At 63.8% G+C, this 222,991-nt stretch carries 213 protein-coding genes and 2 tRNA genes (1 of these 215 only partly in view); 113 read left to right on the top strand and 102 right to left on the bottom strand.

Going from position 1 to position 222,991, the window contains the following annotated elements; translation table 11 throughout:
• Positions 1-361: 361 nt before the first annotated feature.
• A complete protein-coding gene (gndA, locus tag ACZYTC_RS01615; RefSeq protein WP_434957816.1) occupies positions 362-1,786 on the bottom strand; it encodes an NADP-dependent phosphogluconate dehydrogenase in 1,425 nt (474 codons plus the stop codon).
• Between the two features lie 258 nt (positions 1,787-2,044).
• Here gndA and ACZYTC_RS01610 point away from each other — a divergent pair, with 258 nt between their 5' ends.
• Entirely contained in the window at positions 2,045-3,376 is a 1,332-nt protein-coding gene (locus tag ACZYTC_RS01610; RefSeq protein ID WP_488988756.1) for a hypothetical protein, read from the top strand.
• Here the strand turns inward: ACZYTC_RS01610 and ACZYTC_RS01605 are convergent.
• Positions 3,333-4,766 (bottom strand): C69 family dipeptidase, encoded by a 1,434-nt coding sequence (locus tag ACZYTC_RS01605; RefSeq protein WP_488988755.1) that lies wholly within the window; start codon positions 4,764-4,766, stop codon positions 3,333-3,335. The genes ACZYTC_RS01610 and ACZYTC_RS01605 overlap by 44 nt on opposite strands.
• A 216-nt stretch (positions 4,767-4,982) precedes the next feature.
• On the opposite strand from ACZYTC_RS01605, the gene ACZYTC_RS01600 reads away from it, so the two are divergent.
• Both ACZYTC_RS01600 and ACZYTC_RS01595 read left to right on the top strand, forming a co-directional pair.
• Complete coding sequence (locus ACZYTC_RS01600; RefSeq protein WP_488988754.1) at positions 4,983-5,231, top strand: hypothetical protein; 249 nt, start codon at positions 4,983-4,985, stop codon at positions 5,229-5,231.
• Between the two features lie 164 nt (positions 5,232-5,395).
• On the top strand, positions 5,396-5,674 hold the full coding sequence (locus tag ACZYTC_RS01595) for a hypothetical protein (protein WP_434957820.1): 279 nt from the start codon (positions 5,396-5,398) through the stop codon (positions 5,672-5,674).
• Between the two features lie 237 nt (positions 5,675-5,911).
• On the opposite strand, the gene ACZYTC_RS01590 is transcribed toward ACZYTC_RS01595, so the two are convergent.
• Positions 5,912-5,986: transfer RNA gene (locus ACZYTC_RS01590), tRNA-Thr, on the bottom strand.
• A gap of 100 nt (positions 5,987-6,086) precedes the next feature.
• On the opposite strand from ACZYTC_RS01590, the gene ACZYTC_RS01585 reads away from it, so the two are divergent.
• The 3 genes from ACZYTC_RS01585 (at position 6,087) to ACZYTC_RS01575 (ending at position 8,447) form a co-directional block, all read left to right on the top strand.
• On the top strand, positions 6,087-6,248 hold the full coding sequence (locus ACZYTC_RS01585; RefSeq protein ID WP_454815515.1) for a hypothetical protein: 162 nt from the start codon (positions 6,087-6,089) through the stop codon (positions 6,246-6,248).
• A 159-nt stretch (positions 6,249-6,407) separates the two neighbouring features.
• Complete coding sequence (murA, locus tag ACZYTC_RS01580) at positions 6,408-7,703, top strand: UDP-N-acetylglucosamine 1-carboxyvinyltransferase (RefSeq protein ID WP_434957822.1); 1,296 nt, start codon at positions 6,408-6,410, stop codon at positions 7,701-7,703.
• 96 nt (positions 7,704-7,799) lie between these two features.
• Complete coding sequence (locus tag ACZYTC_RS01575) at positions 7,800-8,447, top strand: glutathione S-transferase family protein (RefSeq protein ID WP_434957823.1); 648 nt, start codon at positions 7,800-7,802, stop codon at positions 8,445-8,447.
• Between the two features lie 22 nt (positions 8,448-8,469).
• On the opposite strand, the gene ACZYTC_RS01570 is transcribed toward ACZYTC_RS01575, so the two are convergent.
• Positions 8,470-9,372 (bottom strand): LysR substrate-binding domain-containing protein, encoded by a 903-nt coding sequence (locus ACZYTC_RS01570; protein WP_441770305.1) that lies wholly within the window; start codon positions 9,370-9,372, stop codon positions 8,470-8,472.
• Between the two features lie 92 nt (positions 9,373-9,464).
• On the opposite strand from ACZYTC_RS01570, the gene ACZYTC_RS01565 reads away from it, so the two are divergent.
• Both ACZYTC_RS01565 and ACZYTC_RS01560 read left to right on the top strand, forming a co-directional pair.
• The gene (locus tag ACZYTC_RS01565; protein ID WP_488988753.1) at positions 9,465-9,968 is read left to right on the top strand and encodes a DinB family protein; all 504 of its coding nucleotides are present in this window, start codon (positions 9,465-9,467) and stop codon (positions 9,966-9,968) included.
• A 199-nt stretch (positions 9,969-10,167) separates the two neighbouring features.
• Complete coding sequence (locus tag ACZYTC_RS01560; RefSeq protein WP_488988752.1) at positions 10,168-10,353, top strand: hypothetical protein; 186 nt, start codon at positions 10,168-10,170, stop codon at positions 10,351-10,353.
• Positions 10,354-10,436: 83 nt separating this feature from the next.
• Here ACZYTC_RS01560 and ACZYTC_RS01555 read toward each other — a convergent pair whose 3' ends face one another.
• From ACZYTC_RS01555 to hemA, 3 genes are all read right to left on the bottom strand, one after another.
• Positions 10,437-11,282, bottom strand: coding sequence for an alpha/beta fold hydrolase (locus tag ACZYTC_RS01555; protein ID WP_434957827.1), 846 nt, complete (start codon positions 11,280-11,282; stop codon positions 10,437-10,439).
• 83 nt (positions 11,283-11,365) lie between these two features.
• On the bottom strand, positions 11,366-12,403 hold the full coding sequence (locus ACZYTC_RS01550; RefSeq protein ID WP_434957828.1) for a glycoside hydrolase family 25 protein: 1,038 nt from the start codon (positions 12,401-12,403) through the stop codon (positions 11,366-11,368).
• A 312-nt stretch (positions 12,404-12,715) separates the two neighbouring features.
• Positions 12,716-13,942 (bottom strand): 5-aminolevulinate synthase, encoded by a 1,227-nt coding sequence (gene hemA / locus ACZYTC_RS01545; protein WP_434959691.1) that lies wholly within the window; start codon positions 13,940-13,942, stop codon positions 12,716-12,718.
• A gap of 637 nt (positions 13,943-14,579) precedes the next feature.
• Here hemA and ACZYTC_RS01540 point away from each other — a divergent pair.
• The 8 genes from ACZYTC_RS01540 to ACZYTC_RS01505 all read left to right on the top strand — a co-directional run bounded on the left by ACZYTC_RS01540 (position 14,580) and on the right by ACZYTC_RS01505 (position 26,153).
• Positions 14,580-15,458 (top strand): DMT family transporter, encoded by an 879-nt coding sequence (locus tag ACZYTC_RS01540; RefSeq protein ID WP_488988751.1) that lies wholly within the window; start codon positions 14,580-14,582, stop codon positions 15,456-15,458.
• Between the two features lie 289 nt (positions 15,459-15,747).
• Complete coding sequence (gene groES / locus ACZYTC_RS01535; protein WP_149253952.1) at positions 15,748-16,035, top strand: co-chaperone GroES; 288 nt, start codon at positions 15,748-15,750, stop codon at positions 16,033-16,035.
• A 41-nt stretch (positions 16,036-16,076) separates the two neighbouring features.
• Positions 16,077-17,717, top strand: coding sequence for a chaperonin GroEL (groL, locus tag ACZYTC_RS01530; protein WP_434957830.1), 1,641 nt, complete (start codon positions 16,077-16,079; stop codon positions 17,715-17,717).
• A gap of 304 nt (positions 17,718-18,021) precedes the next feature.
• Positions 18,022-19,866 carry a monovalent cation:proton antiporter-2 (CPA2) family protein gene (locus ACZYTC_RS01525; RefSeq protein ID WP_434957831.1) on the top strand — a complete coding sequence of 615 codons (1,845 nt, stop codon included), beginning with the start codon at positions 18,022-18,024 and terminating at the stop codon, positions 19,864-19,866.
• Between the two features lie 111 nt (positions 19,867-19,977).
• The gene (locus ACZYTC_RS01520; protein WP_434957832.1) at positions 19,978-21,177 is read left to right on the top strand and encodes an amidohydrolase family protein; all 1,200 of its coding nucleotides are present in this window, start codon (positions 19,978-19,980) and stop codon (positions 21,175-21,177) included.
• 315 nt (positions 21,178-21,492) lie between these two features.
• Complete coding sequence (locus ACZYTC_RS01515) at positions 21,493-22,440, top strand: choline ABC transporter substrate-binding protein (RefSeq protein WP_441770300.1); 948 nt, start codon at positions 21,493-21,495, stop codon at positions 22,438-22,440.
• A gap of 117 nt (positions 22,441-22,557) precedes the next feature.
• Entirely contained in the window at positions 22,558-23,388 is an 831-nt protein-coding gene (locus ACZYTC_RS01510) for an FAD binding domain-containing protein (RefSeq protein ID WP_481272824.1), read from the top strand.
• 11 nt (positions 23,389-23,399) lie between these two features.
• On the top strand, positions 23,400-26,153 hold the full coding sequence (locus tag ACZYTC_RS01505) for a molybdopterin-dependent oxidoreductase (RefSeq protein WP_488988750.1): 2,754 nt from the start codon (positions 23,400-23,402) through the stop codon (positions 26,151-26,153).
• An 89-nt stretch (positions 26,154-26,242) separates the two neighbouring features.
• Here the strand turns inward: ACZYTC_RS01505 and ACZYTC_RS01500 are convergent, their stop codons facing one another.
• Positions 26,243-27,445, bottom strand: a complete 1,203-nt coding sequence (locus tag ACZYTC_RS01500; RefSeq protein WP_488988749.1) for a D-alanine--D-alanine ligase — start codon at positions 27,443-27,445, stop codon at positions 26,243-26,245.
• A 394-nt stretch (positions 27,446-27,839) separates the two neighbouring features.
• On the opposite strand from ACZYTC_RS01500, the gene ACZYTC_RS01495 reads away from it, so the two are divergent.
• The gene (locus ACZYTC_RS01495; RefSeq protein WP_434957837.1) at positions 27,840-28,526 is read left to right on the top strand and encodes a Crp/Fnr family transcriptional regulator; all 687 of its coding nucleotides are present in this window, start codon (positions 27,840-27,842) and stop codon (positions 28,524-28,526) included.
• 23 nt (positions 28,527-28,549) lie between these two features.
• Here the strand turns inward: ACZYTC_RS01495 and ACZYTC_RS01490 are convergent, their stop codons facing one another.
• The 3 genes from ACZYTC_RS01490 to ACZYTC_RS01480 are packed head-to-tail and all read right to left on the bottom strand — an operon-like array spanning position 28,550 to position 31,274.
• The gene (locus tag ACZYTC_RS01490; RefSeq protein ID WP_488988748.1) at positions 28,550-29,182 is read right to left on the bottom strand and encodes a hypothetical protein; all 633 of its coding nucleotides are present in this window, start codon (positions 29,180-29,182) and stop codon (positions 28,550-28,552) included.
• On the bottom strand, positions 29,179-29,580 hold the full coding sequence (locus tag ACZYTC_RS01485; RefSeq protein WP_488988747.1) for a c-type cytochrome: 402 nt from the start codon (positions 29,578-29,580) through the stop codon (positions 29,179-29,181). Before ACZYTC_RS01485 ends, ACZYTC_RS01490 begins: the two co-directional genes overlap by 4 nt.
• Positions 29,577-31,274 carry a thiamine pyrophosphate-binding protein gene (locus tag ACZYTC_RS01480; protein ID WP_488988746.1) on the bottom strand — a complete coding sequence of 566 codons (1,698 nt, stop codon included), beginning with the start codon at positions 31,272-31,274 and terminating at the stop codon, positions 29,577-29,579. The genes ACZYTC_RS01485 and ACZYTC_RS01480 overlap by 4 nt, the downstream gene beginning before the upstream one ends.
• Positions 31,275-31,452: 178 nt before the next feature.
• On the opposite strand from ACZYTC_RS01480, the gene ACZYTC_RS01475 reads away from it, so the two are divergent.
• The 5 genes from ACZYTC_RS01475 (at position 31,453) to ACZYTC_RS01455 (ending at position 35,090) form a co-directional block, all read left to right on the top strand.
• Positions 31,453-31,893, top strand: coding sequence for a DUF2948 family protein (locus ACZYTC_RS01475; RefSeq protein WP_434957842.1), 441 nt, complete (start codon positions 31,453-31,455; stop codon positions 31,891-31,893).
• Positions 31,894-31,993: 100 nt separating this feature from the next.
• Entirely contained in the window at positions 31,994-33,289 is a 1,296-nt protein-coding gene (gene hisD, locus ACZYTC_RS01470; RefSeq protein ID WP_488988745.1) for a histidinol dehydrogenase, read from the top strand.
• 242 nt (positions 33,290-33,531) lie between these two features.
• Entirely contained in the window at positions 33,532-34,020 is a 489-nt protein-coding gene (locus tag ACZYTC_RS01465) for a UPF0262 family protein (protein ID WP_434957844.1), read from the top strand.
• Between the two features lie 3 nt (positions 34,021-34,023).
• Positions 34,024-34,461 (top strand): arsenate-mycothiol transferase ArsC, encoded by a 438-nt coding sequence (locus tag ACZYTC_RS01460; protein ID WP_434957845.1) that lies wholly within the window; start codon positions 34,024-34,026, stop codon positions 34,459-34,461.
• Positions 34,462-34,625: 164 nt separating this feature from the next.
• On the top strand, positions 34,626-35,090 hold the full coding sequence (locus tag ACZYTC_RS01455; protein ID WP_434957846.1) for an META domain-containing protein: 465 nt from the start codon (positions 34,626-34,628) through the stop codon (positions 35,088-35,090).
• Between the two features lie 78 nt (positions 35,091-35,168).
• Here the strand turns inward: ACZYTC_RS01455 and sbmA are convergent, their stop codons facing one another.
• From sbmA to ACZYTC_RS01440, 3 genes are all read right to left on the bottom strand, one after another.
• A complete protein-coding gene (gene sbmA, locus ACZYTC_RS01450; RefSeq protein ID WP_434957847.1) occupies positions 35,169-36,404 on the bottom strand; it encodes a peptide antibiotic transporter SbmA in 1,236 nt (411 codons plus the stop codon).
• A gap of 212 nt (positions 36,405-36,616) precedes the next feature.
• Entirely contained in the window at positions 36,617-38,545 is a 1,929-nt protein-coding gene (locus tag ACZYTC_RS01445) for an ABC transporter ATP-binding protein/permease (RefSeq protein ID WP_488988744.1), read from the bottom strand.
• A 530-nt stretch (positions 38,546-39,075) separates the two neighbouring features.
• Positions 39,076-39,285, bottom strand: a complete 210-nt coding sequence (locus ACZYTC_RS01440; protein WP_434957849.1) for a cold-shock protein — start codon at positions 39,283-39,285, stop codon at positions 39,076-39,078.
• A 436-nt stretch (positions 39,286-39,721) separates the two neighbouring features.
• Here ACZYTC_RS01440 and ACZYTC_RS01435 point away from each other — a divergent pair, with 436 nt between their 5' ends.
• On the top strand, positions 39,722-40,948 hold the full coding sequence (locus ACZYTC_RS01435; protein ID WP_434957850.1) for a tetratricopeptide repeat protein: 1,227 nt from the start codon (positions 39,722-39,724) through the stop codon (positions 40,946-40,948).
• Positions 40,949-41,050: 102 nt separating this feature from the next.
• On the opposite strand, the gene ACZYTC_RS01430 is transcribed toward ACZYTC_RS01435, so the two are convergent.
• The 11 genes from ACZYTC_RS01430 to apaG form a co-directional block, all read right to left on the bottom strand.
• Positions 41,051-42,250 carry a pyridoxal phosphate-dependent aminotransferase gene (locus tag ACZYTC_RS01430; RefSeq protein ID WP_434957851.1) on the bottom strand — a complete coding sequence of 400 codons (1,200 nt, stop codon included), beginning with the start codon at positions 42,248-42,250 and terminating at the stop codon, positions 41,051-41,053.
• A 149-nt stretch (positions 42,251-42,399) separates the two neighbouring features.
• The gene (gene mscL, locus ACZYTC_RS01425; RefSeq protein ID WP_488988743.1) at positions 42,400-42,828 is read right to left on the bottom strand and encodes a large conductance mechanosensitive channel protein MscL; all 429 of its coding nucleotides are present in this window, start codon (positions 42,826-42,828) and stop codon (positions 42,400-42,402) included.
• Positions 42,829-42,966: 138 nt separating this feature from the next.
• Entirely contained in the window at positions 42,967-43,572 is a 606-nt protein-coding gene (locus ACZYTC_RS01420; protein ID WP_488988742.1) for a flavin reductase family protein, read from the bottom strand.
• A gap of 4 nt (positions 43,573-43,576) precedes the next feature.
• On the bottom strand, positions 43,577-44,737 hold the full coding sequence (argE, locus tag ACZYTC_RS01415; protein ID WP_488988741.1) for an acetylornithine deacetylase: 1,161 nt from the start codon (positions 44,735-44,737) through the stop codon (positions 43,577-43,579).
• A 161-nt stretch (positions 44,738-44,898) separates the two neighbouring features.
• Positions 44,899-45,873, bottom strand: coding sequence for an Hsp33 family molecular chaperone (locus ACZYTC_RS01410; protein WP_488988740.1), 975 nt, complete (start codon positions 45,871-45,873; stop codon positions 44,899-44,901).
• Entirely contained in the window at positions 45,870-46,790 is a 921-nt protein-coding gene (gene argF / locus ACZYTC_RS01405; RefSeq protein WP_434957856.1) for an ornithine carbamoyltransferase, read from the bottom strand. The genes ACZYTC_RS01410 and argF overlap by 4 nt, the downstream gene beginning before the upstream one ends.
• A gap of 2 nt (positions 46,791-46,792) precedes the next feature.
• Entirely contained in the window at positions 46,793-48,040 is a 1,248-nt protein-coding gene (locus ACZYTC_RS01400; RefSeq protein WP_434957857.1) for an aspartate aminotransferase family protein, read from the bottom strand.
• Positions 48,041-48,366: 326 nt separating this feature from the next.
• On the bottom strand, positions 48,367-50,097 hold the full coding sequence (locus ACZYTC_RS01395) for a flotillin family protein (RefSeq protein ID WP_434957858.1): 1,731 nt from the start codon (positions 50,095-50,097) through the stop codon (positions 48,367-48,369).
• Between the two features lie 6 nt (positions 50,098-50,103).
• Positions 50,104-50,799 (bottom strand): OB-fold-containig protein, encoded by a 696-nt coding sequence (locus tag ACZYTC_RS01390; protein WP_488988739.1) that lies wholly within the window; start codon positions 50,797-50,799, stop codon positions 50,104-50,106.
• A 13-nt stretch (positions 50,800-50,812) separates the two neighbouring features.
• On the bottom strand, positions 50,813-51,919 hold the full coding sequence (locus ACZYTC_RS01385) for a PspA/IM30 family protein (protein WP_488988738.1): 1,107 nt from the start codon (positions 51,917-51,919) through the stop codon (positions 50,813-50,815).
• A 180-nt stretch (positions 51,920-52,099) separates the two neighbouring features.
• Positions 52,100-52,492 (bottom strand): Co2+/Mg2+ efflux protein ApaG, encoded by a 393-nt coding sequence (gene apaG / locus ACZYTC_RS01380; protein WP_149253924.1) that lies wholly within the window; start codon positions 52,490-52,492, stop codon positions 52,100-52,102.
• A 112-nt stretch (positions 52,493-52,604) separates the two neighbouring features.
• Between apaG and ACZYTC_RS01375 the strand changes: the two genes are divergently transcribed.
• The 4 genes from ACZYTC_RS01375 (at position 52,605) to ACZYTC_RS01360 (ending at position 55,189) form a co-directional block, all read left to right on the top strand.
• Positions 52,605-53,630 carry a hydroxyacid dehydrogenase gene (locus tag ACZYTC_RS01375; protein ID WP_488988737.1) on the top strand — a complete coding sequence of 342 codons (1,026 nt, stop codon included), beginning with the start codon at positions 52,605-52,607 and terminating at the stop codon, positions 53,628-53,630.
• Positions 53,631-53,700: 70 nt separating this feature from the next.
• Positions 53,701-54,192 (top strand): acyl-CoA thioesterase, encoded by a 492-nt coding sequence (locus ACZYTC_RS01370; RefSeq protein WP_434957862.1) that lies wholly within the window; start codon positions 53,701-53,703, stop codon positions 54,190-54,192.
• Between the two features lie 158 nt (positions 54,193-54,350).
• Entirely contained in the window at positions 54,351-54,950 is a 600-nt protein-coding gene (locus ACZYTC_RS01365) for a nitroreductase family protein (RefSeq protein ID WP_434957863.1), read from the top strand.
• Between the two features lie 164 nt (positions 54,951-55,114).
• Positions 55,115-55,189 (top strand) — tRNA-Gly (locus ACZYTC_RS01360).
• Positions 55,190-55,329: 140 nt separating this feature from the next.
• On the opposite strand, the gene ACZYTC_RS01355 is transcribed toward ACZYTC_RS01360, so the two are convergent.
• Positions 55,330-55,755, bottom strand: a complete 426-nt coding sequence (locus ACZYTC_RS01355) for a septal ring lytic transglycosylase RlpA family protein (protein ID WP_441770282.1) — start codon at positions 55,753-55,755, stop codon at positions 55,330-55,332.
• A gap of 210 nt (positions 55,756-55,965) precedes the next feature.
• Between ACZYTC_RS01355 and ACZYTC_RS01350 the strand changes: the two genes are divergently transcribed.
• From ACZYTC_RS01350 to ACZYTC_RS01340, 3 genes are all read left to right on the top strand, one after another.
• On the top strand, positions 55,966-56,157 hold the full coding sequence (locus ACZYTC_RS01350; RefSeq protein WP_434957865.1) for a CsbD family protein: 192 nt from the start codon (positions 55,966-55,968) through the stop codon (positions 56,155-56,157).
• Between the two features lie 35 nt (positions 56,158-56,192).
• On the top strand, positions 56,193-56,453 hold the full coding sequence (locus ACZYTC_RS01345; RefSeq protein ID WP_488988736.1) for a GlsB/YeaQ/YmgE family stress response membrane protein: 261 nt from the start codon (positions 56,193-56,195) through the stop codon (positions 56,451-56,453).
• Between the two features lie 427 nt (positions 56,454-56,880).
• Positions 56,881-57,033 (top strand): hypothetical protein, encoded by a 153-nt coding sequence (locus ACZYTC_RS01340; RefSeq protein WP_434957866.1) that lies wholly within the window; start codon positions 56,881-56,883, stop codon positions 57,031-57,033.
• A gap of 46 nt (positions 57,034-57,079) precedes the next feature.
• Here ACZYTC_RS01340 and ACZYTC_RS01335 read toward each other — a convergent pair whose 3' ends face one another.
• The 12 genes from ACZYTC_RS01335 to ACZYTC_RS01280 all read right to left on the bottom strand — a co-directional run bounded on the left by ACZYTC_RS01335 (position 57,080) and on the right by ACZYTC_RS01280 (position 68,599).
• Positions 57,080-58,042, bottom strand: coding sequence for a threonine ammonia-lyase (locus tag ACZYTC_RS01335; RefSeq protein ID WP_488988735.1), 963 nt, complete (start codon positions 58,040-58,042; stop codon positions 57,080-57,082).
• A gap of 36 nt (positions 58,043-58,078) precedes the next feature.
• Positions 58,079-58,807 (bottom strand): amino acid ABC transporter ATP-binding protein, encoded by a 729-nt coding sequence (locus tag ACZYTC_RS01330; protein WP_434957868.1) that lies wholly within the window; start codon positions 58,805-58,807, stop codon positions 58,079-58,081.
• Positions 58,804-59,538, bottom strand: a complete 735-nt coding sequence (locus tag ACZYTC_RS01325; protein ID WP_441770281.1) for an ABC transporter permease — start codon at positions 59,536-59,538, stop codon at positions 58,804-58,806. The genes ACZYTC_RS01330 and ACZYTC_RS01325 overlap by 4 nt, the downstream gene beginning before the upstream one ends.
• A gap of 104 nt (positions 59,539-59,642) precedes the next feature.
• Positions 59,643-60,308, bottom strand: coding sequence for an ABC transporter permease (locus ACZYTC_RS01320; protein WP_488988734.1), 666 nt, complete (start codon positions 60,306-60,308; stop codon positions 59,643-59,645).
• A gap of 114 nt (positions 60,309-60,422) precedes the next feature.
• Positions 60,423-61,211, bottom strand: a complete 789-nt coding sequence (locus ACZYTC_RS01315; RefSeq protein WP_434957871.1) for a transporter substrate-binding domain-containing protein — start codon at positions 61,209-61,211, stop codon at positions 60,423-60,425.
• A gap of 74 nt (positions 61,212-61,285) precedes the next feature.
• Positions 61,286-62,248 carry an ornithine cyclodeaminase family protein gene (locus tag ACZYTC_RS01310; RefSeq protein ID WP_434957872.1) on the bottom strand — a complete coding sequence of 321 codons (963 nt, stop codon included), beginning with the start codon at positions 62,246-62,248 and terminating at the stop codon, positions 61,286-61,288.
• Positions 62,245-62,847 (bottom strand): helix-turn-helix transcriptional regulator, encoded by a 603-nt coding sequence (locus ACZYTC_RS01305; RefSeq protein ID WP_441770278.1) that lies wholly within the window; start codon positions 62,845-62,847, stop codon positions 62,245-62,247. The genes ACZYTC_RS01310 and ACZYTC_RS01305 overlap by 4 nt, the downstream gene beginning before the upstream one ends.
• A 109-nt stretch (positions 62,848-62,956) precedes the next feature.
• Complete coding sequence (locus ACZYTC_RS01300) at positions 62,957-64,114, bottom strand: M20 metallopeptidase family protein (protein WP_454815593.1); 1,158 nt, start codon at positions 64,112-64,114, stop codon at positions 62,957-62,959.
• Between the two features lie 182 nt (positions 64,115-64,296).
• Positions 64,297-65,298 (bottom strand): ABC transporter ATP-binding protein, encoded by a 1,002-nt coding sequence (locus tag ACZYTC_RS01295; protein ID WP_488988733.1) that lies wholly within the window; start codon positions 65,296-65,298, stop codon positions 64,297-64,299.
• A gap of 169 nt (positions 65,299-65,467) precedes the next feature.
• Positions 65,468-66,307 carry a carbohydrate ABC transporter permease gene (locus ACZYTC_RS01290; RefSeq protein WP_488988732.1) on the bottom strand — a complete coding sequence of 280 codons (840 nt, stop codon included), beginning with the start codon at positions 66,305-66,307 and terminating at the stop codon, positions 65,468-65,470.
• Positions 66,308-66,317: 10 nt separating this feature from the next.
• Entirely contained in the window at positions 66,318-67,250 is a 933-nt protein-coding gene (locus ACZYTC_RS01285; RefSeq protein WP_434957877.1) for a carbohydrate ABC transporter permease, read from the bottom strand.
• 92 nt (positions 67,251-67,342) lie between these two features.
• The gene (locus ACZYTC_RS01280) at positions 67,343-68,599 is read right to left on the bottom strand and encodes an ABC transporter substrate-binding protein (RefSeq protein WP_434957878.1); all 1,257 of its coding nucleotides are present in this window, start codon (positions 68,597-68,599) and stop codon (positions 67,343-67,345) included.
• Positions 68,600-68,970: 371 nt separating this feature from the next.
• Here ACZYTC_RS01280 and ACZYTC_RS01275 point away from each other — a divergent pair, with 371 nt between their 5' ends.
• The 5 genes from ACZYTC_RS01275 (at position 68,971) to ACZYTC_RS01255 (ending at position 73,419) form a co-directional block, all read left to right on the top strand.
• Complete coding sequence (locus ACZYTC_RS01275; protein ID WP_488988731.1) at positions 68,971-69,873, top strand: glucosamine kinase nucleotide-binding domain-containing protein; 903 nt, start codon at positions 68,971-68,973, stop codon at positions 69,871-69,873.
• 80 nt (positions 69,874-69,953) lie between these two features.
• On the top strand, positions 69,954-70,736 hold the full coding sequence (locus ACZYTC_RS01270; protein ID WP_434957880.1) for a GntR family transcriptional regulator: 783 nt from the start codon (positions 69,954-69,956) through the stop codon (positions 70,734-70,736).
• On the top strand, positions 70,736-71,761 hold the full coding sequence (locus tag ACZYTC_RS01265; RefSeq protein ID WP_441770272.1) for an SIS domain-containing protein: 1,026 nt from the start codon (positions 70,736-70,738) through the stop codon (positions 71,759-71,761). The genes ACZYTC_RS01270 and ACZYTC_RS01265 overlap by 1 nt, the downstream gene beginning before the upstream one ends.
• Complete coding sequence (gene nagA, locus ACZYTC_RS01260; protein WP_488988730.1) at positions 71,758-72,930, top strand: N-acetylglucosamine-6-phosphate deacetylase; 1,173 nt, start codon at positions 71,758-71,760, stop codon at positions 72,928-72,930. The genes ACZYTC_RS01265 and nagA overlap by 4 nt, the downstream gene beginning before the upstream one ends.
• 252 nt (positions 72,931-73,182) lie before the next feature.
• Entirely contained in the window at positions 73,183-73,419 is a 237-nt protein-coding gene (locus ACZYTC_RS01255) for a hypothetical protein (RefSeq protein ID WP_434957883.1), read from the top strand.
• Between the two features lie 196 nt (positions 73,420-73,615).
• Here the strand turns inward: ACZYTC_RS01255 and ACZYTC_RS01250 are convergent, their stop codons facing one another.
• On the bottom strand, positions 73,616-73,807 hold the full coding sequence (locus tag ACZYTC_RS01250) for a hypothetical protein (protein WP_488988729.1): 192 nt from the start codon (positions 73,805-73,807) through the stop codon (positions 73,616-73,618).
• Between the two features lie 95 nt (positions 73,808-73,902).
• Positions 73,903-74,916 (bottom strand): histone deacetylase family protein, encoded by a 1,014-nt coding sequence (locus tag ACZYTC_RS01245; RefSeq protein WP_434957885.1) that lies wholly within the window; start codon positions 74,914-74,916, stop codon positions 73,903-73,905.
• Positions 74,917-75,044: 128 nt separating this feature from the next.
• Between ACZYTC_RS01245 and ACZYTC_RS01240 the strand changes: the two genes are divergently transcribed.
• Positions 75,045-75,290: a hypothetical protein gene (locus ACZYTC_RS01240; protein WP_488988728.1), complete on the top strand. Its 246-nt coding sequence runs from the start codon at positions 75,045-75,047 to the stop codon at positions 75,288-75,290.
• Between the two features lie 7 nt (positions 75,291-75,297).
• Here the strand turns inward: ACZYTC_RS01240 and ACZYTC_RS01235 are convergent, their stop codons facing one another.
• Complete coding sequence (locus ACZYTC_RS01235; protein ID WP_441770268.1) at positions 75,298-76,047, bottom strand: SDR family NAD(P)-dependent oxidoreductase; 750 nt, start codon at positions 76,045-76,047, stop codon at positions 75,298-75,300.
• A gap of 186 nt (positions 76,048-76,233) precedes the next feature.
• On the opposite strand from ACZYTC_RS01235, the gene rhmD reads away from it, so the two are divergent.
• On the top strand, positions 76,234-77,412 hold the full coding sequence (gene rhmD, locus ACZYTC_RS01230; RefSeq protein WP_488988727.1) for an L-rhamnonate dehydratase: 1,179 nt from the start codon (positions 76,234-76,236) through the stop codon (positions 77,410-77,412).
• Positions 77,413-77,475: 63 nt separating this feature from the next.
• Entirely contained in the window at positions 77,476-78,162 is a 687-nt protein-coding gene (locus tag ACZYTC_RS01225; protein ID WP_434957889.1) for a GntR family transcriptional regulator, read from the top strand.
• Position 78,163: 1 nt separating this feature from the next.
• On the opposite strand, the gene ACZYTC_RS01220 is transcribed toward ACZYTC_RS01225, so the two are convergent.
• The 18 genes from ACZYTC_RS01220 to ACZYTC_RS01135 all read right to left on the bottom strand — a co-directional run bounded on the left by ACZYTC_RS01220 (position 78,164) and on the right by ACZYTC_RS01135 (position 99,227).
• Positions 78,164-78,931 (bottom strand): SDR family NAD(P)-dependent oxidoreductase, encoded by a 768-nt coding sequence (locus tag ACZYTC_RS01220; protein WP_488988726.1) that lies wholly within the window; start codon positions 78,929-78,931, stop codon positions 78,164-78,166.
• A gap of 1 nt (position 78,932) precedes the next feature.
• The gene (locus tag ACZYTC_RS01215) at positions 78,933-79,973 is read right to left on the bottom strand and encodes a histone deacetylase family protein (protein WP_434957891.1); all 1,041 of its coding nucleotides are present in this window, start codon (positions 79,971-79,973) and stop codon (positions 78,933-78,935) included.
• A gap of 15 nt (positions 79,974-79,988) precedes the next feature.
• Entirely contained in the window at positions 79,989-80,756 is a 768-nt protein-coding gene (locus ACZYTC_RS01210) for an SDR family NAD(P)-dependent oxidoreductase (protein ID WP_488988725.1), read from the bottom strand.
• A 1-nt stretch (position 80,757) separates the two neighbouring features.
• On the bottom strand, positions 80,758-82,146 hold the full coding sequence (locus tag ACZYTC_RS01205) for a glutamine synthetase family protein (RefSeq protein ID WP_441770264.1): 1,389 nt from the start codon (positions 82,144-82,146) through the stop codon (positions 80,758-80,760).
• Complete coding sequence (locus ACZYTC_RS01200; protein WP_441770263.1) at positions 82,146-83,534, bottom strand: transaminase; 1,389 nt, start codon at positions 83,532-83,534, stop codon at positions 82,146-82,148. Before ACZYTC_RS01200 ends, ACZYTC_RS01205 begins: the two co-directional genes overlap by 1 nt.
• Positions 83,535-83,819: 285 nt before the next feature.
• A complete protein-coding gene (locus ACZYTC_RS01195; protein ID WP_441770262.1) occupies positions 83,820-85,142 on the bottom strand; it encodes an NAD(P)/FAD-dependent oxidoreductase in 1,323 nt (440 codons plus the stop codon).
• 9 nt (positions 85,143-85,151) lie between these two features.
• Positions 85,152-86,042, bottom strand: a complete 891-nt coding sequence (locus tag ACZYTC_RS01190; protein ID WP_488988724.1) for an ABC transporter permease — start codon at positions 86,040-86,042, stop codon at positions 85,152-85,154.
• An 11-nt stretch (positions 86,043-86,053) separates the two neighbouring features.
• On the bottom strand, positions 86,054-87,004 hold the full coding sequence (locus ACZYTC_RS01185) for an ABC transporter permease (protein ID WP_441770260.1): 951 nt from the start codon (positions 87,002-87,004) through the stop codon (positions 86,054-86,056).
• Between the two features lie 278 nt (positions 87,005-87,282).
• A complete protein-coding gene (locus ACZYTC_RS01180; RefSeq protein WP_488988723.1) occupies positions 87,283-88,956 on the bottom strand; it encodes a peptide ABC transporter substrate-binding protein in 1,674 nt (557 codons plus the stop codon).
• Positions 88,957-89,037: 81 nt separating this feature from the next.
• Positions 89,038-90,369: an NAD(P)/FAD-dependent oxidoreductase gene (locus tag ACZYTC_RS01175; protein WP_488988722.1), complete on the bottom strand. Its 1,332-nt coding sequence runs from the start codon at positions 90,367-90,369 to the stop codon at positions 89,038-89,040.
• Position 90,370: 1 nt separating this feature from the next.
• The gene (locus ACZYTC_RS01170) at positions 90,371-91,069 is read right to left on the bottom strand and encodes an SDR family NAD(P)-dependent oxidoreductase (RefSeq protein ID WP_434957900.1); all 699 of its coding nucleotides are present in this window, start codon (positions 91,067-91,069) and stop codon (positions 90,371-90,373) included.
• A complete protein-coding gene (locus tag ACZYTC_RS01165; RefSeq protein ID WP_454815638.1) occupies positions 91,066-91,587 on the bottom strand; it encodes a MarR family winged helix-turn-helix transcriptional regulator in 522 nt (173 codons plus the stop codon). The genes ACZYTC_RS01170 and ACZYTC_RS01165 overlap by 4 nt, the downstream gene beginning before the upstream one ends.
• Positions 91,584-93,227, bottom strand: a complete 1,644-nt coding sequence (locus tag ACZYTC_RS01160; RefSeq protein ID WP_488988721.1) for an ABC transporter ATP-binding protein — start codon at positions 93,225-93,227, stop codon at positions 91,584-91,586. Before ACZYTC_RS01160 ends, ACZYTC_RS01165 begins: the two co-directional genes overlap by 4 nt.
• 144 nt (positions 93,228-93,371) lie before the next feature.
• The gene (locus ACZYTC_RS01155) at positions 93,372-94,730 is read right to left on the bottom strand and encodes an MATE family efflux transporter (protein WP_441770255.1); all 1,359 of its coding nucleotides are present in this window, start codon (positions 94,728-94,730) and stop codon (positions 93,372-93,374) included.
• A gap of 82 nt (positions 94,731-94,812) precedes the next feature.
• Entirely contained in the window at positions 94,813-96,126 is a 1,314-nt protein-coding gene (locus tag ACZYTC_RS01150) for an MFS transporter (RefSeq protein WP_434957904.1), read from the bottom strand.
• 169 nt (positions 96,127-96,295) lie between these two features.
• Positions 96,296-97,243: a DUF6282 family protein gene (locus ACZYTC_RS01145; protein WP_488988720.1), complete on the bottom strand. Its 948-nt coding sequence runs from the start codon at positions 97,241-97,243 to the stop codon at positions 96,296-96,298.
• Between the two features lie 145 nt (positions 97,244-97,388).
• Complete coding sequence (locus tag ACZYTC_RS01140; RefSeq protein WP_488988719.1) at positions 97,389-98,309, bottom strand: cupin domain-containing protein; 921 nt, start codon at positions 98,307-98,309, stop codon at positions 97,389-97,391.
• A 135-nt stretch (positions 98,310-98,444) separates the two neighbouring features.
• Positions 98,445-99,227, bottom strand: a complete 783-nt coding sequence (locus tag ACZYTC_RS01135; protein ID WP_434957907.1) for an IclR family transcriptional regulator — start codon at positions 99,225-99,227, stop codon at positions 98,445-98,447.
• 113 nt (positions 99,228-99,340) lie between these two features.
• On the opposite strand from ACZYTC_RS01135, the gene ACZYTC_RS01130 reads away from it, so the two are divergent.
• Positions 99,341-100,126 carry an HpcH/HpaI aldolase family protein gene (locus ACZYTC_RS01130; RefSeq protein WP_441770251.1) on the top strand — a complete coding sequence of 262 codons (786 nt, stop codon included), beginning with the start codon at positions 99,341-99,343 and terminating at the stop codon, positions 100,124-100,126.
• 31 nt (positions 100,127-100,157) lie between these two features.
• Here the strand turns inward: ACZYTC_RS01130 and ACZYTC_RS01125 are convergent, their stop codons facing one another.
• The 4 genes from ACZYTC_RS01125 to ACZYTC_RS01110 form a co-directional block, all read right to left on the bottom strand.
• Positions 100,158-100,436, bottom strand: a complete 279-nt coding sequence (locus ACZYTC_RS01125; RefSeq protein ID WP_149253881.1) for a DUF6460 domain-containing protein — start codon at positions 100,434-100,436, stop codon at positions 100,158-100,160.
• A gap of 2 nt (positions 100,437-100,438) precedes the next feature.
• The gene (locus ACZYTC_RS01120; RefSeq protein ID WP_488988718.1) at positions 100,439-102,109 is read right to left on the bottom strand and encodes a cisplatin damage response ATP-dependent DNA ligase; all 1,671 of its coding nucleotides are present in this window, start codon (positions 102,107-102,109) and stop codon (positions 100,439-100,441) included.
• Complete coding sequence (locus tag ACZYTC_RS01115; RefSeq protein WP_488988717.1) at positions 102,106-103,119, bottom strand: ligase-associated DNA damage response exonuclease; 1,014 nt, start codon at positions 103,117-103,119, stop codon at positions 102,106-102,108. Before ACZYTC_RS01115 ends, ACZYTC_RS01120 begins: the two co-directional genes overlap by 4 nt.
• 270 nt (positions 103,120-103,389) lie before the next feature.
• The gene (locus ACZYTC_RS01110) at positions 103,390-103,689 is read right to left on the bottom strand and encodes a DUF982 domain-containing protein (protein ID WP_488988716.1); all 300 of its coding nucleotides are present in this window, start codon (positions 103,687-103,689) and stop codon (positions 103,390-103,392) included.
• A gap of 142 nt (positions 103,690-103,831) precedes the next feature.
• Here ACZYTC_RS01110 and ACZYTC_RS01105 point away from each other — a divergent pair, with 142 nt between their 5' ends.
• Positions 103,832-104,014, top strand: a complete 183-nt coding sequence (locus tag ACZYTC_RS01105) for a hypothetical protein (RefSeq protein WP_488988715.1) — start codon at positions 103,832-103,834, stop codon at positions 104,012-104,014.
• 94 nt (positions 104,015-104,108) lie between these two features.
• Here the strand turns inward: ACZYTC_RS01105 and ACZYTC_RS01100 are convergent, their stop codons facing one another.
• Entirely contained in the window at positions 104,109-104,474 is a 366-nt protein-coding gene (locus ACZYTC_RS01100) for a hypothetical protein (protein WP_488988714.1), read from the bottom strand.
• A gap of 99 nt (positions 104,475-104,573) precedes the next feature.
• Here ACZYTC_RS01100 and ACZYTC_RS01095 point away from each other — a divergent pair, with 99 nt between their 5' ends.
• From ACZYTC_RS01095 to pdeM, 6 genes are all read left to right on the top strand, one after another.
• A complete protein-coding gene (locus tag ACZYTC_RS01095) occupies positions 104,574-105,560 on the top strand; it encodes a purine-nucleoside phosphorylase (RefSeq protein ID WP_488989967.1) in 987 nt (328 codons plus the stop codon).
• Positions 105,561-105,684: 124 nt separating this feature from the next.
• Positions 105,685-106,596 carry a methyltransferase domain-containing protein gene (locus tag ACZYTC_RS01090; protein ID WP_434957914.1) on the top strand — a complete coding sequence of 304 codons (912 nt, stop codon included), beginning with the start codon at positions 105,685-105,687 and terminating at the stop codon, positions 106,594-106,596.
• A gap of 143 nt (positions 106,597-106,739) precedes the next feature.
• Positions 106,740-107,093: a hypothetical protein gene (locus tag ACZYTC_RS01085; protein WP_488988713.1), complete on the top strand. Its 354-nt coding sequence runs from the start codon at positions 106,740-106,742 to the stop codon at positions 107,091-107,093.
• Between the two features lie 72 nt (positions 107,094-107,165).
• Complete coding sequence (locus ACZYTC_RS01080; RefSeq protein WP_434957916.1) at positions 107,166-107,519, top strand: hypothetical protein; 354 nt, start codon at positions 107,166-107,168, stop codon at positions 107,517-107,519.
• A gap of 70 nt (positions 107,520-107,589) precedes the next feature.
• Complete coding sequence (locus ACZYTC_RS01075) at positions 107,590-110,259, top strand: ligase-associated DNA damage response DEXH box helicase (protein WP_488988712.1); 2,670 nt, start codon at positions 107,590-107,592, stop codon at positions 110,257-110,259.
• A gap of 1 nt (position 110,260) precedes the next feature.
• On the top strand, positions 110,261-110,950 hold the full coding sequence (gene pdeM / locus ACZYTC_RS01070) for a ligase-associated DNA damage response endonuclease PdeM (RefSeq protein ID WP_488988711.1): 690 nt from the start codon (positions 110,261-110,263) through the stop codon (positions 110,948-110,950).
• 70 nt (positions 110,951-111,020) lie between these two features.
• Here pdeM and ACZYTC_RS01065 read toward each other — a convergent pair whose 3' ends face one another.
• Positions 111,021-113,327 carry a tetratricopeptide repeat protein gene (locus ACZYTC_RS01065; RefSeq protein WP_488988710.1) on the bottom strand — a complete coding sequence of 769 codons (2,307 nt, stop codon included), beginning with the start codon at positions 113,325-113,327 and terminating at the stop codon, positions 111,021-111,023.
• A 521-nt stretch (positions 113,328-113,848) separates the two neighbouring features.
• On the opposite strand from ACZYTC_RS01065, the gene ACZYTC_RS01060 reads away from it, so the two are divergent.
• The 5 genes from ACZYTC_RS01060 (at position 113,849) to ACZYTC_RS01040 (ending at position 118,256) form a co-directional block, all read left to right on the top strand.
• Positions 113,849-114,301, top strand: a complete 453-nt coding sequence (locus ACZYTC_RS01060; protein ID WP_488988709.1) for a MerR family transcriptional regulator — start codon at positions 113,849-113,851, stop codon at positions 114,299-114,301.
• A complete protein-coding gene (locus ACZYTC_RS01055; RefSeq protein ID WP_488988708.1) occupies positions 114,302-114,892 on the top strand; it encodes an SCO family protein in 591 nt (196 codons plus the stop codon). It begins immediately after the preceding gene.
• Positions 114,893-114,994: 102 nt separating this feature from the next.
• Positions 114,995-115,855, top strand: coding sequence for a transporter substrate-binding domain-containing protein (locus tag ACZYTC_RS01050; protein ID WP_441770240.1), 861 nt, complete (start codon positions 114,995-114,997; stop codon positions 115,853-115,855).
• Between the two features lie 278 nt (positions 115,856-116,133).
• On the top strand, positions 116,134-116,676 hold the full coding sequence (locus tag ACZYTC_RS01045) for a GcrA family cell cycle regulator (protein WP_434957923.1): 543 nt from the start codon (positions 116,134-116,136) through the stop codon (positions 116,674-116,676).
• 179 nt (positions 116,677-116,855) lie between these two features.
• Positions 116,856-118,256: an RtcB family protein gene (locus tag ACZYTC_RS01040; protein WP_488988707.1), complete on the top strand. Its 1,401-nt coding sequence runs from the start codon at positions 116,856-116,858 to the stop codon at positions 118,254-118,256.
• 35 nt (positions 118,257-118,291) lie between these two features.
• Here ACZYTC_RS01040 and ACZYTC_RS01035 read toward each other — a convergent pair whose 3' ends face one another.
• The gene (locus ACZYTC_RS01035) at positions 118,292-119,239 is read right to left on the bottom strand and encodes an alpha/beta hydrolase (RefSeq protein WP_441770238.1); all 948 of its coding nucleotides are present in this window, start codon (positions 119,237-119,239) and stop codon (positions 118,292-118,294) included.
• A 191-nt stretch (positions 119,240-119,430) separates the two neighbouring features.
• Here ACZYTC_RS01035 and miaB point away from each other — a divergent pair, with 191 nt between their 5' ends.
• The 8 genes from miaB (at position 119,431) to trmB (ending at position 128,404) form a co-directional block, all read left to right on the top strand.
• Positions 119,431-120,918 (top strand): tRNA (N6-isopentenyl adenosine(37)-C2)-methylthiotransferase MiaB, encoded by a 1,488-nt coding sequence (miaB, locus tag ACZYTC_RS01030; protein WP_441770235.1) that lies wholly within the window; start codon positions 119,431-119,433, stop codon positions 120,916-120,918.
• Positions 120,919-120,944: 26 nt separating this feature from the next.
• Positions 120,945-121,997 carry a PhoH family protein gene (locus ACZYTC_RS01025; protein WP_441770234.1) on the top strand — a complete coding sequence of 351 codons (1,053 nt, stop codon included), beginning with the start codon at positions 120,945-120,947 and terminating at the stop codon, positions 121,995-121,997.
• The gene (gene ybeY, locus ACZYTC_RS01020; RefSeq protein ID WP_441770233.1) at positions 121,994-122,500 is read left to right on the top strand and encodes an rRNA maturation RNase YbeY; all 507 of its coding nucleotides are present in this window, start codon (positions 121,994-121,996) and stop codon (positions 122,498-122,500) included. The genes ACZYTC_RS01025 and ybeY overlap by 4 nt, the downstream gene beginning before the upstream one ends.
• A 301-nt stretch (positions 122,501-122,801) precedes the next feature.
• Positions 122,802-123,941, top strand: a complete 1,140-nt coding sequence (locus ACZYTC_RS01015) for a transporter associated domain-containing protein (RefSeq protein WP_454815687.1) — start codon at positions 122,802-122,804, stop codon at positions 123,939-123,941.
• Between the two features lie 47 nt (positions 123,942-123,988).
• Positions 123,989-125,545 (top strand): apolipoprotein N-acyltransferase, encoded by a 1,557-nt coding sequence (gene lnt / locus ACZYTC_RS01010; protein WP_488989966.1) that lies wholly within the window; start codon positions 123,989-123,991, stop codon positions 125,543-125,545.
• 230 nt (positions 125,546-125,775) lie between these two features.
• Complete coding sequence (locus tag ACZYTC_RS01005) at positions 125,776-126,189, top strand: helix-turn-helix domain-containing protein (RefSeq protein WP_434957930.1); 414 nt, start codon at positions 125,776-125,778, stop codon at positions 126,187-126,189.
• Positions 126,190-126,393: 204 nt separating this feature from the next.
• On the top strand, positions 126,394-127,590 hold the full coding sequence (metK, locus tag ACZYTC_RS01000) for a methionine adenosyltransferase (RefSeq protein ID WP_434957931.1): 1,197 nt from the start codon (positions 126,394-126,396) through the stop codon (positions 127,588-127,590).
• Between the two features lie 85 nt (positions 127,591-127,675).
• Positions 127,676-128,404 (top strand): tRNA (guanosine(46)-N7)-methyltransferase TrmB, encoded by a 729-nt coding sequence (gene trmB / locus ACZYTC_RS00995; protein WP_441770231.1) that lies wholly within the window; start codon positions 127,676-127,678, stop codon positions 128,402-128,404.
• Positions 128,405-128,437: 33 nt separating this feature from the next.
• Here trmB and ACZYTC_RS00990 read toward each other — a convergent pair whose 3' ends face one another.
• On the bottom strand, positions 128,438-129,112 hold the full coding sequence (locus ACZYTC_RS00990) for a TetR/AcrR family transcriptional regulator (RefSeq protein ID WP_441770230.1): 675 nt from the start codon (positions 129,110-129,112) through the stop codon (positions 128,438-128,440).
• Positions 129,113-129,189: 77 nt separating this feature from the next.
• On the opposite strand from ACZYTC_RS00990, the gene ACZYTC_RS00985 reads away from it, so the two are divergent.
• Both ACZYTC_RS00985 and ACZYTC_RS00980 read left to right on the top strand, forming a co-directional pair.
• Positions 129,190-129,651, top strand: coding sequence for an ABA4-like family protein (locus ACZYTC_RS00985; protein ID WP_441770229.1), 462 nt, complete (start codon positions 129,190-129,192; stop codon positions 129,649-129,651).
• Positions 129,648-130,502, top strand: a complete 855-nt coding sequence (locus tag ACZYTC_RS00980) for a hypothetical protein (protein ID WP_488988706.1) — start codon at positions 129,648-129,650, stop codon at positions 130,500-130,502. The genes ACZYTC_RS00985 and ACZYTC_RS00980 overlap by 4 nt, the downstream gene beginning before the upstream one ends.
• Positions 130,503-130,517: 15 nt before the next feature.
• Here ACZYTC_RS00980 and ACZYTC_RS00975 read toward each other — a convergent pair whose 3' ends face one another.
• Entirely contained in the window at positions 130,518-131,024 is a 507-nt protein-coding gene (locus ACZYTC_RS00975) for an SRPBCC family protein (RefSeq protein WP_434957935.1), read from the bottom strand.
• Positions 131,025-131,198: 174 nt separating this feature from the next.
• On the opposite strand from ACZYTC_RS00975, the gene ACZYTC_RS00970 reads away from it, so the two are divergent.
• Positions 131,199-131,942 carry an alpha/beta hydrolase gene (locus ACZYTC_RS00970; protein WP_454815698.1) on the top strand — a complete coding sequence of 248 codons (744 nt, stop codon included), beginning with the start codon at positions 131,199-131,201 and terminating at the stop codon, positions 131,940-131,942.
• Between the two features lie 14 nt (positions 131,943-131,956).
• Here the strand turns inward: ACZYTC_RS00970 and ACZYTC_RS00965 are convergent, their stop codons facing one another.
• Together ACZYTC_RS00965 and rpoN are read right to left on the bottom strand one after the other, a co-directional pair.
• Positions 131,957-132,436 (bottom strand): MmcB family DNA repair protein, encoded by a 480-nt coding sequence (locus tag ACZYTC_RS00965; RefSeq protein WP_488988705.1) that lies wholly within the window; start codon positions 132,434-132,436, stop codon positions 131,957-131,959.
• The gene (gene rpoN, locus ACZYTC_RS00960) at positions 132,433-133,962 is read right to left on the bottom strand and encodes an RNA polymerase factor sigma-54 (protein WP_441770225.1); all 1,530 of its coding nucleotides are present in this window, start codon (positions 133,960-133,962) and stop codon (positions 132,433-132,435) included. Before rpoN ends, ACZYTC_RS00965 begins: the two co-directional genes overlap by 4 nt.
• 232 nt (positions 133,963-134,194) lie before the next feature.
• On the opposite strand from rpoN, the gene upp reads away from it, so the two are divergent.
• From upp to ACZYTC_RS00930, 6 genes are all read left to right on the top strand, one after another.
• The gene (gene upp / locus ACZYTC_RS00955; protein WP_434957938.1) at positions 134,195-134,824 is read left to right on the top strand and encodes a uracil phosphoribosyltransferase; all 630 of its coding nucleotides are present in this window, start codon (positions 134,195-134,197) and stop codon (positions 134,822-134,824) included.
• Between the two features lie 106 nt (positions 134,825-134,930).
• Positions 134,931-135,599 carry a response regulator gene (locus tag ACZYTC_RS00950; protein WP_488988704.1) on the top strand — a complete coding sequence of 223 codons (669 nt, stop codon included), beginning with the start codon at positions 134,931-134,933 and terminating at the stop codon, positions 135,597-135,599.
• Positions 135,599-136,927, top strand: a complete 1,329-nt coding sequence (locus ACZYTC_RS00945; RefSeq protein WP_488988703.1) for an ATP-binding protein — start codon at positions 135,599-135,601, stop codon at positions 136,925-136,927. The genes ACZYTC_RS00950 and ACZYTC_RS00945 overlap by 1 nt, the downstream gene beginning before the upstream one ends.
• Positions 136,928-137,007: 80 nt before the next feature.
• Positions 137,008-137,835, top strand: a complete 828-nt coding sequence (locus tag ACZYTC_RS00940) for a helix-turn-helix transcriptional regulator (protein ID WP_488988702.1) — start codon at positions 137,008-137,010, stop codon at positions 137,833-137,835.
• A gap of 113 nt (positions 137,836-137,948) precedes the next feature.
• Positions 137,949-138,848, top strand: coding sequence for an NmrA family NAD(P)-binding protein (locus ACZYTC_RS00935; protein WP_488988701.1), 900 nt, complete (start codon positions 137,949-137,951; stop codon positions 138,846-138,848).
• Positions 138,849-138,926: 78 nt separating this feature from the next.
• Positions 138,927-139,505 carry a phosphatase domain-containing protein gene (locus ACZYTC_RS00930; protein WP_488988700.1) on the top strand — a complete coding sequence of 193 codons (579 nt, stop codon included), beginning with the start codon at positions 138,927-138,929 and terminating at the stop codon, positions 139,503-139,505.
• A 5-nt stretch (positions 139,506-139,510) separates the two neighbouring features.
• Here ACZYTC_RS00930 and ACZYTC_RS00925 read toward each other — a convergent pair whose 3' ends face one another.
• The gene (locus ACZYTC_RS00925) at positions 139,511-140,752 is read right to left on the bottom strand and encodes an aminopeptidase (protein ID WP_488988699.1); all 1,242 of its coding nucleotides are present in this window, start codon (positions 140,750-140,752) and stop codon (positions 139,511-139,513) included.
• Positions 140,753-140,930: 178 nt separating this feature from the next.
• Here ACZYTC_RS00925 and dapD point away from each other — a divergent pair, with 178 nt between their 5' ends.
• Together dapD and dapE are read left to right on the top strand one after the other, a co-directional pair.
• Positions 140,931-141,797, top strand: a complete 867-nt coding sequence (dapD, locus tag ACZYTC_RS00920; protein ID WP_434957945.1) for a 2,3,4,5-tetrahydropyridine-2,6-dicarboxylate N-succinyltransferase — start codon at positions 140,931-140,933, stop codon at positions 141,795-141,797.
• A gap of 182 nt (positions 141,798-141,979) precedes the next feature.
• Positions 141,980-143,149 (top strand): succinyl-diaminopimelate desuccinylase, encoded by a 1,170-nt coding sequence (gene dapE, locus ACZYTC_RS00915; RefSeq protein WP_434957946.1) that lies wholly within the window; start codon positions 141,980-141,982, stop codon positions 143,147-143,149.
• A gap of 139 nt (positions 143,150-143,288) precedes the next feature.
• Here the strand turns inward: dapE and araD1 are convergent, their stop codons facing one another.
• Positions 143,289-144,287, bottom strand: a complete 999-nt coding sequence (gene araD1 / locus ACZYTC_RS00910; RefSeq protein ID WP_488988698.1) for an AraD1 family protein — start codon at positions 144,285-144,287, stop codon at positions 143,289-143,291.
• A 334-nt stretch (positions 144,288-144,621) separates the two neighbouring features.
• Here araD1 and ACZYTC_RS00905 point away from each other — a divergent pair, with 334 nt between their 5' ends.
• The 5 genes from ACZYTC_RS00905 to ACZYTC_RS00885 all read left to right on the top strand — a co-directional run bounded on the left by ACZYTC_RS00905 (position 144,622) and on the right by ACZYTC_RS00885 (position 150,424).
• Positions 144,622-145,878 carry a cyclopropane fatty acid synthase gene (locus tag ACZYTC_RS00905; RefSeq protein WP_488988697.1) on the top strand — a complete coding sequence of 419 codons (1,257 nt, stop codon included), beginning with the start codon at positions 144,622-144,624 and terminating at the stop codon, positions 145,876-145,878.
• 335 nt (positions 145,879-146,213) lie between these two features.
• Positions 146,214-147,698: an MDR family MFS transporter gene (locus tag ACZYTC_RS00900; RefSeq protein WP_441770219.1), complete on the top strand. Its 1,485-nt coding sequence runs from the start codon at positions 146,214-146,216 to the stop codon at positions 147,696-147,698.
• 177 nt (positions 147,699-147,875) lie between these two features.
• Positions 147,876-148,766, top strand: a complete 891-nt coding sequence (gene argB, locus ACZYTC_RS00895; RefSeq protein ID WP_149253841.1) for an acetylglutamate kinase — start codon at positions 147,876-147,878, stop codon at positions 148,764-148,766.
• Positions 148,767-148,901: 135 nt separating this feature from the next.
• Positions 148,902-149,624 carry a pyrimidine 5'-nucleotidase gene (locus ACZYTC_RS00890; RefSeq protein WP_434957951.1) on the top strand — a complete coding sequence of 241 codons (723 nt, stop codon included), beginning with the start codon at positions 148,902-148,904 and terminating at the stop codon, positions 149,622-149,624.
• Positions 149,625-149,764: 140 nt separating this feature from the next.
• Positions 149,765-150,424, top strand: a complete 660-nt coding sequence (locus ACZYTC_RS00885) for an SH3 domain-containing protein (RefSeq protein ID WP_441770218.1) — start codon at positions 149,765-149,767, stop codon at positions 150,422-150,424.
• 193 nt (positions 150,425-150,617) lie between these two features.
• On the opposite strand, the gene ACZYTC_RS00880 is transcribed toward ACZYTC_RS00885, so the two are convergent.
• From ACZYTC_RS00880 to dnaK, 3 genes are all read right to left on the bottom strand, one after another.
• Positions 150,618-151,487, bottom strand: a complete 870-nt coding sequence (locus ACZYTC_RS00880; RefSeq protein WP_488988696.1) for an SDR family oxidoreductase — start codon at positions 151,485-151,487, stop codon at positions 150,618-150,620.
• A gap of 96 nt (positions 151,488-151,583) precedes the next feature.
• Positions 151,584-152,729 carry a molecular chaperone DnaJ gene (dnaJ, locus tag ACZYTC_RS00875; protein ID WP_441770217.1) on the bottom strand — a complete coding sequence of 382 codons (1,146 nt, stop codon included), beginning with the start codon at positions 152,727-152,729 and terminating at the stop codon, positions 151,584-151,586.
• A gap of 208 nt (positions 152,730-152,937) precedes the next feature.
• On the bottom strand, positions 152,938-154,836 hold the full coding sequence (gene dnaK, locus ACZYTC_RS00870) for a molecular chaperone DnaK (RefSeq protein ID WP_441770216.1): 1,899 nt from the start codon (positions 154,834-154,836) through the stop codon (positions 152,938-152,940).
• Positions 154,837-155,258: 422 nt separating this feature from the next.
• On the opposite strand from dnaK, the gene ACZYTC_RS00865 reads away from it, so the two are divergent.
• Positions 155,259-155,597, top strand: coding sequence for an ArsR/SmtB family transcription factor (locus ACZYTC_RS00865; RefSeq protein WP_488988695.1), 339 nt, complete (start codon positions 155,259-155,261; stop codon positions 155,595-155,597).
• A complete protein-coding gene (locus ACZYTC_RS00860) occupies positions 155,594-156,058 on the top strand; it encodes an SRPBCC domain-containing protein (protein WP_488988694.1) in 465 nt (154 codons plus the stop codon). Before ACZYTC_RS00865 ends, ACZYTC_RS00860 begins: the two co-directional genes overlap by 4 nt.
• Before the next feature lie 31 nt (positions 156,059-156,089).
• On the opposite strand, the gene ACZYTC_RS00855 is transcribed toward ACZYTC_RS00860, so the two are convergent.
• On the bottom strand, positions 156,090-156,476 hold the full coding sequence (locus ACZYTC_RS00855; RefSeq protein WP_488988693.1) for a methylglyoxal synthase: 387 nt from the start codon (positions 156,474-156,476) through the stop codon (positions 156,090-156,092).
• Positions 156,477-156,655: 179 nt separating this feature from the next.
• Between ACZYTC_RS00855 and ACZYTC_RS00850 the strand changes: the two genes are divergently transcribed.
• The 5 genes from ACZYTC_RS00850 (at position 156,656) to ACZYTC_RS00830 (ending at position 161,983) form a co-directional block, all read left to right on the top strand.
• A complete protein-coding gene (locus ACZYTC_RS00850) occupies positions 156,656-157,666 on the top strand; it encodes a BMP family lipoprotein (protein WP_434957959.1) in 1,011 nt (336 codons plus the stop codon).
• A gap of 238 nt (positions 157,667-157,904) precedes the next feature.
• Positions 157,905-159,422, top strand: a complete 1,518-nt coding sequence (locus ACZYTC_RS00845; protein ID WP_488988692.1) for an ABC transporter ATP-binding protein — start codon at positions 157,905-157,907, stop codon at positions 159,420-159,422.
• Positions 159,419-160,591 (top strand): ABC transporter permease, encoded by a 1,173-nt coding sequence (locus ACZYTC_RS00840; RefSeq protein WP_434957961.1) that lies wholly within the window; start codon positions 159,419-159,421, stop codon positions 160,589-160,591. Before ACZYTC_RS00845 ends, ACZYTC_RS00840 begins: the two co-directional genes overlap by 4 nt.
• Positions 160,592-160,595: 4 nt before the next feature.
• Positions 160,596-161,567, top strand: a complete 972-nt coding sequence (locus tag ACZYTC_RS00835; RefSeq protein WP_488988691.1) for an ABC transporter permease — start codon at positions 160,596-160,598, stop codon at positions 161,565-161,567.
• Positions 161,567-161,983, top strand: a complete 417-nt coding sequence (locus tag ACZYTC_RS00830; protein WP_434957963.1) for a cytidine deaminase — start codon at positions 161,567-161,569, stop codon at positions 161,981-161,983. The genes ACZYTC_RS00835 and ACZYTC_RS00830 overlap by 1 nt, the downstream gene beginning before the upstream one ends.
• A gap of 4 nt (positions 161,984-161,987) precedes the next feature.
• Here ACZYTC_RS00830 and ACZYTC_RS00825 read toward each other — a convergent pair whose 3' ends face one another.
• From ACZYTC_RS00825 to deoA, 3 genes are all read right to left on the bottom strand, one after another.
• Positions 161,988-162,125 (bottom strand): hypothetical protein, encoded by a 138-nt coding sequence (locus tag ACZYTC_RS00825; RefSeq protein WP_187829587.1) that lies wholly within the window; start codon positions 162,123-162,125, stop codon positions 161,988-161,990.
• A 403-nt stretch (positions 162,126-162,528) separates the two neighbouring features.
• The gene (locus ACZYTC_RS00820) at positions 162,529-163,743 is read right to left on the bottom strand and encodes a phosphopentomutase (protein WP_488988690.1); all 1,215 of its coding nucleotides are present in this window, start codon (positions 163,741-163,743) and stop codon (positions 162,529-162,531) included.
• 1 nt (position 163,744) lies between these two features.
• Positions 163,745-165,070 carry a thymidine phosphorylase gene (gene deoA, locus ACZYTC_RS00815; RefSeq protein ID WP_488988689.1) on the bottom strand — a complete coding sequence of 442 codons (1,326 nt, stop codon included), beginning with the start codon at positions 165,068-165,070 and terminating at the stop codon, positions 163,745-163,747.
• Between the two features lie 320 nt (positions 165,071-165,390).
• Here deoA and ACZYTC_RS00810 point away from each other — a divergent pair, with 320 nt between their 5' ends.
• From ACZYTC_RS00810 to fabI, 4 genes are all read left to right on the top strand, one after another.
• Positions 165,391-166,764 (top strand): caspase family protein, encoded by a 1,374-nt coding sequence (locus tag ACZYTC_RS00810; RefSeq protein ID WP_488988688.1) that lies wholly within the window; start codon positions 165,391-165,393, stop codon positions 166,762-166,764.
• A gap of 196 nt (positions 166,765-166,960) precedes the next feature.
• Positions 166,961-167,467, top strand: coding sequence for a 3-hydroxyacyl-[acyl-carrier-protein] dehydratase FabA (gene fabA / locus ACZYTC_RS00805; RefSeq protein WP_434957967.1), 507 nt, complete (start codon positions 166,961-166,963; stop codon positions 167,465-167,467).
• Between the two features lie 539 nt (positions 167,468-168,006).
• Entirely contained in the window at positions 168,007-169,233 is a 1,227-nt protein-coding gene (fabB, locus tag ACZYTC_RS00800) for a beta-ketoacyl-ACP synthase I (protein ID WP_488988687.1), read from the top strand.
• 334 nt (positions 169,234-169,567) lie between these two features.
• The gene (gene fabI, locus ACZYTC_RS00795) at positions 169,568-170,407 is read left to right on the top strand and encodes an enoyl-ACP reductase FabI (protein WP_434957969.1); all 840 of its coding nucleotides are present in this window, start codon (positions 169,568-169,570) and stop codon (positions 170,405-170,407) included.
• Positions 170,408-170,546: 139 nt separating this feature from the next.
• Here fabI and ACZYTC_RS00790 read toward each other — a convergent pair whose 3' ends face one another.
• The 3 genes from ACZYTC_RS00790 to ACZYTC_RS00780 all read right to left on the bottom strand — a co-directional run bounded on the left by ACZYTC_RS00790 (position 170,547) and on the right by ACZYTC_RS00780 (position 172,822).
• Positions 170,547-171,329, bottom strand: a complete 783-nt coding sequence (locus tag ACZYTC_RS00790) for a molybdopterin-dependent oxidoreductase (RefSeq protein WP_488988686.1) — start codon at positions 171,327-171,329, stop codon at positions 170,547-170,549.
• 15 nt (positions 171,330-171,344) lie between these two features.
• A complete protein-coding gene (locus ACZYTC_RS00785; RefSeq protein ID WP_488988685.1) occupies positions 171,345-171,962 on the bottom strand; it encodes a cytochrome b/b6 domain-containing protein in 618 nt (205 codons plus the stop codon).
• Between the two features lie 287 nt (positions 171,963-172,249).
• On the bottom strand, positions 172,250-172,822 hold the full coding sequence (locus ACZYTC_RS00780; RefSeq protein WP_434957972.1) for a fasciclin domain-containing protein: 573 nt from the start codon (positions 172,820-172,822) through the stop codon (positions 172,250-172,252).
• A 421-nt stretch (positions 172,823-173,243) separates the two neighbouring features.
• Here ACZYTC_RS00780 and ACZYTC_RS00775 point away from each other — a divergent pair, with 421 nt between their 5' ends.
• The 7 genes from ACZYTC_RS00775 to ACZYTC_RS00745 all read left to right on the top strand — a co-directional run bounded on the left by ACZYTC_RS00775 (position 173,244) and on the right by ACZYTC_RS00745 (position 180,368).
• On the top strand, positions 173,244-173,762 hold the full coding sequence (locus ACZYTC_RS00775; protein WP_441770525.1) for a sigma-70 family RNA polymerase sigma factor: 519 nt from the start codon (positions 173,244-173,246) through the stop codon (positions 173,760-173,762).
• Entirely contained in the window at positions 173,755-174,459 is a 705-nt protein-coding gene (locus ACZYTC_RS00770; RefSeq protein ID WP_434957974.1) for an anti-sigma factor, read from the top strand. The genes ACZYTC_RS00775 and ACZYTC_RS00770 overlap by 8 nt, the downstream gene beginning before the upstream one ends.
• Positions 174,460-174,579: 120 nt before the next feature.
• Positions 174,580-175,584 (top strand): LacI family DNA-binding transcriptional regulator, encoded by a 1,005-nt coding sequence (locus ACZYTC_RS00765; RefSeq protein ID WP_434957975.1) that lies wholly within the window; start codon positions 174,580-174,582, stop codon positions 175,582-175,584.
• Between the two features lie 75 nt (positions 175,585-175,659).
• Positions 175,660-177,021 carry an ABC transporter substrate-binding protein gene (locus ACZYTC_RS00760; RefSeq protein WP_488988684.1) on the top strand — a complete coding sequence of 454 codons (1,362 nt, stop codon included), beginning with the start codon at positions 175,660-175,662 and terminating at the stop codon, positions 177,019-177,021.
• 253 nt (positions 177,022-177,274) lie between these two features.
• Positions 177,275-178,171 carry a carbohydrate ABC transporter permease gene (locus ACZYTC_RS00755; RefSeq protein WP_434957977.1) on the top strand — a complete coding sequence of 299 codons (897 nt, stop codon included), beginning with the start codon at positions 177,275-177,277 and terminating at the stop codon, positions 178,169-178,171.
• A complete protein-coding gene (locus ACZYTC_RS00750) occupies positions 178,164-179,006 on the top strand; it encodes a carbohydrate ABC transporter permease (RefSeq protein ID WP_488988683.1) in 843 nt (280 codons plus the stop codon). Before ACZYTC_RS00755 ends, ACZYTC_RS00750 begins: the two co-directional genes overlap by 8 nt.
• A 168-nt stretch (positions 179,007-179,174) precedes the next feature.
• Positions 179,175-180,368, top strand: coding sequence for a glycoside hydrolase family 172 protein (locus tag ACZYTC_RS00745; RefSeq protein ID WP_488988682.1), 1,194 nt, complete (start codon positions 179,175-179,177; stop codon positions 180,366-180,368).
• A 134-nt stretch (positions 180,369-180,502) separates the two neighbouring features.
• On the opposite strand, the gene ACZYTC_RS00740 is transcribed toward ACZYTC_RS00745, so the two are convergent.
• A complete protein-coding gene (locus ACZYTC_RS00740; protein WP_488988681.1) occupies positions 180,503-182,674 on the bottom strand; it encodes an anthranilate synthase component I in 2,172 nt (723 codons plus the stop codon).
• A gap of 293 nt (positions 182,675-182,967) precedes the next feature.
• Here ACZYTC_RS00740 and ACZYTC_RS00735 point away from each other — a divergent pair, with 293 nt between their 5' ends.
• Genes ACZYTC_RS00735 through ACZYTC_RS00725 form a run of 3 tightly spaced genes read left to right on the top strand, consistent with a single transcriptional unit; the run spans position 182,968 to position 185,560 of the window.
• A complete protein-coding gene (locus ACZYTC_RS00735; protein WP_488988680.1) occupies positions 182,968-183,960 on the top strand; it encodes an aliphatic sulfonate ABC transporter substrate-binding protein in 993 nt (330 codons plus the stop codon).
• Between the two features lie 8 nt (positions 183,961-183,968).
• Positions 183,969-184,808 (top strand): ABC transporter permease, encoded by an 840-nt coding sequence (locus ACZYTC_RS00730; protein ID WP_488988679.1) that lies wholly within the window; start codon positions 183,969-183,971, stop codon positions 184,806-184,808.
• The gene (locus ACZYTC_RS00725; protein WP_488988678.1) at positions 184,808-185,560 is read left to right on the top strand and encodes an ABC transporter ATP-binding protein; all 753 of its coding nucleotides are present in this window, start codon (positions 184,808-184,810) and stop codon (positions 185,558-185,560) included. Before ACZYTC_RS00730 ends, ACZYTC_RS00725 begins: the two co-directional genes overlap by 1 nt.
• 115 nt (positions 185,561-185,675) lie before the next feature.
• On the opposite strand, the gene ACZYTC_RS00720 is transcribed toward ACZYTC_RS00725, so the two are convergent.
• Together ACZYTC_RS00720 and ACZYTC_RS00715 are read right to left on the bottom strand one after the other, a co-directional pair.
• On the bottom strand, positions 185,676-185,855 hold the full coding sequence (locus ACZYTC_RS00720) for a hypothetical protein (RefSeq protein ID WP_149253802.1): 180 nt from the start codon (positions 185,853-185,855) through the stop codon (positions 185,676-185,678).
• 244 nt (positions 185,856-186,099) lie between these two features.
• Complete coding sequence (locus tag ACZYTC_RS00715; RefSeq protein WP_434957984.1) at positions 186,100-186,297, bottom strand: hypothetical protein; 198 nt, start codon at positions 186,295-186,297, stop codon at positions 186,100-186,102.
• A gap of 307 nt (positions 186,298-186,604) precedes the next feature.
• Here ACZYTC_RS00715 and ACZYTC_RS00710 point away from each other — a divergent pair, with 307 nt between their 5' ends.
• On the top strand, positions 186,605-186,847 hold the full coding sequence (locus ACZYTC_RS00710; RefSeq protein ID WP_149253800.1) for a DUF3297 family protein: 243 nt from the start codon (positions 186,605-186,607) through the stop codon (positions 186,845-186,847).
• Entirely contained in the window at positions 186,844-188,277 is a 1,434-nt protein-coding gene (locus ACZYTC_RS00705; protein WP_441770200.1) for a DEAD/DEAH box helicase family protein, read from the top strand. Before ACZYTC_RS00710 ends, ACZYTC_RS00705 begins: the two co-directional genes overlap by 4 nt.
• Positions 188,278-188,287: 10 nt before the next feature.
• Here ACZYTC_RS00705 and ACZYTC_RS00700 read toward each other — a convergent pair whose 3' ends face one another.
• Positions 188,288-189,184, bottom strand: coding sequence for a LysR family transcriptional regulator (locus ACZYTC_RS00700; protein WP_488989965.1), 897 nt, complete (start codon positions 189,182-189,184; stop codon positions 188,288-188,290).
• Positions 189,185-189,298: 114 nt separating this feature from the next.
• Between ACZYTC_RS00700 and ACZYTC_RS00695 the strand changes: the two genes are divergently transcribed.
• Positions 189,299-190,282, top strand: a complete 984-nt coding sequence (locus tag ACZYTC_RS00695; protein WP_488988677.1) for an aldo/keto reductase — start codon at positions 189,299-189,301, stop codon at positions 190,280-190,282.
• A gap of 11 nt (positions 190,283-190,293) precedes the next feature.
• Here the strand turns inward: ACZYTC_RS00695 and ACZYTC_RS00690 are convergent, their stop codons facing one another.
• The gene (locus ACZYTC_RS00690; RefSeq protein WP_434957987.1) at positions 190,294-190,527 is read right to left on the bottom strand and encodes a tautomerase family protein; all 234 of its coding nucleotides are present in this window, start codon (positions 190,525-190,527) and stop codon (positions 190,294-190,296) included.
• Between the two features lie 138 nt (positions 190,528-190,665).
• On the bottom strand, positions 190,666-191,274 hold the full coding sequence (locus ACZYTC_RS00685; RefSeq protein ID WP_488988676.1) for a LysE family translocator: 609 nt from the start codon (positions 191,272-191,274) through the stop codon (positions 190,666-190,668).
• Between the two features lie 248 nt (positions 191,275-191,522).
• Here ACZYTC_RS00685 and gcvA point away from each other — a divergent pair, with 248 nt between their 5' ends.
• Positions 191,523-192,431, top strand: coding sequence for a transcriptional regulator GcvA (gcvA, locus tag ACZYTC_RS00680; RefSeq protein WP_488988675.1), 909 nt, complete (start codon positions 191,523-191,525; stop codon positions 192,429-192,431).
• Positions 192,432-192,465: 34 nt separating this feature from the next.
• Here gcvA and ACZYTC_RS00675 read toward each other — a convergent pair whose 3' ends face one another.
• Genes ACZYTC_RS00675 through ACZYTC_RS00665 form a run of 3 tightly spaced genes read right to left on the bottom strand, consistent with a single transcriptional unit; the run spans position 192,466 to position 195,866 of the window.
• Positions 192,466-193,755, bottom strand: a complete 1,290-nt coding sequence (locus ACZYTC_RS00675; protein WP_488988674.1) for a class I SAM-dependent methyltransferase — start codon at positions 193,753-193,755, stop codon at positions 192,466-192,468.
• A 59-nt stretch (positions 193,756-193,814) separates the two neighbouring features.
• Positions 193,815-194,144 carry a hypothetical protein gene (locus tag ACZYTC_RS00670; protein WP_488988673.1) on the bottom strand — a complete coding sequence of 110 codons (330 nt, stop codon included), beginning with the start codon at positions 194,142-194,144 and terminating at the stop codon, positions 193,815-193,817.
• Between the two features lie 9 nt (positions 194,145-194,153).
• On the bottom strand, positions 194,154-195,866 hold the full coding sequence (locus ACZYTC_RS00665) for a trimethylamine N-oxide permease (protein WP_488988672.1): 1,713 nt from the start codon (positions 195,864-195,866) through the stop codon (positions 194,154-194,156).
• 354 nt (positions 195,867-196,220) lie between these two features.
• On the opposite strand from ACZYTC_RS00665, the gene ACZYTC_RS00660 reads away from it, so the two are divergent.
• The 7 genes from ACZYTC_RS00660 (at position 196,221) to ACZYTC_RS00630 (ending at position 204,857) form a co-directional block, all read left to right on the top strand.
• Positions 196,221-197,633: an acyl-CoA dehydrogenase family protein gene (locus ACZYTC_RS00660; RefSeq protein ID WP_441770192.1), complete on the top strand. Its 1,413-nt coding sequence runs from the start codon at positions 196,221-196,223 to the stop codon at positions 197,631-197,633.
• A 164-nt stretch (positions 197,634-197,797) separates the two neighbouring features.
• Positions 197,798-198,334, top strand: a complete 537-nt coding sequence (locus ACZYTC_RS00655; protein ID WP_434957994.1) for a flavin reductase family protein — start codon at positions 197,798-197,800, stop codon at positions 198,332-198,334.
• Between the two features lie 65 nt (positions 198,335-198,399).
• Positions 198,400-200,673 carry a trimethylamine N-oxide demethylase gene (locus ACZYTC_RS00650; RefSeq protein ID WP_441770191.1) on the top strand — a complete coding sequence of 758 codons (2,274 nt, stop codon included), beginning with the start codon at positions 198,400-198,402 and terminating at the stop codon, positions 200,671-200,673.
• Positions 200,674-200,762: 89 nt separating this feature from the next.
• A complete protein-coding gene (locus tag ACZYTC_RS00645) occupies positions 200,763-201,890 on the top strand; it encodes an aminomethyl transferase family protein (protein WP_068288288.1) in 1,128 nt (375 codons plus the stop codon).
• Between the two features lie 210 nt (positions 201,891-202,100).
• Positions 202,101-202,727, top strand: coding sequence for a dimethylamine monooxygenase subunit DmmA family protein (locus ACZYTC_RS00640; RefSeq protein WP_441770190.1), 627 nt, complete (start codon positions 202,101-202,103; stop codon positions 202,725-202,727).
• The gene (locus ACZYTC_RS00635) at positions 202,724-203,689 is read left to right on the top strand and encodes a PDR/VanB family oxidoreductase (RefSeq protein WP_441770189.1); all 966 of its coding nucleotides are present in this window, start codon (positions 202,724-202,726) and stop codon (positions 203,687-203,689) included. The genes ACZYTC_RS00640 and ACZYTC_RS00635 overlap by 4 nt, the downstream gene beginning before the upstream one ends.
• 127 nt (positions 203,690-203,816) lie before the next feature.
• Entirely contained in the window at positions 203,817-204,857 is a 1,041-nt protein-coding gene (locus tag ACZYTC_RS00630; protein WP_441770188.1) for a heme-dependent oxidative N-demethylase family protein, read from the top strand.
• Positions 204,858-205,773: 916 nt separating this feature from the next.
• Here ACZYTC_RS00630 and ACZYTC_RS00625 read toward each other — a convergent pair.
• Both ACZYTC_RS00625 and ACZYTC_RS00620 read right to left on the bottom strand, forming a co-directional pair.
• Entirely contained in the window at positions 205,774-206,238 is a 465-nt protein-coding gene (locus ACZYTC_RS00625) for a thioesterase family protein (protein ID WP_434957999.1), read from the bottom strand.
• Between the two features lie 196 nt (positions 206,239-206,434).
• Positions 206,435-207,412, bottom strand: a complete 978-nt coding sequence (locus ACZYTC_RS00620) for an L-carnitine dehydrogenase (protein ID WP_441770187.1) — start codon at positions 207,410-207,412, stop codon at positions 206,435-206,437.
• 143 nt (positions 207,413-207,555) lie between these two features.
• Between ACZYTC_RS00620 and ACZYTC_RS00615 the strand changes: the two genes are divergently transcribed.
• The 3 genes from ACZYTC_RS00615 to ACZYTC_RS00605 all read left to right on the top strand — a co-directional run bounded on the left by ACZYTC_RS00615 (position 207,556) and on the right by ACZYTC_RS00605 (position 209,733).
• A complete protein-coding gene (locus ACZYTC_RS00615) occupies positions 207,556-207,903 on the top strand; it encodes an ArsR/SmtB family transcription factor (protein ID WP_434958001.1) in 348 nt (115 codons plus the stop codon).
• Positions 207,904-208,032: 129 nt separating this feature from the next.
• A complete protein-coding gene (locus ACZYTC_RS00610) occupies positions 208,033-208,560 on the top strand; it encodes an SRPBCC family protein (RefSeq protein ID WP_434958002.1) in 528 nt (175 codons plus the stop codon).
• 285 nt (positions 208,561-208,845) lie between these two features.
• Complete coding sequence (locus tag ACZYTC_RS00605; RefSeq protein ID WP_434958003.1) at positions 208,846-209,733, top strand: DMT family transporter; 888 nt, start codon at positions 208,846-208,848, stop codon at positions 209,731-209,733.
• Between the two features lie 19 nt (positions 209,734-209,752).
• Here the strand turns inward: ACZYTC_RS00605 and ACZYTC_RS00600 are convergent, their stop codons facing one another.
• Complete coding sequence (locus ACZYTC_RS00600; RefSeq protein ID WP_454815787.1) at positions 209,753-210,661, bottom strand: DMT family transporter; 909 nt, start codon at positions 210,659-210,661, stop codon at positions 209,753-209,755.
• Positions 210,662-210,893: 232 nt separating this feature from the next.
• On the opposite strand from ACZYTC_RS00600, the gene otnK reads away from it, so the two are divergent.
• Complete coding sequence (gene otnK / locus ACZYTC_RS00595; RefSeq protein WP_454815789.1) at positions 210,894-212,147, top strand: 3-oxo-tetronate kinase; 1,254 nt, start codon at positions 210,894-210,896, stop codon at positions 212,145-212,147.
• Between the two features lie 2 nt (positions 212,148-212,149).
• On the top strand, positions 212,150-212,791 hold the full coding sequence (gene otnC, locus ACZYTC_RS00590; RefSeq protein ID WP_441770184.1) for a 3-oxo-tetronate 4-phosphate decarboxylase: 642 nt from the start codon (positions 212,150-212,152) through the stop codon (positions 212,789-212,791).
• Positions 212,792-212,965: 174 nt separating this feature from the next.
• On the opposite strand, the gene cobM is transcribed toward otnC, so the two are convergent.
• From cobM to cbiE, 3 genes are read right to left on the bottom strand one after another with little or no spacing between them, the layout of a single operon-like run.
• Positions 212,966-213,727 carry a precorrin-4 C(11)-methyltransferase gene (cobM, locus tag ACZYTC_RS00585; protein ID WP_434958007.1) on the bottom strand — a complete coding sequence of 254 codons (762 nt, stop codon included), beginning with the start codon at positions 213,725-213,727 and terminating at the stop codon, positions 212,966-212,968.
• Between the two features lies 1 nt (position 213,728).
• Positions 213,729-214,136 (bottom strand): cobalamin biosynthesis protein, encoded by a 408-nt coding sequence (locus ACZYTC_RS00580; protein ID WP_488988671.1) that lies wholly within the window; start codon positions 214,134-214,136, stop codon positions 213,729-213,731.
• Positions 214,115-215,350, bottom strand: coding sequence for a precorrin-6y C5,15-methyltransferase (decarboxylating) subunit CbiE (cbiE, locus tag ACZYTC_RS00575; protein ID WP_454815793.1), 1,236 nt, complete (start codon positions 215,348-215,350; stop codon positions 214,115-214,117). The genes ACZYTC_RS00580 and cbiE overlap by 22 nt, the downstream gene beginning before the upstream one ends.
• 182 nt (positions 215,351-215,532) lie before the next feature.
• On the opposite strand from cbiE, the gene ACZYTC_RS00570 reads away from it, so the two are divergent.
• Positions 215,533-216,285 carry a cobalt-precorrin-6A reductase gene (locus ACZYTC_RS00570; RefSeq protein ID WP_488988670.1) on the top strand — a complete coding sequence of 251 codons (753 nt, stop codon included), beginning with the start codon at positions 215,533-215,535 and terminating at the stop codon, positions 216,283-216,285.
• 17 nt (positions 216,286-216,302) lie between these two features.
• Here ACZYTC_RS00570 and cobJ read toward each other — a convergent pair whose 3' ends face one another.
• The 5 genes from cobJ to cobN all read right to left on the bottom strand — a co-directional run.
• Positions 216,303-217,052 (bottom strand): precorrin-3B C(17)-methyltransferase, encoded by a 750-nt coding sequence (gene cobJ / locus ACZYTC_RS00565; RefSeq protein ID WP_488988669.1) that lies wholly within the window; start codon positions 217,050-217,052, stop codon positions 216,303-216,305.
• Positions 217,049-217,792 carry a precorrin-2 C(20)-methyltransferase gene (locus ACZYTC_RS00560; protein WP_488988668.1) on the bottom strand — a complete coding sequence of 248 codons (744 nt, stop codon included), beginning with the start codon at positions 217,790-217,792 and terminating at the stop codon, positions 217,049-217,051. Before ACZYTC_RS00560 ends, cobJ begins: the two co-directional genes overlap by 4 nt.
• A complete protein-coding gene (locus ACZYTC_RS00555) occupies positions 217,789-218,418 on the bottom strand; it encodes a precorrin-8X methylmutase (protein ID WP_441770177.1) in 630 nt (209 codons plus the stop codon). Before ACZYTC_RS00555 ends, ACZYTC_RS00560 begins: the two co-directional genes overlap by 4 nt.
• A 78-nt stretch (positions 218,419-218,496) precedes the next feature.
• Positions 218,497-219,882 (bottom strand): precorrin-3B synthase, encoded by a 1,386-nt coding sequence (cobG, locus tag ACZYTC_RS00550; protein WP_488988667.1) that lies wholly within the window; start codon positions 219,880-219,882, stop codon positions 218,497-218,499.
• Positions 219,879-222,991, bottom strand: partial view of a cobaltochelatase subunit CobN gene (gene cobN, locus ACZYTC_RS00545; protein ID WP_488988666.1) — the 3' portion only. The gene runs 316 nt beyond the window's last position; the window shows 3,113 of its 3,429 coding nt (coding positions 317-3,429); the start codon falls outside the window, past its right edge; its stop codon occupies positions 219,879-219,881. Before cobN ends, cobG begins: the two co-directional genes overlap by 4 nt.

The following is a 222,991-nucleotide window of genomic DNA, read 5'->3' as shown; positions in this document are numbered from 1 at the left end:
ATTGCTGCCGCTCTTGGATTCATCGCCGCGACGGCTGGGGCTGCGCAGGCCATGCCTGCCTCCACGCCGATGACGAAAGGCTCTCTGATCGTCAACGAAGTTGCTTTCCGCTGTGGCCCGGGCATGGAGCGTAATCGCTTCGGGCGCTGCGAATTCCGCCGCGCCGACCGCTTCGAGCGCCCTGCCCCGGCCTATCGTCGCCCAGCTTGCCCTCGCGGCATGCACCCGGCTCCGTCCGGCCGGCGCTGCGTTCCCAATCGCTTCTGATCGAAGGCACAGCTTTCCGATGCCGATATGAAAGGGCGGTGTGACCGGTTACGCCCGGGAGGCGTGGCCGGTCACGCCGCCCTTTCCTCAAGCGTTACTCGGCACCGGTGTGCCAGGGGCCATGATGGGCACCGGGCTGGTCGATGCGTTCGAAGCCATGGGCCCCGAAGATGTCGCGCTGGGCTTGCACCAGGTCCACTGTGGCTCTGCTGGCCCGCAGTTGCTGCAGATAGTTGAGGGCCGAGGTCAGGGCCGGCACCGGGTGGCCATTGGCGAGTGCAAGGCCGAGAATCTTGCGCGCGGCCGGCAGGCTCGCCTTGAGCTCGCCGGCAAAATCCGGATCGAGAATCAGCGATTCGGGCGCCGGCGTCGCCGAATAGGCGCGCGACATGCTGTCGAGCATACGCGAACGGATGATGCAGCCGGCGCGCCAGATCTTGGCGATCTCGGCAAGCGGCAGGTTCCAGCCGAACTGCTTGGAACCGGCGGCCAGGACGTCGAAGCCCTGGGCATAGGCCAGGATCTTGCCGGTCAGCAGAGTCTTCTCGATCTCGGCGATGATCTCGGGCGTCGCCGTGCCGATCGCGGCCCGCTCGGCATCGCCGAGGACACCGTTCACCGCCTGGCGCAGGCTGCGCATGCCGGAAAGGCCGCGCGCCTCGACGGCCGCGGCGATGGCGCTTGCCGGCACGCCGAGATCGAGCGCCTCGATGGCGGACCAGCGACCCGTGCCCTTTTGGCCGGCGCTGTCGAGAATGATGTCCACCAGCGGCTTGCCGGTGGCGGGATCGGTCGTGCGCAGGGCCTGCACGGTTATCTCGGTGAGATAGGAGGCGAGTGGGCCCTTGGTCCAGCCCTCGAACACGTCGGCGATGGCCGATGGCGTCATGCCCAAGCCGGCGCGCATCAGGCCATAGGCCTCGGCGATCATCTGCATGTCGGCATATTCGATGCCGTTATGCAGCGTCTTGACGAAATGGCCGGCACCGGCCGGGCCCATATAGGCGCAGCAGGATTCGCCCTGATAGCGGGCGGCGATCGCCGTCAACACCGGCTGGACCCGCTCCCAGGCCTTCTGGCTGCCGCCCACCATGATCGAAGGACCGTGGCGAGCGCCCTCCTCACCGCCGGAAACGCCGACGCCGAGGAATTCGAAACCCTCCGCCGAGAGGGCCTGGTCATGGGCGACGCTGTCGCGGTAATTGGCATTGCCGGCATCGATGATGATGTCGCCCTTGGCGAGATGTGGCTTGAGCTGGGCGATGGTCTCGTCGACGGCAGCACCCGCCTTCACCATCAGCAGCAACGCACGCGGCGGCTTGAGGGCGGCGACCAGTTCCTCGATCGAACGGCAGGCAATCATGTTGCCGGCGAGATCACCTGCCTCGACCAAGGCCTCATCGGTGCGGGCCGAGGAACGGTTGTAGACGGCAACCTTGAATCCCTTCTCGGCAATGTTCATGGCGAGGTTGCGACCCATGACCGCCATGCCGATGACTGCGATATCTGCCTGTGCCATTTTCGGCTTCTCCCTGTTTGCCCGGGGTGCCCCGAGCACATCGATCCTTTCCTTGCGCTATGCCGCCTTTGTCCCAGGATGTACAGGCCTCCCCACCCGCGGAAGCGCTGAATATTTGGGCAATCGCGCCATGAAGTCTTTCCAACAAACCGGTAAGCCGCCCGCTCGTTCAACGGCAGGCTGTCCCGACCGATTTGACAAAATACGGCATTTGCCGCCAGGTCCAGCGCCTTGCTACCAAAGCCCGGGGCTCTCTGCGTGGATTTGACCGCCATCGCCAAAACCGTCGCGCAGGCGCTCGCCGCTCTCGCCATCATCGTCGTGCTGGCCTGCCTCTCGCTGGGGCTGGCCGACGGCCTGCGCCGGCCCGAGGCCATCCAGGAAGCGGTCCGGGCGGCCATCGCCAGCCAGTCCTTCGGCGATCGGGAAGGTATCGAGCGCATCGGGCAGCACCGGCTCAGCCATTTCAGCGAATGCATCGGCCTCTCGACGGCGATCGCTCCAGCCGCGGGCAATCCCATCACCTTCACGCTGCAATCCCCGGCCCTGCTCTGGCAGCCGCCGAGATCGATCTGCGACAGCTTGCGAGAACAGCTTGCCGGCACGGAGCAGCCGCATTTCGCCTATTCGCGCTACTGGCACGGCTATCGCCTCGTCACCGAACCGTTCCTGTCGTTCTTCTCCTATCGCAGCCTGCAGCTTTGGGGCGGCGCCTTTCTCATGCTCTGCGCCTTTCTGGTGCTGGCTCCGTTCCTGCCTCCCGTCATCCGCGGCACGGCAAGCGCGGCACGGATCGCCACGCTGGTTGCCGTTACGGCCCTGGGCCTGGTGATGACGGACCTGCCGATATCAGGCCTCACCCCGACCCACATGGTCTCCCTCTCGGTCCTCCTGCTGTGCTGGGCGGTGGCCTTGCGCAAACAGGGCCCGATGGAACTGCTTCGCTTCGCACCCTGGGCCTTCGCCATGGGGGCGATCTACAATTTCTTCGACTTTCTCTACAATCCCGACCTTCTGGCCTACGTACTCGGCTGGACCTTTCTGCTGCGCGCCGTGCTGGCCGAGCAGCGCCCGCTCGGCGCCAGCCTGGTGCAGGCGATCCTTCTGCAGGGCGTTGTTATCGCCGGCTATATCGCCATGTGGGCAGCGAAATGGGTCCTGGTGGTGGTCGCCGGCAGGATCTTCGGCGAACAGACCTCAGTACCGAGCCAGGATTTCGCCCGCTGGTTCGGCGGCGGCGACGGTGTCTACCGGCCCCTGCAAAGCCTCTACGAACTGCTGCTCGAGAGCGCCACCATGCCTCTGGGCTGGTGGCCGATCGCAGCCTGCCTCCTGGCCGGGCTCGCGCTGTTCTCGGTAGCGCTGCGGCGCGGCCAGGCAGCGGCCATGCTCGGCGTTCTGGTGCTGACAGTCCTGCCGCTGCTGGTGCTGGAACTGAAGGCCAACCATAGCATCCAGCATGCGCCCTTCACCTTCCGCCTTATTCCCTTCGCCCTGGTGCTCAGCCTTGCAGGGGCGGCGGCGATGCTGGGCCGCTCGGCACGCATCACCACACTTGCGCCGGGGCACGCGGGACGGGTTCAGTCCTGAAGCCGAAGAGATAGCGTGTCCTGGTCTCCAGGGCCTGCGCCAACTGCTCCATGGTATCGAGGGCGCGCCGCAGTTCGGTGTTGGTGAAATAGGTGAGCAAATGCGCGGCGAGATTCGGCTCGCCGGCTTCGATCAGCACCGCGGCGCTGCGTGCGATTCTCGCCTGCTCCGCCGCCAGCACCGCCTCGATCGCCTGCCACAGCGTCAGGGCTTCGGGCAGGAAGGCTTCGTGGTGCTGGAAGAGCAGATTGAGCAGCCGCTTGCCGGCGAGGCTGGCCGAACGGGTCGATTCGATGCCCTGCGGCACCGCCGACAAGGTTTCGGGGCGCCCCTTCTCGGCATGGCGTGTGTCAAGGAAGCGCGAGGCCTCCCCGTCGCTGAGATAGCGGTGCTGACGATATTCCTCCGCTACGGTCTCGATGCCCAGGAACACCGGCACGAAAGGTGCCGCCACCGCGCCAACCTGGGTGTGCCAGATGAGGCGCAAGGCCTCGGGAATCACGCCCAGCAGCGGCACCACCTGGCCGTAGCCGGCAGTGTCGCCGGTCAGCCGCTCCGTGCGCACGGCCCAAAAGATGTCCGCCAGGCCGATCTTCTCCGGCCGGGCTGCCCGTGCCGTCATTTCCTCTTCGATCCATTGCACACCGGGCCAGCGCCCCTTGCCGTCGCCATAGACGGCATTGGCATCGAAAGGCGCACCGGGCCGGTGCCAGCCGTGCTCCTGCGCGAAGGAGACGAAATGCGGTGGATAGAGAAAATCCGTCTGCGCCGGGTCCTCGACCGGCACCTGCCCGACATAGCCGGGCCGGGAGGCGCGAATGGCATCCGGCCCGAGACGCTCCGCCACCCACAAGCCCTGGCCGCCCGAGAACTCGATCACCACCCAGGCCTCGTCAGCATCGGCGATCAGATGCGAATTGCCGCCATAATCGGCATAGCCATGGCGGGCGATCAGATCGGCGATGATCTCGACGCCCTCGCGGGCCGTGTGCGCCCGCTCCAGCACGAAGCGGGCGAGGTCACTGTAATTGGGGCCGGTCTGGTCCGATGGCGTCATCGCCACCAGTTCGGCGCGGGAGGATGACCAGATGTCGCGCACGGCGACGCCATGTTCGTTGAGGCCGCCATTGGTGAGCGGGGCCGGCACCCCCTTGTAGTAGCTGTAGCTGACGCGCAGATGCCGCGCCGTTTCGGGAACCTGCGGAACCTCGCTCATCTGTCCCGGCAGATCGGCCTGAGGCGTCACGCCGACCGCAATCCGCGCATCCGCCGCATGCCGGCATCGAGGCACGAGCTCGAGCCAATGGCTCGAGGGCTCGTCCCCATAGCCGGCGAGATAGGCGATCCCATCCGCCGTATGGTTCCTGCCGATATAAAGACCGTAGCTCACCACCGGCCTCCGCCTTGGAATTCAACAGCCCTGAGGGGCGCCGACAAGGTAGGCCGTCATTCCGCCAAAGGTCACGCGGCATCGTGCCGCGCGCCCTGTGCGCGCCGTCACGGTCGAATAACGAGACATGCGTTAACCTTTGTGCAACCTAATCATCCCTAGCGTAAGGCTACCGGGCGGCGGGGCGCTGCAGGTGAACTGGAGTTCAACCAGGGAATGACAGATATTTCGCAAAACGCTCAGATTTCCAGCGACTGGTTCAGTTATTTTTTTAATTCGACCATGCTCAGCATGATCGTCCTCGATCTTATTGTAGCTCTCGTAATTTTAATTGCTCATCGCTGGTTCGTCTTGAACGAGCGGAGGATTAACGCAACGTCAACCACATCAGCAACTTCAACGGCTTCAGAACAGATCGAAACGCGCCTCCCTGGCATCGCCATACGTCCAGTTGCGCTCGCCTGAGCAGGACGATCGGCTGCCCCCTCAGTCGGGGCCAGCCTTTCCACCTCGTTGCCTTTGCGCCTGGCATCACAGACTTTCCTTGATGCGGCCTCATCACGGCCCCGGGCGAAGCGTACTCCCTTCAGCCTAGTCCTTTCGGGGCAGGCCAACTCCTAATTGCTGACTTGGCCGCGCGACGCCTCGCTTTATCATGGCGATGTCCGTTTCTTTTCACCCAATCGATTGCAATGACCTCCGAACAAGCCAATCTTCTTCGCGCCTGCTATCTCTCCGGCCAGATGAGCGAGGCTCAGTGGCAGGAGCATCTCCGCAACGGCGATGTGACCGAGGAAGCTCCTTCTCTTGCGGCCGGCGCGAAGCCCTTGCCGGATATGCTCGCCGAGCTGGAAGCGACCTATGATCTGCGCCCACCAGCCAAGAAGCTGGCCCGCTCAGAAGTTTGAGGGGGATTGGCATTCGCCGAGCCACAGGACGATGCTTATGCGGGCCGGACATCCGGCCCGTTTCATTTTGCCCGCATCTCTTCCTCGGACGAGGGAGATTCCCGGCGAATCTGCTTTCGCCCGAACAGCCTCGACCTCCTCGTTTTCGGAGAGCCCGGCCGAGGGCGGACAGCTTGAATGGACGGCTCAACCAGCCGAAGCCACAGCATAAACAATCAATTGTTTCAAGGATTTAGATGGTGCTGCAAGAGAGGATTGAACTCTCGACCTCTCCCTTACCAAGGGAGTGCTCTACCACTGAGCTACTGCAGCTTCTGCCAAGGTACTTGCCCGGCGCGGCGCTCTAGTGCCACAAGGGAGGCTTCCGCGCAAGCCGGTTGCTGCATAAAGTCGTCATTTGATGAAAACACCCGTGAAAACCGAGGCCGAAAAGCGAGCCGAGCGCCTCGCCAAAGCCCTGCGCGCCAATCTCGGCCGGCGCAAGAGCCAGTCGCGCGGGCGTGACGCCGTGTCGAGTGAAAGCCGGGTAATCGCCGACGCCGATGCGAAAATGCCACAGGACGATGCCGAATAGGCCCTGCCGCGATTCCGCCCCGGCTTCGCCCTTGTCCGGCCTTTGCGCTTCGTTTACTCAAACCGGTTAACCTTATCTCTTACGTTGCTCGACTGCTTGCCTTCCGGCCGCCAATGCGCCGATCACGGGCGAGGCCGAGGCCATTCCGAAGGATCGAACATGGATCGAATCAAGATCACCGGCGGCGCGCCGCTTCACGGCGTCATTCCGATTTCCGGCGCCAAAAACGCTGCCCTGCCGCTGATGATCGCGAGTCTGCTCTCCGAGGACGTGCTCACCCTCACCAATGTGCCGCGCCTGGCCGACGTCGCCCTGCTTGCCCGCATCCTCGGCAATCACGGCCTCGACGTCACCATCGCCGGCAAGCGCCCGGGCGAGCTGGAACTGACCGGCCAGACGGTGCGCCTCGATGCCCGATCCATCGTCGACACCACAGCGCCCTACGAGCTGGTCTCGCGCATGCGCGCCAGCTTCTGGGTGCTCGGCCCGCTGCTCGCCCGCATGGGCCGTGCCCGCGTCTCGCTGCCAGGCGGCTGCGCCATCGGCACGCGCCCGGTCGACTTCCTGCTGATGGCGATGGAACGGCTCGGTGCCAAGATCGAGATCGAAAACGGCTATGCCGTCGCCGAGGCGAAGAACGGCCTGAGAGGCGCAGAGATCGATTTCCCGAAAGTCACGGTCGGCGGCACCCATGTCGCATTGATGGCCGCGACATTGGCCGAGGGCACCACCGTCATCCACAATGCGGCGCGTGAACCCGAGATCGTCGATGTCGCCGACTGCCTGATCAAGATGGGCGCCAAGATCAAGGGCGCCGGCACTGCCACCATGGAGATCACCGGTGTCTCGCGCCTGCAGGGTGCGCATCACCGCGTCATCTCCGATCGTATCGAGGCCGGCACCTACGCCATGTGCGTGGCGATGGCCGGCGGCGACGTCATGCTCGAAGGCGCCCAGCCCGAGCTGTTCGAGAATGCGCTCGACGTGCTGCGCGAGGCTGGAACCGAGATCGCCGCCACCAATGAGGGCATCCGCGTGCGCCGCAATGGTCACGGCATCGATCCGGTGGCCGTGACCACCGAACCCTTCCCGGGCTTCCCCACCGACCTGCAGGCCCAGCTGATGGGCCTGATGACCAAGGCCAAGGGCAAGTCGCGCATCACCGAGACGATCTTCGAGAACCGTTTCATGCATGTGCAGGAACTCGCTCGCCTCGGCGCCCATATCCATCTCGACGGCCAGACGGCGATCATCGAAGGCGTCAGCACCCTCAAGGGTGCCCCGGTGATGGCGACGGATCTGCGTGCCTCGGTGTCGCTGGTGATCGCCGGCCTGGCGGCCCAGGGCGATACCGTGGTCAACCGGGTCTATCACCTCGACCGCGGCTTCGAGAGCCTGGAGCGCAAGCTCGCCGCCTGCGGTGCCCAGATCGAGCGCATTTCCGGCGAAGGCTGAGATTTTCCACTTCGCCAGCGTATGCCGGCCTGGTTATCTTCTGAAGGGGCGCTGCCATGTCGGTTCGCGCCCCTTTTGCGTAACGGACCGTCGAGCATGCTGAGAATCTGGGGACGCCAAAATTCCTTCAACGTCCAGAAGGTAATGTGGCTGGTCGGCGAACTCGGAATCGCCCACGAACATATTCCGGCGGGCGGCGATTTCGGCGGCCTGGATACGTCTGAATTCCTGGCGCTGAACCCGCATGGCCGAGTGCCGCTTATCGAAGATGCGGGCACTATCGTGTGGGAATCACACACGATCCTGCGCTATCTCGCCGCTCGATTCGGAGCCGGACGTTTCTGGCCTGATGGCGCCGGCGACCGCTCACAATTCGAGCGCTGGATGGATTGGTCGCAGACTGCCCTGCAACCGGCCTTCCTGTCCGACGTGTTCTGGGGCTTTTACCGCACGCCGGAAGCACAGAGGGACTGGTCACGCATCCGCCGCGGCATCGAGCACTGCAGTGCTCATTTCCTGCTGCTCGATCGCTGGCTGAAAGGCAGGGACTATATGCTGGGCGATCATCTCAGCCTGGCTGATATCACCGTCGGCACCACACTCTATCGCTATTTCAATCTCGATATTCCGCGCCCTGAAATCCCGAATGTGCAGGCATGGTACGAGAACCTGGCGACACGTGCCCCCTATCGGGAGCATGTGATGATGCCATTCGACGATCTTCATGGCCGGCTCGCCTACTGAGAAACATTGATCCGCTCCCAAGCTAGAGCGTCTTGTCGAGGCGCTCCTTCAGATAGGCGCTGAACTCACTGGCGAAACGCTCCGCCACCTCGATACCGGTCTGGTTTGCCGAGCGAATCATCTGGAAGCCCGCATCGATGAAGATGCTGAAGGGGCGAAAGACGATGTCCCGGCTCGTGAACTCGCTTGCAGAAGCCGGATCGACCAGTGCGATGCCCGCGCCTTCGGCCACCAAGGTGAGGGCCGTATAGGAAAGCCCTGTTTCGAGCTTGGCCAGGCGTGGCACCCCGGCAAGCGCCAATTCCACCCGCATCGAAAACAGCGTGCCGGGATCCAGGTTGATGACGCGCTCGCCGGCAAGATCGCCTGGTTCGATGACCGGCCTGCCGACCAGACGATGGCCTGCCGGAAGCGCGGCAATGGCGGCAGCCGGATAAGGCTCGATGACAAAGCCGCGCCTGTCGAGCGGCTCATCCGCATAACCGATATCGGCCTGGCCTGACGCCACCGCCTCGATCACCATGGCGGAAGGAAGCGCATTCAAGGACACGTTCAGGCCCGGCTTGTCGCGCAGGAAGCGGGCCAGGAAGCGCGGCAGCAGGCTATTGCCCAAGGCCGGCATGGCTGCGATCCGCAGGGTACCGGCCGAATGCCGCCTGATCTCCTGGGCGAGGAAGGCAATCCTGTCCAGGCCGATAAAGGCCCGTTCCACTTCCTGTATCAAATCGATCGCAGCGCGGGTCGGCCTGATCTGATTGCTCTTGCGTTCGAACAGGATGAGGCCCGTGGCACGCTCCATATCGGCGATCAGGCGGCTGACAGCCGGCTGCGTCACCGACATCAGCTCCGCCGCCAAGGTCATCCGGCCGGTGCGCATGACGGCCCTGAAGGCCTCGATTTGTCTCAGATTGATCGGAGGTCCCATAACATCTGCTTATTCGTGAGCGTCAAATTCGAATTTGCGCGAATACGCTGCCGATGCAAGTCTGCTGCAGCCGAACAAGACGGAGAGACGGCATGGGCTCGCAGACCCTTCTGATGTCGCTATATCGCTACAAGGCCTGGGCCGACGATCTCATGCTGGACGCGATGATCGAGGTAGAGCGCGCTGGCCCGCTCCCTGGTTTCGGCGCGGCGCTGCGCATCCTCAATCATGCCCATATCGTCGATCGCATCTTCATGGCGCATCTAGAGGGGCGCAGCCATGGCTATGACGACAATGAACCGGACGACCTGCCGGCCTTGAAGGATCTTTCCGCTGATATTCGCCAGACGGACAGCGCCTATGTCGATTACATCGCCGGCCTGCCGGCTGAGGAATTACGGGAGACCGTTCGTTTCAGGTTCACGGATGGGCAGCCCGGACGCATGTCGCGCGAGGAAATGCTGGCCCATGTCGTCACACATGCCGGCTATCACCGCGGTGAGATCGGCCGGATTCTGCCGCAGATTGTCGAGGCTGCTTCCGTGGACGTTTTCGCGGGCTATCTGCACCGGTCCGATCCGGATCGCCGAATCTAGCGCAAAGTGCGATTTTTCTGAATTGCACCTTTTCTCTAACTCCTCGTTTTAGCGCGTTTTCTTAATCGAAAAGTCTATCAACTTTTCTGGAAAACGCTCTAGCGGCAAGATGGTGGTTGAAACCCTGCGACTGCTGACAGGCTGCGGTCAGCAGACAAATCCTATACTCTGTCTGACAACGGTTAGCGGAGTTCGACACATGTCCAGCACCGACTATCAGGACGATCCCTGGGGCCGCCATTGGTGCCATGCACCCCGGCATAATGGCTTCCTCCTCACTGGCGGGAAACCGAAGCCGGGCATCTTCCGCATGCTCCTGCAACGCCTCAAAGCGATGGCGAGCGGCAAGCCGGTGCCCTCCGATCACGAAGAGCGATCGGCATAGATTGCCGCTTCACGCTTTCTTGCGCGTTCTCGGAGCAGGCCGGGAAACATTTTAGGCATGAGCCGGACTTGGCAAGCCCGTGCTCATTTCCCGTCTAGGAACCCGATCAACGCCGCATTGAACAGGGCCGGATCCTGCAGGAAGGCGAAGTGACTGGCATTGGGCAGGATCAAAAGGCCGGCGCCGGGGATGGTGGCGGCGATGTATTCGGTATGCTCGCGCTTGATCGCCTCGTCACGATCGCCATCAACAACCAGCACCGGCGTCTTGATCGCCTTGAGCTGCACATCGGTCCAGCTCGGCTGTGTCGCCCACATCTGGCTGATCTGGCCGACGAAGGCCTCATACTCCTTCGGGGTCTGCGACAGCTTGGCATATTCCTTGCCGGCCCGTTCGATATAGGCGGCGAAGGTAGGATTCTTGTCGACCCCGTCCTTGACACCGGAGGTCACGGTGTTCGCCGCGAAGGCGAAGATCTTGCCGACGCGGTCGGGATGACGGATGGCGAGATCGATGCCGAGAATGGCGCCGTCGCTCCAGCCGACGACATCGGCCCGCTTGATCTTGAGCTTGTCGAGCAGGGCGACCACGTCATCGGCCATCAGGTCATAGCCATAGGGCTTGGTATCCCGGCTCGAGCGGCCATGGCCGCGGCTGTCGACAAGGATCACCTTGTGACGGCGCGCCAAGGCCTTGGCCTGCAGGCCCCAATAGTCCGAATTGCCGAGGCCGCCATGCAGCAGCACGACCGGCGCTCCCTTTCCCAGGGTGGCGTAATAGAGCTTGATGCCGTTGATATCGGCAAAGCTGCCCTTGGTGACGGGTGCCGGCGTCGGCGGCAGCGTCTCCCAGCGCTCGGCCGCCCGGACCGCACCGAAGGAGGCTAAAAGCAGGACGCAGGCGGAAAAGGCGGCAAGGATGATGCGCATTGGAAGGCCCCTCGACTCGAAATCCGATCGAGCCGACGATCCATCATTTACACACCAACGTCAAAGTCTATTAAAATAGTGATCTATTCTCGGGATGCATAACGGTCGGAGCCTGGGCTTCCTCCACCGGTATTCTGATCAACCCAGCGATACCACGCTTCGGCGCTGCCGTTGAAGACGTTGAGGTCGATCTTCTCGCTGACACCATGCGAGAGCCCCGATCCCGAATATTGCCAGAAGATCCATCTCCGGCCTTCGAACACCTTGGAAGGATGCTGGGCGACCGAGCGCAGCCAGAAGGGATAGTCCAGGAAGGCGCCTTCCAGATTGTCGTGATAGAAGCCCGGCGCCGTGTAGATGATGGGTCGCTGGCCGTAATGCTGTTCCACCATGGTGAGGAACACGCGCATCTTTTCAACGATTTCGGCGGGCGACGGCCGCCGCTTGCAGGCCGAGTCGGCATTCCATTCGACATCGAGCACTGGCGGCAGCGCCCCGTCGACACGCGGTACGTTGCGGATGAACCAGCGTGCCTGCTCGGCGCCGCTGCGGCACCAATAGAAGAAATGATAGGCGCCGCGCCTGAGCCCGGCCTCGTGCGAAGCCCGCCAATTGCGCCTGAAGAGGGGATCGAGATGGTCGCCGCCATCGGTCGCCTTGATGAAGGCGAAGTTGGCACCTTGCTGGCGCAGCGTCTGCCAGTCGATGTCGCCCTGCCAGCGCGAGACGTCGACACCGTGAACCGCGAAGGCGCGCGGCGAAGCCTTGCCGAAATTGATCGGCTTGGCATCCCGGAAGCGGCGGCCATAGATGCGCTCGCGCAGGCTCTGCTTGATCACCGGCGCGGCCATGGTCGCTGCCGCGGGCTCGACGGGGAGTGTCACGGGCCGCAGTGGCGGCCTGGAAATCGGTGGCGACGCCATGGCCACCGTGTCCGGCGGCACGCCCTCGGGGAGTGGCTGCTGGATCGGTTCCGGCTCCGGCGGCGCCGGAATGGAGGAAGCAACCGAGCCCGTGGTCTCCGGCGGCCGGATGGGCCGGTCAGGATCGCCGCTGATGGCACTGCAACTCGCCAGAGCGAGGCAGGCGACGAGAATGGCTGGCAGACCCAGTACGCGCATGGATACTCACGTCAACAAACGCCGGAACGATCGGCCCCAGTCCCCCCGGAAGCCGTAACGAAACGTTTGTGCGCAAATCGCCAACAAAGATTGAATCAGGGCGCCTCACCGTTGATTTCGCGCCACAAGGCGCGCCATTCCCGGAACATGGTAACTTTTCGGCTAGCAATCATGGTTACCGCCACGGCTTGTTTTCGGCCGGCTGCTCCGTCTCGGCCCATGCCGTCATCGCAAGCGCCGCCAGGCGCTCGCAACGCGCCGGAGTGCTTCACGCCGTTCGCAATAAGGAGAAGCCGAGTTTCAGAGGCGGGCTTATTCCGCCGCGGCACGCAGCCGGAAGGGCAGATCGAGCTTGTGCCACACCGCCACCAGTGCCTTCGTCAACTCGGCGATCAGTTCCTCGCCATGGAAGGGTGTCGGCGTGATGCGCAGGCGCTCGGTGCCGCGCGGCACGGTGGGATAGTTGATGGGCTGGATGTAAATGCCGTGTTCGGCGAGAAGCAGATCGCTGGCAGCCTTGCAGCGTTCGGCATCGCCCACGATCACCGGCACGATATGGGTTTCGGAAATCGTTACCGGCAGGCCGGCATTGGCCAGCGCCGCCTTGGTGCGGGCCGCATTGGCCTGCTGGGCCGCGCGCTCGCTCTGCGAGGCCTTGAGATGACGGACGGAGGCCTGAGCCGCCGCTGCCACGGCCGGCGGCAGCGCCGAGGTAAAGATAAAGCCCGGTGCATGTGAGCGCACGGCGTCAATGATGGGGGCATTCGCAGCGATATAGCCACCGAGCGTGCCGAACGCCTTGGCGAGCGTGCCCTCGATCACGTCGACGCGTCCCATCTGACCGTCACGCTCGGCGATACCGCCGCCGCGCGGGCCATACATGCCCACGGCATGAACCTCGTCCAGATAGGTCATGGCATTGTAGCGCGCGGCCAGATCGCAGATCCGTCCGATCGGCGCGACGTCTCCATCCATGGAATAGACGCTCTCGAAGACGATCAGCTTGGGACGCTCCTTGCCAGCCTTGCGCAGGAGGTCTTCGAGATGGTCGAGATCGTTGTGGCGGAAGATCACCTTCTCGCGGCCCGATTGCCGTACGCCCTCGATCATCGAATTGTGGTTGAGTTGGTCTGACAGGATCAGACCATCAGGCAGCAGCCTGCCGAGGGTGGAAATGCCGGTCTGGTTCGAAACATAGCCGGAGGTGAAGACCAATGCGGCTTGCTTGCCGTGGAGGTCGGCAAGCTCGCGCTCCAGCGTCACCACCTGGTGGCTGTTGCCCGAGATGTTGCGGGTACCGCCGGCGCCGACGCCCAGATGCTGCGCGGCCTCGACCATGGCGGCGATCGAGCCGGGGTGCTGCCCCATGCCGAGATAATCGTTGGAACACCACACCACGATTTCGCGCGAGCCTTCGGGCGCATGCCAGAGGGCGTGGGGAAAACGCCCGGCGATCCGTTCGATATCGGCGAAGACACGATAGCGCTTCTCACGCCGGAGAGCGTCGACAGCCGTTTCGAAAATCGCGGTGTAGTTCATCATCTCAACCCAAACTCGCCTTGAACCGGATTTACGGAGCCTGCCCCAAACCCGGCGACGCTGACCGAAGAAGCCAATGCTCGCTTCGAACTCTTCCAATCTAGCCCAGTCATAACCCGAATTTTGGGCCGATGCACCAGCATGGACAGTAAAGACGGCGATTGGTCGCGGGTCCTTGCGCTTTCGCACGCATCGCAATCTCACGCACCAAGCATAGGAGCAAGCCATCGGCCCGTCTTGCTTCGATTGCTGGAAAGTGCTTCCCGCCAAACGCGTGGGAAAGAATCCGGTCGCGGAAAAGAAGCGAAGCCAAGAAATATTTTCGCCACCCAATGGACGATTCACCCCCTTCCTCATTAATGAAAGGAAACAAGGTTTCCTGACACGCAGCGGTTGTTCCCGTGTTTTTGCCCGATATCGAGATCCGCGCAGCCCGTAACGGTGGCGGCACCGCTGTCGGGCCGCCGACAAGCCGCGCCTGCGCATATCATGGCCCAAGCAGATTCCTCCTGATCGGGCCACGGGTCCGATCAGGAGGAATCTGCAAGATATCAAACATTTGCAGAGTTTCCTGGCGAGACCCATCCGTGGGCCGCGCCAGGAAACTCTGCTTAGCCGTCGCCCCGAAGGTGCGGCCATGAGGAACGAGGCGTCGTTGCGCCCCATCCTGATGTCGGGGCTGGGCGTCACCTTCCTGGCCTTTCTCGACACCGGCATGAAGGTGATCTCGACCACCTACCCGCTGATGCAGGCAATCACCATGCGCTATGGCGCCGGGGCCGTGGTCGCATTGGTGATCTACCTGCTCTTCGCCAAGGGCCGGCCCACTCCCGCAGCGCTCAAGCGCAACGCCCTGCGCGCCGTGGTGGTCCTGGCGACGGCGGCCTGTTTCTTCACGGCGATTTCGCGGCTGCCGCTGGTCGAGGCAATCACGCTCACCTTCCTCGCCCCGCTGCTGATGGCCGTGCTGGGGCGCATCATCCTGAAGGAGGCGATCGCCGTGCGGGCGCTGGTGGCCATCCTCGTCGGCTTTGCCGGCGTGCTGGTGATTGCTCGCGGCCAGGAGGCCAGCCAGGCTCATGCCTTCGACGTGATCGGCCTCCTGGCGGCGCTCGGCTGCGCTTTCTTCTACGCTCTCTCCATGGTGCTGATGCGTCAGCAGTCGAGCCAGGATTCGACGCTGACCATCGTGATGCTCTCCAATTGCTTCGCCTTCCTGTTCGTGCTGCCGGCCGGCCTGTGGCAATGGCAGCCGGTCAAGCTGGAACATTGGCTGATTACCGCCACCGTCGGCCTGTTCGGCACATTCGGCCATCTCTGCCTGGCCTGGGCCTATGCGCGCGGCCATGCCGCACGGCTCGGCATCATGGAATATACCGCCTTCGTCTGGGCGATGATCTTTGGCTACTATATCTTCTCCGAAGTGCCGACGAACTGGACGCTCGCCGGCGCCACGCTGATCATGGCCGCCTGCCTGTTTGCAACTTTCAGCGTCCCACGGGCTCGCGCGGCATAGAGCAAAGCGCGTTCAGGCGAGAACGCTTGTTTTGCCCTAGTTTGCTGTTTCGATGGGTCTTTGCGAGGCGCGGCGTCCGCGTCCAATCGCAAAATGCTTCGGGCGCGCCATTCACCAAATTCGCTTTGGCTAAAATTGTTTACGGGCGCGCTCCTTGACAGTCCCGAGGGGGCTGACTAAATCCGGGTCAGTCGTTAGCACTCGCATTCAATGAGTGCTAACGATCTTTCATAAAATCCCTTCGATGTGGACCAAGGGGCCTAGCCCCTCGCACAAGAGGAAGACCAACATGAAGTTCCGTCCGCTCCACGACCGCGTGGTCGTACAGCGCGTCGATGCCGAGGAAAAGTCCAAGGGCGGCATCATCATTCCTGACACCGCCAAGGAAAAGCCCCAGGAGGGCAAGGTCATCGCCGTCGGCCCCGGTGGCCGCGATGATTCCGGCAAGCTCACTCCCCTCGATGTCAAGGCTGGTGATCGCGTGCTGTTCGGCAAGTGGTCGGGCACCGAGATCAAGCTCGATGGTGAGGATTACCTCATCATGAAGGAATCCGACATCATGGGTATCGTTGCCTAAACGGCAGCTACCATCTCCCCATTCATTCTGAGGACACCCAAATGGCTGCCAAGGAAGTTAAATTCTCCACGGAAGCGCGCGACAAGATGCTGCGCGGCGTGGACATTCTCGCCAATGCCGTCAAGGTCACGCTCGGCCCGAAGGGCCGTAACGTCGTGATCGAAAAGTCGTTCGGCGCACCCCGCATCACCAAGGACGGCGTCACCGTCGCCAAGGAGATCGAGCTCGCTGACAAGTTCGAGAACATGGGCGCCCAGATGGTGCGTGAGGTCGCCTCGAAGACCAACGACACCGCTGGCGACGGCACCACCACCGCTACCGTGCTGGCCCAGGCCATCGTCCGCGAAGGTGCCAAGGCCGTTGCCGCCGGCATGAACCCGATGGACCTCAAGCGCGGCATCGACCTCGCCGTCACCGCTGCCATCAAGGACATCGCTGACCGCTCCAAGAAGGTCGCGAACTCGGCTGAAATCGCCCAGGTCGGCACGATCTCGGCCAATGGCGACGCCTTCATCGGCGGCGAAATCGCCAAGGCCATGCAGAAGGTCGGCAATGAGGGCGTGATTACGGTCGAAGAGGCCAAGAGCCTCGACACCGAAGTCGACATCGTCGAAGGCATGCAGTTCGACCGCGGCTACCTGTCGCCGTACTTCATCACTAATGCCGAGAAGATGATCGCGGACCTCGAGGATCCCTATATCCTCATCCACGAGAAGAAGCTCTCGGGCCTCCAGGCCATGCTGCCGGTGCTCGAAGCCGTCGTGCAGACCGGCAAGCCCCTCCTCATCGTCGCTGAAGACGTCGAAGGCGAAGCTCTCGCCACCCTCGTCGTCAACAAGCTGCGTGGTGGCCTGAAGATCGCCGCCGTCAAGGCTCCGGGCTTCGGCGACCGCCGCAAGGCCATGCTGGAAGACATCGCCATCCTCACGGGCGGCCAGGTGATCTCCGACGACCTCGGCATCAAGCTCGAAACCGTCACGCTCCAGATGCTCGGCCGCGCCAAGAAGGTGACGATCGAGAAGGAAAAGACGACGGTTGTCGACGGCGCCGGCAAGAAGAAGGACATCGAAGGTCGCGTCGCTCAGATCAAGGCTCAGATCGAAGAGACCACCTCCGACTACGACCGCGAGAAGCTCCAGGAGCGCCTGGCCAAGCTCGCCGGCGGCGTTGCCGTCATCCGCGTCGGTGGTTCCACCGAAGTGGAAGTTAAGGAGAAGAAGGACCGCGTTGATGACGCTCTGAACGCCACCCGCGCGGCCGTTCAGGAAGGCATCGTTCCCGGCGGCGGCACGGCTCTGCTCCGCGCCAAGGCTGCGGTTTCGAAGCTGACCTCCGACAACTCCGACATCCGCGCCGGCATCAAGATCGTCGAGAAGGCTCTCGAAGCCCCGATCCGGCAGATCTGCGAGAACTCGGGCGTCGAAGGCTCGATCGTCGTCGGCAAGATCCTCGAGAACAAGTCGAAGACCTTCGGTTTCGACGCGCAGAACGAGGAATATGTTGACCTGCTCGAGAAGGGCATCGTCGATCCGGCCAAGGTCGTGCGCACCGCGCTGCAGGACGCCGCTTCGGTGGCTTCGCTCCTGATCACCACGGAAGCGATGATCGGCGAAGCGCCGAAGGACAAGGGCGCTGCTGCTCCGGCAATGCCGGGCGGTGGCATGGGCGGCATGGACTTCTAAGAAGTCCATTCGCCCAAAAGCGAAAGATCATCAAGTCCGGCAAGCCGGACTTGATTGGGCGGCATGGACTTCTAAGTCCGGCTTCCTCTCTGACTTGACGAAGGGCGGTGCCGCAAGGTACCGCCCTTTTTCTTTTCCGTGAGCAGACCGATCAACAGCTGCCCTTGAACCGGCATCCGAGGAGATTAAATCTGGGAGACCTCCTCTCTTTTTTCTACCATCCTCCAAGTACCTCCGATCCCTTTCCGGACACTGGTCGTCCCCAAGGAATTGACCTGACCGCTCTCCAATTGCATGAAGGCTCATGGAACATTCCAACGCCAGTTTTCTTCCCAGCCTTCTGCTCTTCCTCGGCGCCGCGGTCGTCGCGGTACCCATCTTCAAGCGCATCGGTTTCGGCGCCATTCTCGGCTATCTGATCGCCGGGCTCGCCATCGGCCCCTCCGGCTTCGCGCTGTTCACCGACACCGTCACCATTCAGCATATCGGCGAGATTGGCATCGTCCTGCTGCTTTTCGTCATCGGGCTCGAGTTGCAGCTCTCGCGCCTTCTGGCGATGCGCAAGGATATTTTCGGCCTCGGCGGCCTGCAGCTTCTGGTCTGCGCCCTCGTGATCGGCGGCATCGCCAACGCATTCGGTCTGTCGGTGATGGGAGCTGCGCTCACCGGCATTGCCTTGGCTCTCTCCGCTACGGCGATCGCCTTGCAGGTTCTGGGCGAACGCGGCGAATTGCAGGCACCCTATGGCCAGCGCAGCTTCGCCGTCCTGCTGTTCCAGGATATGTCGGTGGTGCCGATCCTGGCGCTCATCCCGCTTTTCGCCGTCGAGGCCAGCCACGTCGCCAGTGAAGGCGGCGGCTGGCTGCGCACCGGCATCATGGTCGGCTCGATTGCCGTGGTGGTGCTGGCGGGCCGCTATCTGCTCAATCCGCTGTTCCGCATCCTCGCCACCACCGATGCCCGCGAGGTGATGACGGCCGCGGCCCTGCTGCTGGTGCTCGGCACCGCCCTCCTGATGCAGTGGGCGGGCATGTCGATGGCGCTCGGCGCCTTTCTCGCCGGCGTGCTGCTGGCCGAATCGAATTTCCGCCACGAGCTCGAGGCCGACATCGAGCCCTTCCGCGGTCTCTTGCTCGGCCTGTTCTTCATGAGCGTGGGCATGGACATCAATGGCGCGCTGGTGCTGCAGCACTGGCTGGCTTTGGTGATCGCCGCCCTCGGCCTCATCCTGGTCAAATCGGTCTCGGTCGCCGCCGTCTTCCGCCTCACCGGCTCCACCAGGCTCGATGCCATCCGCTCCGGCATCCTGCTCTCGCCCGCCGGCGAATTCGCCTTCGTGCTGATCCCGCTCGGGCTCTCCTACGGCTTCCTCCAGGGCGAACAGGCCGGATTCGTCAAGGCATTGGCCGCATTCACCATGCTGTTCGGCCCCCTGATCGCAGCCGGATCCGAACGCCTGCTCACGCGTTTCGCCCCGGCTGAGCTGACCCGGGAGGAGGATTATTCCGACGCTCACGGCAAGGCCCTGGTCATCGGCTTCGGCCGCTTTGGCCAGGTCGTCTCCCAGGTCCTGCGCACCGCCGACATCGAGACGACCATCATCGACAAGGATGTCGAGATGATCGACGTCGCCGCCCGCTTCGGTGCCAAGGTCTATTTCGGCGATGGCGGCCGGCTGGACGTGCTGCGCGCGGCCGGGGCCGGCGAGGCCCGCGTGATCTGCGTGGCGATCGATGACCGCGCCACGGCGGTGAAGATCGTCGAAATGATCAAGGCCGAATTTCCGCTCACCGAAGTCTATTCCCGCGCCTATGATCGCCAGCACGTGCTGGCCCTGCTGAGCGCCGGCGTCGACTTCCACATGCGCGAGACCTATGAGAGCGCCCTCGCCTTCGGGCGATCAACCCTGGAAGCCCTCGGTATCGACAATATCGAGGCCGAGGAGATCATCGAGGACGTGCGTGACCGCGACGCAAGACGCATCGTGGCGCAGCAGCAAGGCGGCATCTATGCCGGCATGGACCTGGTCAATTCCAAGCGCCTGATGAAGCCCGAGCCGCTGGAACGCCCGGACACGGTTGGCGTCACCCTGAACAAGGAAGCCATCGACGCGGCAGAGGAAGCGAAGGAAGACGAAGAGACCGGCTGATACCCCTCGCAATCGCTGCTTCCCTTGCCAGCGATTGTGTGGGGCACAGGCTTGAGCTCTCCCAAATTGTTTGTAGACTAACGATCTTGAACAATTCGGGAGGAGCGCATCATGGCGCATGAGGAAGCCAAGGCCGGCGGTGCCAATGACAAGCTTGTCATCCGCAATATCGGCCTGCTCTTGAGCGGTGACATCGCCAATCCCATCCTCGATGCCGATACGATCGTGGCGGTCGGTGGCCGCATCGCCGCTATCGGCAAGGCGAGGGATCTCGACCTTTCCGGCGCCGCCAGCGTGATCGACGCCTCCGGCACCGCTGTTACACCCGGCCTGATCGACAGCCATGTCCATCCCGTCGCCGGGGATTGGACGCCGCGGCAGAACCAGCTCGGCTGGATCGAATCCAACCTCCATGGCGGCGTCACCACCATGATATCCGCCGGCGAGGTGCACACGCCCGGCCGCCCCAGGGATGTCATCGGCCTCAAGGCAATGGCTGTTTATGCCCAGCGCACCTTCTCGGCCTTCCGGCCCAGCGGCGTGAAGATCCATGCCGGTGCGCCGGTGATCGAGCCCGACATGGTCGAGGACGATTTCCGGGAACTCGCCGCCGCCGGCGTGAAACTGCTCGGCGAAGTCGGTCTCGGCGGCGTCAAGGACGGCCCGACCGCGCGCAGGATGGTGGGCTGGGCCCGCAAATACGGCATCCAGTCGACCATCCATACCGGTGGCCCCTCGATCCCCGGTTCGGGCCTGATCGACAAGGACGTCGTGCTGGAGGCCGACACCGATGTGATCGGCCACATCAATGGTGGGCATACCGCCCTGCCCCTCGACCAGATCCGCTGCATCTGCGAGGGCTGCGGCCGCGGCCTGGAACTGGTGCACAATGGCAATGAACGGGCCGCCCTCTACACGCTGCGCACCGCGCGCGAGATGAACCAGCTCGAACGCGTCATTCTCGGCACGGATGCGCCGGCCGGCTCGGGTGTGCAGCCGCTCGGCATCCTGCGCATGGTCTCGATGCTGTCCTCGCTCGGCGATGTGCCGGCAGAGATCGCCCTGTGCTTTGCCACCGGCAATACCGCGCGCATGCGCTCCCTCGATTGCGGTCTGATCGAAGTGGGCCGGGCTGCAGATTTCGTGCTGATGGACAAGGCCCAGCATTCGGCGGGCAAGAACCTGCTTGAAAGCATCGAGTTCGGCGACCTGCCCGGCATCGGCATGACCGTGATCGACGGCGTGGTGCGCACCCAGCGCAGCCGCAACACGCCGCCGGCGACGAAGGTGCCGGTGATCGAGGGGGCTTGACGGCCGGTCGCGGCTAAGCAGATTCCTCCTGATCGGGCCTCGCCAAGAAACTCTGCTTACGGGCGGACGAACGCCGCTCTCATCGAAACGACGGCGGAGCCACCAATACGGCCCGCTTCAGCGTAGCAGTGCCTTGTCCTGTGCCACAAGGGTGCCCCCGGTCACATAGTCGGTACGCGGGTACTGTGCTTGGCTGAAGGCCCGCGCCCCCGATGTCCTGTCTTCCCCCTGCATCCCTGTTCGGGGTCCCAGCGCGCCACGTAGGGCGGCGGGGCCAATGACGGATGAGGGCCTATTGGCCCCAGGAGGGGTGACATGAATTATCTTGGTAAAGCATTCGCCATTGCCGGCCTGCTGGTGGGCTTTTCCGCGCCTGCCTTTGCGGGCGAACCGGAAAGCTGCAAGGCGGTGCGGTTCTCGGATGTCGGCTGGACCGACATCACCTCGACCACCGCCATCGCCTCATCCATCCTCAAGGGGCTGGGCTATCAGCCGGAGACGACCGTACTCTCCATCCCGGTCACCTATGCCTCGATGAAGGCCAAGGATATCGACGTCTATCTCGGTGACTGGCAACCAAGCATGGAAAATGACCGCAAGCCCTATCTTGAGGACAAATCCATTACGGTCATCGGCGCCAATCTGCCGGTGGGCGCGAAATATACCCTTGCCGTGCCCGAGTACACCTATGACAAGGGCCTGCACGACTTTGCCGACATCGCCAGGTTTCGGGACAGCCTTCAAGGCAAGCTCTATGGCATCGAACCGGGCAATAATGGCAATCGCCTGGTGCAGGGCCTGATCGACGCCAACAAGAACGGCCTGAAAGGCTTCCAGGTGGTCGAATCCTCCGAGCAGGGCATGCTGGCCCAACTCCAGGGGGCCGTCGCGCGCCATGAGGACATGGTATTCCTGGCCTGGGCGCCGCATCCGATGAACGTCAACTTCAAGATCCGCTATCTTGCCGGCGGCGACGATACCTTCGGGCCTGATTACGGCAAAGCCGTCGTTTACACCAATGTGCGGGCTGGCTGGGCTGAACAGTGCCCGAATGCCGCCCGTTTCATCGCCAATCTGAAGTTCACGGTCGAACTCGAAAACCAGATGATGCAGATGATCACCGGCGATGGTCTGGACGGCCCGACGGCGGCGGAGAAATATCTCAAGGCTAATCCTGCTATGCTGGAAGCCTGGCTCGCCGGCGTCACCGCCTTTGGCGGGCAGTCCGGATTGCCAGCTGTGCGGAAAAGCCTCGGTTTGTAGGGTTGGGCGTTGACGGGCGGGTCCGCGGCTCCCATCCGTCAACCTTCACTTGACATGACCCCGGACCTCGATAATTTATTTGTACACTAACAATTTCTCACTGCGTCGCGAGGTGGGATGTATCTGCGCCCCAGAACGGTGAACGAAGCCTGCGCGGCCCTCGCGGCCGAGCCGATGCGTATTCTCGCCGGCGGCACCGACATCTTCCCCGCACTCGGCGACAGACCGCTCACTGGCCCCGTGCTCGATCTTTCCGCCGTCGAAGGCCTGTCGGGCATCGATCTTGGCGCCGATGTCATTCGCATCGGCGCGCGCACCAGTTGGTCCACCATCACCAGGGCAACGCTGCCGCCAGCCTTGCGCGCCCTGCAGCAAGCCGCCCGCGAAGTCGGCGCAATCCAAATCCAGAATGCAGGAACCATAGCCGGCAATCTATGCAACGCCTCCCCGGCCGCGGACGGCGTACCGCCTCTGCTCGCCCTCGATGCGCGCGTCGAACTGCGCTCGGCGGCGGGCAGACGCGAACTCCCTTTGGCCGATTTCATCACGGGCTATCGCAAGACGGCCCGACGGCCCGACGAATTGGTGAGCGCCATCCTGGTACCGCGCTGCATCGAGACGGCCCGCTCGGCCTTCCTGAAGCTCGGGGCCCGCAAATATCTGGTCATCTCCATTGCGATGGTTGCCGTCATCCTCGCTTGCGATAACAGGGGTATCATTCGCGATGCACGTATTGCCGTCGGCGCCTGTTCGGAAGTCGCCCGGCGCCTGAACGCCCTGGAGACTGCCCTGATCGGCACCAAGGCGGAGCCTGGCCTGGGTGCGGCGATCCGGCCGGAGCATCTCGCCGGCCTGGCACCGATCGACGACGTCAGAGCCAGCGCGGACTATCGGCGGGATGTGGTGAGAACCTTGATCGCCCGTACACTCGATGCGGCCCTACAATAAGGAGAGGCGGGATGGACCAGAAGCTGCCCGGCTTCACGCTCAACGGCGGGGCCGCCACCATCGCCGCGACGCCCGGCGCCCGCCTCAGTCAGGTCCTGCGCGAGACATTCGGGCTGACGGGCACCAAAGTCGGCTGCGACGCGGGTGACTGTGGGGCCTGCACGATCCTGCTCGACGGCGAGGCGACCTGTTCCTGCCTGGTTGCGGTTGCTCAGGCCGAGGGACGCCGGGTCGATACCATTGAAGGGCTGACCCGCAGCAACCCGCTCACTCGGGCCTTGCAGGCCTCTTTCCTGCGGCACGGCGCGGCCCAATGCGGCATCTGCACGCCCGCCATGCTCACGGCTGCAACGGCTTTGCTGCAGGATGGCAGCGCGTGCACCGAAAGCGCTGTCGCCGATGCGCTCGGCGGCGTCCTCTGCCGCTGCACCGGCTATCGCAAGATCATCGACGCAGTGCTCGAAGTGGCCTGTGGCTCTTCAACCGCCGCTTCTTCCAGCTCCGAGGGCCCTGTCGGCTCGCGCATCGATCGTCTCGACGGCCTTGCCAAGGTGGAAGGGCGTGACATTTTCGGAGCGGACGAGAAGCCCCGGGATGTCCTGGCGCTACGGGCCATACGCAGTCCTCACCATCGCGCTGCCTTCGAGATCGGTGACATCGACGCCTTCCTCGCCGCGCATCCCGGCCTCCTCAGGGTCTTCACGGCACGGGACGTCCCCGGCCGCAATTGCTACGGCGTCATCCCGGCCTTTGCGGATCAGCCTGTCTTCGCCAGCGGCGAAACCCGTTTTCGCGGCGAGGCCATCGCTGCCGTGGTGGGTGAGCCGGCCGCCGTCGAGGCGCTCGACCTCTCGGCCTTCCCGGTCAGCTGGACGCCGCTCGCCGCCCTCACGGCCATCGACGAGGCCCTCGCCTCGACCGAGCTCCTTCATCCAACCCGCCCCGGTAACATCCTCACCCGCGGCCGCGTCGTGCGCGGTGACGTCGAAGTCGCCCTTGCCGCGGCCGATGTCGTGGTGGAAGGTGAATTCGAGACCGGCTTCGTCGAACATGCCTATATCGAACCGGAAGCAGGCTTTGCCCGCCGCGTGGGGGACCGCATCGAGATCCAGGCCTGTACCCAGGCGCCTTATATGGATCGCGACGACGTCGCCGGCCTCCTCGGCATCCCGCCGGAGAATGTGCGCATCATCCCCACCGCCGTCGGCGGCGGCTTCGGCTCCAAGCTCGATCTGTCGATCCAGCCCTTCATCGCCGTCGCCGCCTGGCAGCTCGATCGTCCCGTCCGCATGGTCTATTCGCGCTCCGAATCGATCGCCACCACCACCAAGCGGCATCCGGCCCGGATGAAGCTGCGGATCGGCGCCTCGCGGGAGGGCAGGCTCACCGCGATGGACTTTTCCGGCGATTTCAACACCGGCGCCTATTCCTCCTGGGGCCCGACGGTGGCCAACCGCGTGCCGGTGCACGCCTCCGGTCCCTATTACATCCCGCATTATCGTGCGCTCGCCAGGGCCGTGCACACCCATCTGGTGCCGGCAGGCGCCTTTCGCGGCTTCGGCGTGCCGCAATCCTCGATCGCCCAGGAACAGCTTTATGACGAGCTTGCCGACAGGCTCGGTATCGACAAGCTGGAATTTCGCATCCTCAACGCCCTCACCAATGACCAGCCGACCGTGACGGGCCAAGTGCTTGGCAAGGGCGTCGGCATCAAGGCCTGCCTGGAGGCTTTACGCGCTCCCTGGCGGCGCGCCCGCGAGGAGGCCACCGCCTTCAATGGCGCGCAGGCGGGCCCGTTGCGGCGAGGCGTGGGCATCGCCGGCATGTGGTATGGCTGCGGCAACACCTCCCTGCCCAATCCCTCCACCATCCGGCTGGGCCTCAAACCTGATGGGCGATTGGCATTGCACCAGGGGGCCGTCGATATCGGCCAGGGATCCAACACGGTGATCCCCCAGATCTGCGCGCAGGCCCTTGGCGCGCCGGTGGAGGCCTTCGACCTCGTCTCCGCCGATACGGACCTCTCGCCCGATTGCGGCAAGACCTCGGCCTCTCGCCAGACCTTCGTCACCGGCAAGGCGGCGGAACTCGCGGGGCGGGACCTGCGCGCGCAGATCCTGCGCCAGACCAATGCCGGCGAGACTGCCACGATCCGCTTCGGGGATGCCGTGCTCACGGTGGAAGACGGCGAAAGGGTGCGCACGCTCGCTCTGGCGGACCTGCCGACCAACGAGCTCGGTTATGCCCTCTCCACCGAACAGACCTTCGATCCGCCCACCAGCCCCCTCGACGCGGATGGCCAGGGCGACCCCTATGCTCTCTACGGCTTCGGCGCCCATATGGCGGAGATCGAGGTCGATTGCGAGCTCGGCACGATCAAGGTCCTGAAGATCACCGCCAGCCATGATGTCGGCCGCGCCATCAATCCGACCCTGGTGGAGGGCCAGATCGAAGGCGGCGTCGCCCAGGGCCTCGGCCTGGCCCTGATGGAGGAGTTCCATCCCGGCCGTGGCGAGAACCTGCACGATTATCTCATCCCCACCATCGGCGACGTTCCCCCGGTGGAGACGATCCTGATCGAGGATGCCTCACCTGTCGGTCCGTTCGGTGCCAAGGGCGTCGGCGAGCAGGCTCTCATTCCCACCGCGCCAGCTATCCTCAACGCCCTGCACGATGCGGCAGGGATCAGGCTGCGCCGAGTTCCGGCGACACCGGACCGGGTACGGGCGGCGATCTTGGAGCGCGGACTTCCAGTCCCGAAATAGGATTTCCCGGGTGCGCGGGCATCTTGCCCGCTCTTGGAAACATCACGCGTGTGGAGAAAAAAGGGCGGACGGAACGTCCGCGCTCCAAATCACCGCTTGAACAGGCGCGCATCCGCCGGCGTAGGATCACCAGGCAGTTGGGCGGCGCGATGGCAGGCCTTGGCCTCCTCGATGAGCTGGTCGAGCAAAGCTGTGAACAGCACCGGCTTGGCCGCAGCCTCCCAGAGGAAATAGCCGAAGGAGCCCGGGCAGGGATTGACCTCGTTGAGCCAGACCTCGCCGGTCCGTTCATTGGACAGGAAGTCGATGCGCGGCGCGCCGGTGCCGTTCACGGCATCGAAGGCGTCCGTTGCCCATTGCCGGATATTGTTCTCCAGCGCCGCCGGCAGTTCGGGATTGATGTCGCGCGTCAGCGACAGCATGCCCTGGCTCGAAGCCCCCGGCTGCTTGCTGCCGCCGGTCTTCTTGGAGCCACCGGACATGTATTTGGTCTTGAAGTCGAGCAGGTCGCTCTGGCGCTTCGGCCGCTCGATGGCCGAGGTGACGATCTCGCCCTTCTCGCGGCGCACGGCGACATTGTATTCGACCAGATTCTCGACGAAAGGCTCGATGATCGCGTGGGTGTCGAACTTGAAGATGCCGGGCAGCACCTGGCGCACGGTGTCGACGTCCTCAGCCCTGGCGACGCCGATCGAGGAGCCCAGATGCGCCGGCTTGACGATCACCGGGAAGGCGATGTTCTTGAGCGCGGCTTCCAGGCCCGCCTTGTCAGGCACCAGGCCGGTCGCGGGACGCGAGACCACCACATCCGGGAGCATGACGATGCCGCGCCCGGCAAAGGCCCGCTTGGTAATGGCCTTGTCCATCAGGATGGCCGAAGCCATGGTGCGGGCGCCGGTATAGGGCACGTTCGCCGTCTCGAACACGCCCTGGATCTGGCCGTCCTCGCCGATATTGCCGTGGAAGGCGAGCAGGGCGACGTCGAACTCGATCGGCTCGGGCTTCTTGGCAAAAAGCCCCGTCTTGCCGCGCGGAACCAGAAGCCCCTTGCCAGCCGACAGGTCGAGATCGACCCGCGTCAGCGCGCGCCGTGCTTCCTCATCCGGGATGTAGTTCGCACGATTGCGCAGTGCATCGCCGGTGAACCAGGCACCGTCCCCCGCGATATACACGGGAAAACCCTCATATTTCGAGCTGTCGAGCGCGTTGAGCGCCTGCAGACCTGAAACGATGGAGACGTCATGCTCCGGCGAGCGCCCACCGAACAGTACCGCGACGCGCGTTTTCGACATCGTATTTCCTTATAGCGTTTTGCGATTTGGCGGAATCGCCAGGAATCGCAAAGACGCGTTCGAACAAAGAGGGAGAGCAAAAGTGCGCTTCCGCTTAAACGCACTTTGCTCCAGAGATTGAACCGAATCGTTGCCTCGAAAATAAGGTGCTGCAAGCGACGAGGCAAATCGCGATCCTGTTGCCGTTCCATGGAAATTCTGTGGCTGGTACACCGGTAGCGGCGATCTTGGGTGCCCGGGCTTGCCACGAGGCGCGCCATGAAGCACTTTGCGCGGCGATGGAGGCCCGCCACGATCGAATTCCGGTCGTGACATTCATGGAATGAACGCGCCTTTCCGATCCCGAAGCGCTTTGCGATTTGGCGGACTCGGCAGGCGCTTCAGCGGAGGAACGATGTCGAATACCCTGTCTCAGATTCCATTGTTCCAATCGTTGGACGAAGCCACGATCAAGGCCTTCGACGGCCGAGTACGCTGGGCCAAGTTCGAAGAGAACGAACTCGTCGTCGACTATGACGACAATTCCAACGACGTCTATTTCCTGCTCTCCGGCAAGGTGCGAGTGCTCTACCGCACCATCACCGGCAAGGAAGTGATTCTGGCCGAACTCGGCGGCGGGCAGTTCTTCGGGGAATTGTCGGCCATCGACGGTGTCGGGCGCTCGGCCAACGTCACCGCGCTCAACCGCTCGCAGATGTGTATCATCTCCGGACCGGTCTTCATGGAGATGCTCACGCAGAACGCCTCGGTGTGCAAGCAGATCCTGCTGCTGCTCGCCGGCCGCGTGCGAGCCCTCAACACCAAGCTCGCCGAACATTCCTTCCTGCAGACCAAGCACCGGCTCTATGCCGAACTCATCCGCCTCTCGCAGCCCCGCGCGAGTCATCCCGGACAGCGCGTGCTCTCACCGCCCCCCTTCCATCACGACCTCGCCGCCCGCATCGGCTGCCGCCGCGAAGCCGTTTCCCGCGAACTTTCGGCGCTGGAGAAGGAAGGCTTGGTCAGCAAGACCCGCGGAGCCCTCGCCTTGGTCAATCCGGAAGAACTGAACAAGCGGATTTCGGCAGCGCTGGCAGATTAAGGGGCGCGGGTCTTCAGGCCCGCCTAATCCTTACCAGCCGGCGCAACGACTCCTGTCGGGTCTGAAGACCCGCCCTCCGCATGATGCCATCTCGGCTTGAAGCCGTTGCGGAGCGCCGCGACGCTGGCCGGCGGGGTCAGCAGCCGAGCCGGTCGATCCTGCCATTGGACGGCGTGCCAGCCTTCGGGCGACCAGTGCAGCACTCTGCCCTCGCGCCGGGTGAAGGCATCCTTGCCATCGGCCCAGACGGCACCGTCGGGGAGGTCCCCGCTGTCTTCCAACCGATGTTCAGCGAGACGCTCGGCATGCAAGATCTCGTCCATGCGATCGGCACCCGCTCCCTGCTCGGGAAAGGCAGCCTGGTAGGCCAGCGCGTCAGGGCGGCGGCATTCGAAACAGGGGCGATGCCCGGCGGCCAATGCCGTAACCTCATCCAGGAAGAACAAATGCGTGTAGCCGGGGCCCATGACCTCCCGCCAGCGCCCCTTGAAAGAGAGCTCGCAGCAGATCCAGCGCTTGGAGGTCCAGCGCCGGCGCGTCAGGCGCTTGGTCTCGTCATGGATGCGGCCTCCGCGAATGCCCATCATCGTGCCACGTGCCGTCATGGCAACGATCTCACCGAATGGCGTGACGCGATTCTGGAGCGGACGGCTCATGGCTTGGCTTTTCCTTCCGCGTCGAAGGTCGCGAGATAGGCGATGACATCATCCACCGTCGCGTCATCGCGAATACCGGCAAAGGTCATCTTGGTACCGGGAACGACAGCCGAAGGGTGGGCAAGGAAGAGGCGCAAGGAGGCCTCGTCCCAAATCTTGCCCGACGTCTTCAGCGCTTGCGAATAGACATAATCCGGCGCGGAGGCGGCGGGGCGTCCGACAATGCCGTTGAGTTGGGGTCCGACCACGTTCTTGGCGCCCTCGCCGACCCGATGGCAGGCCGCGCAACGGGCAAAGCCAGCCTTGCCTTTCACGGCATCGCCGGCAAAGGCAGGCGATGACAGAAGAAGAAGGGCGATAAGCCCTGGAAGCCGACGGTCCCAGGAAGAACCTCTCATTTCGCCAGCGCCTGCTCGCGGATCCTTGCGATGGTAGTCATCGGCGTGATCGCCTCCGGATCCATGCGGCAATGCAGGATGGCGGGCTTGCCGGAGGCCGCCGCCCGCTCGAAGGCCGGACCGAATTCGGCCGCCGTCGTCACGGTCTCGCCATGGCCGCCAAAGGCGAGCGCATAGGCGGCAAAGTCCGGATTCCTGAGCTTCGTCGCCGAGACCCGCCCAGGGAATTCCCGTTCCTGATGCATGCGGATGGTGCCGTACATGCCGTTGTCGACGACGACCACGATGATCGGCAGGTCATACTGCACGGCGGTGGCGAATTCCTGGCCGTTCATCATAAAGCAGCCGTCGCCGGCGAAACAGACCACCGTTTTCGAACGGTCGAACGCCTTGGCCGCCACCGCAGCAGGCACGCCATAGCCCATCGAGCCCGATGTCGGCGCAAGCTGCGTGCCGAAGCGGCGGAAGCGCAGATAGCGTTGCACCCAGATGGCATAATTGCCGGCGCCGTTGCAGATTACCGTGTCCTCGGGCAGGCGGTCACGCAGCCAGAGCAGCGCCTCGCCATATTGGAACATGCCGGGAATGGGCTTGGGCTCGTCGGTCCAGTCGTGGAAGTCCCGGTTCGCCTGGCGCGTCTGTCCCGACCAGGACAGGCTGCCCGAGGGCTGAAGCCCGTCCAAGGCTGCGGCGAAGGCCTGGGCCGTCGCATGGATGGCGAGCGTGGGCTGGTAGACCCGTCCCAGTTCCTCGGCACCGGCATGGATATGCACCAGGCGCTGGCGCGGGGTAGGAATATCGACCAGCGAATAGGAAGAAGACGGCATTTCCGAAAGCCGTCCGCCGGCCAGGATCAGGAGGTCGGCCTCCTTGATACGCTGGGCGAGCTTTGGATTGGGGCCGATGCCGACATCGCCGGCATAATTGGGATGGTCGGCCGGAAACAGCATCTGGCGCCGGAAGGAGGTGCCGACAGGCAGGTCGAAGCGCTCGGCGAAGCGGGTGAGATCAACCACCGCCTCATCAGACCAGCCCGACCCGCCGACGATCAGGAAGGGATTTTTCGCCTCCCCGAGCAGGCCCTCGAGGCGCGCCATCTCGGCCTGGCCGGGATAGGTCTGAACCGGCTCGACGAAAGCGGCGTCGGCAACCGTGGCTGTTTCGACCAGCATGTCCTCCGGCAGGGCGATCACCACCGGGCCGGGGCGGCCTTGCATGGCGACGCGGAACGCGCGGGTCACCAGTTCGGGAATGCGCTCTGCCTTGTCGATCTCGACCACCCATTTGGCCATCGAGCCGAAGAAGGCCTTGTAGTCGACCTCCTGGAAGGCTTCACGCTCGCGCATGCCCGTCTCGATCTGGCCGATGAAGAGAATCATCGGCGTGGAATCCTGCATGGCGATATGCACGCCATGGGAGGCATTGGTGGCGCCGGGCCCGCGCGTCACCATGCAGATGCCGGGCCTGCCGGTGAGCTTGCCGACCGCTTCCGCCATCATCGCCGCGCCCCCCTCCTGGCGACAGACGGTGACGTCGATCGGGGCATCATGGAGGGCATCGAGCACGGCAAGATAGGATTCGCCCGGCACGCAGAAGACATGTTCGACACGCTGCGCGACCAGTGCATCGACGATCAGGCGGCCGCCATTGCGAGATTGAGACTCGGACCTGGGCTCTACTTTGGACACCGACATGGGCATTGGCACTCTTGGATGAACAGCCCGAGTCATACGCCGAGGATCAGCTTCGTGGAACCGCCATTCTTCCGGGCAGTCTCGGCATCTTGCCATCGGCGCCAGCGTTGTTGCGGAAGGCGTGTCTTGGAGCCCTCGATCGCCGCGACCTCTTGCCGCGAGGCCTGCGGAACATTACATGCAGCTCATGTTGTCGCCTGAACCCCTCAAGCTGCTTGCCTTCGATGGAGAGGACCTGGAGGTCATCTCCACCCATCTGCAGGAGGCGGCCGTCGTGCCGGCCGAAATCGCCTGGTTGCCGCGCGAGAAGCGCTTCGCCTTGGTGATGGACCGCTATGACTGGTGCCGTGCCCAGAGTGGTGAGCGCACGAGGCGGCGCTCCGGCCTGCATTTCGAGCGGGTTCTCGGGGTCAAGCGTTCGCATTTCGAGCAGAACGCCGGCCAGAAGGCAGTTCTGCTTTCGATCTCCTTCGAGGTCAGCGACGATCCAGCCGGGCTGGTGACCCTCTATTTCGAGGGCGGCGGCGCCATCCGCCTCGAAGTGGAATGTCTGGAAGCGGCGATGTCCGATCTCGGCCCGGCCTGGCCCTGTGGCTCCCCGCCACCGGAGCGGGTGTGAGGCAAAGTCCCTCGCCGACGTATTTTTCTTGAAGCGCCCCGGCATTTCTTGTCATTAGCGGCCCGCCCCTTTCGTTCTTCCCGCCGCACAAGGAAATGCCATGCCGGTTCGGCTCCACAGCGCCCAGGCCGATTTCGCCGACGCCTTCGCCACCCTTCTCGCCGCCAAGCGTGAGATCTCGGAGGATGTCGACGCCTCCGTCAAGGCCATCATCGAGGATGTGGTCGCGCGCGGCGACGCGGCGGTGATCGACTATACCGCCCGCTTCGATCGCCTGACGCTCAGCGCCGAGACCATGCGTGTCACGACGGCTGAGATCGAAGCGGCGCATGCCCAATGCGATGCCGGTGCGCTCGAAGCCCTGGCACTGGCCGCCAGCCGCATCCGCGCCTACCATGAGCGCCAGAAGCCTGTAGACACGCTGTTCAAGGATGCGCTCGGCGTGGAGCTCGGCTGGCGCTGGACGGCGATCGAGGCCGTCGGCCTCTACGTGCCGGGCGGCACGGCCGCCTACCCCTCCTCCGTCTTGATGAACGCCATTCCGGCCAAGGTCGCAGGTTGCCCCCGCCTGGTGATGGTGGTGCCGAGCCCCGGAGGCGTCCTTAACCCACTGGTGCTCGCAGCAGCGAAGCTCGCCGAGGTCGACGAAGTCTATCGCATCGGCGGCGCCCAGGCCGTCGCCGCGCTGGCCTATGGCACCCGGACCATCGCGCCGGTCGCCAAGATCACCGGGCCCGGCAATGCCTATGTCGCCGCCGCCAAGCGCCGTGTCTTCGGTCATGTCGGCATCGACATGATCGCTGGCCCCTCCGAGGTGCTGGTGATCGCAGACGACAGCGCCAATCCGGCCTGGATCGCCGCCGACCTGCTGGCCCAGGCCGAGCATGACAGCGCCTCCCAATCGATCCTGCTCACCGACAGCCCTGCGCTGGCGGAGGCGGTGGAGCGCGAGGTGGAAGCCCAGCTTGCCACGTTACCCCGCGCCGAGATCGCCGGGGCGAGTTGGCGCGACTACGGCGCCCTGATCACCCTCTCCTCGCTGGACGAGGCTCCGCCCTTGGCCGACCGTCTCGCCGCCGAGCATCTGGAGATCGTCACCCGCGATGCCGAGGTCCTCGCGGGCCGCATCCGCAATGCCGGCGCCATCTTCCTCGGTGGCCACACGCCCGAGGCGATCGGCGATTATGTCGGCGGCTCCAATCACGTGCTGCCCACGGCCCGCTCGGCCAAATTCTCCTCGGGCCTGGGCGTGCTCGACTTCATGAAGCGCACCTCCATCCTGAAATGCGGGCCCGAGCAGCTTGCGGCTCTCGGCCCGGCCGCGATCGCGCTCGGCGAGGCGGAAGGGCTTGCCGCCCATGCGCGTTCGGTCTCGATCCGCAGCAATCGCCTTTGAGATTCGTCGGGCAATAAACGGGCCGAATTGGCTCGACCTTTGTCATTGCCGGGCTTGACCCGGCAATCCAGCCCTCCTTCCGGGCATGGAAGACGGGGCCGCTCGATGCCCGGATCAAGCCCGGGCATGACAAAGCGGCGTTTCAGTTATTTCTGGACAACAACTCCAGGCTGACGCGAAGCCACGTTCCGTTTGACCGCGCTTTGCTCTATGAGAGCCCATGCACCGTGCTATGAGATGCCATGGACAATGAGGAATTCAGCCCCACCTGCCGGTTGATCGCCGTTCATCTCGATGAGCGCAGCATCGGGCGCGGCAATCAGGATCAAGAACATGAGCGGCGGGTCGCCGCCTATGACCTCATCGAGGAGAATGCGTTCTCGCCGGTCGGCTATGACGCAGGGCCCTACGGCCTGCATATCTCCTTGCAGGATGGCCGCCTCGTCCTCGATATCCGCAATGCCGACAGCCAGCCGGTTGTGGTGCATATCCTCTCGCTCACGCCGCTGCGGCGCGTAGTGCGCGACTATTTCACCATCTGCGACAGCTATTACGCCGCCATCCGCAGCGCCACGCCCTCCCAGATCGAAACGATCGACATGGCCCGGCGCGGCCTGCACAATGAAGGATCGGAGATCCTGCGCGAAAGGCTGGCCGGCAAGATCGCCCTCGATCTTTCCACCGCAAGGCGGCTGTTCACTCTTGTTTCCGCTCTCTACTGGAAAGGCTGAGGCGTGAAGGAGGGCCGCCGTCCACAGTCGGTCCTGTTCGCCTGCGCGCATAATGTCGTCCGCTCGCCCATGGCGGAGGCGATCGGGCGCTATTATTTCGGGCGCTCCATCTTCTTCGGCTCGGCGGGCGTGCGCCCGGGCGAGCCGGACCCTTTCGTCGCCGCCGCGCTGGACGAAATCGGCATCTCACTCGGCAAGCACCGCCCCCAGAGCTTCGAGGATCTGGAAGAACTGGAAGGACTGAACTTCGACCTGATCATCACCCTCGCCCCGCAGGCTCACCACAAGGCGCTCGACCTCACGCGCACTCTGGCCGCCGACGTCGAATATTGGCCGACCCCGGACCCCAGCCTCGCCAGCGGCAACCGCGAGCAGAAGCTCGATGCCTATCGCGCCCTGCGCGAAAGCCTGATCGACAAGATCACTCACAGACTAGGCTGACGCCGCCTCACTCCGCCACTGTTGCCCTGCCTCACGGCCTGTTCCACAAGATACAGTTTCGCGCCCGGGAACATCTTTCTCTCCAACGCGTGTATCATGTATAAGCCGCGTTGCGATTTTTCAGCTCCGCCTCTATCGTGCGCAGCAATGAACCGGAGGTTTTGATGCGCGTTCTGCGTTCCCTTGTCCTTGCCGCCCTGTCGGCCGTTACCCTGTCGAGTTGTTCGATGTTCGGTTCGGTGCCGCCGAACAATGTGCCGCCGACTTTGCCCAAGCCCATGGACAGCAAGGCCTCCCGTCCCTTCCCGATGAACCGGACCTTCGCGGCGATCTCCTACAAGGATCAGACCTTCAAGGACGACCGGCCGACCATCCTGGTCTCGGACAGCTATCGCGGCACCGGGTTTTCGGCGTGCAACAACTGGTCCGCCACCATCATTCCACGCGCCGACCAGCGCATGGCCATCGGCCCGGTGGCGATCAGCAAGCGCAAATGCGCCGATCGCCTGATGCACAACGAGCAGGTCTTCCTGTTCGTGATGCGCACCTCGACCGATTGGTCCTATGACGGCTACACGCTGATCCTGCGTGGCCCCTATGGCGAGATGAAGTTCCAGCCGGCGGCGTAAGCCCGGGCTTCGGAACGGAATTGAAAAGGCCGGTCGCGAGAGACCGGCCTTTTGTGCTTCAACGGACCGTGCGCCCGATCATGCCGCCGCAGTGGGCTCGGAATGAGTCATCCTGCCGCTGGTATCCAGCGACGCCTCGAACGCCCGCAGACGTTTGTGAATGGACAGCAATTCGACGATGGTCGTCCACGAATTCACCAGAAACTGGAAGGAATTGGCGACACTGTTGAAGGCACCGGCGATTTGCTGATACAGGCCGAGCGTAAGCGCCCCGGCGGCAAAGGACGGAATCATCAGGAAGACCCCGAAGACATTGTCGGCCTGCAGATAGAGCGACCTCGCCGTATTGAAATAGGTGTAGTGCAGATAGATCCTGAAGTAGTTCTTCCTTACATTGGCGAACAATTCCTGCACCGTAATGGGGCTGGCGCGGTCGGCATGATCCTCACCATAGACCAGTTCCTTGCGATAGGCCGCTTCCACCTTCTGATTGAGGAATTGCAGTCCCGGCAGCTTAATGCCGATCACGCTAAGCAGCACTGTTCCGAATACAGCCCATAGGATTGCTGCTACGACCAGGGGTTGCGGGATGACGCCGACCACCGGCAAGGCAACGATATGTCGTGACAGGGACGACAAAAGCGGCAGAAACGCCACCAGGGTCATGACGGAGCTCACCAGCGAAATGCCGAGCGATTCAACGATGGTGGAGAAGCGCATCGTATCCTCCTGGACACGCTGAGCAGCACCTTCGATGGAACGTAACCTGGCCCAATTGTCCATGTAGAAATCGTTCATCGCCGTGCGCCACCTGAAGACATAGTGGTTCGTCACGAACGAGGTCAGCACGAAGACGGCAACGGCGACCGATGCAATGACGAGAAATGGCAGCAATCCTAGATACAATTCGGAGGCAGACACGGCGTTCGGCGCAGACATCGCCTTCTGGATGAGATTGAAAAAGGGCCCCCTCCAATTGTTGATCACAACGCTGACCTGAACGCCGAAATAGGTCACGAAGATCAGAAAGCCGGATACGAGAATCGACCAGTTCTGCCAGCGATGCGGGCTAAAAACAGCCCAAAATCCGTAGAAAATGCCCAAGAACACGGCAAAGTAGACATAGAACCAAAGAAAGGAATTGGTCCAGAAGTACGATAGGTCGACCACGTCGCCATCGCCGTCGCTGGCGGGCAATCCGATATATTGGCCCCAGCCTCTCGCTCCTCCGTACCAAAGCAGGATTGCAACAAGCAGCCAGAGGCTGGCCGTCAAAAAGAAGACCTTTGGTTTTGGGAAGAAGGACGTGAACACCTAGAAAATTCCTTTGCGTGCGAGCGCAACAGCGCTCTTGTGGTTCTTGCACCCGCAGCCCGACCTATGGCGCTGCTCATCTGTCATGGAAATAACGGGCCGGAGACAACGGGTGGCTTGTATAAAACGGGCACGTTCTCCGGGCAGAGCCCCTTCTTTCTCGCGCGCGGGAAAGTAAGGGGCTCTGCCGCCTGGCATGAGGGGGTGTATCTTCATCGCGCACCGAATTCGGCCAGTGGGCGTTCCTCGATATGAGCCGCCGTCTCGTCCGGCACGACCGCAAGACGGCGGTCGTGCAATCCGGCAAGCGAGGAGCGGTGCCCGATCGAGACGATCGTGGTATCGGGCAAGGCTCGACGAAGCAGGCCGTAGAGATCGGCCTCGCTCGTTTCGTCAAGCGCAGAGGTCGCCTCGTCCAGCAGCAACCAGGCGGGCCGACGCAGGATGGCGCGCGCCAGAGCGATGCGCTGCTTCTCCCCGCCCGACAAGGTGTTGTCCCATTTGTCGTCGGCATCGAGGCGATCGGAAAGTTCACCAAGACCGACCTGCTCCAGTACGGCACGATAGTGCTGTTCTTCGAAGGCTTCGGCCCCGTGGGGATAGGCCAGAGCCGAGCGCAACGATCCCAGCGGGAAATAGGGCTGCTGCGGCAGCAGCATCACGTCTTCGGTCTCCGGCAGGGCAATGATGCCCTTGCCATAGGGCCAGATGCCCGCAATGGCACGGAACAGGGTGGTCTTGCCGGAGCCCGACGGCCCCGTCACCAAAGTTCGGACTCCCTTGGGGAGGCTGAAATCCGTCTTCTTGAGGAGATTGGCTCCATTGGGCAGCGCCACATCCACATCCTTGCCTTCGATGATCCCTTGCTGCGGAACGGGTATGGCGTGGACGCCCTCATCGCGCGCCGCGTTGGCCCTGACGATGGCCAAGTCGAAGCCGGTAAGACGGTCGATCGTGGCCTTGTAAGCCGCAAGGATGGCGTAGGACGTCACAAAAAAGGAAAGAGCGGGTATGATATTGCCGAATGCATCGGCAGTTTGCATGAGCGTTCCCGACTTCATGGCCTCATTGGCGAAATAAGCCGGGGCTAACAGGAAGAAGGGCAACACGAGATTGAACTGGCCGTAGGCGAAAGTGACCGAAACCAGCTTGAGCTGCCGCATCAGCAGATCGAAGCGTGTCTGATAGACGGACGCGAAACGTGCCAGCAGACCCCGCTTTTCTTCCTCCTCGCCGTGCAGGAGAGCAATCTGCTCGTCATTTTCGCGCACGCGCACCAGATTGTAGCGGAAATCGGCCTCGAGCCTCTGAACCTTGAAATTGAGCGGCACCAGCGGCCGGCCGATAAGATGTGAGAGATAGGTGAACAGGATGGCCCAGGCCAGGAGCATCCACACCAGGTAGCCGGGAATATTACTCAGATCATATCCAGCAATTTTGTAGGGAAATTCAGCCGATATGCCCCACAATATCGTGACGAAGGCGTAGATGTTGAGAAGTTGTGAGAATATGCCGGTATAATTGTCGTAGGAACCCTGGACGAAATCGCGAACATCCTCGGAGATACGCTGGTCCGGGTTGTCCGTCTTATTACCGGCAACCGACAAGCGATAATGGACCTTGTCGGAAAGCCAATCTTTGACATAACGGCCCGAAAGCCAATTGCGCCAACGCAGGGCGGCGTAGCTGCTGATATACAGATCGACCATGCCCCTCAGAACCCAGAAGAAGGCGAGCGCCCCATAAACGCCCATCTCCGTCCAAAAAGCGGCCGCGGCCTTGTCCTGGATGGCTGTATAAAAGCGGTTCTGCCAAAAATTGAAGAGAACGTTGAGATAGACGAACAACACGTTCGAAACGATGACGAGGCCGAGCAGGCCAAGAGCCACGTTCCTTTCCCGCATCGCCCATTTGCCGAAGAGGCCGAGGTTGAGTTCCGCCCGGTCTTCCGCCTCGAAATAGGGGTTTACCAAGTCGACGATCCGTCGAAGCACCGGCACGAAATAGATCAGGTAATGCAGCAGGGCGAGAATACTGGCGACGATGGCGGCGTTGGCAGGAGGCAGATAGGGCTGAACTGTCTCCGAAACTTTACCCGCCTCGTTCAGGGCAGTGACGCCACCGAGGATCAGAAATGACAAGGCAAATAAGCTCACCAGGAAGCGCAGGACTGTCGGAATGCGGGCGGACAGAAACAAGACAACCGTGAGCACGAGGGATGCCAGGGGCAGATACAGGGGCACCGGACCGATGATGGAACCTGCAGCAAAACCAATCGTGGAAACAGCACAAAGACCCGCGAGGAGCCGGATCATGAAGACGGCCTTTCAGAAGTACGCCATCGGTCAGGCGAGGAATCCATTGCCTTTGACCATGCGGAATTAAGGTTAATACAACCCTGTCGTCCGCCCCCAAGCGGAAGGATATTGAGCATCCTTTGCCGCCTGCCACAAATGATCAAATGGTAAGGTGGTTCAGCATTTCGTGAAGGCCATCCGCGGTTCACAACCGTTTCGGCCAATAAAAAAGACGCGCCGGGGCGCGCCTCTGAATGGGATTGGGTGAGAGACTGCCCGACCCTATGCGCCGGAGAGGCCCTCCATTCTTGTTATTCGTCGCTTGCCTTCACGCGAACCGGTGACCCTGCCGCTTGAAGATGCTTTGTCGGGGATCACACAGTCTTGAGGTTGCCGGCTGCCGCCTTGCCCGTCTTGCGATCGGTCAGGATCTCGTAACCGATCTTCTGGCCTTCACGCAGTTCGGGTAGACCGGCACGCTCGACGGCGGTGATATGCACGAATACGTCGTGACCACCGTCATCAGGCTGAATGAAGCCATAACCTTTCTGGGTGTTGAACCATTTTACGGTTCCCGTGCTCATAGATAGATAGTCCTTTACTTCGTTCCAAAGCATGGACGCCCCACGGAAATCCGTGCTTCGCCCGGTTTTGTGAAATTTGGGGAGGGTGTCCTGAACGTACGTCCCGCTAGAGCCGCCCGAAGGCAGCTCAAGTGCATGGATGTACCGGCCCAGTCGTCCGGCCAAATGACGTCAGATCGATAACACAGGTTTGTCGAAATTCACAAGTGCGTGGCCCAAGCAGGCTTAAGAGGCGGGAAAGATCACAGTTCTGCCATTCCCAGCTGCCACGGCTTGGTCTAGAGCAAAGCGCGTTTGGACAGAAACGCTTGTTTGCTCTAGCTCCCTGTTTTGACGCATCTTTGCGGTTCTTGCCGGTTCCGGAAAATCGCAAAACGCTATAGAGGCTGTGCCTGTCGCCTCCTTCTCTCGCCCCGTCAGTGGAACCGTGCCCGGTATGACCGCCCTTCTGCGCCCTGCTCTTATCCTGCTTGCTCTTTGCGCCAGCACGCCCGCTCTTGCCGACAGCGCCGACCGGGATTGCTCGAAAGGGGTGGCCGAGCAGCGCATTCCCGCCTGCACGCAATTGCTCGACCGGAAGCTGGCCAAAACGACGCGGGCGCTGGTGTATTTCCGGCGTGGACAGGCCTATGCGGAAAACAGCGACGACGCCAAGGCGGTGGCGGATTTCGGCGCGGCGCTCGAATTGCGGCCGCGCGACGCCGCCAGCCTGACCGCACGGGCCGATGCCCAGTCCCGCCTCGGCGAGATGGACGCGGCGCTGGCCGATTATGCCGCCGTGATCGCCGTCAATCGGCGTTCGGCCCTTCCGCTGGTCAATCGCGGCTTTGCGCTGCTCCAATTCGACCGCAACGAGGAGGCGATCAAGGATTTCGATGCTGCCATCGCCCTCAACGGGCGCGAGGAAGAGGCGTATAAGGGCCGTGGCGATGCCCATCGCGCCCTCGAGGAGCATATGGCCGCCATCGACGACTACACGCAGGCCATCCGCCTCGACAAGACCTACAAGAATGCCTTCTATGCCAGAGCCCGTTCCCTCATCGAGATGAAGGACTATACTCGCGCCCTGGAAGACCTGCAGAAGGCGCTCGACCTCGATAGCGATTTCGATTCCGCCTATTTCAGCCGCGCTTTCGTGCAGTGGCAGCTCGGCGACACCGAAGGCGCCATCGCCGACTATACCAAGGCGCTCGCGCTCGATACCAGTTTTCCGTCCGCGCGCCTGGAACGTGGACAGCTCTTTGCCGCCCTGCATCGCTATGACGAAGCGATGGCCGATTATGACGAGACTATCCGCGAGCAGCCGACCAGCGACCAGGCCTATGTCTCGCGCGGCATGGTCTGGCGCGAACTCGGGGACTACGACAATGCACTGGCCGATTTCGGCAAGGCGCTCGAACTCACCAAGGACAAGCCCGATACCCTCAATGAACGGGCCCTGACCTATCTCGCCGCCGATCGCTATGACGAGGCGCTGCGCGATGCCAATGCCGCCATCGCCGCCAATGCGCAAGTCACCGACTATTTCGTCACGCGCGCGCGCATCCATGAGAGCCGGGGCGAGCGCGACGACGCCATTGCCGATTTCAACAAGGCGCTGGAGCTCGACCCCGCCAACAAGCCGGCCAAGGGCGGCCTGTCTCGGCTCGGCGCCAAGCCGTAAGCTGCCCGGGACCGCCGGCTTCTCAGCGACATTGAGCTTGGCTCAATGTCGCGATATCCGCTCTTGAAAGCACCGTGCTTGCCCGAGAGAAAGAGGCGGACGTCAGATCTTGTCCAGCCAGTCGACCAGGCGCTGCGTGGCGGCCTGGAGCTGCTCGGGGCTGCGCAGATAGCACAGCCGCATGAAGCCCTCGCCACCAGCTCCGAAGGCCGTGCCGGGCGCGAGGCCGACATTGGCCTGATCGACGATCTCGAGGCCCAGGCGACGCACGTCCGGCTTCCCTTCCACGGAGAAGAACAGATAGAAGGCGCCGCTCGCCGGGGCGAAGCGCACCTTGCCGGTGGCGCTCAGGCCGTTGATGACGATATCACGGCCCTGACGGGCGCGGGCGATCTGATGCTCGACGAAGCTCTCGCCCCGCTCCAGGGCCGCGATGCCGGCGCGTTGCAGGAAGGTTGCTACACCCGAAGTGGAATATTGCAGCAGATTCTCGATGGTCTGCCCGAGTTCAGGCGGTGCCTCCATCCAGCCGATGCGCCAGCCGGTCATCGCCCAGTTCTTCGAAAAGGTATCGGTGAAGATGATGCGGTCTTCCGGCGTGCGGATGTCGCGGAAGGAGGGCGCGCGACCGCCGGCATAATGGAAGCGCGTATAGATCTCGTCGGCGAAGATCCACAGCCCATGCCGGCGGGCGAGATCGAGCACGAAGGCGATATCCTCCGCCGTGGCGACCCAGCCGGTGGGGTTGGACGGCGAATTGATGAAGATGCCGCGGGTGCGCGGCGTGATGGCGTCGGCGAGACGCTGGAAATCGAGCTTCCAGCCCTGTTCGGTGAAGATCTGGGGCACCATAACCGGCTTGGCACCGGCCACGCCGATGGCGGCCGCGAAATTCGGCCAGGCCGGCGTCGGCACGATCACCTCGTCGCCGGCACCGGCGATCAGGCGAACCGCGGTCTGGATCGCATGCATGCCGGACTGGGTAACGAAAAAGCGATCGGCGGAGAATGGTTTGCCGAAAAGGTTGGTGTGATAGCGCGCCAGGGCTTCGCGCAAATCAGGAATGCCACGCTGCCAGGTATAGAAGGTTTCGCCGGCGGCCAGCGACCGTGTCGCCGCTTCGGTGATGAAGGCCGGTGTGGGCACATCGCCCTCGCCGGCCCAGAGCGGGATCATGCCCTGGCGCGTGCGCCCATAATTCATCACCTCGACGATGCCGCTTTCCGGTGCGCCGAGCGCCTCCGGCCTGATGCCATCGAGGAAGGTGGGAGCGGAGGGAATCGTCTCGAAGGCGGCAGTCACGGCATTATCCTTGCAATGGGAATGCCGGACTTTATGACATCAGCGCGGGCAGCAGAAACCAAAACTTGGAATGGAATCCATCGCCTGCATGCATGGATACCGATGGCAGCCTCTCCCGACTCGCGGAAAAGGCTGCCCACATGGCAGGCTCACCTCCTGGCGAGCAGGTCGCGGATTTCCGTCAGCAACAGCACATCGGCGGGCGGAGGAGGAGGTGCAGCCGGGGCCGCCTCGGCCGCAGGCTTCAGATTCTTGACGCGGTTGATGCCCTTCACCACCAGGAAGAGCACAAAGGCGATGATCAGGAACTTGACGGTGACGGTAATGAACTTGCCATAGGCGAAAACGGCACCCGCCTTGCGGGCGTCATCGAGCGAGACACCCTCGGGGACCTTGGAGCTCAGGCCGACATACATGTTCGAGAAATCAAGTCCACCCGTGATTGCGCCGATGATCGGCATGATGATGTCATCAACCAATGACGCGACGATCAGACCGAACGCCGCACCGATGATCACACCGATGGCGAGGTCGACGACGTTGCCCTTGAGGGCAAATTCCTTGAATTCCTTGAGCATGGAGCCTCCGCTTGTGCCTGCCTGGACCGACGTCAATGCAACCGATCCCTGGCTCTGTCACCCGATGATACCGGCGCCAATGCCAAGATTCGTTACTATAGGGAGGTAATGATTAGCCTCCTCACGCGGGGATGCAAGTCATTGTCCACCCGGACGTTCCAGCTCAAACGTGCTTTCCACTACGGAATAGTCCCGATAGCCCAGGCGCGAGACCACGCGCATCGCTGCGGTATCGACGCGCCCGTCACGGATGAAGCGGTCGTCGACATGAATGCCGACCACTTCGCCGCAAACGAGCCAGGCATCGCTCGGCGCGCCCTCCGCATCGACGAGTTGGATCGTCTGGGTCCAGCGGCATTCCAGCGCGGCAGCGGCCCGGGCCACGCGCGGCGGCTTTACCAGGCGCGAGGGTGCGGCTTCCAGCCCGGCATGTTCCATCTCGCTCTGGCCGCGCGGCAGCCGGGCCGAGGTGGCATTCATCGCGTCGATCAGGTCCTTGGTGACGAGGTTGCAGACGAATTCACGTGTCTCCTCGGCAAAGACGACGCTGTCCTTGCGGCCGTCCGCGGCAAAGCCGACGAGATGCGGACGCGACTGGAACGCATTGAAGAAGGAGAACGGGGCGAGATTGAGGGCCCCAGCCGCCGACCTCGTGGTGATCCAGCCGATCGGACGCGGCGTCACCAGGGCCTTGAAGGGATCATGGGGCAGGCCGTGATCGCCCTTGCGTGGTTCGTAAAACATCGCGTCAAACCTCCAGCGTCTGGCCGAGCCGTCGCAGGAAACCGGCACAGGCCTCGAGTTCGGACAGGGCGATCCACTCGTCGGCGCCATGGGCCTGCTTGATCGAGCCCGGTCCACAGATCACGGTGGGAATGCCGGCAAGCTGGAAATGACCGGCTTCGGTGCCGTAGGACACCGCCTGGGTGCGGTTGCGCCCGGCAAGACGCAGGGCCAGCGTCTCCGCATAGGAGCCGGGATCGGGCGACAAGGCCGGCACCGCCACGTCGAGCTCGGTCACGATATCGGCCTCCGGCGCATTGCGCCTCAGCCGTGGCAGCACGACCTCCTGGCTGAAGGCCCGTATCCGGTCCGGTACGAACTCCACCGGCAAGGAGGGCAGCCCGCGGCATTCCCAGACGATGCGGGCCTCGTCCGGCACGATGTTGATGGCCTTGCCGGCCTGGATGAGGCCCGCCTGCACCGTGGAATAGCCGGGCTCGAACCGGCCGGAAGGATCGCCTGCGGCCCGCAATTCGTCGGCAATGTCATCGAGATGGCTGATGATGCGGGCGGCCGCATGCAGGGCGTTGGCGCCGAGCGCCGGCATGGCCGAATGGGCGGGCCGGCCGGTGATGCGGGTGAGATAACCGGCAAGCGACTTCTGCGCATCGACCACTTCCATCAGCGTCGGCTCCCCGACGATGCAGGCGCGCGGCAAGGGCAGGCCCTTGCCGAAACGGGCGATCATGTCGAGGCTGCCCAGGCAGGAGATCTCCTCGTCATAGGAGATGGCGATATGAACAGGTGCTTTCAGCTTCATCGCCAGGAAATCGGGTACCAAGGCGAGCGCGGTGGCGACGAAACCCTTCATGTCGCAGGTGCCACGGCCGTAAAGGCGCTCACCCTCCAGCCGCACCTCGAAGGCCGGCGCGCTCCAGGCCTGGCCTTCCACCGGCACCACGTCGACATGGCCGGAAAGCACCACGCCCGGCCGATCCGCCGGGCCGATGGTGGCAAGAAGCGCAGCCTTGTCGCCAGCGGCGTTGGGCAGGCGGACGCTCTCGACGCCATGCCCGGCTAGATAGTTGGCAACGAAATCGATCAGCGCCAGATTGGAACGGGAGCTGACCGTATCGAAGGAAACCAGCTTGGCGGTGAGTTCGGCGGGGGTATAGCGAGAGGGCATGATGTCCACTCTTCCTCAATTGCAGGCGCTTCGTTTCCAGGAGTGGACGTCGCCGAGATAGCACAGGAAGCGGCGCGGCTGGGACCGCGGACAACAGCCACATGGAGCTACGCTCAATGTGGCGGCGACGTCCGCTCCTTCTTTCCCACTGGTGTCGCCACCTACGCGTTCACCAGCTCTTCCGTCTCGGCCTTGTCGAAATCGTAGCGGGCGTTGCAGAACTCGCAGGTCACCGTGATCGATCCGTCATCGGCGACCATGTCACGGCGATCGGCTTGCGAGAAATTGCGCAGCATGGTGGTAACGGCCTCGCGCGAGCAGCGGCATTTCTCGATGATGGCCGAGCTCTCGAACACCCGAGCTCCGCGCTCGTGGAAAAGGCGATAGAGCAGTTCCTCGGCCGGCACATTCGGATCGGTGAGTTCGTGATCCTCGACCGTCCCCATCAGGAGCTTGGCCTCGACCCATGCGTCGTCCTCGCGATGCTCCATCACCTCGGCCCCCTCGGGCGCATCGCCCGGCGGCAGGTCGGCCATGCGCATGCGCTCGGGCGAGGACGGCAGGAACTGGATCATCATGCCGCCGGCGCGCCAGCTCGTCCCCTCCCCGGCCACGTAATTTTCGGCCACGGCCAGACGGACGCGGGTGGGAATCTGCTCGGACTGGCGGAAATACTGGTCCGCTGCCGCTTCCAGGCTCTCGCCCTCCAAAGCGACGATGCCCTGGTAGCGCGCCATGTCCGGGCCCTGGTCGATGGTCATGGCAAGATGGCCACTGCCGAGCAGCTCGATGGTGCTGGTCTTGCCGGCATCGATGGCAGCAGCCACGGCCTCCTTGTCGAAGGTGGCGCAGGCCCGTACCCGGTCCGGTGCCTGGAAATCGACCACCAGCATCCTCACCGGCCCGTCGGTGCGGGTCTGCAGGATGAACCGGCCGTCGAATTTCAGCGTGGTGCCGAGCATCAATGCCAGCGCCGTCGCCTCGCCAAGCGCGCGCGAAACCGGCGCCGGATAGTCGTGCCGGCGCAAAATGGTGTCGATGGCCGGACCGAGCCTGACGACGCGGCCCCGCACGTCCAGCCCCTCCGCCTGGAAGGGCAGAATGTGATCGTCTTCCATCAGATGAGGCTCGCTCATGCCGCGGCCTGCCCGAAACACCAGGCGAGCACGCCCTTCTGGGCATGCAGGCGGTTCTCGGCCTCGTCGAACACCACCGATTGCGGCCCGTCAATCACCTCGTCCGTCACCTCCTCGCCGCGATGGGCGGGCAGGCAATGCATGAACAGGGCATCCGGCTTGGCAAGACCCATCAGCTTGGCGTTGACCTGGTAGGGGCGCAGCAGATTGTGGCGATAGCCCTCGGAATCGCCCATCGAGATCCAGCAATCGGTGACGACGCAATCGGCGCCCTCCACCATCTCGCGGGGATCCGTGCTGATTTCCAGCCGGCCATTGTTGGCACGGGCCCAGTCGACGACCTCCTTGCGCACGGAAAGGTCATGGGGCGCGGCGACGCGCATGGTGAAGTCGAAGCGTTGTGCTGCCTCGATCCAGGACGTCAGCACATTGTTGGCATCGCCCGTCCAGGTCACCGTCTTGCCCTTGATCGGACCGCGATGTTCCTCATAGGTGAGGATATCCGCCATGATCTGGCAGGGATGGGAGAGCTTGGTCAGGCCGTTGATCACCGGGATCGTGGCATTGGCCGCCAGTTCGCGCACCGCGGCATGGTCGAGCATGCGGATCATCACCGCATCGACATAGCGCGAGAGCACGCGAGCCGTGTCGGCGATGGTCTCGCCGCGGCCGAGCTGCATCTCAGCACCGGTCAGCATCAGGGTCTCGCCACCAAGTTCGCGCATGCCGACATCGAAGGAAACCCGCGTACGCGTCGAGGGCTGCTCGAATACCATCGCCAGCACCTTGCCGGTGAGCGGACGTTCGCTCGCCACCTTGCCCTTCACGCGCTTGGCCTTGATCGAGGCGGCGAGGTCGAGAACCGTCCGCAAATCCTGGGTGGGAAGGTCGGAAAGATCGAGAAAATGCTTTACCATCGTCAATGTCCGGCAGTCTTTGGCTTGCTCGAGAGGGCGACACAGGCAGCCTCGATTCGGCGCACGCCTTCGAGAAGTTCTTCATCCGAGATGATCAACGGCGGCAGCAGCCGCGTGACGTTGTCGCCGGCCGGAATGGCCACCAGCTTTTCGGCCCTGAGGGCGCCGACGAATTCGCCCGGCGTCACGCGCGTGCGCAAGCCGAGCATCAGGCCTTCGCCGCGGATCTCCTCGATGATGTCGGGGAAGCGGTCCTTGAGCTCGGCCAGGCGCTGGCGCAGCAGCAGGCCGGCTTTGGCGACATGCTCCAGGAACCCTTCCTCGAGCACGACGTCGAGCACGGCATTGCCGACCGCCATGGCGAGCGGATTGCCGCCGAAGGTGGTGCCATGCACGCCGGCCGTCATGCCCTTGGCCGCCTCGTCGGTGGCGAGGCATGCGCCCATCGGGAAGCCGCCGCCAATACCCTTGGCGACCGCCATGATGTCGGGAGTCACGCCAGCCCATTCATGCGCGAACAGCCTGCCGGTGCGGCCAACGCCTGTCTGCACCTCGTCGAAAATCAGGAGAAGCCCCTTGTCGTCGCACAGTTGGCGCATGCCCTTGAGGCAAGCCTGCGGGAAGGAGCGGATGCCACCCTCGCCCTGGATCGGCTCGACCAGGATGGCGGCGGTTTCCGCCGTGATCGCCCGGTCCAGCGCCTCGTGGTCGCCGAAGGCGATCTGGTCGAAACCGTCGACCTTGGGGCCGAAGCCTTCCAGATATTTGGCCTGGCCGCCGGCAGCGATGGTCGCCAGCGTACGGCCGTGGAAGGCGCCCTCGAAGGTGATGACGCGGTAGCGCTCGGCATGGCCGTTGGCCGACTGATATTTGCGGGCCATCTTGATGGCGCATTCGAGCGCTTCCGCCCCCGAATTGGTGAAGAAGACCTTGTCCGCGAAGGTGGCGTCGGCCAGCCGGCGGGCAAGCTTCTCGCCGCCCGGCATCTGGAACAGGTTGGAGGTGTGCCAGATCTTCTGGGCTTGCTCAGTCAGCGCCGACACCAGATGGGGATGGGCATGGCCAAGCGAATTGACGGCGATGCCCGCACCGAAATCGAGATAGCGCTCGCCGTCCGAAGCGATCATCCACACGCCCTCGCCTCGCTCGAAAGCCACGTCCGCTCGGGCATAAGTCGGCAGGATGGCCGACGGGGCGGGATCATGGGAGAGCTGAGATTTGACGGAGGCGTTCACGGGTGTGGCTTTCAAGTTGGCAATTCTAGAGGTTTGAGACAGTCCTGGGATTTGAGATAGTCCTGGAACATCATGATGACAGGAGCAAAGCGCGTTTTGGCGAAACCGCACTTTGTTCCAACTCTTGGTTCCGACGCGTCTTTGCGATTCTTGGCGATGCCGGCAAATCGCAAAACGCTTGGGCCAAAAAATCAAAACGCCGCCCCAAGGTTGCTGCTTGAGGGCGGCTGTTTCAACGAAAAATATATTAGGCGTGAGGGCGATGCTGTCAATGGCAGCGTTGGAGCGGACCGGCGCGGTCAGGTCAGGCCCGCGCCGTGTCCCCGTTCATGCACCCACCTTCAGCCGTTGTGCTTGGCATCGTCCACTTCCGGCGACCCGATTCCGTCGGGGCGGCCAACGGTCGGCGCCTTGTGTCCTGCGCCTCCGAGCGAGGCGGCCAGTAGTGCCTGGGTGGGATCGGCCCCCTTGAAGCCGGCCTGGGCCAGGATCTCGTCGAGGATGGGCTTTTGGGCGGTGAAGCTGAGTAGCTGGCTGGACAGGTCGCCGATCGGATGGCCGCCCTGATCACCGCCTGCTCCCGCACCACCGAGAGCACCGGCCAACCCACCCGCGCTGAAGATCCTGATGTCGGAAATCTTCTCGATCGGCTTCATCGCCTGTTCCAGTGCCAGCGGCACTATCGCCACTCGGGCCTTGGCGAGTTCGAAGCCGATGATGTTTTCCGCCAGTGCATTGCGCGCCTCGTTCTTGGCCCGCTCGGCCCGCGCTTCGGCTTCGCCCAGTTCGATCACGCCGGTAGCGCGGATCTTGGCCGCCTGCGCTTCGGCGTCGGCCTGGATCTTGGTGGCGGCGGCCACGTTCTCGGCCGCCTGCCTCTCCGCCTCGGCCTTGACCGTGATGGCGGTCGCCGCCTGCTCGGCCGCCTTGCGGGCATCGATAACGGCGATGCGCTTGGCGCGCTCGGCGATTTCAACCTCGCGGGCGGTGGTGACCTGCTCCTCGGCAGTGATGGCTGATGCTTTCGCCTCATCCGCCTTGGCGCGGGCAGCCTGCTCTTCCTCCATCTTGCGGGCCACCATGATCGCTGCGTCAATACGCGCGGTCTCGGTGATCTTGCGGGCCACCGCTTCACGCTCGGCGATGCCCTGCTCGGCCCCGATACGCGCAGCCTCGCGGGCCTGGCGCGCTTCCGCGTCGCGCTCGGCGATGCCCCGGTCGGTATCGAGCCGGGCGGTCTCCTGGCTCAAGCGCGCCAATTGCTCGGCCTTGGCCGTTTCGGCGCGGGTTTCGGCCGTCTTGTTGGCGATATCGCGTTCCTGGCTCAATTCCGCATCGCGCTGCTCGCGCTCGATGGTGAGACGCCTCAGCGCGGCCTCGCGGTCCTTGGTGGCGATCTCGACCTCGTTGTCGCGCACGATCTGGTTACGCTCGCGCTTGCGCTCTTCGGTGATCTTGGTGAGGGCGGTCAGGCCCTCGGCATCGAATGTGTTGTTCGGATTGAAATGCTTGATGTCGGTCTGGTCGAGGCGGGTGAGCGAGACCGATTCGAGTTCGAGACCGTTGGACTGCAGGTCGTGCGCCACCGCCGCCTGCACCGATTTGACGAATTCGGCGCGCTGCTCCTGCAGATCGCGCAGCGACATGGTCGCAGCTACCGAACGCAGGCCGTCGACGAATTTGGCTTCCACCAGAGCCTTGAGCGCATCGGCGTCGTTGGTGCGATCGCCCAGCGTCTGGGCGGCGAGCGCGATGTTCTCGGCATCGGGCTTCACCCGAACATAGAATTCGGCGGTGATGTCGGCACGCATGCGGTCCTTGGTGATCAGCGATTCATGTTCGGAACGCTTGACCTCGAGCCGCAACGTGCTCAGCGACACCCAGGAATAGGAGTGGAAGATGGGCAGGATGACCGAGCCGCCGTCGAGCACCACCTTCTTGCCGCCGAGGCCGGTACGCACATAGGCCTTGTCGCGCGTGGACCTGGTGTAGAGGGTCGTCATGATGATGCCGATGACGACGATGGCCGTCACGATCACACCGGCAATGAGCCCCAACGAAAGGAAGTCCATGGTCGTTCAGCTCCTGTTGTTGTCGAGATCGAGAGGCTGCGGCGCGGGAATGGCCTGGAAGAGACCATCGACCCCATCAACGATCACCACGAGCGCGCCTGTCTCGATGACATGCCCCGGCGCGGCTTTCGCGCGCAGGGCATGAAAATTGTCGTAGCGGTCCTTGACCCGCACGCTGCCGGGATTGCCCTGGTCGAGCGGGCCGATGGTCACCGTGCCGATCAGTCCGACGAACTCGTCCTGGCTGAGCACGCTGGTCTCGTCGCGCGGGATGATCCGGGCGACGCCCCGGCCGATCCAGCGTGTGGAGGGAAGGGCTGCCGCCAGCGCGCCAGGAACGGCAATCAGGCTCGGCAGCGGCCCGGCAAGGCCGGAGGCAACCGCCTGGATGGCGAAGCCGAAGGCCGCAAAGGCCGAAAGCAGGATGACGATGAGCACGAGGATGGGCACGCCGCCCGCATTGAGCCATGACGACCAAGCGCCGAGCAGGCTGCTATCGTGATCGCCGGGGGCATGATGCCCGAGGCCTTGATGCCCGAGGCCTTGATGCTCGAAGCCCTGGAATCCGAAACTATCGTCGAGCAAGGCCGAGACGGAAGCGCCAAGCAGCACCGAGACGAGCTCGACCACGCCGATGCCGATCACCGTCAACAATGCCACCCAAAAGGGCGCCGTGCCCGGCTGGACCAAAGTTTCCATCATCACGGGGCTTCCATCAGCGCTGGCCTTCCCTGAACGCCTTGAGCCGCGCCTCGATCGCATCCTGGCGCTGCAGCCGCCCGAGTTCCTCTACCTCGACGGCCGCGGCGACGGGCTTGGTCGGGACCCCAGTCACACGCTCCACGGCCGCCAGCGCGTCGGCGAGCCGCTGGTCGTTGCGCTGAGAGGGCGTCACGGCTGCGGGAACGGCGCGCTCCGCCCGCTTGGCATCCTCCAGCCGCTTCATCGCATCGGCCCGGGCCGAGGCTATGCTGCGCAGTGTGGTTTCGGCTTCGGCAATCTCGCCGGCGTTTTCGGCAATCGCCTTGGAGAGTGCCTCCCGTTGTGCTTCCAGATCGATCTGGACGCCCGTCGCGGCGCGGGCGAGATCCTCTCGCCCCTTCTCCAGGCCGATCTTGATCTTGCCGTCGAGGTCCCGGATCTCGGCATCGAGATCGTCGGCCTTGGCCTTGAGGCGGTGGCCGGCGGCAACGGCGACGCCGAGCGCGGCCCGCGCCTCCTCGGCGATCTTGCCGATCTCGCGCACGGCCTGTTGGGCAACCGCGGTGGGATTGGAGGCCTCAGCCGTATCGACCGCATTGTTGACGACACCGGCGATGACCCGCCCGAGCCGGGCGAGAATACCTTCGTTGGACATCGGGGTCTCCTTCTGAGAGTGGACGCTGGCCTGCACGCCGACATCGATATGCAGCGAGGGGCCTTCGAAGACGAGGCGGGCTTCGGCGAAATCGTCCCAGCCGCCACGATAGCCGCTGACCGAATAGGGCATGACCACCCGGCCATCGATGGTGGCGATGCTGACACTGTCCGGCCCCTTCACGGCGAACAGCTTGGAGTCGAGCGGAATGTCGTCGATCGGCACGCCCGACTGCCGCCGGCTGTGATCGCGCAGGGCCAGGGTCGCCATGCGCGAGGGTAGCCCGGTCTTCAGGCGGATTTCCTCATAGGCTTCCTCGTGCAAAGCGACGAGATTAGCCCCTTTCGTCCCGTCGAGAATGGCCATGGCCCGGCGATAGGCAATGAGGGTGGCCTGCAGCGTACCGCGATCTTCGGCGGTTGGCGCCAGGACGAAAACCATGGTGGCATCAGGCTTTCCGGTCATGTTTAATATAATAAAGCACTTCCTTATTGCTTTCAAGGAAGAGAGGTGCATTTTTGGGCGTACTAGGTCAGAATCGGGGCTTAGACAGTGCGTTAGCCTCTTGCTCCCCAAGCGAGCGCTTCCAAAAAACGGACATCGCGACATGCGGACATGTCGCTGTGATGTCCGCGCTCCTCGGGTTCAGTTGACGCTGCGCTTGGCGTAGGGGCTGTCGAGCGAGAAGGCCGGAATGGCGACCTCGAAATTCTCGCCGCTGTCGGCCACCATGAGATAGGTGCCCACCATCAGGCCGGACGGCGTTCCGAGGGGACAGCCGGAAGTGTATTCGAAGCGCTCGCCGGGCTCCAGCACGGGCTGCTCACCGATGACGCCCGCGCCCCTGACTTCCTCTCGGCGGCCATTCTCGTCGGTGATTTCCCAAGCTCTCGACCGAAGCTGCACCGTTTCCGGGCCCATATTGGCGATCTCGACCGTGTAGGCCCAGAAATAGCGTCCCTCCGCCGGCCGCGATTCCTCGGCAAGGAATCGGGGGCGGACCGTCACTTTGATATGACGTGTGATGGCGCTGTACATGCCCTGATTTACGCATTCACGGGCTTCGCCGTCAAACCCGCTTATGGTCCGACCATTGCAGACTCCTTCGCGACTCTTCATGCTTTGCAGGTTTCCGTGCACAGGACCCGCCATGGCTGCCTCCGTCATTCTCGTCGATCCCCTGCCGCGTACGCTCGAACAGATCATGGCACCGCCGGTGCGAGCCCGGCTCGAACGTCTCGGACGCCTGGTCATCAGCGAAACCAGGCCGATGAGTGACGACGAAATCGAGGCGCTGCTGCCCCACACCGTGGCCATCATCGGGCAGACGGCAATGCCCGCCGAGAGGCTGGAGCGGGCCCCGCGCCTCAAAGCCATCATCAATGTCGAAACGAATTTCCTGCCCAATATCGATTATGCCGCCTGCCAGGCGCGCGGCATCTGGGTGCTGACTCCGGCCTCGGCCTTCGCGGCTCCGGTGGCGGAAGCGACGCTGGGCCTTGCTCTCGACCTTGCACGCGGCATCAGCGCGGCCGACCGCACCTTCCGCGCAGGCGCCGAAACCTATGGTCTGGAGGCCAATAGCGATACGATCCGCTTCGAAGGCGCCTCGGTCGGCATCATCGGCTTCGGGGATCTCGGCCGCAAATTCCGCGAACTCATCCGCCCGTTCCGCAACGAGGTCAGGGTCTACGACCCTTGGCTGCCGGCAGAGATCATCGAACGGCTGGATTGCCGGCAAAGCGACCTCATGACGCTGCTGGAAGGCAGCCGCTTCGTGGCGGTGTTCGCCGCCCCCACCACAGAAAACGCCCATTTCATCGGCGCATCTGAATTTGCCCGCATGCAGAAGGGCTCGGCCTTCCTTTTGATGAGCCGGGCTGCCGTCGTCGATTTTCCTGCCATGCTTGCCGCCGCGCGCAGCGGCCATATTCGCGTGGCCACCGACGTCTTTCCGGTCGAGCCGGTTCCGGCCGACGATCCCGTGCGGGCCACGCCGAACATGGTGTTCTCGGCCCATCGCACCGGCGGCACCAGGGATGCCCTGCTCGAGATCGGCAGCATGACGGTCGCCGATCTCGAACTCATCCTCAAGGGCTTGCCGCCGCAGCTCTGTCGCCGCGCCGATCCCTCCCTTGCCAGCCGCCTGCGCTCCCAGCCGGTGAGCAAGACCTGATTCCGGCTTCCTATCCACGGCCTCTCCACTACACTCGGCAAAGAGTCACGAGGACAGAGGAAACCGGCCCATGGATCGACGCCGCCTGGAAATGACCGTCTTGATGACACCGGACATGGCCAATTTCAGCGGCAAGGTGCATGGCGGCGCGCTGCTCAACCTGCTCGACCGCGTCGCCTTCTCCTGCGCTTCGCGGTTCTCGGGCCAATATGCGGTGACCCTGTCCGTCGACCAGGTGATGTTCAAAGAACCGATCCAGGTCGGGGAACTCGTCACTTTTTTAGCCTCGATCAACCATGCCGGCCGGACATCGATGGAAGTCGGCATCCGGGTGGAGGCGGAGAACATCCGCTCCGGTATGCGCCGGCACACCAATTCCTGCTACTTCACCATGGTTGCTGTTGACGACGAGGGTCGCCCCTCGGCCGTACCGGCTCTCGCAGTGAGCGGGCCGACAGAGGAACGCCGCTATAAGGCTGCGGAACTGCGACGAACCCTGCGCCGCGAGATCACTGCCCGTCTGGAAGCCGTGGCGGAGACCGGCGTCGACAGCGGCGGCTGACAGAGCTCCACTATCGACATATCAACTTGATCGAACCTAACGATCGAGATTATGCAGGTTTCCGATATGCCTATTTCAAGGCATGGAGTTTTGCAGTCGAGGTTGCGTTCGAGCGCCTCTTCCGCTTTGGCAAATTTTCATTGAGAGAAATTCTTCTCATGTCCAAGACCTTTATCGACCATATCAAGACCCGCCGCACGCAATATGCCCTGGGCAAGACGTTGCCCAAGAGCCAGGAAGAGATCTCACTGCTGATCCAGGACGTGATCAAGCACGTACCTTCCTCCTTCAACTCGCAGAGCTCGCGCGCCGTGATCCTGTTCGGCAAGCAGAGCGACAAGTTCTGGCACCTGACCAAGGAGATCCTGCGCAAGATCGTGCCGGCCGACAGCTTCGCTTCGACAGAGGCCAAGATGGACAGTTTCGCCGCCGGCGCCGGCACCGTGCTGTTCTTCGAGGACCAGAATGTGGTGAAGAACCTGCAGGAGCAGTTCCCGCTCTATGCCGACGCCTTCCCAGCCTTCTCCGAGCAGTCCGGCGGCATGGCTCAGTTCGCCGTGTGGACGGCGCTGGCCGAGCATGGCATCGGCGCCAGCCTGCAGCACTATGCCCCGCTGGTCGACGAGGCTGTCCAGAAGGAATGGCACGTGCCGACGTCCTGGAAACTGCGCGCCCAGATGCCCTTCGGCTCCAACGAGCAGCCCTTCCCCGAGAAGAACTTCATGAGCGACAATGATCGCTTCAAGGTCTACAGCTGAGATCCGCCGATACGGGCTGGCGCCGTGAACCGGCGCTATGAGCGAATGATTGCGGGATCGTCAGGCCCGGCCTTGTGCCGGGCCTTGTCACATCCAATGAAAAGCGTGTGGGTGGCCTTGATCCACGCCCGAGAAACAGGCTACAAGATCGCAGCAATCGCTACGCGGGTGTAGTTCAGAGGTAGAACGTCAGCTTCCCAAGCTGAATGTCGTGGGTTCGATTCCCATCGCCCGCTCCAAAAACCCCTTTAAAGATCAATAGCTAAACGACTATCGTGCATTTGGCGACAGCAAGTTGAACAAGGCCCCAGACGCAAAAGGCACCCCTCCAACCCGAAGATCGAGGGGGCGGATATGCCGCTGTCCGCACGGCAATGAGCTATCGTCGACGCGGCGGAAGCTTTGGCTGTGCGTTGGCCTTTTCCGAGGCCAAGGAAGGCGCTGCAATCTTGGCGACTGATACCCTGGTCGTGCCCGTCTCGATCATCCCGACGGCCTTGGCGGCTCCGTAGGAAAGGTCGATCATGCGACCCCGCTTGTGAGGGCCTCGGTCGGTGACGCGGACGACAACGCTCCTGTGGTTCTTGAGATTGGTAACGCGCAGCTTCGTTCCGAAAGGTAAGGAGCGATGGGCCGCAGTCAGTCCTGCTGGATTGAAGCGTTCTCCGTTTGCGGTACGATATCCCTTCAGCTCCTGGCCATAAAAGGATGCCGTGCCTAGGGTTTCTGCATGTCCAGAGACCATAGCCATGAATATAATGATCATGGAAAAGCTGAAAATTCCGCTTATGATACGCATGCCCATCCAGTCAATTCCTTCTGTAATTGACGATTAATTACGGTAGGAATCGAATGGTTTCGATTTTATTACCTGCCAGTTGCGACGGGGAGTGACGCGACCACTAACACGGCTCAAGAACTGCGAGGAGGTCCCCCCTAAGTCAAAATCACTACGGAACCTCGAAAGGACGCCAGCGTTTGTGAACTGGGGGTCTGCATTCAAGGGAGTAACCGAGTGAACAGCACAACGGACAAGGTCAAGGGTATCGCCAACAAGGTGGCGGGTTCGGTGAAGGAAGGCGTCGGCAAGGCGGTGGGTAATCAGGAGATGGAAGCCGACGGCGCGATTCAAAAAGCCAAAGGAGAGGTCCAGGAGGCCAAGGGCAAGGTCAAGGACGCGGTCAAGTCGGTAATCGACAAGGCGTGAATCCCAGACAGTCCGATAGATGCAAAGGTGAATGAATGGATCGTCCCGAGGTTGGTTGGATCGCCGCGATAATCATTGGCGGCTTGGCCGGTTGGCTGGCTGAAATGTTCATGAAGAGCAATACCGGCGTCCTCATGAACATCATTCTTGGCATCGTAGGTGCGGCCCTCGCCAGCTTTCTGCTGGGCTTGCTAGGCGTGGGCTTCGGTGGGTGGCTGGGCTACCTTATCGCCGGCTTTATTGGCGCCTGCATCATCATTGCCCTCGCGCGAATGCTCAGCGGTTCTCGCGTCTGATGCTCGAGGCCAGATGGGGCAAACGCCACCCCATCTGGCCTCTCTCGCGGCATACGACGGAAGATGCGCCTCGGCAGCGCCGAGCTTTTCCATTCAGCCTTGAAACGTCAGCATCGTATCGTTGCGGCCTTGACTATTTCACCCCCGGGTGTTACCGGTAAGTAACATCGATGGAGAATCAGAAGGCTTTCGGGGGAAGGGGGTTCTCGCCGATTCAAACGGCTCCAACAGCCGCCCAAACATGGATCTTTTCGCCTGCATTGCGCATGTTTGAGTATGCGCCCACTAGGCAAGGGCCAGGTCGTTTCTTATTCAATAACGAAATAATATTTAATTTTTAGCTTGCGTGAAATTTCATCGCGCTTGTGGAGCATAAAACCTCCTCTTTGGAAGCTTTATCTCCGTATATTTTCGAAAGATTCCAGAAATGAAGATTATCATCACGTCTATATTTCTACTTCTTAGCGCCGTTACGGCCATCACGCTCACCTCGGTCTCGGCTGAACCTGCCGGCGACAACACGGCCATTACGCATGGGCAGGCCCACGAAGCCACGCCGGACACGCGTTTGCTCGCCTGACCAGCCAACGCCCTCCGGATCGGTCCAGCAGCCGGAGGGCGCTCCTTTAGCCGAATACCGCTTTCGTCAGCTTGTCCCGGTCGTAATTGGCCCCGCACAGCACCACCACATTGACCTGTTCGCGGCAAGCGCTCGCAGCCTTGGCGAATCCCGCCAAGGCCAGGCCGGCAGAGCCTTCCACCAGCATGTTTTCCTTGAAGGCGAGATCGCGGAGTGCTGCGACGATTTCCTCTTCCGTGCAGATGATCGTCTCATCGACCACCGACATTGCGAGACCAAGCGTCATCGTCTCCTCGGCGACACCGCCGGCGACGCCGTCGGCCAGCGTCTCCAGGTGCTCGGTCTCGACCACCTTGCCCGCCGCCATCGACATGGCGAAGGCGCAGGAATTGCGGGCTGCGATCCCATAGATGCGCGCGCCTGGCAGGAAGCTCTTCAACACGCTGCCGATCCCACTGATCAGCCCGCCCCCGCCCATCGCGATGAAGACATTGTCGATGGCGGGGTACTGGTCGAGGAGTTCCAGCCCGATGGTGCCCTGCCCGGCCACCACATCGGGATCGTCATAGGCCGAGATATATTCATGACCCTTGTCACGGGCGAGCTCGAGCGCATGCTGCTCGGAATACCAGGTCTCGGCGCCGAACAGCCGCGTCTCCACGCCATAGGAACGGATACGGGCGAGCTTGGCGGCAGCGACCGTTTCAGGCAGTACCACGGTGAGGTCCCGCCCGAAGGAACGGGCAGCCTGGGACGAGCCGATGCCATGATTGCCGGACGAGGCCGTGACGAGATGGCGTCCCGGCGCCATGGCCGAAATCTTGGCGCTGGCGCCGCGGATCTTGAAGGAGCCCGTGAGCTGAAAATTCTCGGCCTTGAAGAAGAGCTGGCTGCCTGCTTCGGCGCCGATCTGCCGCGACGGCAGCAGAGGCGTTTCGTAGATATGGGCCTTGATGCGCTGGCGCGCCTGCACGGAGCGGGCGGCCGAAGCCAGAACGTCGGGGTTCATGACAGTCTACTCCTTGGCTGACACCCGATATCCAGATCAGTGCCGCGCGATCTGGTGCAGGAAATCCCGGGTGCGGGGATGCTGGGGATTTTCGAAAAAGGCCTTGGGTTCGGCGCTCTCGACGATGCGGCCACCATCGAGGAAGACCACGCGGTCGGCCACATTCCTGGCAAAGCCCATTTCATGGGTCACCACAACCATGGTCAGCCCCTCGCGCGACAGATCCACCATGACATCGAGCACCTCCTTCACCATTTCGGGGTCGAGGGCGGAAGTTGGCTCGTCGAACAGCATCACCTTGGGCGCCATGCAAAGCGCCCGGGCGATGGCCACGCGCTGCTGCTGGCCACCGGAGAGTTGGCCGGGGTAGGAAGCGGCCTTATCGGCGAGGCGCATGCGCTCCAGCATCGCCATGGCGAGATCAGCCGCCTCCTTGCGCGCGAGGCCGCGCACGCGGCGCGGTGCCAGAATCAGATTTTCCAGCGCGGTTTTGTGCGGGAACAGGTTGAACTGCTGGAACACCATGCCGACCTCGCCGGCGAGGTCGAGCACATTGGTGCAATCGGGCGCAAGATGGTGGCCAGCGATGCGGATATCGCCACCACTGCGCGTCTCCAGGCCATTGAGGCAGCGGATCAGGGTCGACTTGCCCGAGCCCGACGGACCGCATAACACCACCCGCTGGCCCTCCCCCACCGACAGGCTGACGCCCTTGAGCACGGTGTGGGGGCCATAGGCCTTGGTGAGATTGGAGGCCAGGATCATGGCGCGGCCTCCGCGGCCTGGCGGGAGGGCGCGCTCGCCTTGGACGACCCGAAGCCGGTCGAACGGAACAGCGCGCTCTCGCCGGCCCGGAAGATCAGGCTGAAGGCAAAGCCGACCAGGAGATAGACGAGGCCGGCGACGATGAACACTTCGAAGGGAGCATAGGTCTTGGCGGTAAAGGCACGCGCCGCGCCCGTCATCTCCATCACGGTCACGGCGCTCGCGAGCGAACTCGCCTTCAGGACGAGGATGAGCTCGTTGCCGATCGATGGGAAGATCGCCCGGTAGGCCTGAGGCAGCACAACATCGATAAAGGTGCGCCGGCGCGACAGGCCGAGCGACACGCAGGCCTCGAACTGCCCGGCCGGTATCTTGCGGATGCCGCCGGCGATCACCTCGGCGACATAGGCCGAGGAATTGATGCCGATCGCCAGGATGGCGCAATAGACGGGATCGCGCAGAACAGGCCACAGCACGCTGTTGCGAACCGCGGGAAACTGCGCCAGGCCGTAATAGAGAATGAAAAGCTGCACCAGCAACGGACTGCCGCGCAGCAGGAAGGTGTAGAGCCAGGTCGTCCCGCGCAGCAGGCGGAACTTCGAGACCCGGCCCAGGGCGACCGGCAGCGCCACGAACTGCCCGACCGCAAAGGCAGCCAACGTGATCAGCAGCGTCAGCTTGAGCCCGGTCAAAACGACGGGAATGGCGCGGAGCAGCATTTCCAGGGACATGTCGCCTCCTAGAGCAAAGCGCGTTCATGAACGCTTGTTTGCTCTAACTCTTTGTTTCGACGCGCTTTGCGGTTCCAGATGACTCCGTCAAATCGCAAAACGCTTTACCGCATCCAGGTCAGACGGCTGTTTCCGAAGCTCAGAACAGCGGTCGAGACGGTGGTGATCAGGATAAAAAGGGCCGCGACGATGAGATAGAAGGTCATCGGCTGGTGGGTGGCACCGGCCGCCACCACGCCCTTGCGCATCAATTCCTCCAGCCCGACGATGGAGACAAGCGCGCTTTCCTTCAGGATCACCAGCCACTGATTGCCGAGGCCGGGAAGCGCGTGGGAGAACATCTGCGGCAGGATGATCTTGCGGAACAATTGGCCCTGCTTCAGGCCGAGGCTGCGCGCCGCCTCCCATTGGCCCGGAGGAATGGTCTGCAGGGCGCCGCGCATGATCTCGGTCAGATAGGCACCCGATACGAAGGACAGCGCCGCGATGCCCGCCGCCAGCGCGCTAACCTCGACATAGGCTCCGACCAGTCCGGTGAGCAGCACCGTCCCGCCATAGAACACCAGGAAGATCACCAGGAGTTCCGGCAGGCCACGAATGACGGCCACGTAGGAGGCGACCAGCCAACGCAGGGGCTTGGGGCCCGAACTCCAGGCGAAGACGGCTGCTATGGCAAGAACGAACCCCACCATGAAGCTGCCGACAGCCACTTGCAGGGTGACGAGAAGCCCCTGGAGGAGTTGCGGGAGATAGGCTGAAACCACGGACATGGAAGAGATCTCGCTTCGGGAGCACGTTGGAGTGCCCGTCCCCCTCCCCTGAAGCGGGAGGGGGCGTGCATTACATTGGCTCTAGGCGGTGCTCAGCGGCGCCGGCGGGTACGCTCATTTCTTCTTGAAGGAGACGTCGTACTTGAACCACTTCTCCGAAAGCTTGGCGACCGTGCCGTCGGCAAGCATGGCGTTGACGGCCTCGTCGATCCGCTTCTTCAGATCGTCCCGGCCCTTCTTCAGGGCAATGGCCTGCCCCCGGCCGAACTCGGCATAATCGGCACTGGTGATCAGCGGGCCAGCGATGGTGATACCGCTGTCCTTGCGGGACGACATCATGCCTTCCCAGGCGGAGCGCTCCATCAGTCCGGCATCGAGGCGACCGGCCACGATATCGTCGGCGACCTGCTCGGCCCGGTCATAGAGACGGACGTCGGCACCCTTGAAGTGAGCCCGGATCACGGCCTCGTGGGTCGACCCCGTCTGCGCGCCGATCACCTTGCCGGCCAGTCCTTCTTCGAGGGCCTTGGTATCCTTGGCCTGGGCAACGGGGCTCCCCGCAGCGACGACGATGTTGTTGGGCGCATCGGCATAGGGCGCCGAAAAATCGACCTGCTTCTCGCGCTCGTCATTGATCGACAAGCCCGACATGATCAGATCATATTTGCCGACCTGCAGCCCCGGCAACAGGCCGTCGAAAGCCTGGTTGCCCCAGCTGCAGTCGGCGCCGATGCGCTTGCAGACCTCGTTGCCGATGTCGCGATCGAAGCCGACGATCTCATTGGCGGCATCAACCGACTCCCAGGGCGGAAAATCCGCGCTGGAGGCGATGCGCAGGCTCTCCGCCTTCGCGGCCGAAACGCTCAGCAACGCGGCGAGCGAAACCATCAATAGTCTCTTCACGGCAGTCCCCTCTCAAAACAAACTTGAACGGATGTGGGCGTGGCAGCCGCCCGCCAAGACGATGAAAAACGCCCTCACATCACCAGATCGGGCACCCTCTGCAGGGCGGTCCTGGCGATGGCGATGTCCTGGGTGGCAAGACCGGTGAGGTCGGCAATGGTGATCGCGTCGCTCGAACTGCGGCCCGGCTTCGATCCGTTTAGGATGGCACCGAGTTCGAGGCAGTCCTCCTGCCGGAACAAGCCGTCCTGGAAGGCGGTGGCGAACTCGCCATGGTCGAGGCTCTGGCTGGCGAGATCGGCCACCAGCAGATCGGCCCTTGCGATCAGGGCCGGATCCAGTTCCTGCTTGCCAGGCGCATCCGCCCCGACAGCGGTGACATGGGTGCCGGGCGTGATCCATTCGCTCGCCACATAGGGTGCGGTCGCGGGAGTGGTGGCGATGATCACGTCGGCCGAGCGGCAGGCTTCCTCCAGATCCGCGGCCTGCGACACCTGGATGGCGGAGCCGGCGAATTCGGCGACGAGTTCCCTTGCCTTTTGCGCCGAGCGCCCCCAGACGAGAAATTGCACGGGACGCTTGGCCAGCGCCGCGGCGGCGCGGATCTGGAAACGCGCCTGCGTGCCGGTACCGAGCACGGCAAAGACCTCGCTGTCCGGACGGCAGAGAGCGAAGGTGGCGACGGCGCCACCGATGCCGGTGCGCAGATTGGTGAGCCAACCCTCGTCGTTCAGGATGGCGACGGTGGCGCCGGTAGCAGCTGAAATCGCGATCATCATGCCGCTGCTGGACGGCAAGCCACGCTTGGGATTGTCATAGAAGCCGGAAGCGATCTTCACCACGAAGATCGGATCGCCGGCGATATAGCCATATTTGATGTGGCAATCGGCATTCTGCGCGCGCAGCTCGAGATAGCCGACCGGCGGCACGTTGGCCCGTCCGTCCGCCACGGCGACATAGGCATCGGTGATGGCTGATATGGCGGCGGCGTCGATCGAAACCAACTCCTGGAGCTGGGCCAGCGAAAGGCTAATCATTTTTCATTTCTCAAATATTTGTAGACGGTCGCGCGCCCCATGCCGAGCACGCGCGAAATATAGGCGGCGGCATTCTTGCCGCTGAACGCACCGCTCTCGGCGAGCGCGACGACCAGGTCCTTGCGGTCGGCATGGGTCATCGCCGAAATCGCGACATTGCGCCCATGCGTCCATTGCCGGATGAACTCGTTGATTCTTTCGTGCCAGTCCTCCTTGAACAAGGCGTCCGGCCGATAATGCGGCTCCGGCACACGCACGAGCGCCGACAGCGTCTGCATGACGGCGTGGAAATCGGAGACGTTGACATTGATGCACATCACGCCGAGCGGGCTGCCCGCCTCATCGCGCAGTACGACGGTAATCGATTTGAGAGCCCGGCCATCCCAATTGACCTTCTCATAGGGACCGATCACCGGATTGTGGCTGTCGAAGTCGACCTCATGCAGCAGCGAGGGTTCCCCGGGGACGCGCTTGGAGAAATTGCCGGCAAAATAGACGGCCTTGTCGGTGGAGAGCTCGTGCAGCACCACTTCGACATAAGGCTGAAACAAAGCAGCGATGGCGTCGCAGATCGGGCGATAGCGATGAAGGCTGTCCATTTGATCCGAGCAGGCTCCCACCTCAATCCTGGCGGCCACTGGCGGCCACCTCCAGCCTCTTCCAACACCTAGGGTACTGGAAACAAAAAGTCTACAGAAGATTCTTTGTCTACGATAGAGCTTGCTCGGCCGTTGCCACCAACAAGCGGACGCCGGTGCCTATGATGGCATCGTTGAAATCGTAGTCGGGCTGGTGAAGCCGGCCATGCCGCTCCGACGGACCATTGCCGATCCAGGCATAGGCGCCGGGCAGATGCTCGAGGAAGGCGCCGAAATCGTCGCCCGCCATGGTCGGCACGCCGACATGCAAGGCCGGGCTTCCGGGCAATGCACGCGCAGCTCGCCTCATGATCTCGGCTTCGGCCGGTGTGTTCACCACCGGCGGGCTCGGCAGCTCGTCGAAGCCGATCTCGACCTCGGTCGAGGCGATCCTGGCGGCCGACTGAGCGATCTCCTCAATGCGCGTCCTCAGGAGAGCCAGAATGTCGGGGCGCAGGCCGCGGAAAGTGCCGGCCAGCGTGGCTTCGCGCGAAATCACGTTCTGAGCAAAACCACCCTGGAACGAGCCGACGGTGACGACGGCGGCATCGAGCGGATTGATGGCCCGGCCCACTGCCTGCTGGATGCCGGTGACGAAATGGCTGCCGGCCAGCACGGGATCGCCGGTCATGTGCGGCATGGCGGCGTGGCCGCCAGGCGCCTTGAACGTCAGGGTGAACTCCCCGGCCCCGGCCATCACCGGGCCGTCATGCACCACCACCTCGCCGGGCGGCACATCGGGCCAATTGTGCAGGCCGAAAATATTGCGGACGGGGAAGCGCTCGAGCAGGCCGGCATCGAGCATGAGTTGGGCGCCGCCATAGCGCTCTTCCGCCGGCTGGAACACCAGATAGACCGTGCCGCGGAAACGGCGGGTCTGCGAGAGATGGGAAGCCGCGCCCAGAAGCATGGTCATATGGCCGTCATGGCCGCAGGCATGCATGGCACCTTGTATCTGCGAGCGATGGGCGAAGCTGTTGTGCTCGTCCATGGCGAGAGCATCCATGTCGGCGCGCAGGGCCACGCCCGGCCCCTCGCCGCTGCCCTCGACGACACCGACGACGCCATAGCCGCCGACGCCGGTATGGACGGGAATTCCCATTTCGGTCAGGCGCTCGGCGACGAAGGCCGAGGTCCAGGCTTCCTCGCGGGAGATCTCCGGATGGCGGTGCAATTCGTGCCGCATCGCAATCAGGCGGGGCATGGCGTCGTCGACAATATCGGTCATCGCTGGAATCGTCCGTCAAATGGCAAGCATAGACGAACTAGTCCACAATGAATGTTTTGTCTATAAGTACGGGAGACGGTGATGCTGCCTCTACGGAGGCGGGCGCGAGATCGGTGTGCCGGTCTTCCCCGCTCCATCGGCATACCGATGGAGCGGGGCCGGCATATCGGATTTCGCACGCCTCACCCGCGCAGGCGCTTGCCGTTCTCGTCGAAGCGCAGGGTCCGTGCCGGATCCGGCGTGGCGTAGATGGCGGCACCCGGCTCAACCTGATACTCGCCCGAGAGACGCACCGTGATCGAGCCGGCCTTTTCGGTGTCGAGATAGAGATAGGTGTCGGCGCCCAGATGCTCGGCATAGACCACAGTGCCCTTCCAGTCGCCGGCCTCGCGGCTGACGGTGACATGCTCGGGCCGCACACCGATGGTCTTCACGCGCTCGCCAAGGCGTCCGCCGTCGACGAAATTCATCTTGGGCGAGCCGATGAAGCCGGCGACGAAGGTGTTGTCAGGATCGTTGTAGAGCTGCATGGGCGCGCCGACCTGCTCGATATGGCCGCCATTCAGCACCACGATCTTGTCAGCCAGGGTCATGGCCTCGACCTGATCATGCGTCACATAGACCATCGTCGCCTTGAGGCGCTGGTGAAGCTGGGCGATCTCGATGCGGGTGTTAACACGGAGCGCAGCGTCGAGATTGGACAAGGGCTCGTCGAACAGGAAGAGCTTGGGCTCACGCACCACGGCACGGCCGATGGCGACGCGCTGGCGCTGGCCGCCGGAGAGCTCGGAGGGCCGGCGCTCGAGATAAGGCTCGAGAGCGAGCATGGTCGAGGCCTTCTTGATGCGCCTGTCGATCTCGGCCTTGTCTTCGCCAGCCTGCTTGAGGCCCAGACCCATATTGTTGCGCACGGTGAGGTGGGGATAGAGCGCATAGCTCTGGAACACCATGGCGATGCCGCGCTTGGCGGGCGGCACGTCGTTGACAGGCTGGCCGTCGATCTTCACGGCGCCAGAGGTGGTGTCCTCCAGCCCCGCGATGATGCGCAGCAGGGTGGACTTGCCGCAGCCCGACGGCCCCACGAAGACGACGAATTCGCCGTCTTTCACGTCCAGATTGATCCCCTTGAGGATGTCGACCGAACCGAACGACTTCTTCACATTCTCGATATTCAGCGAACCCATGATACTTCCCCTAAAGGTTGACGGTGGGGCGCATGCGCGCTTCTTCATCCGCTCGATGCGGACCACGAAAGAATTTCATTGCAGATTGGGGGGAGGCCGGATGCCCTTAAGCCGGCTCATCACCATGCCGTCTCGCGCTGAGCGGGGCGGCATGGCGTGGAGCCAGGCTCTACTTGACGGCGCCCGAGGTGATGCCGCGGATGAGCTGCCGCGAGAAGATCACATAGAGCACCAGCACCGGCAGGATCGCGAGTGACAGCGCCGCCAGTACGGCATTCCAATTGGTGACGAACTGCCCAATGAAGACCTGCGTACCGAGCGTGATGGTCTTGGTGCTCTCGCCCGGTGCCAGGATCAGCGGGAACCACAGATCGTTCCAGATCGGGATCATGGTGAAGACCGCAACCGTTGCCATGGCCGGCCGCACCAGCGGCAGGACGAGGCGGAAGAAGATACGGTATTCCGACAATCCGTCGATGCGACCCGCGTTCTTGAGATCGTCCGAGACCTGTTTCATGAACTCGGACAGGATGAACACCGCCAGCGGCAGACCCTGCGCCGTATAGACCAGGATCAGCGCCGTCAACGTATTGACCAGGCCCGAGGCGACCATGAGCTGCAGGATGGCGACGGTGCCGAGCCTGATCGGGATCATGATGCCCAGGGCCAAATAGAGGCCCATTAGCGTGTTGCCCCTGAAGCGATATTCGGCGAGCGCGAAGGCCGCCATTCCGCCGAGCAGCAGCACGAAGAATAGGGAGACCACCGTGACGATCATGCTGTTCTGGAAGTAGAGGAAGAAGTCGCCCTGGGCGAGCACGGTCTTGTAGCCGATGGCGTCGAAGGTGGCCGGTCCCGGCGGTGTCAGAGGCGAGCGGAAGATCGCATCCCTCGATTTGAAGGAGTTGATCAGGACCAGGATCACCGGGAACAGGGCGATCGCTGTGTAGACGATCAGCACCGTATGGGCGGCGATCGAACGGGCCGGAGAGTGTGTGGCTTTGCTCATGTCGATCTCCTCAGAACTGATACCGCCGCAGCCGTGTCTGGATGGCGAACAGATAGACGCACACGCCGGCCAGGATGATGAAGAACATCATGGAGGCGATGGTGGCGCCCATATTCGGATCGCCGAGCTGCAGCTGGAAGCCGAAGAAGGTGCGGTAGAGAAAGGTGCCGAGAATGTCGGTCGAATAGTTCGGCCCGGCCAGCGCTCCCTGCGCCGAGTAGATCAGGTCGAAGGCATTGAAATTGCCGACGAAGGTGAGGATCGAGATGATGCCGATCGAAGGCAGGATCAGCGGCAGCTTGATCTTCCAGAACTGAGCAACGCCGGTGATGCCGTCCATCTCGGCCGCCTCGACCACCTCCTCGGGGATCGATAGCAAGGCAGCATAGATCAGCATCATCGGAATGCCCACGAACTGCCAGACCGAGACGAGGCCGAGCGTGGTCAGCGCATAGGCTTCCTTGCCGAGCAGCGGCGTGAACCAGCTCTTGAGGCCGATCAGGTCCAGCATCGAGGGCGCCACGCCCCAGAGCGGGGAGAGGATCAGCTTCCACACGAAGCCGACGATCACGAAGGACAGCACGGTCGGGATGAAAATCGCCGTGCGGTAGAAAGCCGCGAAGCGCAGCTTGGGATGGGAAAGCAGGGCCGCCAGCACGACGCCGATCGGGTTCTGCACCACCATGTGGATGAGGAAGAACCAGCAATTGTTGCGCAGGGCGTTCCAGAAGCTGGAGGCCCAGCGCGGGTCGCCGAACAGCGTGCGGAAATTGTCGAGTCCCGCGAAATGCGACACACCATCGACGGTCCGGAACAGCGAAAGCTGCAGGGTGCCGATCAGCGGCAGGATCATCACGAGCGTGTAGATGATGACGGCTGGCGCCAGGAAAATCGGAATGTGCCAGCGGAACGCTTTTCTATTTGGTGAATCTTCGAGAGACATTGCAGCAATCCTCGCATGTGCGTTGCTGTTGTCGGAGACGGCGATGATGGAGGGGATGGCCGCGCCTTCTCGAGGCGCGGCCGAAGCAAGCTCTACTTAGCCGGCTTAAACCAGCTGTCGAGACCCTTCTGGAGCTTCTCGGCAGCGACTTGCGGCGTGTCGGTGCCGTTGATCACATTGGCGGATTCGACCCAGGTCTCGTTCTCGAGATTGGGCGTGCCGCGCGACAGGATCTTGTAGGTTGAACGGATGGTCGACCTGCACTTGCCGCGCCAGGACACGAATTCCTGCGCCAGGGGATTGTCCAGCTTCACCTCGCTTTTGGCGAGACTGAAGAAACCCGGCAGCGCATTGGCATAGAGCGTGGCGAATTCCGGCGAGGCCATCCAGGCCAGCAGCTTCTTGGCCGCTTCCGGATTCTTGCTCTTGGCGTTCAGGCCGAAACCGATGTCGTTGTGGTCGGAGATGTAGCAGGGATCACCGGCCTTGCGCACGGGCGGCGGGAAGGCGCCCATCTTGAACTGCGCCTGGGCGCCGAAGGGGGAGATCTCCCACGAACCTGCCGGATAGATGGCGGCGCGGCCGAGGGTGAACAGGTTCTGGCTGTCGGGATAAGTCTGCGCCTCGAAGCCGTCGCCCAGATAGGACTTCCACTTGGCCAGCGTGACGAAGGGCTCGACCCAATCGGCATCCGTCAGCTTCTGCGTGCCCTTGATCAGCGCCAGGCGACCGTCCTCACCCTTCCAATAGGTCGGGCCGATGTTCTGGTAGCCCATCGTGGCGGCTTCCCAGAGATCCTTGGTGCCCATCGCCATCGGGATATAGGTTCCGTCGGCCTTGATCTTGTCGAGCGCAGCGAAGAACTCTTCCTCGGTCTGCGGCGGCTTGAGGCCGAGCTTGTCGAAGGCTTCCTTGTTGTAGATGAAGCCGTGGATCACCGAGGCCACGGGCACGCAGAAGGTCGTTTTGGCGTCGTCGGTCTGCCAGGCGGCCTTGGCGGTGTCGGTGAAATTGTCCATACCCTGGAGAGCCGACAGATCCGTCAGATGCCCCTTCTTGTAGAGTTCGAGGGAAGCATCGAAGGGGCGGCAGGCGATCACATCGCCAGCCGAACCGGCATCGAGCTTTGCGTTCAACGCGGCATTGTATTCCGGCGGCGCCGAGGGCGTGAAATTCACCTTGACGCCGGGATTGGCCTTCTCGAAAGCGGGGATCAGTTTTTCCTGCCAGATGGCAAGGTCGTCATTGCGCCAGCTTTCGATCGTCAGCGTGGCGTCCTGCGCCGAAGCAGCCGTCGCCGCGAGAATGGTGGAGCCCAGGAATAGGGCCATCAAAAGTCGCTTCTTCATCCGTCTTCCTCCCTGTACCGGCCACTGCCAGGGCCGGCTCTGGTCGACTTGGGGGTCTCCAGCCCCAGCGGAACGCACGCTTTGCGCTGCCCTTCCGGCCGGCAACTGGCCTGTTGCCCGGAGGCCGATGAACTGCGCGACCGCAGCCGCCGGCTGGTGGCGCCAGCCTAGGCCCGGCACCGCCCCCCCTCCGATGGCCAGGACAATACCAAATAAATACCACTTGTCCAGAGGTCTTATGACACTTTTCTCATCAAATTGCTTTTAATTGCATAATACATTGATTTTGCTTAGTTTAATTTTTTTACTGCAATCACCACTTGACGAGTGGTAGCTTATTGGTATTGTCTTCTCATAAGGAGAAGACGGCGATGATGGTCCTTGGCGTCGATGGTGGAGGAACAAGCTGCAGGGCTGCGCTCGCAACAGCGCAGAGCCAGATCATCGGTCGCGCCAAGGCTGGGCCGGCGAACATCCGCACGGATCTGGACGGGGCCTGCGAGAACATCATGGCCGCTGTCCACCAAGCCTTCGCCGATGCGGGCCAGGATCCGGCTGGCATCCCCGACACGCCCATCGTGCTCGGCATGGCGGGTGCCAATATCGCCATCTATGCCACCAAGCTGCTCGCCCGCCTGCCCTTCCGCCATTGCCGCATCGAAACCGATGTCCTCATCGCCCTGGAGGGTGCGATCGGGGCGGGAGACGGCGCAATCGGCATCCTGGGCACCGGCAGCCATTATCTGGCCCGACAATCGGGACAGGCGCGCTATCTTGGCGGCTGGGGCCTCGCTGTCGGCGACCAGGGAAGCGGGGCGCGGATCGGACGCGACCTGCTGGAGGAGACACTGCTCGCCCATGACAGTATCGTCCCCCGCTCGCCCCTGGTCGAGGCGGTGCTGGCCGCCCACAACGACGATCCGCAGGAGATCGTCGAGTTCACCAAGACCGCCCAGCCGCGCGACTTCGGCACCTTCGCGCCGATTGTCTTCGACCATCTCGACCGTGGCGACCCGACTGCGGCCAGGATCGTCAATCGGGCCATCGCCGCGGTCGAGGTTTCGCTGGATGCCCTCGGGCTTGCCAATGCGACGCCCCGTTGCTTATTGGGCGGGCTAGCAACGCTGATCGGACCTCGCCTTTCCGCAAAACACCGGGAGCGGCTCGTACCGCCGCTGCAGGACGCCTTGGGCGGCGCAGTATCCATGGCTGCCCGACTATTCGGCCTCGATCGGTCATTGTCGGATGGCAAACAAGGACTGATCCAGCCATGATCGCCAGAGCGTTGAGTCACGCCGAACTCTTGCCCTCCTTCAAGGGACAGGTCCGAGATTTCGGCTCGGAAAGGCAAGCCATGAGTGACGCCATCGACCTCATCTTCCGCTCCCTGGCCGATGCCAAGGGCAGCAATGCGCCGCTCTACCTGCAATTGCGCAAAACAATCGAAGAAGCGGTCCGGGACGGCGTGCTGACGCCCGGCGACGCACTTCCCTCCGAGCGGGACATTGCCGTCAAGGCCGACATCTCGCGTGTCACGGTGCGCAAGGCGCTGCAGAACCTGGTGGAACAGGGGGTGCTGATCCAGCGCCACGGCTCCGGCACCTTCGTGGCGCCCCGGGTCGAACGTGTCGAGCAATCCCTGTCACGCCTGACCTCCTTCACCGAGGATATGGCGCGGCGCGGCAAGCAGGTTCATTCGGTGTGGCTGGAGCGAGGCGTCTACGTCCCCTCGCCGCAGGAGACGATGGTGCTCGGCCTGACGGCCAACGAGATGGTGGCCCGCGTGAACCGCCTGCGCTTTGCCAATGAAACCGCCGTGGCGATCGAGCGCGCTTCCATCGCCGCTTCGCTGCTGCCGAATCCGGAAGAGGTCGGCTCTTCGCTCTATGCCGCCCTCGCCGAGCACGGCAACAAGCCGGTGCGCGCTGTCCAGCGCATCTCGGCCGCCAATCTCGGGCCGGAGGATGCCCAGCTCCTGCGCATTTCTCCAGGTGCCGCCACGCTCAATATCGAGCGCGTCTCATACCTGCCCGGCGGCAAGGTGGTTGAATTCACCCGGTCGATCTACCGGGGCGATACCTATGATTTCGTAGCAGAATTGCGGCTGGCCGAGCCCAGCGAAGGAGAAACATCGTGATGTCCGAAACCCATATGCGCCGCGAGGTGCTGGAAATTCCCCAAGCCGTCGCACGGCTGTTCGAACAATCGGCCGCTGAGATGGAGCGGGCAGGCACTGCGCTGAAGGACGTCGATCCACATGTCCTGGTCACCGTGGCCCGTGGCTCTTCCGACCATGCCGCCTCCTTCCTCAAATATGCGGTCGAGCTGACCACCGGCGTGCCGGTCGCCTCGCTCGGCCCTTCGATCGCCTCGATCTATGAGGCACCGCTCAAGCTCGCCGGCGCCGCCAGCCTGGCGATTTCGCAGTCGGGCAAGAGCCCCGACATCGTCGCCATGGCAGAGGCGGTGCGTCGCAGCGGCGCGGTCGCCATCGCCCTCACCAACACGGCAGGCTCGCCCCTGGCACTTGCGGCCGACCATGCGATCGACATCGCCGCCGGCACCGAGAAGAGCGTTGCCGCCACCAAGACTTTCGTGAATTCCGCCGTGGCCGGGCTCGGCGTCCTCGCTCATTGGGCCGGCGACAAGGCGTTGCTATCAGCCCTCCACGACCTGCCTCGTCATCTCGAGCAGGCCGTCGCCTGCGATTGGACCGCCTTTGCCGATGCCCTGGAAGGCACCTCTTCGGTCTTTGTCCTCGGCCGCGGGCCGGCCCTGGCGATCGCCAATGAGGTGGCGCTGAAGTTCAAGGAAACCTGCTCAGTGCACGCGGAAGCCTATAGCGGCGCCGAGGTGATGCATGGACCGATGGCGCTGGTGGGACCGGGTTTCCCGGTGCTGGCCCTGGCGGCCCGAGACAAGGCGGAAAGCTCGATCATCGGCGCCGCCGACGCCCTGGCCGCCAAGGGGGCAGCCGCCTTCATCACCGCCGACGGCGCCCACCAGGCCACCCGCTTGCCCTTCGCGGCCACCGGCCACCCATTGACCGATCCGCTGGTGCTGATCGCCTCCTTCTATGCCTTCGTCGAGGCCTTCGCCCGTCGTCGTGGCCTCAATCCCGACGAGCCCCGCAATCTGCGCAAGGTTACGGAGACGGTATGAGCACGCAATCGGCCCTGCTGGCCCCACGCATCTTCGACGGCGAGGGCTGGCATCAGGATGCGGCCGTGATTGTCGATGGCGAGCGCATCGAGGCGATCGTGCCTCGCAGTGCCGTCCCGGCGGGCATCGCGGTCGAGACGGTGGAGGCCGGCTTCATCGCGCCCGGCTTCATCGACCTGCAGGTCAATGGCGGCGGCGGGGTGATGCTGAACGACCGCCGCAACACCGAGACCATCGGCACGATCTGCGCAGCCCATGCGCAGTTCGGCACGACGGCCCTGCTCGCGACCCTGATCACCGATACGCCCGAAATCACCGCAGAGGCCCTCGAGGCCGGTGCGGAGGCCGCACGACGGAAGGTGCCGGGTTTCCTCGGCTTGCATATCGAGGGGCCGCATCTCGCCGTGTCACGCAAGGGCGCGCATGACCCGAAACTGATCCGCCCGATGGAGGAGACCGATCTCGCCAGGCTGGTTGCCGCCAGAAGCCGGGTTCCCGTCCTGCTCACGACGGTGGCCACGGAGTCAGTGACGCCGGCCCAGGTCCGTCGCCTCGCGGAGGCCGGCCTGGTCGTCAGCCTCGGCCATTGCGATGCCGAATATGGCGATGTGGTCGCGGCGACGGAGGCCGGCGCTTCCATGGCGACGCATCTGTTCAACGCCATGAGCCAGATCAAGAACCGCGAGCCGGGACTAGCCGGCACCGCGATCGCCCTTGGCGGCCTCTCCGCTGGCCTGGTGGCCGACGGCATCCATGTCGATCCCATCACCATCGACATCGCACTACGGGCCAAGAGAGAGCCCGGCCGGATCTTCCTGGTCACCGACGCCATGGCCACGATCGGTACGGACATGCAGCAGTTCACGCTCAATGGCCGGGTGATCAAGCGTGAGAACGGCCGTCTGACGCTGGATGACGGTACTCTCGCGGGTGCCGACCTCGACATGATTTCGGCCGTGCGTTTCGTGCATGAGACGATCGGTGTCGATCTGGGCGAAGCCCTGCGCATGGCCTCGCTTTACCCGGCCATGGCCGTGAGCATGGATCGGCATTATGGCCGTCTGCGCCAGGGCAGCAGATCGGACATGGTGGTGCTGACCGATGAGCTGGCGATTGCTTCGGTCTGGATCGGAGGGGCGGCCGCTTTCCGATCGAAAACACAGCACTGATATAATAGAGCATCGACCCGCACAGGGGCGCCTTCTGAAGTTATAAATCAGGAAGCGTCCCTATCTTTATTTTACTCTCGGATTTTTTCAATAAACCTATATTACTTGCTTTTGTTACCTTTACGGTAGATGGATGCATCTGCTTGTTGTTCGACTCAACAAATTTCTCAGATGATATATTTCGTATCACGCCCATGTCACAGCCCACCGTCATAGGGAAGGCAATTATTGGACTTGGCATTGGATGGTTGAATGAGCGTTCCTTCGGACCCGCTCGAAAGCGGAGACGGCTCGGTCGTCACGCCGCTTCTCACGAAATTTCGCGGCCTGACTTCGCCGGAGCATCGGCAATTTGCCGTAGCCGAATTCGAATTTGCGGATGGGGCCATCATCCGAATTCCAATCGCCAGCGACGCGGTCGCCTCCTTCAATGACGCGCTGGTGGTGTGGATGTCGAAAGGCAATCCGACCGGTGTGGTCGTGCATTAGCCATCTCATCGACAAGCCCGAGGACTTTTCGGTCAAGAAAATGCGTCAAAACAAAAAATTGGAACAAAACGCATCCCTGGTGCCTAGAGCAGAGCGCGTTTAGACGGAAACGCTGTTTTGCTCTAGCTCTCTGATTCGACGCGTCTTTGCGATTCTCGGTGATTCCACCAAAGCGCAAAACGCTTAAGGCTTGCCTTCAGCCATGCAGATGTCGCCTGCCCCATTTGCGTTCGGACAGCTCGGCATTGCAGCGTTCCTGCTTCCTATGCCAGAGATATCCCGACAGGATGACAGCGCCAATGGCCACATCGGCGGCCAGGATCTTGATCAGGGCCGGCATCCAAAGGGCTGCCAGCAGCGCACTGACATCGATAGCAAGACTGGTCATCGGAACAACTCCCTCGATCGTCCCAAACCAGCCACAAACCTACGCCCCGACCCCGGCATTTTGATGTCGTAAACCATGAGGGCTGGAAAAATACCTCAAAGCCCGCCGAGGAAGCTGGCGAGATTGTCGCCGAGCGCGTCGCAGACATAGCCGCCTTCCTGCACGATCGCCATCGGCAGCCCGAGGCTGGCAATACGGGCGGCAATGCGGGCAAAGCCCTTGGTGGTCACCGTCAACTCCTGGAAGGGATCGCCCTCGAAGGCGTCGAGGCCGAGCGCCACCACCAGTACGCCTGGCGCGAAGGCGGCAATACGCTCCAGAGCCACATCGAGCGCGGCAAGGAAGCCCTCATCCCCCGTCTTGCGCGGCAGAGGCAGATTGAGATTGTAGCCGAGCCCCTCGCCTTCGCCGCGCTCGTCCGCGTGCCCCCAGAAGAAAGGGTAGAAACGGATGGGATCGGCATGAACCGAAACGGTGAAGATGTCGGGGCGGCCATAGAACATGCCCTGGCTGCCGTTGCCGTGGTGCAGGTCGACATCGAGAATGGCGACGCGGTCGTAGCGGCTGCGCAGGGCCTGGGCGGCGATGCCGCTGTTGTTGAAGAAGCAGAAGCCACCGGCAAGATCGGCGAAGGCATGATGTCCCGGCGGACGGCAGAGGGCATAGGCTGCGTGCTCGCCTGCCAGCACCAGGCCGGCCGCATGATAGGCCGTGTGGGCGCTGGCCAGGGCCGCCTCATAGGTTCCGGACGAGATCGGGCAGGCCGTGTCGGCCATATGATAGCCCGCCTGCCCCACGGCGGAAGCGGGATAGGCCCCGTTGCGGCGATCGGGATGGATATTGGGGATCACCTCGGCCGAAGCCCCATCGATCTCGCGCCAGCGCGCATGGATATGGCGCAGGAAGTGGATGTAGTCTGGCTTGTGCACGGCTGCGACGGGCGCCAGCCCCGCATCGTCGGGGGCGACCTGTGTCAGGCCGGCGCCAAGGGCAGCCTGCAGCAGGATGTCACAGCGACGTGGTACTTCCGGATTGGGCCGCTGCGTACCGCTCGATAGGAAGAAGGTCGGATCGTGGCGCCTCTGGGTTTCGCTGAATACGACTTTCATGCCCGATATTCCTCCCTCGGCTGCGACTCGATCCGCCCCTGTTTAGCCGATTTGGCTGTGACCGGCGAAACTGCCGTGCAGATCAACCGATGCGAAAAATAGACAGCATTTCCCCGAGGGCTTCCTTCATGCGTCCGAGTACCGGTTTCCTTGCGCTGCTGGCCCTCGGCTGCGCCATGCTGGTCTTTTTCGAGACGCGAGGACACTATCTGGCACGGCTGATCGACAGCCGGTTTCCCTGCCATCAGAATCCCGCCAATTCGGCACCCTGCTATGTGATGACGAGTCTCACCGTCATCGTCGCAGCCGCTGCCATCGGGCTGGCGGCCCTGGCCGTGGTGCTGGTGCGGGCCCTGATAGCCCGCCGCTCCTGACGTTCGGTCAATAGGTGGCGCGGCCGCCGGAAATGTCGAACACCGCGCCGGTGGTGAAAGAACATTCCTCGCTGGCGAGCCAGGTGATGATGGCAGCCAACTCCTCCACGGTGCCGAAACGGCCCATCGGAATCTTCGACAGCATGTAGTCGATATGGGCCTGGCTGACCTGCTGGAGGATCGGCGTATCGACCGTCGCCGGCGTGATGGCGTTGACGGTGATGCCTTCCTTCGACAATTCCTTGCCCAGCGATTTGGTGAGCCCGATCACCGCCGCCTTGGAAGAGGAATAGGCCGATGCCGTGGGATTGCCTTCCTTGCCGGCGATGGAGGCGACGTTCACGATGCGGCCATAGCCATGCTTCTGCATCAGCGACGCAACGAAGCGGTTGCAATAGAACAGGCCGTTGACATTGATGTCATAGACCCGCTTCCACTCCTCGATCGGATAATTGACCAGCAACTCGTTCTTGCCGGCCACGCCGGCGGAACAGACCAGGACGTCGATGCGGCCGAGTTGGCTTTCGGCCTGCTGTGCCGCCTTCTCGACGGCGGCAGGATCGGTGATGTCGATAGCGATGCCATGGGCCCGCGGCCCCAGCGCCTGGCGCACCGTCTCGACGCGGGCGGAATCCACATCCCAGATCGAGACCGAGCCGCCCTCGGCCACGATGCGCTCGGCCGTCTTGAGGCCAATGCCGGAGGCCCCGCCGGTGATGATGGCGCCGCGGCCCTCGAAGCGAATGATCGTGGTCATGCCGGTCCTTCCCCTGCCTTCCAAATGCCGGCCATCCTGCCGGCGCCTGCGTGTTTCCCGAGGCAATCGGGTGATATCGGATTATTTGTCAGACAACAAGAGAGCGAGGTTTCGAGAATTTGTAAACTTGACTGACAAGTTTCTTACGTCACTATTCCGCGCAACCAAACGCAGGAAGGACGAGGCATGGCATCTCCCCGCATCAAGCAGGTCAGGACCTATCTGGTCCGCAGCGAGGGTGGCGGCGATTATTTCAGCCAGAAACAGGGGCATTGGCTGATCGACACGCTGATCGCCAATCCGATGTCGGGCTATGCCGATTACAAGGCCTCGCGCACCAGCTGGGGGATCAATGTCATGGGCTCGATCGTGGTGGAGATCGAGACAGAAAGTGGCCATGTCGGCCTCGCCACGGGTTTTGGCGGCGAGCCGGCGTGCTGGCTGATCCAGCACCATTTCCGCCGCTTCCTCGATGGCGCCGATCCGCGCGACCTCAATCGCCTCTGGGACCAGATGTTCCGGGCCTCGATGTATTACGGTCGCAAGGGGCTGCCGCTCGCGACCATCTCCGTGGTGGATCTCGCCCTCTGGGACCTGATCGGCAAGCTGCGCGAGGAGCCGGTCTACAAGCTGATCGGCGGGCGCACCAAGGAGGAGATCCGCTTCTATTGCACCGGTCCGCAGCCGGAAGCGGCCCGCCGGCTCGGTTTCTGGGGCGGCAAGGTGCCGCTGCCCCACGGCCCGGCCGACAGCATCGACGGCCTGCGCGCCAATGTCGCCTTCCTCGCGGCGCATCGCGAAGCGGTCGGCCCCGACTACCCTCTGATGGTGGATTGCTACATGGCGCTCGACGTGCCCTATGCGATAGAGCTCGCCACCGCCTGCAGGGACCTCGACATCTATTGGTGGGAGGAGGTGCTGCATCCCGACGATATCGACGGCTATGCCCTGCTCAAGAGAGCTTTGCCGGCAACCAAATGGACCACGGGTGAGCATGAATATTCGCGCTACGGCTTCCGCAAGCTGATCGAGGGCCGTCACATCGACATATTGCAACCCGACGTGATGTGGGTCGGCGGTCTCACCGAATTGCTGCGGATCTCCGCCCATGCGAGCGCCTACGACATTCCGGTGGTGCCGCATGGCAGCGGCCCCTTCAGCTATCACTTCGTGATGTCGCAACCCCATTCGCCCTATTGCGAATATGTCGCCAACAGCGCCGATGGCCAGGAAGTGCTGCCGGTGTTCGGCCCCCTCTTCACCAATGAGCCGGTGCCCCGAAACGGGCGTCTCGACGTTTCCGACACGCCCGGTTTCGGCCTCACCCGCAATCCGTCGGCAGTACTGGTGGAAGCCGGGACATAGCGGGGCATGCGCCGTTCTGCTTCAACGCTTGCCCTCGGGCTGCCAATGTGATCACAGTCAGCGATGAGCACCGATAGTCTCGCTGCCGTCGAACCGGCCGACACCGCGACCAATCCGCTACACCAGCAGGTCTACAGGACGCTGCGTGAGCAGTTGATCATCGGCAATTTCCATCCCGGCAAGAGCATGAGCCTGCGCGGCATCAGCGACATGCTGGGCGTGGGCGTAATGCCCTGCCGCGAAGCCATCCGCCGCCTGGCGGCCGAGAACGCCCTGGAAGTCCAGCAGAACAGGCGGGTCTGCGTGCCGCATCTCACCGTGGCCCGTTTCGAGGAGCTGATGAGCGCGCGACTCGCCCTCGAACCCCTCTGCGCCCGGCGCGCTCTGCCTTTTGTAGACGGCGACAGGCTGGAGCGCATGATCGCTCATGACGAAACGATGAACCGGAACTACAAGACCGGCAACGCCGACGTCTACATGCTCGCCAACTATAACTTCCACTTCGAGCTCTATCGTGCCGGCAATTCCGACGTGCTGGTGCCGTTGCTCGAAAGCGTCTGGGTGCAGTTCGGCCCGTTCATGCGCACCATCTATGACGTGGTCGAAGGCGCCGAGATCATCGACAAGCACAAGATGGCGATCGAGGCGATCCGCCGGAACGACGCGGATTCTCTGCGCACCGCCATCGAGGCCGACATTCTCGATGGCATGTACCTGCTGCGGCATACGCTCGGCCTGGGAGCGAACTGAATCAGCCCTTGCGCTCCTGCAGGATGTTGCCGCCATCCACCACCAGCACGGAACCGTTGACGTAGCTCGCGCCGTTGGAGGCCAGAAACGCCACCGCTGCGGCGACCTCGTCAGGCGTTCCCGCCCGGCCCGGCGGCGTAGCGCGGGCGGCAACGCGCTCTTCCTCCGTGGAGGAGCCCGTCTCGATCCAGCCCGGAGCGACCGCGTTGACGGTGACGCCGTCCCCCGCCACTTCCAGAGCGAGGGCGTGAGTCAGTCCGACCATGCCCGCCTTCGCCGCCGAATAGGCCGCCTCGCCGGGATTGGAGACATAGGGGCCGGTGACCGAGGCGACATTGACGATGCGCCCATGGCGCTTCGCGATCATGGCGGGCAGGAAGGCCCGGGTTACCAGAAAGGCGGTGTTCAGGCTGACGTCGATGCCGCGATTCCATTCGGCCTCGTCGAGGTCGACGAAGCGCTTCTGCACGGCCGGCTTCAGCATGCTGCCCATGCCGGCATTGTTGACGAGGATGTCGACATCGCCGGCCGCCGACCGCAATCGGCGCACCTCGTCGGGCCGCGTAAGATCGGCGACCGCGGCCCAGGCTTCGATGCCTTCGGCCTCGAGCTCCGCCGCGCGGCGATAGATCCGGTCGGTCGAGGCCGTGATCGCCACCGACAATCCGGCTCGTCCAAAGGCCCTGGCAATGGCGAAGCCGATGCCGTCAGAAGCGCCCGCTCCTGTTACCAGCACGGAGCGCGAGCGGACGAAAGATCCCGAAGCCATTTCACCCTCCCACCTGTTCGAAGCCGGTGAGGACGTTGACGGCGTTGACCCCGAGTGCACCGATGGCGTAGCCACCTTCCATCACGAACAGGGTCGGCAGGCCGAGCGCCGCGATCCGCGCCCCGATCTCAGTGAAATGCTGGGTATCGAGCTTGAACTGCGAGATCGGATCGTCCTTGTAGGTATCGACGCCGAGGGAGACCACCAGGGCCTGCGCATCGAAGGCCTCGATCTTGCGGCAGGCATCCCCTAAGGCTGCGGACCATTCCGGCCATTGCGTGCCTGAAGGCAGGGGATAGTTGAGGTTGAAGCCCTCGCCGGCTCCTTCGCCACGCTCGCGGGCATAGCCAAGATGGAAGGGAAACTCGAAATCGGGATCGCCATGCATGGAAGCGACCAGCACGTCGGCCCTGTCGTAGAAGATCTCCTGCGTGCCGTTGCCGTGATGATAGTCGACGTCGAGCACCGCCACGCGAGAGCGGCCGGCATCGCGGAAGCGCTGCACGGCGATGGCGGCATTGTTGAGGTAGCAATAGCCGCCGAAGAAGTCGCGTCCCGCATGATGGCCGGGCGGACGGCACAGCGAGAAGGCCGTGCGCTCGCCGGCGAGCACGGCATCGGCGCCGGCCAGTGCGGTGTCGGCGGCGCGCTTGGCCGCCTGCCAGGTGGTGGCGGTGATCGAACCGGCCATATCGAAGGAATAGTAGGAAAGGCGGGCATCGAGGCCGCTCGGCGCCTTGTCGATGGGAGGCATGGAACGGTGGCGCCAACTATAGGGCCAGACCTCGCCATCGCGGCTGGCCGCCTGCCATTCCTCATACACGCCCTTGAGGAAGTCGACGTAATCGGGCGTGTGGATACGCTTGAGCGACGCGATCTCATAGTCCTGCGGGGTCAGCACCGGCCCGAGGCCCACTTCCTTGACCCGCGCCAGGATGATCTCAGCGCGTTCCGGCTTTTCGAAAGTCTCGACGATCTTGCCGAAGGAAAGCTCCATGCCGCTGTGATGGAGATGGTGGTCGGTGGTGTAGAAGGTCTTCATGCCATAAGCTCGGGTTCAATAGCCTGCGGTAATGCCGAAATCGATTGGGAGGGCGGCGCCGGTGATCGGCGCAGCGCCGGGCTGGCAGAGATAATGGATGAGGCCGGCAATCTCTTCGGCCTTGATGAAACGGGCGCTCTCGCCCTGCGGATAGTTGCCGAGCAGGCGGCGTTTATAGGCATCGGGGTCGCCGCCGCCATAGGTCGCTGCCTGGTATTCGATCATTGGCGTGGCGACGTCGCCGGGGCAGATCGCATTGACGCGGATGCCCTGCGGCGCGAGCTCGAGGGCCAGGGCCTTGCTGAGCAGCACCAGCCCGCCCTTGGAGGCGCAATAGACGGCCGCGCCTTTGTTGCCGACCAACCCCGCATCGGAGGCGATGTTGACGATCACGCCGCGAGAAGCGGCGAGATGGGGAATGGCCGCCGAGATCAGGAAGAACGCGCCCTTGAGGTTGACGTCGAGCACACGGTCCCAATCCTCCTCGCCGACCGACGTGGCGGGCCCTTCCAGCCAGACGCCCGCCGCATTGACGAGCACATCGAGACGGTCGGCCTCGGTCGCCTTCGCCACCGCCTCGCGGCAGGCCTCGGCGGAGCGCATGTCGAGCGCCAAGGCGAGCACCTCGGCACCCGCATCCACCACCTTCGCCCGAGCCTCTTCGAGACGCGGGCCGGGAAGATCCGCCAGGACCACGCGCGCGCCATCCTGGGCAAAGCGCAGGGCCGTCGCCAGACCCATTCCACCGGCGCCGCCGGCAATCAGAACGTTCCGCCTGGCCATCTCAGACGATCTCTCCATAAAGCTGCAGCTCCAATGCGGTGATATCGGCGGCAAAACGCCGGTATTCAGCCCGTTTGAGCGCCAGCAGCACGTGATGAAGGCGCTCGCCCAGCGCTTCCTTCAGGAAGGCGGAGCCTGCCGCCGCCTCGATGGCGCTGCGCCAATCGGCCGGCAGGGCATCGTCGGCCGCGCTCGCATAGGCGGAGGCCGGGGCCCCCGGATCGCGCTGGGCGGCAAGGCCGCGGCGAATGCCCGCCAGCACGACGGCGCCGACCAGATAAGGATTGGCATCGACCCCGGCGGCACGCTGCTCCAGGTGCCGGCCTTCCGGCGAGCCCGCGGGAACGCGCACGGCGACGGCCCGATTGTTGACGCCCCAGCTCGGCGCCGTCGGCGCATAGCTCTGCGCCGCGAAGCGTCGCCACGAATTGAGGTGGGGCGCGAAGACCAGCATGCTCTCCGTCATGGTCTCCAGCAGACCGGTGATGGCGTGATGCAGGGCCGGCGCAAGCTCCCCATTCCGGTCGGCGAAGAGATTGGCACCGTCGCGGCCTGTCAGGCTGGCATGGGCGTGCATGCCCGAACCGGCGCGGCCGGCGAAGGGCTTGGCCATGAAGCAGGCCTTCATGCCGTGGCGCACGGCGAGCGCCCGCAGCAGCCGCTTCAGCATGATGAGATCGTCGGCGGCGCGCAGCGCATCCTCGCGATGGCGCAGGGTCAGTTCGAACTGGCCCGGCGCATATTCGGAGATCAGCGTCTGCACCGGCAAGGCCTGGGCCTCGGCGGCGCGATAGACCGCGTCAACGAAAGGCTCGAGACGGTCGAGCTCGTCGACGCTGTAGACGTGGATGCCATCAAGCCTTTCGCCGGTCAGCGGCATGCGGAGCGGCTGAGGCCGGCCATTCGCCGTTTCGCGGTCGAGCAAATAGAACTCGAGTTCGAAGGCCGCAACGGGCTGCCTGCCCTCGGCCTGCAGCAGAGCCTGCTGGCCGGCCAGGGCATGACGAGGGTCGGCGGCCATCGGCGAGCCGTCGAGCTCGAACAGCGACAGGCGCACCTCGCCGCGCGGCGGCGAGGTCCAGGGCAGCGGCACCAGAGAGCCGGCGATCGGCCAGGCGCGCCTGTCGGCATCGCCATCCGACCAGACCAGGCCGGTTTCCTCGACATCCTCGCCGGTGACGTCGAGGCCGAGAATGGAGCCGGGCAGATGCCGGCCACCACGGAACAGCGGCAGCAATTCCTCGCGCCGGATGATCTTGCCGCGGGCAATGCCGTTGATATCGATCAGCACCAGATCGAAGGCGCCGATCTCGGGGTGATCGGCCAGGAAGGCCTCGGCTTCGGCGATATCGGCCGCCTGGGCCGGCCGCGTCGACAGGGCGTCGGCCATCACGCCGCCTCCCCGGCCTGGCAGAAGCGGGCGAGGATCTCGCCATAGGCGGCAACCAGCGCGCGGGCTTCCGCCTCGGCCAAGGCCGGGCTGACCAGGATCATGTTGTGGAAGGGGGTGAGCAGGAAGCCGCGATTGAGCAGGGAGAGATGCAGGCCCTCCTCGATGACCGAGGAGGCGGCTTCCCGGGCCTCAGCCGCATTGCGCACCGGCTCTGAGCTGAACACCACTTCCAGCCGGGCGCCGACGCGGGTGACATGCCAGGGCAGCCCCTGCGCCCCTATGGCTTTGATGAGGCCCGCTTCGATGATGTCGGTTCGCGCGGCCATGGTGGCATAGGTCTCGGCCGTCATCACCTTTTCGAGGCTGGCCTTGAGGCAGGCCAACTGCAGCGCACTGCCGGACAAAGTGGTGCCGATGCCGGAATGGCCGTGGCTGTCGCGCGCGCGCCGCGCGCGGTCGAGGCCCTCGGCCACTGCGGCGCTCATGCCCCACACGCTCACCGGCACGCCGCCACCGATGGGCTTGCCCATCACCATCAGGTCCGGCTCCAGGCCGTGGAGCATCGTGTAGCCACCGAGGCCGGTGGAAATCGTGTGCGTCTCGTCGATCAGCAGCAGCGTGCCATGTTCGCGCGTCAGCCGCCGCAGCGTATCGTGGAAGCCGGGCGCAGGCAGGATCATGCCGCAATTGGTCATCACCGGCTCGGCCAGCACGCAGGCGACCTCGCCCGAAGCCAAAGCCCGACGCAGCGCCTCCTCGTCATTGAAGGGAATGGCGATGGTGGTCTCGCCGAGATCGACCACCTGTCCCAGCAGGCTGCGGCGGGAGAAGGTGCGTCCGTTGACGAGATCGACCAGCGTGTCGTCGACGGCGCCGTGATAGCAGCCATCGAAGACCAGGATCTTGCGTCGCCCTGTCACGGCCCGCGCCACACGGATGGCGAAGCGATTGGCATCGCTCGCCGTGGCACCGATCTGCCAATGCGGCAGGCCGAAACGGGCGGCCAGCAGTTCGCCGACGATCTCGGCATCGGCGGATGGCAGCATCGTCGTCAGGCCGCGATGACCGACGGCCCTGAGCACCTCCAGGATCGGCTCGGGCCCATGGCCGAACATGGCGCCGGTATCGCCGAGGCAGAGATCGACCACTGCATTGCCGTCGATGTCGGTGAGGTGCACGCCGCTCGCCTGCTCGATCACCATCGGGAAGGGCATCGGCCAATCAAGCATCCAGTGCATTGGAACATTGTCGAAGAGGCCCTTGCCCTTACGCTCGGCCATAGCCTGCGCCTTGGGACGGCGCTCGGCATAAAGCTGCAGTTCCACCGGCAGCAGGGTCCGCACCCGCGCCTCGATGGCTGCATTGTCGATCGGCGTGCTGGACACGAGAAACCTCCGCTGGATGGATTGGCACGCCGCTCATCGCCTAGTGATGCCGCGCTTGATTGTGATCACAATCAGCAGAAAAATCGACGATATGTCAACAAATTTTGGGATAATTTTATATACTGTGATCACACTTTAATTGTGAGATCGACATTTCCTCCGCGGACAGCTCGCAGCAAAGCCCGGCCTGGAGGTCGAACGGCCCTCGGGCGCAACCCAGCCGGTCACGCTCTTCGGCGATCTACGACGGAAAGTCGGGGGCAGCCGTCCGGCCAGCCCGCCCGCTCAGGCGTGCGGCGGCAGGGACGCGCCGTCCATGCGCGTCTTCAGCCAGTCGCGCGCCCGGTAGTAGCGCAGCGTGAGCTGGGGCCCGAAGCTCATATAGAAGGGCGCCTTGTGCAGAGGCTCGACCTTGAGCGAAAGATCCTGCGCCGGCACGTCCAGCGCCCATTCCGAGAGGATGCCGCCGAGCATGCTGCCGGTGGGTACGCCTCGCCCCGAAAGGCCCGTAAGGGCGACGATGCCGGGCGCCAGGCCGTAGAGACGGGGAATCGTCCTCGCCTGCATGTCGAGCTCGCCGAACCAGAAATATTCCCAGCGGATCTCCTGCTTGATCTGCGGATGCAGCCATTTCAGGCGATCGCTCATCACCTGGTGCGTATAGGCAAGGTCACGCCCGCGTCGCCCCATCGGGAACATCGAGGCGACGATACGGCCCTCGGCATTGTATTTGTAGACATAGATGTCGCCGCGGCCGTCATGCATGGTGGTATTCTCAGGCAGGACGGAGCGGCGCTCCTCCTCGCTGAGCGGCTGCGTCGCCGCCACGAAGACGCGCATGATCTTGAAGCTCTGGTCGAGCTTCGGCCAGCCCTCCACCGTATAGGCGCCGGTGGTGAAGATCACCTTGTCTACAACCACGCTGCCATCAGCGGTGTGGGCCACCCAGCGCGTACCTTCGCGCGTGACGTTGGTCACCTTCGAGCCCGTATGCAGCACGCCGCCTTCCTGCTGCACCGCCCGCGCCAGGCCACGCGCATAGCCGAGCGGATTGAGATGGCCCGCCTCACCGTGGAACCAGCCGCCGTGGAAACGCGGGCTGCCGGTGATCGCTTCCACTTCCGTCTTGTCGACGAAGCGGGTGCGAGCGCCGACGGCGTTGTACTGCTCGACCTTGCGCTTGATGGCGTCGATGGCACCAGGCCGAGCGGCCGCCTGGACATAGCCGTTCTGCTGCCACTCGCATTGGATCTGGTAGCGCTCGATCATGGCGCTGACACGGGCATTGGCCTGGGTCTGCCGGGCGATCAGCCTTTCGGCCCAAGGCTCGCCGAGCAGCCGGCGCAATTCGGGCAGGCTGAAATGGGTGAAGGTCGGCGTACAGTGCCCGGCATTGCGGCCGGACCCGCCGAAACCGGCTTGCTCGGCCTCCAGCAGCACCACACTGACGCCCTTACGCACCAGTTCGAGCGCGGTGGTGAGGCCGGTATAGCCGGCACCCACGATGCAGACATCGGCCTGGACACGCCCGGTCAGCGGCATGGTCTGCGGCGCGGGAGCGGCCGTCGCATACCAGAGCGTCGCGTCGAAGGGAGAGAATTTCGACATGGCCACTCCTCAGTTCAGGTCGCTTCGGGCATCGAGGGCATCGCGCAACCCGTCGCCGATGAAGTTGAAGCTGGTGACGGCGAGCGTGATCGCCACGCCCGGCACGATGGCGAGCCAGGGCGCATTGGCCAGATATTGCTGTGCCCCGTTGAGCATGTTGCCCCAGCTCGGCAGCGGTGGCTGGATGCCATAGCCCAGAAAGCTCACATAGGCCTCCAGCAGGATGGCACGGGCCACCGTCAGCGTTGCCGCCACGATGATCGGGCCGATGACGTTGGGCAGCAATTCCCGGAACATGATCCAGCTGTTCGACAGCCCCACCATGCGCGCGGCCAGGACGAAGTCGCGTTCACGCAGCGAGCGCACTTCCGCCTCCACAATGCGCGCCACCTCCATCCAGCTGGTGACGGCGATGATCACCGTGATCATCAGGGGGCTCGGCTTGATGAAGGCCGCCAGCGTCAACAGAAGGAAGATGCTCGGAAAGGACAGGAAGGCATCGACGAAGCGCATCAAAGCGGAACCGGCCCAGCCGCCATAATAGCCGGCGGTGACACCGATGACAGTGCCGAGCGCCGTGCTGAGCAGCATGGCGAAGAAGCCGACCAGCAGCGAGATGCGCCCAGCCATGAACAGGCGAGCGGCGAGGTCACGGCCGAGGGGATCGGTGCCGAAGATATGGTAGCCGGTGAAGGGCGGCGCGAAACGAGCTCTCAGATCGATGAAGAGCTCGTCATAGGGCAGCAGGCGCGGACCGAGGATGCAGGCCAGCGTCAGGATGACGATCATCGCCACGCCCACCATGGCGAGCCTGTGCCGGCAGAAGCGCCGCACCGTGCGGTTGCGCCACCAGCGCGGCTTCGGAGAGGGCGATGCGGGGGAAAGGGTTGCTGAGGCCATCACTATTCTCCCTAACCGAGCCGAATGCGGGGATCGACGAAGGCGACGAGCAGGTCGGCGATCAGATTGCCGATGAGCACCAGGATCGCCGAGAACATCAAAAGCCCCATGATCACCGGATAGTCGCTGTAGCCCAGGCTATCGAGGAACAGCCGGCCCATGCCGGGCCAGGTGAAGACGGTCTCCGTCACCAGCGCCCCGCTCAGGATGGTCGGTATTTGCAGACCGGCCAGGGTGATCATCGGCAGCAAGGCATTGCCGATCACATGCTTGACCAGCACGCGGCGTGGCTTCAGCCCCTTGGCCTTGGCGGTACGCACGAAATCCTGGTTGATCACATCGAGCGTCGCCGTGCGCATATAACGGCTCCACACCGCCACATTGACCAGCGCCAGCACGATGCTGGGCATGATGAGGTGGATGGCATAGTCGGCGAAGCTGCCGTCGCCCACCGTGAACATGTTGCCCGCCGGCAGCCATTTCAGCTTGAGCGAGAAGAGGTAGATCGCCACCAGGCCGAACCAGAATGTTGGGATGGAGAGCGCCACCATCGCGCCCACCGTCGCCAGCGTGTCGAACAGCGAATAGCGCCGCGTGGCGCCCATCACGCCGATCCAGGTGCCGAGGATGACGGAGATCAGGGTGGAAAAGCCCATCAGCAGCAGGGTGGCGAAGAGATGCCCGCCTATGATGGCGAGCACCGGCTGGCCGTCGCGGTAGGAGCGGCCCCAATCGCCCTGCACGAGACGCCAGAGCCAGTCGAGATACTGGATGGGCAGAGGGCGATTCAGGCCCATCTGCTCGGCGATGCGATCGAGCGCCTCCTTGGTCATGCCCGGCGTCAGCGTATATTGGGAAAGCGGTCCGCCGGGCGCCAGGGTAAGCACCGCAAAACCAATGACCGAGACCAGCAGCAGCAGGATAAGGCTCTGCCACAGCCGGCCAGCGAGATAGCGCAGCATGGGATCGTCTCCACTCGGCCGGCCTTATGGGCCGGCTGTCAGCAGGGTGGCGGGCCAGGCCAACCACTTCGGGTTAACGCGGAGGCACCACTACCCTCCCCTGGAGGGGGAGGGTCGGCCTGAAAGGCCGGGGTGGGGTGAAGAGCGCTGACGTGATCATGCGAACAGGCCGCTAAACGAAGAACCACCCCACCCCGAGGCTTTGCCTCGACCCTCCCCCTCCAGGGGAGGGTAAGACGGCGCTCATTTACCCGAGGCAGTTGCCCTGGGTGGCAGGCCTATTTGACCCAGTGCCAGGTGTTGACGTTCCAGCTGTCGATACGGTTGTTGATGTTGGGCAGGAAGCCTTCCACCCCCTTCTTGCGCCCGCGGACGGTGGCGTATTGATACATCGGCAGGAAGGGCAGGTCGGTCCGCATGATCTCCTGGATCTTGAAATAGAGCTTCCTGCGCTCCTCCGGCACGAAGAGATTGCCGGCCTCCTTCAGGAGCCTGTCCACTTCAGGATTGGCATATTGCCAGGTGTTCTGGCCGTTGCCGCCCTTGGCGCCGCTCGAGGTGGACATGAAATAGTCCGAGGTGTCGGGATCGGGGCCGGTGAGGAAGTTCAGGCCGACGACGACGCTGTCGAATTTCGACATCATCCAGTAGTCACCCCACATCACGGCTGGAGGCAGGTTGGAGATCGTCATCTCCACGCCGACATCCTTGAAGGACTGCTGCATGAATTGCTGCGCCTGCTCGCGCAGATGGTTGCCGGCCGTCGTCGAATTGCTGAACGACAGACGCACGCCATCCTTGGCGCGGATGCCGTCGGCGCCGGGCACCCAGCCCGCCTCGTCGAGCACCTTCTTGGCCTTTTCGGGGTCGTATTCCTGCTTGGGCAGGTCCGGATTGTAATAATAGGACTGCTGCGGCATGTAGGATTCGGTCGGAGTCGGCAGGCCGTAATAGAGCGCCTCGATGATCGTCTTCTTGTCCAGCGCATGATAGAGCGCCTTGCGGACGGCCGGATCCTTGAACTGCGGACGCTCCATGTTGAAGGCGACCGACTCGATGGTGCCATTCGGCACCACGGTGACGATCTTGCCCTCGAGGGTCTTGGCCTCCTCATAATGATCGGCCGTGATCCATTGCAGGCCGACGAGGTCGACGTCCCCGGTCTTGAACTGGGTGTACATCACCGTCATGTCGGGGATGTATTTGTAGACGACACGCTCCAGATAGGGCCCCTCACCGAAATAATCCTCGTTGGCGGCAAGCTCGATATAGTCGCCGGCAACGCGCTTGCTCCACTTGAACGGCCCGGTGCCGACGGGCGCATTGTTGAAGGGTGCCGTGTTCTTGTCGGCCACCTCGCCCAGGATGTGCTTGGGCACGATAAAGGTAGAGGCCAGGATCGAGGGATAGGGCGCGAAGGCCTTTTCCATGCGCCAAGTGATCTCGGTGGGCGACACCACCTTGATGTCGCGCACATGCTCATGGCCGGTGCGCCGCCAGCTGCGGAAGTTCGGGTCGACCATCAGTTCCAGCGTGAACTTGACGTCCTCGGCCGTGAAGGGCTTGCCGTCATGCCATTTCACGCCATCGCGCAGTTTCACCTTCCAGCTGAGACCGTCGGCGGAAATGCCGCCATTCTCCACGCTCGGCACCTCGACGGCGAGGGAGGGCGTGAACTTACCCTCCGGATCGACGTCGAACAGCGGATTGAACACGCTGTAATGGATGCCCTCGTCCACTTCGATGTGAAGCAGATGCGGGTTGAAGACGGTCGGCTCCTGCGAGAAGCTGATGACCATCTGGCCCGACGGCTTGTCCTTGCCGGCCGCCAGGGCCTCCTCCCGCCCGAGCAGGGCCGGCATCAGCAGCGCCGAGGCGCCCGTTGCTGCCATCAGGCCGAGAGCCTGCCGCCGATTGGGATGGGGAAACTGGTTTCGCTCTTGTTTCGACATGATGGGTTCCTCTGGAGAGTGACGAATTTTTTATGATTGTTGCAGGCGTTTGCCGGTTCGGGACAGCCCCGAGCCGGCGGCTCAGAACCCGCTGATCAGCTCGATCTTTGATCCATCCGAGAAGCGGGAGAAACGGAAATTGGCTGGGTCGACCAGGGGCGGCCGCCCCGTGACGAGATCAGCCATCAGCTTGCCGGCTGCCGGGCCGATGCCGAAGCCGTGGCCGGAAAAACCAGTGGCGATGTGAAAGCCGGGTATGGCCTCGACCGGTGAGATCACCGGCACAGCATCCGGCGTGACGTCGATATAGCCGGCCCAGCGCTGGGCGATCTCCGCCTTGGCAAAGACTGGGAAGGCCTTGGCGAGATTGGCCAGGGCGACGTCGGTCAATTCCTTCGCCGGCTCTGGATCCAGCACGCGGCAACGCTCGAAGGGGCTGACCTCGTCCATCGCCCATTGCTTGGGCACACGGGCTTCCTCGAAAAAACGGCCCCCGACCCTCAGATTGAGCGAGCGCCACTCCTTGCGCAGGGCCGGCAGGAAGTCGAAGAAGAAGCGGAAGCTGTTGGGCACGATGTCGACGACGTTCTCGTGCCCGGAGGCAATGGTGTAGCCGCCATCGGCACGCTTGCGCACGGCGAAGCCGTTGGACCAGATCGCCGGCCCCGGCCCGCCTTCGAGCGGCTTGGTGCGCAGGACCGAGTTCTTCACCTGCAATTGCGGCAGGCGAATGCCGCAACGGCCCGAGAACAGGCTCGACCAGGCTCCGCCGGCCAGGACGACGGCGCTGCAGGCGATCGAGCCACGTTCGGTAACGACGCCGCTGATCGCTCCTCCCGATGTCTCCACGCCGCGCACGGCGCATTCGGTCAGGATGGCAGCACCCTTGCGCCGGGCGGCCTCGGCGATCAGAGGGGCGGCGCGCTGCGGCTCGGCCCGCCCGTCCTCGGCCGTAAACAGAGCGCCCTTGATGTCCATGGTCGTGCCGGGAAACATCCGCTTGTATTCGGTGCCCGAGATCATGCGGGAGTCGAGCTGGTAACCGTCGAGATTGCGGTTCCAGCGCTCGTGGTCGGCATATTCCTTGTCGTTCTCACAGGTGAACATGATGCCGGCGCGGGTATAGCCGGTGTCTCCCTCGACCCGCTGGTCGAGCGTCTTCCAGATCCTCAGCGCCTCGGCCATCAGCGGCACTTCACGCGGGTCACGACGCGAAATGCGCACCCAGCCCCAATTGCGGCTCGACTGCTCCTGGCCGATACCGCCCTTCTCGCAGAGCGCGACCTTGAGGCCGCGCTCGGCCAGTTCGAGCGCCGTCGAGGCGCCGATGATGCCACCGCCGATGACGACGACATCGACCTTGGCGGGGAGCGTCGCATCGCCTTGAACGGGTATGACAGTGGGGCCGGGCATGTCAGTAGGACTCTTCGAGCTGGCAGTTGATGGTGAATTCGGCGACGCTGGCTTCGTTGGGCAGTTCGATCAGCATGGCAATGATGCGGGCGAGATCGCGCGGCGAGGTCATCTTCTCGGCGGCGCGGTCGGTCAGGCCGAGAGCCATGTCGGTGGCGACGAAGCCGGGGCAGATCGCGGTGGCGCGGATGCCGCGCTCGAAGCCCTCATGGCGGATGCCGTGCGCCAGCGCAACGGCCGCATATTTGGAGATCGAATAGAGCCCGGCGCGCGAGGATTTGACCCGCTTGCCTGACAGCGAAGCGATGACGATCACCCGCCCGCTCCCGCTTTCGGACAGCGCCTGCCAGGCTGCCTTGGCCAGACGCCGCGGCGCCTTGACGTTCACGGCCAGCATCGCGTCCAGGTCCTCGTCCTCGGCCTCGATGACGTTCTTGGGTATCATGATGCCAGCATTGGCGATAACAGCATCGATGCGCCCGAAACGCTGCAGGGCCGCCTCGGCCCAATCGGCCTCCGCCTGGGGATCGACAGCGTCATAGGCCTGCAAATGGACGTGGTCTGGATCCGCCCAGGTGGGTTGCTCCGGATGCCGCATGCCCAGTGAGAGCCGCCATCCCCGACGCGCGAGCTCGGCCGCCGCCGCCTGCCCTATGCCCCGATTGGCGCCCGAGATCAGGGCTACCCTCTGCTCACTCATGCCACTTGTCCTTCCTTGTCGGCACCGTTCCGAGGCGGCATGCCCACGAAACGGCAATAGGCCCGCTTCAGAATGTCCATCACCTGTCTCTGCTCATGCTCGGGAATGAAGTCGAAGAAGCGTTTCGACTGCTCCGTCGCCAATACGCGCACCTTGGCGGCGAGCTCCGCGCCCGCCGGCGTGATGTAGAGTTCGTGTGCCCGGCTGTCGTTGGACGAGATCCTGCGGGTGAGCAGCCCCTGCTCGATCATGTGGTCGACCAGCCGCCCCATGGCGGAGCGGTCCTTCATCACCAGATGCGCGATCACCGAGGGGCGGATGCCGGGATGGCTGTCGACCAGCAGCAACGTGGTGACCTTACCGGTGCCCTTGGCCACTTCGAGCCCGTCGAGCCATTCGTCGAGGTCGCGCGACACGGCCAGGCTGATCACCCGGATATAGAAGCTCAGCGTATCCTCGAGCACGTCGAGGTCGATATGCTCGGGTAGCGTCGGCGGCTTGGCCCGTGTTTCCTTCATGCGGCAGGCTCCCATTCGCTGCCCGGAATGGCTGCCACCAGGCGCTTGGTGTAGTCGTTCTGCGGCCTGCGGAAGACCTGCGCCGGCGGCCCGGACTCGACGATCCGGCCCTTGAACATCACCGCGACCTCGTCGCAGATCTGGCTCGCGACGCGCAGATCATGGGTGATGAAGATCATGGCCAGATGCATCTCCTTCTGGATGCGTGCCAGCAATTGCAGGATCTGGGCCTGGATCGAGACGTCGAGCGCCGAGACCGCCTCGTCGGCGATCAGCAGGACGGGATCGAACATCAGCGCGCGGGCAATGCCGATGCGCTGGCGCTGGCCGCCGGAGAATTCATGAGGAAAGCGGTCATAGGCGCCGGCGTCGAGGCCGACGCGGCCGAGCAGGCCGACGGCCTTCTCCTTGGCCTTGCCCGCGGCCATGCCCTGCGCCATGGGGCCGACGGTGAGGATGCGCCCGACGGTGTGGCGGGGATTGAGCGAGGCATAGGGATCCTGGAAGATCATCTGGATGCGCGGACGCAGCGGCCGGAACTCATCCTCGCGCAAGGGCGCGATGTCCCGCCCTTCGAACAGGATGCGGCCCCCATCGCTACCCATCAGCTTCATCAGCACGCGCCCTAGCGATGACTTGCCCGAGCCCGACTCCCCGACGAGCCCGAGGGTGCAACCTTGCCGGACAGAGAAACTGACATCGTCGACGGCACGCACCGGCGTGCCCTTGGCGAAGAAGCGCCCCTGGCCCTGGTAGGTCTTGCTGATCCCATCGGCCTCCAGGATGACAGGGGGCAGTGCGGCAGGGATGGCATCCTCGGCCACCATGCGCGGCACGGCCGCGATCAGCGTCTTGGTATAGGGGTGCTGCGGGTCACGCAGGACCTGGGCAGCCGTGCCCTGCTCCACCAACCGGCCCTTTTCCATCACCACGACGCGGTCGGCGATTTCGGCCACCACGCCGAAATCATGGGTGATGAACATCACGCTCATGCCCTTGCGGCGCTGGATCTTGCGGATGAGCTCAAGGATCTGGGCCTGGGTGGTAACGTCGAGCGCCGTGGTCGGCTCATCGGCGATCAGCACGTCCGGATCGAGGGCCAGGGCAATGGCGATCATCACGCGCTGGCGCTGGCCGCCGGAGAGGCGGAAGGGATATTGATGGCGGATGGTGGTGGGATTGGGCAGCCCGACTTCGCCGAGGAGTTGGACGACCTTTTGCTGCCGCGCGGCCGGCGTGCCCACGCCATGGGCCTCCATCGCCTCGGAGATCTGGTCGCCGATGGTCATCAGCGGATTGAGCGCCGAGAGCGGATCCTGGAAGATGATCGAGACAGCCCGGCCCCTAAGGTCTCGCAGCTGTTCTTCCCGGGCCGCAAGCAGGTCCATGTTTTTGAACAGGATGCGCCCGCCCGTCACCGTCAGCGATGTCGACAGCAGGCCCATGATCGTGTTGGCGGTAACGGATTTGCCCGAGCCGGACTCACCGATGATGCAGAGGATCTCACCGGCCTTGAGCTCGAAGGAAATGTCCTCGACGGCGTAGGGCCGTTCCATGTTGCGCGGCAGGCTGACGGTGAGCTTGTCCACCGACAGGATGGTCGCGCCCGGGGCTTTCGGCTCGGCGTCGGAGACCAGCATCGTGACCATCCTTCCCAATTACCGGCGGGGTGCTTGTACCCCGTCCTCGATATAGTGGACGATTACAACTAATTTTGTCGGCAGCGCCAAGCGGAAATTTCAGGCAGCGAGAATGTTGCGCTGCCGCAAACCGGGGCAGGCCGATCAGGCGGCCTTGGCCTGGATGCCGGAGAACGAACCTGGCAGCAGGCGAAAATAGGCCAGCCCCTGCCCCGCACCGCGCGCCACCAGGAAACCGATCAAGGCGAGCCACAAGCCATGATTGCCGAGGGGCTGCAGCAGCCACCACAGCCCGAAATAGCAGGCGAGCGCCAGCGCCATCAGGTTGCGCATGGCGCCGTTCCAGGTGGCACCGACATAGACACCGTCGAAGGTGAAGGCGAGCGCGCCCGCGACAGGCGTGACGGCGGCATAGGGCAGGAATTGCCGGGCCAGCTCGCGAACCGAGGTACTGGTGGTCATGAAATCGATGAAGGCCCCGCCCGCCACGAACAGCAGGGCTGACATGCCGATCGCCAGCGCCAAGCTCCAGATCACCGAATAGCGCACGGCCTTTTCGAAGGATGGCCGGTTGTTGGCACCGATCGAGCGCCCGCTGAGCTGTTCGGCCGCAGTGGCAATGCCATCGAGAAAATAGCCACCGACCAGGAAGAAATTGTTGAGGATGGCGTTGGCTGCCAGCGTCACATCGCCGGCCAGCGCGCCCTGGCGCCCAAAGAAGACGAAGGCTGCCAGCAAGGCGAAAGTGCGCAGCATGATGTCACGGTTGATCGCGATCATGCGCACGAATTTGGCCTTGTCGAAGACCAAGGTTCTGGGCACACCGAGCCGCCCGCCGAAATGAGCTGCGACCACGGCGAGGCCAGCGACGACGCCGGCCGTCTCCGCCAGGGTGGTGGCCCAGGCCGTACCCGCAACGCCCCAGCCCATCCCCAGCGTGAACACGACACAGAGCAGGATGTTGACGAGGTTGATGCCGATCTGCAGCAGCAGGCCGGTGGTGGTCCGGCCCAGCCCGATCAGCCAACCGAGCACGGCATAATTGGCAAAGGCGAAGGGCGCGGACCAGATGCGGATGGCGAAATAGATCTCCGCCGCATGGGTCACCTCGGGCGAGGCACCGAGCAGCGGGAAAGCGACCGCCGCAATTGCGCGCTGCAATGCCACCATGGCAAGGCCGAGCACGGCGGCCATCACCAGCGCCCGCAGGAACACCGCCCGCTGCTCCAGCCTGTCGTCGGCGCCGACCGCCTGCGCCGTCAGGCCGGCGGTGCCCATGCGCAGGAAGCCGAAGCCCCAGAACAGGAAGTCGAACAGGAGGGCATTGAGAGCCACCGCCCCGAGCAGGGCCTCGCTGCCGATCTGGCCGATCACGGCGGTGTCGACCAGCCCGAGCAGTGGCGTGGACAGATGCGCCAAGGTCATCGGCGCGGCGATGCCGATGACGATGCGGTGGCTGACGGGGACGGGACGAACGGGGGTATCGGGCGAAGCGACAGGCATGGGCGGTGATTTTCCTCACGCCTTGGTAGCCTCAATCAAGAGTCATTCCAAGGTGTTCGCCCAAGCCCGATTGCCGTTCCGGTCAGGTACCGCTTCCGGGAGCCGATTGCGCCAGGTGCAGCGCCCCCTGCCCCGCATCGTCCTTCTCGATCTCCTCGGTGAGTTCACGGCCCCGCGTCTCAGGCAGCAGGGCGATGGCGAGGAGCACGAAGAAATACGCGCTGACCGCGGTGACGGCCATGGCATCGCGCAGCAGGAGGACGCCACCTGCCGTCATCAGGCCGATGACCGTGGGAAAGAAGGCACCGGCGGCCCGGCCGAAATTATAGGCAAAACCCTGGCCGTTGCCCCGGATGGCGTTCGGAAACAATTCGGTGAAATAGGGCCCGAGCGCGCTGTAAATTCCCAGAGCGGCAAAGCCGAGCACGAAATCGAGCGCAAACATCACCACCCCGCCACCCGGCAGATAAAGGAAGGCCGGTATGAAGATCCAGTTCAGCAGGGCAAAGAGCAGGAAGTTGCGGCGGCGGCCGATGGCGTCGCACAGATAGGCGGCGACGATATAGCCGACGAAGGAGCCCACGGTGAGAACGAACATGTGATAGCCCACGCCCACCGTGGAGATTTCCCGTACCGTCTTCAGGAAGGTCGGCAGCCAGATCACCATGGAAAAGCCGCCTGCCTGCACGCCGAAGGCCAGGAGCGAGGTCAGGCAGGTGGTGCGGAGATAGCGCCGGTGGAAGATCATGAACGGGCTGGCGGGCGCTTGCCCGGCCTTCACCCTCTTCTCCCTCGCCGCCAGAAAGACAGCGGGCTCGGGGACGCCGCGCAAGGCAAGCAGGACAAGAATGGCCGGCGCCGCGCCAAGCCAGAACATCCAGCGCCAGGCCTGCGTATCCGGCAGGGTCGCGAACAGGATGGACGAGAGAACCGCCGCAATGGCATAGCCGATCGCATAGGCGCTCTGCACGGTTCCCACCGCCTTGCCGCGATATTCGGAACGGATGATCTCACCCATCAGGACCGAGCCGGCAGCCCATTCGCCGCCGAAGCCGATGCCCGACAGGATGCGGGCGGCGAGCAACTGCTCGAAGGAGTTGCAAAAACCGCTCAGCACGGTGAAAAACGAAAACCAGAGGATGGCGAGCTTCATGACGCGCACGCGCCCGATCCGGTCGCTCAGGATGCCGGCCGCCCAGCCCCCGATGGCGGAGGAGATCAGGGCCGAGGTTCCGAGAAAGCCAGCCTCGGCATTCGTCATGCCCCACACTGCGATCAAAGTGGGGATGAGAAAACTGTAGAGCTGGGTGTCAAGCGCATCGACGGCCCATCCGCCGAAACAGGCATAGAGCGTCTTGCGCTCGGTACGATCGAGACTGGTAAACCAGGCGAACATGCATTCCTCCCTGCTTCCGGCCTTGTGTTGAAGGCTGCGCGTCCAGCTCCGTTGGCAGGCGCGAGCGTGGGGCCGGTTATGTCGGTACGCGTAGATCGGCGCGGCACAGGCGCCCGCATTCGGGAGCCCGAAGGCGCCACAGGAGCAGAACGCTGCCCTGGGGCGCTGCTCAGGCTGCCCGGAGGACGAGTTCCTCCAGGCCGAGCACACGCGCCGTATTGGTCGAAATCATCCGGCGGATCGCCTCGTCGGAATAGCCGAGTTCCAGGCACAGCCGGACGCCGCGCCGGAACCCTTCCAGCGGGCTGAACACACCGACCTGTCCGAGATCCGAACACAGGATGGTGCGGTCGATACCGGCCTCCTCGATCTGCTGGCGAAGATCCTCCGCCGAGCGGGTCTTGAACTTGGATCCTTCCAGAAACATGCAGAGCGAATGCTCCACATAGGCACCCATGGCGGCGATGCCCTTCACATCCTCCAGGCTCGCGCCGACGATGTCCTCGGGGTGCGTGAAAATCAGGCGCTCGACACCGCGGCGCTGGGCTTCCTCGAACAGGATCCAGGTCTCGCTGACATGCAGGTGGCCGCTGGCAAGCGCCATGCGGTTGCGGGCGATGACGTCCAGGACGTCCTTGACCTCATCGAGCACCTGCCTGTTGGCGTCGAGGACCGGGACCGCCCGGGCCGGCCGCATCTTCTGGGTCGAGGCCGGATGCGACCAGGAGGATGTCTTCTCCCATTCGAGATGATTCTCGGCGGCCAAGGTCGGCATCCAGACGACCTTGCCGCCCATCGCCGCCGTATGCTCGACGGCATGGGGGTTGATGCCCCCCACCACATTGTTGAGCACGATGCCGGAAAAGACCTTTGTCGTCAGTTCCGGATGGTGCCGGGAAATCAACGCCGCCGTCGCCACGCCGGCATAGTCATGGTCCTTGGTGACCACCGCCGCAAAGCCCGCCTCCGACATCTGGCGGGCCAGTTCCAGGTGGTCGAGGCCGCGCGGCGCGATCGAAGGCCCGCTATGCACATGGGGATCGATCGCACCCTTGAGCAGCGCGTCGATGCGCTGGGTATCCCCGGTCGATCCGGTATCGATGGTCAGTGCATCCATGGTCTTCTCCCTAGAGAAAAGCGCGTTCAAGAGTGAACGCCTATTTGCTCTAACTCCTTGTTCCGACGCGTCTTTGCGATTCCCGGTGATTCCACCAAATCGCAAAACGCCTTGGGCCTGCCGGCTCTGCCGTGCGATCAATGGGCTAAGAGAGGATGCCAGCACCCTCAGCCGGCATCGGGTAGTCGGCGGCGTTCAGCACCCAGCCGGGCTTCAGCGAGAAATCCAGGCGCGGCGGGCAGAAGATGTCGACGAGCTGGTTCACCCCGGCCAGCATGCCGCGGGAGGTATGGATGGCCGGCGGCGGGATCACCATCACCGAAGGCGCTTCGCAATATTCGTGCTGATCGTCGCGCCAGGCGTTGAGATCCGTGGTCCAGGGCCAGCGCAGGTGATGGGTGAAGGCGCCCTCCAGCGCGAGGGAGATCTGTTCGAAATCATCATGATGATGCGGCGAGAGCTTGGTCACGTCGCGCGGCCCGTGTTGCACCGGCAGGACATTCACCATCATGGTCGAGCCGCGCCAGATGCGCCCGAACCGCCCCGGCTCGTCCGGCACGTCGAGCGAATAGACATGCAGCTGGGGCCCACCCTGCGCCTGCGGCCAGGGCTGGAACGGCCCGACATTGGGATGCGCCGTCTCATAGGATGCCGCGTTCACGCAGCGGGCCGCGAGATCCTCGGCCCTGGAGGTGAACAAGCGCACGACCGCCCCCGATCCCATGATCCGGATCGTGCTCGGGCCGGGCGGAACGAAGACGATCGAATAGCCCGGTACGCGCGCCTTGCCGTCGGCGGTCTCGACCTCGGCGCTCACGCCCGCATCGGGCAGCAGGAGCACATATTCGTCGGCCTGTGCGGCGCGGCGGAAGCAGGCACCATCCAGCGCTTCCGTATAGGCAACCACGCAATGCTGGCTGCGGATGAGCCAGCTGCGGCCATTGGCATCGTCCTCCTGGGGCGCGGCCTCGTAGAACTTGCCGCAATCGGCACCGGCGAACTCGGTCGCCGCTGGCGCGGCGTGGACCGACGCCAGCGTCGAACGCGGATCCGAAGCGTCATACATGGCAACCTCCCAGCGGGACCCGACGCACTTTGCGCCGCATCGATCGACTCGCTCTTATTGTTTCGTTAGTTGAAACTACGTTCTATTTATTTTTGAGACAAAGCTCTCCCTTGTCAAGAGGGCCACCAACGGCCGTCAATCGAGCACGTAGCCCAACGCTTCGGAAACCTGCTTTGCGGCCCTGACCGTTCGCTCGATCTGTTCGGCGGTGGGCGTTTCGGTAATGAACTGCACGGAGTCGACGATCGCCAGCGTGCCCACCAGGGAGCCGGCGGCATCGAAGACGGGTGCTGCCAGCGCATTCAGGCCGATCAGGATCTCGTTTGGTGCGGTGGCCCAGCCGGCCTGGCGCACGCGCTCGATCTCCTTGCGCAGGCCGCCGGGCGTGACGATCGTCGCCTGCGTGCGGCGCTCCAGGCGCATGCCGAACACAGCGGCCCGCAAGGCATCATTGCCGAAGGCCAGAGCGATCTTGCCCTGGGCCGAACTGTGAAAATCGAGCAGAGATCCAGGCCGGACGCCGATCTCGACTGTGGATTTGCCTGGAACGGTGGTGAGAACGCGCACCCCATCCGCTTCCAGCTGGGCAATCACCGCGGAATGGCCGAGACTGTCGCGCAATTCCCGCAGGGCCCGCGCGCTGGCCGAGACGATATCGCGCCCCTCCCCCACGGCCCGCCCCAGCTTGATCAGACGACTGCCGAGTTGGTAGCGCTCGGTCTCCGGCAGTTGGACGACGTAGCCGTGCTGCACCAGCGTCTGCAGATAGCGCCAGATCCGGCTCTTGGTGGTTTCCAGCGCGACGGCCATCGCCGACACGCCCATGGGCCGCCCCTCCTCCGCCAGCAATTCCAGGATGCGCATGGCCAGAACCACCGCCTGCACGCCGTCGCCACCCGGGCCGCTAACACGAGGCATTCTTCATTCCCTCACGAGGAAGGGCACATCTGCCCATTGACATGGGCGCCCTTTGAGTTGAACCTGATTATAGAAACGATGTTTCGACTAACGAAACAAGAGAAAACAATCCCATGCCTGCCAACAGCCTGTCACACCCCACAGACAATTTCCGCCAGCGCCTGCTTTCGCAAAAACCCCTCCTCGGATCGTTCATCAAGACACCGACCGTCCATGCAACCGAAATCCTCGGCGATCTCGGTTTCGACTTCGTTGTCGTGGACGAGGAACATGCCCCTTTCGACCGTGGCCAGACGGAACTGGTGCTGCTGGCAGCGCGCGCAGCCGGCACCGCCGCGATCGTCCGCGTGCCCGAGATCAGCCGCATCCTCGGCGCGCTGGACGACGGAGCGGCAGGGGTCCTCGTCCCGCACATCTCCTCCGCGGCCAAGGCCCGGGAAGCCGCCGAGGCCTGCCGCTATCGCGGTGGCCGGCGGGGCTTTTCCAATTCGCCGCGCGCCGGGCGCTATGGAGGCCTCGGCATGTGGCAGCATGTCGATCGACAGGACGCACATGTCAGTCTCATCGCGATGATCGAGGACCCGGAAGCGCTGGCGGAGATCGACGCCATTCTGGCCACAGAGGGCCTGGATGCCGTCTTCATCGGGCGGGGCGATCTTACGGTGGCGCTGCAGGCTGAGAGCACCGACGCGCCTGCCGTCCAAGCCGCCGTCGAGACGATCTGCACTGCGGCCGGACGGGCCGGCAAGCCCGTCTGCATGATGGTAGCCAGTGCGGCCGAAGCGAGGCGCTACCATGCCCTCGGTGCCTCCGCCTTCATCATGGCCTCCGACCAGGCCTTCATGCGCAAGGCAGCGGCCGAAAGCCTGGGTAGCTTTTCCAAGGAATTCGCCGCGTAACGGCACGCGGCGGCAAGGAGGCTTTCGCGTTCTATTTGCGCCCGCCGGAGGGGGCGGATTTCAAGAGGCGCAGCACGAGCCAGATCGGAACCACGATCACCGCTCCGAGCAGGAAATAGCCGAACAGGTCCTTGATCATGCCGAAGCCCTGCGCCGACAGGCGCTCGAGGAAGTGCCGAAGCCTGGCAAGGAGTTCCCAGGGGGTGAGGTCGAGCCAGGCCAGCACGAGGCCCACGGCGACGGAAACCACCACCAGCTTGATAATCGTGCCCATCACCGAGCCGCCCATGAACTTCTCCAGCCCAGCCATACCTAATCTCCTACCGTACCAGCGCCTATTTCGGGCGTGACGGCCCCGCGGTCAAGCAGGGCAGTGAGGCTTTCCAGCCTGTCCGCCTCGCTCGGCGGCTTGTCCCAGCGCAAGCGTGCCAGCCGAGGAAAGCGCATGGCGACGCCGGATTTGTGGCGGCTGGAACGCGCCAGTCCCTCGAAGGCAACTTCCACCACCAGGCCTTTCTCGGCGGTGTGGACAACTTCCCTCACTGGCCCGAAGCGGTTCACCGTGTTGTTGCGGACGAAACGGTCGATGTCGCGCAATTCCTCGTCGGTGAAGCCGAAATAGGCCTTGCCGACCGGCACCAGCTCCTCACCCTTCCACACACCGAACGTGTAGTCGGAATAGAAGGAGGAACGCTTGCCATGGCCGCGCTGGGCATACATCAGCACAGCGTCGATGCGGAACGGCTCGCGCTTCCACTTGAACCATAGCCCCTTCGGCCGGCCGGGCACATAGAGGCTGTCGCGCCGCTTCAGCATCAGCCCCTCGACCGCTTCGGCGTCAGGACCGGCCCCAGCGCTAGCGGGATTTTCCCGGGCCAACGCCAGGGCGTCCGGCCCGGCGAAGGCGACCAACGGCGAAAGGTCGAGGCGTGGCGAAGCAAGGCGTGCCACGAAAGTCTCCAGTCGGGCCCGCCTTTCGATGAAGGGACAATCGCGCAGATCCTCATCCCCTTCGGCCAGCAGGTCGTAGGCCCTGATATGGGCGGGATAGTCGGCGACCAGCTTGGGCGTCACGCTCTTGCGGTTGAGCCTCCGCTGCAGGGCATTGAAATTCTCGATGCGGCCGGCACCATCCTCGCCGAGCCGCCGCACCAGCAATTCACCATCGATGGCGCCCTCGAAATTGAGGGCCTCGACGAGATCGGGAAAGGCCGGGGCAATATCCTCGCCGGTGCGGGAGTAAAGGCGCAGCACGGGTCCATTTTCAGTGAGAGCGCCGACGGCCTGGACGCGGATGCCGTCCCATTTCCATTCCGCGACATGGCTGTCCGGCAGGATGGCCGCAAGATCGCCCTCTTCCAGGGCATGGGCCAGCATCACCGGCCGAAACGGGGCGGGGTTGCCGCTCTCGGGCCGCTCGCCCCTGCCTTCCGCCCAGGCGAACAGCTCCTGATAGGGTGGCTGCAGGCCTGGCCAGGCCAGCTCGATGTCGTCGGCCGAGAGCTTGCCCAGCGCCGCAACGGCGCTCTTGGCGAGACGGGCGGAAGCGCCGATCCTCAACGCTCCGGTGATGAGCTTGAGGAATGCCCAGCGCCCCTTCTCGTCCAGCGCGTCGAGATGGCGGGCGATCAGGGCAGGCATTTCCGAGCGCCCGGCCTGGCTCAGAGCCTCCACCACTTCCGACAAGGTAGGCGCATGGTTCATGCCCGGCCGGGCCGGCCACATCAGCGCGATGGTCTCGGAAAGATCGCCGACATAGTCGTAGGACAGCGCAAAGAGTTCGGGATCGGCCCGTTCGCCGATCAACTCGCGCAGCAAGGCCGGCTTGGCGTTGCGGAAGGACAGCGCCCCGGTGATCGCCGCAAGCGCATAGCCGCGGTCCGGATCGGGCGTATCGCGGAAATAGCTCGTCAGCAGCCGCAGCTTGGCGTTGCGGCCCGGCTCATAGGCAAGGCGATCAAGCAATTCGGCGAAGCGGTTCATGCCTCCTCCGCCTCCTCGTCGCCATAGCCGATCATGTGCAGGGGCTGGGCCTTCAGCCCCTGGCTGCCGGCCCAATGCACCAGTGCATCTTCCTGGCCGTGCGTGACCCAGAGCTCCGAGCAGCCCGTCTCCAGGATCGAGCGCTGCAGATCGGACCAATCGGCATGGTCGGAGATCACCAGCGGCAGTTCGGCGCCACTCTGGCGCGCCCGCGCCCGGATGCGCATCCAGCCCGAAGCGTAGACGCTGAGGGGATCCGGCATCTTGCGCGACCAGGCTTCCTGGGCCGCACTGGGCGGACAGAGCACGATGGCACCAGCCAGTTCGGCAGGCTTGACGTCGCGCACCAGTTGCAGCATTCCGAGTTCGATGCCGAAGGCTTCATAGAGGCGCGTCACCTTCTCCATGGCGCCATGCAGATAGATCGGCGCCTGATGACCGGCCTGGCGGGCCATGGCGATGATGCGCTGGGCCTTGCCGAGGGAATAGGCGCCAACGAGATGGGCCCGCTCGGGAAACAGAGCCAGCGACCCGAGCAGCTTACCGATCTCCTGCCGGGGATCGGGATGGCGGAACACCGGCAGGGCGAAGGTGGCTTCCGAGATGAAGACATCGCAGGGTACCGGCTCGAAGGGCAGGCAGGTCGGATCGGCCTGGCGCTTGTAGTCTCCCGAGGCGACGATGCGCAGGCCCTTTGCCTCGAAGGCAATCTGCGCCGAGCCCAGCACGTGGCCGGCGGGGTGAAACGTCACGCTCACGCCGCCGAGATCGAGCTTCTGGCCGAGAATGGCGGTCTGGCGCGTTTCGCAAAAATCCTCGCCATAGCGCGCCGCCATGATCGCCAGCGTCTCGGCGGTGGCCAGCACCTGGCGATGACCGGCGCGGGCATGATCGGAATGGGCGTGGGTGATCAAGGCCCGTTCGACCGGCCCGATGGGATCGACATGGACATCCGCCAGCGGGCAATATAGCCCCGACGGCGTCGGAATCAGCAAGTCCGAAGGCCGCATCGCGAGAACATAGGGTGAAAGCGGAACGGGGCCAAGGTGCGGGTGCCAGGAGGTGTGTGCCAGGAGGTGCGTGCCAGGAGGTGCGTGCCAGCGTCCTCCGGTTTTTAGGCTGGCATGGCCACGCCGAGCGCTTGTCCCGCCACTTCAAGTCCTGCCACTCCAAGTCCTGCCACTCCAAGTCACCTTGATTTGCTGTATCACTCGGGGGGCAGTCCGGCACCGTGCCTATCTGGGGAGACAGATCGATGCCTCCCCCAAGGCCATCATCGCTCAGGTCACCAATCCATTGTGTGAGCTGTTGCTCATTGCCGACATGAATCCGAACTCGAAGACTGGCTCAAGCCCAGCCTCGACCAGGGCGTCCATGAAGGCATATCTCGCGGCTTTGACTTTCCCCTCGTCGATCAACGCTTCAAGGCAGGCGCCTCGCGCAACCACATAGAGAGCTTCACCCATCTCAGGCCACCGATTGTCGAGAAAATCCAGTGCCTGCTGAACCGATCGGATCACAACCGTCCGATTGTGCCCGAGCTTGAACGAGACTGGATGATGGAAGGCAACTTCCGACATTTCACACCTCAACTAGTCCAATAAGTGCATGGCCGTCCGAAGCCGAGACAGAGATTTGAACCCGCAGCGCCGATTTCAAGGCGAATTCCCAAGCGCCGTCGGAAGCGGGTTTTTCTCCCCAAATTACGGATCAAATCAAAATATGCCCAACAGCTATGACGACAGCAGCAACGCTCCAAAGCTGGTTGGGTTCCCCGAGCACGCATGGAAAGCGAAGGCCGTCATGACCTGCATGGTCGATGCCTTCGGGACACTGCGGTGCATCACCGGCGGTGGCGGCCCGAAACAGCCAGGCAGCGGCTGGCCTGCCATCCTCGCCATCTAGCGCGCCTGCCGGCTCAGCGCCCCCTTGATGCATCAAATATGAGGCCGAAGCCCGAACGTCTGACCGCGCGGCGCCCGAGTTTCCGGGCGATTCATTACTCATGCAGCGGCTCGCAGTTGGTGCGACCAGACGTCACGCAATTCAACAGGTCATTGTCGGCCTTCAGGGTTTCGAAGACCCAAATACACGCAGCGAGCAAGAGTGCCACGAACACGAGCACCGCGATTTTACGAAGGTCATCAGAGTCCATGGGCGGGCGTCCAATCTCCGCACCAATAGGCTCCGGCTCCCCAAAAACCACAAGCGTCCCCCGCCAAGAAGCGGGAAAATTGAGCACGATCCGCCCTTCCTCAACTTTCTCGGCACTCCCGTCCACAAATGATGAACAAAATGCGGCGTCACCATCATATGGAACAGGATGACATCGCCCCGCCCATGCGATACCGGAGAGGGCAACCATGGAGATCCCTTCCAGATGCTGTTTAACCGGACGCCGATGCTGGCCAAGGCCCAATCGCGGGTGCCATCCGCAAGCAAATATCTTGTCGGCGCCGGCCTGATGGCGGCACTGGCTCTCGTCTTCAGTACCCATGTCAGCGCCGCCGAACGGATCGCTCCCAAGGTGATGGTGATCACCATGTTCGGCGAGGAAACCAAGCCCTGGCTCGAGGCCCGGAAACTGACGACGAAAATCAAGGTTCCCGGCCTGTCGCGGGAATATCCCGACGTCGCGTGCGATACCGACGGCCTGTGCGTGATGACGACGGCCATGGGCTATGCCAATGCGGCCAGCTCGACGGCAGCCCTCGTCCTCGGCGGCAAGTTCGACCTGAAGCAGACCTATTTCCTGATCGACGGCATTGCCGGCGTCGATCCCAAGGACGGCACGCTGGGATCGGCGCTGTGGGCGCGCTATGTCATCGATGGCGGCCTGCGCCACGATATCGACCCGCGCCAGATCCCCGCCGATTGGCCCGACGGCATGCTGCCCCTTGGCGCCGCCAAGCCGAGCGACAAGGCAGGCTGGAGCGCCGGTACCGAGGTCTATGCGCTCAATCCGAAACTGGCGGAAAAGGCCTTCGAGCTGACCCGCTCCGTCGAACTCGCAGACGGCAAGGACGCGCAGAACTATCGCAGCCGCTATCAGGACGAAGCCGCCCGCGACAAACCGACAGTGAAGCTGTGCGATACCATCTCGATCGACACCTATTGGCACGGGTCCAGGATCGGCGATGCCATGGAACGCTGGGCCAGGCATGCCACCGACGGCAAGGCGAATTACTGCACCACGCAGATGGAAGATAATGCCACGCTGACCGCCCTCAAGCGCGGCGCCGAAGCCGGCCTGCTCGACTTCGACCGCATCGCCGTGCTGCGCACCGCCTCCAACTTCGATCGCGAGGCGCCCGGCCAGAGCGCGGCAGAGTCGCTCAGCGCCAAGTCCGGCGGCTTCGGCCCGTCGGTTGCCAATGCTTATCGTGTCGGCTCGACCTTCGCCGACGCGGTCCTCAAGAACTGGCCGTCATGGTCAGCCGGCAGGCTGTAGGCGTCTTTTGGCGCTTCCACGGACGTCGTGGTGCTCGCAATTTTGATGAGAGCTGCCGGCATCACGAACTCTACATGGCCCGACAGGCCGTTCTGTCCGCTCGGCTTTCTCCCGCAGCCCCACCATGCTCAAAGCCCGTTCCTCCGGCAATGCCATCGCCGACCGCCGTTTCGCCTATGCCATGGACTACAAGACCGGGGGCGATCCTGCATCGGCCGCCGAACTGGTGGCGCAGGCCCTTGATGAGGCGCCTGGCTGGGCCGCCGGCTGGCTGACGCTTGGCGATCTCAACGAGACACTCGGCCGTCTGAAAGAAGCCATCGAGGCCTTCCGAAGGTCCCTTTCCCTCGACCCGACGGATGAAGCAGGCGCTGGGGCACGTCTGGCCCGGCTCGGCGAGATGCCGGCCAATGGCGCGATGACGCCGGCCCATATTGCCGCTCTGTTCGACGAATATGCGCCGCGCTTCGAGCGCTCCCTGGTCGACAATCTCTCCTATCGTGGCCCTGCCCTGCTGCGCATGGCATTGGACGGACTTGGCCGACAAGGGCCGTTCGAACGCGCACTGGATCTGGGTTGCGGCACCGGTCTTGCGGGGGAGATCTTCCACCCCTACTGCCAAAATATCGTCGGCGTCGACCTCTCCGCCGCCATGCTTGCCAAGGCACGTGCCAAGCAGATCTATCGTGAGCTGGAACGAGCCGATATCGCCGATTTTCTCCTCCGGCAGGACGCGGGCAGCGCCGACCTGATCCTGGCCGCCGACGTGTTCATCTATCTCGGTGACCTCGACACCATTTTCCGGCAAGCCGCGCGCGTGCTGGTGCCCGGCGGGCTGTTCGCCTTCACGGTCCAGAGTCAGGACGGCCCTGCCGCCTTCATTCTCAATCACGATCTGCGCTACGCCCATTCGCGTGAAGGCATCGAGAGCTGGGTGGCCGCGGCCGGCCTGCAGCCACGCCATCTCGATGACGCCTGGGCTCGCACCGACCGAGGCGTACCGGTGCCGGGCCTGGTGGTCGTGCTGGAACGCTGACCGGTCCGCAAGACAAGAAAACTTCGGCGCCACTCCTGGTACGTCGCGCGCCTTGGCAAAATTACTTCCCCAACGTAAGGATGGCTCGGGGGACTTGGTTGCTTGCCAACCAACGGAGAGTCATGCGCTTGAAGGGGGGCACTATGTTTTCGAGAATTTCCGCGGTCGTCCTGGCAGGCCTTGCCTGTGCGAGCTGTGCAACCAGCGGTGGTCTGCAGACCCTGACGAGGACGGCTGACCAGACGCCGCGCGGCCGGGTCGTCAAGGACACCACTCGCATCACCGACGGCATCCTGGCCGGCAATCTGATGGTGTCGAATTTCTATTATGCGAGCCGGCCCCAGCCGGTGACGACGCCGATCCTGCGCGACATGGACATCCGGGCTCGCCGTGCCGGCTGCCTCGACGGCAATGTCCCTGTGCGCAGCAGCGTCAGCGCTCGCTGGGGCACCTATACCTCGGCCTATCGCATCATCACCCACTACGACTGCGATTGAACACCGGGCCGACGACCGACCCGCTTCAAGCGGGTTTTTGCGGAATCCGCCTCTGGTCTCCGGAGAAAGAGTATGTACTCGAAAATTCTCGCTATAGCCGTGGCAAGCCTCAGCCTTGCCAGTTGCGCCGGCCGAAGCGACCTGAACCTCATCACCCGCACCTCTCAGGAGACTTCGCGGGGCGACGTGGTCAAGCGCATTTCGCGTATTGGCGATGGTAGTCACGCTGGAGGGCTCATGGTCTCCAATTTTTACTATTGGCGCAGACCTCAACCCATCACACCCGCCATCATGCATGACCTAGATGCACGTGCTCGCCGGGAGGGGTGCGAGGGGGCACGCCCTCCCATCCGCTACAGCATCACCAATGATCCAGGCGCCTATGGCGAGGCCCATGCCATCATGGCAATCTATGATTGCCGCTAGCACCTTCAGGTCGATAGTGGACATCTGACCCCGGCAGGCCAATATCTCCGCAGGAATCGGCGATAGCGGCATGAATGAACAGATCGGGACGCGAGAGACAGGAGATCTGGGCTCCAGCTCGCCGCTCCCAACCCTTCCGGCGATCTTCGCAAACTGGTTTGCGGCCCGCGGCTGGACGCCGCGACCGCATCAGCTTCAGCTCGTCGAGAAGGCGCGCAGCGGGCGTTCGGCCCTGCTGATCGCCCCCACCGGCGCCGGCAAGACCCTGGCCGGCTTCCTGCCGAGCCTGATCGACCTCGCTCCTCGTCGCGCCAACGCCCCCTCTGCGCTCCACACGCTCTACATCTCGCCGCTCAAGGCGCTGGCCGTCGACGTCGCCCGCAACCTGGAGCGCCCGGCCGGCGAGATGGGGCTGCCCATCCGCATCGAGACCCGCACCGGCGACACGCCCCAGGCCAAACGCCAGCGCCAGAAGCGCGACCCGCCCGATATCTTGCTCACCACGCCAGAGCAGCTTGCTCTGCTGCTGGCGAGCCGGGAGGCTGCCGACCTGTTCGGCGGTCTCAAGCGCGTGGTGCTGGACGAACTCCATTCCATCGTCACCTCCAAACGCGGCGACCTGCTTGCCCTCGGCCTGGCACGCCTGCGATATTTCGTGCCGGATCTCGAAGTCGTCGGCCTCTCGGCCACGGTGCGCGACCCGGATGAACTCCGGCGTTGGATCGTGCCCCAATCCCCCGGCCACCAGATTCGGGGGGCCGACCGCCCAGCCATGGCCGACCTGGTGATCGCCGAAGGCGGTGCGGCGCCGGTGCTCGACATCCTGGAAACGGCGGAGCGTCTGCCCTGGGCCGGCCACACCGCCCGCCACGCCATGGCCGAGCTCTACGTCCTGATCAAGACCCACAAGACCACGCTCGTTTTCGTCAACACCCGCATGCAGGCCGAGTTCGTGTTCCAGGAACTCTGGCGGGTGAACGAGGAAAGCCTCGCCATCGCGCTCCATCACGGTTCGCTGGAAGTCGGCCAGCGTCGACGTGTCGAGGAAGCCATGGCCGCCGGACGGCTCAAGGCTGTGGTGTGTACCTCTACCCTCGACCTCGGCATCGACTGGGGCGATGTCGATCTCGTCATCAATGTCGGCGCGCCCAAGGGGGCCTCCCGCCTCCTCCAGCGCATCGGCCGTGCCAACCATCGCCTGGACGAGCCCTCGCAGGCGATCCTGGTGCCGACCAACCGCTTCGAGGTGCTGGAATGCAAGGCAGCGGTCGATGCCGCCAAGGCCGGCGAGCAGGACACGCCGATCGCCCGCACCGGCGCCCTCGACGTGCTGGCTCAGCACGTGCTCGGGGTTGCCTGCGGTGCTCCCTTCGACGCCGATGCGCTCTATCGGGAAATCGCCTCGACTGAAGCCTATGCTCAGCTCGACCGTTCGACCTTTGACGACGTCCTCGCTTTCGTGGCGACCGGCGGCTACGCCCTGAAGACCTACGATCGCTTCGCCAAGATCCGGCGGGGCAAGGATGGCCTCTGGCGCATCGCCAATCCCATGGTGGCGCAAGCCTATCGGCTCAATGTCGGCACCATCGTGGAGGAAGCCCTGCTCAAGGTGCGCCTTTCCAACAGAGGCCCTCGCGAGCCGACCCGCATGGCCGCCGACAAGCCGACGCCGTATCTGCCCTGGTTCATGGATCCCAAGGCTTCCGGCCCGCCCAAGCGCAAGCCGGGCGAGACATCGGCCCGGCGCGGCTTCGGACGCGTGTTGGGCGAGGTGGAGGAATATTTCGCCGAGGGACTTTCGGTCGGTGACACCTTCCTGTTCGCCGGGGAGATCCTGCGCTTCGAAGGCATCCAGGAGGAGGATGTGCTCGTCACCCGCGCGCCACCAGGCCGGGACCCGAAGATCCCCTCCTTCGCCGGTGGCAAATTCCCGCTTTCCACGCATCTGGCCGCCCGCGTCCGTTCGATACTGGCCAATCCCGACAGCTGGCCCGCCCTGCCCGATCAGGTCGCGGACTGGCTGCGCCTGCAGCGCGACATCTCCCGGATGCCGCCGGCCGGCGACCTCCTGGTCGAGACCTTTCCGCGCGGCAACCGCCATTATCTCGTCTGCTATCCCTTCGAGGGCCGCCTCGCCCATCAGACGCTCGGCATGCTGCTGACCCGCCGGCTGGAACGGGCGAAACTGAAGCCGATGGGCTTCGTCGCCAACGACTATGCACTGGCGGTGTGGGGCGTTTCCGACATGCACAGGGCCGCGATGGACCAGTTATTCGACCAGGACATGCTGGGCGACGACCTCGAGGAATGGCTGGCGGAATCCGCCCTAATGAAGCGCATGTTCCGCACCTGTGCCATCATTTCAGGCCTGATCGAGCGCCGCGCTCCCGGCAAGGAGAAGACCGGGCGCCAGATCTCCGTCTCCACCGACCTCGTCTATGACGTGCTGCGCCAGCACGAGCCCAACCACATCCTGATGCGCGCCGCCTGGGAGGATGCGCGCACCGGACTGCTCGATCTCCAGCGCCTTTCCAGCATGCTCTCGCGCATCAGGGGCCGAATCATTCATAAGAGGCTCGATCGCATCTCGCCCTTGGCGGTGCCGATCATGCTGGAGATCGGCCGGGAGCCGGTTTACGGCGAGGCGACGGACAGCGTCCTCGCCGAGGCAGCGGATGATTTGATCGCGGAGGCCATGGTTGGACGGCAGGATCGGCCCGACGATAGAGGAAGCGCCTGAGATGATCCGGCGGGACGAAGCCGTGCTCGGCGTCGCCGGGGTGGAATTCCTCGCCACCGCCGACGGCGCGCTGGTCTGGCCCGAAGAAAGCCTGGTCGTCGTATCGGACCTGCACCTTGAAAAGGGCTCTTCCTTCGCCGAACGCCGCGTATTGCTGCCGCCCTACGATACCGCCGAGACCCTGAAACGCCTGGCGCGGCTCCTGTCTCGTTTCAGTGCAAGGCGGCTGATCTTCCTCGGCGACAGTTTCCACGATCGCCGTGCCGATACTCGCCTCGCCTCGCGCGACCGGGAAGCGCTACAGCGTTGCATCCACGGGCGCGAAATATTCTGGATCGCCGGCAACCATGATCCCGATCCCCCAACCGACCTTGGCGGCACGGCAACGCCGGAACTGGCCATCGGGCCGGTGCTGTTTCGACATGAGCCATCGGCAAAAGCCGAGCCTGGCGAGATCGCCGGTCACCTGCATCCCGTGGCCCGGGTAGCCACGCGCGGCCGCTCGCTGAGACGGCGCTGCTTTGCCGGCGACGGCAGGCGTGCCATCCTGCCAGCCTTCGGCGCCTATGCCGGTGGGCTGAACGTGCGCGACGCCGCCTTCGCGCCGCTTTTCCCCGACGGCTTCACGGCCCATTTGATGGGCGACGAGCGCGTCTTCGCCTTCCCGAGAGCGCGCTGCCTGGGCGGGTGAGAGGGCGCCACTTCCTTCTCCCCTTGCGGGAGAAGGCTGGTTGCGCCTCATTTTGATGGAATAACACCCCTCAACAGGGATGATGCCCTGTCCTGCCCGCCTCGGCTGCAGCGCGTTGCGACGGCGTCAGGCGCGGCTCGAGCTCGGCCAGCTTCATCAGGGCGTCCGCGTCACCCGCCGCCGCCGCAAGCGCGAGGAAGCGATAGGAAACGGCAAGATCGCGCGGCGTGCCGAGGCCCCGGGCTGCCAGCAGGGCGTAATTGTACTGACTGCCGACATGGCCCTTCTCGGCAGCCTGATGGAACCAGCGAGCGGCCTGTTCGTAATCGGGAGCGCCCATCACGGAGCCATTGGCATAGAGCACGGCAAGATTGTACATCGCGTTCACCGAGCCATGCTCGGCCGCGCGCTGATACCACAGTCCCGCCAGCACGGCGTCCTGACCGACCCCCCTGCCCTTGTCATAGGCCAGCCCCAGCAGGAACAGCGCCTGCGTATAGCCCATCTGGGCCGCCTGGCGATAAAGCCCGGCCGCCTTGGCGAGATCCTGGGTGGAGGCCTCGGGCCGATCGAGCCGGCGGGCCTCCTCGAACCAGGCCAGAGCCTGCCCGGCCTGTTCCGGCTTGGGAATGGTGATTGCCGGCCGCACCTGCTGAACCGCCGACGTGCTCAGGCGCGGTACCGGCCGGTTGCCGCTGGGAGCAGCGCCGGCTTTTCCACCCTGCAACGCGCCCAGCATCATGGTCACGGCCGCCAAGCCTAGCAGGATCGGGCGTTTGTGCCGCTTGTAGAAAGGTTCATCTCCGGTCACGGGATCGTTCTCCTCGCGCGTGATGGCCCCCTCGGCCTCATTTGCAGCACGCGCCGCCCGCCGGGCTGCGGCGATGAAGGCGCTGCGCGTTCCACTCGACGGCAACGGGCTGCCCGCCCCGAGGGCGGAAACCTGGCTGGGGCGGCCGATATTTTGGGGTGCCTCTGCGGATGAACTCCGGGATCCGTCGCCCGCAAGGGATCGCGGCAGATCGTCGGACCATGAAATGTCATCGGGCCGCTCGCGGCCGAACAAGGGCGCGATACCGGACATGTCGGGCGGCCCGACGATGACCGATCCACCCCGGCTCCTGACCATGTCTTCGACTGCGGCCAGACTGTTGCCGAGTTGGTGCAGCAGCGATTGCAAGGCTTCGAGGGCCGTGCGCGTATCCCGGACATCGTCCTGCTGATATTGGCGCAATTCGCTATAGAAACGCTGCAGTTCTTCCGGCAAGGCCGCCAAAGCCGATCCGGCCAAAGCCTCACCAAAAGTTTCCCGCAATTGTGCGGCGCCAAGCGTTCCGCTGCCGAGCCCTTCGATGCTCCCCGCCATCGCCGTGATCTGCCGCTCCAGGGCGGAGAAGGCCGCCTCGTCGATGACGCGCCCATCCAGGCCTTCGAGCTTGGTCATCAGCCCCGTCAGCGAGGCATTGGTCGAGGATTGCACATCGTCGACGGCCTGGCGCAGGGCATCGATCTTCTCGTGAAGATCGTGCACCCCCTCAGGCTGGCGAACAAGATCGCCAAGGCGGGCGCGGATGTCGGCCGTCTCACGCTGAAGAGCGGCCAGTACGGCCGGGTCCTGGGCCTGACGCGTCAGCAGATCGAGCTTCTTGTCGAGACGAGCGAACTGCTCGGGGGAGCGGATGTCGGCGATATGCCGGTTGAGATCCGCCATTTCCGTACGCAGGCCGGCGAGATCTTCCTGGCCGGGCGCGACGGCGGGATGGCTGCGGCGCAGTTCGGCGACCTCGCGTGTCAGCGCCGCGATCTGTTCGCTCAGATCGTCACGGGGCGCCGGCGAAACCGATGGTGCGGACGCAGACGGACCGAGCTTGGTGGCCATGCCGGCGATGCGCTGCTCCAGATCGCGTGCCAAATCGTCAAGACCATCGGTATCATCGACAGGCGCCGTAGCCGTGGGTCGAGACGCGAAACCGTCCACGAGGGCATCGACCAGGGTGGCCATCTGGGTCTCGCTCTGCTCCTGCCTGTGGATAAGTTGCTCGATCAGCCCCGCCATTCTGGTTTCGCTTGCTCGGATATGGCGCGCGAGCACGGACGCGCTGACCTCTACTGTCTGGATCCTGCGTTTCGGGTCACCCGAACTACTACCGGCATACCTTTCCTGGCTGGCTGCCAGCTTCCGTGCAATCGCAGCCAAGGGCGATTCCGGGAGATCGCTCTGCGTCTCGAAAAGAGACGGTTCATGCAGTTTTTGCTCGGCAACGGTCGATTTCAGCCATTGAGCAAGCGTCATGCCCGAGCGCCGTGCCAGAATGGCGGCAGCCTCGCGCGTCTGGGAATCGACGCCCTCGACACTCCATGACACTGCTTGGCTCATTTAGCTTCCCGTGCCGGCGAACGGCCTGATTCTCACGCCTCTCCCGTCTTCCGCCCCGGAAAACCGGGCCGGAAACACGGAAAGAGGGCGGCACGCAGTGCCCGCAGCAGCAGCTTTCGCGCAACAGGGTAAATATCCCCTTAACCGTCACTGCCCTAGCGCTCTTCCTGGCAGCAACAACATTGTAGAGCATCCAAAGCGCTTTTTTTACTAAAAACCCTACCACCCAAGCTCCCGAGCGGACAGGAAAGTGGGGTACCGTGCAAGAACCGACATTAGACTTTGCGACAAGGCTAGAATTCTCTTGATGCCCGTGTTGTTCGAAACGCTTAACGCGCGCTAATTTAATACGTTACCCTTGAAAGGAAGCAGAGCGGGGGCTATGATCTCCCTGCTGGAGATCTAGGCGTTCGCTTGGTAATATATTAATTGCTGACGCCCCCCGGATTTCGTATTATGGTACCTGTTGCAACGAACGAGTAGCGGCGCTGCTAGCCTGTAACGGGCGCGAGAGAGAGACCATGTCAAAGTTGGAAGCCAGGTCGGCGACAAACACAAAAGGCCAACCGGTGACGGTATTCGTAGCAGAGACAGAAAACGCCACGAATAGTACGGCCACCTATACAATAGGTGACCTTGCGCGAGAGTTTGGCGTTACCTTGCGAACCTTGCGCTTCTACGAGGACAAGGGCCTTCTCAATCCAACGCGCGACAACCTGACTCGGCTTTATAGTGCACGTGACCGCGAGCATCTGCAACTTATCCTTAAGGGTAAGCGGCTGGGTTTTACCCTGGTGGAAATCGGCGAGATGATCGCCCATCATGGGGAAGGCAAGACGGCAAGTCTCGACATCAGCGCCAGCACCGTCCGCGAGCAGATCGAGCATCTGGAGCGCCAGCGCCGCGAGATCGACGAAGCCTTGGCTGAATTGCGTCGCAGTTATGAGGGATTGGCCAACGCCCTGCCGCGCTAAGTGGTCGCACTCACCCGTCGGAAGTACCTGATCGGCGGCACAGGTTTCCTTGTGTTTGCTGGCCTTGGCTTATGGGCCCTCTTCCTATCCGAGCAGAAGGCTACCAGCGTGATCGGCAAGCCGTTCATGTTGACGGATGCCGATGGCAGAGCCTTCGACTTCAAGGAATTGCAGGGCAAGCCGAGCCTGATCTATTTTGGCTTCACGCACTGCCCCGACATCTGCCCAACGACCCTGTTCCTGCTCGCGCAGGTGATGAAGAAGCTGGGACCGGACGCCTCGCAGATCAACACGCTCTTCATCACCGTCGATCCCGACAGGGACACGCCCGAGCAATTGAAGGCCAGCCTTTCCACCTATGACCCGCATCTGCGCGGCCTGACGGGCGACCCAGCACAACTTGCCGCGGTACGCGACTTCTACAGCATAGAAGCAAGCATTTTGCCGGGAACAGGCAAGAATTACAATATCGATCACACCAACACTGTCCTTGTACTCGACAAGGATGGCCGCCTGCGTTCGAGCTTCGACTTGCACGCGTCGTCGGACGAGGTGGTTGCGCTCCTGGAAACTGTCATGCAGGGTCGATAGAGTGCGAGATCAAGGGTCGGCCTTGCGATGGATCGCCATGGACGGATCCGGCATTCCCGACCCAAACAATGATCAGCCCCGCTGCAATAGGAATTCGACCTGTTGAAATTCGGCGCCCTCTCGACGCTTCTCCTCGGATTGATGCTCGCCATATCAGCCTATGGCGACGCCAGGGCCGCCTCGACCACCACCGGTCCCTATGGCCTGTGGGATCCGCACCGGCGCCCCGAGCGGCCAGACCTGAAATCGGTGCGCCGGATCCGCTTCCTGACCGAGGACGATTTTCCGCCTTTCGACTTCCAGGGGTCGAGCGGCACTCTGGAAGGCTTCAATGTCGACCTTGCCCGCGCGGTCTGCCGGCAGCTGAAACTGTCCTGCACCATCCAGGCCCGGCGCTGGGACACCATCGTCGCGGCCCTGGAAGAGGGCCAGGCAGATGTCATCGCCGCCTCGCTCGTGCCGAGCAAGGAAGCCCGCGAGCGGCTGCAGTTCTCCCGTCCTTATTACATGCGTCCTGCCCGCTTCGCCATGCGGCGCAAGGATCCGCCGCCGGTCTTCACGCCGGAGGGGCTGGCTGGCCGCCATATCGGCATCGTCGCCGACACGGCGCATGCCGCCTACGCCAAAGCCTATCTCAAGACCGCCAATCTAGTGTCCTTCGTCAATGACGCGGCGCTGCGTGAAGCCCTCAAGCGCGGGGAGATCGACCTGATCTTCGCCGACGGCATCGGCCTGTCGCTCTGGCTCAACGGCTCGGACGCCGGCGATTGCTGCAGCTTCGTGGGCGCGCCCTATCTCGACAGCCACTTTTTCGGCGATGGCATCGGCATGGCCCTGCGACGCGAGGACGGCGATCTCAAGCAGGCGATCGACTATGCCCTTTTCCAGATCTGGGAGCAGGGCATCTATGCCGATCTCGTACGCCGCTGGTTTCCTGTCGATCCCTTTGCAGGGCTTCCGTGACGTAAACGGAAACTTATGCGCCCCCGCTGTTACCGAAAAGACTCACTTTGACGTCGAAGCTGGGGAAAACGCACACCGCGTCAGCAGGACTCTTGCGCTGGAGTCACTGCCTATTGTAGTTAAGGCTTCGTTAAGCACGACATCTCGTGCGGCGTCTCGTAACTCCTGTCAGCTCATGGCGTGCATGCGCAACGATGTTCTGTCGACATCGTGGCTGATGGGAAAGGATTCGGCGTAGCGAATTCGGGCGAAAACAAGGCGGAAGGCAGGAGAGGCTGATGCACTGGACAGACGAGCGGGTAGAACTTCTGAAAAAGCTGTGGTCAGAAGGTCTGTCTGCTAGCGCCATTGCCACAGAACTTGGCGGTGTCACGCGTAATGCCGTGATCGGTAAGGTGCATAGACTCGGCTTGTCTGGCCGGGCCAAGGCTCCTGCGCCGGCGCCACAGCGCCGTATCAAGCCCACCCGGGCTCCTTCGCACCCTCTCCGCACCCAGACTTCCGTGCCCGTGGTGCGGGGCAACACCGCCCTTGCGCCGCAGATGATGCCGCTTGTCGCCATCGAGGAACGTCCCGAACCTACGCTGCGTCCGGTCGAGGAAGTCGTCATCCCGATGTCCGAACGCGTCACCATCATGGAACTGCGCGAGCATATGTGCCGCTGGCCGCTGGGCGATCCCGGCCGCGAGGACTTCCGCTTCTGTGGAAGCCGTGTCGGGCCCTCGGGTCCGTACTGCCTCCATCATGCTTCGATCGCCTACCAGCCGGTGCTCGACCGCAGGCGCGATCGCGACAAGGAGCGTCGCGCTGCCCGCGCCTGATCGTCGCATCCCATCCTATCCATTCGAAGGCAGGGTTTTCCCTGCCTTTTCTTTTGCGGGGTACCAGTACCTTTCCCAAAGGGAAACCCTTGCTTTTGCAGGTTCATTAGCCTAAGGGCCAGCCTGCCCCCAAACTCTTGTTGCGCGGCGTTGCAAGACAACACACCGGAACCGGAGCAATGACACGGAATGCGGATGGGGCCTCCCCCGACATCGCGGCAAAAAGCGTAGCCATCGACGGCAACACACTGGTCGCCTGGGGCTTCAAGCCCGGCAAATGGTTCAGCCAGGGCTTGGCCGAGGCCAATCGCCTGCGCCGCGCTGGCGCGGATGACGACGCCATCTTCATCGCCCTGCAGGGCCTGCAGCCGGTCGAGACACTGCTGCGGACCAATGGCTTGCCCTATGGCGTCTTCCTGGATGCCGAAGGCGAACTCGAACGCGCCAACCTCGCCTCGGTAACCGCGCATATGGACGCGCTCATGCGGGTGCCGACTATCGTCGCCGGCGCTGTGATGCCGGACGCTTGCCCGTCCGGCACCGCCCTCGGGACAATCCCGGTCGGTGGCGCGGTGGCGTGCGAGGATGCCATCCATCCCGGCTTTCATTCCGCCGACATCTGCTGCTCGGTGGCGATCACCGTGTTCGCACGCAAGGACGATCCCAGGCGTATCCTCGACGCTGTCCAAGCCGTGACCCATTTCGGTCCCGGTGGGCGCAAGACGATGATCGTCCCGGATTTCGCGCCCGGCATCGACGCCACGTTGCAGGCCAATCCGTTCCTGCGCGGGCTCGGCAACATCGTGACAGGCCATTTCGGCTCGCAGGGCGATGGCAATCACTTCGCCTATGTCGGGCATCTGCGTTCCAGCGGCCAGCCGGCATTGGTGACCCATCATGGCTCGCGCGGGCTCGGCGCCCAGCTCTACAAGCGCGGCATGGCCGCAGCGCGCAAGCACACGCAGATCGTGGCACCGCGGGTGCCGGCCCACAATGCCTGGCTGAAGGCCTCGATCGCGGAAGGGCAGGCCTATTGGCAGGCCCTGCAATTTGCGCGGAGCTGGACCAAGGCAAGCCATTTCGCCATTCACGATCATGCCGCCAGGTCGCTGGGCAATGCCGTGGCCGACCGGTTCTGGAACGAGCATAATTTCGTATTCCGGCGCGACGACGGGCTCTATTATCACGGCAAGGGCGCAACGCCTTCCTGGGCCGGCTTTTCGCAGGATGATGATGGCCGCACGCTAATCCCGCTCAACATGGCCGAACCGATCCTGATCACGGCGCATCGCGACCGCAAGGAGGCCCTCGGCTTCGCTCCACATGGGGCGGGCCGCAACCTCAGCCGCTCGGCCTTTCTGCGCCGTGAAAAGCCGGATCTGCCCGAGGGTATCGACGTGCGCTTCTACTGCGGCAAGCCGGATCTGTCCGAACTGCCGCAGGCCTACAAGAATGCCGCCTCGGTCCGGGCCCAGATCGACAAATACGGGCTCGCCGAGGTGATCGACGAGGTCGTGCCCTATGGCTCGATCATGGCCGGCGACTGGGAGCAGGACGCTCCCTGGCGCAAGCGGGGCTGAGCGAAGCGGCGGTACCTCACCGCCGCTTCCATCCATCACAGGCTGTTGAAGAAGGCGATCTCGTCGGCAAAGGCTTCGTGTGCCATCGGAAAATCGAAACCCTGGAAGACATGGCAGCCGCCCGGCCATAGCCTGAGCGTCGTATGGCTGCCGGCTGCCTCCCAGCGCCCCGCCATGAACACCGTGTCGTCGAGCAGGGCGTCATAGGTGCCGACAGAAAACAGGGCCGGCGGCATGCCTTCGAGATTGCCGTAGAGCGGCGAGACATCGGGCGAGCGCAGATCGACGCCGTCGGGCACGCAGGCCCGCACGAACAGTGCGATATCGCGCGACGTCAGGATAAGTCTGCCCCTGTCGAAATTGCGCGCGCTTGGAGTCATGCCGAGATCGTAGCAGCCGGCAATGAGATTGGCGCCGGCGAAGGGCCTGAGGCCATGCCGATCGCGCAGGCGCTGCAACGTCAGCGCGGAAAGGTGGGCGCCGGCGCTCTCGCCGCCGATGAAGAAACGTTCGGTGCGGAAGCGCTTGCGCCCCTCGGACACCAGCCACAAGGCCGCCGCCTCGCAATCGTCCGGCCCGGCGGGAAAGGGATGTTCGGGCGCAAGGCGATATTCGACGGAGATGCAGGCCATGCCGGTGGCCTCGGCGATCTTCTCCAGCGTCTCGTCCTGGAAGTCGGACTGGTTGAACATCCAGCCGCCGCCATGGATGTGCATGTAGACCCCGGTCGGCACTTCCGGCGCAATGATGCGGATCGGCACCTTGCCCTGCCGGCCCTCGATTTCCAGCACCTGCGCCCGCGCGCTCTTGCCCTGCAGCGGGAAGATCCCCTTGCCCTGGCGCCGGGTCTCGCGGATCAGTTCGGGCGGAAAGGACCACAAATCCGGCAAGGCGCTCATCTTGGCGATGATATCGGCATTGAGGGCCGCCGTGGTTTCGGCCACGGCATCGGGAGCAAACACGGCAGGATCGACAGAGGGCATGAGCTTGAATCGCCTCGATGGGATGGCGCACAGTGCAGGGAACCGGCAAGGTCGGCAAGACCTGCCGCTCCACTCGGCCCGTCGCGCAACCTCTGACCATGGGAAGAGCCGGGACGCGGCAACTCAACCTCTTCTCATCAGGGCGGAAAACCGCTATCCCTAGCACCTTGATAGGTGGCTATAGCGAGACCATGATTCCTGACGAGACCGAAAGCAAACGCCCGCAGAAACCGCATGGTGATGCCGGCTCCAGGGACACGCGCGCCAAGAACCTTCCGGCAGAGACCCTCGACCTCCCGACAAAGACCGTCTTCATCAAGTCCTATGGCTGCCAGATGAACGTCTATGACAGCCAGCGCATGGCCGATACGCTGGCACCGCAGGGCTACGTCGAGACCTCCAGCCCCGAAAATGCCGACCTCGTCATCCTCAACACCTGCCATATCCGCGAAAAGGCGGCGGAAAAGGTCTATTCGGAGATCGGCCGCCTGCGCGTGGCGCGCGACGAGCGCCGCCGCCAGGGCGGCGATCTGAAGATCGCCGTCGCCGGTTGCGTCGCCCAGGCCGAGGGCCGGGAGATCATGAGGCGCGCGCCCGCCGTCGATCTCGTGGTCGGGCCCCAGGCCTATCATCGCCTGCCGGACCTGCTCGCCAAAGTATCGACAGGCTTGGCCGATGGCACCAGCAAGCCTGTCGACACCGACTTCCCGGTCGAAGACAAGTTCGCCATCCTGCCCGCACCACGCCGGGAAAAGACCCTGGCGCGCGGGCCTTCCGCCTTCGTCACGGTGCAGGAAGGCTGCGACAAGTTCTGCACCTTCTGTGTGGTGCCCTATACGCGCGGTGCCGAGACCTCGCGGCCGGTCGCCGCCATCGTGGCAGAGGTCGAGCGCCTGGCCGAGGCGGGCGTGCGCGAGATCAGCCTGCTTGGCCAGAACGTCAACGCTTATCATGGCGAGGGGCCGGATGGACGCGACTGGACGCTCGGCCAACTCGTGCACCGCCTGGCCCGCATCGAGCCGGTGGTACGCCTGCGCTACACCACCTCTCATCCCCGCGACATGGACGACAGCCTGATCGAGGCCCATCGCGACCTGCCGGCGCTTATGCCTTTCCTGCATCTTCCGGTGCAATCGGGCTCGGACCGCATTCTGGATGTCATGAATCGCAAGCATACAGCAGCGGACTATCTCAAGCTCATCGAGAAGATTCGGCATGCCCGGCCCGACATGGCATTCTCCTCCGACTTCATCGTCGGCTTTCCCGGCGAGACCGATGCGGATTTCGAAGCGACCTTGCGGCTGATCGAAGAGGTCACTTATGTCTCGGCCTATTCGTTCAAATATTCGCCGCGTCCGGGCACACCGGGCGCTACGATGACCGACCAGGTCGACGAAGTGGCGAAGGCCGCGCGCCTCGCCAGGCTGCAGGCGCTCACCGAAGGCCAGCAGAAGGCCTTCAATCAGGCCAGCATCGGCCGCACCATGGATGTGCTCTTTGATCGCAAGGGCAAACGGCCAGGCCAGATCGCCGGCCGCACCCCCTATCTCCAAGCCGTGCAGATCGAGGCGGATGACAGCCTGATCGGTACGGTGGCGCCCGTCGAAATCACGGCCACGGGTGCCTGGTCGCTGCACGGCATACTGGCCGGCGCTGGATTCAGGGAGGCCGTTGCTTGAAGGTGGACGAGGAACGACGGACACACATGACAACGCAAACCCCATCCCTGCCGACGACGGACGCACCTGCGGAAATCGTCACGGCCTTCGAGGACAATCGCCTGGCCACGCTTCTCTTCGGCCAGCATGACCAGAACCTCGCCTTCATCGAGCGCAAGCTCGGCATCGAGGCGACGGCCCGTGGCAATCATGTCGCCCTGCGCGGTGCCAAGGACAGCGTGGAACAGGCCAAGCGCGTGCTGGAGAGCCTGTATCAACGCCTGCGCTCGGGCCAGCAGATAACGTTGGGCGATGTCGACGGCGCGCTGCGTATGGCTGGCTCGCAGGGTGTGCTGTTCACGCCGGAAGGCAAGCCGAAAGTGGCGCCGACCGGCGGCGCGGCCTCTGTCGGCACCCGCAAGAAGACGATCGCCGCCCGTACGCTGGCGCAGGACGCCTATATACGGGCGCTGCAGAAGCATGAACTCGTCTTCGCCACCGGTCCCGCCGGCACCGGCAAGACCTATCTTGCCGTGGCCCACGCTGCGGCGCTGATCGAGAAGGGCGAGGCCGACAGGCTGATCCTGTCCCGCCCCGCCGTCGAGGCGGGCGAGAGGCTCGGCTTCCTGCCCGGCGACATGCGCGAGAAGGTCGACCCCTATCTGCGCCCGCTCTATGACGCGCTCTACGACATGATGCCGCCTGAGCGCGTCGAACGAGGGCTGACCTCGGGCATGATCGAGGTGGCGCCGCTCGCCTTCATGCGCGGGCGCACGCTCGCCAATTCGGTGGTGCTGCTGGACGAGGCCCAGAACTGCACCTCGATGCAGATGAAGATGTTCCTCACGCGCCTGGGCGAAGGCTCGCGCATGATCATCACCGGTGATCCGACCCAGATCGACCTGCCTCCCGGGCAGAAATCGGGGCTGATCGAGGCCGTCGACCTGTTGAAAGACATACCCGAAATCGCCATTTGCCGATTCAACGCCGCCGACGTCGTGCGCCATGAACTGGTCGCCAAGATCGTGCGGGCCTATGAGGCCAGGGATTCGACCAGGCCTTTGGACGCTAGCAAGCCCTCGGGCGAAACCAAGTCATGAGTGACGCCGCCATCACCATCGAGATCGCTATCGAGAGCGATCTTTGGCAGGACCCCGATGCCATCGAGGCCTTGATCACGCGTGCAGTGGTCAAGAGCCTCGACGTCGCGGAGCTTGCGCATGCGCCGGGAGCCGAACTCTCGATCGTCCTGACCGACGATGCTTCGATCCGCGTCATCAACGCCGAGTGGCGCGGCAAGGACAAGCCCACCAACGTGCTGTCCTTCCCACAGGCTGTGGGAGACGCAATCGAGACGGCGCCGATGCTGGGCGACATCATCTTTGCCCATGAGACGATCGCGCGGGAAGCCGAGGAAACCTCCACGAGCTTTGCCGATCATCTCAGCCACCTCACCGTGCATGGCCTCCTGCATCTGTTCGGCCATGACCATTTGACCGATGCCGAGGCCGAGGTGATGGAGGCGCTGGAAGTGCGCATTCTCGCCGAACTCGGTATCGCCAATCCCTATGCCGACGCGCCCTTGTTGCGCGAAGCGAGCTAGAGGCTGTTATGGACCGTGGATGGGATTTTGATGAGGTCAAGACTGGCTGGATGGGAGGAGCAAGCGCTGCCAAGACTTCTGTCTTGGCAAGCGAAGCGACGCTGCAGGCGGCCAGTCTTCACCTCACCCCGCAGGAGCGCGGCGCTTTTGGCCGACGAGTACGTCCGATATCGTAGCAAGCCGAAAGGCTTGCGTCCTCACCCTCCCACGCACTTGCTTTGCAAGTGCGGACATCCTCGGCCAAAATCGCTCACGTCAAAACCCCATCCACGGTCCATAACAGCCTCTAACACACAGAGCCATGTCCGACAGCAACGATCGAAGTAGCAGCCAACCCAGCGCCTCCCAGGAGCCCCAGCACGAAGGCCTGCTGGGACGGATCAAGTCCGCGCTTGGGCTGAGATCCCAGCCCTCCATCCGCGACGATCTTGCCGATGCACTCGAGAATTCACGCGCTGCGGAAGATTCCAGCTTCTCCCCCGAAGAGCGTGCCATGCTCAAGAACATCCTCGGCCTGCGCGGCAAGCGGGTCGACGATGTGATGGTGCCGCGGGCCGACATCGTGGCCGTGCCGCTCGACATTTCGCTGGGCGACCTGCTCAAGGTATTCCAGACGGCGGGCCATTCGCGCCTGCCCGTTTATAACGAGACGCTGGATGATCCGCGCGGCATGGTCCACATCCGCGATTTCGTGGCCTGGCTGGCGTCGCGGGCCGCCATCGCCGCGCGGCGGAGCCGCAAGGTCCGCGAGAGCGACCTCGCCAAGGACGGCGAGACCGCCAAACCCTCGCCCAGGGAGGCCGCCCTCGCCTTGGGCAACATTACCCTCTCGACGCCGCTGAGCTCGGTGAAGTCGCTGACGCGCAACGTCCTGTTCGTGCCGCCTTCGATGCCCCCCATCGACCTTCTCGCCAAGATGCAGGCCACCCGCACCCAGCTCGCTTTGGTGATCGACGAGTATGGCGGCACGGATGGCCTGGTCTCGATGGAGGACATCGTCGAAATCGTGCTCGGCGACATCGAGGATGAGCATGACGAGGATGATGGCGACATGATCGTCGCCTCGGGCGAGGGCATCTTCACCGCCGATGCCCGTGCCGATCTCGACGACGTCGCCGCCGCCATCGGCCTGGAGATGCATGAGGACGAAATCGAGGCCGACGTCGATACGCTGGGTGGCTGGCTGGTGACGCTGGCCGGCCGCGTACCGGTGCGCGGCGAGATCGTGCAGGGGCCGGGCCAGCTCGAATTCGAAATTCTCGATGCCGATCCGCGCCGGGTGAAACGGGTGCGCATCCACACGGCCGGCAGCGGCATCGTCAGGCCGCGCGATGGGCGCAAGCGCGAGAAGAAGCTGGCGCCTGCCGGCGATGAAGCGGCCATTGCCACCAATGGCGAGCGGAGCCCGGCGAGCGAAACCAGCGGCGACGGCGCCACGTGATCGCTGCGCTTGCGTCTCGCCTGGCCGGGTTGAAAGGCTGGCGCCGCATGGCCGTCGCCTTCCTGGCGGGCGCCCTGGCGGCGCTGGCCATGGCGCCCTTCAATGCCTTTCCGGTGCTGGCCGTCAGCTTTCCGGTCGCGATCTGGCTGCTGGATGGCATCGTCTTCCCGCCGGAGAACCCGGCTCCCGGGTTCTGGCGCAGCATCGGCGCGGCCGCCCGGCTCGGCTGGTGCTATGGTTTCGGCTATTTCCTGGCCGGGCTGTGGTGGATCGGCAATGCCTTCCTCGTCGATGCCGATCAGTTCGCCTGGCTGCTGCCCTTCGCCGTGCTGCTCCTGCCTGCCGGCCTTGCTTTCTTCCACGCGGCCGGGTTTGCCCTGGCGCGCCTCCTGTGGTCGCAGGGCAATGCCCGCATCCTCGCCTTTGCCGCCACAATGGCTGCCTGCGAATGGCTGCGCGGCCATATCCTGACCGGCTTTCCCTGGAACCTGTTCGGCTACGCGCTCGCCGAGGAGCTTCATCTGGCGCAGAGCCTGTCCCTGATCGGAGCCTATGGGCTCACACTCGTGGCGCTCGTCCTGTTCTCCACGCCGGCGGCGCTGGTGCGGCGGGGTGGTTGGCGCTGGCCGGTCTTGTCCATCGCCATTCTGGTCGCGATGGCCGCCTTCGGCGTGTGGCGGCTTGGCCAGCACCCCACCGGTTTCGTCGACGGAGTGCAACTGCGCATCATGCAGCCCGATCTGCCGCAAGACGCCAAGTTCAATCCGGCCCTGCGCAATGAAGTGCTGACGCGCTATCTGGCCTTGTCACGCCAACCGGCCGCCGACGGCAGTGACGGCCTTGCCAAAACAACCCATCTGATCTGGCCTGAATCGGCCTTCCCCTTCCTAGTGGCGCAGGATCCCGAAGCCCTCAAGGTGCTCGGGGACCTGGTTGCACCCAAGGCCGTGCTGCTGACGGGCGCCGGCCGGGCGGAGGAGAATCTCGACGACGGCGGCTGGCGCTTCTTCAATTCCCTGCATGTCATCGACGCCACCGGCACCATCATCGGCAATTACGACAAGGTGCACCTCGTCCCCTTCGGCGAATATCTGCCCTATCAGTCCGTGCTCGAATCCCTCGGCTTCGAGCAATTGACCAAGCAGCGCGGCGGCTTTTCGACGGGTCCGGGCTTGCGCACGCTCGATATTCCCAACGCGCCGCCCGCCGGCATCCTCATCTGCTATGAAGCAATCTTTCCGGGCGAGGTGATCGATCCGACCAACCGCCCCGGCTGGCTGCTCAACGTCACCAACGATGCCTGGTTCGGCATCACCCCGGGTCCCTACCAGCATTTCGCCGAGGTAAGGGCTCGCGCGATCGAGGAAGGGCTCCCCCTGGTCCGCGCCGGCAACAATGGCGTTTCCGCGGTGATCGATCCGGTGGGGCGCATCGTCGCCAGCCTGCCGCTGGGCACCAGCGGCGTTCTCGATTCGCGGCTTCCCACCACCCTGCCACCGCCGGTGTTCGCCACGGCCGGCACCGGCATTGTTACCGCATTGTTTCTGATTGCCTTAATCGGCGCCGGCCTTGGTTGCTTGAACCGACGCCGACAGCCCCGATAACACATATTTGTTACAACCGCGCCAAGCGGAAGGCGCGAGACCGACTGGATTTTCCCGCATAAGGAGGTATAGTCTCCCTGCTGGTTGCAGGATGCATTTGAACTACTTCAGATTGCGCCGCCGCAATTGTATCTCTGGCGCGCCGCGCTTCCGCCACGTTACGGCCGCAATTCATTTTCAAATTCGTCACTGTATTTTCAAATATTTGCTAGTGACCTGGAGTTAATATTATGATCAAGAAAGTTCCTAATCCCATTGATCAGCACGTTGGCAGCCGCGTCCGTATCAGGCGCGTCCTGGTGGGCATGAGCCAGGAGAAGCTCGGCGAGGCGCTTGGCCTCACCTTTCAGCAGGTACAAAAATACGAAAAGGGTACCAACCGCATCGGTGCGAGCCGGCTGCAGCAGATCGCCTCGATCCTGGGCGTCACCATTTCCTTCTTCTTTGAAGGCCTGCCGCCAGAAACCGGCTCCGTGCATACGGCTGAGCATGCCGGTGAGAGCGACACCTCCCATGTCATCGAGTTCCTGTCGACCACGGAAGGCCTGCAGCTGAACAAGGCCTTTGCCCGCATCAAGGATCCGAAGGTGCGGCGCCGGGTCGTCGACCTCGTCTCCACGCTCAGCCAGGAACACGCCGCCTGAGCCGCGAAGCGGCGCCCATCGGCGCCCTTTGGTTTCGATGCGCCCTGTGCGGTTTGGTGATGCCACCAAACCGCCGTACGCGGCGGAAAATCGCTCCAGCGTTCCTTTAAACGAACAAAACGTACGATTTGCCGCTTGACGGCGAAGCCTACCCTCGCCAAAACGGGACGATACCAAGTTCCATTTTGGCGTGGAGAAACATTCGTGTCCCGTTCCGACTATTTGTTTACCAGCGAGTCGGTCGCTGAAGGCCACCCCGACAAGGTCTGCGATCGCATCTCCGACGAAATCGTCGACCTGTTCTATCGCGAGGCGGCGAAGACCGGAATGGATCCCTCCCAGGTGCGCGTCGCCTGCGAAACCCTCGCCACCACCAACCGCCTGGTGATCGCCGGCGAATATCGCGGTCCCGACACCATCACCAAGGGCAAGATCAAGAGCGCCGCCCGCCGCGCCGTCAAGGCGATCGGCTATGAGCAGGAAGGCTTCCACTGGAAGAAGGCCAAGATCGAGGTCCTGCTGCACGGCCAGTCTCCCGACATCGCCCAGGGCGTCGACATTTCCGGCAACAAGGACGAAGGCGCCGGCGACCAGGGCATCATGTTCGGCTATGCCTGCCGCGAGACGCCGGAATTGATGCCGGCTCCGATCTACTACGCCCACAAGATCCTCGAGGACATCACCAAGGCCCGCAAGTCGGGTGACCTCGGCATGCTCGGCCCCGATGCCAAGAGCCAGGTCACGGTGAGGTATGAGGGCGGCAAGCCGGTCGGCGTGACGCAGATCGTGCTCTCCACCCAGCATCTCGACGAGACTCTGACCTCCGGCGACATCAAGAAGCTGGTTGAGCCCTATATCCGCAAGACCCTGCCGGAAGGCTGGATCGGCAAGGATACGGTCTGGCACGTCAACCCCACCGGCAAGTTCGTGGTCGGCGGTCCGGACGGCGATTGCGGCCTGACCGGCCGCAAGATCATCGTCGATACCTATGGCGGCGCAGCTCCCCACGGCGGTGGCGCCTTCTCTGGCAAGGACCCGACCAAGGTCGACCGTTCGGCGGCTTATGCGGCACGCTATCTCGCCAAGAACGTGGTCGCCGCCAAGCTGGCAGACCGCTGCACCATCCAGCTCGCTTACGCCATCGGTGTGTCGGAGCCCCTGGCCATCTATGTCGACCTGCACGGCACCGGCAATGTCGCCGAGGAGAAGATCGAGAAGGCTTTGCGCGACGTGATGAGCCTGACGCCTCGCGGCATCCGCGAGCACCTCAACCTCAACAAGCCGATCTATGCCCGCACCTCCGCCTATGGCCATTTCGGCCGCAAGTCGGCCCGCGACGGCGGCTTCTCCTGGGAGAAGACCGACCTCGCCGACGCGATCAAGAAGGCCGTGCGCGCCTGATCCGAGGCCGACAATAGACACAAAGCCTTTCCCGCTCGCCGGGAGAGGCTTTTTTCATAGCGCTTTGCTTCGGTGGGTATGGGTCGTGACTGAAGACGACAAGCACAAGTTCGGCGACGGTATGGATGCCCCGTCTCGGGGCCATGGCGCTTTCTTCGGCCGCCGCAAGGGCAAGACCTTGCGGCCGGGGCATGCAGACCTGATGTCCGGCGCGCTGCCGCATTTGCGCCTCGACCTGACCGCCCCGGCTCCCGCCGACCTTGCCGGCCTGTTTCCGGGGCCTGTGGATGACGTCTGGCTCGAAATCGGCTTCGGCGGCGGCGAACACCTCACCCAGCGTGCCGGCGAGAACCCGAACATCGGCTTCATCGGCTGCGAGGCCTATGTCAACGGCACCGCCAAGATGCTGGCCCAGATCGAGCAGAACGGGCTTGCCAATATTCGCCTGTGGGACAACGACGCCAAGCAAGTGGTGGATTGGCTGCCGGCCGGCTCGATCGGGCGCATCTATCTGCTCTATCCCGATCCCTGGCCCAAGCGCCGCCATCGCAAGCGACGCTTCCTGGGCGAGGAAATGCTGACGCATCTGGCCCATGCTCTCAGGCCTGGGGGCGAACTGCGTTTTGCCACCGACATTGACGACTATGCCGCCTATGCCCTGGCGCGCGTGGCACGCTCGTCCGACTTCGAATGGACGGCCGAGCGCCAGGCCGACTGGCTGACGCCCTGGGACGGCTGGCGCTCCACCCGCTACGAAGCCAAGGCATTGCGGGAGGGCCGGCGCGGCGCCTATTTCACCTTCAGGAGAGTTTAGGTCTTCCCGGGGACCACCCCAGGCGGGCTGCCTCTATTGGGCTGTCAGCCGGGCCAGCACGCCTTCCAGGGCGGCATCGAAAGCCCCGTCTCCTCCTCCCTTGAGAGGCCGGTCGAGTTGCCCCGCCAGCAGGAGATGGGCATAGCCGTGCACGAGCGACCAGACATGCAGCAAGGTGTCGAGCCGCTCGCCCTCGAGCGGGCCTTCGCCCGCCCTGGTTACCAGGCGAATCGCGGTCTCGAGCTCGGCGAAGGCCTCCTGCCCGGCAGCCCTTAGGGCCGGATCCTCGATGTTGAGCCGATGCCGGTTGAAGGTGAGCCGGAACCTCTCCGGATATCGGCGGGCGAAGGCGACATAGCCGCGGCCGATCGCCCGCAATCGGGCCTGGGGCTCGTCGATGCCAGCGCGGGCCTCGCGCATGAACAGCGTGAGCGTTTCGAATCCTAGCGCCGCTACCGCGGTCAGGAGACCGGCGACATCACCGAAATGATGCGCGGGAGCGGCATGGGAGACGCCCGCCCGCCGGGCGCATTCGCGAAGGGTGAAGCCCTCGACACCCCGTTCGGCCAGGACGAGTTCAGCCGCGAGGAGCAGCGCGGCCCGCAGATCACCATGATGATAGCTAGCCTTGTGCGCCGTCGATTCCTGCTCCACTTCGTTTTCGCTCCGCATCATCAACACCACCGCGCCGCACCGTAGGGTCGGCATCACTATCCATCACGATCTTGACAATGTCAAAATTGCTGCCATCCTTATCTTGACACTGTCAAGTTGGAGATGCCGACATGACTCTCGATCAAGCTTTCACGCTCGACAACGTCTTTTCCTGGGCTGGCATCCTCGCTCTCTGTGGCTGGATCGTCCTTGCCCTCTCTCCCTTGCGTCCGGCCCTGGCCCAGGCGATTGCCGGCAGAATCATTCCGATCGCGCTTGGCCTTGCCTATGCCGCCTTGCTCCTTCGCTTCTGGGGCGAAGCTGCAGGCGGCTTTGGTTCTCTCAGCGATGTCGCCGCGCTGTTCGGCCATCGCGGCCTGCTCCTGGCCGGCTGGCTGCATTACCTCGCCTTCGACCTGCTGATCGGAGCCTGGGAGGTGCGCGAGGCGAAACGGGCCGGAGTGCCGCAGCTGGCCGTCCTGCCCTGTCTCGCCCTCACTTTCCTATTCGGTCCCGTCGGCTTCCTGACCTTCCTGGCCCTGCGCAACGTCTGGCTCCGCGGCTTCTCCCGCCGTCAAGGAGAACCCGCATGACGACGAACATCTCCAGCCTGCGCCTTGCCTGCCGTCCCCATGCGCTTGCCTGGAGAGTGGCGGATGATCTGCTTCGACGCGAGCGCCGGCTGGCGCGCGGCGGCTTCGTCATCCTGGCGCTGATGGTCCCGACCCTCGCGGCCCTGATGATCGACGACAGGATGCTCAACGGCATCTCCGTTTGGATCAAGCCGCTGAAATTCCAGCTCTCGGTCGGCCTCTATCTCCTGACCGTGGCCTGGTTCGTCGGCGCCTTGCCGAAACAGGCACGCCACGGGCGGGCGGTGCGGGTCCTCGTCGTCCTCGCTTTGGCAGCGAGCACGTTCGAGATCGGCTACATCATGCTGCAAGCGGCGCAGGGCCTCGCCTCGCACTACAACGTGGCCGATCCCTTCCACCGGCTGATGTACACGTTGATGGGCATCGGCGCGGTGACGCTCACGGCCGTGAGCCCTGCCTTGGCAGTCTTGCTGCTGCGACACCGCCCGCAAGCCTGGTCGACCGCCTTCTGGTTGTCGGTCCTGCTCGGGCTAACGCTCACTTTCGTGCTCGGCGCAGGCTCGGGCAGCGTTCTTTCCGCCGGCAATGGCCATTGGATCGGCGGCGCGCGCACGGACGCGACGGGAGTGCCGATCTTCGGCTGGTCGCGTACGGGCGGCGACCTGCGGGTGGCTCATTTCCTCGGCCTGCACGTCTTGCAGATCATGCCCGTCCTGGGCCTGATTGCAGAGCGCTGGGCCAGCGGCCGCATTGCCGCTGTTATTGTCTGCGCCGCCGCGCTCGCCTATGGAGCAGTCACGCTCTTCGGCTTCGTGCAGGCCTTGCTGGGCCTTCCCTTCATACCTGCGTGAGAACGAGCGAACGGCTCACTTCTTGCGGCCGAACCAGCCCTTCTTTTCCGGTTCGGCGGGGGCTTCCTCGCCTTCCGGCTTGGGCGAGATCGCCTGGCCGAACTTCTCGAAGAAATCGCCAGCGAGTTTCTTGGCCGTGCCATCGATCAGGCGCGCGCCGAGCTGGGCGATCTTGCCGCCGACATCGGCCTTGGCGTCATAGTGAAGGATTGTAGCCTCTTCGCCATCGGCCTCGAGACGCACGGTGGCGCCGCCCTTGGCAAAGCCGGCGACGCCGCCCTGGCCTTCGCCGGAAATGGTGTAGCCATTGGGCGGATCGAGGTCAGACAACGTCACCTTGCCGTTGAAGGTGGCCTTGACCGGCCCGATCTTCAGCACGGCCTTGGCGGTCATCTCGGTCGGCGAGACCAGTTCGATCGCTTCGCAGCCCGGAATGCACTGTTTGAGGACCTCGGGATTGTTCAGGCCCTCCCAGACCTTCTCGCGCGAAGCCTCGATGCGCTGCGAACCGCTCATATCCATGGAACTGCTCCTCCCGGGCCATATGCCCCTTTGCTTCATAGATCATGACCGACGGCCGCGGAGCAAGACAGGGATGTAAAATTGCTGCTGCCTGCTGTCGTCGCTCCCCACTCCCGTAATCCAGCCGCAACCCTTGTTTCCTATCGATGAGCCACAACAAGGACATTTCGAATCATGAATCGGAACACATCGCTTCGCGGATGGGTGGCCGTGGCACTCTGCGCCCTGGGTCTGCTGCCACCGAGCGGTCTCGCTTTCGCCCAGACGTCCCCGATTGCCAGCGGCGGCGAGACCGTGGCAGTTGCCGGCATCGAAAACATCCTGATCCGTCATGCCAATGCCAAGGGCAACCTCATCCTGCTCACCGGCGGTGACGGCCGGCTCGATGTCGGGCCCAACGGCCAGTTTCGCAGCGGTGCCGACAATGTGCTCATCCGCAACCGCGACGCCTTTGCCGCCAAGGGCTATAACGTCCTGCTCGTGGACAAAGGCACCAACCTCGCCACAGCGGTCGAAACCATGGCAGGCCTCAAGCGGCCCGTCACGGTCGTGGCCACCTCCGCCGGCACGCCCCGGGCCGCCGAAGGCTTGGTAAAGGGCGCCAAGCCGGACCGACTGGTACTGACCTCAGCTTTCCTCAGCAAGGAGTCCGGTCCCTCCCCGAGCGTCATGGCCATACTCGGCTCCCCCGGGCGGCTGCCTCCCACCCTCGTGGTGCATCACCGGCAGGATGGCTGCCGCTTCACCAGGCCGGCCGGCGTCGCGCCCTTCCAGGCCTGGGCCGGCGAGCGGGTCACGGTGAAATGGCTGGAGGGCGGCCTGCAAACCGGCAATCCCTGCCGGTCCCGCGCGCATCATGGCTTCAACGGCCAGGATACGGAGCTGGTGGCGCTCATCACCTCATTTGCCGGGCAATAGCGCCTTCGGGCACGTCATTCGCCGAAACCGAACGCACCTTCGGGATCCATGGCCTGATGCAGCCGTCCTGCTGCCAGGCGGGCGAGCTGCAGGGTCAGGACCTTGCGCGTCGGCGCCGCAAGGCGCTGCTCGGGAGCGTCCCGCAGCAATGTGCCGCCATAGGCGTCGGCCACGATGCTGCCGGCTTCCTCGGGAAGCAGAGCCAGTGGGAAATCCGGACCGACGGCGAAGAACAGCCGGTCGCAATAGGTGAGATAATCAGGCCATTTGTGGTCGACCTGGAAGTCGATCACCGAGGACTTGATCTCCACGATCCAGATCTCGCCCTTGCGGCCGACGGCGAGCAGATCGGCGCGGCGGCCATTGGGCAGCGTCACCTCTGGTACTGGCGTCAGGCCGTATTGGCGCAGGAGCCGGCTGGCACCGCGCTGGATCGTCAGGGCCGCGGCGGACTGGCGGCCGTCTAAGGGCAGGACCGGCAAACCGCTCGTCATCGTCCCGCCTTCTCCCGCCGCCTTTCCACCGAGGAGGCGATCCGCATGGATTCGCGATATTTGGCGACGGTACGCCGGGCAATGTCGATGCCGTCCTTGCGCAGCAACGCAACGATGGTGTCGTCGGAGAGGATGGCATTGGGTGCTTCGGCATCGATCATCTGGCGGATGCGATGGCGCACCGCCTCGGCCGAATGTGCCTCCCCCCCTTCGGCATTGGAGATCGAGGCGGTGAAGAAATATTTGAGCTCGAACAGGCCGCGGGCCGAGGCGATGAACTTGTTGGCGGTAACGCGCGACACCGTCGATTCATGCATGCCGATGGCATCGGCCACGGTCTTGAGATTGAGCGGACGCAGATATTGCACGCCGAGGGAGAAGAAGGCGTCCTGCTGGCGCACGATCTCGGTGGCGACCTTGAGGATGGTGCGTGCGCGCTGCTCCAGGCTGCGGGTCAGCCAGTTTGCCGTCTGCAAGGCCTCGGTCAGGAAGGTCTTGTCCGTCTCGCTACGAGCCGTCCGTGCCACGCGGGCATAGTAGTTCTGATTGACCAGCACGCGCGGCAAGGTGTCGGGGTTCAGTTCCACCATCCAGGTCCCGTCCGGTGCGGCGCGCAAGAGGACGTCGGGCACCACCGGCTGAACCGGCGTGGAGCCGAAGGCCAGGCCTGGCTTGGGCGTGAGGCCACGCAGTTCGGCGATCATCTCCGTCACGTCCTCCTCGTCGACACCACATAGGCGCCGGAGAGCCGGGATGTTGCGCTTGGCCACCAGCTCCAGATTGTCGAGCAGTGCGGCCATGGCCGGGTCGAACCGATTGCGCTCCTTGAGCTGGAGCGCCAGGCACTCCTTCAGCGAACGAGCCCCGACACCGCTCGGCTCGAAGCCCTGCACGATGGCGAGCACGGCCTCCACCTCCTGGAGCGCCGCCGCCAGGCGTTCGGCCAGATCGGCCAGATCGCCGACGAGATAGCCGCTCTCGTCGATCATATCGATGATGAAGCGGCCGATCAGCCGGTGCCTGGGATCCCGAGTTGCCAGATCAAGCTGCGTCTCCAGATGATCGGCCAGCGAAATACCGGCCGCGGCCATGCTCTCGTAATTGACGTCATCGTCACCGCCATGGCCGCCCGCACCGACATTCGACCAGGACGAGACATAGGGATCGCTCCCGGCTAGCTGCTCGATCGCCGCCGGCGCTTCCTGCCTGTCGGCGGGCCGCTCGTCGGGAAAGACATTGTCGAGATCGGTGCCGAGCCCCTGCTCCATCGCCTCGCGGGAGGGCGCCATGTCATCTTTCAGCCAATCGCCCGCGGCGGGATCGACAGGCGCTGTCGCAAGCGTCTCGGGTTCGCGCGAGATCTCACCATCGGCGCGCTCCAGGATCGGGTTGCGCTCCAATTCCGCGTCGACATAGGCCGTGAGATCGAGATTGGACAGTTGCAGAAGCTTGATCGCCTGCATCAACTGCGGCGTCATCACCAGCGACTGGGTCTGGCGGAACTCAAGCCTTTGCGACAACGCCATGAACGCGGACGATCCTGATTAGCAGTCTTGTTGCGGGCAGCATCCTGCATGGACGGCGGCCAGAAGCAAGTTTCACGCCAGATTTTTCGGCAGGCAAGCCGACAAAAAGAGGAAGACCGGAGGCACAACCTGACGCCGAGGGCGATGAAAGGCGTGGAAGGCGCATTATGATGCCTTACCCCGGCCGAGAAATCGGCTAGGTAAGGGCAGAATGTGAAGAAGGGGAACTCCGATGGAAGGCGTGATAGTCGTCGATCACCCGCTGGTGCAGCACAAGCTCACTTTGATGCGCGACAAGAATCGCTCGACCAAGGGGTTCCGGCAGTTACTCAACGAGATCGGGCGCCTGCTCTGCTACGAGGTCACCCGTGACCTGCCGCTGGAAATGGTCGAGATCGAGACGCCCCTGACCAAGATGCAGGCGCCGCGCGTGGCCGGCAAGAAACTGGTACTGGCGCCGATCCTGCGTGCCGGCGAGGGTTTCCTCGAAGGCATGCTGGACCTCGTGCCCTCGGCCCGCGTCGCCCATATCGGTCTCTACCGCGATCCCGCCACGCTGCAGGCCGTGGAATATTACTTCAAGGCCCCGCCTGATGTGGCGGAGCGCCTGGTGATCGTGCTCGACCCGATGCTGGCCACGGCCAACTCCGCCGTCGCTGCCATCGAGCGGCTGAAGGCCCGCGACGTCAAGGACATCCGCTTCGTCTGCCTGCTCGCCGCCCCCGAGGGCATCAAGCATCTGCGCGAGGCCCATCCCGACGTGACGATCTGGACGGCGGCGATCGACAGCCATCTCAACGACCACGGCTATATCGTGCCGGGCCTGGGCGATGCCGGCGACCGCATCTACGGGACGAAGTAGGCGGGAATACCTGGCGCGCTCCAAGGACGTTCCTGGGGCGTTTCCTTGATCAGCCCTCAATTGATTGCCATCCTCGCCGAGTTCACCCTGTTTCCACGGCGGCCCCATGCGCATTCTTCTGATCGAGGACGACCCGATGATCGGAAAGGCGCTGCTGCAGGCACTCGGCGATGCCGGCATGGCGGTGGACTGGGCCCGGGACGGTGCCGACGGCGAGGCCGCCCTGCAACGCCACGGCTATGGTGTCGTCCTGCTCGACAACGGCCTGCCCGGCAAGAGCGGCTTTGAATTGCTGCGCGATCTCAGGCGGGCCGGCGACACCACGCCCGTCCTGATCATCACCGCCAGGGACGACCTCGACCATCGCGTCGACGGCCTCGACCTCGGCGCCGACGACTATATCGTCAAGCCTTTCGAAATGCGCGAGCTGCTCGCCCGAATTCGCGCCGTACTGCGTCGCCGCCATGGCGGCCAGGCCGTCTCCACGCTGGTCCATGGCGATCTCGAACTCGATCTCGAAAGCCATCGTGTCACCTATCACGGCCAAAGCCATGTGCTGACCGCACGAGTCTTTTCCCTGATACTGGTGCTGATGGAGCGTCCCGGCGCGATCGTCTCGCGCAGCCAGCTGGAGGAACGCCTCTATGGCTGGGGCGAGGAGGTCGAGAGCAACGCCGTCGAGGTCTTGATCCACTCCATCCGCAAGAAATTCGGCAAGGACATCATCCGCAATTCGCGCGGAGCGGGCTGGATGATCGAAAAGGACGCTCCCTGATGTCGTTGCGCTGGTCGAGCCTTACAGCCATCGCCGCCGTGCTGCTGGTGGTCGGCATCGGCGCGGCCCTCGCCTCCAACTTCGCCGTACGGCGTGAAGCCCATCGCTTTCTCGACAAGCAGCTGCAGCAAGTGGCCGTCTATGCCCTGGAAGCGCGCAATCTGCGCCCCGCCATCAAGAGCACCCGCAACCGCGAGGACGATCTGCTCGTCCAGGTCTGGGATGACGCCGGCGCGCCGATGCGCTCGACCAATCCCGCCATTGCCATTCCGCGCGGCGAAGGTACCGGCTTCTCGAACGAGATCGTCGCCGGGCATGAATGGCGGGTCTACACTCTCGCCGAGGGAGAACGCACGGCTCAGATCGCCCAGCAAATCGAGGCACGTACCGAGCTGGCCGAGCATGCGGCCCTCGGTGCCGTTCTGCCGATCATCATTCTCATCCCTGTCGCCTGGCTCTTCCTCGGCCTGGTCATCTATGTGGTGATGAAGCCGCTCGGCCGCATCGCGGCGACCCTGTCGGAGAGATCCGTCGCCGATACCATGCCCATCCCCGTGACGGGCGTGCCTTCGGAGGTCCTGCCGCTCGTTGCTGCGATGAACCGCGCGCTATCCCGTCTGCAGCAGACGCTGGAACGTCAGCGCCGTTTCATCTCCGATGCCGCCCATGAGCTGCGTACCCCGCTCGCCGCTCTCACCCTGCAGATCGGCAATCTCAGGCCTCTTGCCCGAGGCAAGGAACTGAACACCAGGCTCGACGACCTGGAGGCAGGCGCCAGGCGCGCCACCCATCTCACCAACCAGATGCTGCAGCTGGCCCGCCTGGAATCCGGTGCCAGCGGGCAGCAACGCACGCCTGTCGATCTCGGCGCACTGGCCGAGGCTTGCGTGGCCGATCTCGAGCCGATCGCCAAGGCTGGGGGGTTGCATCTGAGCTTGCGGCGAAACAGCGAGGTTCCCCTGGCCGGCGACACCAGGCAACTACGGACACTGCTCACCAATTTGATCGAAAACGCCCTGCACTACACCCAACCGGGTGGCGAAGTCACGGTCGAAACCATCGACGAAGGGCGTGGGATACGCATCACCGATACCGGGCCGGGGCTCGATCCGGACCTGCTCGGACGTGTCTTCGAACGCTTCTTCCGGGCCGCGCCGCAGCACGTCGAAGGCACCGGATTGGGGCTGGCGATCGCTAGATCCATCGCCAACGGCCATGGTATCGCCCTCTCTCTGGCCAATCGGGTGGATCGCAGCGGCCTGGTGGCCGAACTCCTGGTCTCGGCTCACCTGGACGGCGAGATCGCGAATGCCCCGACAGGGGCCTGAAATATGCCGCGGCCAGGCTGGTCGTGAGCTTCCTTCGTTGCCACATAATCGGCATATCCGGTTTGGTGATTGGAGCGATCATGAGTGCGGACTGGCTTGATACCATCGGCATCGCGGTCGAGCGCCGCGACATTGCCGCCGGCCTCACACAGGTGCCGGCATCCCCCTTCCATCGGCTAGGCGTTCATGTCGGCAGGCCGGTCAACGCATCCTGCCGCTGCGACGGCCAGCGCCACATCCGAATCCAGTCCGACGGCGATATCGACATCGTTCCGGCAGGATTGGATGGCGAGTGGGAGGATGACGCCGATTGCACCATCCTGCGCCTATGGGTAAGCCCTGCCCTCCTGCGCAAGGCTGCCGAGGACCTGGAGATCGATTCCGACCGCGTCAGGCTGATACCGCGTTTCCAGTGCCGCGACTCCAGGATCGAATATATTGCCAAGGCCCTGGCCGAGCCGGCGCGGCAGATCCCGACCGACCGCCTGGTTGCCGAAGGCCTCGGTTCCGCCCTTGCCGTCCGCCTCATCGACGGACATGCGAGGCTGGCCGCCATTTCGGCAAGACAGACACTGTCGGCAAGGCAGCACAATCGTCTGGTCGAATTCATCGAAAGCCACCTCGAACACAATCTCTCCCTCGCGGTGTTGGCGGGGATCGCCGGCATCAGCGTGCCGCACCTCAAGGTCCTGTTCCGGCGCTCGTTCGGCCTGCCGGTGCACCAATACGTTATCCGGCGCCGGGTGGAGCATGCCAGGCAATTGCTCGCTGATGGCGAACTGCCGATCAGCCAGGTCGCCCTGAGCGCCGGCTTTGCCCATCAAAGCCATCTCGCTCACGCCATGAAGCGCGTCCTGGGCGTGACGCCGGCCGGCCTCGTCCGCCTGAGGCGGGAGCGAGCGGCCTGACCGCAAAGAGCCCTTTTTCCATCCCTTTCTGCTCCTCGCCATCCCTTTGCGTGCGACGACACCTGCCGAAACGGCTTCCAATCGCGCCTCGACAGCAAGCGAGGACAGACACGATGTTCGTCATTCTGGGCGCCAACGGCAAAGTCGGCCGCCATTCGATCGAAGCGCTCCGCCGGCTCGGCGCACCGGTGAGGGCCGTCATTCGAAACGCAGGCCATGCGGCGGCCCTGCAAGCCCTCGGCTGCGACATCGCCATGGCCGATATCCATGACGGCGAGGCCCTGCGCCACGCCCTGCGGGAGGCGCAGGCGGTTCAGATCATCTGCCCCATCAGCCCGCGCAGCGACGATGCCAGCGCGGAGATGCAGGCCTCGATCGAGGCGATCAGCGCAGCCCTGGCCAACGCCGGTCCGGGATCCGTGCTGGCGATTTCCGACTATGGCGCCCATCACACCCGCGATACCGGCATTGCCCTGACCTTCCACCATCTGGAAGCGGCTCTTCGCGGTCTGGGCCTGCCCTTGACCCTGGTAAGATCGGCCGAGCACATGCAGAACTGGGCCCGCCTGTTACCGCGGGCGATCGAAACGGGCGTACTGCCAAGCCTGCACCATCCCGTGACCAAGCTGTTCCCCACCATCTCGGCCGCCGACCTCGGAGAGATTGCCGCCCAGCTGCTGACGACCGGCGCCAAAGACGGGCTTCGTATCTTTCACGCGGAGGGCCCGGAGCGCTACAGCACGGCGGATGTCGCCTCGGCGCTGGCCACCCTCACCGGCCGGGAAATCGTGGCACGGGCGCTGCCGCGCGCCCAATGGCTACCCGCGCTGGCACAGGGCGGGCTGAGTACGAGCTATGCCCAGCTCGTCGCCGACATGTATGATGCCCACAATGCCGAACGCATCGACGTGGAGGCGGCCATCGGGAATGTCAGGCGCGGCGACACCGGCCTGCACCAGGCCCTGGCGGCCATGCTCGGCCCCCCTAAGTCTACCCTAATTCCACAGGGCTAGAACACGCCGACGACAAGTGGTCGGAGGCGAAGGTTGAGCAACGGTTCTGCGTATGAAATCCCTTTCGGGCGCCGCGCAATGAGCACCGCCCGGTTGCGGAGTGCTCTCCTGACTGCGGTTCTCACCTGTGTTGCCCTCCTGGCCGTCGGCGCAATCTATCTCGGCCTGCAATATCTCGGCGGCAATTTCCACACCGTGGTCGCCGGTGAGCTCTATCGCTCGGGTCAACCCACGCCCGGGCGGCTCAGGCACTATGTCCGCGAGGCGGGCATCCGCACGGTGATCAATCTGCGCGGCAGAAATGCCGGCACCGCCTGGTACGATGCCGAGATCGCCGAATCAGCCCGGCTCGGCGTCACGCATGTCGATTTCGCCATGTCAGCGTCACGCCAATTGAGCGGCCTCCAGGCGGACGCCCTGGTGCAATTGCTGCGCAATGCGGAAAAACCCATCCTGATCCATTGCGAAGGCGGTGCGGACCGCAGCGGTCTGGCCGCCGCCCTCTATCTCGCCGCGATCACGAAGGTGAGCGAAGCGCAGGCGGAAAGCCAGATGTCGCTGCGCTTCGGGCATTTCTCGCTGCCTTTCCTGCGCAGCTACGCCATGGACGACACCTTCGAGAACCTCGAGGCCAGCCTGGGCTATTCGAAGAGCTGAGCCGGCTACACCCACTCGCCCTTGCGCATCAGGGGTTCGGCCTTGCCGTCGGCACCGATGCCGTCAATGTCGATCTCGCCCGAGCCGATCATCCAGTCGATATGGATCAGGCTGTTGTTGGCGCCGCGCGCTGCCAGCTCTTCCGGGCTGAGCGATCCGCCATTGACGAAGCATTGGCTGTAGGACTGGCCGAGCGCGATATGGCTGGCGGCATTCTCGTCGAACAGCGTGTTGTAGAACAACAGGCCGCTCTGGGAGATCGGCGAGGAAAACGGCACCAGCGCCACTTCACCGAGATGACTGGCCCCCGCATCGGTCTCCAGCACCTTGGCGAGCACGTCCTTGCCGCTTGCGGCGTCGGCATCGACGATGCGTCCCACCTCGAAGCGCACGGCAATCTTGTCGATCAGCGTGCCCTGATAGGACAGCGGCTTGGTGGAGGAGACATAGCCGCTCACCCGGTCGCGATGCGGCGTGGTGAAGACTTCCTCCGTCGGGATATTGGGATTGCAGGTGATGCCGTTCTTGGCCTTGGACGAGCCGCCGAGCCATTCATGCCCATCGGCGAGGCCGATGGTGAGATCGGTGCCCGGCCCGGTATAGTGGAGGGCGGCATAGCGCTTGTCGTTCAGATAGGCGGCGCGGGCATGCAGGTTGTGATTATGCTCCGCCCAGGCGGCGACCGGGTCATTCGAATCGATGCGGGAGGCGGCGAAGATGGCGTCCCACAGCCTGGCGACGGCAACCTCCTCCGGCTCGTTGGGAAACACGGCCTTGGCCCAGGCCGATGACGCGTAGGAGACGATGTTCCAGTTGATGTCGAAGCCGACGATGCGCTTCTGTGCCGGCTTGTAGGCGGCCGAGCGCGCTTGATTGGCCCGCGCGATCCTGGCCGGATCCTGGCCTGCCAGCAGCGAGGGGTCCTCGCCGGCGATGGCGAGGCGGGCAGCGCCCCGGTCGAAGGCCGCGGCCATGCCGTCGAACAGCCAGCCCGAGGCAGTGTCGAAAGCGGCATCCGGCGCGAAGCGATAGCGCGCCAGCGTCGACTCTTCGTCGGAGAACAGGGTGGTGACCAGGCTCGCACCGGCCTTGTACGCATGCTCAGTGATCCGTCTCACCAGCGGCAGGGCCTCGATCGAGGCCGTCATCACCAATTCCTGGCCGGGCGCGAGACCGAGGCCGACCTTCACGGCCGTCTCGGCAAGCTTGTCGAGACGCTTTGAATGGCTCTCGGAGGAAATGGACATGGCAAACCTCAAAAGGGGAACAATCGAGCGCGCAGACCATCAATGATGCCCCGCGCCGTCAAGCCCTTTGTCGGCACAACCGACAAGAGAGGAAGATTAGGCCAGTCCACGACGGACTGGAACTTGACAGCTCCGGCTTTCGCGCGGCATTTGCGGCAAGATTGTGTGAGGATACGCCATGGAAATCGCCCGCCTGCAGACCGTGATCGACGCCGCCTGGGAAGACCGGGCCCAGTGCAATTTCGAGACCAAGGGCGAAGTCCGGGCAGCCGTCAACCATACGCTCGGCCTGCTCGACGAGGGCAAGCTGCGCGTGGCCGAGAAAGTCCCCGGCGCGACCGGCCGGGAATCCTGGCACACCCATCAATGGCTGAAGAAGGCGGTGCTGCTCTCCTTCCGCCTCAACGACATGACCACCATCGCGGGCGGCCCGGGCGGCACTCTGTGGTGGGACAAGGTCCCCTCCAAGTTCGAGGGCTGGAGCACAACGGAATTCCGCCAGGCCGGCTTCCGCGCGGTGCCCAATTGCGTGGTGCGTCACTCGGCCTATATCGCGCCCGGCGTGGTGCTGATGCCATCCTTCGTCAATCTCGGCGCCTATGTTTCCACCGGCTCCATGGTCGATACCTGGTCGACCGTCGGCTCCTGCGCCCAGATCGGCAAGAACGTGCATCTGTCCGGCGGCGTCGGCATTGGCGGCGTGCTGGAACCGCTGCAGGCCAATCCGACCATCATCGAGGACGACTGCTTCATCGGCGCCCGCTCCGAAGTGGTCGAGGGCGTGATCATCGGCGAAGGCTCGGTGATCTCGATGGGCGTCTATATCGGCGCATCCACCACCATCATCGATCGGGCCACCGGCCAGATCTACAAGGGCTATGTGCCGCCCTATTCAGTGGTGGTTTCCGGCAACCTGCCGGGCAAGCCGCTGCCGGACGGCCGCCCCGGCCCCTCGCTCTATTGCGCGGTGATCGTCAAGACGGTCGATGCGCAGACGCGTTCCAAGACCAGCATCAACGAATTGCTGCGCGACGGAAACCACTGAGCCTTGGAAGCTCCCCGTTTTACCCTCCCCTGGAGAGGGTAGGGTCGGCCTGCAAGGCCGGGGTGGGGTGAAAATACGCAGATCTTGCCGCAATTGGTGACAACTCATTTTTACGGAGAAGTCACCCCACCCCGACGCTTCGCGTCGACCCTCCCCCACCAGGGGAGGGTAAAGGGAGCCCCATGACCGATCTCACCTTCGACCCCCGCGATCCTGTCGCGCTCACCCAAGCCCTCATCCGCTGCCCCTCCGTCACGCCGGCGGAAGGCGGTGCCTTGACGCTGCTGGCCGATGTGCTGCAGGCAAACGGCTTCACCACCCATTTGGTGCCGTTCAGCGACGAGGACACCCCGGATGTCCTCAATCTCTACGCGCGCATCGGACCGCCAGACAAGCCGGCCCTGATGTTCGCCGGCCATACCGACGTGGTGCCGCCGGGCGACGAGGCACGCTGGCGCCATCAGCCCTTCTCGGGCGACATCGTCAACGGACAGCTCTATGGGCGCGGCGCGGTGGACATGAAGGGCGGCGTCGCCGCCAGCGTCGCGGCGAGCCTGCGTCATCTCGACATCAATCCCGACGCGCCGATCGCCTTCCTGATCACCGGCGACGAGGAAGGCCCAGCCATCAACGGCACCGTGAAACTGCTGGACTGGGCCGTCGCCAAGGGCGACCGCATCGGCCATTGCATTCTCGGCGAACCGACCAACCCCGACGCTCTCGGCGACATGGTCAAGATCGGCCGGCGCGGCTCGCTGTCAGGCATCATCACCGTGCATGGCAAGCAGGGGCATGTCGCCTATCCGCATCTGGCCATGAATCCCGTGCCGCAGATGGTGCGCCTGCTCGCCGCCCTCACCCAAAGCGAGCTCGACCATGGCAGCGACCATTTCGACGCCTCCAATCTCGAGGTGGTCTCGGTGGATGTCGGCAATCCCGCCTTCAACGTCATTCCCGCCGACGCTCGCGCGACCTTCAATATCCGCTTCAACGACCGCTGGACCCGGCAAAGCCTGGAAGAGTGGGTGCGGGCCAAGCTCGACGGCGCCGCGGGCAACGAGGTCGCCTATGACCTCGTCTTCGAGCGCTCGGCTTCCGAATCCTTCTTCACCCCGCCCGGTGCCTTCGTCGATGCGATCGTCACGTCGATCGAGGCGGAAACCGGCCGCCGGCCGGTGCTGTCGACCTCCGGCGGCACCTCGGATGCCCGCTTCATCAAGAATGTCTGCCCGGTGGTGGAATTCGGCTTGGTCGGCAAGACGATGCACCAGATCGACGAACGCGTCGATATCCTCGACCTGGAGAGCCTGACCCGGATCTACCAGCGCATCCTCGGGCAGTATTTCGGGTAATTTGGAGCGCGGACACCACAGCCCCATAAAGTCATGGGGCGATGTCCGCTCCTGAAACCGGCGCGCTGGCGGAAAAGAGCGGACATCACGATATGCTGTGCATATCGCTGAGCTGTCAGCGCTCCTCTTCCACGCTCCTTTAAAGAGCCTTCACCGTCGGCCATGGCGCGTCCACGCGCCTGATCGGATTGGCAAGCGGCAGCCCGAACGGCTCGGCCGAAATCTCGAAGACGTCACCCGGTTCGGTCACCACGCCATCGGAGACGCTTAGCGTCGCCGTGCCGTAATAATGCACGTTTACATGCCCGGGCTGGCGGAACAGCTGGTATTTGAAGTGATGGCCCTCGAGATTGGCAATGGTGTGCGACATGTTCGCCTCGCCGGTGAGGAAGGGTTTTTCCCAGATCACCTTGCCCTGGCGCAGAATGCGCGAGGTGCCGCGGATGTCGGCAGGCGCCTCGCCGACCAGAAGCTCCGGCCCGATGGCGGAGACGCGCAGCTTGGAATGGGCGAGATAGAGATAGTTCTGCCGCTCGGTGACGTGGTCGGAGAATTCGTTGCCGAGCGCAAAGCCGATGCGCCAGGGTGAGCCGTCGGGGCCGTTGACATAGATGCCGGCCAGTTCCGGTTCCTCGCCGGCGTCGAGGGCAAAGGATGGCGACGGCAAGGCACCTTGCGGGGGAATCAGCGTCGAGCCATCGCCCTTGTAGAACCATTCGGGCTGCACGCCTTCCTTGCCCGGCGCCGGCCGGCCGCCATCGAGCCCCATGCGGAACATCTTCATCGAATCGGTGGCCTTCGACAGGTCAGCCAGATCCTGATGCATCTTGTCGCGCCCCTCGGCGCTGCCGAGATGGGTCAGCCCGGTGCCGGCAACCATGACATGGCTGGGATCAGGATGGTCGATCGGCGCCAGTATCTCGCCGGCGGCAAGCGCAGCCGCAAGGTCGACGGTTCCCCCCAGGCCTCGCCGCTCGATTTCGGCCCGCAGGCTGTGACCCGAAGCGATCGCGGCATTGGCAAGGTCCAGTACCGACTCAGTATCGCGGATGAGGCGAGAAACACCATCGTTTGTGGCGACGACAGTGCGCTGACCCTGATGGCGCAATTGGGCAAGACGTAAGGGAGTGGGAGACACCAGGCACATTCCTCAGACAAATTCGCAGAGGCGCATCATAGAAAGCATTCGACAGAGCGCAACGGTAAAATAGCGGCGGCGATCAATTGGCGGAGCAAGACGATCGGGCGAATTCTGATGCCCGGACAATATTCGGGGCCAGCGCTGACCCGCGCGGTTTTGATTTTGTTTAGGACGTGCAGAAAAACAATTGCATCCCTGCTCAAATTGCGTTCAATTTGGGAACGGATCGTGTCGAATCTGCCAGCCGGCAAGTGGTGGTCCTCCCTGCACGGCAACAGTGGCAGGCGACCGAACGGGCTCCAGCGATGCGAATCCGCCAGGGTTTTTGCAGATGTTTATTCTAGATACTATGTTGAAGCGCCTGATTAAAAAGGGTGCACTTACGGTTATTGATCCCGAAGGCCACGTTCATACCTACGGATCTGATCAAGGTTTTTCCAGCACGATACGAATCGAGGACAAGGCGACAGCCTGGAAGCTACTCACCAACCCGGAACTGGAGGTCGGCGAAGCTTTCATGGATGGCCGGCTCGTCATCGAGAAGGGCGACGTCTATGAGATGCTTGCCCTGTTCATGCAGAATATCGGCTGGTCTGTTTCGATCGGGCCATTGAGTAACATTGCCTCCGCCGCTCGCAAGATCGGCCGGCGCATTGCTCAGTATAATCCGGCCGGAAAGTCGAAGAACAATGTCGCCCATCACTACGATCTGAGGGACGAATTGTTCGACCTCTTCCTGGATGTGGATCGGCAGTATAGCTGCGCCTATTTTCCCAGCCTCGACATCACGCTGGAAGAAGCGCAGGCTTACAAGAAGCGGCATATCGCCGCCAAGCTGCTGCTGAAACCAGGCGTGAAGGTCCTCGACATCGGCTCGGGCTGGGGAGGCATGGGCCTCTACATCTCCGAGGTAACCAAGGCTGATGTCACCGGCATCACCCTGTCGGAGGAGCAGCACCGGGTTTCCAACGCCCGGGCTCAGGCCGCCGGCATCGCCGACCGTGTGCGCTTCGAACTGATCGACTACCGCGCTCTCGACCGGAAATTCGACCGCATCGTCTCGGTCGGCATGTTCGAGCACGTCGGCGTCAATCATTACGATGCCTATTTCCGCAAGATCGCCGCGCTGTTGAGCGATGACGGCGTGGGCCTCGTGCATGCCATCGGTCGGTCGGACGGGCCCGGCGCCACCAATCCGTGGATCCAGAAATATATCTTCCCGGGCGGCTATTCGCCGGCGCTGTCGGAAGTCTTGCCGGCAATCGAACGCGCCGGCCTGATCGTCACCGACATCGAGATCCTGAGGATCCACTATGCGGAGACGCTCAAGCATTGGCGCGAGCGCTTCAACCACCACCGCGACCAGATCCGCTCCTTCTATGATGACCGATTCTGCCGGATGTGGGAGATGTATCTGGCGGCCTCCGAGGCCACCTTCCGGTGGGGCGGCCACATGGTCTTCCAGATCCAGGTGGCCAAGTCGATCAACGCCGTGCCGCTGACGCGCGACTATATAGGCGACGCCGAACGCCGATTGCCGCTCGATCTGCAGCCGGTTCCCGCGCCGGCCCGCGAGGCGGCCGAGTAGGCGCAGGAGCATCATCCGCCCCCGCTGGATCGGATGATGCTCGGAATTAAAAAAGGCAGACGCGTCCTTCCGATCCAACCGGATCGAAAAGACGCTCTCGCAACCGATCATCGATGGCGGGTCGCCAGAGCATAAACCCAAAGAGTTGCACGACTTTTTGGACAAGACTATGCGTTCAAGCAGAGACTTGATGAACATGATCCGATCGTCTTGATCGGATCATGTTCCAGAGAACGCCATTCAAGCCATTTACAAGAAGAGGCGGGTCTTCGGGCCCGCCTCTTCTTTCCGCTCTATGAAACAGGAAGCCGCGATCGAGCTTCCGGAAAGCCGTTATGACCCAGTCCGAACAGGCCAGTTCCGCACTGAGCCCCCACGAGATACGCTCGATCATCATCGGCGTGCTGGTGGCGATGTTCCTTGCGGCGCTCGACCAGACCATCGTCGCCACGGCGATGCCGACGATCGGCCGTGTGCTCGGCGATTTCGAGAATCTGCCCTGGGTCGTTACCATCTATCTGCTGACCTCGACGGCGGTGACGCCGCTCTATGGCAAGATGGCTGATATCAACGGCCGACGCGTAACGCTGCTGGTGGCGATCGGCACCTTCATGGCGGGCTCGATCCTGTGCGCCCTCGCCCCGACCATGCTCACCCTGATCCTGGCGCGGGCCCTGCAGGGCCTCGGCGGCGGCGGGCTGATCTCCCTGGCACAGACCATCATCGCCGATATCATTCCGCCGCGGGAACGGGCTCGTTACCAGGCCTATTTTGCTACCGTCTTCGTCGCCTCGAGTATCGCCGGGCCTGTGCTCGGCGGCTTCATGGCCGAAAAGCTCCACTGGTCGGTGATCTTCTGGATCAATCTGCCGCTCGGCCTGCTCGCCTTCGGGATGACGAATTCCGTGCTCAAGAAGCTGCCGCGCCATGAAAGGCCGCATAAGCTCGATTTCCTCGGCGCGGGGCTGATGGCCGTGGCGACCATCGCCCTGCTGCTCGCCCTCAGTCTGGGCGGCCCGCATTATGCCTGGACCTCGGCGCCGATCCTCGGGCTGTTCGGCCTCTCGGTCCTATTCTGGATCGCCTTCGTCATTCGCCTGCGCACCGCGCCCGAGCCGCTGATCCCTACCGAAATCCTCGCCAATCCGGTGGTGGCGGCAGGTACCATCGCCGCCTGTTTCGGCATGGGCGTGTTCATCGGCATGACGATCTACATGCCGATCCTCCTGGAAGGCGTCTATGGGTTGACGGCCAGCCAGTCGGGCCTGGCCTTGATACCGATGATGGTCGGCACCGTCACCGGGGCAACGCTGTCTGGCCGCTTGATGGCGCGCATAACGCACTATAAGCGCCCGCCATTGGTCGGTCTCGCCGTCTCGACCCTCGCCTTCGCCCTGATCTCGATCAACCCGCAGGCCCTCCCGCTGGCGGTGCTTGAAATCCTGCTGACGTTAGCCTCGCTGGGCATCGGCACCATGCTGCCGGTCACCACGGTTGCGATCCAGAACGCCGTGCTGCAGCATCAGATGGGCACGGCAACCGGGGCCATGAACTTCTTCCGTTCGCTCGGCGGCGCCTTGATCGTGGCGGTGTTCGGGGCGATCGTGATGGGAGGCCTGCCGGCTGACCTCGCCGCCAACGTCACCATCGAGACGCTGGCGACATCGATCGCCGTGGCCGGCAGCGATATCGGCTCGGTGTTCCGCTGGGTATTCCTGGCCGCCGCGCTCGGATCGCTCGCCACGCTCTGCGCCCTGTTTCGCATGGAAGAGCGGCCGTTGCGGACCAAGGTCGAGCCGGCTTCGATGGCGATGGAGTGACCGCCCGAGCGCTTTGCGGTCTCGTGGAATCACCGGGAATCGCAAAACGCGCCGACGCACATTCGAAAGCAAAGAGCCATTTCCGCCTGAACGCGTTTTGCTTTCGTGCCAATCGCCTCTTTTCATGCCCGCAACATGCTGTAAAAGCGCTTCCAGTCTCTTTCGGATCCCCCAGCCATGAGCCCTAATTTGAGCGTCCACGACAAGGCCGAAATCCTTTCCGAAGCCCTGCCCTACATGCAGCAGCACGACGATGCCACCATCGTCGTCAAATATGGCGGCCATGCCATGGGCAGCGAGCAGGTTGCCCGCGACTTCGCCCGCGACATCGTGCTGCTCGAACAGGCCGGCCTCAATCCGGTGGTGGTGCATGGCGGCGGCCCGCAGATTTCGGAAATGCTGGAACGTCTCGGCATCAAGTCCGAATTCGCCGCCGGCCATCGCATCACCGACGCCGCCAGCGTCGAAGTGGTCGAGATGGTGCTGGCCGGCTCGATCAACAAGCAGCTCGTCGGCTTCATCAACGCCGCCGGCGGGCGTGCCGTCGGGCTATCAGGCAAGGATGGCCGCATGCTCACCGCCAAGAAGGCGACGCGCACGGTCTACGATCCCGATTCCGCCATTGAGAAAGTTGTCGATCTCGGCTTCGTGGGCGAGCCCGACAAGGTCGACACCACCGTGCTCGACCAGATCATCCATTCCCAGATCATCCCCGTCCTGGCACCGGTGGCGGCGTCGGATGATGGCGGCACCTTCAACGTCAATGCCGACACCTTTGCGGGCGCCATCGCGGGGGCGCTCGGCGCGACTCGCCTTTTGCTGATGACCGACGTGCCCGGCATCCTCGACAAGGACAAGAACCTGATCGAGGAAATCGACGTGGAAGGCATCCGCCGCCTGATCGCCGACGGCACCATCACCGGCGGCATGATTCCCAAGGTCGAAACCTGCATCTATGCGCTCGAAAAGGGCGTCGAAGCGGTTGTCATCATGGACGGCAAGGTGCCGCACGCCGTGCTGCTGGAACTTCTCACCAATCACGGCGCCGGCACGCTGATCCGGCGCTGAGGCGCTTCGTCAAGTCCTGGGAGAGCGGACATCACGACATGCTTTCATGTCGTCGAGATGTCCGCTCTCCCAGGAACCGGCAATCCATCCTTAACTTTGCCACCGGATGCTGCGATAAGGATGGTAGAGACGAGCATGGATCAGAGCGTAGCCACAATCAGGGAAAAGCTGTCGGCGGATTTCGCCCATGTCGACACATGGGTCTTCGATCTCGACAATACGCTCTACCCCCACCACGCCAATCTGTGGGAGCAGGTCGACAACCGCATCACCACCTGGATGGCGAATTACTATGGCGTCGATGGCCTCACCGCGCGCGGGCTGCAGAAATACTACTATCAGCGCTATGGCACCTCGCTGCGCGGCCTGATGATCGATGAAGGCGTGGACCCCGCGCATTTCCTCGAATTTGCCCATGACATCGACCATTCGCCGCTGGAGCCCAACCCGCTGCTCGGCACGGCGCTCAGCCTGCTGCCCGGCCGCAAGCTGATCTTCACCTCCGGCACTACCCGGCACGCCTTGAACATCGTCAAGCGCCTGGGTGTCGAGGAGCATTTCGCCGATGTCTTCGACATCGTCTCAGCCGACTATCTGCCCAAGCCCGCCGCCGACACCTATGCGAGCTTCTTCGCCCGCCACGACGTCGACCCGGCCCGTGCTGCCATGTTCGAGGATCTTTCGCGCAATTTGATCGTGCCGCATGATCGGGGCATGCGCACCGTGCTGGTCGTGCCCAAGCACAATGCCGAGATCGTGCGCGATGCCTGGGAAATCGAGCGCGTCCAGGCCGAGCACATCGACTACATCACGGACGACATTGCCGGTTTCCTGACCGATCTGTCGGCTTCGCTCTGAAGCACCGCTGCTGGCAATCTACCAAATAATACCGAAATAATCGGCTTGCCCGCTTGGCGAGGGCGCCCGCCCGTTGCATTGTCGGCCGGGTCAGGCCGCTCCGGCTTTCCCTCAGGGCGGCTTCCACCGCACGGGGTTGCATGATGCCCTTACCTCAGCCCGATATGACGGGCCTCCTCATTCGTATCCCACGCCTGATCCGGGCCCTGCTCGTCGCCGCTTTAGCCAGCAGCGGCATCCTCCTGCTGGCAAGCGGCGCGCAGGCGGCCGTCCGGGGCTATGCCACCGCCAATGTCAATCTGCGTGCCGGACCCGGCACCCAATATCCGGCCGTCACCACCTTGCGTCCAGGCGAATCCGTGCTCATCCATGGCTGCCTGAGCGACCGATCCTGGTGCGATATATCGGTGCGCGGAGAGCGGGGCTGGTCGGCGAACAAATATCTGTCCGCTGCGGCGAACCGCAATGTCGGTATCGGCGCGCTGGCGATCCCCGCCATCGTCTTCAGCTATGCCTATTGGGACCGCTATTATGCGCGGCGTCCCTGGTACAACACCTGGTGGGGCCATGGCCGACCGCGGCCGCCGCATCACGGGCCGGGCTGGCGCCCGCGTCCGCCCGTCATAGGCCCGCCCGGGACACGTCCTCCGGTGGTCCGCCCTCCTGGCGTTCGTCCACCTGGCGTTCGCCCGCCCGGCGTCCGGCCACCTCATCATGGCGGCCCGCGTCCGAAGCCGGTCTTCCGCCCCGGCCGGCCGGGAAGGCCGATCGGCAGCACGCGGCCGATTATTCCGCAATGAGGGCAGCGTCACTCACCCGGGGTGGTGGCTGTCGAAAAAAAGAACGCGATCCTTGTCATTGCCGGGCTTGACCCGGCAATCCAGTCTAGCGCTGTGAATGCCGGACGTCTGGATGCCCCGGTCAAGTCCGGGCATGACAAACACTGATGCTTCTATTGTTGCAAATCAGAGGCTTCAATCAGCCACGAAGCGCTCACGCATCCGCGTCGAAACAGGCGCGGATGCCTTCGCGATAAGTCGGATAGCGCAGCGCATAACCCAGCTCCTCGCGGACCCGGCGGTTCGAGACGCGCTTGTTCTCGCCGTAGAAGGAGCGGCCCATCGGCGTCATCTGCGCTTCGTCATAGGCGATCTCGGCCGGCGGCGACACGCCGAGCAAACCGGCCGCGTAGGTGACCACATCCTGGGGGGGCGCCGGCTCATTGTCGGTGACGTTGAAGGCGGGCCCCGCGTCGGGTTTCTCCATGCCGGCCGCAACCGCACCCGCGATGTCCTCGACATGAATGCGGTTGAACACCTGTCCCGGCTTGACGATGCGCCGGGCAGTGCCCCGCTTCAAATTGACGACGGCGTTGCGTCCCGGCCCGTAAATGCCGGCCAGCCGGAAAAGCTGCACCGGCACGTCCCTGCCACGGCCAAGATCGAGCCATTCCTTCTCGACATCGACCCGCATGGCATTGCGCTCCATGGTCGGGCGCAGCGGCGCGGTCTCGTCGATCCAGGCGCCCCCGGCATCGCCATAGACCCCGACGGTGGAGAGATAACCGATCCATTGCAGCTTCGGTGCCTGCCGCAGGGCGGCACCGAAATGCCGCAATACGGAATCGCCGTCATCATCGGGGGCGATGGACGTGAGGATATGCGTCGCCTCGGCAATGGCGGCATCGACCGCCGGCGAGCCTGCCAGGCCGTCATAGGCCAGACGCGTGGCACCAGGCAGCTCCGGCAATTTCTCGTGGGGCGCCGACGAGCGGAAGGTACCAGTGATCTTGGCGAAGCGGTCGCCGTAGCGAGCTGCAAAATGCGAGGCGGTGTAGCCGAGGCCGAAGATCAGGAGATTCATGCAATACATTCCCGCCGTTTCGGGGGGCGGGTCTTCAGACCCGCCAGTCTCCCTTCCGGCCTCACGATAAAGGCGGGTCTGAAGACCCGCCCCTCATTACTGTCCGAGCCCGTCGAAGAAATCACGGACCTTGGCGAAGAAACCGGCGCTTTCTGGCTGTGTCTCCTTCGACGACTGCTCGTCGAACTCCGCCAGCAATTCGCGCTGGCGGCGCGTGAGATTCTTGGGTGTCTCGACAAAGAACTGGACATACATGTCGCCATGCTCGCGCGCACGAAGCACCGGCATGCCCTTGCCGCGCAGGCGCACCTGCCGCCCGGTCTGCGTACCTTCGGGCACTGCCACCTTGGCTTTGCTGCCATCGACGGTGGGCACCTGGAACTCTCCGCCGAGGGCGGCCGTCACCATCGAAATCGGTACGCGGCAATGTAGATCCGCGCCGTCGCGCTGGAAGAATTCGTGCGAAGCCAGCGACAGGAAGATGTAGAGATCGCCCGAAGGCCCGCCCCGCGCGCCGGCCTCGCCCTCATTGGCGAGACGGATGCGCGTGCCGTCCTCCACGCCGGCGGGAATATTGACCGAAAGGGTGCGCTCGCGCGTGGTGCGGCCGGCACCGCCGCAGGAAGGACAGGGATTGTCGATGACCTCGCCACGGCCCTGGCAGGTCGGGCAGGTGCGCTCGATAGAGAAGAAGCCCTGGGTGGCGCGCACGCGGCCATGGCCGGCGCAGGTTCCGCAGGTCTTGGGCTTGGACCCAGCCTTGGCACCGGAACCGGAACAGGAATCGCAGGTGACGGATGTGGGGATCTTGATGGTGGCGGTCTTGCCGTTGAAGGCCTCCTCCAGCGTGATCTCCATGTTGTAGCGCAGATCCGCGCCGCGCTCGCGCCCGCCCGAATTGCTGCGCCCGCGGCCGCGCCCGGCCAGATCCTCGAAGATATCGTTGAAGATGTCGGAGAAGGAACCGAAGCCACCGCCTGCGCCGAAACCGCCGCCTCCGCCTCCCATGCCGCCCTGCTCGAAGGCGGCGTGCCCGAAGCGGTCATAAGCCGCGCGCTTTTGCGGATCCTTCAGGGCTTCATAGGCCTCGTTCACTTCCTTGAACTTGGCCTCGGCATCCTTGTCACCGGCATTGCGGTCGGGATGGTGCTTCATCGCCTGCTTGCGGAAAGCAACCTTGAGTTCGACTTCGGTTACTTCGCGAGTAACCTCGAGCACTTCGTAATAGTCACGCTTGGCCATCGGAATCGCTCAAAGCACCCCAGCGAAGGCGTTTTGCGATGGTGGAATCACCGAGACCGCAAAGACGCGTTGAAATAACGAGTTCGAGCACTGTGCGTTTCCGCTGGAACACACTCTGCTCTGGAGGTGTGCGAAAGCCCCCGCCATATCCGATACAGACCTTTCGGCCTGCATCGTTTGGCGAGGGCTCGCACAAGATCGTCGAAGATTACGCACGCTTCTTGCTGTCGTCGACTTCCTCGAAGTCGGCGTCAACAACATCGTCATTCTTCGTACCGGCTTCGTCGCCCGGGGCGCCCGCGGCCTGCTGCTGATAGAGGGCTTCGCCCAGCTTCATGGCAGCCTGCTGCAGATCGTTGGTGCGGGTCTTGATCAGCTCGACATCCTCGCCTTCCAGCGCGGACTTGAGCGCGGTAACCGCTGCCTCGACGGTCGACTTGTCGGCCTCGGAGATCTTGTCGCCAAGCTCCTTGATCGACTTCTCGGCCTGGTGCACCGCCGCATCCGCATGGTTGCGGACCTCGACGAGCTCGCGCCGCTTCTTGTCTTCCTCGGCATTGGCCTGGGCGTCCTTGACCATCTTCTCGATGTCGGCATCGGAAAGACCGCCGGAAGCCTGGATGCGGATCTGCTGCTCCTTGCTCGTCGCCTTATCCTTGGCCGAGACATTGACGATGCCGTTGGCGTCGATGTCGAAGGTCACCTCGATCTGCGGCATGCCGCGGGGCGCCGGCGGAATGCCGACGAGGTCGAACTGGCCGAGCGCCTTGTTGTCCTGGGCCATTTCACGCTCGCCCTGGAAGACGCGGATGGTCACGGCCGTCTGGCCGTCCTCGGCGGTCGAGAAGGTCTGGCTCTTCTTGGTCGGGATCGTGGTGTTGCGCTCGATCAGGCGGGTGAAGACACCGCCCAGCGTCTCGATGCCCAGCGACAGCGGGGTCACGTCGAGCAACAGCACGTCCTTGACGTCGCCCTGCAGCACGCCGGCCTGGACCGCGGCGCCGATGGCGACCACTTCGTCCGGGTTGACGCCCTTATGGGGCTCCTTGCCGAAGAACTGCTTCACGACTTCCTGGATCTTGGGCATGCGGGTCATGCCGCCGACCAGCACCACTTCGTCGATCTGACCAGCGGCCAGGCCGGCATCCTTCAAGGCCTTGCGGCAGGGCTCGATGGTGCGCTGGACGAAATCGTCGACCAGGCTTTCGAACTTGGAGCGCGAGAGCTTGAGCGCCAGATGCTTCGGACCCGAAGCGTCGGCGGTGATGTAGGGCAGGTTGATCTCGGTCTGCGCCGTGGAGGACAGCTCGATCTTGGCCTTCTCTGCTGCTTCCTTCAGGCGCTGGAGAGCGAGCTTGTCCTTCTTGAGGTCGATGCCCTGCTCACGCTTGAACTCGTCCGCCAGATACTCGACCAGGCGCATGTCGAAGTCCTCGCCACCGAGGAAGGTGTCGCCATTGGTCGACTTCACCTCGAACACGCCGTCGCCGATCTCCAGGATCGAGACGTCGAAGGTGCCGCCGCCGAGGTCATAGACCGCGATGGTGCCGGCCTTCTTCTTGTCGAGGCCATAGGCGAGCGCAGCCGCCGTCGGCTCGTTGATGATGCGCAGCACTTCGAGGCCGGCGATCTTGCCGGCATCCTTGGTGGCCTGGCGCTGGGCGTCGTTGAAGTAGGCGGGAACGGTGATGACGGCCTGCGTCACCGGCTGGCCCAGATGAGCCTCGGCCGTTTCCTTCATCTTCTGCAGGGTGAACGCCGAAATCTGCGACGGGGAGTAGGACTTGCCGTCCGCCTCGACCCAGGCATCGCCATTGTTGGCCTTGACGATCTTGTAGGGCACCAGGCCGATGTCCTTCTTGGTCATCGGATCGTCATAGGTGCGGCCGATCAGGCGCTTGATCGCAAAGAAAGTGCGCTCAGGGTTGGTGACAGCCTGGCGCTTGGCCGGCTGGCCCACGAGGCGCTCACCATCATCGGTGAAAGCCACGATGGAGGGCGTGGTGCGCATGCCCTCGGAATTCTCGATGACCCGGGCACTCGTGCCCTCCATGACGGCTACGCACGAATTGGTGGTGCCGAGGTCGATACCAATAACTTTAGCCATAGTTTCTCATCCTTCCTATTCAGCAGACCGACGCGCCCCGAAGCAGCAGCGCCTAGGCCGGGAAAGCCCTCAGGAACCCGGCCGGTCCCTATCGGAAACCCCGTGATTGCGTTGGGATTAATCACGGGTTCGGCGGGTATATAAGGGGGGCTTTCACGGGCCGCAAGGCGCGAAAGCTGCCTGTCCGCTAAGGAATTTGCGTCTTCGTCACAATTCTTCGATGAAGTGCCCGGCCGGGTCCGGCTGGGACGAGCCAACAGGCGGTATAGCGATACATCAGCCTTTCTCCATGGTCACCCGGTTTTGGTGAGCTCCATCCGCCTCCAGCAGGCAACGCCGCCCCGGCGGCCGCACACAAAAAACTTGACTATAACAATTATGTTATATAACATAATTGTTATAAATAAAACTCGGTCACCTCCATGCCCCACCTCGACGACACCTTTGCGGCCCTGTCCGATCCGACTCGCCGGGCGATCCTCAGCCGCCTGGCTCTCGGGGAGGCGACGGTGATGCAGCTGGCGGAACCCTTCGCGATGACGCAGCCCGCCGTCTCGCGCCATCTCAAGGTTCTCGAAGGCGCCGGGCTGATCGTCCGCCGCGCCGAGGGGACGAAGCGGCCCTGCCGGCTCGCCCCGGAAGGCATCGCGGCCATCGACCAATGGCTGGGCATGCTGCGCAAGGCCCTGGCCCGCAATTACGACCGGCTGGACGTGCTCCTGGCCGCAGGACTTCCCGAAAAAGAAGAGGACAACCCATGACCAAATTGACGATCCGCACCGAAGGCGACACCCATGTCGTGGTCGCCAGGCGCTTCGCCGCCTCCCCCGAGGCGGTCTACCGCGCCCACACCGAGCCCAAACTCATCCAGAAATGGATGCTGGGGCCTGATGGATACACCATGCCGGTCTGCATCAGCGAGGCCCGGCCCGGCGGCAAGATCCGCTTCGAATGGCAGGACGGCTCCGGAGGCGGTTTCTCGCTGACGGGCGAATATATCGAGCTCGAGCCTCACAGCCGCATCGTGCATGTCGAGCGCATGCACCTGCCCGACCCAACGCCCGACAACCGTGTCGAGACCCGCTTCGAAGCGGACGGCGCGGGCACGCTGATGACCTTGCGCATGACTTTGCCGAGCGCAGAGGTGCGCGAGCAGATGCTGGCGACCGGCATGGAGCATGGCATGGAAGCCAGCTATGTCAGGCTCGAAGGCATTCTGTGAGGGGCGGCAAGACAGGCTTCCGGATGCACCCTCAATCCACCAATTGCCCCACGATCATGTGCGCCGTCGCGGCATTGAGGGCCATGGGGATGTCATAGACCAGGGCAAGCCTGGTCAGGGCCTTGACGTCGACATCATGCGGCAGGGGCGAGAGCGGATCGACGAAGAAGAACAGGCCATGGACCTGCCCCTCGGCGATCAAGGCGCCGATCTGCTGGTCGCCGCCGAGCGGCCCGCTCTTCAGCGGGGTCAGCGACATCTCCGGACAGGCGGCCAATATGCGGCCACCTGTCGTGCCGGTGGCAACGAGGTTGAAGCGCGCCAGAATGGCCCGGTGCGTGAGCGCGAACTCGACCATTTCGTCCTTCTTGAGATCATGCGCGACGAGCGCCAGAGTGCGCCTGACCAGCTTCGACATCGGGTATCCTCATTTCAGATCGGCGTTTCCCATCTGATTCCATGTGAAAATCTGGGGCAACCGCACAACGCCTCTTCTCAATAGCGCAATCGGCGTGCCATGTTGACCATAAGGTCTGCATGGGAAGCCTTTCTCACGCGGCCTCCATCCAAGAGCGAGAACAAGCGCGGGAGAGCGTGATGAAATCGACCCTTCTTGGCCTGGCTGCCCTGCTGGCAGCCGGCGTTGCGGGATTTGGCACGGCACAGGCAGCCGACAAGCCCGGTCCGGCGGTCATCTATGATTTGGGCGGCAAATTCGACAAGTCCTTCAACGAGGCGGCCTATGACGGGGCCGAGCGCTGGAAGAAGGAAAGCGGCAAGACCTATCGCGAGTTCGAAGTCACCAACGCCTCGCAACGCGAGCAGGCGCTGCGCCGTTTCGCCAAGGATGGCAACAACCCCGTTATCGTGATGGGCTTCAGCTATGCCGACGTGCTGGAAAAGGTAGCCAAGGCCTATCCCAAGGTGAATTTCGGCATCGTCGACAGCGTCGTCGATTTGCCCAACGTCGCTTCTTACGTCTATCGGGCCGACGAGGGCTCCTACCTTGCCGGCTATCTCGCCGCCAAGACCAGCAAGACCGGCACGATCGGCTTCATCGGCGGCATGGACGTGCCCCTCATCCGCAATTTCGGCTGTGGCTACGCGCAGGGCGCCAAAGCCGCCAATCCCCAGATCAAGGTCATCCAGAACATGACCGGCACCACGCCCGCCGCCTGGAACGACCCGGGTCGCGGCGCCGAGCTGACCAAGGCGCAGATCTCGCAAGGGGCCGATATCGTCTATGCAGCGGCCGGCCAGACCGGTATCGGTGTCCTGCAGGCAGCCGCCGATGGCGGCAAGCTCGGCATTGGCGTCGATTCCAACCAGAACGGCCTGCATCCCGGCAAGGTGCTGACCTCGGTGCTCAAGCGCGTGGACGAAGCGGTCTATCAGGGCTTCAAGGACGGTGAGGCCGGCCAGTTCAAGCCGGGAACGCATGTGCTCGGCATCAAGGACAATGGCGTCGCCCTGGCCATGGACGACAACAACAAGCCCCTGATCGACGAGGCCAACAAGGCCGCGATCGCGGCGGTGACCAAGGACATCGCCGACGGCAAGGTGGTGGTGCACAATTACGAGAAGGACAATGTCTGCCCGGTGAACTGAGCGAGCGGCAGACTGATTTTCATGGCGTAAAAGGCGGGTCCAAGGATCTAACGCAGTTCACTTGAACGTCTTCGAGTTAGCACGACCTTTGTCATTGCCGGGCTTGACCCGGCAATGACAATTCGGAGCGTTTGTTCCTTAAGTGAGCCGCATTAGGTCCAAGGATCCGCCTTTCGCCCATGACCTACCGTTTTCGCCGATCCGGGATCGGCCCCCTATTGCTCCCGCGAGGCTCCCTTTGCCAACTGCCCTCGAACTGAAGCAAATCGACAAACGTTTCGGCCCCGTCCACGCCAACAAGGCGATCGACCTCGTGGTCGAGACAGGCACCATCCACGGCATCATCGGCGAGAACGGCGCCGGCAAATCCACGCTGATGTCGATCATCTACGGTTTCTACGAGGCCGATAGCGGCGAGACCCATGTCAACGGCACCCGGAAGGCGATCCGCTCCTCGCAGGATGCCATCGATGCGGGCATCGGCATGGTGCACCAGCATTTCATGCTCGTCGATCCCTTCACCGTGCTGGAGAACGTCATGCTCGGCGCCGAGGGCGGCGGCCTGCTGGCGAGAGGACGCGACCACGCTCGTACCGAACTGGCGCGGCTGGAGGAAAGCTATCACCTGGAGGTCGATCCGGATGCCGTGGTGGGCGAACTGCCCGTCGGCGCCCAGCAGCGCGTCGAGATTCTCAAGGCGCTCTATCGCGGCGCCGATATCCTCATCCTGGACGAGCCGACGGGCGTGCTGACGCCCGCCGAAGCCGACCAGCTCTTCGAAATCCTGAAGGTCCTGCGCGAGCAGGGCAAGACCATCCTGCTGATCACCCACAAGCTGCGCGAGATCATGGCGATCACCGATCGCGTCTCGGTGATGCGGCGCGGCGAGATGGTGGCCACCGTCGACACCGCCAAGACCAACCCCACCGAGCTCGCCGAGCTGATGGTGGGCCGCCGCGTACTGCTGCGCGTCGACAAGGCGGAGGCCAAGCCCGGCGACGTCATCCTCGAAGTGAAAAACCTCACGGTAAAGGACGAGAAGGGCATCACCCGCGTCGACGACGTCTCCTTCACCGTGCGGTCCGGCGAGATCGTCGGCGTCGCAGGCGTGGCCGGCAACGGCCAGTCGGAGCTGCTCGAGGCCATTGCCGGCATCCGGCCGGTCCATTCGGGCGAAATCAGGCTGCGCGGCGCCAATACCGCCGCGGCGGACCCGGCGGAGCTGCGCGAGCTCGGCCTGGCCCATGTGCCCGAGGACCGCATGAAGATGGGCCTCGTCAAACCCTTCGCGGCCTATGAGAGCGCCATCCTGGGCTACCAGAAGGACCGCAAGCTCGGCAGCGGCCCCTTCCTCAATTACCGGCGCATCATCGCCGACCTCACCGACAAGATGGAACGCTTCGACGTGCGTCCGCGCGACCCGAAGCTGAAGACGGCCAATTTCTCGGGCGGCAACGCCCAGAAGATCGTGCTGGCCCGCGAGATGGAGCGCGATCCCGCCTTGCTGATCGTGGGACAACCGACCCGTGGCGTCGACATCGGCGCCATCGAGTTCATCCACCGCCGCCTGATCGCCATGCGCGACGCCGGCAAGGGCATTCTGGTGGTTTCGGTCGAGCTCGACGAGATCATGGGCCTGTCCGACCGCATCCTGGTGATGTGCGGCGGACGCGTCACCGGCGAATGCCTGGCCAAGGATGCCACGGAGAACGGACTCGGCCTGTTGATGGCCGGCGTGTCGGGGGAGGCGGCATGAGCGGTCAGACCACCACGCCATCAGCCCTTCTGGGCGCGCTCTTCTCCAGGCGCAGCAGCGCCAGCCTCGTCACCCTGCCCTGGTGGGCCGACACCGTCGTGCTGCCGCTGCTCAATGTGGTGGTGGCCTTCCTCGTCTCCGGCATCGCGGTCTGGGTCATCGTGGGCGCCGATCCGCTGACGGTCGGCGTCACCATGATCACGGGCGCATTCGGCGACGCCAACGCCGTGGGGACAACGCTCTATTACGCCACCACCTTCATCTTCGCCGGCCTTGCCGTGGCCGTCGCTTTCCATGCCGGCCTGTTCAATATCGGCGTGGACGGGCAAGGCCAGATCGCCGGCATCGGCATCGCCCTCGCCTGCCTGCATCTGGGCAGCGTTCCCTGGTTCCTCGCCATTCCGCTCGGCATGATGGCCGGCATGCTCTTCGGCGCCGCCTGGGCCTTCATTCCCGGCTATCTGCAGGCCACGCGCGGCAGCCACGTCGTCATCACCACCATCATGTTCAACTACATCGCCACGGCGCTGGTGCAGTATCTCCTGGTGAACGTGATGATGAAGCCGGGCTCCGGCGAGCCGAAATCCGAGCTCTTCGCCGATTCGACCGGCCTGCCGCAGATCAGCGATATCCTGGCAGGCATCGGCATCCAGCTCGACCTCACGCTGGTCAATCTCGCCTTCCCGATCGCGCTGCTTGCCGCCATCCTGGTCTGGGCCCTGATCTGGCGGACCCGGCTGGGCTACGCCATGCGCACAGTCGGCCACAACAAGACCGCTGCCGTCTATGCCGGCATTTCCCCGGCCAAGATCATCGTCATCGCCATGTTGATCTCGGGCGCCCTGGCCGGCCTGATGGGTACCAATGTGCTGATGGGTGAACAGCACCGCATGATCATCGACTACACCGCCGGCGCCGGCTTCATCGGCATCGCCGTCTCGCTGATGGGTCGCTCCCATCCCGCCGGCATCGTGCTCGCCTCCATCCTGTTCGGCGCGCTGATCCAGGGCGGCCAGGAACTCTCGTTCGAAAACCCCGTCTTCGACAAGAACATGATCGTGATGATCCAGGGCATCATCATCCTCTTCGTCGGCGCCCTCGAACTGATGTTCCGGCCGCAGCTCGCCATGCTGTTCCAGCTCTTCACCCCTGCCTCCAAGGGAGCATGACGCCATGGATACCGTGATCATGCTGGCCAGCGTGGCGGCCGCCGCCATCCGCATCTCCACGCCCTATCTGCTGTGCGCCCTCGCCGGCCTCTATTCGGAACGTTCGGGCATCGTCGACATCGGCCTCGAAGGCAAGATGCTGGTGGGCGCCTTCGCAGCCGCGGTCACCGCAGCGACCTATGGTTCGGCCTGGCTCGGCCTCGTCATGGCGATCATCGTCTCCATCGGCTTTGCACTGCTGCACGGCATTGCCTCCATCCGCTATCGCGGCAACCAGATCGTCTCGGGCGTCGCCATCAACATCCTGGCGCTCGGCTTGACCGCCTTCATCGGCAATGCCTGGTATGGCGAGGGCGGGCGTACCCCCAGCCTGAGCGGCGCCGCGCGCTTCCAGCCGATCGAGCTGCCGGGGGCGGAGGCGATCAGGAGCGTGCCGGTGCTCGGCCAGCTCTATGCGGACGTGCTGTCGGGCCATTCGATCCTGGTCTATTTCGCCTTCGCCTGCGTCCCGGTAACGGCCTGGATCCTCTACAAGACCCGCTTCGGCCTGCGCCTGCGCGCCGTCGGCGAGAACCCGCAAGCCGTCGACACCGCCGGCATCTCGGTGGCCTGGCTGCGCTATCGCGCCGTGCTGATCTGCGGCCTGCTCACCGGCGTCGCCGGCGCCTATCTCTCCACCGCCGATTCGGCCGCCTTCGTCTCCAACATGACGGGCGGGCGCGGCTATATGGGCCTGGCCGCCCTGATCTTCGCCAAATGGCGGCCCTGGCCGGCGCTCGGCGCCTGCCTGCTCTTCGGCCTGCTCGATGCCATCTCGATCCGCATGGGCTCGAGCTTCGTGATCGCCGGCATGCGGGTGCCCTCCGAGTTGATCTCGGCCCTGCCCTATATCCTCACCGTGTTCATGCTGGCCGGCTTCGTCGGCGCGGCGACGCCCCCCAAGGCCGCGGGCGTTCCCTATCTCAAGGAACGCTGATGGACGCGCTCGCGGATCTGTTCGAGGCTGCCAGAGCCGTGCGCGAGAAGGCGCATGCGCCCTATTCTCGCTTCAAGGTGGGAGCGGCCATCCGTGGCCGCTCGGGCCGGATCTATGCCGGCTGCAATGTCGAGAACGCCGCCTATCCGGTCGGTGCCTGCGCCGAAGGCGGCGCCATCTCGGCCATGGTGGCGGATGGCGAGACGGGAATCGCCGAAATCCTGGTGCTGGGCTGGACCGATGCCCATCCCGAAGCTCCCGGCCTGACCACGCCCTGCGGGGGCTGCCGCCAGCGCATCCGCGAATTCGCAAAGCCGTCGACTTCAATCCATGTCGCCGGCCCCGAAGGCATCCGCCGCAGCTTCACGCTCGACGAGCTGCTGCCCGAGAGCTTCGGCCCGGAAAATCTGGGTTGATCGATTAGATCGACACCAGGTCGAGGAAACTGGCTGCCAGCAGCAGGACGGTGGCGACGGCAAGCGTCAGCCCGACCCAGAACTGGGCCCTGTCTTCGGCTGATATGCCGCCCTTGAGAACCATCTGCATGCGCTCGATCATCAAACAACCCACCTCGAAACCGGGTCATGATGAAAGCGTCGCAGGTGCTCCGGCGTTAACGCGGCGCGAATTCGCCGCGCCGTCTGGAATCATGGTTGAGAAGAGGTGAGCGGGTCTCCGGGTGCGCAAGCATCTTGCCCGCTTCTCCCCTCGGCCGGGGCGACGCCCTTCCAAAAGCAGCCGTGCATCCAAGATGCCCATAGGCGCTAACTTTGGGTGGTGGCACCAGTTTGGAGGGTCGATCTCCAGATCGACCATCTTGGAAATGTCGAGCGAGTTAAAGGACAAAGGTGGTCGATCTCGCTCCATCAATTGATGGAGCTGTGGAGATCGACCCTCCACGCTACCGGCGCCTCTGGCCGCAACGTTAGCGCCTAGGGGCAAGATGCCCGCGCACCCGGAACTACAAAAACGACTTCCCGGCCCCCTGCCAGTCCAGCCTGAGATGCTCCGCCACGCTGGCAGCCATGTCGGCGAAGCTGTCCCGCCGCCCGATCGGTCCCGTGCGCTTGCCGAGGCGCGCCAGCACTGGCACGAATTCGCGCGTGTGGTCCGTTCCCGTCCAGGACGGGTCGCAGCCATGGTCGGCCGTGATGATCAGGAGGTCATCCTCGCCCAGCCGCGAGAGGATCTGCGGCAGCCGCATGTCGAATTGCTCCAGGGCACCGGCATAGCCGGGAATATCCCGGCGATGGCCATAGAGCGTATCGAAATCGACATAGTTGGCAAAGAGCAGGCCGCCTTCGGGCAGGCGCCCCATCGCTTCGAGCGTGCGATCGATCAAGGCATCGTTGCTCGGGCCCTTGACGCTCTCGCCAGTGCCGCGATGCGCGAAGATGTCGCCGATCTTGCCGATGGTGATGACGCCCCGTCCGGCGCGTTCGGCCACATCCAGCAGAGTATCGGTCGGCGGCGGCACGGCATAGTCACGCCGGTTGGCAGTGCGCGTGAAGCCACCGACGGCATCGCCGACGAAAGGCCGCGCGATCACCCGGCCGATGTTGAGATGGTCGACATGGCGGCGGGCGATCTCGCACAGGGACAGCAGCCTCTCCAGCCCGAACGCCTCCTCATGAGCAGCGATCTGCAGCACGCTGTCGGTGGAGGTGTAGAAGATCGGCTTGCCGGTCTCGATACTCTCGGCGCCGAGTTCGGCAATGATCTGCGTCCCCGAGGCATGGCGCTGGCCGAGCACGCCGGGAAGCTCGGCTTCCTTGACGATGGCGGCGATCAGGCGGGCGGGAAAACACGGCACTTCCTTGGGGAAATAGCCCCAGTCGAACGGCACGGGATAGCCGGCGATCTCCCAATGGCCCGAGGGCGTGTCCTTGCCCTTGGAGACCTCGGCCGCATAGCCCCACAGGGCCTCAGCCACGCCGCCTTCCAGGCCGGGCGGCAGCGTACCCGTTGCCGCTTGCGCAGCCACGCCAAGGCCAAGGCTGGCCAGCACGGGCAGGCGCAGAGGCCCGGTGCGATGCTCGTTTTCGCCCGCCCGCCCCGCCGCACAGGCGGCGGCGATATGGCCGAGCGTATCGGCCCCCGCATCACCATAGTGTTCGGCGTCTTCGGCTGCGCCGATGCCAAAGGAATCCATCACCAGAAGGAGCGCGCGACCCATCTCAGCTTCCTCCAATGCGTTCGAGCACCGGCGGCAGGGCTTCCTCACCCTCTCCGGTGCGATAGGCCGCTCGCAGGCCAGCCGCTGCGGCCTCGGCCGCCGCGTCGCTGCGAGCATGCACGAAACCCAGGGGACGGTCGGGCCCGACCTCGGCGCCAAGCTCCGCCAGCCCGGTGAGGCCCACGGCGTGGTCGATGGCATCCTGCGGGCGGGTGCGTCCTCCGCCCAAGGCCACCACGGCGAGGCCGACGACCCGCGTATCGATGCTGCCGACCCTCCCCGCTTGCTCGGCGAAGACGGGCTTCACCACCGGCGCAGCCGGCAGATAGCGCTCGGGCTGCTCGACGAAATCGGCCGGGCCGCCCAACACCGAGACCATGCGGGCGAAATGTTCGGCCGCCCGCCCGCTCGCCAGGGCCTGCTCGATGCGGGCCTGACCCTCGGCGGTGTCGCGGGCAAGCTTGCCGAGCACCAGCATCTCGGCACACAGGTCGACGGTGACTTCGAGCAGGCGCACGTCCCGATGCGCCCCGGTGAGAAAATCCACCGCGTTGCGGACTTCCAGGGCATTGCCGGCGGCGCTGGCAAGAGGCTGATCCATGGCCGTGATCAGCGCGGTGGTCGGCAATCCGGCGCCCGTGGCGACGGTCGCGATCGATTCGGCCAGCTCGCGTGAGCCCTCCAGCGTCGGCATGAAGGCGCCCGAACCCGTCTTCACATCCATCACCAGGGCCTGCAGCCCGGCCGCGAGCTTCTTCGACAGGATCGAGGCGGTGATCAGCGGGATCGATTCGACCGTGGCCGTGACGTCTCGGATCGAATAGACGGTCTTGTCGGCCGGAGCGAGGTCGGCGGTCTGGCCGATGATCGCGGTGCCGGCCTCGCGCACGGCGCGGCGGAACAGGGCGAGGTCGGGCTGGGTCGCATAGCCCGGAACCGAATCGAGCTTGTCGAGAGTGCCGCCGGTGTGGCCGAGGCCGCGGCCTGAAATCATCGGCACGAAGCCGCCGCAGGCCGCCACCAGCGGCCCGAGCATCAGGCTGACATTGTCGCCGACGCCGCCGGTCGAGTGCTTGTCCACCACCGGCCCCGGCAGGTCGAGGCCGCGCCAGTCGAGCACGGTGCCGGATCGGGTCATGGCCCGCGTCAGCGCGATGCGCTCGTCCATCGCCATGCCGCGGAAGAACACTGCCATGGCAAAGGCCGCGACCTGGGCATGGGTGACGCTGCCGGCGACCAGCCCTTGCACGAAACTCTCGATTTCGGCCGCGGATAGAGCCGCGCCATCGCGCTTCTTGCGGATGATTTCCTGGGGAAGAAGGGTCACGAACTGGGCTCCCTGGAGCAGAACGGGGTCAAGCTGAATGCATCCTTGCGATCCCTGGCTGATAGGCCAGATCGCAAAACGCCTTGGCGGCCCCGTCCCTGCGTGGCCTTTCGATTTCGGGCCGCGACGATAGCCTCCACGATCCACGAAGGAAAGTCATGCGAAGGAAAGTGTCCGAGCGTTTACAAATCTATTGCGAGCTGACCTAAGCCCCGGTGCCCTGACGATGCCGTCCCACGCCCTGTTCCCCCTCGAACTGGCCAGCATCCGGCGGGCATGCCACAATCGATCCGGTGCTGCCGTGAATCCGGGATGGGGCGATGATCCGGCGTTGCTTGATGTTGTTGTGTCTGTTCTGGCTGGCCAGCGCCACGGCGGCGGTCGCCGACAAGCGTGTCGCGCTCGTCATCGGCAATGGCGACTATCGCACGCTCGGCCGTCTCGCCAATCCCGTGGCCGATGCCGACGCCATGGCCGCACTGCTGGCCGGAGGAACGCTCGGCTTCAAGGTGATCCGCGCCACGAATGCCGACCACGCCGTCATGCTGCGGGCGATGGCCGAATTCGGCAATGAAGCCACCGATGCCGATATCGCGCTGGTGTTCTATGCCGGCCACGGCATGCAGGTCGACCAGCGCAATTTCCTCATTCCCATCGGCGCCGACATCAAGAGCCGCGTCGATCTCGCCACCCAGACGGTCAGGCTCGACGACATCAGCGACATCCTGAGCGCCTCGGGCGCCAAGGCCAAGATCCTGCTCGTCGATGCCTGCCGCAACAATCCCCTGCCGGCGAGCGCAAGCCGCGGCGCCTCGCGTGGCCTGGCTCGTCTCGACGCCGCCAGTACCGGCACACTGGTCGCCTTCGCCACAGGCCCCAATGCCGTCGCCGATGACGGGGATGGCACCCATTCCCCTTTCGCGGCCGCCTTGCTGAAGCGGTTGCCCGAAGCCGGCATCGAGATCCGGCGGATGCTGGCTCTGGTGCGCCAGGACGTTCATGCCGCGACGAACCAGCGCCAGACGCCCTGGGTCGACGAGGCCCTGCTCGGTGATCTCTATCTCGGCGGGAGCGCTGCCCCGGCCACGCCGCCCGGCACCGCACAGCCGCTCCCAGCAATTCCGGTGAGCCCGTCCCTCGACAAGGCCGACATGGCGGCCTGCAGCGATCTCGGCATCGATCCCACGCCGATCAAGCTCGAAGCCTATCTCGACAATTTTCCCAAAGGCTATTGCGCCGCATCGGTGCGCCGGCGGCTGGATGCCCAGGCCAAGCTCACGGGTGGGCAGGCCCCGATCGCCACCTCACCTCAGTCCGAACCGGCTCGATCCAACCTGCCGCCCTATACGGTCTCGAGTTATTGGGACCATAACGGCTCGCGCGTCGCTCTTTCAGCCAGCGAAGGCAATCGCCTGTTCTATTACGAGGCACCCCGACCAGGCCTTGCCGAGGCCGGGGTGCGCAAGGGAGCACTGCTGTTCAAGGGAACGGCCAGCGGCGGCGTCTACCGCGGCCAGGCCTATGTCTTCTCGCGCGAATGCGGACCGATCTCCTACCGAGTCGAAGGCTCGTCTGCCGGGGAACCGCCGACCATCACTCTGCGTGGAAAGGTGCCCCGGCGTGCCAAGGACTGTGCACAGACCGGCTGGCGCGACGACACACTGGTGTTTCGCTACGATTCGGCGGTGCAATAGCAAGCGCTACCCTGGCTGCCAGCCGATCGGTGGTCCGACAAGACCGCTTGAGTCCTTTTTAAGGGGGCAACATCGCGCCCACGACCCTCCCCCCGCTTTCGGCTGCGGGATTGCTATGTTAAGGGGAGGCCGTGGTGCGGGCAGGCTCGCCTGTTCGGCCACGCGATTTTGACTGGTCGATGAGGACTGAGACGCAATGGCGGAACGCCGTTCGAGCTTTGAATATGAAGATCTCCTCGCCTGCGGGCGCGGCGAGATGTTCGGACCCGGCAATGCGCAATTGCCCCTTCCCCCCATGCTGATGTTCGATCGCATCCCGGAGATCTCCGAGACCGGCGGACCGAACGGCAAAGGCTGCGTACGTGCCACGCTCGAGGTCAAACCGGATCTGTGGTTCTTCTCCTGCCATTTCCAGGGCGATCCGGTGATGCCGGGCTGCCTCGGCCTCGACGCCCTCTGGCAGATGACCGGCTTTTTCCTGGGCTGGCTCGGCCAGTCCGGACGGGGCCGCGCCCTCGGTGTGGGAGAGGTCAAATTTACCGACCAGGTGCTGCCCAGCGTCAAACAGGTCGAATATGGCGTCGATCTCAAGCGGGTTTTCAAGGGTAAATTGATTCTCGGCATCGCGGATGGCTGGCTAAAGGCCGATGGCCGTACCATCTATGAAGCCAAGGATCTGCGCGTCGGCCTGTTCCAAGCTTGAGTTCCAGGCCTGATTTCTGGCCTCCACGCGGTGCGGATCGAGCGCATTTCCGGTCGAGCCGGTCATTGGCTTGCCTATTGCAATGTGCTTTGAAACATGCAGGGTGCGGCCCCGACGACGCTCGACGCGCCGACGGGGTTGGCGCTTTGTAGGTCGTCCGTGATTGGGTCCTGCCCATTCACGGGCAGCGAGCACAATTTCCGAGCTTGCCCAAAACCGGGCCGCTTGCGAAATTCTGCTCAAGCGTTTTGCGATCGGACGGAATTGCCTGAAGTCGCAAAGATGCTCTGGCCAATCCGTTGGATTGGCCTGGAAACAGAGAGCCAGAGCAAACAAGCGTTTCTGTCTAAACGCGCTTTGCTCTAAAGCGTTTTGTGATTTGGCGGTCACGCCAAGAATCGCAAGGACGCGTCCGACTAAAGAGCTAGAGCAAACAAGCGTTTCTGTCTAAACGCGCTTTGCTCTAGGGAACGCAGTGCTGGCCTGGCGGTCCCCTCGGAGAGGATCGTGGGTCGGTTACGAAACTGGAAGGGATCGCCATGAGACGTGTCGTCGTTACCGGCATGGGTATCGTGTCTTCGATCGGCAATTCGACGCAGGAGGTTCTCTCCAGCCTGCACGAGGCCAGATCCGGTATCACGCGCGCCGAGCAGTTCGCCCAATACGGCTTCCGCTCACAGGTTTATGGCGCACCCACGCTCGACCCCGCTTCAGTGGTCGATCGCCGCGCCATGCGCTTCCATGGCGGCGGCACCGCCTGGAACCATGTAGCGATGGAGCAGGCCATCCTCGATTCCGGCCTGGAGGCCAACGAGGTTTCCAACGAGCGCACCGGTATCATCATGGGGTCGGGCGGTCCCTCCACCCGCACCATTGTCGAGGCCGCCGACAAGGCGCGCGAGTCGGGCAGCTCCAAGAAGGTCGGTCCCTTCGCCGTTCCCAAGGCGATGTCCTCCACCGCCTCCGCCACGCTCTCGACCTGGTTCAAGATCAAGGGCATCAACTATTCCATCTCCTCGGCCTGCGCGACCTCGAACCATTGCATCGGCAATGCCTATGAGCAGATCCAGTACGGCAAGCAGGACGTGATGTTTGCCGGTGGCTGCGAGGAGCTCGACTGGACGCTCGCCGTGCTGTTCGACGGCATGGGCGCGATGTCGTCCAAATACAACGACACCCCTTCCACGGCCTCCCGCCCCTACGACAAGAACCGCGACGGCTTCGTGATCTCCGCCGGTGCCGGCGTGCTGGTGCTGGAAGAGCTGGAGCATGCCAAGGCTCGCGGCGCCCGCATCTATGGCGAGGTCGCGGGCTATGGCGCCACCTCCGACGGCCATGACATGGTCGCCCCCTCGGGTGAGGGCGCCGAGCGCTGCATGCGCATGGCGCTGGCCAACATCAAGGCGCCGATCGACTACATCAACCCGCACGCCACCTCGACGCCAGCGGGCGATCCTCCCGAGATCGAGGCCATCCGCAAGGTGTTCGGCTCGGGTGACAAGTGCCCGCCGATCGCCGCGACCAAGGCACTGACCGGTCATTCGCAGGGTGCGACCGGCGTGCAGGAAGCAATTTATTCACTACTCATGATGAATAATGGCTTCATCTGCGAGAGTGCGCATATCGAGGAGTTGGATCCGGCCTTTGCCGACATGCCGATCGTCCGCAAGCGTATCGACAATGCCAAGCTCAGCCATGTCCTGTCCAATTCCTTCGGATTCGGCGGCACCAACGCGGCCCTGGTCTTCAAGCGCCTCGACGCCTGAGATTGGTCACCGCCTGTTCCGACCGGACTATCCGGGGCGAGCGCTCGTCCAGAGTTTGAAGACCGTGGATGAGCATGCCCGGTAACAAAGAGACAGATAAAGTGATCCGGGACCTGCGCAAATCCCCGGCTGCTTTGTCAAAACGTGGTAAAGAGGCGGAAATGCGGGCTGATCGGCCGATTCTGGTCTGATTGAGCCCCAAAGGGTTTTGCGATTTGACGGAATCGCGTCAAATCGCAAAACGCCTCGAACCTAGGAGCTGGAGCAAAGCAACGTTCACACCAAAACGCGCTTTGCTCTAGTGACTGATGACCAGGATTTGGAGTTGCAGGCCATGACAGGGCTCATGCAAGGTAAGCGCGGTCTGATCATGGGCGTAGCCAATGATCATTCGATCGCCTGGGGTATCGCCAAGAGCCTTGCCGCCCAAGGCGCCCAATTGGCATTCACCTATCAGGGCGATGCCCTGCGCAAGCGCGTGGAGCCGCTCGCCAATAGCGTCGGCTCCAGCCTGCTGGTGCCGTGCGACGTCGAGAATGTCGCTTCCGTCGACGGCGTCTTCGCCACGCTGGCGCGGGAATGGGGCAAGATCGACTTCCTCGTCCATGCCATCGCCTATTCAGACAAGAGCGAGCTCAAGGGCCGCTACGCCGACACCACGCGCGACAATTTCGCCAAGACAATGGTGATCTCCTGCTTCTCCTTCACCGAGATCGCCAAGCGCGCCGCCGACCTGATGCATGATGGCGGCTCGATCCTCACCCTCACCTATGGTGGCTCCACGCGGGTGATGCCGAACTACAATGTCATGGGCGTGGCCAAGGCTGCGCTCGAGGCTTCGGTGCGCTACCTTGCCTCCGATTTCGGCCCGCAGGCCGTCAGGGTCAATGCGATCTCGGCAGGGCCGATCCGCACCCTCGCCGGCGCTGGCATTTCCGATGCCCGGCTGATGTTCAACTATCAGCGCGCCCACGCGCCGCTGCGTCGCACCGTGAGCATCGAGGAGGTCGGCGGTTCTGCGCTCTATCTGCTCTCGGATCTCTCCACCGGGGTTACCGGCGAAGTGCATTTCGTCGATTCCGGCTACAACATCATCTCGATGCCGCATCCCGAGGCCCTCAAGGCCCAGGAAGCTGCCGAGGCGAGCGTGACGACGAAGGCTGCCGCCGAATAGGCCGGCCTATCCCCGTCGCGGAAGCGCTGGAAGCGAAGTATCCATGGAGATGCGGGCGTCGTCGCCCGCATTTTCTTTTCCATAAGCACAGAGCTTCCAGACGCGAACGAGAACGTCGGCATTTCCAGGAAACAGCCAACTACAGCCCGCTGAACCAGTTATAGCCCTGGGCTTCCCAGGTGCCGCCGACATAGTCGTTGCCGACCTCGATCTCGCCGATATGTTTGGGATTCTTGAAGCCGAGCTTGGTCGGCACGCGCAGCTTCATCGGAAAACCATAGGCACGCGGCAATACCTGGCCGTCGAACCAGAAAGTCAGCTGTGTCTGCGGATGCAGGGCGGTGGGCATGTCGATGCTGGTGACGTAATTGTCGTCGCAGCGGAAGGTGACGTATTTCGCGCCGAGATCGGCCCCGACGTGGCGCAGGAAATGTGAGAAGGGCACCCCCGAGCAGCTGCCGATCGCGCTCCAGCCTTCTATGCAGATATGGCGGGTGATCTGGGTGATGCGCGGCAGAGCATGCAGCTCCGGCAGCGTCCAATCCGCCCGGCGCTCGACCAGTCCGGTGACGTTCAGGCGATAGGCCTCGGGATCGATCACCGGCGCCTGTTCCGGCGTGTTGGGCTGATAGAATGAATTGAACGGGAAAGGCCTGGTGATCGCGCTCGGCGGATATTCCCGCGCCAGACGGACGGGCGAGAACAGCCAGGCCTGAACGCGATCGTTGAAGTCGGAGATACGCCCCAGCATGGCTTCGGCACTATAGCCGTCGGTGACATCGCAGCCGGCCAGCAGCGTCAGGGTTCCCAGGCCGAGCGCCTGACGCAGGAAGTAGCGCCGGGTGGGCCTATCGAGCCGGCCTGCCGCCTCGCGCAGGATCACGCCGGTATCGGGATGGGATCTTCGGGGCTGGCGGGACATGGCAATCTCCCTCTCTCAGCGCCCGCGGACCATCGCCAGCAGGCTGCGCGGCACCAGCAGGGCCATGACGACATGCACGATAAGAAAGCCGACGATGATCGACATCGCACCAAAATGGATGAGGCGCGCCGTATCGAAATCGCCCAGCAGCATCACGAGCAGGCGCAGTTGCACGGGCTTCCAGATCGCCAGACCCGACAGCACCACCAGCACGCCATCAACGATCACGCCGAGATAGAGCAGGCGCTGCACGCCATTGTAGCCGCCGAGATCCGCATGGCCGAGCCGGCCGGCCAGAGCCGCCTTGACATCGGCAAACACCGCCCCGGGCGAGATCGGCAGCAATTTTCGGTAAAACCGCCCCGAGGCCAAGCCATAGACGAGATAGATCAGGCCGTTGGCCATCACCAGCCACATCGCGGCGAAATGCCATTGCAGGCCGCCGATCAGCGAGCCGCCGAGCGTGAGGGCGGAGGGAAAGAGGAAAGGCAGGGTAGGATAAGCATTATGGATGGCCCAGCCGCTGGAGATCATCATCAGCATCGCAACGGCGTTGGTCCAATGCGTAATCCTCACGATGGTCGAATGGATCGGTGCGATGACAGGTTGGGAACGAGAGATGGGCTCGCTCATGACGAAAGGCCTCCCCGAAGAGGATGAGGGTGGCACCGGACCGCGGCAGAGCGTTTTTCAGAAAAGTTGATCGGTATTTGCTCCCCCTACCGTCGAGGTCGCGCAGCCCCTCACCTTGCCTCGCCCCGTGCTTACGGGGAGAGGATAGAGGTGAGGAGCGACACCCCTGAGCAATTACGTTGATAGACTTTTCGATCAAGAAAACGCGTTAAAACAAACAGTTAGAGAAAAGGCGCGATTCAGTGAAATCGCACTTTGCTCTAGAAAGCGCGGTCCGGCGCGGTCCGTTATTGCGGCAGCAGCACGGTATCGATGACGTGGATGACGCCATTGCTCTGGTTGACGTCGGGGATGGTCACGGTCGCCTTGTCACCCTTGGCATCGGTGATGTCGAGCTTGCGGCCGACCTGCGTGACCGTCAGCGTGCCGCCCTGCACGGTCTTCAAGGTGGCCTTGCCACCGCCAGCCTTGACCTCGGACATCAGCTCTGCGGCCGAATGCTTGCCGGGGACGACATGATAGGTAAGCACAGCCGTCAACGTCGCCTTGTTCTCAGGCTTGAGCAGTGTCTCGACGGTTCCCTTCGGCAGCTTGCCGAACGCCTTGTTCACCGGCGCGAAGACCGTGAACGGCCCGGGGGTCATCAAGGTATCGACAAGGCCGGCTGCCTTGACCGCCGCAACCAGGGTGGTGTGGTCCTTCGAATTGACGGCATTCTGGATGATGTTCTTGGAGGGATACATCGGGGCGCCGCCGACATTGACGGTGGTCTCGGCCCGGGCTGCGCCCAGCGTGTAGAACACGGATGCGGCAAGAACGACGCCGATGGCGGCTGCATAGGAGGAAGTGCGACGGGTCATGGTAGATCTCCGGAAGGCAAGGTTGCACCGATCGTCGAGACCGGTGGAGAGCGAAACTGTTCGTGTCTCGTGAAGATCTACGCCTCGACTTTCCGAAGGTTTCAGTTTTCGAAAATATTCTTTTTTGAATTAAGAAAATATTTCATCGCATAAAAATAAACATATACGATACGATCGAGATAGGGTTTCATCATAAAGAATAAAAATATTCTTTTCTTCGGCTGAAACCTTTCAACGTCCACGACGTACTGAGTCACCCCGCCTGGAAGCCAAGATTCTTTTAGACGAAATCTGTTCCATCCAGATCGATTTTATTGTTTGATCGCAGCAGAAATCATTCCTGCGCCAGTGGGGAACCGGGAAGGTCGGTTTGATCAGCACCAAAAGCTTCGAGGCAAAAGAAGGGACACTGGAAAGCCTGATGCGCGCCGTCGCCTCGGGCGACAGGGCTGCGTTCCGCAGCCTCTATGATGCGACCCAGGCGAAACTTTATGGGGTGGTCCTTCGTATCCTGCGCCAGAGAGCCACGGCCGAAGATGCATTGCAGGAGATTTATGTGAGGATCTGGGACAAGGCGGCGGATTTCGATCCCGGCAAGGCCTCCGCCATGACCTGGATGGCGACGATCGCCCGCAACCGCGCGATCGACATTCTGCGCAGTACACGGCACGCGGCCAATGCCGGTACCCAGGATCTCGACGAGTTGCCGGCCGAAAGCCTCGAACCACTCGAGGGCCGTCAACGCAGCGAGGAACTGCGACGCCTCATCGCCTGCCTCGCCGGCCTCGATGAGGAGCGGCGCCAGATGATCCTGCTCGCCTATTACCGAGGCACCTCGCGCGAAGCCCTCTCCCGGCGCTTCGAGCGGCCGGTCCCGACAGTAAAGACGTTGCTCCACCGTGGCCTCGCCCAGTTGAGGGAGTGTCTCGGTCATGACTGATCCCGACGACCTCGATCTGCTGGCAGGCGAATACGTATTGGGCACGCTTGATGCGGCGGAGCGGGCCGCCGTTGCGGCGCGGCGCCAGCGCGAACCGGCTCTCGATGTCGCCATCATGGCCTGGGAACGGAGCCTGGCACCCCTGGCCGAAACCATAGCGCCCGTGGAGGCGCCGGCCTCCTTGCTGCCAAGCATCCTGGCTCGCCTCGACAGTGGAACGGACAAGCTGGTTCCCCTGCTCGAAAGGCGCCTGCGGCGCTGGCGGATGACCGCCTTGGGTACCGGCGCGCTGGCCGCGGGGCTGGCCCTCTTCGCCCTCACGCCCATGCTGCACAATCCTGTGCAACCAGGCAGTTTCGTCGCCGTGCTGCAGAAGGACGCCGCCTCCCCCGCCTTCATCGTCTCGGTGAATGTCGAGGCGCGCTCCCTCACCATCCGGCCGGTAGCGGCCAGACCTCAACCGAACAAATCCTATGAATTGTGGTTGGTGAACGACAAGCTCCCCGGCCCACGATCGCTCGGCGTGATCGGCGACCAGCCCTTCACGGTGGAGAAGGCGCGGCTGACCAGTCTGCCCGAACAGGTGGTGCAGCAGGCTGTCCTGGCCGTGACCCTGGAGCCGGAAGGCGGCTCCCCCTCAGGCCAACCCACCGGCCCTATCCTCTATTCCGGCACCTTGGTACAGGCGACGCCCTGATCCTCTGGCTGAGCGGGCGTCTTGTTCGCGAACGGGACGTCCGCGCAGCCAGAGGATATTCGGGCAAAGAATTTATGCAAATCGATTTGCAAATGCATTCATCTTAGCTATCATGCCCAAGTGAGCACGATATCGAAAGTTGCCGAGAGAGCTGGCGTTTCACGCACGACCGTGTCGCATGCGATCAATCATGCCGATCGCGTCTCCAGGGAATTGCGCGAGCGCGTCGAGCAGGCGATCCGCGAATTGGGCTACCAACCCAATCCCCAGGCACGCAGCCTACGCACCGGGCGCACCGATACCGTCGCCATGCTGATCCCCGACATTCGCAACCCCTTCTATCCCGAACTGGTGAAGACGGCGCAGTCCGAGCTGGAGAATGTCGGCCTGGACATGCTGATCTTCAACACGGACGTGCCGGGCGGCCACTCCCAGGACCATGGCCGCGAATATCTCCAGCAGATCCGCAACCGCCGGGTCGATGGCCTCATCGTGGGCGATTTCGCCCTGCACGGCATGCATGACGTATTGGTGGGCATCGACATTCCCACCGTCTTCATCGGCCATTTGCCCAATCAAGCTGTCGACAGCATCAGGCTGGACGATTTCGGCGGCGGCTATCTGATGGGCGAATACCTCGCCCGCCAGGGACACAGGCGCATCGCCCATGTCACCGGCCCTGCCTTCTTCTCCGAGGCGATGGCGCGAGCCGACGGCTTCGAGAAGGCCCTGAGCGACAACGGCGTCACCATCGATCCCGCCTTGCGCTTTACCGGCAGCTATCTCGCGCCATCGGGCCGCGAGGCCGCCGCCTGGCTCAAGCGCGAGCATGGCCATGCCCTGCCAACGGCCGTCTTCTTCGCCAACTACCTGATGGCTTCAGGCGCCCTCACCGAATTCTACGACAGCGACATTTCGGTGCCCGATGACATCGCCGTGTCCGTCTTCGACGACCTGCCGCAGCTCGAATATGTCCGCCCCCGCCTGACCAGGGTGGGCAACAGCCCGGCCGCCCTCGCCCGGCAGGCCACCGCCATGCTGCTGGAACGCCTGAGCGGCAGCTTCACCGGCGCGCCACGCACCACAACCGTGCCATCCATCCTGCACCCCTTCGATTCAGCCTGACGGGAACGCGGCGCGAGCCGCATCCGTTGAGAACGACAAGCCGGAGGCAAAACAGCCGGCAATAGGGAGGAAATCATGACTGTAAAGGCCGTGCGTCCCGAAAATCGCGTGGAAAAGGCCGGCATCAGCCGTCGCAGCCTGCTCGTCGCCGGCGCTGGCTTGGCAGGCGGGTTCCTGAACGCACCCTATCTCAACCGTTCCGGAGCCCAGGCCCAGGACGCCACCCTGAAATTCTGGCAGTTCTACGCGCCCGGTGGCGACGTAAAGCCCCAGGTCAAATGGTTCCAGGATCTGGTGGCAGCCTGGAATTCCGATCATTCCCCCAAAGTCGAACTCGAATATATCGTCAACAGCGAATACATCTCCGGCTCCAAGCTCGCCACCGCTTTCGCCTCCGGCCAGGGCCCCGACATCTTCCTGATCAGTCCCGGCGACTTTCTGCGCTACTACAATGGCGGCGTGCTGGCGGACCTGACACCCCATATCGAGGAAGCGGCCCGCACCGACTTTCCCGACAGCGTGATTGCCAACCGCAAGGTCGACGGCAAGATCTATGGCGTGCCCATGGAGGTCGAGCCGATGGCCTTCTATTATTCGGTCAAGGCCTTCGAGGAAGCCAAGCTGAACGAGAACGACGTTCCCAAGACCTGGGACGAGCTCCTCGAGCTTGCCAAGAAGCTGACGACGTCGAACCGCTATGGCGTGCTGTTCGAGACCACGCCCGGCTATTACCAGAACTTCACCTGGTACCCCTTCCTCTGGCAGGGCGGCGGCGAGATTCAGGGCAAGGACGGCAAGAGCGCCTTCGACTCGCCCGCCACCGTGCAGGCCCTCAAGCTCTGGCAGGATGCCATCCAGTCGGGCTCCGCGCCCCGACAGGTGGTCAGCGGCGGCTTCGACATCGTCTCCAATCTCGGTGCCGGCCTGACCGCCATGCAGAATGTCGGCATCTGGGGCATCGCCGCCATGGAGAACAATGCCAAGGACACGCCCTATGGCGTGTTCAAGCTGCCGATTCCGGCGGGTGGAAAGTATGTCACTGTCGGCGGCGGCTGGGCCTTCGTTGCCAATGCCAAGGGCCAGAATCCCGACGCGGCGGCCAAATTCTGCGCCTGGGCCCTGGCCTCTATGGACAAGGGATCGGTTCAACGGGTCGTCGACTGGTGCACGACCGCCAAGAGCGACATGCCGCCGCGCGCCAGCGCTCTTGCCGCCGGTTCCGCGGCCTTCCAAGCTGGCAGGATGGGCCTTTTCGCCAAGGAGATCTATCCGGGCACACGGGCCGAGCCGCGCGTGCCGCCCGAGGTCTACAAGATCATCTCCGACGCGATCCAGGCCACCCAGCTCGGCGGCACCGATCCCCGGGAAGCGGCAACGGCAGCCAGCCAGCAGCTCGACGCCTTCCTCGCCGGCTATAGCGGCGCGCCGATCCTGTGAGGGGCGGAGTGGGCTTTTTCCAGCCGAAATGCGCAAGGCGCGACCAGCCTTCTCCCCTTGCGGGTATCGTCCACTCCATTTGGAGTGGACTGGGTGCCCCGAAGGGGTGGATGAGGGGTGTTGGCAAAGACCTTGCAAGGCTGCGTATCTCCCCTCATCCGACATCGCCCCGCTCGGCCACCTTCTCCCACGAGGGGAGAAGGCTGGTCGCGCTTCATTCCGATCGCTCCGCCACGAGGCAAGGAGCCGCGCCATGACATCCACCCGCGCCTCCCGCCGCGATGTCCTCGCCGGCTATCTCTTCGTGCTGCCCGACGCCCTGGGCCTTGCCGTCTTCGTCGGCCTGCCGATGCTGCTCGCCCTCGCCATCGGCTTTTATGAGGTCGACGGTTTCGGCGGCTATCGTTTCGTCGGCTTGGCCAATTACTGGCGCATGTGGCGTGACCCGCTGTTCTGGACCTCGCTCAGGGTGACACTGCTCTATGCCGCCCTGCTGGTGCCCGCGCTCTATGTCTGCGGGCTCGGCCTCGCCTTGCTGGTGCAGCGTGGCGGGCGGTTCGAGACGATGATCCGCTCGATGTTCTTTGCCCCGCAAATGGTCAGCCTGGTGGTGGTCGCCATGGTCTGGCAGATCCTGCTGGTGGAGAAAGTAGGCATCCTTTCCCGCCTCCTCGGCTGGCTCGGCCTGCCCGGGCTCTCGCTGCTGGGCGATCCGAATCTGGCGCTATCAACTCTCGTGGCCGTCAGCGTCTGGTTCATGATGGGCTTCTACATGCTGATCTTCCTCGGCGGCCTGCAGGACATTCCGGCCGAATATTACGAGGCCGCCGAACTCGACGGTGCCGGCCCGCTCGCGCGCTTTCGCTACATCACCCTGCCTTTGCTGCGGCCGACCAGCTTCTTCGTGGTGTTGGTCTCCGTGGTGACAGCGGCGGCCGGCGGCCAGGTCTTCGATCTCATCTATGTCATGACCAAGGGCGGCCCGGCCAATGCCACCTCGGCCCTGATCGTCTACATCTATCGCCAGGCCTTCCAGTTTGGCGCCTTCGGCTATGCCTCCGCCATGGCATCGCTGCTCGTGGCGCTGCTGATGACCGTGACCCTCATCCTGTTCAGGCTGACGCGGGGCGGGCGCTTCCATCATGCCTGAGCGCAACGCCCCTGCCCTCGCCCCGCCGGGCCAGCTCGTGCGCTTCCTGTGGATGCTGGTCAGCCTGGTGCTGGCGCTGATGACGGTGTTTCCGCTGGTGTGGATGCTGGTGGTCGCCTTCAAGCCACCGGCCGAAGTGTTCCTGCCCGATCTCGTGCCGCAGCGGCCCACCATCGGCAATTTCCTTTATGTGCTGACCGAAATCCCCTTCCTGCGCTACCTCCTCAATTCCTTCCTGGTCTCGGCGATCGTCACCATCGTCGCGCTGTTCTTCCATTCCATGGCGGGCTACGCGCTGGCCCGGCTGCATTTCCCGGGGCGGGACGCGATCTTCCTCGCCATGTTCTCCACCTTCCTGGTCTCGCTGCCGGTGATCATCGTGCCGCTCTTCATCCTGGTCCGGGCGATGGGCATGCTGAATTCCTATGCCGGGCTGATCGTACCTTCGATCTTCAACGCCTTCGGCATCTTCCTCCTGCGGCAATACTATCTGTCGCTGCCGCGCGAATTGGAGGAAGCAGCCTTGATCGACGGCGCCTGGCGCTGGCGCATCTATTGGAGCATCGTGCTGCCGCTGAGCCGGCCGATCCTGGCGGCGCTGGCCATATTGTTCTTCCTGGCCAACTGGAACGCCTTCCTCTGGCCGCTCACGGTCGCCTCCGATTCCAGCCTGTGGGTGGTCCAGGTCGCGATTGCCAATTTCCGCAGCCAGTATGCCGGCGCCTGGAACTATGTGATGGCGGCCTCGACCATTGTCGCGCTGCCGATGCTGATCCTCTTTGCTGTGTTCCAGCGCCAAATCACCGAATCCATCAAGACCAGCGGCCTGAAATGAGCCGAATTGTACGATCCCAAAAGCTGTCATTCCCGGCGTTGCCGCAGGCAACGGGAAGGGAATCCAGGGGCCATTACTCGGCAGCCCTGGATTCCCTTCCCTCGCCACTATGTGGCTCGCCGGGAATGACAGCGGTATTTCAAATACCGTCCCTTTGAGGAAGTGAGCATGACCCAGTCCGGACTTTCGCCCCTGCGTGGCCTCGCCAAACTGCGCGAAGGCCGCTCCCGCCGCTTCTCGAGCTATGACCGCACCGGCGGCAATGACGACAGGCTGCATATCGAGCCGGGGCAGACGGTTGTTATCGCCGAGCATGCCGGTACCGGCATCGTCACCCATATCTGGGCCACCCTCGCCTGCAAGAGCGAATTGTTCCTGCGCAAGATCGTGCTCCGGGCCTATTGGGACGGCGAGGAGCATCCGAGCGTCGAGACGCCGATCGGCGATTTCTTCGGCATGGGGCATGCCGCCACGCGCAACTTCGCCAGCCTGCCGGTGCAGGCCAGCCCCGAGGACGGCAAGGCCTTCAACTGCTATTTCCCGATGCCGTTCGCCGGCCACATGAAGCTGACTGTCACCAACGAGGCCGAGGACGACCTGCTGTTCTACTATTATGTCGACCTCGAACTGCACGATGAGCTCGAGCCGGGGCTCGGCCGCTTCCATGCCCAGTATCGCCAGGACCGTCCCCAAGGCATGGACGAGGCGGGCCTCGCCAACGAGCAGTTCCTGTTCGGCGGCGAGACCGTCGACGGCAAGGACAACTACACCATCCTGGAGGCGGAAGGGCACGGCCATTATGTCGGCGTGCTCTACAGCGTCTATTCGCGGCGGCGCTCTGACCTGTGGGACTGGTATGGCGAGGGCGACGACATGATTTTCGTCGATGGCGAGCCAGGCCTGTCGGTCCCCGACACCGTGCGCAAGCCCGATCCGCGCATCGGACCCAAGGCCGAGCCGATCGCGCCGCGCAACGAGAGCAGCCCCGGCGCCAACGATGCCTGGCCGCCCACTTTGCATGGTACCGGCACGGAGGACTACTTCAATACGGCCTGGTGCCCGACGCAGGACTACAGCGCGCCCTATCACGGCATCATCGCCGCCGGCGGCCCGAACTGGACCGAACCGGTGACGCTCTATCGCTGGCACATCGAGGACCCGGTGATCTTCCACAGATCGATCCGGGTCAGCATTGAGCACGGCCACGCCAACCGGCGTTCGGACGACCTCTCCTCGGTGGCGTTCTGGTATCAGGCCGAGCCGCACAAGCCCTTCGCGCCGCTACCCCCCATGACGGAGCGCCTGCCGACCTTCCGCCGCCCCTACGAGACCTGGAACCTGCGCATGGATGGTGGGAGCTGAGGAAGCGGGTTCGGAAGAGAGGTGACCTGCTGCTCACAAGAAGCCGTCAGGACTCCGCCGGGGCCCCCCTCCCCGAAACCGGGGAGGGATTCACCCGCCTCTTCCGGCAGCGATGAGGTCGTCCTTGCCGACCATTACTCCGCCGCGACAGCCACGGCTTCACCGCCGATCATCGCCAGCACGTTCTCGATCATCCGTCGGCCGATCTCGGGCCTCGTCATCACCGATTCCGGGTGGAACTGCACGGCGGCCAACGGCAGGGTGGCATGCTCCACCGCCATGATGACGCCGTTTGCGTCGCGCGCGGTAACCCGCAGTTCCGGCGGCAGGTCGTGCGCATCAGCATGGATGGAGTGATAGCGCCCTACCGAAAAGCTGCCGGGCAGGCCGGCGAAGAGCTGTCCATCCCCAGCTTCGATGCGTGAGGCCTTGCCATGCACGGGTTTCGGGAGCAGGTCGAGCCGGCCGCCGAAGTATTCGACCATGCCCTGCAGGCCGACGCAGACTCCGAAAACCGGCAGCCCGCGCTGCAAGGCAAGCTCCAGGGTCCGGTGCATGGCGAAATCCTCGGGCCGCCCGGGCCCGGGCGAGAGCACCAGGAGGTCCACCGGCTCCCCATCCGCGAGCTTCTGCCGCGCCAGAGCCGGGCGCAGGGTTACGACCCCGGCACCGGCGGCGCGGAAATAGCCGGCCAGCGTGTGCACGAAACTGTCCTCATGATCGACCAGCAGCAGGCGCGGCCCGGACCCGGCCCTGCGTACCGGAGCTGCCGGCCGATCGGCCCGGACAGCATCCTCCTCCAGCACAGCCAGCATGGCGGAGGCCTTGAGCCGGGTTTCCGCCTCTTCCTCCCGGGGATCGCTGTCATGCAGCAAGGTGGCACCGACACGCAATTCTGCGATGCCGTCCTGCATACGGATGGTGCGCAGCGTCAGGCCGGTATTCATGGCGCCGTCGAAGGTGACCGACCCGAAGGCCCCGCCATACCAGCGCCGGGCGCTCTTCTCCTCGGCCTCGATATGGCGGATCGCACCGCGCTTGGGCGCCCCGGTCACCGTCACCGCCCAGGCATGACTGAGGAAGGCATCGAGCGTGTCGTAGCCCGGTCGTATCACCCCCTCGACATGGTCGACGGTATGGATGAGGCGCGAATAGAGTTCGATCTGGCGCCGCCCGATCACCTTGACGCTGCCGGGCTCGCAGATGCGCGATTTATCGTTGCGGTCGACATCGGTGCACATGGTGAGTTCCGCCTCGTCCTTGACGGAATTCAGGAGTTCGCGGATGCGCTCGGCATCCTCCAGGGCATCGGCCCCGCGGCGGATGGTGCCCGAGATCGGGCATGTCTCGACACGCCGGCCGTCAACACGCACGAACATTTCCGGCGAGGCCGCCACCAGGAACTCGCCCTCGCCCAGATTGATCAGGGCGCCGAAGGGCGAGGGATTGGCGGCGGCAAGCCGGCGGAAGATCGTGCTGGGTTTTTCTGCACAGGCCACCGACAGCAATTGCCCCAGCACCACCTCGAACAGGTCACCCCGGGCGAAGGCGGCTCTGGCCCGTTCGACCATGGCGGCATACTCGCCGGGCGCATGATCGCTCTCGGGCGGCAGATCCGGGCCGGCCAGTTGGCGATAGGGATGGGGTTCGGTGGCACGAGGCAGGTTTCGGGTCGAGCGTCCGTCCACGCTGAAATCATAGCTCAGCCGTTGCGCCCGCTGGCGTGCATGATCGACCACCACCAGTTCGTCGGGCAGATAGAGCAGGAGATCGCGCTGATCCTCGGCCCGTGGCAACCGGAGATCCATCGGCTCGAACTGGAAGACGAGATCGTAGCCGAAGGCGCCATAGAGACCGAGATAGGGGTCGTCGGGCGCGGCGAAGAGTTCGATCACCGCCCGCAGCAACGAGAACAGGCTGGGCTGGCGGCTGCGCTCCTCCTCGGCAAACGCGCCTTGCGCCTCGCGCACCGTGCCCCCCAGATATCCCTCACCCGCGGCGAAAGTCTCGAAGAGGCCGAGCGAGCGCAAGCGACCCTCGATCGTCGGCAGCAGGCAAGCGCCGCGCTGGTTGAGAGCCTCGATCCGAAAGCTCCGGCCCTTGCCGGTGATGACCAGCGGCGGATCGGCAAAGCCGACCTCCCCGCGCCGATAGCGCCCCGGCACCTCGCAGCCCGAGGAAAACACAGCGCCGCGCTGCTGGTCCAGGCTATCAGCGAGAGCGGACATGTTATGGGGGTAGTCGAGGTCGCGGCAGGCGCGATGGATCCGGATGCCGCCGGCCGAGTGGTAGATATGGTCCGTCATGGAGCCAACTCCGAGTTGGGGCCGTCTCGGATTGGGTGCTCCTGCGCTGATCTTTAAAAAATCAAAAGCCGCCCCTCCCGGGACGGCCAGATGAGCATGATCATGCGTGGCCGTCCGTGCTTAGACGGGCCACCACCAGCTTGCTGAGAAAGACGAGATACGCATCCACGGATGCTAGCAGCCATGCCCAGCGAGAACAATCCCCTCCGGGTGGCCGAGCAAGGCATTTTTGTCTATTTTGTCTACAATCTTTATGTATTAATAAAACAAGGATCTGTTTTCGGAGATATGCCATGTCCCACCCCGCTTCGCCGACCCGACGCCATTTCATTGCCGGCCTTGCCTCCCTCGTCGCGGGCGGCCTCGCGGCACCTCGGATCGCCAGAGCCGCCGACAATCCGTCCGAACTACGGATCGACTATGCCACCTACAATCCCGTCGGCCTGCTGATCCGCGACAAGGGTTGGCTGGAGGAGGAGCTCAAGGCCGACGGCATCGCAGTGCGCTGGGTCCAGTCCCTCGGCTCCAACAAGGCCCTCGAATTTCTCAATGCCAGCAGCATCGATTTCGGATCGACGGCGGGGGCGGCAGCCCTGGTCGGCCGCGTCAACGGCAACCCGATCAAATCCGTCTATGTCTATTCGCGCCCGGAATGGACGGCGCTGGTAACGCGTCCCGACGCCGGCATTGCCAGCATCGCCGATCTCAAGGGCCGGCGCGTGGCGGCGACGCGCGGTACCGATCCTCACATCTTCCTCATCCGCGCGCTGGCTTCGGCCGGGCTGAAGGAGAAGGACATCGCGCTCGTGCCACTTCAGCATGGTGACGGCAAGGCTGCCCTGATCCGCGGCGACGTTGACGCCTGGGCGGGGCTCGATCCGATCATGGCCGGCGCCGAGGTCGAAAATGGCGCCAAACTCTTCTTCCGCGATCCCGCGCTCAACAGCTGGGGCGTCTTGAATGTGCGCGAGGCCTTTGCCGCCGCCCATCCCGAGCTCGTGCGCCGCGTGCTGGCCGTCTATGAAAAGGGCCGCCAGCATGCCCTCGCCAACCCCGCCGATCTCAAGCAGAGCCTGATCGCAGCCGCCAAGCTGCCCGATGCGGTGATCGAGCGCCAGCTCACCCGCACGGACCTGTCTACCGGCACCATCGGGGACGCCCAGCGACAGACGCTGGTGGCCGCCGGGCAAGCCCTGCAGGGCGCCGGCGTGATCAAGGCCGAGATCGACGTGCCCGCGGCGGTGAACCGGCTGATCGACCCGCGTTTCGGCGCCCAGACGCAATAGGCCGGGCCATGACGGCACTCGAAAGCCCTGTCGCGCCGGAGGCGTTGAAAGAGCGGCGCCCGGCGACCAGGCCCTCTCTTCGCCATGTCCGGCCTTATGTCGGGCTGCTTCTGCCCCTCACCCTCGCCTTGGCATGGGAATATGCCGTCCATTCCGGCTGGAGTGACGGACGGCTCTTGCCGCCACCGAGCCGCATCGCCGCGACGCTGCTGGAGCTGGCGCGCAACGGCGACCTCACCACCCACATCCTCGCAACCCTGGCCCGTGTCGGGGCCGGCTTCTTCTTCGGCGCTCTCGCCGGCATCGCGCTCGGAGCTGCCTCCGGCTACTCGTCCTTGTTCCGAACCCTGGTCGATCCGACGCTGCAGGGCCTGCGCGCCATTCCCTCGCTGGCCTGGGTGCCGCTCTTCATCCTGTGGTTCGGCATTTTCGAGGAATCGAAAATCATCCTCATTGCCGTCGGCGTGTTCTTTCCGGTTTATCTCGGCGTCTCCAGCGCGATCCGCTCGGTCGACCGCAAGATCGTCGAGGTCGGTCAGGTCTTCCGGCTGAAGGGGCTGCGGCTGGTGCGGCGCATCCTCCTGCCCGCCATCCTGCCACAGGTGGTTACGGCCCTGAGGGTCGGCCTTGGCCTCGGCTGGATGTTCGTGGTGGCTGCCGAGATCATGGGAGCTTCCGAAGGGCTCGGCTATCTACTCGTCGATGGCCAGCAACTGGGCAAACCCGATGAGATCGTCGCCACGATCATCCTGTTCGCGCTGATCGGCAAGGCGAGTGACATGATCCTGGTCGCGCTCAGCCGTCCCTTCCTGCGCCATGAAGACAGTTTCGCCGGCGAGGATCGCTGATGCTGTCGCTACGCAATCTCGACAAGGTCTATGCCAATGGCACGCAAGCGTTGCGTGGCATCGACCTGTCCGTCGCGGCAGGAGAGGCCGTCGCCATCATCGGCGGTTCGGGAAGCGGCAAGAGCACACTTTTGCGCCTGGTCGGCGGCCTGGAGGCTGCGACCCGTGGACGGGTGGAGATCGAGGGCGCCCATCTCCGCGGCCCGGCCGAAACCGTCGGCTTCGTCTTCCAGGAACCTCGCCTGCTGCCCTGGCTGAGCGTTGCCGGAAACGTCGCCTTTGGCCTGGACGGCCTGCCCAGGAAGGAGCGCGACAGGTGGGTGGAAGAAGTTCTCGCACGCGTCGACCTGGAGGGACTGGGCGGAAGATGGCCCAAGGAATTGTCCGGCGGCATGGCCCAGCGCGTGGCCCTCGCCCGCACCCTGGCGGCACGGCCGCGCATCCTTCTCCTGGACGAGCCCTTCTCCGCCCTCGACGCGCTGACCCGCGCGAGCCTGCAGGATCATGTCGCCCGGCTTTGGCTGGAGGATCGGCAGACTCTCCTTCTCGTCACGCATGACATCGAAGAAGCGCTGCTGCTCGCCGATCGTGTCGTCATCCTCACGCCGAAACCGGGGCGCATCGAGGAAATAGTCACCGTCGACCTGCCCCGACCGCGAGATCGTGACGGCGCAGCCTTCGAACAGGCCAAGCGCTATTTGCGCAAGGCGCTCGATCGCTCCCTGCACGGCCAAGTGCCCGCCTTGGTCTGAAGCCTGCCCATGCCTGAAGCTGGTGGGATTCGATCTGCCCCCCAAAAGCAGAACGCGCCACCTTCAGGAAAGAAGGCGGCGCGTTCGAAATTCGTCCGTCGACGGAAGGCGGTGCTCAGGCAGCCTGGGCACCGTAGACCTGCTGGCGAGCGTGACGGATCATCTCCATACGGTCGGCGCGCAGATCACGCAGATCGCGGTCCGACAGGCTGTTGATCTCGTCGAGCAGGCGCAGGAACTCGGCCTGCTTGGCCATGCGGTCCTTGAAATAAGCAATGATGCTTGCGAAAATCATGATGATTACTCCTTTGTTGTCGGGGAGTATCCACCTTCTCATATTGCGGTGCAACATACATCGTCGCAATGCCGAATTGCATGGCTCGCATGGCTAACTGGCCGATTATGGCGAATTCTTAGCCAATTCGCTCAACACGTATGCAATATTGCATTCCTGACATAAATCCGCAACGCAATTGACATCTTCGCAGGCAGGCTGTGCCGCTGATTGCAGCACCCTGCCGCCTCAATGCCGATATAGCTCATTGCTTGGCGGCAGCGAGCTCCGCCTCGATGGTGGCGATCGATTCACGCAGCTTGGCCACGCGTTCTTCCGCCTCTCGAGCCAGGCGCTCGTAATGGGCGCCACGATTCTTTTGCACCGCCAGGACCTTGGCCTGCTTCTGGATGCTGGCGATCTCCGCGAGCATGCGAGCCTTCTTCATGGGCCGATCATCCATCGCGCCACTCCTTCATTCAATTTCGATAAGCCCTCCCTAAAGCAAAGCGCCTTTCGGTAGAAACGCTTTTTGCTCCGGAGCCGGAATGGAATGCGGCCAGCCTTTCTCCGCGAAAGGCATGTCCTATTGGATAAAATTCACATCAGGCGTTGGCTTTCGGCGCCCGGGGAGCTAATCCGGCATTCGACATCCCCAAGCGTTTTGCGATTTGCCGGTAACGGCAGGAAATGCAAGGACGCGTCGAAACGAAAAGACCGAGCAATGAAGCGTCGCGTCATGACGCTCCTTGCTCCAGGAGAGACAAAAGATGACCGATACCCTGCCCGATCGCCTCGCCTCCAATCCCGACAGCCCCTTCTTCGACCAGGCTCTGATGGAACGCGGCGTCGGTATCCGCTTCAACGGCGCCGAGAAGACGAATGTCGAGGAATATTGCGTCAGCGAGGGCTGGATCCGGGTCGCGGCCGGCAATGCCAAGGACCGGCGCGGCAATCCCCTGACCATCAAGCTCAAGGGCACGGTCGAACCCTATTTCCGCGACGAGGCGTGACTCTCGCGCCCCGACTCGTCCCCCGCCCGCACCAGATCGAGGCTGCTGAGGCGATCCTCGCCGCCCGGCGCGCGGGGCGGCCGGGCTTTCTCTTGGGGGATCTGACAGGTCTCGGCAAGACGCTATCGGCCTGGCTGGCGCTGAGCGCCATGCCCGAGCCGGAGATCCTGGTGATCTGCCCCAAGGGCGCCATCCCGCAATGGCGCCTGACCATGGCGCAGGCCGGCCTGCCGGCCAAGGCGGTCACCGTGATGAATTTCGAGCGCACGAAGACGCTGATGGCGCCGCCCGCCACCAGCACCAAGCGCTCGACCCGGGCCAAGAACAACGAGCTCGCCAAGCTCGGTACGCCCAAGCGCATCTGGCCACTGGTGGTCATCGACGAGGCGCATCGCATCCGCAACCCCAACTCGCAGCAGGGCCTAGTGTGCCGCCAAATGGCGGCGGCTGCCACTTTCACGCTCTATATGAGCGCCACCGCCGGTCAGGCGCCGCATGAACTCTCCTATCTTGCCCGCCTGCTCGCACGAGAAGACGACAAGAGGAAGGGCGAAGGCCTTAGCGGCGATCTCGACGGCTTCCGGGCCCTGATGAAGCGGCTCGGGATGGGGCGCGCCAAGGGGCGCTGGAAGAACTGGTCCTGGGAGCCCAACGAGGACGACCGCCGTACCATGTCCTCCCTGCTCTACAAGGGACACGATGCCATCGGCCTGCGCCGTCGCCCCGAAGAGATCGCCGGATGGCCGGAAGTGCAGCGCGAGGTGACCCCGACCGCACTCGATGCCGAAAGCCGGCGTCTCTACGAGGCAACCTGGCGCGAATTCCGCCGGGAACTCGGGCTGGCCGGCGGCTCGACGCGCCGGGCGGCGGGCTGGGCTGCCGATCTGCGCTTTCGCCAGAAAGGCAGCCTGCTGCGCATTGCCGGTACCGCCGATTTCGCCGACGACCTGATCGGCAACGGCCAGCAGGTGGCCATATCCGTCGCCTTCCTGGAGACGAGTGCCCTCCTGGTCGAGAAATTGCGGGGCCATGGCTGGCGCGTCGATGCCATCAACGGCACGCAGAGCGGCGAACGCAACGAGGCGGTGCGCCTTGCCTTCCAGCGCGGCGAACTCGATGCCGTGGTGTTCACCGTCACCGAGGCGATCTCCCTCCATCGCGGCGAAATGCCGGGCGGGGAACGCGAGCGCTCGCTGGTGGTGCACGACATGCGCCACAGCGCCATCCAGCTCCAGCAGATCGAAGGACGCTGCCATCGCGACGGCCAGCGCGCGGTGATCTATTACGCCTACGCCGAGAACACGGTGGAGGAAAACATCGCCGCCACCGTGATCGGTCGCATGGCCGACATGGACGGCATGGCCGGCGACGATACCGCCATGCTCGATGCCATCGCCGGGGTGATCGAGGAAGCCGCCGAAGCGCGATAGTCTCGGCCAGTCACGGCCCGCGCCGATAGCGCAGGGCTTCGACCAGCAGGGCGAAAGCCGGGGACGCCTGGCGGCGGCTCGGATAATAGAGATGGTAGCCGGCAAAAGAAGCGCACCAGTCGTCGAGCACCCGGACGAGGCTGCCCTGTGCGATCAAATCCTGCACGGCGTCTTCCGGAACATAGGCGAGCCCCAGGCCGCCCAATGCCCCTCTCAGGCGCAAGGCGAGATTGTTGAAGACCAGCGACCCCTCGACCCGCACCTTGAGTTCACGCCCTTCCTTCTCGAACTCCCAGGCGAATAGGCCGCCATAGGTCGGCAGCCGCATGTTGATGCAGCGGTGAGCGGTGAGATCCTGCGGCGTCACCGGCTTCGGCCGCCGGGCAAAATAGGCGGGCGCTCCGACCACCGCCATGCGCATGTCTGGACCGATCCGCACCGCGATCATGTCCTTGGCGACCTGCTCGCCGAGCCGCACGCCGGCATCATAACGCTCCGCCACGATGTCGGTGAGACCGTAGTCGACGATGATCTCGACATGAACGTCCGGATAGGCCGGCAGCAGACGTTCCACTGCGGGCCAGAGCACGGTTTCGGCGGCGTGCTCGCCCGCCGTGAGGCGGATCGTGCCGGCCGGCTTGTCGCGAAACGCGCTGAGGGCTGCGAGTTCGGCCTCGATTTCCTCGAAGCGCGGCCCGAGATTCGACAACAGGCGCTCGCCGGCTTCGGTCGGCGCGACGTTGCGCGTGGTGCGGACCAACAGCCGCAGGCCCAGCCTTTCCTCGAGGCCACGCATGGCATGGCTCAGAGCCGATTGCGAGACGCCGAGCTGTGCCGCGGCCCGGGTGAAGCTGCGTGCTCTTGCGACGGCCAGGAAGGCGACCAGATCGTTGAGGTTCTCGCGCATCACTCATGAACTTTCCTCATGATTACATGCCGATTTATCCACCTAATCGCAAGCTCTGCCTTGGCCTAGAGTCCGCGGCACATGGAACCAACACAACGAAACAGGACGAAAACCATGCAAAGACGCATTCTTGGACATGGCGGATTGGAGGTCTCGGCCATCGGCCTCGGCTGCATGGGGCTCAGCTATGGCTATGGGCCGGCCGTCGAACGGCAGGCCGGCATCGCTCTCATCCGTGCAGCGGTGGAGCGGGGGGTCACCTTCTTCGATACGGCCGAAGCCTATGGCCCCTTCATTAATGAGGAACTGGTTGGCGAGGCACTGGCGCCGTTCCGCGACCATGTCGTGATCGCCACCAAGTTCGGTTTCAAGGACGGCGACGTCCAAGCCGGACTGGACAGCCGGCCGGAACGCATCCGGGCCGTGGCCGAGGCCGCCCTCACCCGCCTCAGGACCGATCGCATCGACCTGTTCTATCAGCATCGCGTCGATCCGGCCGTGCCGATCGAGGATGTCGCCGGCACCGTCCGGGATCTGATCCGCGAGGGAAAGGTCAAGCATTTCGGCCTGTCGGAGGCCGGCGCGAAGACGATCCGGCGTGCTCACGCAGTTCAGCCGGTCGCTGCTCTGCAGAGCGAATATTCGTTGTGGTGGCGGGAGCCCGAACGGGAGATCCTGCCGACACTCGAGGAGCTCGGCATTGGCTTCGTGCCTTTCAGCCCGCTCGGCAAGGGTTTCCTCACCGGGGCGATCACCGAGCGCACGAGCTTCGACAGCAGCGACTTCCGCACCATCGTGCCGCGCTTCTCTGCGGAGGCACGCAAGGCAAACCAGGTCCTGGTGGACCTGCTCACGCAGCTGGCGAAACAGAGATCAGCCACGCCGGCGCAGATCGCGCTGGCCTGGCTGCTGGCCCGCAAACCGTGGATCGTGCCGATCCCCGGCACCACCAAGCAGCATCGGCTGGAGGAGAACGTCGGAGCGATCGACATCGAACTGTCGCCGGCCGACCTCGCCGAGATCGAAGCGGCGGTCTCCGGGATTGCCGTGCAGGGTGATCGATATCCGGCACATTTGCAGGCGCGGGTCGATCGCTGAGCGCTATTGGCTCACCCGAGCGGGTCGTAGCCGGGCTTCTTATAGACGAGGTCCGGCTTGTCCTTGATGTCGGGGATATAAACCTTCTGGGTCCACTCGTCCTCCGGCACATCCTCGATCGAGACCGAAATCGACTTGTCCTGGCTGTTCAGACTGTCGATCACGGCCCGGGTCAAGGCGTCGGCGAGCTTGCGCTTCTGGTCCTCGGATCTGCCGGGCAGCATCTTCACGATGATGTGGGGCATGGCTCTCTCCGCTTTCCGGTGCCCGGCGAATACAGGCACGATTCCAGCAGCGCTCATAGACCGGTTGAGCCGGCCAAGCCAGGGCCCCTTACGGGGCGCCGTCTCGGAGGGCGGAAAAACGCGCCATCGCACCGATCCTCAACTGATCGCGGTAAAGGCCGCGACCAGCAGCATGCAGGTACCGAAGGCCCAACTCTGGGTCCGCTGGGCGCGCTCGGAGCGAAAGCGTCCGAGGAGGCTGGCGCCAGCATAGATCCAGAGAAAGTGACAGAGTATCGAGATCAGCACGAAGCCCGTCGTGAGCTGGATGACGGTGCTGGTGACCCCGGCGGCCGGATCCAGGAACTGCGTGAACATCGCCAGAACCATCGAATGGATCTTGGGATTGACGGCAACGGCCAGGACGCCGTCGACGAGGCCGAGATGCGGCTGAAGCCTGCGCTCCAGACTGGCGGCATGGCTCGCCGACCGGAAGAAGCTCCAGGCCAGATAGAGGAGATAGGCAATGCCCGCCAGTTTCAGCCCGAATGCGAAACCGGGATGGGCGCGGACGACCTCGCCAAGGCCAAAGCCATAGATCAGGCAAAGCGCCAGATTGCCGATCTCGAACCCCACCCAGAAGCGTACCGAACCGCGCACGCCATGCTGGGCGCCCATGGCGGTGAGCACGGTATTGCCCGGTCCGGGGCTGATGACCAGCGGCACCGCGTAACCGACGAAGAGAATCCAGACATTCCAGACGAGCATGGCGATCTCATTTCAACGAGCCGAACCGGGCGAGGCGCCGGTGCACTGAAGCGTTTTGCGATTTGGTGGAATCATCAAGAATCGCAAAGACGCTCCAGCCAATCCTACGGATTGGCTTGGGAACAGGGAGCTGGAGCAAATGGGCGTTCACGCTTGAACGCACTTTGCTCTAGGGGATGGAAACACCACTTTTCGGGCCCGACAAAACGATCTATTTTCACCGCCTCCATGAACTGGATTCATCGAGCATGCGTCGCCTTCCGCCGCTTGTGGCTGTCCGCGCCTTCGAGGCCGGTGCCCGGCACCTCAGCTTCACCCGGGCCGCCGACGAACTATGCGTGACCCAGACGGCGATCAGCCATCAGGTGCGCCAGCTCGAGACCTGGCTGGGCGTGCGGCTGTTCGAGCGCTCTGGCCACGCCTTGCGGTTGACCGAGGCCGGGCGCACTTTTCTTGCCGAAGCCGGCGAGGTGCTCGATCGGCTGGCCGCGGTAACCGAGCGCTTGCGCGGCCGTCATGACGGCCCCCTGCGCATCACGGTGCTGCCTTCCTTCGCCACCTGTTGGCTGGTCCCCCGGCTCGGGCGCTTTCGCCAGAGCCATCCCAATATCGAATTGAAGCTGACGAGTTCGCCGGAAGCATGGGCTTTCACCGAGGATCGTTTCGATCTCGGCATCCGCTCCGGCCTCGGCCGCTGGCCGGGGCTCAAGGCCGATCTGATCGCGCAGGAAGCACTCAGCCCGGTCTGCAGTCCGAAGGTCGCGGCAGATCTGCCCTCCCCCTGCACGCCTTCGGACCTGCTCGCCAGCCATCTGCTGCACGACACGCCCAAGGACGCGTGGTCGCGCTGGTTCCGCCATGCCGGCCTGCCCGAAGCCACCATTGCCGCGGGACATGCCTTCGACGATCATAGTCATCTGCTGCAAGCCGCCGCGCAAGGACAGGGCATGGCACTCGGCAAGCTCTTCCTCGCCGAGCATGCCTTGCAGGAAGGCAGCCTGGTACGCCCGGTCGATACGATCCTGCCCAACGACTACAGCTATTGGCTAGTCTATCCCCGCACCGTCGCCGGACGGCCGGAGGTCGCCCTCTTCCGCAACTGGTTGTTGGCGGAAGCCAAGGCCACCACGGCCCATCTCGCGATTCAGGGCGCGTAGATCACGTCACAGACTTCCAGCTCACTTGCCGATCTCAGCGCATTTTTAATCGCTTGAGTTGCGCGGAGACGGAACGCAGCGGCTTCGTCAATCGCCAACTCGCGGACCCCCGCATGAGCGATGTCACCCGCTGCAACTGGGCATTCTCCTGCTGCAGAATGTCGATTTGAGCTTCCAGACGCGCACTGCGAGGCTCCAGATCCCCAATATAAGCTTCCAGTTTTGCAATGTGGGCCTCCAGGCTTGGGAGATGCTCGACCCAATCCACGGCGGTTCCCTCTTTGGAAGCCCTATAGCCAGAACTCCGGCTTCGAACATGGAGCGCGGCCATGTCGGCCGGCATTGCCGGCGCCACAGTTTCCTCGTCTTTTACAAGGGGCCCGAACATGGACCAGGCTTCCATCTGCTCCCAAATGCGTTGAAGCTGCAGGCGGCGGCGGATGGCCTGATAGGCTTCCTCCGACAGCGGCATACCGCCACCTTTCCTGAGCATGACGAGAAACTCGCAGCCCCGTGCCCGCGTGAGCGTTTCAACGGTTGCATCCAGAATTTCATATTGACGCAATTCCAGCAGAATCAGAGCCAACGCCGATGGCGTCAGATAATATTCGTGGCTGTCGACATAATCCGGTGCCGCTGATGACGCCTCGGCAGTGGAGCAACGATTGCGATCAAAGGAAGCAGCGAAGGCGAAGTCCTTGACCCACCCTTGCCCCCAGGCAATATCGGCCCTATCGCCCGAAAGGACCTCGATATTGGTTCCCCAGCGATAAAAAGCCTCGAAGGTGTGACGTGAGCGGTTTCCCCTATAGTCCGACATGACTTTGGCGATATCGGTCGTGGGTTGAAAGAAGTCGAAACAATATCGCTTGTCAGGAACGATAAGGGCCAGCCCGCCACCTTGCGAAAGCAAAGCCATGCAGTCGACGAGGAATCCGGCAAGATTGGTCGTGTGTTCCACGACGTGAGAAGCAAGGACCAGGTTGAACCGTCCTTCGCCGGTGAGGGCCGATATCGGGCCGCCGGTCCACACGTGATCGACGGTCTCGATCAGGGCAACATCAACACCGTGTGCCATGTATATGCGCTGCAGCGTCTCCTGATCGGCGTGGTCGACTGTCTCGACATTGAAGCCTCGCGATTTCGGCAGCACGGGCCTGTAGCTCGGACCGATCTCAAGGACCGGCTCGAGCGAGGATATGCTGCTCCGAATGAAATCACGGAAATCACCGATGAGGCGATCCTGTTCGGCGTCGCTGTCGCGGGAGAAGAAAATAGAGGAGCCGCCCGCATGATCTCGAGTTTGGGTCGTTTCGCCGCCCATGCCAATCCTCAGCCCTTACCTGTCAGAACTCTCCACCCTCCGAACAAATATAACGAGATTCACTTGTTCGCACATGGCGCCTGATACTGGCTTCCAGGATTAACAGTGGCTTTGTTATCGCGGGCTCGAAAAATCATCCCGGGTTCGGCCCCCAAAAGCCTGGGATCAGGTTTAAGCCGAAAACCGACATCGCCGCTCTCGCGCGCTTCCTCGGCGCCCTGGTCCAGGGCATGTCCGTGCAGGCGCAGGACGGCGCCAGCGCCGACGACCTCGCCGGCATAGCGCGGATCGGCATCGCTCAACTGGAACAATATCGGGCTTGATCGCAGGCCCAGCCACCTCAAACGTAAAACGGGGCGCCGAAGCGCCCCGTGCATGATCGAGCCCATGTGGCCTTGTCAGAGAACGAAATACCAGTTCGCCAGCAGCACCACCGCCAGGCCGGCCACGAGCGTGAGATAGGGCAGGATGCCAGCCTTTTTCTGCTGAAGGTCGACGGACCGTAGACCGAGGTCGTCGAGCATATGCTCGGGGAACTTGCCACCATCCTGGATATAGTGCCGATAGCAGAACACCGGGATGATGAGGGCGGCGGTAAAAAGGCCGGCCCACAGCGCCAGAGGATTCCAGACCTTCGCGCCCGCCCCCATGAACATCGCATTCACATAGGCGAAGATGGCACCGATGGCGATGACGAAGGTCGGCGCCTTCCAGGGCCTGTTGATGTGGCCATTGTCCATGCGATGGATCCAGCCGGCGTTGAGGTTGAGGAAATTGAAGATGATGTAGCCGCAATTCGACACGGCCAGGATGAAGAAGAAGCTGGTGGCGTCAGCCGCGGCGATGGCGAGCAGCAGCAGATTGAAGATGAGGTCGGTCCACATCGCCCGCGTCGGAGCGCCGTGCGAGTTCACATGGCTCAGATATTTGGGCAGCCAGCCATCCACCGAGCCTTGGTAGAGCGTACGGGAGGAACCGGCCATCGCAGTCATGATGGCCAGGATCAGTGCGAGGATCATCAGCATGACCAGGAGCTGGCTGATGAGGGCGCCGCCATGCACCATGTCGGCCATGGCTGCCGCCACGCCCGAGCCGTCCACGATGGGGGTGGCAAGCATGCCGTTCAATCCGAGCACGCCCTGGAAGGTGAAGGGCACCAGGATGAACAGCAGCATGCACAGCAGGCCGGAATAGAAGATGGCCTTGAAGGTATCCCGGCCCGGGTCCTTGAACTCGCTGGTGTAGCAGACCGCGGTTTCGAAGCCGTAGGTCGACCAGGCGGCAATGAACATGCCGCCGAGCACCAGGGTCCAGCCCGCGACGTTCCAGCTACCCGGCGCCGGCGCATAGGCCGTGGCGAGCGGCACCAGCGGGGAATAGTTGGCCCAATTGATCTGGCCAGTGACGATCGGCACGATGCCGACGATCAGCATCGGGATGATCACGACCAGGCCGATGATCTTCTGGGTGTTGGCGGTGCCGAGAATGCCGCGATGCTGGATCGCGAAGGTCAGAAGCATCAGAGCGGCACCGATGAAGAAGACCGAATTGAGGGAGAAGCCGAAGAGCGGGAAGGTATGGCTGAACAGCGTCCAGGTGCGGATCGCCGGGGTCGCCGCCGCCGTCACTGCCGTGATCGCATCGGCCGGCACCGTGCCGGCATGGGCAGCGATATAGGCCAAAACTTCGGGCGAACTGTCCGTAAAGACCGGAATCGGGAAGAGAGCATTGAGAATATAGCCGGCGGCGATCGAGCAGCCGAGCGACAGCACGGGCGACCAGGCGAACCAATTGCACCATACCGACAAGGGCGCGATGAACTTGGAGTAACGCAGCCACGCCGTGGCGCCATAGACGGAAGAACCACCCGATTTGTTGGGAAACAGGCCGGCGATCTCGGCATAGGTGAAGGACTGGATGAAGCCCATGATCATGGAGGCCGTCCAGATCAGGAAGGCCGGCGTGCCCGTCGTCCCGGCGATGCCGCCGATCGAGAACAGCACCAGCGGCGGCACGCCGCTTGCAACCCAGAAGGCTCCTCGCCAATCGATATGGCGCAGCAATTGACTGTCGCCGCTCGCGCTCGTGTTTGCGTCAGTTGTCGCCGTCATTGTGTTCCCCGGATCTGATCGAATGCACTGGATGCTGGGGCGGTACTGGCTGCGAGAGTTCCATAACGGCTCTCGTCTTCACCCACCGTCTCTATTTTTTTCCTGCGAGTGAAGAGTGACACACTCTCAGGAAGCGTCAACCTTTAGTTTTCTGCGTTTCCTTCTCAAATGACGGTTTTTTGCTTATTTTTTGAGCATTCGCGCATTCCGGCCAGAGCGATGCAAACGTCGTTCTGCAAAAAGAATCCGGGCCGATAAAATTTCCTGCTGGACAAACTTGTTTCTTCTCTGGAAACTTCAGCTGTCACCATGCGAGCAAAAAGCATGGGACCGAACCATTCGAAGGATGCCCATATGTCGTCACGCAAGATGTGGGGGAATGAGCCGTTCTGGGGCCTCGGTTTCGAGTGGGATCCGCAATGGATGCTGACCGAGCGCCAGAAGACGTTGCAGGCCAAGCTCATCGAGCTGTGCCAGACGGAGATGCGCGCCAACGCCATCGAAAGTGACAGGAACCGCGCCTATCCGCGCAAGAATTTCCAGATCCTGGCCGAGCACGGCTTTCTGGGTCTGATCGTGCCCAAGGAGCTCGGAGGCCAGGGCGAGAATCATATTTGCGTCGCCATGGTGGTGGAGACCATCGCCCGCTATGGCTGCGCCTCCACGGCGATGTGCTATACCATGCATACCGGCGCCGTCGCCGCCGCCCTGCTGCGCCATCACGACAATGCGGCCCTCAAGGACATCCTCCGCCGTCTCGACAAGGACTGCCTGATCGGGACGCTGTCCTATTCCGATCCGGAAACCGGCTCGCATTTCTGGTATCCGATCTCTTCCAGCGTCGAGGAGACCAAGGAAGGCTGGCACGTCCGCAAGAAGGCGTCCTGGACCACCTCCGGCGGTTTTGCCGACTGGTACATCGTCCAAACGACCTCTCCCAATTTCAACGGCAATTACGCCGACCTCTCCTGTTTCCTCATCCTCGGCGACGAGATCACCAACGATCCCGGCAGCTGGAACGGCCTCGGCCTGCGCGGCAACCAGTCCGGCCCGCTGGAAGTCAACAAGGTGGTGCCGCGCAACCGTCTGGTCGGCCCGATCGGGGACGGCGCGCGCTCCAATGACGAGGTGGTCGATCCCTTCTTCCTGCTCTGCTCCTCCGCCTGCTGGAGCGGCATCGCCATGGGCATGATCGACATCGCCAAGGCCCATACCACCAAGAAGACCCACAAGGATGTCGGCATGCGGGTGGCCGACTACGCCACCATTCAGGACTATGTCGGCGAAGCCATCATCGACACCAACGTGGTGCGCTCGATGGATTTCCTCATCGCCAAGGCGCTGGACGACGCCACCGGCAACAATGACTGGTCCGTTCACAAGAACGATGTGTCCTTCCTGCCGCGTGCCGGCCTGCTGCACTGGCTCTGGCAGCTGAAATTCGCTGCCGCCAAGAACGTTGCCGCCGTTTCCGACAAGATGCTGCATGCCTGCGGCGGCACCGGCTACAAGCCCGAGCTGCAGATCGAGCGCTATCTGCGCGACGCCAAGGCCGGCTGGGTGATGGGGCCCACCAACGAGGTGCTGCGCCAATTTGTCGGCAAGACCTCGCTGCTCGGCTTCGAGGCGGTCGACTATTGGAACACCTCGATCAACGAGCGCGTTCTCAACAACGAGATCAAGAAGATGGATGTGGACGCCAAGCGCGCTCTGGCCGAGCGGCTACTGGCGGAAATCAATCCCCCAGCCATTCGGAAGACGGCGTAAGATGGGGGCCCCTATGACGCGATCCTCGGCGGGACGTGCGGTCCGTCATGATGCCCTCGCCGGCAGAGCGACGACGGCGTCGAGCGGCCTCCCGGATTCACGCGAATCCGGAGTATACCGGGATCGGCGCGCAAGCGCCGGCGACGGTAAGGGTGTGAGGCAAGATGGTCCAGGGTTCTGCAAAAAAGCCGGAGACGGCGGATATCGTCCAGGAATCCATCGATCCGCTGCGCTTTCGCGGGGCACTCGGGCTGTTTGCCACCGGCGTCACCGTGGTGACGGCCACCCATCCGACCGCCGGGCTGATCGGCATCACCGCCAATTCCTTTTCCTCGGTCTCGCTCGATCCGCCACTGGTGCTGTTTTCCATCGCCAACACGGCGCGCAGCCTGTCGGCCTTCCTGGAAGCGCCGGGCTTCTGCGTGAACGTGCTGCGCAAGGAACAACGCGCCCTTTCCGCCCGCTTCGCCCGGCAGAACCAGGACAAATGGACGGGCGTGGCCTACACGGCAGGGCGCTTTGGAGCGCCGATCCTGCCCGAGACCATGGCGGCCTTCGACTGCCTGCATCACGCCCAGTACGAGGGCGGCGACCATCGCATCATCGTCGGCCGGGTGGTCGACATGGAGCACAATGTCGAAGGCGAGCCGCTGCTCTTCTTCGGTGGCCGCTACCGGGTGCTGGGAGAGGAAGCCCAATAGGACTGCATATCGCCAATCATTCGGGCTCTTCCCGCCCGTTCGCTTGCTTGTAGGAGTGGTTTGCCATGCCTGAAGCCGAAATGCTTCGCGTCGCCGGCGGATCGAGCCAGGTCTTCGCCCTCGGCAAAGGGGATCGCCTGCGCCTGACCAATCTGGAAGGCGGCCAGAACGCCCTGCTTTATGCCTTCGCAGCGCAGGAAAGCCTGCCATCCGACCATCCCGCCGCTCCGCGCGATGCGCTGGCGGGCCTGATCGCGGCCAATGAGAATGCCGCGGCCACCCATCACCAGCTCGCCGGCCACGATCTTGCCAGCGCCAGCGGCATCGTGTTGTCGGGACCGGACACCCAGGCGGGCGAGGCCTTCACTTTGTCCGCCGCTCACGACATGACCTGCGTGCTCATCGTGCCCGCCGGGTCTTCGACGGCGGATGCGGTGGTGCCCGCGACCGATTTCTCCCTGGAAATCGCGCGCAGCGACGATACCACCAAGCGCGCGCCGCAAAGCCTGCCCGCGCCGCCCCTCGCCACCCCAGTCCAGGACTTCCGGGTGAAGGCCGCGACCGCGGAGCGTTTCGAAGTCAAGGCTGGCCAATATATCCAGATCATGGACATCGACGGCCGCCAATGCTCGGATTTCCTCGCCTTCGACACTGAGCTGCTCAAGCAGGGCATCGAATGCGGCCTCGACGCCACCGCGACCCGCACCTTGATGGGACGCGCCTATCCGGGCCCGGGCCTGTTCTCGAAATTCTTCGACCAGCGCATGCGCGCCACGGTGGAGGTGGTGCAGGACACCTGCGGGCGGCACGACACCTTCGGCCTCGCCTGCACCATGAAATATTACGACGACATGGGTTATCCGGGCCATGATTCCTGCTCGGAGAACTTCAACAGGGTCCTGGCGCAGGACGGCATCGTGCCTCGCCCCGGCTGGCCGGCGATCAATTTCTTCTTCAACACGCAAGTCAACCATGACGGCACCATCAGCGCCGACGAGCCGTGGTCGCGTCCCGGCGACTATGTGCTGATGCGCGCGTTGATCGACCTCACCTGTGCCGCCTCTTCCTGTGCCGACGACATCGACCCCGCCAATGGCTGGAACCCCACCGACATCCAGGTCCGCGTCTATGACGCGCATCACGAATTTCCCAAGGCGATTGCTACGCGCATGACACCCGATTCCCCTCCGGTCTTCACCAAGGAGACGGCGTTCCATTCGAAGGTCGCTCCTCTTTCGCGCCGCATGGTCGAATATCGCGGCTATTGGCTCGCCAATTCCTTCCTCGCCGACGGCGCGGTGGCCGAATATTGGGCCTGCCGCGAAAAGGTGGCGGTGATCGACCTTTCCGCCCTGCGCAAGTTCGAGGTGCTCGGCCCCGATGCCGAGGCGCTGCTCGACTATGCCGTGACGCGCGACATCACCAAGCTTTCGGTCGGCCAGGTCGTCTACACCGCCATCTGCTATCCGCATGGCGGCATGCTGGATGACGGCACCGTGTTTCGCCTCGGGCCGCAGCAGTTCCGCCTCGTCTGCGGCGATCCCTATGTCGGCGTGCATCTGCGCCAGCTCGCCGAAGAAAAGGGCTTCAAGGTCTGGATCCGCTCCTCGACCGACCAGCTTCACAATCTCGCCGTGCAGGGCCCGAAAAGCCGTGACCTCATCAGCAAGATCATCTGGACGCCGCCGGCCCAGCCGGCTGCGAACGAAATCGGGGTGTTCCGTTCCACCGTCGGCCGGCTCGGTCACGCCCAGGGCCCTGCCGTGGTGGTCTCGCGCACCGGCTATACCGGCGAGCTCGGCTACGAGATCTTCTGCCATCCGCGCGATGGCGAGGCTGTGTGGGATGCCGTCTTCAAGGCCGGCAAGCCGCTCGGCGTGGTACCGATGGGGCTCGAAGCGCTCGACATGCTGCGCATCGAGGCCGGGCTGATCTTCGCCCATTACGAATTCTCCGACGAGACCGACCCGTTCGAGGCCGGCATCGCCTTCACCGTGCCGCTGGTCTCCAAGAAGGGCGATTTTGTCGGCAAGGAGGCCCTGGTCAAGCGCAAGGCCGAACCCCAGCGCAAGCTTGTCGGCCTGGAGATCGAGGGACGCGAGACCGCCCATCACGGCGATCATGTCTATGCCGGGCGCGCCCGCATCGGCGTGGTCACCTCCGGCATGCGCTCGCCGATCCTCGACGCGACCATCGCCCTCGCCCGCGTCGACATCGGCTCGGCCGAGATCGGCACGGAACTCGAAATCGGCAAGCTCGACGGCCATCAGAAGCGCCTCAAGGCCAAGGTCGTTCGCTTTGCCCATTACGACCCGGACAAGACGAGGGTGAGGATGTAGCGCAGCCTCATTCCTCCGGCCTTGCCAGCCCAACCGCGCCGGTCCGAAGACCGGCCCACCGATCACAGAAGGGAACATCCATGAGTGTCATGTCCTGGCGGCGTTCGCCGCTCGCAGCCCGCCATCGAGCCCTCGGCTCCACCCTGGAAGACTGGAACGGGATGGAGACGGCCTGGACCTATACCAAGTCGGACCTCGCCGACGAGCATGAGGCGATCCGCACCAAGGCGGCGCTGATGGACGTATCAGGCCTGCGCAAATCCCATCTGGTCGGCCCGCATTCGCATCAGGTTCTGCAGCGCCTGACTACGCGCGACGTGCGCAAGATCGTGCCCGGCAAGTCGGCCTATGCCTGCGTGCTCAACGATGCCGGCAAGTTCACCGACGACTGCATCCTTTATCGCACCGGCCCCAACAGCTGGATGACGGTCTATGGTTCGGGCACCGGCTTCGAGGACATGGCGCGCGATGCGGCCGGCAAGAACGTCGCCGTCATCTTCGACGACGATTTGCAGGACCTGTCGCTTCAGGGCCCGCTGGCGGTGAAATATCTTTCAAAGCATGTGCCTGGGATCAAGGACCTCAAATATTTCCACCACATGCAGACCACGCTGTTCGGCAAGCCGGTGATGATCTCGCGCACCGGCTATACCGGCGAGCGCGGCTACGAGATCTTCTGCAAGTCCGAGGACGCCGTCGAGATCTGGGACACCATCCTGAAGGAAGGCAAGCGCATGGGCATCGTGCCCGCCTCCTTCACCGCGCTCGACTGGCTCAGGGTGGAGAGCTATCTGCTGTTCTATCCCTACGACAATTCGCAGATGTATCCCTTCGAGAATGAAGGCCCCGGCGACACGCTGTGGGAACTCGGTCTCACCTTCACCGTCTCGCCCGGCAAGACCGGCTTCCGCGGCGCCGAGGAGCATTACCGCCTCAAGGGCAAGGAGCGCTTCAAGATCTTCGGCGTCCTCGCCGACACCGACAAGATCCTCGATGCCGGCGACGAGCTCTGGGCCGGCGGCAAGAAGGTGGGCGTGGTCACCTGCGGCATGTATTCGCGCCTGACCAACCGGTCCATGGCAATCGCCCGCATGGCGGTCGACGTTGCCAAGCAGGGCACCAAGCTTGAGGTCAAGGGCAAGAACGTGCAGTGCTCGGCCATCGCGCACACCATCACCTTCGACGATCCGGAGAAGAAGAAGCGTACGGCGCTGTAAGGAAATACCCTCCCCTGGAGGGGGAGGTCGGCCTGAAAGGCCGGGGTGGGGTGAAAACCACCACCTCGGCTGATCGAGGCCCGGTTTCGCGATCCTAGCAATTCTTGCGGAGCCACCCCACCCCGACGCTTCGCGTCGACCCTCCCCCTCCAGGGGAGGGTAAAACAAGGGCCTGATCCACTTCGTTCGCGCTGGAGTTTCGATAGAACCATGCTCGTATCCGGCATCAAGAGCCGTCCTGTCTATGGCACCCTTGCCATCCGCCCCGGCGCCAAGCGGCACCTCTTCGTGGCGGATGCCGAGGGTGCGCAGGCAATCCTGGACGCGACCGAAACGGCCGAGGCTCCTTTCCTCGACAAGGCTCACATCATCTATGTACCCGGGCACATCGACGATGTGCCCGGCGGGGCCGCTCCCAAGAATTTCGGCGAGGCGCTCCGGGCACTCGGCCCCGACATGTTCTATGAAGGCCCGAGCATCGCCGCCGCCCTGCCACGCCTGGCCCAGACGTTGGCGACGGCCCATATGGGCACCCAGATCTATCTGGCAGGCACGGAAGGCCTGATCGGCCAGGCCATGAAGCTTGCGATCGAGGCCGGCGTTGACCATCTCTCCATCCAGACCGAGCATCGCGGCTCGGAAGAACGACGGGTGCAATGCGTGCATTGCAAGGGCATCACCGAGCATGTGCGCACGCAGCCGGTCAAATGTGCCCATTGCGGCCTGACTCTGTTGGTCCGGGACCATTATTCGCGCCGCATCGCCGCATTCCAGGGCGTGTGCATCGACGCCGAAGAGCCCGGCGTGGTGCCGCCGACCGAGGAGGCCTTTCCATGAGCGACAAGACACCCAAGATCGAGGTGCGCGTCAGCGAGATCCACCAGGTCACGCCCGAGATCAAGCGCTTCCATTTCAAGCCCGTCGACGGCTCCCTTCTGCCCAATTTCTCCGGCGGCGCCCATGTGGTGGTGGAGATGGAGGACGGCGCCACGCTGCGGCGCAACCCCTATTCGCTGATGAGCCGCCCGGGCGACACCGCCTGCTACACCATCAGCGTGCGGCGCGACGACAAGGGCCGTGGCGGCTCGATGTTCCTGCATGGCAAGGTCCGGCCCGGCGATGTCATCCGCATCAGTCATCCCGTCAACCTGTTCCCGCCGGACCAGCGCGCCAGGAAACACCTGCTCTTCGCCGGCGGCATCGGCATCACGCCCTTCATGGCGATGATGGCGCAGCTTTCCGACGAGGACCGCCCCTTCGAGCTGCATTACGCCGTGCGTTCGGACGAGCATGGCGCCTATCTTGCCCACCTGGCCGAACGTTACGGTCGCCGGGTGCACATCTATCGCGACGACAAGGGTGAGGCGATCGCGCTCGCCGAGTTGCTCGCGCGCCAGCCCCTCGGCACGCATCTCTATGTCTGCGGGCCCGGCGGTATGATCAAATGGGTGCTCAACACCGCCCGCAACGAGGGCTGGCCCGACCAGAACCTGCATGACGAGCAGTTCATCGCCCCGGCTTCCGGCAAGCCTTACGAGATCATCCTGGCCCTCTCAGGCAAGCGGGCCAAGGTCGGTCCGCACCAGAGCATGCTGGAGGCGATCGAGGCCGCCGGCGTCGATGCGCCTTATCTCTGCCGCGGCGGAGCCTGCGGCCAGTGCGAGACACGGGTGCTCTCCTGCGACGGCACGCTCATGCACAACGACCACTACCTCTCGGAGGCCGACAAGGCCTCCGGCGCCAAGGTCATGCCCTGCGTCTCGCGCTTCGAAGGCCGGGAACTGGTGCTGGATTTGTAACTGCTGGATTTGCAATTCCTGGGATCGCCGGCTTCTCAACGACATGCCTGCATGTCGTGGATACCGGCTCTTCCGGGGCCTTCGTTTCAAGAGCCGGCAGGAAGCCGGCGATCCCAGGAGCTTCACAATGGGCATCCAATTCCGCCAGGAAACCTTCCGCGACGACTTTACCTTCCGCAATTCGGAGGCAGCGATCCGCCGCTTTCCCTTTCCCTTCGACAAGGACAACTACATGTATGCGGTCAATATCGAACCGCATATTTCAGGCCCGGAGGGTTCGGCCTTCGAGCATCCCATCGACGTCGACGAGCATTATGTCTCGGAGATGGCCGACCGGGCGCTGGTGCTGAAGGAAGACCCGCTGCGCTGCCAGTCCCTGCCGCATATGACACTGGCGGGATGGGACCTGCTCGAACTCCTGATGGAGAGCATGTCGACCTCCTATCCCGAGCATTTCACGCTCGAGCGGGACGGCGACCAGTGGCACTGGATCAACCGGCCGCTGGGCATCGACGACCGCTTCACCTTCGGTGACGTCGCCACCCTGCCCTATGGGCCGATGGAATACATCACCCGCCAGGCCCAGGGCGATTTCTGCCTGCTCGACCAGCGCGATGGCAATCTGTGGATGGATGCGGGCATCGTCACCACCCAGGCCGACTGGTCGCTCGATTTCGACATCGGCATGAATTTCATGGAATGGCACGGCCCGGTGCCGCTGGCCCACCAGCTCGGCGTGTTCGAGCGGGCTCTCAAATTCATGCTCAACCTGCGTCAGGGCTCGCCCACCAGGCGGCTCAACTGGACGATGACGGTCAATCCGCGGCTCGATACCTCGCCCGAGAACTATCACAAATGGGGCAAGGACCGCGCCACGCTGACTCCCGAAAACATCGGCAACAAGCTGCATCTGCGCGTCGAACTGCAGACTTTCTTCCGCCTGCCGCGTTCCAACGCCATTGTCTTCCCGATCCGCTGCTACCTGATCAAGCTTGAGGAACTGGTGACGGTGCCCAAATGGGGCCGGCGCCTGCACCGTGTGCTGCAGACCTTGCCGCCCGAACTGGTGGACTACAAGGGCCTCACCCGTTTCCGCGACACGGCATTGGAGTGGCTGTCGAAATATGACGACGGCGCCGAGACCAGCCCGGGCGGTTGGCCGGATTGATGGACGGAAGTGAAAGCTCTTCCTGGGTCGCCGGTGTCGTGCTGGCAATCCCAGGAAGACGCGGACAGACCCCCATAGCGTTTTTCTATTTGGTGGAAACGTAAAGACGTGTCGGAACAATGAGTTAGAGAAAAGCAGCGGTTACGTGGAAACGCGCTTTGCTCCGGTCACGGCATTGGGTGCGCAACACGGACAGCTCGATCATAACGGAAGGCCGCTTCAGCTTGGCCGTTCTGTGTCGACCAGCTCTCTGGCAAGCCCGTGAGGTTGTTGACGTAGACCGTCAGGAATGTGCGCCCCTGCGCAATCCCGAACACGGAATGCCAGACACCCTTTTTGGGCGTGGACCCCATACAACTGGCTTGCCGAACATCTTTCGCGGAGAAAGGACGCCATTAGAAAGAGACATACGATATCGACCGCTCGTAGTCTCTCTCATCCAGCAACTTCCAGCCTTCACCACGATCAGACCAACGTTTGCCGCCAATATTGACCAAATCGATCGTTCCCCTGCCGTGACCTTCGAATCTCAGGTGAGCGCGAAAGACGTCGGGTCGTTCCTGATCATAAATGAGATAGGTGATTGTATTAGCGGCGGCCGAACGTGTCTCGGCCGTAAACGGCTGTGCGTTCAGCCTATCGAACGCCTGCGCAAGATAGTCCTGGCAAGCAGCACCGGCGCTGCCAAGGGATATCACTAGCAGCAGGACTGCCGTACAAAAGCGGCGCACGAGGCCTCGACTGGTCCACATAACCGAAGAGATATGCTGCCATCATTTCCAAAATGCCAGCCCAATCGGTCAATGCCGATGCAAATCAGTGATCGGGAGAGCTCGCCTGGCGCTTTCCCCTTTTTGGCCTTGCCTTGGAATGACCTGGCTAGAGGCTGCAATTCAGTGGATCCAGCAAAGGACCACTACCGCTTGATGCCGATGCTGCGCCCGGCATCCTTCGGCATCGGCAGGGTAGCGTGCTCCTTTAGCAGGCCCTCCAGCACTGCAGCGCTCTGCGGCAGCCAGGGCGCCGCATGGGGCTGCTCGGTCTGGTCGATCGACATCAAGAGCTGCTCGGAGGTCGCCACCACGAGATTGCGCACCTTGTCGTACATGCTCAGGAAGATGCGGACGCGCTTGGTGTCGAGGTCCAGCACCTGGCAGGTTACAGAGACGGGCGTGCCGAGCTTGACCTCCCACAGGAAGCGGACATGGGTCTCCATCGTATAGATGGTATGGCGCGTCGTCTCGCGCACGGCGGCGGTGAGGCAGACGCGACCGAGGAACTCGTCGACGGCCTTGGCGAAGATCACCGCGTAATAGCCGTCATAGAGATGGCCGTTATAGTCGATCCATTCCGGGCGGACGGTTTCGTCGAGAAGGTGCATGGGAATCCCCAAAGCGTTTTGTGATTTCTCGGAATCACCGAGAATCGCAAAGACGCGTCGAAACAAAGAGATGGAGCAAACAAGCGTTCACCTGTGAACGCTTGTTTGCTCTGGGATCGCAGGCGTCTCGCCTGCATCGCCTATCCTGCAAGTGTGACGGTTCCTAGAGCAGGCTGGAAGCCTGCGATCCCGGGAATCAGACCCTTCCTTCGAGTCCTTCGGCCTCCGGCCAGTATTTCTTGGCCAGCGCCATCACTTCGATGAGGAAGTCGTCGCGGCGGCGCTCCAGCGCCTTGATCGAGCGGCCGGCGGCCTGGTGCTCGCAGCCATCGGCGACGCGGTCGATCAGTTCTTCCGTCAGCTCGGGGGCCGTGAGCTTGGTCCAGGGCAGTTTCAGGGCCGGCCCAAACTGGTGCAGCATGTGGCGCATGCCGCCTTCGCCGCCGGCGAGATGGAAAGTGAGGAAGGTGCCCATCAGCGACCAGCGCAGGCCACAGCCATAGACGACGGCCGCGTCGACCTCCTCGGTGGTGGCGACGCCGTCATTGACCAGCCAGAGCGCCTCGCGCCAGAGCGCTTCCATCAGGCGGTCCGCGATGAAGCCTTCGATCTCCACCCTGACATGCAGCGGGCGCATGCCGATCGAGGCATAGAAGGCCTTGGCGGCCTCGACCGTCTCGGCCGAAGTCTTGCTGCCGCCGAGCACTTCCACCAGCGGCAGGAGATAGACAGGGTTGAAGGGATGGCCCACCACCAGCCGGGTCGGATCGGCCATCTTGGCCTGCAGCAAGCTCGGCAACAGGCCCGAGGTGGAGGAGCCGATGATGGCGCCGGGCTTGGCGGCGACGTCGATCTCGGCCAGCAGCGATTGCTTGAGTTCCTCGCGCTCCGGGGCGTTTTCCTGGATGAAGTCGGCCTGGCCGGCGGCCTCGGCCACGGAGTTGGCGAAGCTCAGACGCTTGCGGTCGGCACCGGCGGCCAATCCCTGCTTCTCCAGGGCCGGCCAGGCATTGTCGATGGCCGCACGCAGCTTTTCCTCGGCGCCCGAGGCCGGATCGTAGGCGACGACATCCAGACCGTGTGCGAGCGCCCGCGCCGCCCACCCCGCGCCGATCACGCCGGTACCGATAATTGCGAATGTCTTGATTGCAGACGTCTTGGATGTCGTGGCCATCGCTGTTCTCCCTGTCGGCGCGACTAGACAAGGCCTTGCCGAAAAGGCCTTTGCATGGCGCGACATCGCAGGTGCCAAACGCGACGGAAATATAGTCAACCATCTGGTTGACAGTTGGCCGATGAAGGCAGATGTTCAACCGTATGGTTGAATATAAAGATCCTCTCGATGCCATCTTTCATGCCCTGGCCGATCCGACCAGGCGGGCCATGCTGCGCAACCTCGCTGCCGAGCCCCGCAAGGTGGGCGAACTCGCCCATCCCTTCGCCATCTCGCTGGCAGCCGCCTCCAAGCACATCAAGGTCCTGGAGAAGGCCGGCCTGGTGGAACGCAGTGTCGAAGGACGCACCCACACCTGCCGGCTGAACCCGCGGCCTCTGCATGCCGGCCTGGAATGGATGCGCTTTTACGAAAAACTCTGGAATCAGCGACTCGACACCCTCGATGCCCTGCTGATTGCGGATGCAATCGCCAATCCTCAGAGGAGCTGAACCCGAAGCGCCTTGCAATTTGCCGGAATACAGGACGCTCTGGCCAATCCACCGGATAGGCTTGGAAACAAAAAGTTAGAGAAAACAAGCGTTCAGCCATGAACGCGCTTCACTCTAGGGAGCTGAACCATGTCCGACTACGGCGTGATCATCGACACCGAGACCGTGCGTATCGAACGCGTTCTTTCCGGACAGATCGAACGCGTCTGGGCCTTCCTGACCGAGGCCGAGAAGCGCCAGCAATGGCTGGCCGGCGGCGAAATGGAATTGCAGCCAGGTGGACGGGTCAACCATGTCTTCCGCAATGGCGACCTGTCGGCACCCGATGATCCGCCGCCGCCCAAATATCTGCATCTGAACGACACGGTCGAGATGCATGGACGGGTGATCGCCTGCGAACCGCCGACCTTGATCGAATATGCCTGGGGTGACGGCTCGCAGGTCCGTATCGACCTCAAGCCGGAGCTCGGGCGCACCCATATCACCATTACCCATAGCCGCCTGCTCGCCCGCGATGAACTGATTAGCGTCGCCGCCGGCTGGCACACCCATCTCGATATCCTCGCCGCCCGCCTCGGAGGACAGACACCGCCTAGCTTCTGGGGTCTGCATACGCAACTCGAGGCCGATTACGAGAGCAGGATGAGCACAAGCTGAACCATGTTCGACGCCTCGCGCCGGTGCCGGACGGCAGCTGATGCTCGCAAAAAACGGCGGGGCGCGCTCGATCGCGCGAAGATCGATCGAGGAACGTCGGGACAGCGGATGAAGTGTGGGAAACACTCTCTTCGTCATCAAGCTTTTCTTGTCGTTCAAGATAGCTTTCCTCCCTTGAACGAAGCATCTGAAACAAGGAGATTGCGGCTGACCACACCTTCATCGGCCCGTTGGGAGTGCCGCTGAAAATCATGTGAGTTGCGTCCTCCCACCCCTGGTTTTCCGATGTCCGCCATCACCGCCTCGTCCGACGCCCGTTCCGTCCATCGGCTCGGTGTTTTTCTCGTCGTCGCTTCCGCTGTCGCCTGGAGCATCAGCGGCATCTTCGCCCGCATGCTGACGGTGGATGCCTGGACGACCGTGTCGCTGCGCGCGGCGATCGGGGCGATCTACATGGCGGCCGGTCTTGTCTATGTGCACCGCGCCGACAGCCTGGCGGCGATCCGCTCGATCGGCTGGTTCGGGCTCATCATTGCGGCCTGCGCCTCGCTGTCCATGCTGTTCTATGTCGGCGCGCTCTATCACACCACAATCGCCAATGTGGCGGTGATCTATGCCACCACGCCCTTCCTGGCGGCCGGCCTCGCCTGGCTGATCATGCGCGAGAGGGTCACCCGGCGCACGCTGATCGCCTCTGGTGGCGCACTCGTCGGCGTGGTCGTGATGGTGGGCGGCTCCTTCGGATCCAGCCATCTCTTCGGCGATGCCATGGCGCTCGGCATGGCTGCCTCCTTTGCCATCGTGGCGGTGGTGGCGCGGGCGCGCCCGAAGCTGGAAATGCTGCCGGTCAACCTGTTCTGTTGCCTGTTCACGGCGCTGGTAGGCCTGCCCTTCGCTTCGCCTGCCGCGGCAACAGCCCAGGATTGGCTGGTCCTGGCCGTGTTTGCCTTCACCTCGATTCCACTCGCCTTCTTCATGTTCCTGGCCGGCGCGCGCCGGATCCCTGCTGCAGAAGCCGGTCTGATCTCCACGCTCGACGTGGTGCTGGCACCGCTCTGGGTCTATCTGCTTTTCGCCGAGGATCCGGGTACGGCCGCAATCGTCGGCGGTGCCATCGTGCTCGCGGCCGTGGTCTGGCACATTCTCGGCGGCTTGCGCATCAGGTCGTCCTGAACCGGCGGAGCCAGCTCGATCAAACCGAGGCGCGCGCTGCCACTTCCGCTTCCTCTTCGCGCGTAAAATTGCGTCCCAGGGCAGCGACAAGCACGCCGGCAAGCAGCACGGCACCACCCAGGATCGTGGTCAAGCGCGGCGCCTCGCCGAAGAAGAGATAGACCCAGACGGGCCCGAGAATCATTTCGGTCTGGGCCAACAAGGTGAGTTGCCCGGCGCCGACATGGCGAGCTGCTGCATTGAGCAGATACATGCCGCCGCCGATGAACACGGCGCCATGGATCATGGCATAGGTATTTTCCAGCATCGGCGTGGCGATGGTGACGCCATGCAACAGCATGAAGGCGCCGCAGGTGAGGATGGTCAGCGCCGCCCAGCCCAGCACCACGCCCGACATGTCCCTGTCGCGGCCGAGCCGGGCAATGATGGAATAGAGCCCATAGGCAAAGCCCACGCCGAAGCCGGCGAGATTGCCGATGGCATTGCCGCTGCCCAGTTCCCCCCAGGTCATGACCAGCAGGCCCGCGATGCCGATCGCGATGCCGCACCAAGTGGCGACAAGGATGCGTTCCTTCAGGATCACGCGGGCCAGGATGGCGCCGATCAGCGGCGCCGCGCTCGAAAACAGCAGAGCATTGGCGATAGTCGTCGTCTTCATGGCGAAGATGAACAAATCAGCCATCACCGTCATGCACAGCGCGCCGCCGAGCCCGAGCCAGCCGCCCGAAACCATCTGGCGCAGCGGCGACTTGCCCTGCAGCAGCGCCACCCCGAGCACCAGCGGCAGCAGGCCGAAGCTGCGCCAGATGAGATATTGCACGGCGTCGAGATGCGGCGACTCGCGAATGGTGACGCTGCCAAACGAAAACACCGTTCCCGCCGAGAGGGCGAGGAACGCACCGACAAGGTGAGAGCCACGGGAAGACATGACGGTGACGCAACCAAGAGGAAGGACCTTCACAATGCCGGGAATGCGAACATCGAATAGTCCAGGCACGACATTTCTGGCTGATCCGGACCGCAAGTGAGATGGTAGCCTTCCTGGGAGCGGGGACGTCCGCGTTCCAAGGAGTCACGTCCCTGCCTTGCCAGCTACGGTCCCTCTTTCTATTGTCCGACAAGATGGGCGCCGCCAGAGCGCGACGGAAGTGGGAAACGCCATGCTGCTGGGGGCCTTCGGAGACGACTTCACCGGTGCGAGCGACCTCGCCAATACGCTGGCGCGGGCCGGCATGCGCACCTCGCTCACTCTGGGCATTCCCGCCGGCACGGCCCCGGCCGGTGACGACGCGGTGGTGGTCGCGCTGAAATCCCGCTCCATCGACCCGGCCGAGGCGGTGCGTCTTTCGCTGAGCGCGACCGCCTGGCTGAAGGCGAACGGCGCCCGCCAGATCCTGTTCAAATATTGCTCGACCTTCGACTCGACCCCCTCAGGCAATATCGGCCCCGTCGCGGAGGCGGTGCTCGCCGTGCTCAACGCCCCCCTGGCTCTGGTCTGTCCGGCCTTTCCCGGCACGGGCCGCACGCTGTACCAGGGCCATCTTTTCGTTCATGACCGCCTCCTGTCGGAATCCGGCATGGAGCGCCATCCGCTCACCCCGATGACCGATCCCGACATCCGCCGCTGGCTGCAGCGCCAGACGCCGCTGAAGGTCGGCCATCTGCCGCACGCCGCGGTGCGGGCCGGGATTTCGTCTATCAGGACCGCGCTGGCACACGCCGCGGGCGGCGGCGAACGCCTCGTCGTGGCCGATGCCACCAGCAATGAGGATCTGCTCGCACTCGGCGCCAGCCTTGCCGATCATGCCTTCATCACCGGCGCCTCGGGCATCGCCATGGGCCTGCCGGCCAATTATGGCATCGCGCCGGGCCGCACCGCGCCGCCCTTCGCCGGGGCTGACGGCCCGGCCGTCATCCTTTCGGGCAGTTGTTCCGAGGCGACCCGCCGGCAGGTTGGCCTCTATGCCCAGGACCACCCGCATATGGCAATCGAGGCCGACACGGTGATGAATGGCAGCCTCGGGCTCGATACCCTCGTCGATTTCCTCGAAACCCACCGGGATGCCGCGCCGATGCTCTATTCCTCGGCCGATCCGGAGGTCGTGGCATCAGCCCAGGCGCGCCATGGCCGCGAGGCCCTCGCCCAACGCATCGAGGGCCTGTTCGCCGAACTCACCCGCGCGGCCCTCAAGCGCGGCTTTACCAGGATCGTGGCCGCCGGCGGCGAGACATCCGGTGCCGTCGCCGGTACGCTCGGCAATGCCGTCCTCGCCATCGGGCCGGAAATCGACCCCGGCGTGCCCGCCTTGCAATTGCGGGGGACGAAACCGGTGGCGATCGCGCTCAAATCCGGCAATTTCGGCGCGCCGGACTTCTTCGCCAAGGCCGTGGCCCTGCTGGCCGGAAAGGCGTGAGCATGTCAGGAGACGAAAACCGCCTGCGCGAACAGCTCTGCTTCCTGGCCAAATCCCTGTTCGATCGCGGCTTCACCGTGGGCTCGAGCGGCAATATCAGCGTACGCCTGCCCGACGGCTACCTGGTAACCCCGACCAATTCCTGCCTGGGGCGGCTCGACCCGGCCAGGCTTTCGCGCCTCGATACGGAATGGCGGCATCGGGATGGCGACAAGCCGACCAAGGAAATTCCGCTCCATCGCGCCATGCTCGCCGCAAGGCCGCAGGCCGGGGCCGTCGTCCATCTGCATTCGACCTATGCGACGGCGGTCTCCTGTCTCGACGATGTCGATCCCGTCGATGCCTTGCCGCCGCTCACGCCCTATTTCGTCATGCGGATCGGGCGCCTTGCCATCGTGCCCTACACCGCGCCCGGCGATCCGGCCGTGGAGCACCACATCGCCGCAGCAGCGCCCCGCCACAAGGCGATCCTGCTCGCCAATCACGGCCCGGTCATCGCCGACACTACGCTGGAAGCCGCCGTCCATGCGGCAGAGGAGTTGGAGGAAAGCGCCCGCCTCTTCATCGTCACCCGCGGCATGGCGGTGCGAGCGCTGACGCCGGCGCAGGTCGGCGCGCTGGAAAGCCAATTCGGCAAGGCCTGAAGATGGCTCGTCACCCAACAACCGCTTCAGGTTAGCAAAGCGCGGATTTCTAGCCTCCCCTGGAGGGATCGGCCATTCCAAGAGGAATGGCCGATCCCTCCAGGGGAGAGTAAAAAGCGCGCTCGCTTTCGATAGGAACTCATCGCTGCTCGCCGGAGGCGATAGCCCTGTCCGTCACCCCTCGAAGCCGCGATAGCGCCGCTTGTAGTCGGTGTCGTAGAGCGCGCTCTCGCGAAAATCCTCGGTGGCGAGCGTACGCCCGATCAGGATCAAAGCTGTGCGCTCCATCGGCTCGGCCGCGATCTTGCCTTCGATGTCGCCGAGCGTGCCGGTGACGACACGCTCATCCGGCCAGCTCGCCCGGAAGACCACCGCAACCGGGCAGACGCTGCCGTAATGCGGCGTCGTCTCCGCCACCACGCGGGCCAGCGCATGGATGGAAAGATGCACCGCCAGCGTCGCACCGGTCTGCGCGAAGGCCTCGAGCGTCTCGCCCTCCGGCATCGCCGAGGCCCGGCCCGAAGTGCGCGTCAGCACCACCGATTGCGCCACTTCCGGCAGCGTGAGCTCCTTGCCGAGCACCGCGGCAGCAGCCGCAAAGGACGGCACGCCCGGGGTAATGGTATAAGGAATGCCGAGGGCCCTGAGGCGGCGGGTCTGCTCGCCCAGCGCGCTCCAGATCGAAAGATCCCCTGAATGCAGCCTGCTCACGTCGAGGCCTTCGGCATGCGCCCGTTCGATCTCGGCCATGATCAGGTCGAGCGTCAGGGGCGCGGTATCGACCACGCGTGCATCCCCAGGCGCCAGCGCAATGATTTCCGATGGCACCAGGGAGCCGGCATAGAGGCAGACCGGACAGCGCGCCACGAGATCGCGGCCGCGCACGGTGATGAGGTCGGGCGCGCCGGGACCGGCGCCGATGAAATGAACGGTCATGTCAGGCCTCGTTGACGGCGATGGCGCAGGTGGCATTCGCACTGGCGATGCGCGCCCGCTTGAGTATGGATTGCGGACCGGCGCCGGCGAGCGCTGCCGTCTCGGCCACGCTGCCGAGACCGGTCAGGGCGACCACGCGCTCCGAACGGGTCAGCACACGTGGCTCGGCGGCCTCCAGTGCGGCTTGCGGAACCAGCACGAGCGGTACGCCGAGGCTGGCGGCGGCTTCCGCCAACCCCGCCTCGCCCTGCTTGAAGGCCGGTGCGAACAGGCCCGAAAGCGCCGAGAGCTCAAAGCCGGCCTCCTGCAGGGCCAACCGGACGAGATCGGCGATTTCATCGGCCGGACACCCTTTCCGGCAGCCGAGACCGGCGGCGACGAACAGCTTCACGGCTTGACCACGCTCCATTGCGTCACCGGCATGGCGGGGCGCCAGCCATGCATGCTGCCGACGGGCACCAGCCGCTCTACGCCGAGACGGATCAGATCGCCGCCATGCTGGGTGAAACGCCGGGCCAGGGCCTGCTCGCTTTCCAGCGTAACGGCATTGGCGACGAGGCGCCCCCCGGGGCGCAGGGCAGCCCAGGCGGCCTCGAACACGCCGTCATCCCCCGTTCCCCCACCGATGAAGACGGCATCGGGGCGGTCCAGTGCGACCAGCGCGGCCGGCGCCGCGCCAGTGACGAGGCGCAGATGCGGCACTCCGAGATTGATGGCATTGACCAGTGCCCGCGCTGCCCTGTCGGCATTTTCCTCAATGCCGATGGCCCGGTTGGACGGGTGGCGCAACAGCCATTCGATGGCAACCGAACCGGCTCCCAGGCCGATATCCCAGAGCAATTGGCCCTTGAGCGGGGCCAGCGCCGACAGGGTCACGGCACGGATCTCTCGTTTGGTGAGCTGTCCGTCATGCTCGAAGAACGCGTCGGGCAGGCCAGTGGCAAGCGGCAATGGGCGGGCATCCGAGCCGGCAACCACCTCGATGGCCAGGACATTAAGCGGATCGATCCCGTGGAGATCGAAGGCTTCTGCCCGGGCGGAGCGGATCCTCTCGCCGGTCCCGCCGATGCGCTCCAGCACGGTCAGGCGGGACAAGCCGAATCCGAGCTCGGTGAGGCGGGCAGCCGCCTTGGCGGCCGTGCGGCCATCCCAGGTCAGGGCCAGGATGCGGGCATCGGGCTGGACATGCGGTATCAGCGTCTCGAACGGCCGGCCATGCAGCGAGATCAGGGCGCACTCCTGCTGTGCCCAGCCGAGCCGCGCCGCTGCCAGGGAGAAGGACGAGGGCGCGGGATGGCAGGCGATCTCTTCGGGTGGGATGAAACGCGCCAGCGTGACACCGACACCCCACAGGAACGGATCCCCGGAGGCCAGCACGACGACCCGTCGCCCGCGGGCCGCCTTGATCGGGCCGATGGCATCGGTCAGAGGGCTGGGCCAAGTCAGCCTTTCCGCCAGCCTTTCGGCCGTTCCTTCCGGCACCATCGCCAAGTGCCTGGCGCCACCGACCAGCAGTTCGGCCCTGTCAACCACGGCGGCAGCCAGCGGCGACAGGCCGGCCATGCCGTCTTCGCCGATGCCGACGATCGACAGCCAGCGATCCGAGTGCTTGATAGGGCTCATCCGACCCTCAAGAGACGACAGCGCATTTCAGTTCCAACGCAATTCACTTAAGAAGAAACGCTCCGGTTTGTCATTACCGGGCTTGACCCGGCTATCCAGAAACCGCGCAATTGAGCGAAAGGCTGGATAGCCGGGTCAAGCCCGGTAATGACAAAGGTCGAACCAACTTGAATGACGCTTAAGTGACCCGCATCGATTCCCGTCCTCATGTCCTGCTGCTCGGCGGCACCAGCGAGGCTTCGGCTCTGGCCAGGCTGCTGGCCGCGCGCCCCGACATTCCGGCCATGGTGTCCCTTGCCGGGCGGACGATCAATCCCATCGAGCCACCGATCGCCTATCGTATCGGCGGCTTCGGCGGCGTCGAGGGGCTTTGCGCCTTTCTCGACGAGCATGCTGTCACCGCGCTCGTCGATGCCACCCATCCCTTCGCCGAACGCATGTCGGCCAATGCGGTCGAGGCAGCCCGGCGCATGGGCGTGCCCCTGCTTGCCTTGCGGCGTCCTGCCTGGCAGGCAGCGGACGGCGATCGCTGGAGCGAAGTGGCGGACGCCGAGGCCGCGGTTCAGGCGCTGGGCGCAGCGCCGCGGCGCGTCTTTCTGACCACCGGCCGCCTCGAACTGCCGGCCTTCCTCGCCGCGCCCCAGCATTTCTATCTGGTTCGTTCGGTCGATCCGCCGGAAGAGCTGCCGCCGCGCGCCAAGCTGATCCTTGCCCGCGGCCCCTTCGCGGAGACGGACGAAATCGGCCTCATGCGGGAAGAGGCCGTCGACATCGTGGTCACCAAGAATTCCGGCGGCAGCGCCACCTATGGCAAGATCGCCGCCGCGCGGCGCCTCAGCCTGCCGGTCATCCTGCTGCGCCGGCCTGAGACGGCCGAGGTGAAGACGGTGGCGACGGCGCAGGAGGCCTTGGCCTGGATCGAGCGGCAGGGATAGCCGGCCTGCCCAGGGGGTCACGCTTCCCATCTCCGGGGTGAATAGATCCAGGGTTCCGCATTGCCGCGCTCGATCAGCCGGGTCTGGGAGGAGCCGATCAGCACGAGCGTGCGCATGTCGACTTCTTCTGGCTTCACTGCCGACAGGCTGGTCAGGATGATCTCCTCGTCCGGCCGGCCGACGGCCTTGGCGAGCACGACGATGCGCTCGCCGGCATGGCGGCGCAGCACGTCGAATGCCTTGCCGATCTGCTCGGGCCGGGCCTTCGAGGCCGGGTTGTAGAAGGCGAGCACGAAATCACCCTCCACCGCCGCAATCAGCCGTTTCTCGATGATGGACCAGGGCTTGAGATTGTCGGACAGCGAGACCACGCAGAAATCATGCCCGAGCGGTGCGCCGAGCCGCGCGGCAGCGGCCAGGACAGCGGTGACGCCGGGAGCGACCATGATGTCGAGGTCACGCCAGGCCGGATCCCCCGCCTCGACCGCCTCGAAGACCGCCGCCGCCATGGCGAAGACGCCGGGATCCCCGCCCGAGACCACGGCAACGCGTGCCCCGCCGGCTGCGAGTTCGAGCGCGTGGCGGGCACGATCGACCTCGACCCTGTTGTCGCTGGCATGGCGCTTCGCCGGGCTTGCCGGCACGCGGTCGACATAGGGGCCGTAGCCGATGATATCGGTCGCCTCCGCCAGCAACGCGCTGGCTTCGGGCGTGACCCACTTCGCCGGCCCTGGCCCGAGGCCGATGATCATGACGCGGCCGGTCACAGCCGCCGCCCCTGGCCGGGCACCAGCAGCATGGCGAAATAGGGCGCACCGGTGAAATCGGCTGGCGGCAGCTTCATGATCTTCTCGCCGGCCATGGTGCCGCGTTCGACATAGACGGTGCGCTCGGCGAGATTCAGTTCCTCCAGCACGGCGCGAACTTTCGAAAAATGCCGGCCGAGCTTCATGATCACCGCCGCGTCCGCAAGTTCGAGATGGCGCCTGAGCGCCGCCTCGTCCAGCGTCGCGGGCAGGACGGTGAGGATATCGTCGCCATAGGTGATAGGCGTGCGGGCCCGTGTCCAGCAGCCCGCCATGCCCGAAACGCCGGCGACAACCTCGGTCTCGTAGGAGGGAGCCAGACGATGGAAGATCGGCATGAAGGAGCCGTAGAAGAAGGGATCGCCCTCCGACACCACCACGACATCGCGACCGGCATCGAGGTGATCGGCCAGCCGGCGCGCCGATTCGTCATAGAAGCCGCCGAGCGCCGAATGGTAGACCGGATCGGCGGCGGACACTTCCGTCGTCATCGGATAGGCCAGTTTTTCCTCGATGACGCCATCGGCAAGAAAGCCTTCGATGATGGTGCGGCCATGGCCGCGCTGCCCCTGCTTGCAGAAATAGGCAATGACGGGCGCGGCGCGGATGAGGCGCGCCGCCTTCAGGGTCATCAACTCGGGATCGCCGGGGCCGACGCCAACGCCATAGAGACGACCCAAGGGAGACGTCGGGCTATTCATTCGATTTCGCTCGCCAGGGCGTTGATCGACGCCGCTGTCATGGCGCTGCCGCCCTTGCGGCCGCGCACGATCAGCCAGGGCACCTTGCCCCAGGCCTTGAGGTCGTCCTTGGATTCGGCGGCACCGACGAAACCGACGGGAATGCCGAGAATGGCAGCGGGCCTGGGCGCACCGCGGTCGATCATGTCCATGAGATGGTAGAGCGCGGTCGGCGCATTGCCGATGGCAACCACGGCGCCGCCGAGACGCTCACGCCAGAGTTCCATGGCCGCCGCAGTGCGGGTGTTGCCGATCTTGCGGGCAAGATCGGGCGTGCGTGGATCGTCGAGCGTGCAGATCACGTCATTGTCAACAGGCAGGCGGGCACGGGTCACCCCATTGGCCACCATCTTCGAATCGCACAACAAGGGCGCGCCGGCCCTGAGCGCAGCGCGCGCGCTCGATACCAAGTCGGAAGACATCTCGACATCGGCAGCGACCTCGACCATGCCGCAGGCATGGATGATGCGCACGACGACGGGGGCCTCGAGGGCCGAAAAGCGCGACAGGTCGCTTTCGGCACGGATCATCGCGAAGGAGCGGCGATAGATCTCGGCACCGTCACGGATATAGTCGCGTTCAGACATGGTCACAGCTCTTGAAACTCTTTTCGGCTGGAAGAAACTGCAATTCCATCGAATCGCAACTGTCTCCAACTCCTTGTTCTAGCGCACTTTCTTAATCGGAAAGTCGCTCAACTTTTCTGGAAAATGCTGTAGTCGCTTGGCCAAAAACGCCGTCAATTCGCCCAAGGACATCGGTTCCGTCTCGCTCGGCGCCTTGCTGTCGGCGTCGAAGGCGATGCCGTAGCGTCCGCCCTGACCCACCAGCGTGATCGAGGCTGGCGCGCGCCGCGCGCAGCCCTTGGCACAGCCCGAGACATGCACGCTCGCCCCCCTTTCGATAAAACCGGCCAGTGCCGGCGCCAACCTGGCAGCATCGGCTTGTGCCGGCGCTTCGCCGGATAGACAAGAAGGGCTGCCGGGGCAAGCGGCGATGGCAAGTCGCGGATCGTTGGGATCGACGACGAGGCCGAGGGACGACACCTCCGTGGCGATGTCGACGGCAAGCGGCGCCAGCAGGATGGCGCGCCAGGGCGTCAGGCGCAGCGTAGCGCCATGACGCGCCGCGATGGCAGCGAGGCCTTCGAGCTGGCCGGCATCGAGCCGCCCGAACGGAGCCGCGGCGCTAAAGAAGCCCGCGTCGTGGGGGCCGGCGAGACGAGTGGGTGCAACTGCCTTCTCCACGAAGTGGGGAAGGTGGCCCGACGAAGTCGGGCCGGATGGGGTGGGGTTCGCTAGAAGCATATTATCCGGATAGAGTGCCGCTAGCGGGCCACACCCCATCCGTCGTTGCTTCGCAACGCCACCTTCCCCACTTCGTGGAGAAGGTAAGTGTGCCTCATCCTGCAACCGCCTCACCAGATCGCGCATGCGGCGTTCATCGGGCTGGCGCAAAGCGAGGAAGCGCTCGGCAACGCCGAGGGCCGCCTCCAGGGCTTCTTCCACCCTCACCCGTCCGAGTACTTCCCCACCGGCGTCCAGGCGGAGATGCCCGTCATCCTCGGGCCGGAGGGCGATATCGGCCTCGACGCCGTCAAGCGGCAGCACGCCGCCTCCGTCGAGCAGAAAGCCGAACTTGGCCGGGAGAGAATGGAAACGCTCGTTTCCAATCAGCCTCAGCTCCAGCGCTCGGATCATAGGGTGCACGTCAACAGGCGCGCTCGGATCGAGCCCGGCGAGCGGGCTTGCAATCACGTTGCGGACCTGTTCGGCGGCAGCACTGGCATCGAGCAGGCCCAGTTCGGCAAGCCGGTCGAGCAAAGGCTGCAGGGTTTCGTCGCTGACGCCGCGCATCTGCAGATTGGCACGGGAGGTCAGATCGATCAGGCCATTGCCGAAGCGCCGGGCAGCCTCGGCCAGCGCGGCCGCGCGTTCCGGGCTGAGATCCCCGCCGGTGAGACGTACCCGCACGATCAGTCCGTCCCCCGAGCGCATCGGCCTGAGCGCGCCCGGACACCAGCCCTTGACCTGATTGGACGGCTCGCTCACGCCGCTCTCCCAGCTTCGTCCAGCAGGCGGCTGGCCGAATTGCGACGCGGCTGCCACAGCCCCCGGCGGATCGCTTCCGCCAGCCGCGCCCGGATCGCCCGACCCGCAGCGGGATTGGCTGAAGCGAGGAAGGCCGCAACCTCCTCGTCCTCGACATAGGCTTCGTGCATGCGGTCGAAGGCGGCATTGGTGACGATGCCAGCCGTCGCCGAGAAGGCGAACAGCGAATCCATGGCATTGGCCATCTCGGCGGCCCCGGCATAGCCATGCACCATCATGCCGTCGATCCAGCGCCGGCTGGCGGCCCGGCCATGCACGAGGCGGCCGACCTCCTCGCCGAGGCTGCGCAAACGCGGCGCCTGCGGATTGGAGAGATCGGCGTGATAGAGGGCGGCCTTGGCACCGAGTGCTTCCAGCGCCGCCGCAAAACCGCCCTGGTAGGCCGCGAAGGTGACGTCGTCGAGGATGTCGATCTCGCGATGATCCTGGCCATGGACATGGGCATCGGCCGAGGCGACCCGCTCAGCGAAGATAGCCGGTACGGCATCGCCGTCGATGCCGGCGCCATAGGCATGACCGCTGGCGGCGAGATAATCACGCCCGAGATCGGACCGCGTCTCCCAGGCTCCCCGCGCGATACGGTCGGTGATCCCGGCGCCATAGGCTGATGGGGCAGCGCCGAAGATGCGCAGCGGGCGCTCGCCGCTCGCCTTCGCCGTGGCGGCCAGCGGATTCCATTCCGCGCTTTCCTCCAGGGCGGCGACGGCCCTGACCGCTTCGTCGAACAGCGCGATCTGCTGGGCGAACACATCGCGGAACAGGCCTGATATGCGCAGGGTCACGTCGACGCGCGGCCGGTCGAGCCGCGCCTGCGGCAGGATCTCGAAGCCCGAGACGCGATTGGAGCCGTTGTCCCACACCGGCTTGACGCCCAGCAGGGCCAATCCTTGAGCGAGATCGTCGCCACCGGTGCGCATGGTCGCCGAGCCCCAGAGGTCGAGCACGATACGTTTGGGATAATCGCCGTGATCCTGCAGATAGCGCTGGATCAAGGCATCCGCCGCACGCGATCCAATCGCGTAGGCGGCACGGGTCGGAACCGCCCGTGGGTCTGTTGTGGTGAGGTTACGTCCGGTCGGCAGCACGTCGGCGCGCCCGCGCGTCGGCGCCCCGGCGGGGCCGGGCCGCACGAAAAATCCGTCGAGGCCGGCGAGAAGGCTTGCCATTTCGCTGTCACCGCAACTGTCGAGCCGAGCGGCCAAAACCGGACGCTCCTCCTCGCCGCAGGAGGCAGCCAGGACATCGAGGAGGTGGGCGCTCTCCTCCGGCCGACGCCCGAAGACATGCAGCCCGTCGCGGATCTGCAATTCCTTGACGTCGCACAGGAAGGCATCGAGGCGCGCCAGCGTCTCGTCCTCGTCGAGGCCGGGAGCGATGCCGCATTCGGCGCTCAAGCCTGTTTCGACGGCTCGCTCGAGGATCTCGCGCCTGAGATAGGCCATGCGGCGCGGGTCGAGGCCATCGGCGCTGGCATATTCGTCGATCAGGCGCTCCACCTCGATGGCCCCGCCGGAAAGGCCAGCCTCCCGCAAGGGCGGGGTGAGATGGCCGATGGTGACGGCGCCGAGCCTGCGCTTGGCCTGTGCCGCCTCGCCGGGATTGTTGACGATGAAGGGATAGAGCACCGGCACGGACCCTGCAGCCAGTTCAGGAAAGCACTGGGCAGATAGGGCCGCCGCCTTGCCTGGCAGCCATTCGAGCGTGCCATGCGTGCCGAGATGGATCATCGCGTCGATGCCGAAAGCCTGGCGCAACCACAGATAGAAGGCGAGATAGGCATGGCGCGGCGGCAGATCGGGCGAATGGTGGTCGCCCTTGCGGTCAAGGGCCGAGCCGCGATCGGGCTGCACTGCCACCGCGACATGGCCGCAGAGATGGCCCGCAAAGCGGAAGGCGCCGTCGAGGCAAAGCGGATCGGCTGATGGATCGCCCCACTGGGCCGCGAGCTTGTCCCGGAGGGTAACGGGAAGGGTGTCGAGCCAACTCCGGTAAACCGCGAGCGGGAGGGAAAGCTCCCTGGGATCGGAGGCTTCCGGCGTGCTCTTATCGGCCGTGTTTCCGAGGGCAGGCTCGAGGCTTGCAATCCCAGGAAGAGATCGGCCCAACCGCTCCAGCAGATCGGCACCGCTTTGTGGCAGATCACCAACTACATACCCCTCGTCGCGAAGCCGCTCCAGGATCGCCAGGGCCGAGGCGGGCGCATCGAGGCCAACGGCATGGGCGAGACGGCCGTCTGCACCCGGATAGTTCGAGAGGATCAGGCCGAGCCTGCGCTCCGTCCGCGCCTTGGCGGCGAGACGGGCCCAGGCGGCGGCCTTGGCGGCCACGGCGGCGATGCGCTCGTGATGGGGAGCATGGGCGAGACGGCTGAAGGTGCCCTCCTCGCGTTCGGCCTTGAAGGAGATCACGCCAGCCGAAAGGCGGCCATCGAGTTCCGGCAAGGCGACATGCATGGCAAGGTCGCTGGCCGACAGCCCGCGGGTCGAGGCTTCCCAGGCCTCCTGCGCCGAGGAGGAGGTGATCACCTGCAGGACGGGGCAGCCGGCCACGTCCAGCGGCGAAGCACCGTCGTCGGCCAGGGCCGAGAAGGCAGTGGCATTGAGGATCACCCGGGGCTGAAGGTCCTCAAGCTGCCGGCGCACCCATGCCGCCGTTTCCCCATCCTTGAGCGAACCGACATAGAGGGCGGATACGGCGAGGCCCTCGGCACCGAGGGCCAGCGTCAAGGCCTCGATGGGAGCAGTGTCGGCTGAGAGCAGGATGGAGCGATAGAAGAGGATGACAGCGCGCCCATACCCTCTCCTCGATGGGGAGGGTCGAGGCGAGGACGCCTGCGCTCCAAGGAACACCCCATATTTCAGCACGGCGACCGGTGCTTCCGGCTCGCCGAAATCGAAACCGCCCAGCCTTGCGGCATAAAGCAGCGAGGCATGGGCATTTTGCGGGCCGCCTTCACGCCAGTAATGCGCGAGCCGGTCCAGGGCATCCTGGGGCACGGTGGAGAGCTGGGACAGGCGTCCATCGGGCCTATCGTCACCGGGAATCAAGG

The organism is Labrys sp. F242, from assembly GCF_057813875.1.
Note: the sequence above shows the minus strand (reverse complement) of the source record. Positions and strands in the feature narration are given on the sequence as shown.

Excerpts from the sequence above, each read along its gene's own strand:
- ACZYTC_RS00760 (WP_488988684.1), top strand. The coding sequence starts at position 175,660 with ATGACTGTAAAGGCCGTGCGTCCCGAAAATCGCGTGGAAAAGGCCGGC.
- ACZYTC_RS01120 (WP_488988718.1), bottom strand. The coding sequence starts at position 102,109 with ATGAACCGCTTCGCCGAATTGCTTGATCGCCTTGCCTATGAGCCGGGC.
- rpoN (WP_441770225.1), bottom strand. The coding sequence starts at position 133,962 with ATGGCGTTGTCGCAAAGGCTTGAGTTCCGCCAGACCCAGTCGCTGGTG.
- ACZYTC_RS00740 (WP_488988681.1), bottom strand. The coding sequence starts at position 182,674 with ATGACGGACCATATCTACCACTCGGCCGGCGGCATCCGGATCCATCGC.
- ACZYTC_RS00835 (WP_488988691.1), top strand. The coding sequence starts at position 160,596 with ATGGATACCGTGATCATGCTGGCCAGCGTGGCGGCCGCCGCCATCCGC.
- ACZYTC_RS01145 (WP_488988720.1), bottom strand. The coding sequence starts at position 97,243 with ATGGATGCACTGACCATCGATACCGGATCGACCGGGGATACCCAGCGC.
- miaB (WP_441770235.1), top strand. The coding sequence starts at position 119,431 with ATGATTCCTGACGAGACCGAAAGCAAACGCCCGCAGAAACCGCATGGT.
- ACZYTC_RS01485 (WP_488988747.1), bottom strand. The coding sequence starts at position 29,580 with ATGAGAGGTTCTTCCTGGGACCGTCGGCTTCCAGGGCTTATCGCCCTT.
- ACZYTC_RS00825 (WP_187829587.1), bottom strand. The coding sequence starts at position 162,125 with ATGATCGAGCGCATGCAGATGGTTCTCAAGGGCGGCATATCAGCCGAA.
- ACZYTC_RS01225 (WP_434957889.1), top strand. The coding sequence starts at position 77,476 with ATGAGCACCGATAGTCTCGCTGCCGTCGAACCGGCCGACACCGCGACC.
- ACZYTC_RS01320 (WP_488988734.1), bottom strand. The coding sequence starts at position 60,308 with ATGTCCGTGGTTTCAGCCTATCTCCCGCAACTCCTCCAGGGGCTTCTC.
- ACZYTC_RS00840 (WP_434957961.1), top strand. The coding sequence starts at position 159,419 with ATGAGCGGTCAGACCACCACGCCATCAGCCCTTCTGGGCGCGCTCTTC.
- ACZYTC_RS00600 (WP_454815787.1), bottom strand. The coding sequence starts at position 210,661 with ATGTCTTCCCGTGGCTCTCACCTTGTCGGTGCGTTCCTCGCCCTCTCG.
- ACZYTC_RS01540 (WP_488988751.1), top strand. The coding sequence starts at position 14,580 with ATGAGGAACGAGGCGTCGTTGCGCCCCATCCTGATGTCGGGGCTGGGC.
- ACZYTC_RS01395 (WP_434957858.1), bottom strand. The coding sequence starts at position 50,097 with ATGGACTTCCTTTCGTTGGGGCTCATTGCCGGTGTGATCGTGACGGCC.
- ACZYTC_RS01570 (WP_441770305.1), bottom strand. The coding sequence starts at position 9,372 with ATGGGACCTCCGATCAATCTGAGACAAATCGAGGCCTTCAGGGCCGTC.
- ACZYTC_RS01480 (WP_488988746.1), bottom strand. The coding sequence starts at position 31,274 with ATGTCGGTGTCCAAAGTAGAGCCCAGGTCCGAGTCTCAATCTCGCAAT.
- ACZYTC_RS00755 (WP_434957977.1), top strand. The coding sequence starts at position 177,275 with ATGACATCCACCCGCGCCTCCCGCCGCGATGTCCTCGCCGGCTATCTC.
- ACZYTC_RS01135 (WP_434957907.1), bottom strand. The coding sequence starts at position 99,227 with ATGCCTCGTGTTAGCGGCCCGGGTGGCGACGGCGTGCAGGCGGTGGTT.
- ACZYTC_RS01275 (WP_488988731.1), top strand. The coding sequence starts at position 68,971 with ATGATGGTCCTTGGCGTCGATGGTGGAGGAACAAGCTGCAGGGCTGCG.
- ACZYTC_RS00735 (WP_488988680.1), top strand. The coding sequence starts at position 182,968 with ATGTCCCACCCCGCTTCGCCGACCCGACGCCATTTCATTGCCGGCCTT.
- ACZYTC_RS01165 (WP_454815638.1), bottom strand. The coding sequence starts at position 91,587 with ATGAAGGAAACACGGGCCAAGCCGCCGACGCTACCCGAGCATATCGAC.
- argE (WP_488988741.1), bottom strand. The coding sequence starts at position 44,737 with ATGCCCTCTCGCTATACCCCCGCCGAACTCACCGCCAAGCTGGTTTCC.
- dnaJ (WP_441770217.1), bottom strand. The coding sequence starts at position 152,729 with ATGGCCAAGCGTGACTATTACGAAGTGCTCGAGGTTACTCGCGAAGTA.
- ACZYTC_RS00965 (WP_488988705.1), bottom strand. The coding sequence starts at position 132,436 with ATGACGAGCGGTTTGCCGGTCCTGCCCTTAGACGGCCGCCAGTCCGCC.
- ACZYTC_RS00945 (WP_488988703.1), top strand. The coding sequence starts at position 135,599 with ATGTCGTTGCGCTGGTCGAGCCTTACAGCCATCGCCGCCGTGCTGCTG.
- ybeY (WP_441770233.1), top strand. The coding sequence starts at position 121,994 with ATGAGTGACGCCGCCATCACCATCGAGATCGCTATCGAGAGCGATCTT.
- mscL (WP_488988743.1), bottom strand. The coding sequence starts at position 42,828 with ATGCTCAAGGAATTCAAGGAATTTGCCCTCAAGGGCAACGTCGTCGAC.
- ACZYTC_RS00790 (WP_488988686.1), bottom strand. The coding sequence starts at position 171,329 with ATGTCCCGCCAGCCCCGAAGATCCCATCCCGATACCGGCGTGATCCTG.
- ACZYTC_RS01195 (WP_441770262.1), bottom strand. The coding sequence starts at position 85,142 with ATGTCGAAATTCTCTCCCTTCGACGCGACGCTCTGGTATGCGACGGCC.
- ACZYTC_RS00675 (WP_488988674.1), bottom strand. The coding sequence starts at position 193,755 with ATGGGCGGCGAAACGACCCAAACTCGAGATCATGCGGGCGGCTCCTCT.
- gcvA (WP_488988675.1), top strand. The coding sequence starts at position 191,523 with ATGCGTCGCCTTCCGCCGCTTGTGGCTGTCCGCGCCTTCGAGGCCGGT.
- fabA (WP_434957967.1), top strand. The coding sequence starts at position 166,961 with ATGGCGGAACGCCGTTCGAGCTTTGAATATGAAGATCTCCTCGCCTGC.
- ACZYTC_RS01270 (WP_434957880.1), top strand. The coding sequence starts at position 69,954 with ATGAGTGACGCCATCGACCTCATCTTCCGCTCCCTGGCCGATGCCAAG.
- ACZYTC_RS00750 (WP_488988683.1), top strand. The coding sequence starts at position 178,164 with ATGCCTGAGCGCAACGCCCCTGCCCTCGCCCCGCCGGGCCAGCTCGTG.
- ACZYTC_RS01550 (WP_434957828.1), bottom strand. The coding sequence starts at position 12,403 with ATGCGCGTACTGGGTCTGCCAGCCATTCTCGTCGCCTGCCTCGCTCTG.
- ACZYTC_RS01440 (WP_434957849.1), bottom strand. The coding sequence starts at position 39,285 with ATGAGCACGGGAACCGTAAAATGGTTCAACACCCAGAAAGGTTATGGC.
- ACZYTC_RS00725 (WP_488988678.1), top strand. The coding sequence starts at position 184,808 with ATGCTGTCGCTACGCAATCTCGACAAGGTCTATGCCAATGGCACGCAA.
- ACZYTC_RS00860 (WP_488988694.1), top strand. The coding sequence starts at position 155,594 with ATGACCAAATTGACGATCCGCACCGAAGGCGACACCCATGTCGTGGTC.
- ACZYTC_RS01015 (WP_454815687.1), top strand. The coding sequence starts at position 122,802 with ATGTCCGACAGCAACGATCGAAGTAGCAGCCAACCCAGCGCCTCCCAG.
- ACZYTC_RS01300 (WP_454815593.1), bottom strand. The coding sequence starts at position 64,114 with ATGACCGATATTGTCGACGACGCCATGCCCCGCCTGATTGCGATGCGG.
- ACZYTC_RS00625 (WP_434957999.1), bottom strand. The coding sequence starts at position 206,238 with ATGCACCTTCTCGACGAAACCGTCCGCCCGGAATGGATCGACTATAAC.
- ACZYTC_RS01515 (WP_441770300.1), top strand. The coding sequence starts at position 21,493 with ATGAATTATCTTGGTAAAGCATTCGCCATTGCCGGCCTGCTGGTGGGC.
- ACZYTC_RS01140 (WP_488988719.1), bottom strand. The coding sequence starts at position 98,309 with ATGTATGACGCTTCGGATCCGCGTTCGACGCTGGCGTCGGTCCACGCC.
- ACZYTC_RS01330 (WP_434957868.1), bottom strand. The coding sequence starts at position 58,807 with ATGATCCTGGCCTCCAATCTCACCAAGGCCTATGGCCCCCACACCGTG.
- ACZYTC_RS00645 (WP_068288288.1), top strand. The coding sequence starts at position 200,763 with ATGTCCTGGCGGCGTTCGCCGCTCGCAGCCCGCCATCGAGCCCTCGGC.
- ACZYTC_RS00715 (WP_434957984.1), bottom strand. The coding sequence starts at position 186,297 with ATGGATGATCGGCCCATGAAGAAGGCTCGCATGCTCGCGGAGATCGCC.
- ACZYTC_RS01035 (WP_441770238.1), bottom strand. The coding sequence starts at position 119,239 with ATGCCCTCTGTCGATCCTGCCGTGTTTGCTCCCGATGCCGTGGCCGAA.
- ACZYTC_RS00820 (WP_488988690.1), bottom strand. The coding sequence starts at position 163,743 with ATGGGTCGCGCGCTCCTTCTGGTGATGGATTCCTTTGGCATCGGCGCA.
- ACZYTC_RS00990 (WP_441770230.1), bottom strand. The coding sequence starts at position 129,112 with ATGCCGACCCTACGGTGCGGCGCGGTGGTGTTGATGATGCGGAGCGAA.
- ACZYTC_RS00745 (WP_488988682.1), top strand. The coding sequence starts at position 179,175 with ATGACCCAGTCCGGACTTTCGCCCCTGCGTGGCCTCGCCAAACTGCGC.
- ACZYTC_RS01555 (WP_434957827.1), bottom strand. The coding sequence starts at position 11,282 with ATGCGCATCATCCTTGCCGCCTTTTCCGCCTGCGTCCTGCTTTTAGCC.
- fabI (WP_434957969.1), top strand. The coding sequence starts at position 169,568 with ATGACAGGGCTCATGCAAGGTAAGCGCGGTCTGATCATGGGCGTAGCC.
- ACZYTC_RS01100 (WP_488988714.1), bottom strand. The coding sequence starts at position 104,474 with ATGGTTGCCCTCTCCGGTATCGCATGGGCGGGGCGATGTCATCCTGTT.
- ACZYTC_RS00640 (WP_441770190.1), top strand. The coding sequence starts at position 202,101 with ATGCTCGTATCCGGCATCAAGAGCCGTCCTGTCTATGGCACCCTTGCC.
- ACZYTC_RS01005 (WP_434957930.1), top strand. The coding sequence starts at position 125,776 with ATGATCAAGAAAGTTCCTAATCCCATTGATCAGCACGTTGGCAGCCGC.
- ACZYTC_RS00950 (WP_488988704.1), top strand. The coding sequence starts at position 134,931 with ATGCGCATTCTTCTGATCGAGGACGACCCGATGATCGGAAAGGCGCTG.
- ACZYTC_RS01455 (WP_434957846.1), top strand. The coding sequence starts at position 34,626 with ATGCGCGTTCTGCGTTCCCTTGTCCTTGCCGCCCTGTCGGCCGTTACC.
- pdeM (WP_488988711.1), top strand. The coding sequence starts at position 110,261 with ATGATCCGGCGGGACGAAGCCGTGCTCGGCGTCGCCGGGGTGGAATTC.
- groES (WP_149253952.1), top strand. The coding sequence starts at position 15,748 with ATGAAGTTCCGTCCGCTCCACGACCGCGTGGTCGTACAGCGCGTCGAT.
- argB (WP_149253841.1), top strand. The coding sequence starts at position 147,876 with ATGAGCCCTAATTTGAGCGTCCACGACAAGGCCGAAATCCTTTCCGAA.
- ACZYTC_RS01510 (WP_481272824.1), top strand. The coding sequence starts at position 22,558 with ATGTATCTGCGCCCCAGAACGGTGAACGAAGCCTGCGCGGCCCTCGCG.
- ACZYTC_RS00900 (WP_441770219.1), top strand. The coding sequence starts at position 146,214 with ATGACCCAGTCCGAACAGGCCAGTTCCGCACTGAGCCCCCACGAGATA.
- ACZYTC_RS01305 (WP_441770278.1), bottom strand. The coding sequence starts at position 62,847 with ATGGACAGCCTTCATCGCTATCGCCCGATCTGCGACGCCATCGCTGCT.
- ACZYTC_RS00770 (WP_434957974.1), top strand. The coding sequence starts at position 173,755 with ATGACTGATCCCGACGACCTCGATCTGCTGGCAGGCGAATACGTATTG.
- ACZYTC_RS00580 (WP_488988671.1), bottom strand. The coding sequence starts at position 214,136 with ATGGAGCGTGGTCAAGCCGTGAAGCTGTTCGTCGCCGCCGGTCTCGGC.
- ACZYTC_RS01385 (WP_488988738.1), bottom strand. The coding sequence starts at position 51,919 with ATGACCGGAAAGCCTGATGCCACCATGGTTTTCGTCCTGGCGCCAACC.
- ACZYTC_RS01295 (WP_488988733.1), bottom strand. The coding sequence starts at position 65,298 with ATGGGTTCGCTGAATATCGAGAATGTGAAGAAGTCGTTCGGTTCGGTC.
- ACZYTC_RS00655 (WP_434957994.1), top strand. The coding sequence starts at position 197,798 with ATGGTCCAGGGTTCTGCAAAAAAGCCGGAGACGGCGGATATCGTCCAG.
- ACZYTC_RS01215 (WP_434957891.1), bottom strand. The coding sequence starts at position 79,973 with ATGAAGACCTTCTACACCACCGACCACCATCTCCATCACAGCGGCATG.
- ACZYTC_RS00555 (WP_441770177.1), bottom strand. The coding sequence starts at position 218,418 with ATGTCTGAACGCGACTATATCCGTGACGGTGCCGAGATCTATCGCCGC.
- ACZYTC_RS01175 (WP_488988722.1), bottom strand. The coding sequence starts at position 90,369 with ATGCCCGGCCCCACTGTCATACCCGTTCAAGGCGATGCGACGCTCCCC.
- ACZYTC_RS01290 (WP_488988732.1), bottom strand. The coding sequence starts at position 66,307 with ATGAGCAAAGCCACACACTCTCCGGCCCGTTCGATCGCCGCCCATACG.
- ACZYTC_RS01130 (WP_441770251.1), top strand. The coding sequence starts at position 99,341 with ATGCCTGCCAACAGCCTGTCACACCCCACAGACAATTTCCGCCAGCGC.
- ACZYTC_RS01525 (WP_434957831.1), top strand. The coding sequence starts at position 18,022 with ATGGAACATTCCAACGCCAGTTTTCTTCCCAGCCTTCTGCTCTTCCTC.
- ACZYTC_RS01245 (WP_434957885.1), bottom strand. The coding sequence starts at position 74,916 with ATGAAAGTCGTATTCAGCGAAACCCAGAGGCGCCACGATCCGACCTTC.
- ACZYTC_RS00695 (WP_488988677.1), top strand. The coding sequence starts at position 189,299 with ATGCAAAGACGCATTCTTGGACATGGCGGATTGGAGGTCTCGGCCATC.
- ACZYTC_RS01465 (WP_434957844.1), top strand. The coding sequence starts at position 33,532 with ATGGACAATGAGGAATTCAGCCCCACCTGCCGGTTGATCGCCGTTCAT.
- ACZYTC_RS01505 (WP_488988750.1), top strand. The coding sequence starts at position 23,400 with ATGGACCAGAAGCTGCCCGGCTTCACGCTCAACGGCGGGGCCGCCACC.
- ACZYTC_RS01420 (WP_488988742.1), bottom strand. The coding sequence starts at position 43,572 with ATGTTTTACGAACCACGCAAGGGCGATCACGGCCTGCCCCATGATCCC.
- apaG (WP_149253924.1), bottom strand. The coding sequence starts at position 52,492 with ATGTACAGCGCCATCACACGTCATATCAAAGTGACGGTCCGCCCCCGA.
- ACZYTC_RS01280 (WP_434957878.1), bottom strand. The coding sequence starts at position 68,599 with ATGAAGAAGCGACTTTTGATGGCCCTATTCCTGGGCTCCACCATTCTC.
- ACZYTC_RS00670 (WP_488988673.1), bottom strand. The coding sequence starts at position 194,144 with ATGGGCTCGATCATGCACGGGGCGCTTCGGCGCCCCGTTTTACGTTTG.
- groL (WP_434957830.1), top strand. The coding sequence starts at position 16,077 with ATGGCTGCCAAGGAAGTTAAATTCTCCACGGAAGCGCGCGACAAGATG.
- ACZYTC_RS01155 (WP_441770255.1), bottom strand. The coding sequence starts at position 94,730 with ATGCCTGTCGCTTCGCCCGATACCCCCGTTCGTCCCGTCCCCGTCAGC.
- ACZYTC_RS00605 (WP_434958003.1), top strand. The coding sequence starts at position 208,846 with ATGTCCGCCATCACCGCCTCGTCCGACGCCCGTTCCGTCCATCGGCTC.
- ACZYTC_RS01255 (WP_434957883.1), top strand. The coding sequence starts at position 73,183 with ATGAGCGTTCCTTCGGACCCGCTCGAAAGCGGAGACGGCTCGGTCGTC.
- ACZYTC_RS01025 (WP_441770234.1), top strand. The coding sequence starts at position 120,945 with ATGACAACGCAAACCCCATCCCTGCCGACGACGGACGCACCTGCGGAA.
- ACZYTC_RS01080 (WP_434957916.1), top strand. The coding sequence starts at position 107,166 with ATGTACTCGAAAATTCTCGCTATAGCCGTGGCAAGCCTCAGCCTTGCC.
- rhmD (WP_488988727.1), top strand. The coding sequence starts at position 76,234 with ATGGCATCTCCCCGCATCAAGCAGGTCAGGACCTATCTGGTCCGCAGC.
- ACZYTC_RS01090 (WP_434957914.1), top strand. The coding sequence starts at position 105,685 with ATGCTCAAAGCCCGTTCCTCCGGCAATGCCATCGCCGACCGCCGTTTC.
- ACZYTC_RS00905 (WP_488988697.1), top strand. The coding sequence starts at position 144,622 with ATGTTTATTCTAGATACTATGTTGAAGCGCCTGATTAAAAAGGGTGCA.
- ACZYTC_RS00935 (WP_488988701.1), top strand. The coding sequence starts at position 137,949 with ATGTTCGTCATTCTGGGCGCCAACGGCAAAGTCGGCCGCCATTCGATC.
- dapE (WP_434957946.1), top strand. The coding sequence starts at position 141,980 with ATGACCGATCTCACCTTCGACCCCCGCGATCCTGTCGCGCTCACCCAA.
- ACZYTC_RS01150 (WP_434957904.1), bottom strand. The coding sequence starts at position 96,126 with ATGTTCGCCTGGTTTACCAGTCTCGATCGTACCGAGCGCAAGACGCTC.
- ACZYTC_RS00855 (WP_488988693.1), bottom strand. The coding sequence starts at position 156,476 with ATGTCGAAGCTGGTCAGGCGCACTCTGGCGCTCGTCGCGCATGATCTC.
- ACZYTC_RS00710 (WP_149253800.1), top strand. The coding sequence starts at position 186,605 with ATGACCGATACCCTGCCCGATCGCCTCGCCTCCAATCCCGACAGCCCC.
- hisD (WP_488988745.1), top strand. The coding sequence starts at position 31,994 with ATGCCGGTTCGGCTCCACAGCGCCCAGGCCGATTTCGCCGACGCCTTC.
- cobM (WP_434958007.1), bottom strand. The coding sequence starts at position 213,727 with ATGACCGTTCATTTCATCGGCGCCGGTCCCGGCGCGCCCGACCTCATC.
- ACZYTC_RS00630 (WP_441770188.1), top strand. The coding sequence starts at position 203,817 with ATGGGCATCCAATTCCGCCAGGAAACCTTCCGCGACGACTTTACCTTC.
- ACZYTC_RS00665 (WP_488988672.1), bottom strand. The coding sequence starts at position 195,866 with ATGACGGCGACAACTGACGCAAACACGAGCGCGAGCGGCGACAGTCAA.
- ACZYTC_RS00720 (WP_149253802.1), bottom strand. The coding sequence starts at position 185,855 with ATGATTTTCGCAAGCATCATTGCTTATTTCAAGGACCGCATGGCCAAG.
- ACZYTC_RS00890 (WP_434957951.1), top strand. The coding sequence starts at position 148,902 with ATGGATCAGAGCGTAGCCACAATCAGGGAAAAGCTGTCGGCGGATTTC.
- gndA (WP_434957816.1), bottom strand. The coding sequence starts at position 1,786 with ATGGCACAGGCAGATATCGCAGTCATCGGCATGGCGGTCATGGGTCGC.
- cbiE (WP_454815793.1), bottom strand. The coding sequence starts at position 215,350 with ATGAGCCCTATCAAGCACTCGGATCGCTGGCTGTCGATCGTCGGCATC.
- ACZYTC_RS01410 (WP_488988740.1), bottom strand. The coding sequence starts at position 45,873 with ATGAGCGAGCCTCATCTGATGGAAGACGATCACATTCTGCCCTTCCAG.
- ACZYTC_RS00775 (WP_441770525.1), top strand. The coding sequence starts at position 173,244 with ATGCGCGCCGTCGCCTCGGGCGACAGGGCTGCGTTCCGCAGCCTCTAT.
- ACZYTC_RS01185 (WP_441770260.1), bottom strand. The coding sequence starts at position 87,004 with ATGCTGCGCTATCTCGCTGGCCGGCTGTGGCAGAGCCTTATCCTGCTG.
- ACZYTC_RS00940 (WP_488988702.1), top strand. The coding sequence starts at position 137,008 with ATGAGTGCGGACTGGCTTGATACCATCGGCATCGCGGTCGAGCGCCGC.
- ACZYTC_RS01390 (WP_488988739.1), bottom strand. The coding sequence starts at position 50,799 with ATGATGGAAACTTTGGTCCAGCCGGGCACGGCGCCCTTTTGGGTGGCA.
- ACZYTC_RS01520 (WP_434957832.1), top strand. The coding sequence starts at position 19,978 with ATGGCGCATGAGGAAGCCAAGGCCGGCGGTGCCAATGACAAGCTTGTC.
- ACZYTC_RS01210 (WP_488988725.1), bottom strand. The coding sequence starts at position 80,756 with ATGGCCAGGCGGAACGTTCTGATTGCCGGCGGCGCCGGTGGAATGGGT.
- ACZYTC_RS00930 (WP_488988700.1), top strand. The coding sequence starts at position 138,927 with ATGAGCACCGCCCGGTTGCGGAGTGCTCTCCTGACTGCGGTTCTCACC.
- ACZYTC_RS01125 (WP_149253881.1), bottom strand. The coding sequence starts at position 100,436 with ATGGCTGGGCTGGAGAAGTTCATGGGCGGCTCGGTGATGGGCACGATT.
- ACZYTC_RS00635 (WP_441770189.1), top strand. The coding sequence starts at position 202,724 with ATGAGCGACAAGACACCCAAGATCGAGGTGCGCGTCAGCGAGATCCAC.
- ACZYTC_RS01170 (WP_434957900.1), bottom strand. The coding sequence starts at position 91,069 with ATGAGTGAGCAGAGGGTAGCCCTGATCTCGGGCGCCAATCGGGGCATA.
- upp (WP_434957938.1), top strand. The coding sequence starts at position 134,195 with ATGGAAGGCGTGATAGTCGTCGATCACCCGCTGGTGCAGCACAAGCTC.
- ACZYTC_RS01250 (WP_488988729.1), bottom strand. The coding sequence starts at position 73,807 with ATGACCAGTCTTGCTATCGATGTCAGTGCGCTGCTGGCAGCCCTTTGG.
- ACZYTC_RS00850 (WP_434957959.1), top strand. The coding sequence starts at position 156,656 with ATGAAATCGACCCTTCTTGGCCTGGCTGCCCTGCTGGCAGCCGGCGTT.
- ACZYTC_RS00660 (WP_441770192.1), top strand. The coding sequence starts at position 196,221 with ATGTCGTCACGCAAGATGTGGGGGAATGAGCCGTTCTGGGGCCTCGGT.
- ACZYTC_RS00560 (WP_488988668.1), bottom strand. The coding sequence starts at position 217,792 with ATGAATAGCCCGACGTCTCCCTTGGGTCGTCTCTATGGCGTTGGCGTC.
- ACZYTC_RS01205 (WP_441770264.1), bottom strand. The coding sequence starts at position 82,146 with ATGGCCGACGCCCTGTCGACGCGGCCGGCCCAGGCGGCCGATATCGCC.
- otnK (WP_454815789.1), top strand. The coding sequence starts at position 210,894 with ATGCTGCTGGGGGCCTTCGGAGACGACTTCACCGGTGCGAGCGACCTC.
- ACZYTC_RS00690 (WP_434957987.1), bottom strand. The coding sequence starts at position 190,527 with ATGCCCCACATCATCGTGAAGATGCTGCCCGGCAGATCCGAGGACCAG.
- ACZYTC_RS01265 (WP_441770272.1), top strand. The coding sequence starts at position 70,736 with ATGTCCGAAACCCATATGCGCCGCGAGGTGCTGGAAATTCCCCAAGCC.
- ACZYTC_RS01575 (WP_434957823.1), top strand. The coding sequence starts at position 7,800 with ATGCTGAGAATCTGGGGACGCCAAAATTCCTTCAACGTCCAGAAGGTA.
- ACZYTC_RS00730 (WP_488988679.1), top strand. The coding sequence starts at position 183,969 with ATGACGGCACTCGAAAGCCCTGTCGCGCCGGAGGCGTTGAAAGAGCGG.
- ACZYTC_RS01345 (WP_488988736.1), top strand. The coding sequence starts at position 56,193 with ATGGATCGTCCCGAGGTTGGTTGGATCGCCGCGATAATCATTGGCGGC.
- dnaK (WP_441770216.1), bottom strand. The coding sequence starts at position 154,836 with ATGGCTAAAGTTATTGGTATCGACCTCGGCACCACCAATTCGTGCGTA.
- ACZYTC_RS01335 (WP_488988735.1), bottom strand. The coding sequence starts at position 58,042 with ATGAACCCCGACGTTCTGGCTTCGGCCGCCCGCTCCGTGCAGGCGCGC.
- ACZYTC_RS00865 (WP_488988695.1), top strand. The coding sequence starts at position 155,259 with ATGCCCCACCTCGACGACACCTTTGCGGCCCTGTCCGATCCGACTCGC.
- ACZYTC_RS01105 (WP_488988715.1), top strand. The coding sequence starts at position 103,832 with ATGCCCAACAGCTATGACGACAGCAGCAACGCTCCAAAGCTGGTTGGG.
- ACZYTC_RS01045 (WP_434957923.1), top strand. The coding sequence starts at position 116,134 with ATGCACTGGACAGACGAGCGGGTAGAACTTCTGAAAAAGCTGTGGTCA.
- murA (WP_434957822.1), top strand. The coding sequence starts at position 6,408 with ATGGATCGAATCAAGATCACCGGCGGCGCGCCGCTTCACGGCGTCATT.
- ACZYTC_RS01285 (WP_434957877.1), bottom strand. The coding sequence starts at position 67,250 with ATGTCTCTCGAAGATTCACCAAATAGAAAAGCGTTCCGCTGGCACATT.
- ACZYTC_RS01560 (WP_488988752.1), top strand. The coding sequence starts at position 10,168 with ATGTCCAGCACCGACTATCAGGACGATCCCTGGGGCCGCCATTGGTGC.
- ACZYTC_RS00650 (WP_441770191.1), top strand. The coding sequence starts at position 198,400 with ATGCCTGAAGCCGAAATGCTTCGCGTCGCCGGCGGATCGAGCCAGGTC.
- ACZYTC_RS00880 (WP_488988696.1), bottom strand. The coding sequence starts at position 151,487 with ATGAATCTCCTGATCTTCGGCCTCGGCTACACCGCCTCGCATTTTGCA.
- lnt (WP_488989966.1), top strand. The coding sequence starts at position 123,989 with ATGGCCGTCGCCTTCCTGGCGGGCGCCCTGGCGGCGCTGGCCATGGCG.
- ACZYTC_RS01495 (WP_434957837.1), top strand. The coding sequence starts at position 27,840 with ATGTCGAATACCCTGTCTCAGATTCCATTGTTCCAATCGTTGGACGAA.
- ACZYTC_RS00980 (WP_488988706.1), top strand. The coding sequence starts at position 129,648 with ATGACGACGAACATCTCCAGCCTGCGCCTTGCCTGCCGTCCCCATGCG.
- ACZYTC_RS01370 (WP_434957862.1), top strand. The coding sequence starts at position 53,701 with ATGGATCGACGCCGCCTGGAAATGACCGTCTTGATGACACCGGACATG.
- ACZYTC_RS01235 (WP_441770268.1), bottom strand. The coding sequence starts at position 76,047 with ATGACCACGATCATTCGCTTCGAGGGCCGCGGCGCCATCATCACCGGC.
- ACZYTC_RS01355 (WP_441770282.1), bottom strand. The coding sequence starts at position 55,755 with ATGGGCATGCGTATCATAAGCGGAATTTTCAGCTTTTCCATGATCATT.
- ACZYTC_RS01115 (WP_488988717.1), bottom strand. The coding sequence starts at position 103,119 with ATGCGGCCTTCGGACTTGCTGATTCCGACGCCGTCGGGGCTATATTGC.
- ACZYTC_RS01040 (WP_488988707.1), top strand. The coding sequence starts at position 116,856 with ATGACACGGAATGCGGATGGGGCCTCCCCCGACATCGCGGCAAAAAGC.
- ACZYTC_RS01500 (WP_488988749.1), bottom strand. The coding sequence starts at position 27,445 with ATGTCGAAAACGCGCGTCGCGGTACTGTTCGGTGGGCGCTCGCCGGAG.
- ACZYTC_RS00925 (WP_488988699.1), bottom strand. The coding sequence starts at position 140,752 with ATGTCCATTTCCTCCGAGAGCCATTCAAAGCGTCTCGACAAGCTTGCC.
- ACZYTC_RS01085 (WP_488988713.1), top strand. The coding sequence starts at position 106,740 with ATGTTTTCGAGAATTTCCGCGGTCGTCCTGGCAGGCCTTGCCTGTGCG.
- ACZYTC_RS01375 (WP_488988737.1), top strand. The coding sequence starts at position 52,605 with ATGGCTGCCTCCGTCATTCTCGTCGATCCCCTGCCGCGTACGCTCGAA.
- ACZYTC_RS00885 (WP_441770218.1), top strand. The coding sequence starts at position 149,765 with ATGATGCCCTTACCTCAGCCCGATATGACGGGCCTCCTCATTCGTATC.
- ACZYTC_RS01065 (WP_488988710.1), bottom strand. The coding sequence starts at position 113,327 with ATGAGCCAAGCAGTGTCATGGAGTGTCGAGGGCGTCGATTCCCAGACG.
- ACZYTC_RS01600 (WP_488988754.1), top strand. The coding sequence starts at position 4,983 with ATGACAGATATTTCGCAAAACGCTCAGATTTCCAGCGACTGGTTCAGT.
- ACZYTC_RS00780 (WP_434957972.1), bottom strand. The coding sequence starts at position 172,822 with ATGACCCGTCGCACTTCCTCCTATGCAGCCGCCATCGGCGTCGTTCTT.
- nagA (WP_488988730.1), top strand. The coding sequence starts at position 71,758 with ATGAGCACGCAATCGGCCCTGCTGGCCCCACGCATCTTCGACGGCGAG.
- ACZYTC_RS00685 (WP_488988676.1), bottom strand. The coding sequence starts at position 191,274 with ATGCTCGTCTGGAATGTCTGGATTCTCTTCGTCGGTTACGCGGTGCCG.
- ACZYTC_RS01180 (WP_488988723.1), bottom strand. The coding sequence starts at position 88,956 with ATGTCGAAACAAGAGCGAAACCAGTTTCCCCATCCCAATCGGCGGCAG.
- ACZYTC_RS01060 (WP_488988709.1), top strand. The coding sequence starts at position 113,849 with ATGTCAAAGTTGGAAGCCAGGTCGGCGACAAACACAAAAGGCCAACCG.
- ACZYTC_RS01490 (WP_488988748.1), bottom strand. The coding sequence starts at position 29,182 with ATGAGCCGTCCGCTCCAGAATCGCGTCACGCCATTCGGTGAGATCGTT.
- ACZYTC_RS00700 (WP_488989965.1), bottom strand. The coding sequence starts at position 189,184 with ATGCGCGAGAACCTCAACGATCTGGTCGCCTTCCTGGCCGTCGCAAGA.
- ACZYTC_RS01565 (WP_488988753.1), top strand. The coding sequence starts at position 9,465 with ATGGGCTCGCAGACCCTTCTGATGTCGCTATATCGCTACAAGGCCTGG.
- ACZYTC_RS01340 (WP_434957866.1), top strand. The coding sequence starts at position 56,881 with ATGAAGATTATCATCACGTCTATATTTCTACTTCTTAGCGCCGTTACG.
- ACZYTC_RS01325 (WP_441770281.1), bottom strand. The coding sequence starts at position 59,538 with ATGTCCCTGGAAATGCTGCTCCGCGCCATTCCCGTCGTTTTGACCGGG.
- ACZYTC_RS01160 (WP_488988721.1), bottom strand. The coding sequence starts at position 93,227 with ATGCTGGTCTCCGACGCCGAGCCGAAAGCCCCGGGCGCGACCATCCTG.
- ACZYTC_RS01110 (WP_488988716.1), bottom strand. The coding sequence starts at position 103,689 with ATGTCGGAAGTTGCCTTCCATCATCCAGTCTCGTTCAAGCTCGGGCAC.
- ACZYTC_RS01435 (WP_434957850.1), top strand. The coding sequence starts at position 39,722 with ATGACCGCCCTTCTGCGCCCTGCTCTTATCCTGCTTGCTCTTTGCGCC.
- ACZYTC_RS00610 (WP_434958002.1), top strand. The coding sequence starts at position 208,033 with ATGTCCGACTACGGCGTGATCATCGACACCGAGACCGTGCGTATCGAA.
- ACZYTC_RS00620 (WP_441770187.1), bottom strand. The coding sequence starts at position 207,412 with ATGGCCACGACATCCAAGACGTCTGCAATCAAGACATTCGCAATTATC.
- ACZYTC_RS00970 (WP_454815698.1), top strand. The coding sequence starts at position 131,199 with ATGAATCGGAACACATCGCTTCGCGGATGGGTGGCCGTGGCACTCTGC.
- dapD (WP_434957945.1), top strand. The coding sequence starts at position 140,931 with ATGGAAATCGCCCGCCTGCAGACCGTGATCGACGCCGCCTGGGAAGAC.
- ACZYTC_RS00975 (WP_434957935.1), bottom strand. The coding sequence starts at position 131,024 with ATGGATATGAGCGGTTCGCAGCGCATCGAGGCTTCGCGCGAGAAGGTC.
- ACZYTC_RS01475 (WP_434957842.1), top strand. The coding sequence starts at position 31,453 with ATGCAGCTCATGTTGTCGCCTGAACCCCTCAAGCTGCTTGCCTTCGAT.
- ACZYTC_RS01365 (WP_434957863.1), top strand. The coding sequence starts at position 54,351 with ATGTCCAAGACCTTTATCGACCATATCAAGACCCGCCGCACGCAATAT.
- ACZYTC_RS01075 (WP_488988712.1), top strand. The coding sequence starts at position 107,590 with ATGAATGAACAGATCGGGACGCGAGAGACAGGAGATCTGGGCTCCAGC.
- ACZYTC_RS01220 (WP_488988726.1), bottom strand. The coding sequence starts at position 78,931 with ATGGCTTCGGGATCTTTCGTCCGCTCGCGCTCCGTGCTGGTAACAGGA.
- ACZYTC_RS00615 (WP_434958001.1), top strand. The coding sequence starts at position 207,556 with ATGGTTGAATATAAAGATCCTCTCGATGCCATCTTTCATGCCCTGGCC.
- hemA (WP_434959691.1), bottom strand. The coding sequence starts at position 13,942 with ATGAACTACACCGCGATTTTCGAAACGGCTGTCGACGCTCTCCGGCGT.
- ACZYTC_RS01310 (WP_434957872.1), bottom strand. The coding sequence starts at position 62,248 with ATGATTAGCCTTTCGCTGGCCCAGCTCCAGGAGTTGGTTTCGATCGAC.
- otnC (WP_441770184.1), top strand. The coding sequence starts at position 212,150 with ATGTCAGGAGACGAAAACCGCCTGCGCGAACAGCTCTGCTTCCTGGCC.
- ACZYTC_RS00785 (WP_488988685.1), bottom strand. The coding sequence starts at position 171,962 with ATGAGCGAGCCCATCTCTCGTTCCCAACCTGTCATCGCACCGATCCAT.
- fabB (WP_488988687.1), top strand. The coding sequence starts at position 168,007 with ATGAGACGTGTCGTCGTTACCGGCATGGGTATCGTGTCTTCGATCGGC.
- ACZYTC_RS00810 (WP_488988688.1), top strand. The coding sequence starts at position 165,391 with ATGATCCGGCGTTGCTTGATGTTGTTGTGTCTGTTCTGGCTGGCCAGC.
- ACZYTC_RS00830 (WP_434957963.1), top strand. The coding sequence starts at position 161,567 with ATGGACGCGCTCGCGGATCTGTTCGAGGCTGCCAGAGCCGTGCGCGAG.
- ACZYTC_RS01190 (WP_488988724.1), bottom strand. The coding sequence starts at position 86,042 with ATGGCCTCAGCAACCCTTTCCCCCGCATCGCCCTCTCCGAAGCCGCGC.
- ACZYTC_RS01095 (WP_488989967.1), top strand. The coding sequence starts at position 104,574 with ATGGCGGCACTGGCTCTCGTCTTCAGTACCCATGTCAGCGCCGCCGAA.
- argF (WP_434957856.1), bottom strand. The coding sequence starts at position 46,790 with ATGGTAAAGCATTTTCTCGATCTTTCCGACCTTCCCACCCAGGATTTG.
- ACZYTC_RS00985 (WP_441770229.1), top strand. The coding sequence starts at position 129,190 with ATGACTCTCGATCAAGCTTTCACGCTCGACAACGTCTTTTCCTGGGCT.
- ACZYTC_RS01240 (WP_488988728.1), top strand. The coding sequence starts at position 75,045 with ATGCGTCCGAGTACCGGTTTCCTTGCGCTGCTGGCCCTCGGCTGCGCC.